The organism is Psychrobacter sp. 1U1, from assembly GCF_051847535.1.
Lineage (GTDB): Bacteria > Pseudomonadota > Gammaproteobacteria > Pseudomonadales > Moraxellaceae > Psychrobacter > Psychrobacter saeujeotis.
In genome coordinates, this window is record NZ_JBPYDD010000007.1 from 1 (window position 1) to 192257 (window position 192257).

Below are 192257 nucleotides of genomic sequence, written 5' to 3' on the forward strand. Positions count from 1 at the left end.
AGAAGTGAAACATCATCGCGCCAATGGTAGTGTGGCTCCGGCCATGTGAGAGTAGGTCATCGTCAGCTCTCTATTCCAAAAGCCCCCACAACAACGTTGTGGGGGCTTTTTCTTGTGCTAATAAATCGAATGTTAAAAATCTAATCTACCTATTGAAGTTTAATTGCTAAACTACTGGCTAAATGAATAAAGTAATAGAGAGTTTTAATCATGGTTCAGGTCGTTTTCGGTATTATCTTAGGTGTAATTGTTACTGTAGGCTACTTAGCTTTTAATTCTAAATTTCATTTCGACCATGAGCTTACTCTTAATATGGTTATCGCTACTGCAACGGTTGTAGCAACAGTGATTCATTTTGACAGTGTTCAGAAGCAAAAACGTGACCGAGTTTGGGAAATAAATAAAGGTAGCTTGCTTAATTTATCTCATGCCGTTGCTGATGCTATTGAAACTTCTTCTAAGTTAACAGACCAAGCATTTAATGAAATGCAGGGTATACCTGATGATACTTGTAATATTGATGCTACAAATACTGGTAATAAATTTCAAAAAACAATTTCAGAATCATTAAACGTCTATAAGCCATTACTTAATTCAAAGTTAATTGAAGCAATTGAAGACTATCAAGAAACTGAGCAAAAAATTATAGATAAATTTAATTATAATGCTATAAATATGTTCGAAGCTTATGAGCTTCAATGGTCAGCACAACAAGATCTACAGCATATCATTCATAAATTTATTAAAAAGATATCAGGCATTTAATTTTAGGTATAAAACCTTAAATTCAGATTAATTACTTGAAAGGATTAATGTGTGATAGAAGTTTATATAGAATCTTGAGGTGTCCCAATGTAAGAGAGAGCAGGCAACTAAAGCAAAACTTCCCCACAAAAAAGCCCATATTAGCGAACTAATACGGGCTTTAACATTCAATAGAGTATCTAACAAACTAGACTAACAACTAAGCACCTTCACCAAATTTACCACTTTGGAAGTCGTTGACCGCTTGCATGATCTCTTGCTGACTATTCATGACAAACGGACCGTATTGAACAATCGGTTCACGTAGTGGACGACCAGTGATCAAGATCACTTTGGTATCCTCACTACTATCGGCAGTAATAGTGACGCCATCAGTATTGTCATCATTTTTCAAGATAGCCATAGTCTTAGTCGGTACTGTTTCACCTTCAATATCTATCGTACCACGATACACAAAGGCAAACGCGTTGTGATCGGCGGGAATGGCTTGGCTAAAGCTCGTGCCTGCTGGTAGATGGATATCTAAATAAGTCGGCTCAGTGATGTCGCGTGTGACTGCGCCTTCTACGCCATGCGATGTACCTGCGATGACAGTAACATCAACGCCGTCATCAGTGGTATATTTAGGCAAATCCTCACTTTGGAAGTCTTTATACCAAGGGTCATTCATTTTATCTTTGGCAGGCAGATTAAGCCACAGCTGGAAGCCTTCCATCGCGCCGTCTTCTTGTTCCGGTAGCTCTGAATGAATGACACCGCTCGCTGCCGTCATCCACTGTACGCCACCGTTTTGTAATAGCCCTTCGTTACCCGCGCTGTCACGGTGACGCATACGACCTGTGATCATATAAGTAATAGTCTCAAAACCGCGATGCGGATGGTTCGGGAACCCAGCGACATAATCATCTGGATTGTCGCTTTTAAAGTTATCGAGCATTAAGTAAGGGTCGAGACGCTCTTGTAATTGCTGCGTAAGCACGCGAGTCAATTTAACGCCTGCACCATCTTGGGTATCGACCCCAGCAAAAAGCTGTTCAATTTGACGTGACTGGGTGACGGTATCTTTTACGCTATTTACTATAGTGTTATCCATTATTTTCTCCTGCTTTTTTAGTAACGGTTGATAAGCATTAAGTTTTATCAATCTTCACTTATGTATTTTGAGGTTAGCAGGACAAAATTCAATATTACTATGTAGAATTATTATATTGATAATATTTATTATTAAGATAATTTTAATAGTTATATTTTCTAATTAAAATAACTCACCCACCTCAATGACTTCTTCAAAATTAAAGCCCAATTGCTGACCTTTACGCTGCCGCATTTGTTCGATACGCTGACGACGTCCTACGATTAACCTTAATACTTCACGACGCTGTTCCGTGTTCATACTTAACCATAACTGGCGTTCAGGACGGCTACGCAGGCAGCCGAAGCAATAGCCTTTTTTGTTACTTGTGCAAACTCCAATACAAGGATTGTCAATATCAAACAGTTCAATCTGCTCACTCATGACGTCTCCTTGTCTCTTTTTTGATTTGAATAACCTATTTTAAGTCAGTATTCATGCTAATTTGATTTGACTATAGATTCGCGTTTTTAGCACTATTATCGCTATATAACTGGTGTTATGCTCACTATCTATCAATTTTTATAGTATAACCAATTACAAAGATGAGATTGCATATGAATATTGTGTACGTGCATGGCCTAGATAGCGATGCCAATTCTACTAAAGGGCTTTTATTAGAGCAATATTGTCAACAGCATTACCCTGATATCATAGTACATCGTCCTGATTTAAATCAGTCGCCAGAACAAGTGTTTAGTTACTTAACGGATTTAGTCAGTAAACTTAGCAAGGACGCCAAAACCGTCTTGGTAGGCAGCTCATTGGGCGGATATTTTTCAACGCTCGTCAGCAATCATACTGGCTGTCCTATTTTATTATTAAACCCTAGCACACAGCCGCATATTACTTTACAACGTTTTGAAGACAATAAAAGCGCTGATACTTTAAGAATGGATAACAATGAGGACGAGACGCTTTATACCACTCCTGGTGGCTGGGCGATGACGAAGGCAGACTTACAGTGGTTTGCTCATCATCAATTATTGTCGGTTGCCAATCCAAGTCAGGTCACTGTCATGCTCAAAAAAGACGATGAATTGCTGGATGCCAATTTATCAGCAGCGTTTTACCAGCAGCAAGGTGCGACTGTCACTATACAAGAAGGCGGCGATCATAGGTTTAGTGATTTTGCTAAGCATGTGCCCAAAGTCATTGAAATGGTACAACAGTTAGTCTGAGCCAAGTTAGCTTATAGAGACGACATTATCTGACGTAAGCTACTGACGATTGACGTAAAGAGCGCCATTTTTGGTTATAATGGTTAGATAGAAACAATGATATGTGAATAATAAAGGAAGGCATTTTGAGTCAATATAATGCGCAATCGTTAGAAGTATTAGAAGGTCTTGAGCCGGTACGTCGTCGTCCGGGTATGTATACCGACACCACACGTCCCAATCATCTGGCACAAGAAGTCATCGATAATTCCGTTGATGAAGCGTTGGCTGGTTATACTAAAATCATAAAGGTTCAATTGCATAATGATGGCTCGTTGTCCGTTGAAGATGATGGTCGCGGTATGCCAACTGATATTCATCCTGAGTTTGGACAATCAGGTATAGAGCTTATCTTGACGCGTCTGCATGCTGGCGGTAAATTTTCGACCTCTAATTATGAAGTATCAGGCGGTTTGCATGGCGTTGGCATCTCTGTCGTCAATGCGCTATCAACGCGAGTTGAGGTAACCGTATGGCGAGACAGTACCCAGTTTGATATGGCGTTTGAAAATGGTGCACCAGTAACAAAGCTTACTGAGTCTGTCAGTTCCAATAAACGCAAACGTGGTACTCGAGTGCGTTTTTGGGCAGATGGGAGTTTTTTTGATACGCCCAAATTCAATGTCAAACAGCTTAAGCACAATCTAAAAGCCAAAGCTGTGTTGGCCGCTGGTCTGACGATTGAATTCGTTGATGATATCAATAACGAAAAAGTCGTTTGGCAGTTTACCGATGGGGTGGTGGAGTACCTCAGTGAGCAGCTAGATGGACTGGAGACGTTACCACCCGCGCCATTTTATTATAATCACGAGGCAAAAGCAGGTGAACGCGCAGGCATTACCTTTGCGCTGTCTTGGTTGCCTGAAGGTGGGACGCCGATTCAAGAAAGTTACGTGAACTTGATTCCAACCGCGCAAGGCGGCACCCATGTTAACGGACTGCGTACTGGTATTTTGGAAGCCCTGCGCGAGTTTTGTGACATTCACAATTTACTACCACGCAGTATGAAACTTACGGCAGAAGACGTATGGGATGGGGTCAACTACATCCTATCACTCAAATTCTCAGAGCCGCAGTTCTCCGGGCAAACCAAAGAGCGACTCTCTAGCCGCGAAGCCGCTGGTGCGGTGCAGACGCTTGCAAAAGATGCTTTTAGTTTATGGCTCAATCAGCATGCTGATATGGGTACGCAAATTGCGGAATTAGCCATCAATAAAGCAGGTCGGCGCTTAAAGTCTGCTAAAAAAGTCGCTCGTAAAAAAATCACTCAAGGTCCAGCACTACCTGGCAAGTTAGCAGATTGTCGTGGAGATTTGCGTGATGGTGCTGAGCTATTCTTGGTAGAAGGGGATTCGGCTGGCGGCTCAGCTAAGCAAGCGCGCGATCGTCATTATCAAGCGATATTGCCGCTGCGAGGTAAGATTTTGAACACGTGGGAGGTGTCATCAGATACGGTACTCTCGAGTCAAGAGATTCATGATATCGCTATTGCTATCGGTGTCGATCCTGCCTCTGATGATCTCTCTGAGCTACGATATGACAAAATATGCATTTTAGCCGATGCAGACTCTGATGGCCTACATATTGCAACGTTGATTTGTGCTTTGTTTGTCAAACATTTCCCTGCGCTCGTTGATGCAGGACATTTATTTGTCGCGATGCCACCTTTATACCGAGTCGATGTGGGTAAAGAAGTCCATTATGCACTAGATGAACCTGAACTTGCTCATATCTTGGCCAATGTGCCTGGCAATAAAAAAGCGCAGATCACACGTTTTAAGGGGCTTGGTGAGATGAGTGCAGAGCAATTGCGTGAAACCACGATGAACCGTGATACTCGGCGTTTGGTTCAGTTGGATATGGATGACATCGTACTAACCAGTAGTATGATGGATATGCTACTCGCCAAAAAACGAGCGGCTGACCGTAAGTCATGGCTTGAGGACAAAGGTAACCTAGCTGATATTTCAGTATAGCGCCATAGAGAGAGTCACAGTCCTTGAGGAGAGGAGTCGTTTGGTTTGAATAGTATTTTATGGTTTTCTAATTTATAAAATGCTGAAATTTTGCAAAAGACGATTTAGTCGTATTTATTTAAGGCTAGTATTCGTTTTTACTTTATAGGCCTTAATACATTGTCAAAATTCCCTAAACTTAGTAAAAAACACTTAGGTCATCTGGTTCCAAGACGCGGTAATAAAGTTGCGCCAATCATCGCATCAGCGATGTTAAAAGCAGCTGGCTGGCGAACGGTCGGGGAGATTCCAAATATTCCACAGGCAGTAGTGTTGGCGCTTCCGCATACATCTAATATCGACGGTGTTTATGCAATACCCAGTTTATTTGCTCTAGATCTAAAAATTAGCATCATGGGCAAGCATACTTTGTTTAAGGTACCAGTCCTTGCTCAGCTGCTACGTTGGATGGGTATTATCCCTATTGATCGTGGTAATAAAGGGTCAGTATTGCAGGCAAGTATTGATAAGTTTAAAACTGGAGAACCCTTATTTTTGGGGTTATCTCCAGAGGGGACACGTCAATATACCAAAGAGTGGAAAACAGGGTTTTATTATTTGGCAGTAGGGGCCAATGTGCCAATCTTACCAGTAGCGCTGGATTATAAAACCAAAGAGATACGATTTATGTCTTTGGTTTATCCTACTGGAGATATTTCAGGGGATTTGCAAAAGATTTATAACCAATATCAAGGAGTGGTTCCAATGTATCCTGAGCGCTTGTCTCAACCACTACAAGACGTTAATAGCGCGGATGACTGACAGTTTTATTAAAGCAGGTCGTTGTTAAATATGGATATCCAAAAAGCCTCCGATATTTCAATATCGAAGGCTTTTTTATCTTGAACCGTAGTGATCTAAGCTTGTCGTTGAGGCTGACAATAATATGATCAATATTTAACGGAGATGAGGGTCCTGCTATTGATATTTAGAAGTTTGGTTGACCGTTAGAAGCATTCACACCGCCGTCAACAGGCAGATTGACACCAGTAATCATCGAGGCGTCATCACTTGCTAAAAAGGTGATCGCTGCTGCAATATCCTCAGGAGTGGCAAGACGTCCTAGTGGGCAACGGGCCAAAAATTTATCAGTTTTAGCCTTGTTGTTTTGAATAGCACTGGTCATATTGGTCTCCGTCACGCTGGGATTAACGGCATTGACACGTACCCCATCTGGACCGTGATCGAGAGCCAACGTACGAGTTAGATTGGTAATGCCAGCTTTAGCCGCATTGTAGGCCGCCATGTTCCAATCGCCTCCGATACCTGAAAGCGATGAGACATTGATGATATTGCCTTTCGTCTTGATCAGATATGGCATCGCAGCTTGACAGACATAAAACGTACCATTCAAGTTGACATCGATTGCAGATTTCCACTCTTCAGCTGACATCTCAGTGATTTTACCTTGTGTTGCTTTGCCAGCGTTATTCACCAATACATCAATCTTTTCAAACTTTTCTATGACTCTTTTCATCATTTCTTGTACTTGGTCTTGTACACTAATATCACAGGTAACTGTAAGATAATTGTCGCTATGAATCCATGTACGATCTAAGGGAAACTCTTTTGCGGTTTCTTCTAAAGTTTCAGCAGTACGACCTACTAAGACCACACTGGCACCTTCTTGAGCAAATCGAATAGCAGTTGCACGACCAATACCTGACCCTGCTCCTGTAACGATAACTGTCTTTTCTTTAAAACGTTTCATGGCCTTTAATCCTTGTTATTATAAGAGAGTGACTATATAAGCAAAACCGGCAAAGGGAGTTTCGATCAGTTTATCATCCATGAATCGACCCTCAAATGGTATTGCTTTATTATTATCATAACAAGTCACTGCTTTGAAAGCGACAACAAAGCGGGGATGTATAACAGTCTTCTTGTATAGGAGTGTTACGATGGTTAAGGTTTTTTATATGGGTATTTATCACGCTGTTATTTTTTACTTTACGTATTAGGTCACAGTTATACTTGTTCAAAAGAATGCTATTTTTCAACCATAAGAGTGATGCATTGTGCCAGACGCTATCAAACCTTTATCTGAACGTCTTCTTGCTCTAGAAGCGCTAAACTGTTATCTGCAGTTGTCACCTTCTACTATGAGCTTGTCTATACCACATACAGCAGATGTACAGTATTCTGCCTGTCAATATGTCTATAAGTTGCCAAAAGGAGCGCTACGTATACTAGAAGTGTCGTTGCCCCTACCTATCATTAGTAGTACGGCTGATATTGAAACGGCACGCCTCGCTATTGTCAAAGCTGCAATGATATGGCAAAAGCAAAGCTTGCAGCGTGATGAAGATAGTAATACTGTGACTCACAAGGTGTTAGTACTGGATGTTCAACTTGTAGATCATCAAATATTAGATAATGATGGCATTAAAGAAGACAAGAGATTATCGGTGACGACGTCTATCAATCATAGTTTTGGGGCACGTTACTTTATGGAGCATCTGATATCAGATGTTAGTAAAGACGAGCAATGGTTACAAGTATTTAGTCGTCAGGATTGGTATCTAGCTATCGAGAGAGTTATGACACCTTGTGATCTATGGCAATTTTTGGATTTTCACTTAACGCATCTTAATCAATCGCTCATAAGCGGGGTAGCGAGCTTTGAATCTGAGACAGCAATTATCACCCAATTTATGCAGAGTAATGCTTTGTTGGCGCAGGCTATAAGTGTAGACAATGTGCTTATTAAACAGGGCTTGCAGGACGAGCCAAACTCGGCTTTGGTTGCGATGAGTCTGGCACAAAAACAACAAGACGTGAGTTTACAGCAGGCCTATCAGCAGCACCGAAAACAGGCGTCTATATTATGGTCACAGCTTAGCAGTCAAATTATCAGCTTGGCTAGCGAGCCGTCTATTACAACTAATAAAAAGGTGGTAGACGCACAGACTATATGGAAACGACAGCTATTAGATGAGTCCTTGTTTTCACGTCATGAGCTTATACGTACCCTATATAAACATCCTGAGCGCGCACTTACTATGAGGGAGAATGGGTATGTTATTCATCAGCACTCTTATACAAGTTTGGGCCGTCATTATGTGATGATATTTTATGGAAAAGGCAAAGACACCGCGCAGAGCAGAGCGGCTATCCAACCAAGGCTACAAGCAATTGCACAAGATGTTGCACTGCGTTTACCACTTGTTGAGCTACACCATATTATTGTACTGGGCATCGAGTTTGTCTTAGAGAAAGACGACACTTATTTGGATATAGATGCATGGATTCAGCCAGTTGAGTCTATGACTCAAAGGGAGCGTCAATTAACCAAGCAGTTACAGCGCTTAAATCAGCAAAACAAAGCGCAAGTACAAAACAGTCAGTCAGTAGACAATGGTCCATCAACACGAATGCAGTTGAATTTAAATGTGCCTGCACGACCTATTAAGTTATAAACATAAAATCTGAGCCATAAAAAAAGACAGCCTAAGCTGTCTTTTTTATATTGGAACAATAGCTATCGTTAACCTTTATTTCAGATTATCGTTGTCATCGATATCAGTAAAGTCTGTACCTGAACCTAAGTTTGAACCTGTGTCTGTATCGCTATCACGTGTCTCTACATGAGTGATATCTACATGATCACTGCCAAGCTTAGTGGTGTCAACTACGTCTGTGTGCAAGTCGCTAGTCGATGGGCTAGTAGAAGCAGTAGGCGTATTATCACGAACTGAGTCAGCAACTTTTTCCTGAGTCGACGAGCTGGTATGAACAGTAGACTTCGCTTCTGCTTTGTCCTGTTCTTTATCCATTTTGTCTTGCATTTTACGTAGGAAACGAGCAGCGGCTTCTTGACCACCAAGACCAAACGATAGAGCGAAAGCAACGGCTACAGCACCTAATGTTAAGCCAAATGCCAAGTTCACAATAGAGTCAGCGATACCCATCGCTTTTAGGCCCATTGCTAACACTAAGCCCATGATCAATACGCGTACAATATTGGCTAAAAATTGTGAGCCTTTCTCAGAACGCTCAACGACACCAGCAATGATATTGGCAAGCCAAAAACCGATGAATAGAATGATCGCACCTAAGATGATGTTTGCACCGAAGGCGATAAACATCGTGATGATAGCTGAAATAGGTTCAAAACCAAGCAAATCAGCTGCCGCGATTGCAGCAAACAACATAGCAAAGAAGATAATGGCATAACCGACTAGATCAGAGATCTTTTTGTCGCCCATGGTTTCTTGCAGGCCAACTTTAGCAGGTAATTGGTTGACCTGAGTATTCTCGATTAAGCCTTTGATGATGTCTGCTACCATACGTATGACATAATAAGTCACAACAAGGATCGCTATAGCCATGAAAATGTTAGGCAATGCTTCCATAATCTTATTAAGCATATTAGTCGCTGGACGAGCGATCACTTCAATTTTTAGAGCATTTAATGCAGCGATTACAGTTGGGATGATAACAACCAAAAACGCTAAAGAACCAGCAATATTAGGTAAGCTGTTTTCTTCACTCAAACCTGCTTTTGTAGCCAATGCTTGTACATTAAAGGTAGATACAAGGTTGGTCACGATACCGCGTACGACTTTGGCGATGATATAACCCACCACAAAAACCACAATAGCGATAAGAATATTAGGAATAAAGCTAAAAATTTTGTCAACCATATTGGTCAATGGAGCAAACAAACCATCAAGCTCTAATTGGCCAAGTACCATTGTCAATACAACCAACAAAATAAACCAATAAACCATATCAGCAATAGTGCTGCTCATTGGTTTAACGCCAGCTTGAGCACTTAAACGCTCGTCCATAGTCGTCTTTGACAAAGCAGTGTTAAGCGCCGTACGCACAACAGTTGCAATAACCCAACCAATGATACCAACAGCAATAGCGCCAATAAGATTTGGAATAAAGGCGAGTACTTGATTAACCATATTTGCAAACGGTGCTGAAATTGAATTTAAGTTTAACTGAGTCAACGCGCCTGAAATAGCAATAACGAAGATAAACCAGAAAACGACTTTAGAGATAATACCTTCTAAATCGTAGGTTTTGCCTGTAGAAGAATTCATACGCTGATTTAAATTGACCTTAGCCAATACATTGCGTACCAAAGCTGCGATGCCAAGGGCAACGAGCCAACCGATCACGAAGATCAAAATAGCACCAATGATGGAGCCAATAGGTCCACCAAGATAACCATTAAAAGATGCAAACATTGGGTTCATCCTGTCCTCCTTTAATCACTATATAGTAAGTCATAAAACAATCATTGATTATATTATCGACGGATACACAGTAGTTTAAAAATAGTATTGTTGTATTTAACGTTGTTGACTAATTTAATGTTTTCTTATAAAAGTTTTGCCTAAACCATTACAAAGAAAAATAGTATTAAAAAATTACTTTAATTGACTTATCAATTTAGCTGATTAAGCTTAGCTGATATAATGATGCAGTTAAAGTTAGAATGCTTTACCTGACGCTATAATTGTGTGATAAGTTGTTATTTTTGGGGCAAAAATTAACAAAGACTGTACATTGTTATGTTAATTTTATCGGAAACATAGCTCATAAAACTAAGATTTGCTATGATAGCTGGCAAATAATATTTTAGTGTTCTTCCTAATTGATTTAACAAATTGAGAGTAATATATGAAAAAAATTACCACTTTAACTATCACTACGCTGGCCAGTGCGATGTTATTGGTTACAGGCTGTAGTACCAACAATGGCAACCAAGAAAGCGCTACTCCAAGTGTTTCTATTACTGAGCAAAGTACAGCGAAAGAAAAAGTAGGCTATAGCTTGGGCTTTATGATGGCAGAAGGTAATAAAGAAGCGGTACAAGATTTAGACCTTGATACTTTTGAGCAAGGCTTTCGTGATGGCTATGAAGGTGAAGAGTCTGCTCTGACCCAAGAGCAGATGGAAGAAGTACTAATGACGTACCAAAAAGAACAAGAAGAGAAGTTTGTTGCAGATATGCAGAACAAAGCAGAAGAGAATAAAACCAAAGGTGCTGCGTTCTTAGCAGAAAATGCTAAAAAAGAAGGCGTAAAAGAGACGGATTCTGGTCTGCAATATAAAGTACTAACAGCAGGTACGGGCAAATCACCAAAAGCGACTGACGTGGTTGAAGTAAACTACGAGGGCAAATTGATCGATGGTACTGTATTTGATAGCTCTTATGAGCGCGGCGAGCCGATCGAATTCCCATTGAACCAAGTCATCGCTGGCTGGACTGAAGGTTTACAGCTGATGAAAGAAGGCGGCAAATATGAGTTCTATATTCCATCAGATATCGCTTATGGCGAAGCTGGAAATTCAGGTATTGAACCTAATAGCACACTCATATTCACTGTTGAGCTATTAAAAGTAAAATAGCAGAAAAGTGAAATAATGCTGCGTTAAGCATATAATATTAGATAATTGAAAAAGCCCTCATATTGGATATGAGGGCTTTTTTAGTCACGGGATTTTTGTATTATAAAATAAAGTGCCGTATTTAAAGGGTCTTTTGAAATACTTTAGAGTTGCGACCGTTATGGTACTTTTCTTGGCGAGCTTCTGGTAATGCACTAGCATTGACTTCAGCGAAGCCTTGTTCTACAAACCAGTGCGCCGTACGTGTGGTTAATACAAACAACTTATGTAGGCCATGACTGCGCGCTTGCTGTTCTAAAAATGCCAGCAAGTCTGCACCGCGGCTACCATTGCGATATTCTGGGTGCACAGCCACACAAGCAACTTCTGCTGAATCATCATTAAGTGGATATAGGGCCGCACAGCCTAAAATCATACCATCGCGCTCAATCACACTATAGTTGTCGATCTCTTGTTCTAGGCGTTCGCGTGAGCGGCTGACCAAGATACCTTGCTCTTCTAATGGTGTTAGCAGCTCAATAAGACCGACCACATCATCTATATTGGCATGACGAATCTCTTCGTATGGGTCGTGACTAATTAGCGTACCGGAGCCATCACGTGTAAACAGCTCTTCAAGTAGCGCGCCATCTTTGGCATATGAGATGATATGTGTACGATGAACACCTTGGCGACAAGCCAAACTGGCACAATGCAAGAAGTAATTAATTTCATTGTTCAAATCACGTTCTCGCAAAAAACGATCCACTTCATTTGGAATCATTTCGTGCAATAAGCGGCCGTTATCATTGATGTCAGCCTCTTCACCTAAAAAGATAAGCTTGTCTGCGCTAAGCGCCACTGCCGCACTAAGCGCCACATCTTCACTCAACAAGTTGAAAACTTCACCAGTTGCTGAGTAGCCCATTGAGCCTAAAATTACAATATGATCGTGTAGTAGGTTGTTCTTAATCGCCTCAATATCGATGGAGCGTACTTCACCTGTCATCTGATGATCGACGCCATTTCGAATACCATAAGGACGCGCAGTCACAAAGTTACCAGAAACCGCATCAATACGTGAGCCGTACATGGGCGAGTTGGCAAGCCCCATTGATAATTGGGCTTCGATCTGTAGACGAATAGCACCGACCGCTTGTAAGATAGATGGCATGGCGTTACGTGGCGTAATGCGAACGTCGTGATGTAGGGGAGAGTTGATACCAGCTTCTTGTAGATTTTTTTCTATTTGCGGACGCGCACCATGTACCAATACTAGCTTAATTCCTAAGCTATGCAACAATGCAAAGTCATGAATAAGGGTGTTAAAATTGGGATGATTGACTGCCTCACCACCAAACATAATCACGAAAGTCTTGCCGCGATGCGTGTTGATATAAGGCGCAGAGTTACGGAACCAATGGACGTATTCAGGTTTAATCTGGGGCATGGCGCTAATAGTCATAGTAGGAGCAATAATAGTAGGTATGGTAAAAGATAAGAGACATTAAAGATTTTACGAATATCAAAGATTTACCATAGCAAAAAACGTCGGTATGAGCTATCTTTTTATTTTGACGATCGCTGTTTGAATTTGGTCAGTTGTCTATATACACAACCTAAACACGGGGTTAGTATACCTATAAAAGCTTTTTGCTATGCTAAGCCCTATCACATGATCGATGACGCGCATAAATTGTATTTTCAATGCATAATGTAGAGTACATAACCTGTGTTTGAAAAATATGTAGGAAGAAATACGAAAAAAATTACAGCTTTGTCTCACAAAGAAACCTTGAGTAGTACTGTTTTACCGATACATTAACTAGGAATAACGAATATCATGAAGAAAATAAACCATTTAGCCAGTCCTTTTACTGCTTGGAGCGGTCATCGCTTATTTCAAGTCGTCGCCGGTACCCTTATCGGTGCGATGGTAGTCACAACCCAAGCGTCAGCTATGCTGCCAACACCAGAGCCTGCACTTGATGGCTCTGCTGCTGTAAAGACAGTTGCAAATGCTAATGGTAGCAACTCAAACATGCAAGCCGTTGATACCAAGATTACAGCTTCTCTTATAAGCGTGGATGCGAATGGACAAGAGACATTGGTGCCTGTAGATGCCAATACGCGCTTGCAGCCAGGTAACGTTCTAGAGTATCAAGGGTATTTTACCAATACCAACCCAGATCGGGTGCGTAAGATGACGGTTACATTGACGATTCCTGAGCAAGTGGAGCTGTTACGCGCGGTGTCTCCTGATTTTCCATACGGTAGTGTCGATGGTGATACTTTTGCTCGGATGCCGTTACGTACGCGAGTGGATAACCAACTGCAAGAGGTTGATCTCAAACATTACAAAGCAGTACGCTGGGATATCGAAGGTGTCGGTCTCAACGATACTGTCATGGTTAAATATCGTGCAAAAGTAAAATAATAGCCACAGTCGATATACTTGGTAAAATAAAAAAGCACGGCAATTAATAATTGCGGTGCTTTTTTTTGGTGACATTAAAGCGTAGCGTACTTGCTACTAGATTTTTCTTTAATAAGTTGTTTAATGCCGTTGACCTGCGGGGTAGTGGCTTGCACGCCAGCCATGATAAGTGCGCTACGCTGATTGGTATCTAACGAGCTGATATGGCCGACATCAGGGGCAATCACAATATCAGCGCGCTCGTGCTCATTACTTACAAGTGAGCGGTGACTAGTGGTTGAATAGCGAGTATTAGAGGATAGATTGTTTCCAAGTAATCCCCAAAAGCTACTTAAAGAGGTGACAGCGGGTAGTAAATTACTAGTCATATTTTTTTTACTTGATGTGGGTACAGTCACATCGACAGCGATGATAATATCAGCGCCCAAATCTCGAGCACTATCGACAGGGACTAAGCTGATCACTCCGCCATCGATATATTTTTTGCCAGTTTTTTCGGGTATGCGCGGCGCAATAAAAATATTAGGCACGCTACAAGACGCTTGAACAGCAAGGCCTGCATCTCCTGTGGTAAAGACCGCCTTTTTTAGCGTATGCTTCTCAGCAGCGATTGCGGCAAAGCGGATCGGAAAGTCTTCTATTGCGCGACCACCAACTTTAGCATTGATAAAGTTTTTGAGCTTGATGCCTTCAATAAAGCCTTGATTGGATAACACAAAGTCTGTTAACTCGCTATCAGGTGTGTTCAATGCTAATTGTTCAAGCTGCTGCGGTGTGTAGCCACTGGCATATAGGCTCCCAACCAAGCTACCAACGCTGGTTCCTACCACGAGTGTCGGCGTGATACCGCTTTCTTCTAACGCCTTAATGACACCAACGTGGGCAAAACCTTTGGCTCCGCCGCCGCCTAACACTAAAGCGACGGTTGGTGCTTTTACGACTGGGTGAGATTGTGTGATCGAAGTGGATGGTCCAATGCTGTTACAAGCACTGACGACGACGCCTAGAGTCGTCAGTAGGCTTGTGCGTACGACTCTTTTATAGAAGGTTTGAGAATCTCGATTGTTGATAGGCTGAACGGACATAGAAAGGCCTTAAAAGCATTTTGAAAGCAAAAAGTATTGGTCAGATGAATGGTTGATTAAGGGTTGAGTCTATAGACGCACGATTACCAAATAGCTTAGTCTCATCAATAGTATTGTCAGCTATAATGATTAAAGTACACTTTATAGCGTATTGATTGTCGTCATAGTTAGGTATACTTTCATCATCAGTGTCATACAATAATCAAGTATAAAACATTTAAGTATGTAGAATTTAAAATAATATCTTTAAGGTTTTTGATGCCAATATCTAGCCATTCCATAGCCGACTTATCAAACAGTGTGTTGCCCAAACAGTCGGCTTCAGCATTAGATATGCCAGTGACGGCGCTGGCGGGTGTTGGACCAAAAGTCGCAGAGCAATTAACGCAACTGGGTATTACACGGATTTTTGATTTATTGCTCCATTTGCCGCGAGATTATGAAGACCGTAGCCGACTCGTATCTATCGCAGATGTAGGACATGGGCAAGCGGCATTAATCACGGGGCGGGTGGTACATGTCGAGACCAAACGCAGCGGTATGACGGTGATTGTAGATGATGATACTGGCACAATCTCTCTACGCTTCTTTAGAGTTTATCGTGGTCTTGCCCAGACCATGAGTGTGGGCACGCGACTACAGCTGTTTGGGGAAGTAAAAGTCAGCCGTTACGGCAAGCAGATGCATCATCCTGAATATCAGATTTTGACTGATAGTGTCGCCATCACCAACACGGGCCTACAGCCCATCTATCCGAGCGTCAAAGGCCTGCATCAAAATAAATTACGTACTTTGATTAAGCTGGCCCTACAAACCGTACGCGGCCAAGGTCTACCAATGACGCTATTTACGCCAGAGGATTTTGCTGTAGTAGCAGATTTGCCATTAGCGCCCTTTGAGCCGACTAAACTACTGGTTACAGAGACGGATTATTCAGAAGATATATTCTCAACCTTAGCGCGTAGTGTGCCAGACAACGCTGCTACTGACCACGTTAACAAAGCTGGTGTGACTACTTATGACGCAAGTAACAAAGGCAATTCGGTCGCCGTTAGTGGCGCTCATAACAATGCTCACAGCAATGTTTACAACTTAACAATATTTGAAGCGTTGGTGCTACTGCATACACCGCCTACTTATACCGACGCTGGGCAACAATATAAATTGCTAACCCAGCTAAGTGCCCGTACGCATGCGGCTTGTCAGCGCCTTATTATCGAAGAGCTAACCGCGCATCAACTCAGTCTGTTATATCGCCGTCAGCAGCTGCACCAGTATAAAGCGCCCAAATGCACCACTCAAAGCCCATTGGCTAATAAGTTATTTGCAGCATTACCCTTTGATCTAACCGGTGCGCAGCAGCGTGTGATGAAAGATATTACCACTGATATGGCGACTTCTATTCCAATGCTGCGATTGGTGCAGGGTGATGTAGGTGCAGGTAAAACTTTAGTCGCAGCAGGCGCAGCGGGCTACGCGCTTGATAGCGGCTGGCAGGTGGCGGTCATGGCACCGACTGAGATTTTAGCAGAACAGCACTTGTTAAACTTTAAACAGTGGTTTGAGCCGTTGGGTATCGAAGTCGGTTGGCTGGCTGGCAAACAAACCGCAAAGCAGCGCCGCGAAGCGTTAGAAGCCGTGAGCGAAAATACGGTGCAAGTGGTGGTCGGTACTCATGCCTTATTTCAAGAGCAGGTACAATTTGCCAAATTGGGCTTAGTCATTATTGATGAGCAGCATCGTTTTGGGGTTGAGCAGCGCATGGCCTTGACCAATAAAGGTGTGGCGAATAGTACGCCGCATCAGCTTATTATGACCGCAACGCCTATTCCGCGTACGCTCGCGATGAGTGTCTATGGCGACATGGACACCTCAATTATCGATGAGTTACCACCTGGACGTACGCCCATTACGACAGTGACCATTGATCGCAACCGCCGCGATGAAGTGATCGAACGCATCGCGATTAATTGTGAGGCAGGTAGGCAAGCGTACTGGGTGTGCTCCTTGGTAGAAGAGTCGAGCGTACTCGATGCGCAAGCCGCCGAGGCGACTTATGAGGACTTACATGAGCGTTTGGATATTCGTATTGGCCTTGTACATGGCAAGATGAAGTCCGCTGATAAACAAGCCATCATGCAAGAGTTTAAAGCGGGCAGCCTTGATTTGTTGATTGCTACAACGGTCATCGAAGTCGGCGTTGATGTACCGAACGCGTCGTTGATGGTCATCGAAAACGCCGAGCGTTTGGGTCTGTCGCAACTCCATCAATTGCGTGGTCGCGTTGGGCGTGGCTCGACCAAGAGTTTCTGCGTATTGCTATATCAGAAGCCTTTATCAGAGACAGGTACAGAACGTCTTAATGTATTACGCGATAGTACCGATGGTTTTGTGATTGCGCAAAAAGATCTTGAGCTACGCGGGCCGGGTGAGCTACTTGGCAAACGCCAAACGGGTAATGTAGGCTATTATCTGGCGGATTTGATTCGTGATGAAGAGCTATTTGCCATCGCTCAACGTTTGGCCAAGCATTTAATTGCAGACCCCACGCGTAAAGCTGATGTCAGCCAGCTGATACATCGCTGGATGCCTGAGGCCAGCCGCTATACTAATGCTTAAGAAGGCGTATAAGATAGTTTGGTAAGTAGGACTTTAACCATGTATAAACTATAGATGCAAAAACAATAGTCAGTGCTATCCTTTTCTATGTATCTGACCAATTTGTATATTTCAAAAGAAGTTTTATTTAGAGATTTCTTCACTCTTATATTTTCTTGTTCTTGTATTTTTTAGCCTTTTTTTATGAGTCATGAAAGGCTCTTTAGTTAATCATACAATTCCCCACTCATAGACTCCTACATCTATATTCTTATTACTGCACGTTTACTTCATATTCTAACGATAGTTCTTAGTGAGTTATTGATAAAAAAGGATAAACGACAGTTGACCTGTTAGTACGATAGACTACAATGCAAAAAGCGTTCAATAATATAAACTGTCTATACCACCCCGCTAAAAATTAACGTTTATCCTCTTTTTTACCAATGTGCTTATTTATAGAGACCAACTATGAGTGACCTTCAAGACCCTAATGATAAGCAAGTGTCTAATTCTACACCTGAGTCTGAGTTGCCGCCTTATCGCAACCCTGATACGGCAAAGCATAAACCCTCAAAAAAGCTTCCTGTGTGGCTATTGCCTGTGCTGGTAGCAGTGCTGGTCATTGGTGTGCTGTTAGGCAAATATTGGGGTGACAATGACTCGACTACGGATGAGTCGACCGTTGTCTCTGGGACACAAAATGATAAGGTGTCCATTGATACCGATAGCGATCAAGCCGTTTTAACGATCGAAACCGTACAGCCGAGTCAAGATAGTGTCGGCAACACGCTAACAGCTGACGGTACGATTAGTGCCAAGGATATTGCCAATGTCAGTGCCAAGGTCAATGGGGTGGCGATTGAGCGTGTATTGGTTGAAGAAGGTGCGCGCGTTAAAGCTGGTCAAGTTTTGGCAATATTCGATACCGACGCGATGGAGCAGCAGGTCTTGCAAGCAGAAGCAGACGTGGCCGAAGCCGAAGCCACGCTTGCCAATGCGAGTGCAGATGCGGCACGTGTGCTACCGCTACTTGATATCGATGCTATCAGTAAACAAGAGGCGGACCGTTACCGTACTTCTGAGATTCGTGCTAGAGCATCCTTGCAAGCCTCAAAAGCGCGCTTAAGCAATCAGCGCCTAAACCTTGAGAATGCCAACGTCGTCGCGCCCGTAAGTGGGGTAATCAGTGACAAGATGGCTGAGGTCGGCATGGTCGCAGGTGGTGAGCCGCTATTTACGATTATTAAAGGGGGTGTTTTAGAGTGGCGTGCTGATATCGATCCTAAGTTAATTGGTGATGTAAACGTGGGTACGCCCGTTAAAGTTAGCTTGCCAAGGGACCAGTCGGTGATGGGACAAGTCAGTCGTATCGCGCCGACAGCGGACAATAACCGTCAAATTACTATCTATGCAAGCTTAAATGACAACTCTGCAGCGCGTGCAGGTATGTACCAAACTGGTGAGTTTTTGCTCGGTAGCGAAAGCATGCAAACGGTGCCCAATAGCGCCATTGTCAGCAATGATGGCTATGATTATGTGATGCTAGTGACGGATATCAAAACCCAGAATGACAAAACGGTCGGACGTATTCAACAGCAGCGCGTGACCTTAGGAGATCGTATTGGCGACAGCGTCGTACTTGCAGAGCTTTTGCCGAGCGATACTAGAGTGGTCAAGCAAGGCGGTAGTTTTTTAAATGATGGTGACTTGGTATGGGTCGTGGAAAGTGAAGCTGTGCAGGCAACATCATGAATATGAATGTATCTACCTATTCTATCAAAAACCCGCTCGTTGCGATTTTATTATTTGTCTTGCTCACTTTCGGTGGTTTGTTTGGCTTTCAACAAATGAAAGTGCAGCAGTTCCCTGATATTGATCTACCAGCGGTCGTAGTCACGGTTACTTTGCCAGGAGCTGCCCCAGCCCAGCTTGAAAACGATGTGGCTAAAAAGATTGAAAACAGACTGACTAGCATTGAAGGTATTAAGCATATTCGTACTACCTTACAAACAGGCGCTGCGACTATCGCAACCGAGTTTGTGTTAGAAAAAGACATTCAAGAAGCCATGGATGATGTGCGTTCAGCTGTCGGTGAGGTACGTGGAGACTTACCCGCCGCCGCGAATGACCCTATTATTACCAAAGTCTCGACAGCAGGATTTCCAGTAGTCACGTATTCTGTGACTGGCAATAATATGAGTGTTGAGGACTTATCATGGTTCGTTGATGACACCATTACCAAGCGCTTATCTGATATTCAAGGGGTAAGCGCTATTAGTCGGATTGGTGGTCTTGAACGTGAGATTACCGTTGCCGCTGACCCTATCATGCTTAGTGGTTTGCAACTCTCCATCCCTCAATTGTCTCAGCAGATCGCTGGTATTCAGCAAGACAGCGCAGGCGGGGAAGCTGAAGTTGGTACTACGACTCAAACCATTCGGGTATTGGGGGCAGTAGAGCGTGCGCGTGAGCTTAACGAGTTACAGATTGCCGTCCCTACTGGAGGCACGCAAGCGTTAGGCCGTATGGCTGAAGTGATGGATGGCGCGGCTGATCCTAGCTCTGTTGCCAAATTAGATGGCGAAACCGTGGTTGCCTTTAACATCACTCGTTCACGCGGTGCCAGTGAAGTTGAAGTTACCAAAAGAGTGGATGCGGCACTGGCGCAGTTAAGTGCTGAGATGACTAATATCGAGGTCGAAAAAGTCTACGACCGTGCGACCCCAGTAGAAGAGGACTATAAGTCTTCATTACGTATGTTGATTGAAGGCGGTATTCTAGCAGTCGTCGTCGTGTTCTTATTTTTACGCAATATTCGTGCAACGATTGTCGCCGCTGTAGCCTTGCCATTGTCGGTCATTCCTACCTTTTTGGGTATGTATCTATTTGATTTTAGCCTTAATATTATCTCGTTATTGGCGTTATCACTTGTCATCGGTGTGTTGGTCGATGATGCTATCGTTGAGGTCGAAAACATTATCCGCCATTTACGGATGGGTAAAACGCCTTATGAAGCGGCAATGGAAGCCGCTGATGAAATTGGGCTTGCAGTCATTGCCACTACCTTTACCTTAATTGCGGTGTTTTTACCTACAGCCTTTATGGGCGGTGTGGTTGGGCAGTTCTTCCGCCAGTTTGGTTGGACAGCGGCGATGGCTATTTTTGCTTCGCTATTGGTCGCACGCTTGATTACCCCTATGATGGCAGCCTACATTTTGCGACCAGAAAAACACCGGGTCGAAAAACAAAGCGCCTTGATGACCTGGTATTTAAAGATAGTATCCTGGACACTTCATCATCGCTGGTTAACTATGGGGGCTACCTTATTATTATTTGTAGGGTCATTAGCCCTAGTGCAGCTACTACCGACTTCATTTATTCCTGATAATGACATTGATCAAACGCGAGTAGGGATTGAGCTGACGCCTGATGTTGAGCTTGAAGATACCGAGCAGGTGACCGCATTGGCACGTGAGCGTATTTTAGCATTGCCTGAAGTTGCCCATGTTTTTTCTTCAGTTGGACAAGCACAAGAGGCGATGGGGCCAAACAGCTCTAGTGGTAGTGGTGGCGCAAAAAACATCGCCAGTTTAGATATTGTTTTGACACCGCGTGCCAAGCGGATACCCAAAAAGGAGATTGAACAACATATTAGCGCCATATTAACAGAAGTGCCTAGTGCGCGTTTTACAGTAGGGTTATCAAGTGGCGGCGAGACAGGATATAGCTTTTCGTTGACCAGTACCAATCCGCAAGTGCTGGAGCAGACTGCACAGCAAATTATGACAGATATCCGCGCATTACCAATTGCAGGCGCGGTCACCAGTGATCGCAGCTTACCGCAACAAGAGCTGACTGTAACCCCTAATCGGCTAGCAATGGCAGATAAAGGCGTCACTACACAAGATATCGCAACCACCTTACGAATCGCGACAGTGGGTGATTATGAGCAGCGCCTATCCAAGCTGAATTTGGATACGCGGCAGATTCCTATTGTGGTGCGCTTGCCTGATGTAGCCAAACAAAACGTCAATCAGTTAGAAGGCTTGTATGTACCTAGTACAAACCCAACCGGACAAGGTGTGCGTGTCGGCGAAGTGGCTGACCTCAATTTTGGTACAGGGCCTGCAAAGATCAGCCGTCTTGACCGTGAACGTTCAATCACGATTACGGTGCAGCCTGGTACAGGTGAGCTTGGTGAATTGGTAGATGCAGTCAAAAACACCCCTACCATGCAGCAACTCCCAGCCTCTATTACGATGATTGCACAGGGCCAAGCGGAAAACATGGCTGAGCTATTTAGCGGTTTTGTCATTGCCATGTCGGTGGGTATTATTTGTATCTTAGGCGTCTTAATTCTACTTTTTGGGAAGCTTTTACAACCCTTTACTATCTTAATGGCGCTGCCGTTATCGATAGGCGGTGCATTCGTGGGTTTGGTCATTACAGGCAGTAGTCTATCGATGCCGTCGATGATCGGTTTTATTATGCTGATGGGTATCGCCACCAAAAATTCTATTTTATTAGTCGATTATGCCATTATTGCGCAAAACAGAGGCTTAACACGTTTTGAGGCTATCATCGATGCCTGTCGCAAGCGCGCCCGTCCTATCATTATGACCACTATTGCAATGGGTGCTGGCATGTTGCCGCTCGTGTTTGGCTGGGGTGATGCTGATCCTACCTTTAGGCGTCCGATGGCGGCTGCTGTGTTAGGCGGTCTAGTAACCTCAACGCTATTAAGTTTGGTCGTAATTCCAGTCGTATATACTTTGATGGATGACTTGTCAGGGTGGTTTGCTAAATGGTTGATCCCGCATGGTAAAGATAATAATCCGGTCGTTGAAAAATCATAGTATGAAAGCGTGTTATAAGTCATAAATGAGAGTAGGCTAGAAGCTAGGTAGTAAAACTAATCAGCTATTATCAATAAAGGACTATAGAGATGAGCCGATTTGCACTTTCTAAAATGAAATGTTCTAAAACGACATGCAGGTACGTCAAATTTTTAGGAGCGTTATCATTAATTATAGGTAGTATGACTGGTAGTCATGCTGCTAGCTATTTGCTAGAACCTGCAAATAGCAATGTACGCTTCGCTATCGATCATTTTAATACCTCAACTAATACGGGTGGCTTTTATAATCTGACCGGACAGCTAGAATACGACCAAAAGGCGTACACTGGCAATGTCTCTTTAGTCATTCCCATTAACACTTTAAATACAGGTAATAAAGCCTTTGATATCATCCTTAGAAGCGATGAATTTTTTGATATGAACAAGTATCCGCTAGCTTACTTTAAGTCTACTAAGTGGCATTTCGCTGATGACAATACGGGCGATGTGACCCGAGTCGATGGGGAGTTGACTATTCGCGATATTACTCATCCAGTAACGCTAACCGCTACTAAGTTCAATTGTTATTTTAGTTTTATAGCGAAAGGCTCAGTATGTGGTGGTGATTTTACGACAACCATTGACCGCAGAGAGTGGGATATCAGTAAGTATACGCGGCTAGGTATTACTGAACAGGTGGATTTAAATATTCAGATTGAGGCGGCTAAGCAGTAGTTTTTTGACTACCACTCTTTTAGTATAATAACTAATCGATAAAGGCCAAGACTTATTAGATAAGTTTTGGTTTTTTTTATGTCATTGAACCATCATTTGCCATACTATCGTTGCTCTCTTCTTTTATGTTCTAACCTTACTAAGATGAATAATATTCATCTTAAATTTAAATAGTATCGTTTTTATTCATGTCAGAGTTTGGGTATGATCTACCTCATACACAAATTTGGTTTTATCTTGAATAAAGGCAATCTATCATGAGTAAACAATTTACATATTCCATCTCGAGCATTCGTTTTGATGAAAACTATCAGCCTGCAGATAGCACACGTCTGACGACTAACTTTGCGAATTTGGCACGTGGCGAGAGTCGTCAAGAGAACTTACGCAAAACACTGACTATGATAAATAACCGTTTTAATGATCTCGCGCATTGGGATAACCCAACCGCCGACCGTTATTCTGTTGAAGTTGATATCATCTCTGCAGACTTAGATATCGAAGGCAATGGCCATACGTTCCCAGTCATTGAGACGCTGAAAACAACGATTATCGACCATAAAGAAAACAAGCGTATTGATGGCATGATTGGCAACAGCTTCTCATCTTACGTGCGTGATTATGACTTTAGCATCGTACTGCCAGCACATTTTGAGAAAAACCCAAAATCGCCACCAGCAGACGATTTTGGTGATTTGCACGGCAAACTGTTTCAACATTTATTGAACTCAGAAGCCTATCAAACCAACTTTAACAAACAACCTGTTATTTGCCTGAGTGTGTCAAGCAGTAAAGTCTATCAGCGTACAGGCAATCAGCATCCAGTATTAGGGGTAGAGTATAGACAAGATGAGTACTCTTTGACGGATGACTATTTTCATAAAATGGGCTTAACCGTGCGCTATTTTATGCCTGCCGGTAGTGTTGCGCCTCTAGCATTCTACTTTGCCGGTGACTTGCTCAGTGATTACACCGATTTGGAACTAATCAGCGCTATTGCGACGATGGAGACCTTCCAAAAGATTTACCGCCCTGAAATTTATAATGCCAACTCAACCGCGAGTCACGTATATCAGCCCAGTTTGAAGTACCAAGATTATTCGTTGACGCAAGTGGTCTATGACCGCGAAGAGCGTAGTCAGATGGCAGTAACGCAAGGCAAATTCGCCGAAGAGCAGTTTATTAAGCCGTATCGAAATATTTTAGAGGAGTGGGCGGCAGGCTTTGCGGTTAGCAGTTCGACGGCTAGAAAACGCGCAGCTTAATAGTATGCCATTCGCCAAGATATGAAACTAGTTCGATGTAGAGATTATTCAGTGAGACTGTTATACATTTTTCTTGCTTGCTGTGTCTACGCTGACAGAGGCTGCAAAAAATAGATAACAGTCTCTTCTCAAAAGACCATACATTTACTATAAAAACCAAAATATAAAAGACAAATCACTATGACAACATTATCATCAAAAGTACTATTGCCCACTTCAACCGCTGGCAGCTTACCCAAACCTTCTTGGTTGGCAGAACCTGAAAAAATTTGGTCGCCTTGGGCATTAGATGGCGAGCAGTTATTAGAAGCCAAACAAGACGCCTTGCGCGTGTCTTTGCAAGAGCAATTGCACGCAGGCATCGATATCGTCAGCGATGGCGAGCAGACGCGCCAGCATTTCGTGACGACCTTTATTGAGCATCTAGAAGGTGTCGATTTTGAAAACCGTGAAACGGTCAAAATACGTGATCGCTATGAGGCGAGCGTACCAACAGTGGTAGGCGCGGTCAGCCGTACTAAGCCCGTGTTTGTTGACGATGCTAAATTTCTACGTCAGCAAACCGATCAGCCGATCAAATGGGCGCTACCAGGCCCGATGACCATGATTGATACGCTATACGATGCGCATTATAAAAGCCGTGAAAAGCTAGCGTGGGAATTTGCTAAAATCCTTAACGAGGAAGCGCGCGAATTAGAAGCGGCTGGTGTCGATATTATTCAGTTCGATGAGCCTGCCTTTAACGTGTTCTTTGATGACGTTAATGACTGGGGCGTGGCTACGCTTGAGCGCGCTATCGAAGGGCTGAAGTGTGAAACGGCCGTGCATATCTGCTACGGCTATGGTATCGAAGCCAATAATAATTGGAAAAAAACACTGGGTTCCGAGTGGCGTCAATACGAGCAAGCGTTTCCTAAGTTGCAACAATCCAGCATCGATATTATCTCGCTTGAATGTCAAAACTCGCATGTGCCGATGGACTTGATAGAGCTGATTCGCGGTAAAAAAGTGATGATCGGTGCTATCGATGTCGCCACCAATACCATTGAAACGGCTGAGGAAGTGGCTGATACCTTACGCAAAGCCTTGCAGTTCGTCGATGCCGATAAGCTGTATCCATCGACCAACTGCGGCATGGCACCGCTCTCTCGTGAGGTTGCCCGCGGTAAGCTACAAGCATTAAGCGCTGGCGCTGCAATCGTGCGTCAAGAGCTGACGACTTAACCCCTTAGCTTGTTTATCCCCATGAGTGGCCTCAGTTACAAGCATACATATATTCGTGTAGGCTGGGCTTTTAGCCCAGCTTTTATATATTACAAAGTTATGATGCTGGGTTAAAAACCCAGCCTACAGCTAAGCGCATTTGAGAAACAAGCTGTGATAAATTTAGGATATTAGTTATGATTGAAGTCACTGATTTTAGAAATGCCATGTCGTTGCTCACGACAGCGGTGAATGTGATCACGACTAAAGGCGTGTCTGGCAGTCATGGTTTTACTGCATCCGCTGTTTGTAGTGTCAGCGATACGCCGCCAACTTTGCTGGTCTGTATGAATACGGCGGCACGCTCGCATGTGCATTTTGTAGAGAATAAAATCTTAACGGTTAATGTGCTAGGCGCGCAGCACGAACATTTATCCAATGCCTTTGCTTCCAGGTTAAGTGCAAAGGAGCGTTTTGCGCAGGGCGCTTGGACTGAGCTGGTCACTGGCGCGCCCGTACTACAAGATGCGTTGGTGAGCTTTGATTGCGTTATTGAGGATATTCAGCAAGTGGGCACTCATAGTGTGTTTATGTGCCGAGTAGTCGCTATCAGCCAATCTGAGCAAGATTCTGAGAGTGGCGAGAGTTTGGTCTATTTTAATCGCGCTTATCATCACGTTAGTCAAATACAAATGGCTTAAGTGATTCACCATTCAACTTCATTCAACTAAAAAGTACTCACCTGTGGAATTATTCATTTTTTTAATCATTGGCGCGCTAGCAGGGTTTGCAGCAGGGCTTTTTGGCGTAGGTGGCGGTACTATCATTGTACCGCTGCTATTTATTGTCTTTACCCAAATGGATTTCCCCGCTGATAACGTCATGCATCTGGCATTGGGTACCTCCCTTGCAACCATTATTATCACCTCTATCAGCTCGCTGATGGCGCACCATAAAAAAGGCGGCGTCATGTGGCCGGTCTTTAAAAACCTCGCCCCCGGTTTGGTGCTTGGTTGTTTTTTGGGCGCAGGAATTGCGGGACAGATATCTGGGTTATATCTTCAGCTTATCGTTGGCGTGTTTTTACTGTGGGTCGCCTATAAGATGTTTTTAGGTGGTAAAAAACAGGTCGCTAGTCATGCTAATGATGTCAGTAATACCAACCATAACAATATAGTACTACCCTCAAAACCTAAACAATTGGCGGCAGGTGGGGTAATTGGCATCGCTTCTGCTATCTTTGGTATTGGTGGCGGCAGCTTAACGGTGCCTTATCTCACCCGTTATAATGTGGTCATGCAAAAGGCGGTTGGCACCTCGGCGGCGTGTGGTCTACCTATTGCCATAGCAGGCGCGTTAGGGTTTATGTTTTTTGGTATGCAACAAGAAGTGAGTGTACCTAACACCATTGGTTTTGTGCATGTTTATGCCTTTTTGGGTGTCAGTATTATGAGCTTTTTTACGGCCAAAGTCGGCGCAAAAGTCGCTCATATGCTTTCACCGCAATTATTGAAAAAGTGTTTTTCAGTATTGTTATTCGTAGTTGGGCTTTATTTTCTTTATAAGGCGTTGGTTTGAGTATTTATATTGGTGTATTTAAAATTACGAATTTCTATTATGCGACTTAGTCTAATAAGAGTAGTTCTACTATAACAGTCTATTTTAAGTGGTCTGTTAATCGATTTTTGATGCCTTTTAGATGGTTCCTCTAGGGTACGCCTATAAAAGACTACAACCAGATTAAAACTACAAGAAATCTTGATCTGATCGAATGTAGTGAGACTTCATAGTAGGGTACTTAGAATTCGTTAACTACAAATTGACGAGAAGCTTCCCCATCTTTCATATCATACTAAATTTGGCGGATTTTACCTTTGGGGTTGGCATTAGTATCACCTTCTAAATATAGTGGGAACTGTCTAACCAATACATTCTCAACCAAGGCAAACTCATCATGTCCCATATAACCTTGTTTGAGTTTATCAGTCAGTTCTGGATGAGAGACTTCATTCCATGACATCCCTTCATTGTTCGAATAAGCAATGACATCACCATATGAGCCACTACCCACGCTTTGAGTAAAGACTAATATCTCATAGAACCCATCTTTATTAAGATCTCCTACCATGGCACTAACGACAGGATCATCAATGGATTTTTCAATCATATCTTCTCCCATTGTCTGAATTTTTAAGTTATAACCACCTTTAATATTAGGCGTACTCACTACACGCGCAGAAAAATCCGCATAGTGAAAGCTTTTATTATAGTTACCGCTTATGTTGGAAGTCGTATGATCCGCTTCAACGGTTATGGATGGTTTTGCGGGTGAGGTATCGTTCTTATCTAAGATATGTGTATTAGTATTCTGACATGCCGTTAAACTGAGTAACAGCGTGCTTAAAAGTAGTGCTTATTTCATACTAGCTTTGTTCCTTTAAGAAATTAGTATCGAAATTAATGACCGAAAAATTTCTGCTTAAGATACAACAGCAGATTGATCAAGCAATGTTGATACTTTAGAGAGCTTAATTTTCAGACTGTCTGCCGCACTAAGAATGACGTTGTCTAAACTGGTATAAACTATCGCAATATTTGCTCGTAATCTGAATTGTCCTGCAAAAAATACAATTATGAATAGTTTGTGAAAAGTACAAACTACCACTCTATTTATTTCCAACTCATATAAGATAGACCCAAATCAATATTGTTGTAGTTGCTTGTTTACTTAGGATCTCTATATGAATATTAAGATGATGATAATAATTGCTGTTACTGTCATTATTGCTTTCTGGCTAGGTATCAAAGCTCACGAATTTTATTATCATGATATTTGCTTGGATTTAGGCGGTGGTCAAAATCCAGGAAACTATCCTATTTGTGTCATTGAACGATAGCGATACTGCAATAATCTTTAAAGAAAGCATGCTTATAATTTTAGTTTATTGTCTAAAGGAGCTTTTATGAAATCTAAACTGTTTATCGGTGGCTCAATCCTGTTAGCGCTTGCTGCGTTTTTTGGACTGATGGAAACTATGTTTTATGGCGGCGTTAATTCTGAAGGTGTACTTCAAGAAAGTCTGTTTTTACCTCTAACTTTTATCTGCTTAGTCTTAGCAGTAATTTTATATGTCTCATTGCTGATCAAACAGGTAAAAACAAAACTAGCCCACAATCAAAGCCATTAACGCTTATTTTACGATAGCATCATTAACTAAGATTAACCCTTCATCTACATCAAGCGTTAGCTTATGAACACTTGAGTTGATTTTTTTATTTTGGTCAGTCTCTGTTTGATATTGACGTATAACGACATTGAACGTGTCTTGTCCATTATAATCTATCGTAGTCAGTGTACTGTACTCACCCAAAAGCTGTTGCCCATACTGGTTGATATTATTAGTACGGTAATCTAGCTCAAAAGCACCTAGATAGAGTGCGCTACTAGGTAGATCAGGGCTATCTAGACTGGATTTTTTATCCGAATCAGGATTGGTTAAAGTATAAGGCGCAACAAACTTAAAAATGTTTTTATCATTTGAAATACTCAACGCAGTGATATTAGTATAGTCTAGTGACGCTGAATAATTTTTACTATCTGCTAATACACCTCTCACATACGGTTTGCTATCTTGGCTGTCATTGGCACTGACAAACTCAGTTAACGCCACTTGATTCTTGTGGTCAGGAAAAGTGATATAAAACTGTCTATCAGTTTCGACATTAAACAGTTTCTGAATGACATTAGAAGACTTAGTTTCTAGTGTCTGCTCTAACGTTTTATCGATATGTTGACACCCAGTGAGCGTGGTTAATGTTACTAATGCAACGATTGAGCTGAGTTGTAAAATTTTCATGGCATCTTAAGTTTATTAATTATTTAAGTCATTTAAATGACTGTTTTTTTAATTGAGCATAGACCCTAATAGGCATTAAAAGATATCATGTAAAAATGGGCAACGTTGTTTTATTAACCACTTTTCTTACTGATAAGTGGGTATGTATGTCTTTAACGCTAGTCAGCTTATGCAACTTACGAGTAAACTCTTCATAACCATTGAGGTCTGCGCTGACTACTTCCAATAAGTAATCATAAGGGCCCGAGACAACATGGCCATTAATGACTTCGTCCATCTCAGATAACGCATTTTCAAAAGCGATAATTGACGCTTCTTGATGATTATTGAGACTGACTTCTACAAAAAAGCTCATCTTAATGCCAGTTTTCACTCTACTGACGTTTGCTTGGTAACCCTCTATATAGGATTCATCTTCTAAACGTTTCAGGCGCCTAGCACAAGGTGAGGGTGACAGACCAATGCGCTCGGCTAATTCAGCTGTCGATAAGCGTCCTTCTTTCTGAAGCACTTCCAAAATATGACGGTCGATTTTATCCATGTATTGCCTTTCTGGTGTTTTAAGCCAATAATTCTATATTAATTGGCATTATCCACTAAATAACTATAGATTTGCAATAAAAGAATAGAGATAAAAGCGCGATGTTTGATTGATAATTAGGCTTTGTATACAAGCTTAAGATATCGACATGAACACAATCTTTCAATCATCTCCGCGCAAAAACACCTTATTTGCAATGTCTCCGCTAGCGAAAGGCTATGTGGCTATGATTGCCGTGCTACTTATCTGGTCAGGCTTTGCATTGACTGTCCGAGCTATTGGTGGGTCATCGCTAAGTATTGCTGATGTCATGCTCATTCGATTTAGCGTGCCATTACTTTTATTGACGCCTTGGGCATACTCCAGTTTGAGGGAAATTAAAAGTATTAAATGGATTGATGTCTTATTTATATTATGTGGCGGCGTTCCCTTTCTGTTACTAGCTACCTTTGGCGCAAGAACTGCTCCTGCTGCTTACGTTGGTACTATTTTGACAGGGACGCCAGTATTCTTTGCCGCCCTCTTATCTTTTATTTTTTATCGTCAAAAGATATCGCTAAAAAAGTTTTTGGCATTCATTCTGATTCTGTTTGGTGTAACCGCTATGATTATAGGGAATGCAGGGTCTCCGCCTAAAAGCTTGCTACATGGCGTGGCCTTCTTATTGCTTGCAAGCTTGGTTTGGGCAGGTTATACCTTGGGTCTAAAAAATACGAAGTTGAGTCCGATAGCTGTGGCTATCGTACTTTCTTACACGTCATTTTTTATAGTATTAGTGATGGTTCTAGCTGGCATTTTAAAGACAAATTTAGGGGTCGTTTCTTTTGACGACGCCCTACCTTTTATTTTGGTACAAGGCGTTGGTGTTGGGGTGGTCTCAACCATTGGGTTTTCTTATGCGGTCAACAAACTGGGCTCCATTCGCACCTTGCTGCTTGGCTCTTTGTCTCCTGGACTGACCGCCTTACTCGCAGCATTGATACTTCATGAACCTTTAACAATGGTAGTGGTATTCGGCATAGTATTAAGCTCAATTGGCGTTATTGCATCTAATCGAGTGAAGTAAATGAAAACCAGTGAGCTATGCTAAAAAACCATAGAGCTAATTTTGATAAACGCACGTCTCGATAAACGCACAATTTTTGGTTTGATTATTATCGTTAAGCTATATAACTAAAATCTTCCCAGTTAATATCTATGAATTTGACAGCATAGGTCAGCTCGATGCCTATATAGCGTACCGATTACGAATAGTGTATGTATGATAGGTACACCATGAAGTACACTGCAACTATTTCAGTGAGTTAAAATATTGAGACTATTAGCCTGTAGCCTAAGATTCAAATCCTTATTAGAGAACTAAACCCTCAACACTCTCAACCCAATCAAACGCTTCTAAAATACGCATCCATTGATCGTCTAATCCTGCCGTTAGCGTTAAAGACTCACCAATGATTGGATGGCTAAACGCTAAACTTTGAGCATGTAGCAGCATGCGCGTGCAGTCATACTGACTACGGAAAAATCGATTATGCCGTCCATCGCCGTGGCTAGTATCACCCACTATAGGATGAAATAGATGTTTCATATGCCTGCGCAGCTGATGCTTGCGCCCTGTCTCAGGTATTAAGCGTATAAGACTATAGCGACTGGTGTCATGCTTTCTTGATACGGCAAAGGGCAATTCAATTTGCGCCAAGCTTTGCCAATGGGTTACCGCCTCTTGAGCTGGTTTGTCCAAGTTGGCAAATTTATCAGCGATGGCATCAGGCTTAAAACTGAGGGCATGGTCAATAGAGCCTTGCTCTGGCATGTAACCGCGTACTACCGCTAAATAGTGTTTGGTTACCTTGCGCTCAGTAAAAGCCTCAGTAAGGCTGCGCGCGACGCTTGAGCTTTTAGCAAATAGCAACACCCCTGATGTCGGTCTATCTAACCTATGTACTGGAAATACATGACACCCTACCGCATCGCGGGTGAGCTGCAGAGCAAAGCGCGTCTCGTCTTTGTCCAGCCAACTGCGATGGACGAGTAGTCCCGCCTCTTTATTAATGGCTACTAAAAACTCATCTTCATAAATGATTTCTATTTGGTCGGCGTGTTGGTCAGCGTTGCCGTTTTCGATATCCATGTTCATATTTTTGTCTTCAATGCTCATAATGTAGATGCCATCATTATATATTTACTGTCTCTTATACATATCTTTTTATCGCACCCATAATGGCATAATAAATTGGTACTGTATTTATACGCTGTACATAAAGGAACGATTATATTGAAGTATTCTGAAATTATTTATTCATAAATACATAAGCCCCCTTTGTCCTTATTGTAAATTATAAAAACCAATCTAGGCTGACGTCATTGTATTGTCATATCTGATAGATACACTGCAGACTTATGCAAGACAAGTACTTAAATTTTATAAGTGATTAGGTGAGTCGATATGTTAGAGCTTAGGCAGGTTACTAAGAAGTATGATGACAAAGTTATCTTTGAGGATATATCACTCAAAATAAATAGGGGCGAGATAGTTTCAATCTTAGGACCGTCCGGCTGCGGTAAGACTACTTTATTGCATATGATTCTAGGCTTAACCAATATTAGTGGTGGCCGAATTGCCTACAATGGTGAAGATATCACCCGAGTGCCGATGCAGGAGCGAGGATTTAATATTGTCTTTCAGGACTATGCGTTATTCCCTAACCTTAATGTCAAACAAAACATCGAATACGGTCTGCGTAACAATCCTAGTGTGAGTACACAACAAGAAGTCGATGAACTGATCGACTTACTCGATATTAAAGCGCATCTAAGTAAGCGTGTTCATCAGCTATCAGGCGGTCAAAAGCAGCGTGTCGCGCTGGCACGTACGTTAGTCATGAAGCCCAAGATACTACTATTAGATGAGCCTTTGTCGGCACTAGATGGGGTGATTAAAGAAACAGTCAAAGCGCGTATTCGTGAGATTGCAAAACGCTATCAGCTGACTACCTTGATCGTCACTCATGACCCAGAAGAAGCGATGACGTTATCAGATCGTATCTTACTGCTATCAGATGGCAAAGTCGCGCAATTCGCTCAGCCCGCTGAAATCATACACAACCCTGCCAATGATTTTGTCACCAACTTTATTCTCAATCAGCTCAATATCAAACGCCGCAATATCTTAAGCTTATTTGCCGACGGAATCTCTGAAGCCGACCCGCTAAGCAAATACACGCAAACCCAAAACTATGGACATCACGAGGCTGATATTAGCTGCCGTCTTACAGACTCTCATACCTTCACGGCTCATGATAAGCAACAGTCAAAAGACGCGGTAAAAGGCTGATTTTGTAGAAGTTTATAGTGGCTGAATCGGCAACTGAGATATTAACTATAGATGTCATTTAGTAAAAACCTGACTATTTGATTGTTTTGGACGTTTATGAAGCTGAGTAATCCACCCCAAGCAAAAGCCATTTGGCTGTTTGTGACGATTTTATTCATCGTTTTTTTATTTGTACCTTTAGGTAAGATGCTGGCGCTGTCACTAAATGTCGGCGATGGTATCGGCTTGGACAATTATACCGCCATCGCAAGTAGTGATGGCTTTCAGCAAGTGATGTTTAATAGTTTTTTTGTGGCGACGGTAAGTGCGCTGAGCGCCACCGTGCTTGCTTTTATTTTAGCTTATACCGTGCACTGGACTAATTTACCAAACGGCTTTAAAAAGGCCATCAAGGTTGCCGCCTTATTGCCCATGTTGTTGCCCACGGTGACTTATGGTTTTGCCATTATTTATACCTTTGGCAAGCAAGGATTATTGACTCAAATACTCGGCTTTCAGTTGTTTGAACATATATATGGCTTTCAAGGAATGTGGCTTGGCTATACCATTTATACCTTACCCATCGCCTTTTTATTACTCAATAATACCTTTCAGTATTTAGACAAAAAATTCGTTATCGTCTCAGAATTAATGGGCGATTCGTCTCTGCGCCAGTTTGACATGACGGTGATTCGCCCATTGATAGGCACCTTTGCCGCGGCCATGATTCAGTGTTTCTTTTTAGCCTTTACCGACTTTGGCATTCCGGCGTCCATTGGCGGGCAATATAAAGTCATCGCTATTGAACTTTATACACAAATATTAGGCGCCTCTCCTTCGTTTGAGAAAGGGGCGGTGGTCGCACTGTTCATGCTCATTCCATCGGTACTAAGCATTGCCATACTCTGGTATGTCGCGCGTTTTAATGTGCGTTACGACACGGTAGCAAATATCGACCTGCCTACTTCGAAAATCAAAGACCGAGCCTTAGCGCTATTATCGAGCGCTATCTTATTTTGCTTACTGATGGTCTTTGCGGTGATATTTATCATTCCGTGGATCAAGACGTGGCCTTATCAAATGCAGTTCAGCACAGAAACAGTCAGCAAGGTCTTAGAGTCCGCCAACCTAATGCGGGTCTATAGAAATTCACTGATCGTAGCAGTATTGACAGCTATCTTTGGTACCTTAATCACTTACTTTTCAGCATTGTTGTGCGAGCGCTCTGGTTTATTCAGAATCGGTAAATTCAGTATCCAGAGCTCAGCGTTGGTGACCAACACGGTACCAGGGATGGTCGTGGGTATTGCTTATCTGATGGTGTTTTCAGGCTCTGCTGTCGCCAATACTATTTTTATTATCGTGATAAGCAACATCATTCACTACTTTGCCACCCCTTATCTGATGAGTAAAAATGCACTGACTAAGATGAATCTAGGCTGGGAGACGACGGCGAGCTTACTGGGTGATTCATGGTTTGCGACGCTGCGGCGCGTGGTGATTCCCAATTCATTCTTTACCTTAATCGAGGTGGCGTCCTTCTACTTTATCAGCGCCATGGTGACGATTAGTGCGGTTATCTTTATCTCTGGTGCCAAAACCATGGTGCTTACCACTAAAATCGTAGAGTTACAGCATTTTGCGCGCTTTGATGAGATTTTTATCTTATCGCTGATGATATTGCTGACCAATATCTGCGCCTTGATCCTGTTTGCCAGCATTCGTCATCTATATAGCAGGCGACTCTACGGCACACCGAAAATAATCACCGAAAAAGCTGTTACCGCAAAGGCTGTTTAATCTATCGATAAGTTTTATGTAAGCCAATTTTAATAACTAATCTCTAATAATTAAACCTTCAATAAAATATATAGGATACATAATGTTTTCATTCAAAACGTTAATGGTGAGTCTTGCTTTCGGATTCACATTGGTAGGCTGTAGCTCAGCCGCTTCTAAGGACAATAGTATAGAGGAAGTCATCATCTATAGTAACGCCGACGAAGAAGCGGTAGAAGTCATCCAAGAAGTATTAGATCAAGCGGGCTATGAAGGTCAATATATCTTCCAATCCTTTGGCACCGGTGAGCTTGGCGGGCGTTTATTGGCGGAAGGTAAAAACACAGAGGCAGACTTGGTCACCATGAGCTCGTTTTATTTAGAGAGCGCGCAGGCAAAGCATTCGATGTTTAAAGAGCTAGCGTTTAAGGTCAATCCTCAAGTGACAGTACCTAATTACTATGCCCCCATTCTCAGTTTTACTGGGGCAATGATTTTAAATACGAAAGAGATGGCTGTACAAAATCTGCCTAGACCAACCAGTGCCAGAGATTTGGCAAATCCAGTCTACAAAAATAAAATTGCGATGGTTGATCCTAATGGCTCATCGACTGGTTGGTTATTTGTTCAAAACATCACATCTGCCTATGGCGAAAATGACGAAGGACAAAAAATCATGAACAGTATTCGTAAAAATGCTGGTCCCAATTTAGAGCTATCAGGATCAGGCCCATTGAAAAAAGTCATGGCAGGTGAAGTGCCTATTGGCTTTGGTATGCGTCATCAAGCTGTCGTGAATAAAGATGAAGGTCTGCCTATTGATTATATTGATCCTAGCGAAGGCAACTATACGCTGAGTGAATCAGTCGCTGTTATCGATAAAGGAAACAAAACCAATCAAAATGCAATGGAAATAGCCGAAATTATCACCAAAAATGCGCGACCACAACTATTAGAGATATATCCAAATGTCGTCTATGACGGTGAAACAGTGGCACCTGAGAACCAAGTCAAAAATGTAAAAACCTATGCTGAACCGCTGACCGCTGAGTTATTAGATAAGCATAGAGCTTTTTTTCACGGTCAAAAGATATAAGTTCTAATTTTTGAGGTTAAAACCAAGGAACATCGCTATGCAGTTATTAACCAAATTATCCCCAAAAAAATACGATGTGGTGATCGTCGGTGGTGGCATCGTCGGCCTTGCCAGTGCTTATGCTGCCGTCAAGAAGGGACTAAGTGTCGCATTGGTAGAGCGTGAGTCACAAAATAAAGATGCGTCAGTGCGTAATTTCGGTTTTGTTACCGTCAGTGGTCAGCAACGGGGCGAGCATTGGCAACGAGCCATGCATACGCGTGATGTCTGGGCAGATATTGCGCCAAAAGCAGGTATCGACGTCGAGCATAGTGGCTTACATATGCTCATGCAACGTCCAGAGGCGATGGAGGTCGCTGAAGCATTTTTACAAACAGAAATGGGGGAGTCTTGTCGCTTACTGACTCAATCTGAAATCGTAGAAAACGTACCTTATCTCAAAAAAGGTCTGGGTGTGTTGTATAGCCCTCATGAGCTCAGAGTTGAATCAAAAACTGCCATTGGCAAATTGGCAAATTGGCTCAATCAAGTGTACGGTGTGGACTTTTATAATAAAACGACCGTTCATTCGATTGAGCTGCCGATGGTTCATACCAGTCGCGGTACGCTACATGCAGAGCATTGTGTGGTCTGTCCTGGAACAGATTTACACAGCTTATATCCAGTGACTTTGGCGAAGGCTAAGGCCAAACTATGCACCCTGAATATGATGCGTGTGATGCCAAAAAAAGCGTTTAAGTTAAATGCTGCGGTGATGTCGGATCTCAGCTTTGCTCGTTATGATGGATTTGCCCAATTACCCGAAGCAAGAGGGCTAATCAATTTATTAGACGATATCCAGTCAGCCGAGCGCAAAGCAGGCGTACATCTGATCGTGGTGCAGTCTGCTGATGGCTCTCTTATCATCGGCGACAGTCATGACTATAGCGACAGAGAGCTGCCTTTTAGAGATGTGCGCATTGATGATTTGATTACAAATGAGTTTGATCAAATGATGAATATTGGTGAGAGTGACATTACTCAGCACTGGTTAGGTGTCTATCCCAGCGGTGATGATGTAGTGTTTAAAGCGTCTCCAGAAAAAGGTGTGGTTGTCGGCACTATTACAAGCGGCACTGGCGCGTCAACAGGCTTTGCATTTGGTGAAGAGTTAATTCATTTGGTATTGGAGTCAAAATAATGAAGGCAGATATTAATAGTATTAAAGATCCATTCGAGCAGATCAAGCTATGTGTGTTTGATATGGCAGGTACCACCGTAAATGAAGAAAATTTAGTCTACAAAACCGTACGCGATGCGATCAATCAAGCGCTTAGTTCTGACGATAAAAAGGTGGGTTTAGATCCTTGCTTAGCGTTTGGCGCTGGCAAGGAAAAACGCCAAGCGATCAACGACATACTAAATGAATTGAATATCACAGATGATGAGGTTGAATCACTTACCGATACCGCATTTACGATATTCAAAACCCGATTGACAAAGGCTTATACAGCAGAGACTTTGGCGCCCTTCGAGGGGATGCTGGAGCTGTTTGATCAGCTAAAAGCAACGGGTAGAAAGGTAGTCTTAAACACCGGCTACGATGCAACGACCGCCAATAACATATTGACTATCTTGGGTTGGTCGGTGGGCCGCGAGATTGATGCGCTGATTACAGCCGACGATGTCACTAATGGTCGTCCTGCACCAGATATGATTACGTTAGCGATGGACAAGTTTGGGGTAAAAGACTCAAAACACGTGTTAAAGGCAGGCGATAGTGGTATAGATATTGAAGAAGGCAAAAACGCCAATTGTGGTCTCTGTGTAGGCGTGCTAAGCGGCGCGCAAACCAAAGCACAGCTTGAGACGTATGCGCCAGATATCATACTAGAGACGTTGACTGATTTGGCTGAATTGATGTAGACGCTTAAGTGGTTATCAGCAGGTGTGATAAATGGTTGATAATATATCGACAGCTCCATTGCGATGGAGCTTGTTTTATTTTCATTATTCCAAAAAAACCTCCGCCATTTGTTTTGCATAAGATAGCGGAGGATTCGGTATGTTACTGTAGTATTTAAAATAAAACCTTATTTATTAATAAGTTTTAATTAAAAATCAATAACTTATACTATTCGACTGTGACACTCTTGGCCAAGTTACGTGGCTGATCGACGTCTGTACCGCGCATAACAGCGACATGGTACGACAACAGCTGCACAGGAACACTATAAACGATCGGTGCGAGTATCTCGCAGACATCAGGTACATAGACCACATGCAATCTATCTTCCGCTACCATTTGGCTAGCTTCACTGGCGAATACAAACAGCTCACCGTGGCGCGCATGTACCTCTTGCATGTTGGCTTTAAGCTTATCGAACATATTGTCTTTTGGTGCAAGTACCACAATTGGCATGTCTTTATCTACCAATGCCAACGGACCGTGTTTTAGCTCACCTGCCGCATAGCCTTCAGCGTGGATATAGGAGATTTCTTTCAGCTTAAGCGCGCCTTCTAAGGCAATTGGGAACTGCAAACCGCGACCTAAGAACAGGCAGCTCTTCTTCTCTTCAAAGCTTTCACTCATCGCTTTAATAGGAGTATCAAGCTTTAAGCTGGCATGAAGCTGACCCGGTAGCTTATGCAAGTTTTCTAGTAATGACGTCAAACGCTCATTATCGATACGCTCTTGTACGACTCCAATCTTTAACAATAATAGCACTAGCGCGACAAGCTGGGTGGTAAAGGCTTTGGTAGACGCGACACCAATTTCAGGCCCTGCAAGTGTTGGCAAGAAGATATCCGTCTCGCGTACTAATGATGACGTTGGTACGTTACACAGTGCCAAACTCACTAGACCTTCTGGTTTATGCTTTTGAATCTCACGTAGCGCCGATAAAGTATCAGCTGTTTCACCAGATTGTGAGATACAAACGACGAGCGAATTATCGACAACAACAGGATTACGATAGCGGAACTCGCTTGCGATTTCGACCGAGCAGGGCAGACGTGTTAAATTTTCAAACCAATACTTTGCGACCATACCCGCATGATAGCTGGTACCACAAGCGAGTACTTGAATGTGTTTAACACCAGCGAGCTTGGTTTCGTGACGGTCTAAAAAGTCATCGCGTAGTTTGGTCGTTTCACCATTATCTACTGCCATCTCAACCGTACGAGCGACCGCATCTGGCTGCTCATAGATTTCTTTGAGCATATAATGCTTAAACTCGCCCTTATCGGCATTATGCTGCTTGGCATCTATCTCATGTACTTTGCGACTGACTTCTACGCCGTCCGCATAAACACGAATATGTTCACGTGTAATATTAGCAATATCGCCTTCTTCTAGGTACATAAATCGGTTGGTAACTGGCAATAGCGCCAATTGATCTGACGCAATAAAGTTCTCACCGATACCCACACCGATGACCAAAGGTGAGCCCAAACGTACAGCAATGAGCTCTTCTGGACTGTCTACATGGACGATGCCAAGGGCAAATGCACCATGTAATAACGGCGTAACTGTGCGAACAGCTTCTAGTAGATCAGATGTTTTTTGATAAACATCATTGATCAGATGCGCGACTACTTCGGTATCTGTCTGTGATGTAAACTCATAACCTTTGGCCATCAAGTCTTCTTTTAGCTCAGCGTAGTTTTCAACGATACCGTTATGAACGACCGCGATTTTACCTGAGACGTGGGGATGCGCATTACGTTGTGCAGGCTCGCCATGAGTTGCCCAGCGTGTGTGCGCAATACCAATATGACCATCAAAATTGGCTGGATCATTCGCGACTGCATTAACCAATGCCAGTACTTTGCCTACTTGACGTTCACGATGTAATTCACCATTACGAATGACCGTCAAGCCCGCAGAATCATAGCCTCGATATTCCAAACGCTTTAGGCCTTCAAGTAAAATATTAGCGATATTACGCTCAGCAACTGCGCCTACAATTCCGCACATAGCTATTCCTTAAGTTAAATTTTTAATGATGTTAGACAAATAAAAGTGAATCAAAAACAATGTATACAAATCAGTAGTGAATAAATAAGCTGTAAGTATTCAAAAGTTATTTAATATATAAGTCATATTATTAAGCAGCACCGCAAAATTGCCGCGCTGCTCAAGTTGGTTATGATTTCGCTACTAAACGCTTAACTATAAACTTACTACTATCAGCTAACTATTTCGACTTTTTAGTTGGACGTTGAAAATCTGCTTTTTGTACCTGACGAGCGCGACCCAAAGCCAAGGCATTACTATCAACATCTTCTGTAATTACAGATCCTGCCGCAACTACCGCAGTATCGCCAACCGTTACTGGAGCAACCAGACTCACATTGGAGCCAACAAAAGCATTATTGTTAATAATAGTTTGCGACTTATTCACACCATCATAGTTACAGGTAATGACTCCAGCACCGATATTGACATCAGTACCTACGGTCGCATCGCCAACGTAACTGAGGTGATTGACTTTACTACCATGACCGATAGTCGACTTTTTAATCTCAACAAAGTTGCCAACTTTACTGTTGTCAGATAATACGGTTTCAGGGCGCAAGTTTGCAAAAGGACCAACATCAACACCAGCACCGACCTCAGCGCGATCAAGCACGCAGTACGGTTTGATATGACAAGCATTGCCAATCTGAGTGTTTTTGATAACACAACCAGCTTCGATATAAACATTGTCGCCTAAAGTACAGTCACCTTCAAAGACCACACCGACATCGACGAATACGTCTTGCCCCACGCTTAGCGTACCACGTATATCAACACGAGTCGGGTCAGCAAACTGTACACCAGCTTCTTGCAAGTCAGCGACTAGCTTATTTTGCCAAGTACGCTCCAAGCTGGCCAATTGTTGACGGTTGTTAACCCCTTCAATCTCAAACGTATGTTCAGGCTCGATCGCTGCAATCGTTACACCATCAGCAACCGCCATTTTTACGATATCGGTCAAATAATATTCTTGTTGCGCATTGTCATTTGATAATTCAGGCAAGTATTTATGAAGCAGAGCGTTATCAACGCAATAAATGCCACTGTTGATCTCTTTAATACGCTGTTCATCGGCGCTAGCGTCTTTTTGCTCAACGATGGCTTCAACATTTCCTGATGCATCACGCTTGATACGACCCAATCCAAATGGATTGTCCACTGTTAACGTCAGCATCGACATGCCATCAGTGTTGGCTGTTTGTAGTGTCGCTAAAGTCTGACAGCTTACTAAGGGTACATCACCATATAAAATAAGACTTTGGCCATCTTTTGGCAATTGCTCTAAGGCAACTTTAACGGCATGACCTGTACCCAACTGTTCAGTCTGCGCGACCCATGTAATTGGTAAATGCGCATATTGACTATCCATCGCTGTCTGTACTTGATCGCCGCCAAAACCATAAACCACAATAGTTTTAGTAACAGTCAACTCATCACAAGTGTCTAAGACGTGTCCTAATAGAGGTTTGCCTGCTAATGTCTGCAAAACTTTTGGCTTAGCAGACTGCATACGCGTGCCTTTTCCGGCAGCAAGGATAATTACAGAAAGGGAATTTGTCATAAGTACTCTATAATAGGTGTAACAGAATATGATAAGATTATAACGCAAATGTCGAGAAAAACATATTCATTTAAGTGAATATTATGATACTTTGTTATCGTTGGGTTTATAGTAATGAGGTAGTTTGTAACATAATTCGCTAAAATAGCAGTTATTTATACTAGCATGCCTATCATAACAACAATCCAAACAGCTGCGGCCATAATACCGGCAATAATGTCGTCGAGCATAATACCAAGACCGCCTGAGACTTTTTTATCTGCCCAACCAATGGGTGGTGGTTTAATGATATCAAAGAAGCGGAAAAGTACAAATGCGATTACAAGAGCAATAATAGACAAACTTTGTGAAATATCGTGCCAAAAATTCGTAACAGTAATACCCGTATAAGAAAACGGCAATAAAGTAATCCACATACCAGCCCACTCATCCCAAACGATATGCGGATCATCATGTCCTTGCATCAAATCAGAGGTACGACCGCATATCCAGATACCAATAATGCAAGATAGTATTGTGATAATCAGAAACGGTACAAAACCTAAGCTCATAAGCGGTATCGCAATGATCAAACCACCAACCGTTCCCCAAGTACCCGGAGCACGGCGAGGTAGACCGCTTCCTAAACCAATACCAAGCCAATAAACAATACGGTCAAGTAGGCTGGCATTAGCAGGTAGCGGTGGGCAATCGTTTGCTTTACGAATATCGGGCTTAGATAAGTCATGATCCGTCATGGATTAACCTGCAAAATGTTGGTAACCAGTAAGAGTAGGCCAAGTGGCAAAGGGGGTAGAGTTCGTAGGCGTTACTGGTTGGCCCTGATACAAAAGCTTTGGCCGTAAACTATCTGCAATATCTGCCTCGTTTACGGCTATCACTTCACCAATACAGGTGACTGGCGTGTTGCTGCTGTTAATAGTAGGCGGCTCAATATGAGCAGGTAAGGTAAACGCCAATTCATAATCATCGCCACCTGCCAGCTGACATAATAAGCGTTCAGATAAATCAACGCTTGCTAGGGGTTGGCTAGTCGGCAGCTGCTCCAAATCAATGCGCATACCAACAGCGCTCTGCTTGCAGATATGTCCAAGGTCTTGATATAGACCATCTGAGATATCTATCATCGCCGTTGCGCCAATCTGTGCCAACGCTGAACCTAAGGCAATACGCGGCGTAGGCGTATGCAAACGATGAGCCAGCTCTAAACCTTGGCGGCTGTTGGAGTGCTGTAAAGCGTAGGCGGCATCACCAAGGGTGCCTGAGACATAGACTTTGTCACCGACTTGGGCGCCCGAGCGGTAGACTGCTGGCGTGCTTGCGGCTAATAACCCTTGTGCGCTAACGCTGAGTACTAAGTTCTCACTGCGCGTGGTATCACCGCCAATAAGGGTCACGTCAAACAGTTGGCAGGCATGAAATAAGCCTTTAGCAAAGTTTATGAGCCAAGTCTCAGTTGCCAAACGCTCAGGCAGTGCTAGCGCCAGCAAAATACTATGCGGCGTTGCCCCCATAGCAGCGATATCTGAGACGTTAACGGCGACAGCCTTGTAACCGATGGCAAACGCCAACTCGTTAATTTTCTCCCAATCGGCACTAAAGTGTCGACCTTGAACCAAGGTGTCAATACAGCTAACCAAGCGCGCGCCTACAGGTAATGCCATCACCGACGCATCATCGCCGATGCCTTTTTCGACATCATCAGCTAAAGAATGTGCTGCTTGCATTTGTGTAAATATGCGCTCGATTAGCTCAAATTCATTCATGGTCAGTCTTGGCTTTTTTCATCAGAGGTAATATCATCTTTTTTGGCATTATCTTTTTTACTCGCCTTAAAGTCACTAATGTTTGCACTGGCTTTACTAGCGCTATTGCGTTTGACGTTGGTATTATTAGCACTGATACGTGGCTTATTTGAAGCAGTTGGTTTTTCTTCAATGCTACGTGTATCGGCAGTGTTATCTATATTCGCATCAGTTTTTACTACAGGTTTAGCAGCCGTTTTTTGTGAGGTGCGTAGATTGGCTTTGGTATCTGCTTGTACTTCCACTTCGCGTAGCTCAACTGCCATTTTATCAAGAACAGCGTTAATTAATTTATGGGCGTCAGTCGCACCAAAGTGATTATTGAGCTTCATGGCTTCATCGAGCACGACTTTATAAGGAATCTCTAAGCGGTTTTGTAGCTCGTAAGCTCCAATCAATAAAATAGCGTGCTCAACGGTGTCTAATTTGTTGATGTCACGATCAAGATGCTGACTGATAAGTACGTCCAATGCCTCGATTTGCTCTGGAATATCACGCATCATTTCATGATAGTAGCCAATATGGACGGTATGCATGGCATTAGTAGCGCGCGTACGGGCAGCGATATCGTGCGGCGCATTGTCCTTCCAGCCAAGCTTGCCATCTATATCGAAACGGCGGTCAGTCACCAGCCATTCGTACAGGCCTTGCATAGCAAAACGTCGTGCTTTACGGACAGCAGTATGACTGGTCTTATAAGAAGACTCACTCATATCAAAATTTTGATCACCCGCACTACTGCTCGCTATACCGGTTGCTTTAGCTTGTTCAGTATGGGATTGCTCGGTTTTTGCCGCATTAATAGCACGTTTGAGTTGGTCAGTCATAAGGGGTTTATACCTAGTTTTAAAATAGTAAGGGTAAAAATAAGATGTTAAATAGTGGTCGACAGGCAGATATCACCAGTCAGTTTTAAATGTTTACTACAGTTTTATCAGAGCCATAGTTATGACCATCGCTCCAATAAAAATAACCGAAAATCATATGTATAGGCTAATTGATACAATTAGCAATCAATCATTTTGAAAATGAATTAAGCGTCGTCGCTGTCGTCGTCGATATCTAGCTGTGATAATACCGCCAACATCTCAAGCACCACCATTGCTGCTTCAGAGCCTTTATTACCCGCTTTAGTGCCAGAGCGCTCAATCGCTTGCTCGATACTATCGGTTGTGATCACGCCATTGGCCACAGGGATATTATAATCAATCGCAACGCTGCTAAGACCTTTGGCTGATTCGCTAGCGACAAAGTCAAAATGCGGCGTGCTACCACGGATAATTGCGCCTAGCGCAACAATAGCATCAAAGCGATCAGACTCAGCAGCACGCTGGGCAACCAATGGCAACTCAAACGCGCCCGGCACACGAATGACAGTAATATTGCTACCTAATACACCATGACGTAGTAGGGCATCGATAGCACCATCGACTAATGACTCAACGACAAAACCGTTAAAACGACCGACAACGATACCGATACGGGCGTTTTCATTTTGGTGTAAGTTACCATCGATGTGGGTAACGTCATTGCGCTGCTGCTGTAAGTTTGACATAAAAAATCCTTCGCTGAATTGGTGGTAAATGAAAATATATGAATAATGAACGAAAATAAGTGGTTAGCGCTATGATAACATTTTTTACAGAGGCATTTGTATTTTACAAACGTATTATAGTCGCATCTGTATACCCTGTGCTGCCATATAGGCTTTGGCTTCTTGTACCGTGTACTCGCCAAAGTGAAAAATGCTGGCAGCCAGCACCGCATCGACGCCGCCTTGTAATACCCCTTCCGCTAAATGTTCTAAATTACCAACGCCGCCAGAGGCAATGACAGGCACATTAACGCGGCTGGTAATTTCACGCATCAGCGCCAAATCATAGCCTTTTTTGGTACCGTCACCGTCCATCGAGGTGACGAGTAATTCGCCTGCGCCAAGATCGGCCATTTTGCTCGCCCAAGCGACCGCATCAATACCCGTTGGCTTACGGCCGCCATGAGTAAAAATCTCCCAACGCGGTGTGATGATGCCATTCACTTCGATATCCGCGACGCGCTTGGCATCGATAGCGACGACGATACATTGGTTGCCAAATTTTTGCGCAGCTTCACCGACGAACTCCGGAGTAAATACGGCTGCTGAGTTAATGGCGACTTTATCCGCGCCCGCGTTGAGCAAATTACGAATATCGGCGATTTTGCGCACGCCACCGCCAACGGTTAAGGGCACAAACACCGTCTCAGCCATGCGCTCAACGGTATGATAGGTGGTATCGCGTTCATCACTGGTGGCAGTAATATCTAAAAAAGTAATCTCATCGGCACCTTGTTCATTGTAACGCTGCGCCACTTCGACAGGGTCACCTGCGTCTTTGATATCGACAAACTGTACGCCTTTGACCACGCGTCCATTGTCCACGTCCAAGCAAGGGATGATACGCTTTGCTAACATAGGGTCTTTCACCTTATAATCAATTCATTCTTTAAGCGCTAGTCTAGCAAAATCACCGCCATATCAGGCAGGTTTTCGCAAGATTATTACGCTTTTCATCATAGTTTTGTCATACGCGGTACAATTGCTGTCGTTAGCGTCTAAATTTACCTTATTTCTTTATTCTATTGCCAAAAGTGAGATGTCATGTCCGTCTATACCCAGTTAACCGATGATCAATTTGCCGCCTTTTGCTCAAGTTTTGGCGTGTCATTTAAACGCGCTATACCTATTACCCAAGGCATCAAAAACTCTAACTGGTTTATTCAGACCACTGATGACCACGACGGTCAGCACTCCTATGTTTTCACTTTATTTGAGGAGCGACCACCAGAAGATATCGAAAAAATGGCCGTTATTCTCAATCAGCTAACGGGCAAGTTACCGGTAGCCGCGCCACTAGCTTTGCTTGAAGGTCACGAAAAGCCTAGCGATAGTCAAGATGATAAACGCTATGTCATCCGCTATGAAGATAAAGCTATTACGATCGTACCATGCTTGGCAGGGGCGCACCCCAAGCAGACTACGCCGGCGATGTGTCACGAGATTGGTGCAGCGTTAGCGATGTTGCATGAGACCCTGCAAGCGCTACAGCCTGCGCAGGATTACGGCGTGCCACTTTATCCATGGGGAGAGGTACGCGACCGTGAGATGCAGTTTATGCCAGGTGATGAAGCCAAATTAATGCGCGATATTTGGCAGGCTTACTCGAACTTACCACTTACCAGCTTACCAAAAGGCTTGTGTCATCTCGATATGTTTGCGGATAATACTTTGTGGAATTTGCAAAAAGATAATGAGACATTAACGGGCTTACTTGATTTTACTGAGGTCAGCGTTGAGCATTATGTGATGGATATTGCTATTACCATTAATGATTTTTGTACCACGTGGGGTGACGCTGAGCAAAGCGAAACGGTCAATTTTGATCGTCAAAAAATGAACGCCTTTTTGCAAGGGTATGAGTCTAAACGTGCGCTTGGCGAAGATGAAAAACGTGCATTGCCAGTGATGCTTGCCAAAGCGGCCGTGATTTTTTGGCTACTGCGTCTCAACGTCATTTACTATAACCGCACTGAGGGACGGACTGGCGACAATATCATGGTCAAAAACCCTGATTTGATGAAGCGTCTGGCCGCTTATCACTGGTCGCATGTCGAAAAAGCACAAGAGACAGTATTTGTATTATTAAATGGTGAAAGCAATAATCACGTCGAGGGCATATTTAGTGATATTACCCAAGCTGAGCAAGCGTGTGCTACTTTAAACGATAATAGTAATGTTATCATCAAAGAGTATGCGCTCGATCAATTGGTATAGAGTGTTTTAACGATTTCTGTCTTAACCCCAAAGGTAACCCTATGACCGATCAAGTTGACAACTGGCACAAACTAGCACGCTATGACACCAACATCCAAGGTGAGCTGCATGCCAACCTGCTACGTAATAACGGTATTACTGTGTCTTTACAAGCCCTTAGCGCCATTCCGGGTATGAATTCTGGTATCGTGCTTTGGGTGCAAGATGAAGATTTGGCGCACGCACAGAGTATATTAGATAATATCGATAGCGAGACGGCAGGTGAAGTGCTACTGGATAATATGAGCGATGCAGAGCTTGGTATTACAACAGTGACACAGGACAATGTCATGCAAGAACACAAACACAGCTTAGACAATCAAAGTAACAAAGGCGGTAAATCATAAATGTGCCAACTCCTAGGAATGAACTGTAATACCCCAACCGATATCGGTTTTAGCTTTGCAGGGTTTCGTCGCCGCGGCGGTATGACCGATAGCCATGAAGATGGTTTTGGTATTGCTTTTTTTGAGCGTAGTGACTGCACCAATAATGGTGAGGGGGCAAATGACTCAACGGGACTACGCTTGTTTCATGACAATCGCCCAAGCCATCTGTCACCGGTGGCTGATTTGGTCAATAATTATCCGATTAAAGCCATGAACGTCATTGCTCATATTCGTAAAGCCACTCAAGGGCAGAATTGCTTAGCGAATACGCATCCATTCGTCCGTGAAGTCTGGGGTGAGCAGTGGGTATTTGCCCACAATGGACAGATGAATAGCGAATTTATCAAGCGCTGCCAGCGTCTGCAAGACAATGGTAACGCCACACACTGCCAGCCTGTTGGCTCAACGGACTCTGAAATGGCATTTTGCTATCTGGTCAATCGCTTAAAAAGCACTTTTAAGACCCGTCCTGACGACAAGACGCTGTTTAACTTTTTGACCACCCAATGCCGTTATTTATCCGCCAATGGTTTGTTTAATTGCCTAATATCCAACGGACGCTGGCAACTGGCTTATGCAGGTAGCTTGTTATTTTATTTGACCCGCCAAGCGCCATTTGGTGAAGCAAAATTGGCGGATGACGATTTGGCGATTAACTTTAGTGATGTGACTACAGATACGGATAAAGTAACGATACTAGTTACCGTACCACTCACTGAAAATGAAAAATGGCAACAATTGGCCGTCAACGAATGTCTGATATTTCAAGAGGGTGAAATTATTTATAAAGACAGCCCAAGTCAGCGTAAATTTTTGACCATTGACGAAGGCATTGCGGTGGCACGCGCGGTTGGGGCGAGTGTGTAAGGCAGTCAGTATTCGTTAAACATATAGTGCACAACAGCGTTTAAACTTCTCGCCTGAGCCGCAAATACACGGCTGCTTTTGCGTCACCGTCATGACAACCGTTGGATCTAAAAAATACCAACGTTCGTCTTTTTCTTTAGCAGTTTTATTTACTACCTTTACAAAAGCAGATAGCTCATGGTGTGCTGCTTGTTCTCCGTCTGGCTTAATATAAAATGCTTTAAACTCGACCTGCGCATGACGTTTGCCAAGCTTTGGCGTGTGTTCTACGATTTCTAGTCCTGCCCAATCGGTCTCGGTGGCCCATGTCTCAATCGCCTTGATATCAAGCAAGCTTTGCTGCGCGGGCAGGGTGGTTTTGGCAATATATTCTGGCTTGATGAGCACAAAAGCGCTATAACGCGTGCGCATCAGACGCTGCGCTGACTCCGCTCTTATACTATCTATTTTATCAACGTTGTCATTATAAAAAGCATCATGATAAGGCTGGCAGCAGTCTTGATAGGATAATAGAGCGTCTGTCGTCTCTGCTGTTGGATTGGTTTGGCAAGGGCAAGGATGTAGGGAGGTCTGCATGTTTTACTCTAATTTTCGTTTGGGCTTATTCGTTTAGGCTTAATGGTCTTATGATAACTTTATTGCAGCATACTTTTTACTAATTCTGGCAATATACCAACTCTTAGCTGTGCCCATGCTGATGGGTCACTTAACCGCGACCAAAAAATCTCAAAAGGCGGCGCTATATATATCAAGAGCAAAAGAATAGCGTACAGTAGCAGATACCACCATTTGTCTTTGTGTTGATAAAACTTCATGGCCGTGCCCGATGAGCGTTTCATTTTCATATTGGATAAATTGACGCTATACAGCTCATCCAGTGTCAAATGCACCATTGCACCGCCGAATAAAAACAGCCCATAAAACCAGCTGGCGGTCAGCGGCATCTGTAATCCATAATAGCTCAGACAAGTCATCCCAAGTCCCATTATCGCCATATAAGGGACAGAATGGATGACACCGCGGTGCACCGTCATATTGGTAAAAATATGAAATACCACATAACGCATAAAACCATAGCCTGCCAGCCATAACGCCATCAGGGCAAGTAAACTTAGCTCACTGCGCCAATGCATCACCAAACCAAAGGCAAAGACAAAAGAGATGATATTAAACCCAAGCTTGATCGGGGTTGAGTGATCAGAGTCCAAATCAGGCAATAGCCCGCCGATGGTGCCGAGCGCCACACACATCAAAAAACCTGAGTCGCCAACCAATCCAGCTTTATAGACTGCCAAACTCAGCGTGCCACTGACCATAAATGCAACATTTAAGTGGGTGTTAAAATTTGCCATAAAAACTCATTAATAAATAGCGCGCGAAAACATCGTTTCGAGCTGCTTGTCTAGCCGTAAAAAAGCGCACCATGATACCATAGAGCCGCCAGCCGCCTAATAGAGATCGTCAATATGACCGCTAGTAATTTGCCACATCTGCATCGTGCTGATGCTCTTTTTGACCAACCTTTGGTAAATGGTTCGTCTGCCCATGAGTCCGTTATATTTACCAGTAAGCTTGATGACAGCTTTGCTCAGATTGACTGGCAAGCCCCGTGGCTTAGTCATTTAAGTCAATTGAACGACATTAGTAAAAGTATAAATGAGCTAAGTCATTCACCTCAGCAGGCAGAGGTTTCGATAATCAATGACAAGTCTATAGATATTGTCGCAGGTATACTTAACACTGCCTCAAAGAAGCAAAGCGAAACTGCGCAAAGGCCATTACCGACCACTAAACCCATTAAAAATCAGCGAGCGCATACTTTGAGTTTTGTCTCACAGGATGCGCTACCAGAAGGCGAGGCTTACGAGAGTTTTATCGCCATGACTGGCAATATTCCGACGCGTGATAACTTACATGACTTATTTAACGGTAGTATTTGGCTGACCTTTCCCAAGACCAAAGCCCTGCTAAACCACTATCATATGCTTGAGATTGAGCAGCAAGGGGTCAGTGCCAGTCGAGGCCGCGTCCGCGATACCATCACTGTCTTTGATGAAAATGGTGCGGTGCTAGTCACAGCTGACCCTAGTATTGGCGAGGCATTGATTGACTTTGATTGGCAGGGCAGTTTGGTACAGCCGCGTAGGCAATGGGATGACCCTATAAGTCCTAGTCCAAAGGCGCAAGCGGCGGTTTATATCTTTGGTCATGCCCTGCTTGAGCAATTGATAGCACCGCGCAAGCCTTTATGCGCGCATAGTGTGGTTATCAACGTCAGCCAAGATTTCTTTGCCTTATCATTATCTGAGCGTCTGCAGTATTTAGATGATAGAGTCGCTGATTATATGAACGAGTTGCTATCATGCAATGAGGTCACACCGCGTCATTTATCGCCATTGCCTATTTTAGGCGTACCGCATTTTTGGGCGAAGAATGCAGATGCTGACTTTTATAAGGACGCTTATGTGTTTAGGAGCGGTCGCCGTAAACAGGGTAAAAGCTAAGATATATAAAGTTAATTACAATCATACTGTTAGAGCCTGGCGACGGTTACGATTGTGCCACGATTTGACTACGTCTAAGCGTTAACAAAGTCTTGAATATTTGTTATGGTAAAAACAGGTGAATATTAAATTCTAAATACGAAGTTATGTTTAGGTTTAATTGAAACTTACACCTAATTGTTTTATTACTTTACATTGCACTATTTTTCATCAAAACAATCAATAAGCTATTTAGCCACCAGTCACAAGCATAAGTTCATGATAATTTATGTTCAGGATTTATAACAACGATAAGGAAGCTACCATGAGCGATATCTTTAACGTAAAAGACACTATTTCAGTCGATGGCAAAGAGCATGCCTACTACAGCTTGCCCAAACTTGCTGAGACTTACGATAATATTAATACGCTACCATACTGTATGAAAGTAGTACTAGAGAACCTGCTGCGTAACGAAGATGGCGGCCAGTCTGTCGGTAAAAACCATATTGAGGCAGTCGCCAACTGGGATGCAGCAGCAGAGGCCTCAAAAGAGATCGCCTTTATGCCAGCACGTGTAGTACTGCAAGACTTCACCGGTGTACCATCGGTCGTCGATCTAGCAGCGATGCGTGATGCGGTAGTCGAGCTTGGCGGTAAAGCTGAGCAAATTAATCCATTTATTCCCAGTGAGCTCGTCGTTGACCACTCGGTGCAAGTCGATGTGTATGGCCGTGAAGACTCGCTTGATTTGAACGAAAAAATCGAATTTAAGCGCAATAATGAGCGTTATGAATTCTTGCATTGGGGTAAAAGTGCTTTTAAAAACTTTGTCGTCGTACCTCCAGCGACCGGTATCGTGCACCAAGTTAACTTAGAATATCTTGCGCGCGTCGTCATGGCAGCGGAAGTTGATGGTGAGTTGACTGCTTACCCTGATACCGTGTTTGGTACCGATAGTCATACCACAATGATTAATGGTATTGGTGTGCTTGGTTGGGGTGTCGGTGGTATTGAAGCGGAAGCGGCGATGCTAGGTCAGCCCTCTTCAATGCTGATTCCACAAGTCGTTGGGTTTGAGATGACAGGTGAGCTGTCTGAAGGCGTTACGGCAACTGACTTAGTATTACGTGTGGTTGAGATGTTGCGTAAGCATGGCGTAGTTGGTAAGTTCGTTGAGTTTTACGGTGAAGGCTTACATCAAATGCCTCTTGCTGATCGAGCAACGATTGCCAATATGTCGCCAGAATATGGCGCCACGTGCGGTATTTTCCCAGTTGACCAAATGGCGATTGATTATTTACGTCTATCAGGTCGTGACGAAGCACAAATTGAATTGGTTGAAAAGTACGCTAAAGCGCAAGGCATGTGGCATGATGCCGACACGAAAGCGGCAACCTATTCAAGCAATTTGTATCTAGATCTCAGTACTGTCCAACCAGCTCTTGCGGGTCCTAACCTACCGCAGCAGCGTATCAATCTATCTGATATGCACGAAAAGTTTGGCGAGACCTTATTAGAGATGACTAAAGGTCGTAAAGCTGAAGTCGATGCCAAGGTGCGTTTTGATGAAGAAGGCGGTAAGCAAGAGCAAGCTAAAAAGTTAGCAGCCAAACCTAAGCCTTTCTGCGCTGAAGGCAGTACCTCTTGTAAGATTACAATCGAAGACGAAGAATATAGACTGCGTGATGGTTCTGTCGTGATCGCGGCTATTACCTCTTGTACCAATACTTCAAACCCTGCCGTTATGATTGGTGCAGGCCTAGTTGCCAAAAAAGCAGCGGCTAGAGGGTTGACAGCTAAGCCATGGGTCAAAACCTCTCTTGCACCAGGCTCAAAAGTTGTGACTGATTATCTCGAAAAGTCTCAGCTAATGGATGAACTTGAAAAAGTAGGTTTCTATCTGGTCGGTTATGGTTGTACTACTTGTATCGGTAACTCAGGACCGCTGTTAGATGCGATTGAAGAGGCTATCGAAGAAAGTGATTTGGTTGCCGCAGCCGTCCTATCAGGTAACCGTAACTTTGAAGGTCGTATCCACTCACACGTAAAAGCCAGCTACTTGGCTTCACCGCCATTGGTTGTCGCTTATGCGCTAGCAGGTACGGTCGATATTGACTTGACGACTCATCCACTAGGCCAAGATTTAGAGGGTAATGATGTCTTCTTAAAAGATATCTGGCCGACCTCAGAAGAGATCAACGAGCTGATTGCCAATAACATCGATGCTGAGATGTTCCGCAAAAACTACGGCGAAGTATTTGACGGTAGTGCAGCATGGAACGCTATTAGCTCGGCGGATAGCCAGTTGTATCCATGGAGCGAAGAGTCTACTTACATCAAGAACCCACCGTTCTTTGATGGTATGACCATGGAGCCAGAGGGTATCCTAGATATCGAAGGCGCGCGTATTCTAGGTCTATTCGGTGATTCAATCACCACTGACCATATCTCACCGGCTGGTAACATCGATGCCGAATCGCCTGCTGGCAAGTACTTGCAAGAGCGTGGTGTCATGGAAGCTGACTTCAACAGCTATGGCTCACGCCGTGGTAACGACGCGGTCATGACTCGCGGTACATTCGCCAACATCCGTATCAAAAACAGCATGATGGATGGCAAAGAGGGTGGTTATACGTATTACTTTAAAGACGACAAAGCCACGCTACAAGACGGTCAAGAAATGGCCATCTATGACGCGGCAATGAAGTATAAAGAAGATAAGCGTCCGCTAGTTGTCCTTGGTGGTGCAGAGTATGGTTCTGGATCTAGCCGTGACTGGGCAGCGAAAGGTACGATTTTGCTTGGTGTAAAAGCAGTACTGACGACTTCGTTCGAGCGTATTCACCGTTCAAACTTAGTGGGCATGGGCGTGTTGCCATTGACCTTTAAAGATGGTGAGAATGCAAGCACTTATAACCTCGATGGTTCAGAAGTCATTAGTATCACAGGGCTTGACAATGGCGAGAGCAAAACTGCCAAAGTCACTGCTACTCGTGCCGATGGCTCAGAGGAAGTCTTTGAAGTTAACGTTGGTTTACAGACGCCAAAAGAGCGCGAATACGTGCGTCATGGCGGTGTATTGCACTATGTGCTACGTCAGCTCGCTACTGAGAGTAAAGAAGCTGCGTAGTGATTGATTAGAGTTAGAATAATATAAAGCCCAGTCTCCTTAATGTAGGGGACTGGGCTTTTTTTATGAGTAGGTAGATTTTATAAAAAGTAGCTTATTTGGACATTTATAGCAGTTTTCTCAACCCTTCTCAGTCAACAGCTTAATACCTAAGCCAATAAACACCACACCACTTATTTTATTCAAAATAGATTCAGTTGTTGGGTTTTCTCTCAGGCTTTTACTAAACTGTGACGCCAATAATGCCAAACACGTGCACCATATTAGGCCAGTTACGGCAAAAGTAAGCCCTAAAATTAAAAAGGACAACATGCCATGAGCGTAATTAGAATCGACAAACTGAGGAAAGAAAGCTAAAAAGAACAAAGCCACTTTAGGGTTAAAAGTATTGGTCAATACGCCTTGCTTATAGATTCGCCTATAATTCAAAGACTCAGCTTGTACAAGTTTTCCGTTATTGGGCAAACTGTCTGATAGGATAGATTTCGATTTACTGGTTAGCATTTTAAACCCTAAATAGCATAGGTAGCTGGCACCAATATATTTAACGATAGTAAATGCTAGTGGAGAGTTGGCTAAAATGATTGATAGTCCTAATGCCGCCAATACCGTGTGCACTAGTATTCCAGTGACAATGCCCAGTACAGAATAGAGACCGGCTTTGTTCCCTTGTGAGACACTACGCGTAATGATATACATGCTATCTGTGCCAGGTGTCAGGTTTAGTAAAATAGCTGCCAAGATAAAGCCCAGATAGTTTTCAATACCAAACATAGTCAACATACCTTTTAAACATCATAAAAAAGCGGGTATCAGAAGAACAAAAATGCTCTTCTGATATCCGCTTAATCAAAGCATTTTATCAATAGTCTTTATCAACAGAGTCAATTTTACTGTCTGACAGAGAATTTGCTTGCATCTCTTTGCGCTGTCTAGCATTTGGTCTTTCGATCAAGATATAGAGCACGATACCAATGGCAATAGCATAAACAGTTGACTGCGCCGCTGGCATGGCCAAAGTTACTGCTACAATACCAGCAACCCCGCGCTCAGCTGAGGTTTTTAGCTGCTCTATACCTACCATGATACAAATATAGGCAGTTAATAGTAGCGTTAGTGACAGCGCAATGGGGAGTACCGGTCTAAAGAGCGTGACCAGCGGTAATATAAATATAGCGGCAAGGCCCGTCCACCAAAAGGTGCCACCGCCGCTATAGATCGAGTCCATGGCTTTACGTCCAAGCGCATAACGCTCAGCAAGGGTAGCATGAGCTGCAGTCCAAATAGGTCCTGCTAGCCCCGGCCATGGGGCAAAAAAGGCCAGCACACCGTTACGAATACCCGTGACGATATGGATACGTGTGATATTGGTCTCAATTTTTTCATCAGGACGGATTTCATCGACACGCTCACTGAGCGCTTGACCGACCAAAATATCACCAAAAGCAATGACATAAGCGATCATCGCGGTCGGGAAGGCAAGTAAGAAAACACTGATATCAGGCAGGCCGACATTAAAAATCAGAAAGTCAGTCATCGCGCCAAAGTTAGGCTGAGTAATACCCCATTCAATATCAGGTAGCGGATACTCACCGATAACCCAGCCAATAATCATCGCCACGAACATACCTGAGATCATACCTAGGTTGGCAACCACTTTTGCGAAACGGCTGTATTGAACCATATATTTAAAAGAGACTGAGAATAGCACGTAACCGGAGATAATAGCGCCAATGATCAACGAGATCGGTGTGGCTTCTACGCGGCCACCTACTTGTATCTCTCCCATCAAGGCGGCGATACCCGCGCCAATAATGACCCCAGCTTTTAAGGAATTAGGGATAAAACCTACTATACGATTACTCAGTCCAGTGATACCAAAGAAGATAAATATCAAAAATACTTCTAATTGCAGCACAAACATTGCTTGTACCGCTTGCGGTCCTGGCTCAAAAGCTTGCAAATATAAAATGACAATGGGAATAGCTGGGGTAATCCAGCCGGGCACAAGCGGCACGCCAAGTAAGGAAGGCAGTAGATACATGAGGCCAGCAATCACACAAAATGCTAGTGCTGCATCGTACGGCATGCCTAGATACTGTTCCAGCAGTGGGATCATGGCAAGGCTAACCATAAACATGAATAATCCCTGAAGCATTTCAGGGATCTCCCAGCGGTAGTGTATAAAGGGCAGGCGTATTTTGAAGGGGCCAGCAGGCCAATAAGGCTGTTCTTCACCGTGCTTGCGAACGATAGCCATCGTCTTAAATCCTTTTAAGTGAGTTTTTTATGGAGCTAGCTTTAATTTAAATTGGTTAGAATTTTTTATTGAAATAAGGAAGAATCTCTTTGAAGAATATTGGCCAATTATAAGTACTGTTTGGCTAGACCTTTTAAAGATAAGAATTCTTATTCGAAGATTGATTATGGATTTATTAAAATTATTCAATAAAATCAATTGTTAAATGACTTTTGGGTATTTTTCGAAAAACATAATACGTGGTTGAAATAATTAAAGCAACGATGCTTGTAAGGAAAAAACCAGTGTAAATTGGATTAGTTAAAGTGTACCCCACTATCGTGACCAGTCAAAGGTTATATATTAAAGGATAAACTGGGAACAATTAAGCAGACAAAAAAAGCCCAGTTACAATATATTGTAACTGGGCTTTTTTCTATAACTAATAACTATTAATAAGCTCTATCAGAAATAAGTATTTTACAACTTCCTTATTCTTCCTAACAGCTTATCTAACATTGTCACCCCAAGTAACGATAGGCTTATCTAAACGATGCTTAGTAGCAGCGCTTTTGGCACCCATAGTAGCAGCGATGAAAGTTAAAATAGTGCTGATTAACCAAAATAGACCACTATACAAGGCAGCTTTACGAGCAACGTCTTCAGCTTGTTGTAAGTTTTGATCAACGGTTTGTTGGGCTTGCGCGATATATTGCTCAGTTTGTGTTTTATACTCATTAAATGACTGTACTACTTCTGAACGTACTTCAGTCGCTTGCGCTTCGCTCAATCCTTCTTGCTGTAAGCGGTTGATTAGCTCAGGACCTTTTAATGTCTGCTCAATAGACGCCATGCGTTGTTTTGCATACTCATCAATATTGCGCCATGTGTCGATACTGGTGAAGTCCATATCAGTAACGTCAGTTTTGGTTTCGTTAATCATCTCATCCAATACATTAGTCGTCGCTTGGATTTGTTGATCGTTTAAATCTTGAGTATTCTTGGCTACCATAGCGCTGATATCTGCTTTGCTGATGTTACCAGATACGGTTTGGTAAACTTCTTGCGCTTTTTGCTGAACCTGCGTAACAGTACTATCAGGTGCAGTGATGGCTGCTGTACTTGCCGCTGATGTACCAGCCGCTGCTACGCCACCTGCAGTTTTTGCTACTGTACTAACCGTACCACCAACAGCATTACCAGCCGTCGCTAGGATGCCAGTTGCACTACTAAAAGTGAAAAACGTGGTTACCAATACAATTAAAGCAGCAGTCAACATACCAGTCAACGTAGCGTCTTTTTGGTCGACATCTGTACCATCACCAAACAAGGCTTCGGGTGCAGAGTATTTGATAGCAAAATAGCCTGCAACATAAGCACTGACTAAGGCAGTAATAGCAGCATAGATACCAGCAGCAATACTAGTACCTTTTAAGTCAAACGGTATAAATGAGCTTAGGATTAAAGCGATGGCAATCATCGCCATGACTACGAGCAGTCCCATAATAAGACCTGCTAGCACGCCGCGCCATGAAGGGCGACGTTGAGGCGTATAGGTAGGTAACATAACAATTCCTTATCACATATTATTTAACGCTAATTTGCATATCATTATTGTTGATTTCTATAAAGAAGCTTATACAAGTCTTCACTAGGTACAAGGCAATCATAATTAATAGAGAAATATATTCATAATAGCGTTAAGTAGAGAAACACTGACTTTGTGTATAAGGGTGTTATTTTGTGTCACCAAATCCGCTAATTGTAAGCTTGTGTGGCTTTGTCGTTAAAATAGTTAAACTATTGATTGTAAAGTTAAAATTTATTACTTTTAGGTTTTTTCATATAAGAATTCGAAAATTATCAGATGTGATAGCAAGTTTGTGTCTCTATCGTACTTGTAGATAAACAGGTATAAAAAAGCCCATTCACAATGAATTGTGAATGGGCTTTTTAGTGGTGCGATTATTAGTCTAATCTAATACAAGTCTGTAAAAGTGCTAATAATTGACGCCGAATAGTGGCGTCCCCAGGGGGATTCGAACCCCCGTTACCGCCGTGAAAGGGCGGTGTCCTAGGCCTCTAGACGATGGGGACGCATAGAGTGTTATAACCTATGGTTACAACGGTACTTCACAATATCAGAGTGCTTATCTATTAATAATAGAGCAAGCCTTGCCTAGGTGCTGATATCGTCCTACTAGCGAGTATTTATGATTACGTTTCAGTCGTACTGAGCGTTGCTATAAATAGTATGGTGGAGCTAAACGGAGTCGAACCGTTGACCCCTTGCATGCCATGCAAGTGCTCTACCAACTGAGCTATAGCCCCTCGCTAAGAGTGTGCGTATTTTAGGTAAGAGCAGCTGTCTTGTCAACTGCTATTTTAAAAATATTTCGTAAATATATAAAAAAAAGTGTTTATAGCTATTTTTTCTACTAATTCAGACCAAAATAACGCAAACTTTGCTTAATAACATGCATTAAAATTCAGAACTTCCTCCTATGCACTACTAAAACGTCATAAGGGGTCAGCTCAATATGATCTGACCCCGGCTTTTATTCACTAGCTATGTCGTTACTCAGCAGGTTTGTTAAATGATAGTTAAAAACTACTCAGCAGCCAAAAAGCCAGGCAATTCTGCCGCTTGTTTTTCTAACTTTTTCAGCTTCTTTTTACCGAGGCCGCCCAGCACATCAACTGCATGACGCAAGCGTGTCAGGGTCATGTCAGCGCCGATAATCGCCATAGAGTTCATAACGGGCGTCGATGAGGTGCTACCCGCGATAGCGATAAAGAACGGCGCCATAAAGTCGCGCATCTTAATATCGAGATGAGCGGCGAGACCTTTTAGCGTGGCGTAGATGTTTTCTTCTGACCATGTTGGCAAGGTTTCTAACTGCCAAAGCGCGAGTTGTAGCATCTCGATGATTTGCTCAGGCGCAAGCGATCTATGCGTAAAGCTTTCCGCGTTGATATCAGGTAGGTTTTGAAAATAAAAGCCACCCCAGTTGACCGCATCAGACAATAGCTCAATGCGTGGCTGAATCGCCGCTGCGATAGCAGTCAGCTTGTCGCTGTCACTGGCCCAGTCAAGAATTTTATTTTTTAGCTCTTCAGGTGTGAGCGCGCGTAGCCATTCGCTATTTAACCAATTAAGCTTTTCGATATCGAAGATAGGCCCGCCAAGTGACACACGCTGGATATCAAAGCTGGCAATCATCTCATCTAAGGTGAATTTTTCAGCTTCGTCAGGCGTTGAGTAGCCCATACGGCCTAGATAGTTGAGCAGCGCTTCAGGTAGTACGCCAGCATCACGATAGTAGGTAATCGAGGTTGGGTTTTTACGTTTCGACAGTTTTGATTTGTCCGGGTTACGCAGTAATGGCATGTGGCAAAGGGTCGGCATCTCCCAGCCAAAATACTCATAAAGCAGCTGATGTTTGGGTGCTGAGTTTAGCCATTCTTCGCCGCGCATGACGTGACTGATGTCCATTAAGTGGTCATCAACGACGTTGGCAAGATGGTAAGTTGGCATGCCGTCGGTTTTTAGTAAGACCTGCATGTCTACTTGCTCCCAAGGAATCTCAACAGTACCGCGTAGCATATCCTCAACGCGGCAGACGCCTTCGGTTGGTACGCGCATACGAATCACATGTGGTTGATCTAATGCGACAAGCCCAGCAACTTTATCAGAAGGCAAATGAGCACAGCGACCGTCGTAACGCGGGGTCTCGCCATTGGCCATTTGTTGAGCACGCATCGCATCTAGCTCTTCGCTGGTACAAAAACAACGAAATGCATCGTCGCTATCTAATAGCTTGTTTGCATGTTCTTTATAAATGTCACTACGCTCGCTCTGACGATAAGGGGCATGCGGGCCACCGATGTCTGGACCCTCGCTCCAATCTAGACCGACCCAGCGTAGGGCGTCCAAAATCATCTGCTCAGATTGCTCCGTTGAGCGCGTTTGATCAGTGTCTTCGATACGTAAAATAAACTCGCCACCATGCGCTTTAGCAAAGGCTAGATTAAATAGTGCAATATAGGCGGTACCCACATGAGGAAAGCCAGTAGGAGAGGGCGCTATACGAGTGCGGACAGGACGCGTGCCGTTAACAGTGGTTTGGGTAGAGGTTTGCATGATAAAGTTCTCAAAAAGTTATTTATGATGAAAAGTGACAATCAAAAGTACGCGTGAGTAAGAAATACGAATGAATAGACGTTAAAGTAGAAAAATAGCGTAAAATATAGCGCTAGTATAACAGAGAGACATGATATTTTTAACGAAAAGGCCTTCTAGCGCTTGACTACAGATGTATCCTTGCGATAATAACGCTAGACAAGTCATAACTTGTTTATTTTTATCTAATTATTGGCCTTGTTGGTCGTCATCTATTGAGTTGTTTGTGTCTGTGCCAAAATATAAGCCAAAATCTAAATTAACATCGTCAGATACCAAAGCCAACCCTTCTTCTACTACCGGAACACCTGAATCAATGGTTAGCTCATCTTCTATAAAAAACGCCTCTACTAAAGCGCCCGCCCAGCAGCTTGATCAAACGACTCAAGCGTTTAGTCAAAGTGATACAGTGGTTGATGATTCAAGCTTTGTCCATGATGCGGTGCTGCTACAAGAGACCGTCGCTGCGGTGCTCGGCGTAAAATCACTGCCCAAACAGACAGACAACGATGACCAAAATAGCTTACAGTTAAGTGGTATTTACGTTGATGCGACTTTTGGACGTGGCGGTCATAGCAGGCTACTACTAAGCCAGCTTGCTGATGATGCGCAGTTGATTGTCTTTGACAAAGACCCGACCGCTATTAGCGTGGCTCGTAAGCTTGCAAGTGAAGATAGCCGCGTACATGTCATTCATGATAGCTTTGCTACGTTGACCGATAGTCTGGCAGCTATAGGCATCATGGAAGTTGATGGGCTAATGGCAGACTTGGGTATTTCATCACCGCAGATTGATGATGGTAGTCGCGGCTTTAGTTTTATGCGTGATGGCGCGGTCGATATGCGGATGGATACCAGTCGTGGCCAGTCGGTTGCCGAATGGCTCGAGCAAGTCGATGATGAGACTTTGGCTAACGTACTTTATGAGTTTGGCGAAGAGCGTCATAGTCGCCGTATTGCGCGCGCTATCAAACAGATGGATAGTTACAAGTCCACACTTGAGCTGGCAGAAGTGATTAAAGTTGCGCACCCTAATTGGCAACGCGGTAAGCATCCAGCGACGCAAAGCTTTCAAGCCATGCGCATTTTTATTAATAACGAGCTTGGCGATGTCGATGACTTTTTAGTACAAAGTATTCCGATTTTAAAAACGGGAGGGCAGCTGGCTGTGATCAGCTTTCACTCATTAGAAGATCGGCGTATCAAGCAGTTTTTGCAGCGTCATAGTAAAGGTCAGTATCCAGAGGATGAAAACTTGCCTATGCCGCCCAAACGCCCACGTTATTTTAGTAAGCCCAAACGTATCGGCCCAAGCAAAGCTGAGACGAGCCAGAATCCGCGTGCTCGTAGTGCATGGCTACGTATGGCAACGCGTACTGATACAGCTTATCAGCAGACAGATGCATCTTAAACCTTAGGTGAAATCATTGGACGAACCACGTATGGTTGCTAATGTTTATCTAAATGGTGCGCGAATGTGTTAATCGCTACGCCACTGTTAAAAAGCTGTAAATATTGTCTGCTAGGCTCAGCAGTTAACTTTTCGTTTGGTTGTTTTTTGGTCAGTTGGCTGAGATATTTGATTTTATGTTTTATTGATGGTGCTGATAAGTTATTTGTAAATCTAAAACAGTTAGCGCTTTTATACTTCAAGTCCACTTTTTGAGATCGTCATGGCAATATCTGACAAACCTGCAAACCACCACGCCGCTATGTCCAATACGACCGATGTTGGCGAACTATTCGCGCGTCGATTCAATGTCGTCAGTATCTATGTGGTTGTACTGTTGCTATTGGCAGGTGCAATCGTATGGAGCGGTATCAAAACGGCTGAAAATGTTCAGCAATATCATCAGGATTATAGAACCTTGCAAGACATGAAGAAACAAGAGCGTAAGCTACAAGTAGAACACCAGCGTTTGCTTATTGAGCAGCAAACCTTTAGTGCCACACCGCAGATTGCCAGTCGCGCTGTCGCCGAGTTAGGGATGTATTCACCAACGCTAAAGGACAAGCTGATTATTCAGCCAGGCGTCGCTACTGCGTTGGAACCAGTGGTAACTGACTCAGCTGAGAATGGTTCGTACGATATGGGACCACGAGCCACTACGGATTTATCTCCTGAAGTGCCGGCTGTGGAGGCAGAGTAATGAGTGATAAAAAACCAAAAAGCACGGGCAAGAGCACAACAAAAAATACCAACAAAAAAACAGCCAGTGGTAAAGTGATTAAGCCTCTACGCCGTACTAATACTGCCAAATCAGGCAGTAAGACTTCAAACACGACATCTTCCAAAACGGGAACGAATAATCGTGCTGGTAAGCTATTTGGACGCCTAAAGAACAACGACAATCAAGGCGCTTATACCAGTGTCAAAAACCGTAAAAAAGTCATTTTTAGCAAAGCCTCTGGCGCCTCCTCACGTGGCGGTTTTGAAAACGACAAAAACCGTTTTCGTACTATTTGGGCTATTGCCTTAGTCATATTGGGCTTGTTGATAGCACGCGCCTATTATCTGCAAGTAGCCAACGCACAGTTTTATCAAGATAAAGGTAATGAGCTCATCACGAGCGTACGCACACAAAAATCCTATCGCGGTATGATTACCGATCGCAACGATTTGCCTTTAGCCGTCAGCGCACCGCTTGCGACTGTGTCGTTTAGCCCGCATGATTATGCGCGCGAATACTATGAGCTCAATCGTGTCAAAATCGCCAATCCTGATAGTCCGCAGCTACAAGCGCGTATGCAAAAGCGCTTAGACAATATGGATCTAACCCGCTTAGCGGCTGCTGCCAATATTCCAGTCGCTGAGCTTGAAAAAGCGGCCGCCATTGATGAGAGTATTGACGTCACTGATGAAGAAGCGGTCAAAGCGGCACTGCCATCGGGCGCCGGCTCGCATTATTTGCCGTTGTTAAATAAGGTCACGCCTGAGATTGCTCAAAGTGTCAGCTCACTTGATTTCCCTGGTGTTTATGAAAAAAACTTTTTTCAGCGTTATTATCCTCAGCCGCAGCCCAATTCACAGCTGCTCGGGTTTATGGGGCAAAATGCCAGCGATTCTGAGGGAGGTTACGAGGGTCGTGCCGGTATTGAGCGTCAGTACGAAAAAACATTGGCAGGGGATGATGGCAAAGTTTTGGTGTTAAAAGATGCCAAACAAAACAGCCTAAGAGAAATCAAACAAGTCGAACCAGAAATCGCAGGACAGGACGTGGCGTTGACCATTGATTCGCGTTTGCAGTATTTGCTTTATAAAGAGTTAGAGAAAGCAGGACGCTTACAGCAAGCACGTTGGTCGACTGGTATGGTGGTCGATGTACAGACTGGTGAAGTGTTGGCGTTATCGACATGGCCATCATTTAACTCTAATAATCTCAATGAGATGACTGGTGAAAACCAACGTAATCGCGCGTTACTTGATGTTTTTGAGCCAGGTTCGGTGATGAAGCCGTTTACGGTCGCGGCTGCGTTAGACTCTGGTAAATATACGGCCAACTCTTTAATCGATACCAACCCAGGTTCTATCCGTGTCCGTGGTTACACGATTCGCGACCATAATAATCTAGGCAGGATTAATATGGCGACGCTACTACAGAAATCGAGTAACGTCGCCTCGACCAAGATTGCCTTATCTCTACCGCCTGATGCCATCACCAACATGCAAAAACAATTTGGCTTTGGGGCCAAAACCCCGCTTAAATTTCCAGGTGAGGGCGCAGGATTGGTGACTACACCAAAAGAAAAAGAAACGGCTCGCCGTGCGACGGTCAGCTATGGCTATGGTCTACAAGTGACGCTTGCTCAAGTAGCACAGGCTTATGCAGCATTGGCTTCTGGCGGTGTCATGCACCCGTTAACTTTGACTAAAACTGATAAGGCACTGCCCAGTAAGCGTATCATGGAGCATGAGCAAGCGATGTCGATTGTCAAAATGCTTGAGGCAGTAACAGAGCCAGGTGGTACCGCGAAGGCAGCTGCTATTGATGGTTACCGTGTCGCGGGCAAAACAGGGACATCGCGCCGGATTAACCCAGATGGTGGCTACTATACTGACCAATATCGCAACGTATTCGCTGGCATGGCTCCTGCATCAAATCCAAAGTTAGTCGGTGTCGTTTTGATCGAAGACCCTCGTAGTCAAATTTATGCAGGCCTGACTACAGCTCCAGTCTTTCACAATGTCATGAAAGAGGCTTTGCGCTTGTATAACGTGCCTTTAGATAAGCCATTAAAGACTGAGTAAGCCTAGCAAACAGGTGTCTTTTTGGTGATTTATAAAGGACACCTGTCACAAAGGTCACCTGCGGTTTTAACGCATGACTTATGTATGTTACGTCTTAATTTTTCATTTTCTCAATCGTTTAGGATTTGCCCATGACCCCATCAGCCCATAATGCTGTTATGTTGCAACAACTTATAGAGAGTAGTAGTGAGGCGTTGGGGCAGCAATTATCACAGATGGTGCACAGTGCTAAAAATCCAGAAGTTATAGCAAATACTGCTTTTAATAAATTACGTTTAGATAGCCGTCATGTTGCTGACAATGATGCGTTTATACTATTAAAGAGTCAGACGCAGCAAGGTCAAGACCCGCAAAAGATTCGTGATTATCTATCACAAGCTGGCAAACGGGCAGCTCTTATCTTTTCAGAGATCAATCCATCAGCACTGTTTGATAATACCGATATATTACCTTGCCCTATCTTGTACGTACCTAACATTCGCCATTTTTTAGGAAGCCTGATACAAGCACGTTTGCAATATCAGCAGCCAATCACATTGCCAACAGTCGTCGCGGTCACCGGTACCAATGGTAAAACCACGATCAGTCAACTTGTCGCACAATTGGCACAGCTGGCTGGTCACGATAGTGCGGTCATGGGCACAGCAGGTAATGGTAAGCTTGACGCATTGTTACAAGCGCGCCATACCACAGGTGATGCGTTAGCAGTGCAGCAGTTTTTGTATCATATGGGCGAGCAAAATGTTGACTTATTAGCACTTGAGGCCAGCTCGCATGGATTGGATCAACAGCGGTTACAAGGTGTACCCGTCAAAGTCGCTATTTATACCAATCTAAGCCGAGACCATCTAGATTATCACGCCGATATGGCAGAGTATGTCGCTGCAAAAGCCAAACTATTTGATAAAGCCCATTTTCCAACCTTGACGCACGCTATTATTAATATCGATGATGAGCATGCGAACGTAATGATTGATACGGCTAAAGCCAGTAATTTGATCGTATGGACATATAGTTTGCAGGCTGATAATACGTCAGAGGTTGCTACTTTTGTCGCTACTAAAATTGAGCCTAGTCTACAAGGGGTAAAAATTGCTTTACGAAGTGTACTAGATGCCAGTCAAGGTAACGATGTGAACAATGTCAATATTATCAGCCCTTTGTTAGGGCGTTTTAATGTGGCCAATCTGCTGGCGGCAATTGCAGCAGCGGTAGCGTTGGGCATCAGTCTTGAGCGCATTGCAAGCTTGGTACCACAGCTACAAGGTGCAGTTGGACGTATGCAGCGTGTGCCATCGACCGATGGATGCTTTATCGTGGATTACGCGCATACTCCTGATGCGTTGACACAAGTGCTAAATAGCTTAAGAACGCATTGCCAAGGTCAGCTATGGGCGGTGTTTGGTTGTGGCGGCGACCGCGATGCAGGTAAACGTCCATTAATGGCACAAGCGGGGTTGTCTGGTGCTGATCAAGTAATATTAACTGCCGACAATCCGCGCACTGAAGATCCCAATATGATTTTGCAAGATATGCAGGCTGGCATGAATGAAGAGCAGTATCAGCGTACGCATATTGAGCCTGCCCGCCAACGAGCGATTGAGTATGCAGTAAGTCACGCCAGCGCCAATGACATTGTGGTTATTGCGGGCAAAGGTCATGAGACTTACCAAGAGATCAACGGTGTCCGTCATGATTTTGATGACAGCGTTGTTTTGCAGCAGGCGCTACAACAAGCGGGACGCATATAAATATAGGGTTTTATGCATAACCAAATATAACCATCAAGCCAAGACAAACAAAAATAACGAAATACCGTAGTCACCATATAGGGCAATCATTATGACAGCTGGCAACAACAATACCATTCAGTCGCAAGGACTTTATGTCTGGCAAGCAGACAACTTGCTGGCGGCTACAGAGGCGCTTAGCAGTCACTGGCAACAAGACCAATCAGACACAGAGATTGGCGTTACAAGCAATCGTATCACAACCGACACGCGCACCATCAAGGCAGGTGATATATTTTTAGCACTCAGTGGCGATAATTTTGATGGACATGACTATATCAATGTCGCTGCTGCTCAAGGTGCGGTCGCAGCAATCGTATCACGTCCAATTTCTACAAGTATTCCACAGTTGGTGGTAAGCGATACCCGTTTGGCTTTGGGGCATCTGGCCGCTTATCGTCGTCAGCAGCATCAAAACTTGACGGTCATCGCCATTACGGGCTCTAGTGGTAAGACAACTTGTAAGGAGATGCTCGGTAGTATCTTTGGCCGCTTGGCACCGACGCTTATTACTCGCGGCAACCTTAATAACGATTTGGGGGTTCCGATGATGCTGCTTGAGCTGTCTGATCATCATCGTTATGCCATACTAGAGCTGGGCGCCAACCATATTGGCGAGATTGCTTATACGACTGAGATTGTCCGCCCTGATGTTGCCTGTATATTAAATATCGGTACAGCGCATTTAGGGGAATTTGGTAGTCGTGAAGGCATATGTCAGACTAAAGCTGAAATTTATCACACTTTAACGGACGCTCAATTTGCTATTGTTCCTGATAAAGATGATTTTACCAACCAACTGCGCCGCATCGCCGAAAAGCATACCTCACACGTGATTGGTTTTGGCAATACTGATGTCAGTGCCAGCCACTTAGACGTAGAGCCTGAGCGCAGTGAGTTTAAGCTACATGTGGGCGAGCAAGTCCATGATATCAATTTGCCTTTGGCAGGCGAGCATAATGTGAATAATGCTTTGGCTGCTGCTGCTTGTGCTCATGCGTTAAACATCAATGTCAGCGATATCGTCATCGGTCTAGAAAATGCCCGACCTGCTAAGGGGCGTTTAAACAGTCAGCTATTAGGTATGCATAGGCTCATCGACGATACTTATAACGCCAACCCACACTCAGTACGTGCTGCCGCTAAAGTATTGGCTGCACAAACAGGTACGCAAGTCATGGTATTGGGCGATATCGCAGAGCTAGGTGATGCTGCTGTCAGTGAACATCAAAGCCTTGGACGGACTATTGGTGCCACGGGTATCGATGTACTGCTCTGTGTAGGCGAATATGCAGCCTATAGTGTTGCAGGTGCAAAAGAGGTGAGTGCGATCAGTGCTCATGCCTTTGATGACAAAGAAAGTCTACTACAATACTTGCAGACGTTTTTGCAAGCGCAGCAAGCCAAGCCTTGTACTGTATTGTTCAAGGGTTCTCGTTCCATGCAAATGGAAACACTTATTGATGCGCTAGTTGAGGAGTAGACGGTGTTAGTTTGGTTGTTTGAATGGCTTGGTCAGTATTACACACCGTTTTTTGCGGTTTCTTCGTTGACACTACGGGCATTACTTGCGGTTATTACCGCGCTTAGTTTTAGTTTGTTTTTTGGCGGGCGGGTTATTCGTCATCTACGCTCACTTAAGTATGGTCAGGCGGTCCGTGATGACGGCCCTCAGTCGCATCTAATCAAGACCGGGACGCCCACCATGGGCGGCGTTTTGATTCTGACTTCCATTGGGGTAGCCACACTGCTATGGGCAAGGCTGGGCAATCCTTACATTTGGATTTTGCTGATTGTAATGATTATCTTTGGCGCTGTTGGCTGGGCAGATGATTGGCTCAAGATTAAATATAAAAATCCTCAAGGCCTGATTGCTCGCAAAAAGTATTTTTGGCTGTCTGTTGGTGCGTTATTTGTCGGGGCTTCCCTTTACTATATAGCTACGCTACAGCCTGATATGGCAACGACGCGTGAGATGCAGGATCTGCTGATTCCCATTTTCAAAAACTTAACGATTCCATTTTCGGCCGTGCCATTTGGTATCGGTTTTATTATTTTTACCTACTTTGTCATTAATGGTGCCTCTAACGCAGTCAATTTAACGGATGGCTTAGATGGCTTGGCTATTTTGCCCATAGTGCTCGTCGCAGCAGGTCTGGGTGCGATGGCATATGTATCAGGTGATGTTAGATTTTCTGAGTATTTGCATGTTCCCTATATAGCTTATAACTCTGAAGTTATTATCGTTTGCGGTGCAATGATTGGAGCCGGTCTTGGGTTTTTATGGTTTAATGCGCATCCAGCACAAGTCTTTATGGGTGATGTGGGCGCTCTAGCACTTGGTGCGATGCTAGGTACGATTGCAGTCATGACACGACAAGAGATTGCTTTTGCTATTATGGGCGGTCTGTTCGTCGCTGAAGCAATGTCAGTCATGATTCAGGTAGGCTCATATAAACTCCGTAAAAAGCGCGTCTTTCGTATGGCACCATTGCATCATCATTTTGAAGAGATCGGTTGGAAAGAAACCCAAGTGGTCGCCCGTTTTTGGATTATTGCTATTGTATTAGTGGTATTAGGTCTGATGACTCTCAAGCTACGCTAACCTAAATTCTTAATTTGTCCCATAAAAAGTCATCTTTGATCTGTCGAGATGGCTTTTTTATTATTTAATGAGGGTTAATATCATCCGTTACCCATAAATTTTGCTAATATGCTCATCAAATATGTCTGATCTTGAGTTGCCTGTGTCTTTATTTACTTGTCCTATTTGCCACTCACTTTTACAGCCTGCTAGAGATACATGGCGCTGTGATGGTAGCCTGCACCCTAAGCAAACCTCGCATCCATTTGACGTAGCACGGCAAGGCTATGTCAACCTATTGCCAGTCCAACAAAAAAAATCCAAAGCACCGGGTGACAGTCAGCAATCTATTGATGCTCGCAAGCGGTTTTTGGACGCAGGATACTATCAGCCTCTGCAAACACTAATCTGTCAGCAAATGACCCAGTTATTGGCAGAAAACAGAGCAGCAATTGAGGAGGATGCACAGCCTATACGCTGGCTAGATATTGGTTGCGGAGAAGGCTATTATACGCAAGCAATGGCGCAAACTGGACTGGATACTTTAATCGCTGCAGACATCAGTAAGCCTGCGCTTGCCAGCTTGGCCAAAGTCAGTAAAGCGGCAAACTACCTTTGGTATCAACAAAGCACTGACACTAAGCAGATTGATACTAAACAGATTGATACTAAGCAGACTGACACGAAGAAGGCAGCTATTTATCCAGTAGTGACCAGTGCCGCGCACCTACCTCTACGTCCTTATAGCATGACAGGTATTAGTAGTATATTTAGCCCGATTCTACCAGAAGCATTTGCAGCAGTGTTGCAAGATGAGGGGTATTTATTGATTGCCAAGCCAGATGCCGGGCACTTGGCGAGTATGCGTGAAGCCTTGTTTGATAGCGTACGTGAGCATGACTCCGATAAGTTTTTGCCGGCTTTGGCGCCTTATTTTGAGCTGATAGACACGCATAATATTAGCGTCTCATTAAGCTTACCAGTAGAGGCGCTAACCGATCTGCTAACCATGACACCTTATGCTTACCGTGCTCATACTGAGAGTCGTCGAATATTATTGGCCAGTGCTGAAACTAAACCTTTTATAACCGAAGCAAAATTTGTGGTGTATGCCTTAAAAAAACGCACAACTTTATCGTGAGACTGGTCGCTTTATAATATAGGTCCCATGGTGGCGACGATATTGTTCCAAATTCGATAAGGTAGTGGCCAGTCATTGACTTGTGCTAGCGTTACTTTATCCGAGTCAGCGATATACTGGTATTGACGCTCGATAATATCTGCAGTCAGCGCTTTATTACTAAATACAATGTTGTTTTCATAATTTAGATCAAAGCTACGCAAGTCTAAGTTGGTCGAACCAATTAAGCTGATTTCACCATCAACGGTCAATGTCTTAGCGTGGAGCAAACCTAGCTTATATTCATAAATTTTTACCCCTGCCTGTAGTAATTGCCAATAGTAACTGCGACTGGTCGCTGCTACTACCAATGAATCATTGTGTTTTGGGAAAATCATCGTGACGTCTACCCCGCGAGAGGCCGTCGCGCATAAGATACTGACCAGCGAATAATCGGGTACAAAATAAGGGGTTGAGATGATCAAGGTATGCTGAGCTTGGCTGATAAGAGCGCCCAAAAACTGCGGCGTTGAGCCATGACGCTGAGTGGGACCATCTGCAAAGACTTGGGCGGCAAAACCTTCTTGTTTTATATGGGCTTGAGCATCAGCAGCATGGTTGGTGTAATAAGGAAAGCTATCCAAAGGTGTCTCTGGATTTTCAATCAACCAGTCACTGGCGAAAAGCATTTGATTTTGTGCAACCACTGGCCCTTCAACCCGCAGCATAATATCCACCCACGGCGCAAATTTTGGCTTTACTCGAAACTCAGGATCTGCACAGTTGCGACTTCCTGAGTAGCCGATCTGACCATCGATGACGGTGATTTTGCGGTGATTGCGCAAATCAATACGGCTAAATAGTAGCACCTTTATTGGATTGCTAACCGGCAAAGCAACACTGACTTGTACGCCAGCGTCCTTCATTTCTTGCCATATTTTGGAGCCAACCATTTTGCGTGAACCCATTCCATCGACCATTGCACGGCAAGTAACCCCTCGTTTAGCAGCACGTATCAGTGCCTGAGCGGTATCAATTCCCATTCCGTCAATGAGCCAAATATAATACAGGACATGAATATGATCGGTTGCTGCATCAAAATCTGCAATCATACGCTGACGTGTATCGGCTGCATCTTTCATCAGCTTGGCACGATTGCCTAAGGTGGTATGAAAGCCAGTTATATTGGCTGAATAGGCAAAGGCAGCTCGGTACTCTGGTTTGACGCCATCTGTGAGCGCCGCCTCACTACCGAGTACTTCAGGATTGTTGTGATGTATTTCTTTGATGGTTTTCTCATAGCGCTGTGCAAAGCCCTTGCCTAAGTGAACCTCACCGAACATCCAGTAGACAGCTACCCCGATATAGGGCAGTACAAATAAGACAACCAACCAAGCCAGTCTGGCTGATGAGGTTAATTCGGGACGCGAAAGTACTCGTAAAGAGATGATTAGCAGTAGTATAAAATGAATAACGAGTAAGATATCCAATATCATAGGGCGATCCGTTGTTGTTTTTTTGAATGCGTTGTCGAGTTGAGTGAGGTGCTTAGTATAACTTACTCTAAACATTGGTGTGGTTAGCAAACGGTTAAGGCAGTAGGCTTGTTGTGTTAGGCAGTAGCGAATGGAGTATTTTAATGGTAAAGAATACTATCGTCATGCACATTTTTATGACATCACACTTAAATATATGCTAATCCAAACAAAACCGATGAAAAAACTGTCTAGTAATATTTTAAAAATTATGCCAAATTGCAGTGACTCAATTATACGCTGTTATTTTCATCTAAATACCAGCGGTATTTATAGCGCACTAAGTAGTTAAAACAATAATCATCGTTCATTTATAGTGATAAAGAGGCGATTAATCTTTATCTTGATAGCAATGTTAAAACCAACACTGTTAAGCAAAGCAGTATTAGGAACAGATACATGGAAGATTTCGTCAATACAATAAACGGCATCATTTGGAGCTCAGCGCTAATTTACTTGTGTTTAGGAGCTGGTCTATTCTTCTCAATAGTGACACGGTTTGCACAAGTACGTCTCTTTGGAGAAATGATACGTCTGATATTTAAAAGCAAAGCAAGTCGCAATGGTATCTCTTCCTTTCAGGCCTTGACCTTATCGTTAGCAGGACGTGTGGGAATGGGTAACATAGCAGGCGTGGCTGCAGCTATCGGCTTTGGTGGACCAGGCGCTGTATTTTGGATGTGGGTAGTTGGGTTTTTAGGGGCGACTACGGCTTATATCGAGGCGACACTAGCGCAGATATATAAAGAAAAAGATGCGACGACTGGAGAGTATCGCGGTGGTCCTGCTTATTATTTTGAAAAGGCGCTGGGACAACGCTGGTATGGTATCGCTTTTGCGATTGCTGCTATCACCGCTTTAAGTATATTTTTGCCTGGTATTCAAACGAATGGTGTGGTCAATGCGGTCACACAGGTGATGGGTGAGGGGGCTACGCTAAATATTTTAGGTACAGACGTCAGTAGTATGAGGCTTGGGGCTATAGCGCTTATTCTCATTGTTTTTGGGATTATCATCTTTGGTGGTATCAAGCGTATTGCAACGTTTACCGAGATTGTCGTACCGTTTATGGCAACCGGTTATATTGTCTTAGCTTTGATAATCATGCTTATCAATTTTGAGCTGATCCCGCAAGTATTTGGGCTTATCGTTAGTGACGCCTTTACTGCGCAGGCGGGGTTGGGCGCTGCCATCGGCTGGGGTGTCAAACGCGGCGTTTACTCGAGTGAAGCTGGGCAAGGTACGACCCCTCATGCTGCTGCTGCTGCTGAAGTCGATCATCCAGCGCAGCAAGGATTGGTACAGTCCTTTTCTGTCTATATCGATACCTTGTTGGTTTGCTCTGCAACTGCCTTTATGATTTTGACAATGGGGACGTATAATATTCAAGGAACGTTGCCTGAGGGCCAATACCTTGTACAAAACGTCATGGCGGGCACCGAAATCAACTCTCCTGCCTTTACGCAGCTGGCGATGGAGTCAGTTTATGGGGCATTTGGCAATACGTTTATTGCTGTCGCTGTGTTCTTTTTTGCCTTTACTACTATCCTAGCCAATTATTATATTGCTGAAGTGAATGTCGCCTACTTGACTCGCTCTATTAGTCCTAGGGTCAACAGAATGGCGTTGTTTTTGGTTAAAGTATTGACGATGTCGATGATTGCTTATGGTGGTCTTAATTCGGCCGGCTATATTTGGGCGGTTGGTGATATCGGTGTTGGTCTGATTGCATGGTTGAATATCGTTGGTATTTTATTGATCTTTTTTATGGCACGTCCTGCGTTTAAGGCGCTTAAAGACTATGAGACCCAGCGCAAAGCAGGGGTGACTCGCTATACATTTGATCCTAATAAGCTGGGTATCAAAAACGCTCTATATTGGGAAGAGCGTCACTCGAAGGAGCAGGTAGACGTCAAGAATGGGTTTATGCGTAAATAACATGCGCAGATAATATCAATGGATAAGGCAGATATAAGTTAAGTCCGCTATCGATAAGTCCTATTTATCTATTAGCGGTAACCTTTTTTACGTAGCTATTTTTACATGACCATATTTTTTAGTTATTTGCTTGCTTTTGTACAGATAGTATACAAATAGTTGAAAAATTAAAACATAAAAATGAACATTCTATAAACATAAATCGGCACTATAAAGCGTATGCTCAAAGGTAACGACGATTGTCCACCAACAAGGTTGTATATATGAACAATAATTTGATAGGTAGTGATTTGGCCCGTGCAATGTTGCGTCGCGGTGATAAGCAGATATGGTGTGCGGTCAGTAACGATAGTGATAAACAAGCTTTGACTGCTATTCATGAAGATGACTATAGCGGTATCTATCCTATCGTTACTTATAAAGACGATCGCTTTATTTGTAACAAAGGAGAATCATGGATGCATGCGGTGCCTGTTCGTAGAGTTGAGCTGAGTCAAAACGAAATAGGATTTTGAGGCATACTTCTTTAAGTTACTCAACTTCTTTAGCAAACAACCGTTCACACCATAGAAAAGACCTTTTATACAATTCTAAATAGATAAAAAAAACAATTACTTATAACATTCACCCTCCATACATCTATAACCTTGTTTTATCAAAAATCTCAGGATAAGGTGTTTTTAGATGTACTTAATTTTCCTTGTTTATCACAGTATTAAACTACAAGGTTTTTCAAGGTTTAATAATGAATTAATTTAGGAGGAGTTAGAATGTATCAAGAATTGATGGGTAGTGAACTTACACGGGCAATGTTGAGCCGTGGTGACACGCAGATATGGTGTGCAGTAAGTGATAACAGTGACGAAGAGGCCATGTCGGACCAAGTCGATAACGACTTTACTGCTCGCATTGTCTCTTTTGATGATAATGGTTTTTATTGTACAGCGGGTATGGCATGGTTATTTGCAGTACCTATTAAGATCAGTCCACTAACACAAGAAGAGGCAGGGTTTTAGGTCTCTTATATCTTTATTGACCGATCAAGGAGTGATGGTTGATAAGGTTTTTTTAAAGCAAGGCTACGGCGATATAATGTTATTTAAAGTTACTTTAAATCTCTGAGAGTTTTTTCTGTAACATATCGATGACATCTAGCTGCATTCTGTCATAATCACCAATCCAAACCTCTTCTCCGTCTTCTGTCACTTCTTTAAGAGACTTAAAACGGTTTATCAGATCTCGTTGAAGATTACTTAATGAAGTATGTATCAAAGATATTTCATGATCAGTAAGTGAGATGTCATGTACCTTTTTTTCCATTGCCATACATCCTTTTTTATCGTGTATATTCATAAAGACGAATATACACGATAATGTCAAAAATGCAAACTATAGTTTATTAATAATTAGGTTGTCAACAATATTTGTGACGATTATTCAAAGTAACGCAAGAGATAAACCACCTATTCTAAACCCCGGTATAAGCAGTAGTACCGCTTATATTGAAAAATTATTATAAAAACGTTTCAGTCATATAATTGGATAATAGTCAGGTCGTATGACCATGAGCTTTATCTGTTTGATTCATTCTTAAAGAAGGTAGAGCAGTTGGTATAGATAAGTAAGCGATTGATGATATTGGTTTTTACTTGGTCATGGTTCAGGTAAAGTTATAACGAACATTGATCAATCAATTATGTTTTAAGTAAGTAGGATAAGCGATGAATCAATTGAGCCGACCAAAAATATTGCACCATAGGCCTAACTGGTTTGTTCCTTTGATTTGCCTGTTGGCTGGCGGTGTATTAATTGGGGTGTCTACCAATTTAGCAAAATACGCGGGTGAGCTTAAGCTGGCGCCGTTGGCTTTTTTATTTTGGTCGATCACAGGGGCGGCAATTATTTTATTCATCATCGCCTTGGTAAGAGATGAGTTACCGCCTTTAAACAAACGCAGCTTTGAATATTATCTGGTGGCAGCGCTGGTGAGCGTTGCAGGTTCCAATCTCATATTTTTTTCAGCCGTGCCACAAGTTGGTGCAGGTTTTGTCGCCTTGATTATCGCTCTACCGCCGCTCCTTACTTATCTTGGTGCCATACTACTGCGAATAGAGCGCTTTAACGCGCTTCGTGCGGTTGGTGTCGTGGCAGCTCTTTTGGGTGTGGGCGTGTTGGCAGCACGCAAGTTCTCTACCCCAGATGCCAGTGTGTTTTGGATTTTATTGGCACTTTGTGGTCCTGTTTTGCTCGCTATTGGCAATCTATACCGTACTTTACGCTGGCCAAATAACGCCTCTCCTAGCTCGCTTGCCCCCGGCATGCTGATTGCCGCTGCAATACTGCTGGGTATCGTCAGTATGTTGCCTAGCTTTTCAATCGCGGTGCCGCTGACAGAGTCTAAGTCGCTTTGGTTAATCGCTATACAGGCATTAATTTTTGCTGGTCAATTTTTACTACTGTTTTTACTACAAAAAACAGGCGGACCCGTTTTATTGAGCTTGTTAGGCGCAGTAGGGGCGATCGTTGGTGTCCCTGTGGCTATCTTTTTACAAGGCGAAGCGCCGCCTGAAGGGTTGTTATTGGGCGCCTCTTTAATTGGTATTGGCGTCGCGCTTGTCACCTGGGGCGGCGTAAAAATAGCAAAGGTGTCGATAGAGGAGATTTAAAGGTGTGGATTTAAAAATTTGTTATGATGATTGAGAAAAAGACTGTTTAATAAAGAACAGACAGGGAAATAACAACCAAACTCAAGGAAGATATATGTCTGCAACCAAAGAAGAAATCGTCGCGTTTATAACATCGGAGTTTCCTCAGACCAAATGTATCATCGAAGCCGTAGATGATAGCGGTGCGACTTTAGCCCATGATATTGGCATAGACGAGCTGCGCCCAGGTGGTACGGTCTCTGGGCCAGTATTAATGAGTATCGCTGATGTCGCCATCTATGTGGCGATACTGGGTAAAATAGGCATCGTCCCGTTGACCGTGACGACGAGCCTTACCATCAACTTTTTGCGTAAACCCTCCGCCCAAGCACGTATCATTGCTAAGTGTACGCTGATAAAAGTAGGGCGCACGCTCATAGTGGGCGAGGTCGCTTTATATTCAGAAGGCTCAAGCGACATGGTGGCTCATGTCGTTGGCACATATTCTGTACCGCCGCAGCTCAACTAAATGACGAGTGTGAGCTGCGCGAGGTAACAGATAGGGCTCTACTGATCATGTATTTTTGGTTCGCTACATCACCTAGAGACAGGGTATCTTGTATCTTGTAGAGGTCAGCTCACTTTTCTCACTCACTTTTCTCATAAGTATTTAGCAATAAATATCTAGCAATAAGTATCTAATAAATAGTTCACAGTCAATCGTTTACCAGCAGCTTTCTATGAGCAATTGTCTATGGACTATTTTTATAGATAAACTACTGACTAACCAGTGTCACCGTCTTAGTCGCATTTGCAGACGGCTGATTTAGCACCACCTTGCTGGCTAAAATATCCCCTTGGGAGTTAATTTTATAACATTCTGCTGCTGCGTCTTCAGTGCTAGTAGTCAGCAATAGGTTTTCTGAAGTAGTGATACACAGCCATGCTGTATTGTTGGTCTCTTGCGTCAGTGACCAGTCTTGCTCATACTTACCTGTTTTTTTACGCATACTGCTGTCGGCATAGACGGTTTCAGTGATAAATTTGCTTGAGTCGCCGACTGTCACCATCTTTGGAATAGTGGTGGTCTGATTGGATAGGGAGTATTTGCCCGTACTATCTGTAAAGCCATGAAATACTAACGGGTTTAGGGTAAAGTAGTTGATGGCGACTGACTGAGCAGTAATCCGATCATTCACTTTATTGATCGTATTTATTTCGGCACCTTGCACCGCTTTATTATTGAATTGAACGCGGCCTTTAGGCGTGACTTCTATGTCCGCCGATACGCTTTGGTTGTCTACCATTCCAACCAATCTTGCACTACGTTGTTTGGTGTAGATATTGAGCATGGCCGTCTCAACGGGGTATTGAGTCACAATATTGTTTGGGTTGTCGCTTGGGTTGGTATTGGCTGTCGTCCCACCACTGATGCCACTAGCACAAGCGCTTAGTCCTAGCCCTGCGATCATATATAATCCTAGTGTTTTCATGGTTTCATCCCTTAGTATGTTTAAGCAAGTATTATCAATATTATCAACAGTTACTTTACTATAGTCCAATTTTGAGCCAATGACATCTGCCAGCCCTCTTAGACCCTGCTATCATTACATCACTATAACAACCAGCAATTTTCCAGCGCGTTAAGGAATCATAAATGCCCACCAGCACCTCCAATAATATTAGCCAAATCAATCAAGACGATATCAACAAAGCCGTCTGGAACGCCTGTGATACCTTTCGCGGGGTCATCAGCGCCGATACCTATAAAGACTTTATCTTAACCATGTTGTTCCTTAAGTACCTGTCTGATGTCTATAAAGATGAATACAACAAACTCGTTGAGCAATTCGGCGACAACCCTGAGCTGATCCACGCCATGATGGCCAAGCAGCGTTTTGTATTGCCAGTAGGTGCCAGCTTTTGGGACTTGTACGAGCAGCGTCATCAGCCGGGCAACGGTCAACGTATCGATGAGGCGCTACATGCCATTGAAGAAGCCAACGGTACTAAGCTCAAAAACGTCTTCCAAGATATTAGCTTTAACACCGATAAATTGGGTCAAGAAAAGCAAAAAAACGAGCTACTACGCCATTTGTTAGAAGACTTTGGCAAAGATATTCTGAACCTTTCCGCTGAGCGTGTCGGTAGCTTAGACGTGATCGGTAATGCTTACGAGTACCTCATCAAGCACTTCGCCGCCAGTAGTGGGGCGACGGCGGGCGAGTTCTATACGCCGCCTGAAGTATCAAGCCTGCTTGCGACGATATTAGAGCCAAGTGAGGGCGATGAGATATGTGATCCGGCCTGTGGTTCGGGGTCTCTACTCATCAAGTGCGGGGCGATGGTACGCAAAAACTCAAATTCCAAGAAGTATGCGCTATACGGTCAAGAAGCCATTGGCTCGACATGGGCACTGGCAAAGATGAATATGTTTTTGCATGGTGAGGACAACCACCGTATCGAGTGGGGCGATACCATCCGTAATCCGCTGTTATTGGATAGTGACGGTCAGTTATTACAGTTCGATGTGGTGACCGCCAACCCGCCGTTTTCACTGGATAAATGGGGCCATGGTGATGCCAGTAGCGATCCCTTTGGTCGCTTCCATCGCGGTGTACCGCCCAAGACTAAGGGCGACTATGCCTTTATCAGTCATATGATTGAAACCCTAAAACCAAGCACGGGTCGCATGGGCGTGGTCGTGCCACACGGCGTGCTGTTCCGTGCATCAAGTGAGGGTAAAATCCGTCAGCAACTCATCGAAGAAAACCTGCTCGATACGGTGATTGGCTTACCTGAAAAGCTGTTCTTTGGGACGGGGATTCCAGCCGCTATTCTTATCTTTAAAAAGAATAAAACTGATGACACGGTACTGTTTATCGATGCCAGCAATGAGTTTAAATCGGGTAAAAATCAAAACCAGCTCACCGATAGTAATATTGCTAAAGTCATTGAGACTTATAAGGCGCGTGAAAGCGTCGATAAATACGCCTACCTTGCGAGCTTTGATGAAATTAAAGATAACGACTTTAACCTAAATATTCCACGTTATGTCGATACCTTTGAGGAAGAGGCGGAGATTGATTTGGATGCGGTACGTGCTGAGCGTCTTGAGTTAAAAGCTGAATTGGAAAGTCTAGAGACTGAGATGGCAGGGTTTTTAAAGGAGTTGGGTTATGGTGCCTAAGGGATGGGCTTTGCTTACCGTTGGAGATATTTTTGATGTACAACTGGGTAAGATGCTTAACAAAGCAGCTAAAGAGAAGCAGCCTCAACTCCACTATTTAGGAAATTCAAATGTTAGATGGGGTGAGTTTGAATTATCTGAATTGAATTCAATGTATTTCAGCGAAAGAGAAATCAATAAATACAAACTAGAATTCAATGATATTTTAGTTTGTGAAGGCGGAGAAGTGGGAAGATGCGCTATTTGGGAACGACATAATTCGCAAATTCTTTATCAAAAAGCTCTTCATCGATTGAGAGTAAAAGGTGAGGTTGTACCGAGATATTTTCAGAACTATATGCAAAGTATTGCAGGTACTAAATTGCTAGAAGACTATACCTCGCGAACTAGTATCGCTCATTTGACCAGAGAAAAGTTACTATCACTTCCTATTAAATTACCACCTCTCCCCGAACAACAGAAAATTGCCAACATCCTATCGACTTGGGATAAAGCGATTAGCACGACTGAGCATTTGATTCACAATAGTACCCAGCAGAAAAAAGCGTTAATGCAGCAGTTGCTGACGGGTAAAAAGCGTTTGCTTGATGAGTCGGGTAAACAGTTTGAAGGCGAGTGGGAGGATAGCAAACTAGGAAGTTTATACTCTTTCAAACGTGGTAAAGGTATATCCAAAGGTCAACTGACAGAAAATGGTAATAAGTGTGTGCTGTATGGTGAGCTATATACGCATTACGGTGAAGTTATTCGCGAAGTCAAAAGTAGAACAACGGAAACAAACTCTGTTAAGTCTATAAAAGGTGATGTGTTGATACCAGCATCAACAACAACTACAGGAATTGATTTAGCGAATGCTACAGCAGTTCTTGAAGATGATATCTTGCTTGGTGGAGATATTAATATTCTTAGACCTAAAAAAGCAATTGATGCAATATTTATGGCTCATCTTCTTACTCATACTAAAAAGTTCGAAATTGCTCGAAAAGGTCAAGGCATTACGATTATTCATGTTTATGGAAAAGACTTAGCAAGTTTAGACGTTTTAGTTCCCACAAATTTAAAAGAACAACAAAAAATCGCCACCGTGTTAACCACTGCCGATAAAGAAATTGAGTTGCTTGAGCAGCAATTGGCGGATTTACAGCAAGAGAAAAAGGCGTTGATGCAGCAGCTTTTGACAGGTAAGAAGCGGGTGGTGGTTGATGGGTGATTGCCTGATGGAAGCTAAATTATGAGCTTAGACATAACAGAACTTTTGAACACCTTGTTAGGGCTAGGTAGCTTTGGTTTAATATTAGCTGCATTTTTAATTGTTCTTTTTAAAGTGAAAGATATTGCTAGTATTCATGATTATCTAACAAGCCGAAAAAATAAAGCGATAACAGAAGCAATAAATTCAGGTCTGATCACTGACAAAAGTGCTGATTATCTTAAAGAATCATTAGAGAACAATCTATATAAGAATTTTGAGGGCGTGAACTGGGATAAATCGTTTCGAGAAAAGCTACTTGACCTGAGGGAAAAGTCAAATGGTCAGCTTACGTTTAATAAGATAAAAAGAGCTGTAATATTTATCGAGTCTAAAAACGATTCGCTTGTAGTAAAAATAAATTGCTTAGAGAAAATTTTTCTTAGAGTTGGCCTGATAATGGGTATACTCATGTTGCTTATCGGAATAACTATACTTGTCTTATTTCTTTTAGGATTGGAATCTGAATTAGCTACTGCTACCTCAATAAGGCAGTTTATTGTGAAGCAGGCAGTCACTATTTCTTTAGCTTTCTTATTTATGTTTGCTTCAATATGGCTAATGAGAGAAGGGCAGTCATTGAAGTTCGCTTTAGAAATAGACCAGATTTTGTCTAAAGATGAACGCTATCAGAGTGAAGTTGGAAACTGTAATATTCGTTCTATAATGAGTAGCTTATGGCAAGCTATAAAATCTATTGGCAATAAAATCAAAAGCATTTACTAAGCTATTAACGCAAAATTGAAGTTGTTTAATAATCGTTTATTGTTGCAATAGTAGTAATTATGGATAATTTAGGGGTCGTTTTTTGAAAAAGATGCAAAAGTGGTATCTGAATACATGTATTGACAGTGGTGTCAATAAGTCATATAATGGACGCAACACAACCGCCACGCTTAGTGCCCTCAGGGTAACGCGCAACCATGGCGGTTTTTTAATATCTGAAAATCCTGAGATTTATTCCCATGGAGTGACTAAATGACCTTAGTTACCTACTCCAAACCACCTATAACCTTTGCACAGCAAATCATGAGCCTTGAACAAAAAGGTATGCTTTTTGAAGATAAGGGGGCTGCTGAAGCTAAGTTAGCTAGTATTAGCTATTATCGTTTAAGCGGTTATTGGTATCCTTTTCGAATTCGTAATAACCAAAATGTCGTTACTAGTCAATTTCGGGGCGGAACAAACTTCAATGAAGTTATTTCTTTGTATCAGTTTGATCGTAAGTTGCGTTCCTTAGTTTTTGATGCTATTGAATATTTTGAAGTAGCCGTTAGAACCCAATTTACTTACCAATTAGGTCATAGCTACGGTGCTTTTGCACATGTAAATAGGCAAAACTTTCATCCTAAGTTTAAGCACTATAAATGGGTCAAAAAGTTAAAGTCTGAAGTAAAGCGCTCGAAAGATGACTTTATAAGACATTACGAAAATAAATATAACGATTTCCCCATAGTACCTATTTGGATGCTCACAGAGGTTATGTCCTTGGGTTCACTATCGCATGGTTATGAGGGTCTAAAGAATAATAATCGAGAAAAAAAGCATATTGCTCGATATTTTAATCTACATTATAAAAAGCTAGAGAACTGGCTCCATGTGTTGACATACATAAGAAATACATGTGCTCATCATAGTCGATTATGGAATCGTGCATTAGCTATTAAACCTAGTACCGCAGGTGATGCTCGTTGGAGTAGTATCAATACACCAAGAAATGACAGGATATTTTATATACTGTTAATGCTAAATCATTTATTAAAGGCAACTAACAATGCAGACAATTGGTCATCAGGTATAATTCAGCTTCTAAGACCATTAGCAGACAAAGAAGAATGGCGTTTGGCTATGGGGATTCCTGAGAGCTGGGAGCAGTATTTTTTATGAAAAACGAACCCAGCATTAACTTCGCCGAAGAATTCAGCTCCAAAATTCCTGCCTTAACCTTGCTTAGCACGTTGGGCTATCGGTTTATTCCACCCAGCGAATGCAGTGCCATGCGCTCAAAAGTAGCGTCAAACAAAGCTACTAATCAAGTAGTGTTATTGCCTATCATGCGTGCGTTTTTAGCCAAGCAAACTTTTACGTTTGAAGGCACAGCGCATCATTTATCAGACAGCGCCATTGATAAAATCATGCACGAGCTAAACCCTGCGATGAACTTAGGCTTGCAGCTCGCCAATGAAAAGCTCTATAACGCTATGCTTTATGGCGTGACCGTGACCGAGTTTATCGACGGTAAAAAGACCTCGCAAACCATCGGCCTGATAGATTGGGATCATATCGACAATAACAGCTTTCACGTTACCGAAGAGTTTGTCGTACAAAATGCCGAGGGTACAGGCAACGTCATTCCTGATATCGTCTGCTTTGTGAATGGTCTACCGCTGGCAGTGATTGAAGCCAAACGCCCTGATTCTAGTAGAGAGTGGCAGTCAACCAACGCGCAAGCTGTCTCCCAGCACATCCGTAACCAAGGTCAAAAACAAATCCCACATCTATTTGCTTATAGCCAATTATTGCTAGCGGTCAATGGTCATGACGGTCTGTATGCCACCTGCGGTACGCCAGAGAAGTTCTGGGCAAAATGGGTCGAAGAAGAGATCTCTGAGCCTGAGTTCAACCGTCTAAAAAACCAAAAGCTTAATGATGAGCAGCTTAGTCGTCTATTTGATCATCATCCTGCCGCAGCTAAAAAAGAGTACCTGTCACTGATTGATTCTGGTGATCTAGTCGTTACTGATCAAGACCGCTTAATTGTCAGCTTATTACAGCCTGAGCGTTTGCTTGAGATGATGCGCCTGTTTACCTTGTTTGATAAAAAGGCAGGCAAGATCGTTGCCCGTTATCAGCAAGTCTTTGGTATCAAAGCTTTGATTGAACGTATCAGCACTTTTGACGGCTCTGATGGTAAGTTGGGGAGTCGGCAGGGCGGTGTCATTTGGCATACCACCGGCAGTGGTAAATCCTTTACCATGGTGTTTTTCTCCAAAGCGCTTATTTGGTTAGAGGAGCTCGCGAAGTGTCGAATTATTGTTGTCACGGATCGTGTCGATCTGGAAACCCAGCTAAGCAATACCTTTAAGTCTGGTGGTGTAATAACCAGTAAACGTGATAGTCGTGACGCCATGGCAACTTCTGGTCGCTGTCTCGCGCAGCAAATCGGTCACGGTAATGAGCGCGTTATTTTCTCCATTATTAATAAGTTTGGCTCAGCCGTTAAGTATGATGAGTGCTACAACGACAGCCCAAACATCATCGTTATGGTCGATGAAGGTCACCGTAGCCAAAACGGTGAGAACAATATCCTTATGGCGCAGGCGCTACCAAATGCCGCCTTTATTGCCTTTACAGGTACGCCATTGCTCAAGGATGATAAGACCGAAAGCAAATTCGGTACTATCATCCACTCTTACACCATGCAGCAAGCGGTCAAAGATAAAACCGTCACGCCACTATTATATGAAGAGCGCGTTCCTGAGCTCAATACCAATGACGCTGCTATCGATGCTTGGTTTGACCGTATCACCCAAAAGCTTAGCGAGGATCAAAAAACCGATCTCAAACGTAAGTTCTCCCAAAAAGGTCAAATTTACCAAACTGAGGGTCGTATTGAGCTTATCGCTCATGATATCTCTGACCACTTCCAAAACTTTAAACAGCAGCATCTAAAAGGCCAGTTGGCTTGTGATTCTAAAGCCTCAGCTATCCGTTATAAAATGGCGTTAGACAAGATTGGCAAAGTGACCTCAGTGGTTGCCATGTCACCACCTGATACCCGTGAAGGGCATGATACCGTCGATGGCGAATCAAAAGACATCGTTCAGAACTGGTGGCAAGCCAATGTCGCTAATGAGTATGGCGGTGATGAAAAAGCCTATACGAAAGCTATCATAGAAGCCTTTAGTCAAGATGATGGTCCTGACATTATGATTGTCGTTGATAAGCTATTAACGGGATTTGATGAGCCAAAAAACACCGTGCTGTATATTGATAAGCCCTTAAAGCAGCACAACCTCATTCAGGCGATTGCACGGGTAAACCGCTTGCATGAGAAGAAGCGTTTTGGTTATCTGATTGATTATCGCGGCATCTTAAAAGAGCTGGATATCACCATTGAGAAATACCAAGACTTAGCCGATCGTACGCAAGGTGGTTTTGATATCGAAGACCTTAAAGGTCTATATAACGCGATGGATACTGAGTACAAGCAGCTACCCAGACTACATAGCGAGCTATGGGCTATTTTCTCATCGGTAAAAAATAAACAAGACGGACAAGCGTTAAGGCAGGTGCTTGCACCAAAGATGCAGGAAATAGAGGGCAGAGTAGTCGATACTAAGCTCAAAGAACGTGACGACTTTTATGCAGCTTTGACCACATTTTCTAACGCCATGAAAATTGCGCTGCAATCAGCGTCTTTCTTTGAAGACAAATCATTCGATTGCAAGCGTGATCGCTACAAAGCCGATCTAAAAGCCTTTATCAATCTACGTAAGCAAGTGCGCGAAGACGCTGATGAAACCATCGACTATGATGAGTATGAAGCTGATATTCGCAACTTACTTGATAAGCATATCGCAGGGCTTGAAGTTCGTGAGGCAAAAGGTGCTTATTTGGTTGGCAACCTAGGTAAGGATGTTAAGCCTGAAGAATTAAGCGATGATGAAGCCCGCAACCAAACGGATAAAATCACTGGTCGGGTGACCAAGATGATTGAACAAGATTTGGCTGATGACCCTTATGCCCAAGAGTATTTTTCTAAATTGCTTAAGCAAGCGATTGCGGATGCCAAGGCAATGTTCGATGCGCCAGTGAAGCAGTACATGATGTTTGCTGACTTTGAGCAAGCTGTCAAAGACCGTGATGTCGCTGATGTGCCGAATGACTTTGTCGATGATAACGGTAAATTAAACAAACATGCACAGGCGTATTTTGGTTTGTTTAAGCACTTATTTGAGGCTGATTTCTTAGCGGATAAAGAGCTAGATAATGACAAGCTGGTCGCTTATGCCTTTGAGATTGATAAGATTGTTAAGACAGCCGTGGCTGAGTATTCTATTAATCCAGCAGAGATCGAAAATGCTATTAGTGTCAAATTGCTGCCAATGTTATTTATGGATTTGGGTATCGATAAAGCGCAACAGCTCATTGAGGAAGTGCTAAAGATTACCCGGCTTGGGCTATCGAGAGAAGCAAAAAGCACGAAAGAGACAAGTAGCCCACGAGCAGCAAGAGGGTAGTAAGCAATGACTGAGAATGGCGATTTTTATTATGGTGACAATAAAATCCATTATGAAGTAGTGCGTAAAGACGCAAAAAGTAAACCTCGTAAAGTTGTTATTAAAGTACATCCAGATTCGCGCGTGGTCGCCACAGCACCTAGCGATGCGTCAGATGAGAGGATACATGAAGCCATAATGAAGCGTGCGCGTTGGATATGGCAGAGCCTACAGGACTTTGCCAAGCAACAAGATCATGTGTTGCCCAAGCGTTATGTCAGCGGTGAGACTCAGTTTTATCTGGGTCGTCGTTATGTGTTAAAAGTGCTTAATAACGCTGAAAATGCCCCTAGTGTGAAGCTTAGTCGCGGTAAGCTCAATGTGATATTACGCCAAAGTGCTAATGAATTCGACGCGGATAAACGAGCGATTAAGGTAAAAAGGCTACTTGATCATTGGTATCAAGATAAAGCCAAACTTGTCTTTACAGAGCGCCTAGAGGCGGTGCTGCCTAAAGCCTCATGGGTCACAAGCATGCCATCATTTAGATTCATGACCATGAAAAAACAGTGGGGTAGTTGCTCTACTAAGGGCAACTTAATACTCAATCCGCATTTAGTAAAAGCGCCCAAAGAGTGCATTGATTATGTGATACTACATGAGCTGTGTCATATCAGCGAGCACAATCATAGCGAACGCTTTTGGCGACTACTCACGCAAATAATGCCAAACTGGAGGGAGGTAAAGGCTCGGCTTGATGGGATGGCGGAGTTGTATTTGAATGAGTGAACCTGCCAGCGATATACGCAAATCGACGCCTGTCTGTGCTGACTGCGTTACGCTTGTGCTACCGAATAGTTTCAAGTTTTATACTCGTTTGCTATAAAATGACGTCGCTACAGCTAAAATTACTTTTTTGCTAACCTAAAAACTATCGATCGACACGCCGCTGCCATAAATGTTATGGCGGCTGAGTGTTTTTATTTTTAAAAAACATAAGGACACACAGGTGCGCAAAGTATCTGTGTGTTTTTTAGCGTTAAAGGCACACTTGGAGCAGTTATGATTAGAGTTATACTCGCCATCCTGATTCTCATACTTGGGGTGGCACTTGCCATCGGCGGCATATGGCTGATTAGCCTTGGCGGCAGTTGGGGCTATGTGATTCTCTCCATTCCCATGATAATATCCGCGATTTTGTTATTGCGTCGGCAGCGTTCTGCTTTGGTCGCTTATGCCATTGTGATTATAATCAGCTTGATTTGGGCACTATGGGAAGTTGGGTTTGATTGGTGGGCGATGGCGCCGCGCGAGGGGCTGATTGTGCTGCTTGGCATCATTATGCTACTGCCGCCTGTGGTGCACAGCCTAGAGTCAAAGCGCGCCGGCCCCGGTCAGTACTCGATTGAAAGTAAGTCGCTCATGGGCGTGATGGTCGTTGGGGTGGTCATCGCGGTCATCTCTTTTGTCTCAAAACCGCACGAGATTGACGGCAATCTTGCCGCTGATCGTATGGCGTCAGGCCCTGCACCAGCAGATGATGTTGAGCCGGGTGAGTGGGCCGCTTATGGGCGCACGTCTGCCGGACAGCGCTACTCGCCGCTTGATCAGATCAATACGGACAATGTCGGTAAATTAGAGAAAGTGTGGGAATATCATGCTGGCGATGACATCCATCCGGACTTGCCGGGGAGCGCGCTTGAGTCTACGCCGCTGATCGTCAACGACACGATGTATGTGTGTACCCCAAAAAGTGAAGTCATCGCGCTTGATCCGGTCACAGGCGATGAGCGCTGGCGCTTTGATCCCAAACTATTAGACTTGCCCTCAGGGCTTGCGTCTTATACCACGTGCCGCGGTGTCAGTTATGATGATGGTAGCAATATATCCGTAAGTGCAGCGAGTGCGCCACTGGCAAGCGCTGATGAGGCGGATGCGCTGCTTGAGGCCAGCCGTGCGAGCGCCACGCAAAAAGCAGCAGGCGTGGCTCAAAACATTTTGGTCGATAGAGCCAAACCTAACGACCCCAATCCTCTGGTACCTGGTAATACGACGAGCGTTAACGCCTCTATTCGTCAAGATTGCCGTCAGCGCGTTTTTATCACCACACGTGACGCGCGCTTGATTGCATTAAGCGCTGAGACGGGCGTTATTTGCCCCGGGTTTGGCGGTGATGATGGTACGGTCAATCTGTGGCAAGGGATGCCTAATATCTCCCCTGGCGCTTATTATAGTACCTCGCCCGGCCTTATCGCCGATGATGTGATCGTCGTTGGCGGCGCTATCAATGACAACGTGTCTACCACCTTGCCATCAGGCGTGGTTCGCGCTTTTGATCTGGCGACAGGCGAGCTGGTGTGGAACTTTGATGCCGCAAACCCAACAGCGACCGCGCCCATTGCTGATGGCGAAACCTATACCGAAAACGCGCCGAACAGCTGGAGCGTGTCAAGCTATGATGCAGACCTGGGTCTGGTCTATGTGCCCTTTGGTGTCGGCTCGCCTGATCAATATGGCGTGGGCCGCTCAGAGGCTGAAGAGGAGTACTCAACCTCCATTACCGCGCTTGACGTCGCAACGGGTGAGCCGCGCTGGACCTTCCAAACGGTGCATCATGACTTATGGGATTACGATGTGCCGGCTCAGCCAAGCTTGATTGACTTGACCATTGAGGGCAAAAAAGTGCCCGCACTGGTGCAGCCCACCAAGCAAGGCGAAGTGTTTGTGCTTAACCGCGCCACAGGGGATCCTGTGCTGCCAGTCGAGGAGGTCGCGGTACCACAAAGCGGCGGTATCGAGGGCGAGCCGTTATCACCCACGCAGCCGGTCTCAAAAATCTCTTTTGCACCCAAAGAAGTCACCGGCGCGCAGATGTGGGGCATGACGCCAGTCGATCAGATGCTGTGCCGTATTGACCTGGCCAAATTGAACTACGAAGGCCGCTTCACCCCGCCAAGCGAGAATGGTACGCTCACGCATCCCGGCAGCTTTGGGGTCTTAAACTGGGGCGCGGTCGCCGTTGACCCTGCGCGCCAAATGCTGTTTTCCATGCCGGTGTATTTAGGATTTACCGCGCAATTGGTCGAGCGTCCTGATAGCCTAGAAAAAGTCGTCTCACGCCCAGGCGATGATGTGCCGATAGGCAATGAAAACTTCGGCGCACCGTATGGCTCCATCGTTAAGCCCTTTATGTCACGCGTTGGACTGCCATGCCAGCAGCCGCCTTGGGGCTACGTGCAGGGTGTTGACTTGACCAACGGCGAGACCGTCTACCGCCGTGTCAACGGCACCGTGCGCGACATGGCGCCTGTGCCGCTACCCTTTAAGACCGGCGTACCTGGTATTGGTGGCCCTATCGTCACCGCAGGCGGCGTTGCTTTCTTGTCCGGCACGGTTGATTATTATGTGCGCGGTTATGATTTGGCCAATGGCAATGAGATCTGGCGCGCGCGTCTGCCAGCGGGTGGTCAGTCCACACCAGCCACTTATCTAGGTCGTGATGGTCGTCAATACTTAGTCGTTGTGGCAGGTGGTCATCGCTATACCGGCACTAAAACTGGCGATTCGGTTATCGCTTATGCGCTACCTGAAGGCGCGACTGCTACCCAGTAGTCGTCGCTATTTGATAGCAGTTAGTACAAAAAAGCGGGCATCTACTGATGCCCGCTTTTTTATGCTATCAAATTAAATATAAAAGAATAAAGTAAGTTTGAAAATCAAAGACGCTTTACCCTCACTGCCAAATCTTATCCAACACCCGAAACCAATTTTTAGCCATGATTTTCTCAATAAGGGTATCTGAAAAATGACGCTGCTGCATTCGCTCAATGAGCTTGTCGATATCACTGACACCCGCTAGATCATCAGGCAATAGGCACCCATCAAAGTCCGAGCCAAACCCCACGTGATTGTCCCCCAAATGCTCAACCAAATAAGCAAGATGTTCGACGATCACATCAAGCGAGGTGTGCGTATCGCGCTTGCCATCGCTACGCAAAAACGCCACATCGAAATTGACCCCAACCATACCATTACTCTCTTTAATAGCGCGCAGTTGCTCATCGGTTAAGTTCCTTGCCTGCGCACACAACGCGTGGGCATTGGAATGGGTCGCGACTATAGGCTGATCAATAATCTTGGCAGTGTCCCAAAACGCGCGCTCATTCATGTGCGAGACATCGATGACCATCCGCTTTTTGGCACATTTTTCTATGAAGTCTTTACCGTCGTTGGTAAGTCCCGTACCCGTATCAGGAGAGTGCGGAAAAGGCACGTTTAAGCCATCGCCAAATTTGGTTTTTCGGTTCCAAAGCAGGCCAATACTTCTAAGCCCCGCCTCATAAAACTCGTCCAATAATTCAGGGTCAATAGCAAAAGCTTCTGCGCCCTCTAAATGCAGGACAATGGCGAATTGTTGGTTTTGGATACAGGTTTGAATTTGCGCAAGTGTGGTACAAATTTTGATTTGACCATTCGAGCGCTCTTGTAGCTGCTGGGCGAGCTGTAATTGCGCACGGCAAATATCAATGATTTGCTGCGGCGTAAAATCGGCGCCTGAATCTAAGCTTGAGGCGTTGGCTAACTTATCCGGATGGTTACTTTTCACATAATTAAACGGCGGCAAAAATATTGAGAACAATCCACCCATCCATTCTGCTTGACGGCAGCGCGGTAAATCCAAGTGCCCAGGGAGCGTGCCATAAATAAAATCATGAACGGGATCATCGGCATTGCTCAGCCATAGGCGGGTCAATAAATCGTTATGCCCATCAAAAATATGTCCATCAAAAATCATAGGTAAACCATTACTCAATTAGCGTGCGCGTGGGAATCAATTGCTTATCATTAGACGATTTTTCGTTTAGCAGCTTTTCGTTTGCCAGCTTAGAGTTCTTTGGATTTCTAAATAACAAATCGTCAAACGGAGTCGGTGCGTGACTGTTTGCGCGCGCTTCTTTAATCAGATGATGGTATGGCGATTTGCCACACACCGGATCGGCGTTGTTAGCATCACCTGTCAGCATAAAGGCTTGACAGCGACAGCCACCATAATCGCGCGCTTTGTCTTCGCAGTTCTGGCACATATCCGGCATCCAAGCGTCACCGCGAAACTCATTAAAGCTTGGCGAGTCATACCAAATATGGGACAGCTTAGTATCGCGCACGTTTGGAAACGTTAGCGGCAACTGGCGCGCAGCGTGGCAAGGCAGCGCGGTACCATCGGGGGCGACGGTCAAAAATATTTTGCCCCAACCATCCATACACGCCTTTGGGCGCTCTTCATAATAATCAGGAACCACAAAGATCAGTTTGCACTTAATGTTTTGCGCTTCGATTTTTTGCCGATACTCATTGGTGATGCGCTCAGCTCTCACTAACTGCGCTTGGGTAGGCAGTAACCCTTGCATGTTTTCAAACGCCCAACCATAAAACTGACAAATGGCAAGCTCGACCGTATCTGCGCCAAGCTCCAAACACAGCTCAATAATCTGATCAATCTGATCGATGTTTTGCCGGTGAATGACAAAGTTGAGCACCATCGGATAGTCGTACGCTTTGACCAGTTGCGCCATCTCATACTTTTGTGCAAACGCCTTTTTTGATCCTGCCAAGGCGTTATTGACCACAGGGTCGCTCGCTTGAAAGCTGATTTGAATATGATCTAGACCGGCTTGTTTTAAGTTTGCAATTCGCGATTCATTTAGCCCCATGCCAGAGGTGATAAGGTTAGTATAAAATCCCTTGTCATGCGCATAAGCGACCAGCTCTTCTAAATCCTTACGAACGAGCGGCTCACCGCCAGAAAACCCCAGCTGCACCGCGCCCATCTGCCGCGCTTGATCAAACACGTCATACCATTCATCCGTGGTCAGCTCCTCTTGATACTGCGCATAATCCAGCGGGTTGGAGCAATACGGACATTGCAAGGGGCAGCGGTAGGTCAGCTCAGCGAGCAGCCACAGCGGTAGCCCAACGTCATGGGTCATAATAAATCAATCCAATGTTCACGCTGCGCGACCAGCATGTATTCGACAATGTCTTGTTTGATTTCAGGCACATTGCCAAACATAGCGCTCACCTTTTCGATAATATCACTGACGGACGCCTGACCATCGATTTGTTGACCGATGATGCTCGCACTCTCATTGAGCTTAATCATACCCTCAGGGTAGAGCAGCACATAAGCGTCTTGTGCCGGTTCAAACTGCAAGCGGTAGCCATGACGCCATGTCGGCACAAGCGATAAATCAAGATCGGGCATTAAGTTAGAAGTACTCATTTAAACAATCCTCTATGCCATACCTTATCTGTAGTCACACTCTGATAAGGCGCTTGATCATGGACATACGCTAGGCTCAGCGCATCCAAAATTGACCATAAAATATCAAGCTTAAACTGTAAAATCTCCAGCATGCGTGTCTGCTCTTCGACCGTGGTAAACGAGTCTAAGGTAATGGTGAGACCATGCTCGACATCACGGCGCGCTTGACTCAGACGCGAGCGAAAATAGGTATAGCCTTGCTCTTTTATCCATGGATAATGCCTGGGCCAAGACTCAAGGCGCGACTGGTGAATCTGCGGGGCAAACAGCTCGGTCAATGAGCTACTGGCCGCCTCACGCCACGTTGCCCGCCGTGCAAAATTAACATAAGCGTCCACCGCAAAGCGCACGCCGGGTAGCACTAATTCTTCAGACAGGATTTGCTCGCGGGTCAGTCCTACCGCCTCACCAAGTCCCAACCACGCCTCGCGACCCCCGCCATCAGGATAGACACCATCTTGGTCAATCATGCGCTGAATCCACTCTTGACGCACACGGTGATCGGGGCAATTTGCCATGATCGCCGCGTCCTTTAAGGGAATATTGATCTGATAATAAAAGCGATTGGCCACCCACGCTTGGATCTGCTGCTGGGTTGCGCGCCCTTCATGCATCATGATATGAAAGGGGTGGTAGATATGATAATACTGACCTTTAGCCAAGATCGCTTGCTCAAATTCTTTGGCGCTTAGGGCTGTTTTTTCTGGCATTGTTTTCACCTTATGATTGTTTTTAGTTTGGACTTGATTACAATTCAAGTTCCATACCATCAAATGCCACCTCAACCCCGTGCTGCTTTAGGATAGCCGCTTGCTCGGAGTCGTCATCTAAGATGGGATTGGTGTTATTAATGTGGATCAATACCTTGCGGATGCCTGTGAGCTGGTCTAAATAATGTAGTGAGCCGTCCTCTCCGCTAATGTGCAAATGACCCATGTCTTGACCGGTCTTAGTGCCAACGCCGCAAGTTTGCATCTCATCATCAGTCCATAACGTGCCATCAATCATCACGCAATCAGACGCTTGCATAATCTGCATGATGCGCTCATCAATTTTGGCCAGTCCTGGCGCATAAAACAGCTGCTTTTGCGTACTTAAGTCTTTTACAATAAGGGCGATATTATCACCATCATGTGGATCGTTGCGGTGCGGAGAGTAGGGCGGCGCAGAACTTTTTATAATTAAAGGCGTCAATTCTAGATTATCAAAGCCTTTGATATGAAATCTCTGATTGGGGTCAATTTGATGGTGTTGTAGCCCGCCATTCCAGTGCGCTAGCACATTAAAAATAGGAAATCCGGTGGTGAGATCTTGATGCACCATATCGGTACACCACACATCAATCGGGCACCCTTCGCGCAGGGTTAACAGCCCCGTGGTGTGATCGAGCTGGCTGTCCATCAGCACCACCGCATTAATCCCCGTGTCTCTGAGACCGCGCGCGGGGTGCGCCGCCTTAAAGTCAAACAACTGCTGACGAATATCAGGGGAGGCATTAAACAAAATCCAATCTGTACCATTTTCAGATATGGCAATCGAGGATTGAGTGCGCGTCTTAGCATTAATCGTACCTTGACGCACACCCTGGCAATTATGGCAATTACAATTCCACTGCGGAAATCCGCCACCTGCCGCTGAGCCCAAAACATGAATATACATAAGTTAATATTTCCAAAAAAACAAAAGCCCTAGTCATCTAGGGCTTTTAACAAATCGAGGTTTGACAAATTTTAACGCGCTTTAAAATACCTAGCGTGCTTCGAAATACATAGTAACTTCAAAACCAATGCGAATGTCTTGAAAAGCAGGTTTGGTCCATTTCATAACGGTACTCCGAGAGTGTTTTATTGGTTAATAGACAAAATTATTAATAGTAATTTTCAATGGTAGTATAATCTGACACTTGATGTCAAATCAGTAGAAACGCTTTCGAAAGATACAGTTACATAACCCGATGATTGCTACAATGAATAACAATTAAGCAATCAGTTTTAGCAATCAACAGACCAGCACAAGCCATGGGATAGATGGGTCATGTTCGGATGGATTAGGAAAACGTTGGGCATAAAAAAAACGCTAGAAGCGTTATATATGAAGGTTTGTAAGGGTATTTAGGAGAGAGTGGGACAACGTAGGAAAACTAGAATTAAATAAGATTGGCGGTGAAGGAGGGATTCGAACCCTCGATACGCTATGAACGTATACACACTTTCCAGGCGTGCGGTTTCAGCCACTCACCCACTTCACCGTTTTTAGACGGCTTAGTATAGCGGATAACATTTAAAATGTCACCACTTACGCCTTATCTTTCTTTATTGCTACACCCCTGCTAGGATAGCGTATACGTAATAGCGAGCATAGACGGTTGAAAGCTGCATGATAAGTTTTGGCAAATATAAAGACATTTTAAAAGACAGCACAATGATGGCGATATTTGTCATTGTAGTAGGATTATCATCGGCGCAAGCAGCTGAATTCACTCAATGTAACCAGTCTTTTTATGGCGGTATCTACCCTGAGTTTACTAATGATAAGCTTAGCGCCAAGACTCAGCCACTTTGTATGGACGGTTTTGCCGTCATGTATTCAGAGGTGTCACGTACACCACTTTGGTCAGCAGAACATTTGACTCGAAAGCGCTTGCAGCAAGCCAAAGACATCGACCGCGAAGACAGCTTTCATGAAGAAAGCCGAGTGCCGAAGTCAGCGCGTGCTTCACTGTCAGATTATTCAGGTTCTGGTTACGATCGCGGCCATCTGGCACCCAATGCCGATATGGCCACACGCAGCCAGCAATACGACAGCTTTAGTTTGGCCAACATCGCCCCGCAGTCACCACGCAATAACCGCTATATTTGGCGCAATATTGAATCTGCTACGCGTTACTTAACGCAGCAATATGGTGAAGTTTATACGGTCACAGGAGTTGCATTTACCAATAAAAAAACTAAACAGCTCGCTGGACGAGTATTGGTACCCAGTCATTTTTTTAAGGCGGTTTATATTCCAGCAACCAATCAGGCAGGTGTATATTATGCTCCCAACGATGAATCCGAGCGTATAGAAATCATCAGCGTTGATGAGTTAACAGCCAAGACAGGCATTGATGTTTTACCAGCGCTTGATATTCAAACCAAAACGCAAGCTTTAGAGTTGCCACTAAAGGCTGGCGAAAGTACAGATACACCGAGCGACGCATCAAATGACGAGCCTACTTGGCTGCTGTTTGTATGGGCAATTCTTGAATGGTTGGTCGCACAGCTGCAAGCATAAATCAAAGTCAGCTTAAATAATGTCCATTATTTATCTATAGGTAATGTCCAATGTTACCCAACCATGGAGAGTAAAATGATTGATCCATTCGCAAACAATCATCAAAGTATGCAAATTGGTGAGCTGATCGTAGAAAACCAAAAAGATAAAGTTATCATTTATGGAGATCTTGATTTATTGTTTGATGAGACAGGCTATGAGCAAGCGAAACAGTTGCACGAGTTGACGACTAAAGTATTGCAAGCTTTCGAAAATTCTGATCAAAACAATAAAAAAACGCTTTCGTCAAAACAAGAAAATGACCAGCCAGACAATGATATAGACAATCCTTTCATGTAACTATTTGATATAGTTTTGATTTTATAGAAACAATTATCTATAAAAAACTACTAGGCAAAGTTCGGATTTTGTCTATAATGAGTGCAGAAGGGGTTATTGGAGTTGATTGTGTTGTCTGATGGACTAATAAAGCGCAACAAACAACCAATGACCTAGGATAAGCACAAAAAACGTTGTTTTTGAATCATCATACGAATGGAGTCGATCTATGAAACTATTTACAAAATCTGTGTTAGCAGTTGCTGGTATTAGCATGGCCACCATGGCAATGGCGGCCGATCCACTGGCCAATACTACTTGGCAGACTTTTGACGATGGCAAACCGAAAGGTGTGGTCAAAATCACTGAGTCAAACGGTGTTTTAACAGGTAAGCTTATTAGTACCGTATCAGAAAAAGGCAAAAAGCACGTCGGTATGACTATTATCTCCGACTTAAAAGCGGATGGCGGCGGTAAGTATAGTGGTGGTACTATCACTGATCCTGCGAAAAACAAGACCTACCGTATGACTGCCAGTTTGGAAGGTAACACGCTTAATTTAAAAGGCTACCTAGGACCATTTTCACGTAGTCAAACTTGGAAAAAGAAATAAGTAATATCTGTATCTATACAACTGTTTAATATCTACTATATGATTGTATGGCACAAAAAATAATACAACCCGCATCGCCAATAGGCCATGCGGGTCTATTTTTAGTAAATTTTTATATTACTCAAACAAGCTTGCTGTTGAGTACCATTAGTTAGTAAATTCAGGGTAAGCTTCCATACCACATTCTGCGATATCAGCGCCTTCGTACTCATCTTCTTCAGAGATACGCAGACCGATAGTGGCTCTAATAACTGCCCATACAATGGAGCTGGCAACGAACACCCAGATAAAGATAGTTGCGGCGCCCGCTATCTGCCCCAGCAAGCTAGCAGCAGGATTGGTAATAGGGACGATTAGTAGACCGAACAGACCAACAACACCATGGACAGAGATAGCACCGACAGGATCATCGATTTTTATTTTATCTAAAGCGAGAATAGATAATACAACAATTACACCTGCAATAAGACCAAAGAGCGTCGCTTGCAATGCAGATGGGGTAGAGGGTTCTGCAGTAATGGCTACTAGACCTGCCAATGCACCATTTAAGAGCATGGTCAGATCTGCTTTACCAAAGATGAGACGTGCCAGTAATAAAGCGCCAATTGCGCCACCTGCTGCCGCTGCATTGGTATTCAAAAACACCATGGCGACTGAGTTAGCACTAGCGATATCGCCCAGTTTCAATACTGAACCACCGTTAAAGCCAAACCAGCCCATCCATAGTATCAATGTACCCAGTGCTGCTAATGGCAGATTGGCACCAGGAATCGCTCGTATCTCACCATTGGGTCCATATTTGCCTTTACGTGCGCCCAAAAACAATACACCGGATAATGCCGCTGCAGCCCCTGCCATATGAACGATACCAGAGCCTGCAAAGTCAGAAAAACCCATAGCAGTTAAGCTAAATAGTCCAAAGACATCGTTGCCACCCCATGTCCAGCTACCTTCTAGTGGGTAGATAAAACCTGTCATTACTACTGCAAACATTAAAAAAGCCCAAAGCTTCATGCGCTCAGCGACAGCGCCTGAGACAATCGACATACAAGTGGCCACAAAGACAACTTGGAAGAAAAAGTCAGATGCTGCAGAATAGACAGAATCACCTTCAAAGCCATTTTCGGCTGAGGTTGTTAAAGCGTCTTTTACTAAAGTCTCACCACCTGCAATACCACTTAAAAACCAGTCGCCACCATACATAATGGCATAGCCACATATCATGTACATAGTGCAAGCGGTTGCAAAAAGAGTAATATTCTTGGTTAAAATTTCGACAGTATTTTTTGATCGAACCAGTCCAGCTTCCAACATAGTAAAGCCTGCGGCCATCCACATGACCAGTGCGCCACATACCAAAAAATAAAACGTGTCGAGTGCGTATTGCAGCTCAAAAATCTGACTTTGCATCTTAATTCCCCCTTGAATTGACAATGCGGTAGATTGGTTTGCTTTTAGACGTACATTACAAAGTAGCTGTCCTTATGACATGATGTTTGTTAAAACGATACTTGCACCAATCGTGTGCAAAACTGCTTATTTATGGTTTAACTATAAAAGTTAAATCGCATCTGGCCCGGTTTCGCTGGTACGAATTCGGATAACCTGTTCGAGTGCTGTCACAAATATCTTGCCATCACCGATTTTGCCAGTGCTGGCGATACGTGTGATAGCCTCAATAGCTGGCTCAACCATCTCATCGATAACCGCGACCTCGACTTTTACTTTCGGTAAAAAGTCCACTACGTACTCTGCACCGCGATACAGTTCAGTATGTCCTTTTTGACGACCAAACCCTTTAACTTCGGTGACAGTGACGCCTTTGACGCCAATATCAGACAGTGCTTCACGCACATCATCAAGCTTAAATGGTTTTAAAATCGCAGTGATTAACTTCATAAAAAATTTCCTTATATGAATGATGTCGCAGGCCGTTGCATACCTCTAATGCATCATAGCTTTGCCATGCTTGTGATAAGTCATTCAAAAAATGTGCCAGACGTACTCAAGGGGGAGGAACGTTTGGACTTACTTATCTTAAAAATGACCGCCACTATAACGGAAAAAAGCTTTAAATTCTCATCGTATATGATGCAATAAAAACGAGATAGTCCTGATAATTACTTAGTAATTTTAGGATAAATACAGCGGAGTTACCTGTGACGTTAGGTGCAACAAGAACTTTATTATAACCAACTTTCATACCCTACGGGGAGGGTATCCTGTGATGATTTGCGAAAATCTTACAAAGAGTGGAGTCTAGATGTCAAAACAGAATTAAGATAAAGACAGCTAACTCAACAATGGAGATAATGAGAGGCTGTAGAAGTCAGTAGATAATAGTGTATAGAAATAAAACCAGGGCGGGATTTGTGGTCTAATTGTCCGATAGCCAGACAGTAGATTGGCTTGTCAGTAAGATGCCGCCTACGTTAAGCGCTACGCAACTAGCATCTATACTAATGATAAACTATGTGTGGTAATAGCAGATATAAAGAAGCTTAAGCTTTAGGAAAAAGTAAATAAGGCGTTTTAGTAGTGCCCAATAACTTCTCAGTTTCGCTCCCTTTGAGTAGCTCACGTAGCCGCGATTGTCCAAAAGCACCAGTCATCAGCAGGCCAATATTATGCTCGCTTTGATAATAGTTCAAAGCAGCACAAACATCACGGCAGTTCAATAAAGTTTTTTTACAATTGATACCGGCTTGCTTGAGACGAGCATAAGCCTCACGCAGTGCATCGCAGTTTTCGGAGGTGTCTTTACCAACCATCACAATATGAATGGTTAATGCTCGAACCAGCGGTGTTTTACATAGCCAATTAAGCATTTTATGAGAAGTGGCGCGATTATCAAACGCAAATAAAGCGGTAGTAGGGGGCGAAAATGGTGCATGAGTCACCAAAGTGGGGCAGTGGCTTAAACGTATCAACTGACTCAAGGTAGATTTACAGGTAACATGATGGCCGATAACTATCAATTGTGATTTTTCATCAACGTAATCGATACTATTGCCTAGGGTCTCATGACGATGCAGCGTATAGACCTTATGTTTATGCAAATTTTGCTCACAATAAGCCGCTGCTTGATGTAGCAAAAGCTTGCCTTGAGCTTTAAGCTCTGAGTTGCTCAGATGCTCATGGCTTGTAAATTGATCAAGTAAAAGATTTTCATCGTCGATATTTAAGCAGCCTGAATAATTGATAGCCGCCTTTTGCTGTACGCTTGGGACTGCATGTAGTAGACCGACGGGCGTTTGCATACGTTTTGATGCCCACATACTAGCATCCAACACGGCTTGTACATGGTCAGGACAATCTAGACAAGCAATAACACTATCTGGTTTTAAGTTACTCATAAGGGCAACCACATCATCTCAAAGAAAAGTACAGTTAAGCCAAACAGAGGGAGTACAGCAGCTATGATTGATAGCCACTGTCAAGCAAAACCTGAGGGCAAAACTAAACGTTTGAGCCTATTTGCTAATCCAATAGGCCGATATCGCGGCGATCATGAATAGAGAAACGATCGATCAACGTGCGACTGGCGTTATTTAAACCAACTACTTTGACATCAATACCCTCGCGTTGCAAGCGCATGACCAACTTATCTAAAGTATCGACCGCACTGATATCCCAAAAATGCGCGTGACTGACATCGATCTCAATATTATCTACAGCTTCTTTAGTGTCGAAGCTTTGCAAAAATTGCGTTGTCGAGGCAAAGAAAACCTGTCCTTGGACATAATAATAACGGGTATTGCTACTGTCGTCATAATCACTAAATATGGTTAAGAACTGACCAATTTTGTTAGCAAAAGCTAAGGCTGATAGTAGGACGCCAACCCCAACCCCGTACGCTAAGTTGTGAGTAAAGACAGTGGTCAAGACGGTTGCTAGCATGACAATGTTAAACGACATAGGATGGGTTTTAAATTCTCGAATAGACTGCCAGTTAAATGTACCGATGGATACCATAATCATAACAGCAACGAGAGCCGCCATTGGAATTTGACTGACCCAATCGCTTAAAAAGACCACCATAATCAATAAGACTACACCCGCCATCAACGTTGATAAACGCGTACGTCCCCCAGATTTTACATTAATCATGGATTGGCCAATCATCGCACATCCTGCCATACCACCAAAAAAACCTGAAACGACGTTGGCAATACCCTGACCACGGCATTCACGGTTTTTATTACTTGGCGTATCAGTCAGCTCATCTACAATCGTAGCGGTCATCATCGATTCAAGCAAACCAACAATGGCTAACGCAATAGAGTAAGGAGCAATAATCAGTAACGTATTTAGATTAAGTGGAATATCGGGCAGCAAAAACACTGGTAGCGAATCGGGTAGGTCGCCCATACTACCCACATTACGAATGTCTAAATTCATATACAATGCGACAGCTGTCAGGCCAACGATACACACAAGCGGCGATGGTACAATACGGCCGATCTTGGGAATAAGCGGAAACAGATAGATAATGGCTAGGCCGGCTGCTGTCATCATATAGACAGTCAATCCAACGCGTTCAGTCGCAGGATTGAGCTCTGGTAGCTGAGCGGCAAATATCAAAATCGCCAGCGCATTGACAAAGCCAATCACCACTGAGCGAGAGACAAAGCGCATCAGATTACCAAGCTTTAAGATACCCATGATAATTTGGATACCACCGCACAGCAGTGTTGCGGCAAGCAAGTACTGTAATCCATGCTCAGCGACTAGGTCGACCATAACGAGTGCCATCGCACCTGTGGCAGCTGAGATCATGCCTGGGCGACCACCGACAAAGCTGATGACCACTGCAATACAAAATGAGGCGTACAAACCAACCTTTGGATCGACGCCTGCGATAATAGAAAAAGCAATGGCTTCAGGAATCAGAGCCAATGCAACGACGATACCTGACAGCACATCGCCGCGCACATTAGAAAACCACTCATCACGTAAGCTATCAAAAAAAGATGTCATAAGTAAACTGCATAGATTTGGAGGCAAAAAAAGTAATCATTCGCTAGTAGCCATATTATCTGTCAATAACAACTGTCTACGGATAATGTCGGCTGCTAAGAAAGCTACCGCGTCGCTCAACAGACTAAAACTGTCAAACGGTCTTGCACTTTCGCTATCTCAAAGATTATAAATATCCTACAACATCTGGCTACTGAGTTATTTGCAGTATTGCCAATAGCAAAATAAGATAAAAACCTAAGATAGTACACAAATGGCTATGATGATGTATCACAGCAGATAGATTGTCAGGTAAGATAGACAGAGTAGCTATGAACAAATAAATAGCTATAAACAAGCATCTGCCGTAACCTAATGACAGTATGATTCGCTACTAAGGGTTAATAACCATGTGATAAATACCGTAATATAGGTCATCACACGCTCAATCAGCGTACAAAACTAAATTATCAGTTAAGACCCTAGTAACTTAATATAAAAACATGCGCATAATAGCACAAAGTGATGAAAAAGCAGTACCGAAACATGCACGATACCGTTATCATGCTTACCATTATTATGATTAAAAAATATCATATCGCCTATCTAACCAATATAGTATCGTCAACACCCACATTTGATAGCCAAACCCTAGCCTCAAAAAAGGAAGATATATGATGCCCCTTGCTGCAACAGAAACGTTAATCCATAAAGGTAGTGGCCTACAAGTGGTGGTCGGGTTGGGTCAATCAGGGCTATCGGCAGCACGTTATTTGACTGAACAAGGCTATCAAGTAGCAATCACAGATGGCCAATCAGCACCCGCATTAGCAGAAAAGCTTCCCGCTGCAATCGAAATTCGCCAGTTTGGCGCTATTGATGCAGAGCTATTGCAACAAGCCGCACGTATTATTATTAGTCCTGGTATATCACTTGAAACTCAAGCAGTGGCAGCGGTGCGGCAAGCCAATATTCCGGTAGTAAGCGATATTCAGTTGTTTTGTGAGGCTTGTGATGTTCCTATCATTGCGATTACTGGTTCTAATGCCAAAAGCACCGTGACGACACTGGTTGGAGAGATGGCTGCAGATGCTGGTATCAATGTTGGCGTGGGGGGGAATATTGGTGTGCCAGCGTTAGACCTTTTAGCCAATAATGACATGGCTTTAGCTGTCCTTGAATTGTCTAGCTTTCAATTAGAAACAGTAACCAATCTGGGTGCTCAAGTAGCCACAGTGCTCAATATGTCTCCTGATCATTTAGATCGTCATGGTGACATGCTGGGTTATCATCAGGCCAAGCACCGTATTTTTCAAGGTGCCAAGTCGGTAGTAATCAACCGTGAAGATGCGCTTACTCGGCCACTGGTTGCTGATGATTTGCCACGTTTAAGCATTGGTATTCATGCGCCAGATAGAGATCAGTATGGTTTGATAACTGACGTTAATGGACAGATTTATCTGGCTCGTGGTACAGAGCGGTTGTTATCAGCAGACAAGCTGATTATTAAAGGTCGCCACAATTTACTCAATGCTCAAGCAGCTCTCGCACTAGGCGAGCTTGCCGGTCTGCCTATCGATAGTATGCTTACTACCCTACAACGCTTTGCAGGGCTTGATCATCGTTGTCAGTATATCGAAACGGTTAGAGGGATTGATTACTTTAACGACTCTAAGGGTACCAATATTGGCTCGACCATCGCTGCTATCAAAGGTTTGGGTGCAGTGTATGCGGCCAAAGATGGTAAGCTACTTTTGATCTTAGGAGGTCAAGGCAAAGGTCAACAGTTTGGTGAATTGGCACCCTTTATTAATCAATATGTCAGTCAGGTTTTATTGATTGGGGAAGATAGCCAGCAAATTGAGCAGCATTTACGTGTAGCCAAGCTAAGTAGTGATGTGCTACTTAAGCAATGTCAGACACTAAAAAATGCTTTTACTGCTATTCAGCACGTGACTAGTAGCAGTTTGTCGCAAGTACAAGCAGTGTTATTATCACCTGCATGTGCAAGCTTTGATCAGTTTAGTGGTTACGCCGCTCGTGGCGATTACTTTAGTGAGTTAGTAACGCAATTGGTTACGGACACTAAAGCTGATAATACGCTTGGTTAATTCGCCTATTAAGACGATAAATGATTGTTTTGCTTATAAATTACTGCTACTGTCAAGCACAGTTAGCCAGCCCTAGTTTACTGAGAACTTTCTTTTAGTGGTCGCCAGTTAACGTCTACTAAAAGTAATGGTGCGTTTACTGGTTGTGATGGCTATTGAGCCTGTTTTTTATTTGGTTTGGTTTAAACGGTGGCGTCGGATAGATGTCGTGTTTTTTTGTTTATTAATATACTTGAATATTATGGCCCTCTCTTTTTTTTCTCGTTCTTCTCAAAAATCTCAGCCAGCTTCTGGCGCAGATGGTGTTCTCTCTTTACCTTCAGCACGCGCGATCTTGTTATCCAGCGTTGGTTGTATGATGGTACTTAGTTTACTGATGGTGGCTTCAGCCTCTATTCCTTTCGCATTAAGTCGCGGCATGAGTGAGCTGTATTTTTTTGAACATCAGCTGTTATACATGGGCATCGGGCTAATCGCTGCAGCGATACCATACTACTTTGTACCACTAAAAACGCTCTACCAGACTGAGACACAGTTTATATTGCTGGGTGTGACTGGTGTGCTCTTGATAGCGACACTATTTGGTACGCCCATTAATGGTTCAAAACGCTGGCTAAACTTGGGTGTGATTAACTTTCAGGTCGCAGAGTTAGCGAAACTTGTGGTCATCGTCTTCGTTGCGGACTTTGTAGTGCGACGCTCGTTTGAAGTCCGTAATGGTTGGGATGGGTTTTTACGCATCTCTTTAGTGATCGGCCTGCTGACTTTTTTACTGTTATTGCAGCCTGATTTTGGCTCATTGGTGGTCATTGTCGGTACAGTATTTGCCATATTTTATATAGCTGGGGCTCCCTACAAGCAGTTTGTCGCGCTAGGGGCTGTCGTAGGTGTACTTGGCGTACTGGCAGTCACTATGGTTCAGTATCGCCTGACAAGGGTGTTGTCGTTTTTAGATCCCTTTGATGATATTCAAGATACAGACTATCAATTGGCACGCAGCTTAATCGCCTTTGGTCGAGGACAGTTTACCGGTGTGGGTTATGGTGAAAGCGTCCAAAAACTATCACATTTACCTGAGGCACATACAGATTTTTTGTTGGCCATCACTGGTGAAGAGCTTGGCTTTGTTGGCGTGACTATGATCCTGATATTAGAAGCACTTATCATCGGTAGTGCGATGCGTATCAGCTACAATGCCCTAAAACGTCGGCAAATGCGTATGAGCTATACCGCTTTTGGTATTGGCATTATTTTTATTGCACAAACGATTATTAATGCTGCTATGAATATGGGAGCGATGCCGACCAAAGGGTTGACGATGCCGTTCTTTAGTTATGGTGGGTCATCGATGTTGATTAGTTTGGTGATGGTTGCGTTGCTCCTCAAGATCTACAAAGAGAGTCCCGAGATAGAAAAAAGCCAATGTCGTTATTTTTAAGAAGAGCATCAATATAGCAAAATAGAATAGTAGGTATTACCGAATAACCGTCAACAATCTATAGTAATTATTGACATAAAGATAATAAAAGCGTCGCCGTTGGGTGGCGCTTTTTATTTTTAAGCGACTGGTTAATGAGTGGGGGTATTTAGCGTATCTTTACCTTGTAAGGGCGTATTATCCCATTGAGCAATAGCTTGCTTAAGCATGCGTGCTGGAGTATCTATGTCGACAGCAGGCTGCTGTAAGAGCTGCAAAGCCATCGCAATCAGTTGACTGGGCTTGCGAGTATCTATAGGTTGGGCAAGGTTTTGTTTGGAGAGCTTTTGTCCATCAGGGTTGCATATTAGTGGCAAATGATACCACTGATCTATAGCTGGTAAGCGTGCAGCTCGCATGATGCTGATTTGTGCAGTCGTCATAGGTAAGATATCTAAACCGCGCATGATATGAGTGACTCCTTGTAGCCCATCATCAAGGCTTGCTGCCAAAATATAATTGATCATGCCATCTTGACGACGAACGACCATATCGCCCAAGGTTTGCTGCGGATTATCCCATTGTAACCCTTGAATACCATCTTGAAAACCTATGAGATAATCTGGTAGCTGCAGGCGTAGTTTATATTGGTCTTTAGCAAGACTTGCCTCTATACAGCAGCGTGGGTAGCGCTGTCTATTAAGAAGTTTTTGAGTGGCGTTTTGCAGGTTGGCGCTTTCTATTATAGCTTTTCGCTCCCAATAACGCTCAAGGCTTTTGCGTGAGCATAGGCAACCATAAGTTAGCGGGACCAGTATGGAAGATAGATATTCATCATAAATATCAATGCGCTCAGACTGATAAACGACATCCCCATCCCAATGCAAATTTAACGTCTCTAAATCTATTAATATTTGCTCACTAAATTGCCGATCACAGCGCTCAGTATCAGTATCTTCAATACGTAGGAGCCAGTCGCCACCCAGCGATTTGATATGACAGTAACTTGCCAGCGCGGTAGTCAAGGAACCAAGATGCAGCTCGCCGGTAGGTGAGGGGGCAAAACGCCCGATAGGATACGTTGACAGCGACGTCGGTTTAGACGTTGGTTTAAATAGTGTCATTGCATGGGTATTAGTAGTATGAATGGGTGTCAAAATAAGCCGCTATAATAATAAAAGAATAAGAATAGCGTAAAAGAAATACAGGGGAAAAGATATTTATTAAGTTAAGAGGTTTTGTTACTTAATTTTGAGCTTTAAGATGGGGTACAAAATACAATAAGCGACCAACTGTGTGGTCGCTTATTACATCAAATACTATTAGGTCGACCGATTTTAGATTAATTAAGTAAGTAAACTAATCAATGATATCAGTCTTACAAAGTAAGAACAGCGTATTAAGTATGGCCTTGGTTTTGACGCTCTTTCATCTCAGACAACGTTTTGCAGTCAATACATTGCGTTGCTGTTGGTCGAGCTTCTAAACGACGCAGACCAATCTCTACTCCGCAAGTTTCACAAAACCCATAGTCTTCGTTTTCGATCTCTGACATAGATTTGTCAATTTTGCGAATCAATTTGCGTTCACGATCACGCGTGCGTAATGCTAGTGCAAACTCTTCTTCTTGAGTAGCCCGATCATTGATATCTGGCATGGCACTAGACTCATCTTGAATATAGGTCTTTGTACGGTCAGCTTCGCCAATCAGTTGATTTTTCCAGTCCAATAAAATAGCTTTAAAATGCTCTAACTGCGCATCAGACATATACTCTTCGTCTTTGGCAGGCTCGTAAGGGGTGAATTTGACATCACTCGGATTATTAGTCAGGGTGCTCATATGGGTATCCTACTTTTTCAAATTAATTCAATGAAACGACGCTTTAAGGGATAAAACTTGGATAAGTGTCAATAAAGATTATTACTTATCTTTTATAGAACGTTTTATCACAGGGTAACGCAAGTAACACAGCTGCTCTAAAGGTACGCTCATATCGATATAACAATAATAATGAACATTATCATCTAGGTATAAATAATACTGTTCATGAGTACATAGCAGGTTGCGGCTACTTGGCTAATCGTCGTCTCAGCTATCCTAGCCATTATCATTTGCCTAACACTTAACGCTAGGCGCTCCTATTCCATCTTATTTTAATATTCGTCTAATCAAAGTCTATGTAGCTTATATCAATATTTGCAGTATCGTCTATTCTATGACTATTGCCTAGTACTATTTAATAAAATGTCTCACACACTATACTAAAAGCCTAAGCGCTACAAATAACAACAATCGGTAGATGACAAAGTTTTATAAACAACGATACGCACTGAACGGTTAAAACTGGCCGCTAAGTATCCAATCTTTTGACCCAGCTTGCAACCTGCCCAGTGTTGGCTAATTGCAACCAACGGTAACCAGGTAATGCACTTGTATCATAAGCGAAGTCATCTTCGTAAGGCTTAAACTGATAGCAGGTTGATGGAGTGGTATACACGGTCACCCCATTTTGATAGCGAACTTGTTCCTGATGCGTATGACCACTAATAATCACGCGTAAATGTGGAAATGCTGCCATACGTTGCCAACAAGTAGATACATTGTCTGCAATGTGAGCATCTATCCATTCTGAGTGCATAAGCATCACATGATGATGCAATGCGATAAGGGCAGGTTTATCACAAGCACTCAATTGCGCGCATAACCAGTCAATATCTGTATCGGTCACCTCACCTGCAACCTTGCCAGGAATGGCAGAATTTAGTAGCAAAAGTTGCCAGTAGTCTGTATGAATCACATGGCGACTGAGTAGACGCTCGTCTGCAGGCTGAGGGATAAGTTGGCGCTGAGAGTAGGGCTGTTTGCCATCGAGCTCATCTGTTACATCATGATTGCCAGCGATACAAGCAAAAGGAATACCAGTATCGTGTAATAACCTAAAAATATAATCGTAAATAGCAGGCTTGACCACATTAACCAAATCACCTGTGACTAAAATCAAATCACAGCGAATATCTTCGCTCAACGCTTGTGCTAATACTGCTTCAAAACTATAGGTACAGCAGCATTCAGAAGTTGGATGTTGGTCAGTTGTTTCTTGTACTGCTTGTACAGTAGATAAATGCATATCCGTAATCTGTAGTACATTTACCTGACCATCTGGGCTGCTGATTTCACGAGCAGGATAACTTGGCATAAGGTCGATCCCTTTACGTCAAGACAATTAAAGCCTAAGAAAACCACTATAAAGAATAATAATGCAAACTTATAGCACAAAAGTTATGTAATCTCTAGCTTTAAATGCCAGACAAGGTTCATAAGTTATTAACGAATAATGTCAAAAAATTCCGTTGCTTAAAACCACTTTTTAAATTAATACCATTTAGTGAAACTAAGTACGTATTTTGGTCGCTATCTTGGTGGTTAATAGAGCCATAAAAAACAAGACCGCCAATACTAAAACTATAGCAAGCCCCGTCTGTATATCAAGCCAAATACTGCTCCAAACACCTAGCGTCACGCCGACTTGCGCTATGATGAGTGCAAAAATGACCATCTGTTTGGGAGCTGTTGACCATAAACGTGCCGTTAAAGCGGGCAGCACTAGCAGGCCACTGATCAATAAACTGCCTACTGCTTGTAATGCAATGGCACAAAAACCCGCCAATACACCCATAAAGAACAGGCGCTGTTTTGTCGGATCAACCCCTTGAATGCGGGCAAGAGCTTCATGAGTGGCAAGTTTTATTTGAGCAGGCCATATATAGGCCAAAAATACCAATCCTACTAACACACTACCAGCAATTAATGGCAAATCAGCCCAATCAAGTTCAAGTAAATTGCCAAACAAAAATCCTAAGACATTTGCTTGCTGATCAGTAAGCTGAGTTAAGGTTAATAGCCCTAAACACAATAAAGACACTGCTACTACTGCCAGCACCGCATCCGTCGGCAAGCGTTCATCTTCCATTAATATCAGACCTAACACTACTAGCACGCTGACTATCGCAATACCGATACCCGTTGGCAATTGCCACCAAACTGCAATCGCGACCCCTAATAGTGTTCCATGAGCCAAAGCATCAGCGAAAAAAGCCATTCGTCGCCACAATACCAAACAGCCAAGTGGGGCTGATAATAGGCCTAAAATACTGCCGGCAATCCAAGCAGGGGCAATGATAGCTAACCAAGCAGTCATAAAAGATATATCCGTTTAGATGTTAATAGGGTTTTTAGTAGTTTGTTAGGGGCTATTAATCGATATAGAGTATGTTCTGATTTTGGTTATTAAAGCTCGCTGGGCGCATGATGCTCGCAAGCGTGCGGCTGATGTACATAAGGCTGCTCATAATGATGACCAAATAATTTTTGAAATTCAGCAGTAATGGCAAGCTCACTGGGTTGACCTTCGCAGCAAATATGCTTATTTAAGCAAATAACGCGTCGGCTGCCTTTCATAACCCAGTGCAAGTCATGTGACACCACTAGCATGGCACAACGCAAAAAATCTGGCAGCTCATCGATAAACTGGTAAAGCCAAACCTCAGTATCGGGATCTAACCCTTGCATTGGCTCATCTAAAATGAGTAGATTCGGCTTATCTAGTAAGGCTCGTGCCAGTAGTACGCGCTGAGTTTCACCGCCAGAAAGATGCAGCATCTGCCGCGATAACAGATGATTCAAAGATAAGTTATCAAAAATAAACTGACGTTGTTCTGATGTTAAACGACGTTTATCTGCCTGCGCCAATAGGTCTTTTACACGTAACGGCAAAATAGGTGGCACTGTAAAACGCTGCGGCACATAACCAAGTTGTAGTGGTTGATGAGTGACAATCTTACCCGCTGTAGGTGTGATGAGACCTAAGATAAGTTTGACCAAGGTCGACTTACCAGCACCGTTTGGACCGATTAGACTGACAGTTTCATTAATAGCAATATCGATATTGATGTTCTTAACCAAGCACTGTGGACCAATATGGTAATTAATACCATTTAGGCTCAGTAAAGGTAACCCATCAGAGGTGAGTTGCTTATTGGACGATTGCGCTAAAAGGCTCATAGAATAACAGCCGAAAATTAAATAAAAGTAGACAGAAGGTCTATACAGAACAGAGATATTTTATTGGCAACTTTGACAGCGACCGCTAATCTCAATGACACTACGAGAAACCATAAAACCAGCATCTTGCTCTGCAAAGCTCATCATCTCTTGTACTGGCAGGCTACTACACTCTTGTACTCGCTGGCACGCTTCACAGATTAAAAACGCAGCAGTATGCTCGTCACGTGGATGGCAACAAGGGACGTAAGCATTGATCGAAGTCAATTGATGAATCAATCCCTCACCCAACAAAAACTCTAAGCTACGATAAACAGTTGGCGGTGCTACATTTTTTCGGACCTGTTCTTTTTCATTATTAGCACTCGCCGTCGTACGCATTTGTTGTAGCTCTGTGATTAAGTCGTATGCACCTATTGGCTTGTTGGCTTGTAATATCAAAGCATATATCTGCTGACGCAGCGGAGTAAAGCGTACACCGCGCAATCGGCATTGAGCTTTAGCAGTCTCTAAACGTTCAGTCACATCACGTGACGAAAAGTGCTGAACATCATGCAAGTGTTCGCAAACAGATGAAGTGGAAGACATTGTGTAGACTCCAAAAAGTATAGACTCCAAAAAACGATACTACAGCTAAAACGGTCAAAACTAATAACAATAAATTATGTTAGCCATTTTTATTGTTATAGTATAACATAATAAAAATTAAAAAATCAGTATTGCTGATGATTGAATTGTTTTTTCAGACCCAAACTTTTTTAGACCATACTTATAGGGCAGTTATCCGATGAATGCTAATCCCCAAAACCTTAGAGAACCAGATAATGAAAGTCAGTACTTTCAAGGTAGAGTGCGTCCTTTCTTTTTTTATAGGTTAGGACAGTTTTTGTGTCAACCCAAATACATATTGACAGTCGTATTGATGCTTTTAAGCTCGTTCATAATGACTGTGCAAGCAGCGACCGTCAGCGTCAGTAACTACCCTTTATTTTTATTAAGTGAAGCGGTCACTGAGGGAGCACCGTCAGCCAATCGATTATTGCAAGCAGGGGAGGTCGGCCACCATGGCAGTATTAGCCCTAGTGATATCAAAGCAATTCAAGAGAGTAAGTTTGTTGTATGGTTTGGTGAGCCGTTGGAGAACAACCTTGCATCAAGCTTAAACACCGCACCGAATGCCATTTCCTTATTTAGTTTTGATGCCTTTAACCGTCATCCATTACGTGATGTTAAAGGCCAACTTATCGCAAACACTTTAGACCCGCACATTTGGCTCGACCCTGAAAACGCCAAAGCCATTACTCGAGCACTGGCAGTGATTCACAGTCATGCAAACCCTCAGCACAAGAATTTGTATCAAGCCAATGCAAAGAAGTTTGCCCAGCGACTGGATAGAGCTGTAGCATCAGCACAGTTGAATGACCAAAAAGCCTCTCCTTATTGGGCTTATCATGATGCTTACCAATATATCGAAAAAGCGTTGCAATTACAGCTTGCTGGTAGTTTAAGCATGGATCATCATTTGGCACCTAAAGCCAGTCAGATACGTTGGCTTAACGAGCAGCGTCCAGTCAAGCAAATGTGTTTGGTGAGTCCTAGCGTTCCGGCTAAAGGCTTGCTTGCTAAGCTTCAGCCAGTAAATACGACTGTGCAGCCTGAAGATATGAGTGGTAGTAAAGACTTTGTGAGTGGCTGGAGTAATATGGCACAAGAAATACGTAACTGTATGTCTTAGTATCCAAAAAACGTTACAATATCTAAAGTGATAAGTGGGCCAAGTTGGCATTTAAGGATTGTTTAATATGTCTATAACCTATTAATTAACAATAACAAATTAAAGGTTTGATATTTGCCATATATTACTTGCTAATTATCTGGTTGCTCCTTATAATAAGTGGCGTTTTATTTTGGTTAAAAGGTTATATCTATATAGTGAACCGTTCATAGAGAAGTATGCCATTTACACGCTACTATCATCTAAATGCTACGGTTATTATTCTAATACTATAGGTAAGCTAATGACCAAACCTGCCAAACGTACGCAAAGAGATCAAATCGGCGTCTATATTAAACGCCAAGCGTGGATACTATTTATCCTTATTATCATCGCTTGGATTGTAGATGCCAGTTGGCTGAGCAGTGATCTTGTCGTAGCAAAAAGCGCTGCCATTGGTGCGCTATTAAGTTTTGTTACTCAAGCTGTATTTGCTGGATTTATCTTTTGGTACACAGGATATCGCGCGCGCGGGCACATTGTCAGCCAGCTATATCGAGGTCAAATGGCCAAATGGTTATTGACTGTGTTTGGTTTCGCACTAATTTTTATTACCATACGACCCCTGTCAGCGCCTGCGCTCTTCATCGGTTTTATGGTAATGCAGATTAGTCACAGTTGGATGTTGTGGCATATACGTTAATGATAAATGACAGTCGCTTATGATAATTTTCTAAGCTTTTGTATTTATCCAATATAACGTCATATTTATTCTATAAATATAATGCTGTTCATAGCATAAAAATGTCATCCTGCCGTCCAACTTCTCTACGACTAAGTCGAAAATTAATAAATGATGTGTTTTGGAATTTTGCAAAAAATACTAACTACTATAAATATGATTGCTTAATAATAATGTTTTACAATTTAATTAAGGGCGCAAGACCATATTGTTAAACGTTACAAGCTAGTATAATGATTACATAGCAGATAAAAAACACATAATTGCCTTTACACGAATACTACGCTGCATTAAGATAGGCAGCTAATTATTTTGCTTAAACGTGCTGTATTAAGCACATATCTTGCAAATCAAGGTATCGGCAAACACTAATATGATAACTTTAAGTACGTTTATGTGCAGATGCTAAGGGCTAGTAATGAATACTCATAAGCCCTTTTTTGATAACTAAATTTTATTGAAGTCTGTCAAAAACCAGTAACTGCACCAGAAGTATGGGTTGGATGTTGTTGATTACATGAGAGTGCGAACACGATTAATTTGTAAATAATATGAACGGATAAGATGTTATTAATCTTCTTAAAAGTTCAGTTAGGTTTATGCAAACATTGTTGTTAGTATGCTTATCAGATGACAACCGTATTCTTTGGTAGTTGATTCAATCGTTGATTAATAAGAAGCTTATATTATGGCAGCCGAGCAACAAACATCATCAGAATATATCTCTCACCACTTAACGAACTGGACGTATGGCTATTTGCCAGGCGAAGGTTGGAAAGTTGCCTATACTGCTGAAGAAGCGGGACAAATGGGCTTTAATGCTATCCACCTTGATTCTATGCTATGGTCAATTGGTCTGGGTATTTTATTTTGTGCCATCTTTTGGATGGTTGCCAAAAAAGTAACTTCAGGCGTGCCAAGCAAAACTCAAGCGGCAGTTGAACTAATCGTTGAGTTTGTTGATAATAACGTTCGCGATTCTTATAGTGGTACCTCAAAGTTGATTGCACCTTTGGCATTGACCATTTTTGTATGGATCTTCTTGATGAACCTAATGGATTTATTGCCTATCGACTTTATCCCAAGTCTAGCAGGCCAAATTGGTGCCGCGATGGGCCATGATCCACACCATGTGTTCTTTAAGATTGTGCCAACAACTGATCCCAACATCACGCTTGGCATGTCATTCTCTGTCTTTTTGTTAATTCTTTTTTATAGCATCAAAGAAAAAGGCGTGGGCGGTTTCGTTGGTGAGTTAACACTACATCCGTTTAGTGCCAAGAATCCTATCTTACAAATTATTTTAATCCCCATCAACTTCATCTTAGAAGCAGTTACCTTAATTGCAAAGCCTGTCTCATTAGGTTTGCGTTTATTCGGTAACATGTATGCTGGGGAATTGATTTTCATACTGATTGCTCTAATGCCGTTTTGGATTCAATGGGCGTTATCGGTACCGTGGGCTATCTTCCACATTTTGATTATTACACTTCAAGCGTTCGTATTTATGATGTTGACGATAGTTTACTTATCGCTTGCATCATCAACTGAACATTAATTAGACATTCAATAGGTAAATGAGGATACATCAATGGATCCAGTATTAGGTGGTTACACAGTTATCGCAGTAGCGTTACTTATCGGTCTTGGTGCACTTGGCACAGGTATTGGTTTTGCTATTCTAGGTGGTAAGTTCTTAGAAGGGGTTGCACGTCAACCAGAGCTTGGCTCACAATTGCAAACTCGTATGTTCATCGTAGCAGGTCTTTTGGATGCTATTCCGATGATCGGTGTTGGTATTGCTATGCTATTGTTGTTCGCTAACCCTCTAGCAGGTTAATCCGAAAGCTCAGTTGTAAATGTTTGGTACTTAGAGATTTTCTATCAAATATAGTCAAGATCTGACTGCCAAACATGATCAATGAAACTGATTTTTCATTAACAAAGAGGTGATCACGTGAATATCAATTTTACCCTCGTCGGTCAAGCCATTGCTTTTGCAATATTTGTGATTTTTTGCATGAAATTCGTGTGGCCACCACTTATTGGGGCCATTAACGAGCGTCAGCGTAAAATCTCTGAAGGCCTAAACGCCGCAGAAAAAGCAAAAGCAGATTTGGCAACCGCGGAGCAAGATGTCCAGCAGGAACTTGATCTTGCAAAGAATAAAGCTGCTGCTTTAATCGAGCAAGCTAATAAAAGTGCCAACCAGCTTGTCGAAGATGCAAAAACGCAAGCGCAAGCAGAAGGCGAGCGTATTCGTCAACAAGCGCAAGCGTCTATCGAGCAAGAAATTAACCAAGCGCGTGAATCATTACGTGCTCAAGTAGCTGAACTGGCTGTACTTGGTGCAGAAAAGATTTTGCAAGACAAAGTCGATGAGCAAAAACATGCCAGTATGTTAGATCAACTGGCGGCGAAGCTGTAATTGTGAGGATATCATGGCTGACTTATCAACCTTAGCACGACCGTACGCTAAAGCCGCGTTTGACTATGCCAACGAAAATGGGGTAGTAAATGAGTGGGAAAACTTCTTGTTTATTGCCAGTCACGTTGTCAATGACAAGTCGTTCAGTACTTGGCTGGAAAATCCAGCTGTTTCTGCTGAGCATAAGTCAGCTGCGCTGACTGATCTTTATGACTCACAAGTAGCTGGTGATAGCGACTCTGCTTTTAAACAGCTACTAGGCGAGAGTAAAGGCTCTCACTCTGGTAATAGTATTAGCTATTCTAAAGTGTCACCAGCCCTTGATAATTTTATTAAGCAGTTGGCACAACAAGAACGTCTGGCACTGCTTCCTGAAGTTTATGAGCATTATCGCCGTCATAAGGCCATAAGCTTAAAACAGCTGGACGCATATGTGACTTCTGCCTATCCATTGACTGATGCTCAGCGTGACATGATTCAGACGCGTCTTGCTGCATCGCTAAATGCTAGCGTAGTAATTCACGAGTCAGTTGATCCAAGTTTATTGGCAGGTGCTACGATCAAAGTCGGTGACAAAATTATCGATGATTCAATGCGCGGCAAGTTACAACAGTTAAAAACACAGCTAACTGCCTAATGCCATTCAGTGGCGCGATCTTATAAGATCTGCGTGAACATAAGAGCATTTAAGTCAGTGGGCGGGTTATCATAAATTAAAGGAAACAAGGCAATGCAACAATTGAATCCAGCGGAAATCAGTAACCTGATTAAGCAGCGTATTCAAGACCTTGATGCGGGTGCGACTGCAAAGAATGAAGGCACGATTGTCAAAGTATCTGACGGTATCGTGCAGATTCATGGTCTTGAAGATGCCATGTACGGCGAAATGATTGAGTTTGAAGGCGAAATCTATGGAATGGCGCTTAACTTAGAGCGTGATTCTGTCGGCGCGGTAGTACTTGGTGATTACCTACAGCTGCAAGAAGGTCAAAAAGCCTATTGTACTGGTCGTATTCTTGAAGTACCAGTAGGTCCTGAGCTGCTAGGCCGTGTTGTTGACGCCTTGGGTAATCCTATTGATGGCAAAGGTCCTATCAATGCTAAAATGACTGATAAAGTCGAGAAAATCGCCCCAGGCGTTATTGATCGTCAATCAGTCGACCAGCCAGTAATGACCGGCTATAAAGCTGTTGATACCATGATTCCAATTGGTCGTGGTCAGCGTGAGCTTATCATTGGTGACCGTCAGACGGGTAAAACCGCGATGGCTATCGATGCGATCATTGCACAGAAATCATCTGGTATTAAGTGTGTATACGTGGCCATCGGCCAAAAACGTTCTACGATTGCTAACGTTGTACGTAAGCTTGAGCAGACTGGTGCCTTAGAATACACGACAGTTGTCGTCGCTTCAGCGTCAGAGCCAGCAGCACTTCAGTATATCGCACCGTACTCAGGTTGTACGATGGGCGAATATTTCCGTGACCGCGGTGAAGATGCATTGATTGTATTTGACGATTTATCAAAGCAAGCAGTCGCTTATCGTCAGATTTCACTATTGTTACGTCGTCCGCCAGGTCGTGAAGCGTATCCTGGTGACGTATTCTATTTACATTCACGTTTACTTGAGCGTGCCTCACGCGTAAACGCGGACTATGTAGAAAACTTTACCAATGGTGAAGTAAAAGGTAAAACGGGTTCTTTAACTGCACTACCTATTATCGAAACCCAAGCAGGTGACGTATCAGCATTCGTACCGACTAACGTGATCTCGATCACTGACGGTCAGATATTCTTAGAGTCAAGCCTATTTAACTCAGGTATTCGTCCTGCTGTTAACGCTGGTATCTCAGTTTCTCGTGTTGGTGGTGCGGCTCAGACAAAAATCATCAAAAAGCTCTCTGGTGGTATTCGTACCGCGCTAGCACAGTATCGTGAATTGGCTGCGTTTGCTCAGTTCGCCTCTGACCTTGATGATGCCACTCGTGAACAGCTTGATCATGGTGAGCGTGTCACTGAACTTATGAAGCAAAAACAGTATCAGCCAATGTCTGTTTCTGAGCAAGCAGCGGTTATCTATGCTTCAAACGAAGGGTTCTTAGCTGATGTGCCAGTAGAAAAGATTGGTGCTTTCGAAGAAGCTTACTTACGCTACATGCATGATGAGCAAAGTGAATTGATGCGCGAGATTGATGATACTGCGAATTACAACGATGATATCGCAGGTCGTTTAAAGTCAGCAGTACAGACTTTTAAACAAAATCACAGTTATTAATTTAATGGGTTAGGCCGGATTGGTTATAATTTAGTCGTTAAAAGTGGCGCGTTGTTTAAACAGATACTTGCGCCACTATTCTAACCATTAACGGTATTAGTCGCGTTATGCAAAACAGATAATGATTATTCTGATAGAGTGATACTATATCTTGATCATATGTTGCATGCGCAAATGCTTTTTAACCCTCTTATATTGGAATCATTATGGCAAGCTTAAAAGAGATACGTGCCAAAGTCACCAGTATTAAAAGCACCCAAAAAATTACTCGCGCTATGCAAATGGTAGCGGCAAGTAAGATGCGCCGTGCTCAAGAGCGCATGGAAGTGGGTCGCCCGTATGCTGATAGTATGCGCCGGGTTATTTCACATTTGGTGCATGCTTCATCAGACTACAAACATCCATATATGGTAACGCGTCCGGTCAACAAGGTTGGCTATATCGTCATTACCTCTGATCGTGGTTTGGCGGGAGGTTTGAATATTAACCTATTCAAAGCTTTATCCAAAAGTATCCAAGATTATCAAGACCAGTCTGTGCAAACTGAGTTTGCAGTTATTGGCGCTAAGGGTGTGAGTTTTTTCAAAAACTTTGGTGGTAAAGTGACGTCAGCGGTGACTGACTATGGCGATAAACCAACGTTTGAGCAAATAAACGCACCCGTTCAAGCCATGCTTGAAGATTATAGTAACGGCAATATTGACCGTATTTACGTGGTATATAACCAGTTCGTTAATGCCATGACTCAAAAGCCAACCGTTAATCAATTGGTTCCTCTGCCAGAGCACTCGTTTGATGATGAAGAAAGTGGCATACAGACAGAGCTTAGCTGGGACTATATCTACGAGCCTGATATCAAGACATTGATTGATGAATTGCTTGGTCGCTATATTGAGTCGATTGTTTATCAAGCGGTAATGGAAAATATTGCTTCTGAGCAGTCTTCACGTATGGTTGCGATGAAAGCGGCAACAGATAATGCTGGTGACCTTATTAATGATTTACAGTTGGTTTATAACAAGCTGCGTCAAGCGGCGATTACCCGAGAAATCTCGGAGATCGTCGGCGGTGCTGCTGCTGTTTCATAATTGAAACCCTTTATAAAACCTACTATATACAGAAGTTCAAGGAGAACGCAATGAGTAGCGGTCGTATTGTACAGATTATTGGCGCGGTTCTTGACGTTGAGTTTGACCGTAACGAAGTTCCTCAAATTTTTGATGCCTTGCAAGTAGACGGTACCGAAACCACCCTAGAAGTACAGCAACAGCTAGGTGATGGTATCGTACGTACTATTGCAATGGGTTCAACTGAAGGCCTAAAGCGTAACCTACCGGTGACCAATACTGGCGCGGCTATTTCTGTGCCAGTTGGTACAGGTACGCTCGGTCGTATTATGGATGTCCTTGGTCGTCCTATTGATGAAGAAGGTCCAGTTGTCGCTGACGAAAAATGGTCGATCCACCGTGATGCACCAAGCTATGCGGATCAGTCAAACAGCACTGAGCTGCTAGAGACTGGTATCAAGGTCATCGATTTGCTTTGCCCGTTTGCTAAAGGTGGTAAAGTTGGTCTATTTGGTGGTGCTGGGGTTGGTAAAACCGTCAACATGATGGAGCTGATCAATAACATCGCCCTTAAGCATGAAGGCCTATCAGTATTTGCTGGTGTTGGTGAGCGTACGCGTGAAGGTAATGATTTCTATCACGAAATGCAAGAAGCGGGCGTTGTAAATACTGAAGACTTTAGTAAATCTAAAGTTGCGATGGTATATGGTCAGATGAATGAGCCACCAGGTAACCGTCTACGTGTTGCATTGTCTGGTTTGACTATGGCTGAGTACTTCCGTGATACCAAAGATCCTGCCACTGGTAAAGGTCGTGACGTATTGCTATTTGTTGATAACATCTACCGCTATACACTAGCCGGTACTGAAGTATCAGCACTACTAGGTCGTATGCCATCAGCGGTTGGTTATCAACCAACACTTGCTGAAGAGATGGGTATGCTGCAAGAGCGTATTACCTCAACTCAGTCAGGCTCTATTACTTCAGTTCAAGCCGTCTATGTACCTGCGGATGACTTGACGGATCCATCACCAGCAACAACGTTTGCTCACTTGGATGCGACTGTTGTACTAAGCCGTGATATCGCGTCACAAGGTATCTATCCTGCGGTTGATCCACTAGATTCAACGTCACGTCAGCTAGATCCACAAGTAATCGGCGAAGAGCATTACAATGTTGCTCGCGGTGTTCAGGAAGTTCTACAGCGCTATAAAGAGCTAAAAGACATCATCGCTATTCTAGGTATGGATGAGCTGTCAGAAGAAGATAAATTGGTTGTTTATCGCGCTCGTAAGATACAGCGTTTCTTATCACAGCCATTCCACGTAGCAGAAGTATTCACTGGTGCACCTGGTAAATATGTACCACTGCGCGATACTATTGCTAGCTTTAAAGCAATTATCGCTGGCGAATACGATGATTTACCAGAGCAAGCGTTTTACATGGCTGGCGGTATTGATGAAGTAGTCGCCAAAGCGGAAAAAATGAAATCTACTGCAGCGTAAGTTGTATTAGCATTTGCTAAACTGCGAGTAGGCTGACGCCAGTCTACTCGCAAGTAGATAACGCATCGCAGTTTTGATCGTAAGGAGTTAAATATGGCAACGTTACAATGTCGCGTCGTAAGTGCTCGTGAAGAGTTGTATTCGGGCGAAATCAGCATGTTAATAGCTACGGGTACCGAAGGCGAGATTGGTGTATTGCCAGGTCACACACCGCTTATTACTTTGCTAAAACCAGGTGCGATGCGAGTGCAAACACCAAATGGTGAAGAAGAAGTGATTTACGTATCAGGCGGCGTGTTAGAAGTACAGCCAAAGATGGTCACTGTATTAGCAGATACTGCCATGCGTGCACATAACCTTGACGAAAGTAAAATCGTTGAAGCACGTAAAAAAGCGGAACAAATGCTGGTCAACCAATCTGATACCGTACAAACTAATGCGGCCTTGGCTTCATTAGCAGAATCAGTAGCCCAGCTGCAAACGATTCGTAAATACAAAAACCGCGCTTAATTTGTTGTCTACAGTATTGAATGGTAGTTTTTATTCAGTATTTGACAATAAAATAGTAAAAAAACAGTCCATAATGGGCTGTTTTTTTTTATGGTGTGCAGAGTGTTGGTAAATATAATTAAGGATTTAATAAAATATTTCTACCCAATCAGTATATTTGGTTGGCATAAGTAGGTATTTCATATTCTCTGTTAGGTTAATAATAGCGGTATCGACGATAAAAATAAGCTCTTTTGGTGATATTGTAAAGAATGGTGTTAGCCTACAATGAAAACGCTTTTTTTATCATGTTTCACTGCTAGTCGATTAATGCTACTCTTCATTGAGAAAATAACTAAATAGTTAAAAGTACTGGACGTTAACTAAACTTATAGGATATGTTCTTTATAGGTTTTGTTAACGACAATAAGCTATAGTATAGGAAGCTGACTATTTGATAGTATACTGTGTTACCACAATTGCATCATTCATAAGAACATCAATTGTTCCATTTTATTGTGCTACTAATTACCTGCTATTAATTTTTATACATTATAGGACACACCAATGACAACGACTGAAGAAGACAACACACTCCGAATTTTGATTGTTGAAGATGATGAACGTTTAGCTATGTTAACTCAAGATTATCTGGTTAAGAATGGCTTAGAAGTAGCGATCGAGACTGATGGCAATCGCGCCATTCGCCGCATCGTTAATGAACAACCAGATTTAGTAGTACTTGATGTTATGCTTCCTGGTAGTGATGGTTTGACTGTTTGTCGTGAAGTGCGTCCCCATTATCAAAATCCAATTTTGATGCTGACGGCGCGTACAGAAGATATGGATCAAGTATTGGGTCTTGAGATGGGCGCTGACGATTATGTCGCCAAGCCTGCTCAACCACGTGTATTGTTGGCACGTATTCGTGCGTTACTACGTCGTTCTGAAAATGCGCCATCAGAAGATGTGCCACAACGCCTAGAATTTGGTGAGCTGGTCATCGACAATGGCGGTCGATCTGTGACATTGAGCGACGAGTTAGTCGACTTTACCAGCGCTGAATATGACCTACTATGGCTACTTGCTTCTAATGCTGGTCGTATCTTATCGCGCGAAGACATTTTTGAGCGCCTACGCGGCATTGAATATGATGGTCAAGATCGTTCTATTGATGTGCGTATCTCACGTATTCGTCCTAAGATTGGTGATGATCCAGAAAACCCTAAACGTATTAAAACAGTACGTAGTAAAGGTTATTTATTCGTTAAAGAGGGCAATTGATCTTGTCTTAATGACAGTCATAGTCAGTAATTATCATTTTCTTCACAAGAAACCAGCTCCTTGCTGGTTTTTTTGTGGCTAAAGTTTAAGTTTTTGAACTTAAGACAGGTGTTATGTGGTTTAATTGAGCGGTAATTATTGAGCAGTAATTATGGACGCCAGCTCAATACACATTATATAGATATGGTTTTAAGTCGGTCATTGTATTATGGTTAGGTTGTTTATATATAATGATAAAATACGGTCTTCAATCTTTCATCTTTATCTAACAGTGCTTGATATCGTTTGCGATGGAGAGGTTTTGGTCAAAGCGATACTAGCGATTATTACTCAACAGTTTGGTCACGGCACGTATGTCATTAGTTTCTTCTTTAAAACACAGTATTTTTGTTCGAATTTATGCCGGTCTATTAATAGTCTGTCTATGCGTGGCCTTATTTGCCCAATTATTAATGGATACTATTAATAAGGAACGTGTACAAACCTATCGTGAAGATATGGCTACAGGAGCCTTTTATTTAGTTAGTGAAGGTGTGGGCCGGCAGATAAGTGACACCCAGCGCGACTATTGGTTATCAGATGCCAGTAGTTTGTTTGGTTCAACCTTTCGTATTGTACCTGTTACCGACATCGACTTTAGCTCAAGTGAGCTGCGTCGTTTTGATAATGGGAATACTGTCGTGCGCTATAACAGTCAGCCTACTTATGCTGATGTGTATCATCGTCTGTCAGATGCCAAAAGCGTATTAACTGTTAGAATATCACAAGTCACAGAGCAACAAGTACGAGCAATGGCCGTATTTTTGTTAGATGATTTGTCTTACTATACGACGTTGTCTGCTAAGCGTACGCGTCTACAAGAGTTAGAAGAGAAATTCTCTTTTCCGCTAGAGCTTAAGGGCGTAAATGCTTTAGGCTTAGACACTGACCAGATGGCGCGCCTACGTCGCGATGAAGTCGTTATATTGTTTCAAGATAGTAGCACCAGCCGCGGCAACTCTGCCATCAGAATAATTGTGCCTTCTGAAATCAATGATATGGCTGTTGTAATGGGTCCTGTTTCCTTATTTAACTGGTTTCCATTAAATTTAATTATCAGTATGGTACTGATAAGTATGTTCTTAATTAGCTTAGGTGTTTACGCGCTAATTTTTCCACTTGAGCGTAAATTACAGCTGATTCAAGTAGGGGTTAACGAAGTTAGTCAAGGCAATTTGGATATTCAAGTACAAGTCATTGGACAAGATGAGATCGCGCGTTTATCTGCCACATTTAATGCAATGACAGAGCATATTAAACGTCTGATTGAATCACAGCGCGAGCTGACGCGCGCGGTCTCGCATGAGCTGCGTACGCCTGTTGCGCGTATTCGCTTTGCGGTCGATATGCTGGCCGATACCGATGACGAGGACTCGCGCTTTATGCAGCGTGATTATATCGACGAAGATATCGAAGCACTAAATGGATTAATTGATGAGATTTTGACCTATGCAAAGCTTGAGGAAGGCTCTCCTAAGCTAGACTTAGAGCCAGTAAACCTTCGAGAGCTGGTTGAGCAGGTGGTACGCGAGACCAATGCATTAGGAAAATCTATCAAGGTCGTTGGACAACTTCCAAATGCAAAAGTCACTGCAATAGCAGATCGTCGCTATCTTCACCGCGTTATTCAAAACCTTGCTGGTAATGCACTGCGCTATGCAGAAACAACCATAGTTATCAGTGCTGGTGTCAAAAAAGGTAATGCTTTTGTGAGTGTTGAAGATGATGGACACGGTATACCGGAGGAAGATCGTGAAAAGGTGTTTATTCCATTTTCTCGTTTAGATGATAGTCGTACCAGAGCTTCAGGAGGGTATGGGCTTGGGCTATCTATTGTCTCGCGTATCGCGTTTTGGTTTAATGGCAGTATGAAGGTAGATGAAAGTAACAGTCTTGGCGGGGCCAGATTTGTCATGACTTGGCCCATTAAACCGTTAACACAAGTGCTTGCTGCTGACGAGTTGACCCAAGAAAAAAGTGATCGTGACATTAGTGGGGAGTAAACCAAAGATATAATTAACCACTAATTGATTCGTATGATAAGACTTTATCAACTAGAATTATTTAGAATTGTTGATAGAATCGACTATGTGACCTACTATAAGAGTAGTAGGTCACATTTTGATGAATTATAGTTTTATCCACGGTAATATTAGGTTTACCGTTCTTTTGAGTTTGAGGCTGTATAGGAGAGATAAGATGCCTTATTTATTTGGCGGTTTAGTATTACTAAATGCTTTAATGCTTGGCTACTACTTGTTTATACAGCAACCTACTCCGACTGCAAGTTTACAGGTTGCACAAGCGGAGCTTACGCAGCCAATAACGTTTACGAATAGTGCCAAACATGTACCACCGTTGATTGGGACTAAAGAATAGCCCGCCTTTCAAACCATCTCTTTATGATGGTTTTTCGATGAATTGTCTCATATTTGTTCTTTTTTTAGCCCCCGCCATCGATTGCATTATCTGGTGTAGTCAAGTTGTCCTCAATGACCGTTTCATCGGTAACCTTAGATATCAGAGGTAGGCGTACACAAACCTGTAGTCCGCCCTCAGGATGATTGATAGCTTCTACAGTACCATGATGCAGACCTGCGATACGATTGACGATAGCCAAGCCAAGTCCACTTCCTTGCGTGGTACGTGCTGTCTCGCCACGCTCAAATGGTTGCATGATTCGCTCTAACTGATCCTCTGCGACTCCTTCACCGCAGTCACGTACACATATCATCAATTGCTCTTGAGCTTCTTGATTTACCTCGCTTTCGGTCACAATATCAGTATCTTCTGTAACAACCGTTTCAATAAAGGTCGGTACGATACTGGCAGACAAATAAATCGGCGGCTTACCGTAACGATTTGCATTGTTCACAAGGTTTATAACTAAGCGCTTTATGGACAAGGGACGTATTGGTACAGCTTTTTGAAGCTCTGATTGGTAAATAAACGGCATAGGCGCAAACTGTACAATAATCTCATTAAATATCGTGTCTAAATTGGTAAGGCGTACAGGCTCATCAGATCCATCTTTCATAAAAGAGATAAACTGCTCTAAAATTGCATCCATGTCTTCAATATCATAAATCAATCCCTCACGGAAAAAGTCATCAGGCAACATCTCAGCGGTTAAACGCATGCGTGTTAGCGGTGTGCGTAGATCATGTGAGATACCAGCCAGCATGATCGTGCGTTCTTTTTGCGCTTGACTAAGCGTTGTAAATAGACGATTGAACGCCGTATTGACCTGGCGTATCTCAGTAGGTCCTGTACGCGTTGGCAAAGTAGTCGCATGACCGAGACGAATGTAATTGGTTGCAGCACGTTGTAAGTAACGAAGCGGGCGGTTTAGCTGACGTGCTAGTAAGATGATCGTTAACAAAGTCAAAATTGGCAAACCTAACAAGAATAACGCCAATAATGTTGGGCTATATTGTGAATAATAGACAACGGGCTCACGAATCCAAAAGCTTTGGTCGCGGCTGTCTTGTACCCATAGCTGAGGTGTGGGCTTAAATTTAAAATATACTTCAACTGGTCGTCCTAATTGTGCTCCAATTTCACGTTGTAAAACGTCAGTGAATACTCCTACAAAAACTTTGTTTTCAACTTGTGGAAAGTCACTAGGATTATCAACGACTACCACGTGTGAGTTGCGATACAGCCATTGTTGCATCTTTGGATTGTCCTGCCAGTCTATTCTCGCACTATTCATCAAACGCAGCTCGCTGGTTAAATAACGCGCATGGTTTTTAAGCTCTGGCAAATACAAACTGCGCCAAAAAAACCAAATAGACAAACCGACGCTGATTATAACAATAAAGGCTACCATTAAGGTTGTAAGCCAAGTACTAGAGTACGAACGTGGCAGCCAAGCAGTGCGACGAGGAGTTGGAATAAACATAGGGATCTAACGCTCTTACAGTATTGCAATAAAGTATAGTGCAATACTGCAGTAGGCGCTATGAGCTGGCTAAAAGTTATCGTTGAATATTAGACTTTGATCAGTAAATAGGTTGCGATATTTGTGGCCCTTGATTGCTTTTAAACCATTGTTATAATAGTCATTAAATAAACACAGTTTATGTTTTCAACAAATCAAGACTGTGATATAATTATGCCCTTTTGGTATACCTGCGAAAGAGAGAATTCACATGGTTGTTATTCGTTTAGCACGGGGCGGTGCCAAGAAACGCCCATTTTATCAAGTAGTTGTTGCTGATCAACGCCGCGCGCGTGACGGTCGCTACATTGAAAACATTGGCTTTTTTAACCCACTTGCCAAAGATTCTGAAGAAGCAGTACGCTTAAACATGGAAGCGTATAATGCGTGGATCGCAAAAGGTGCACAGCCTTCAGATCGCGTTGCTTCATTAGCAAAAGCTTACAACAAATCAGCGACAACAAGCACTGAAGCAACTGCTTAAATGCTTAGCGTTAAGTACTTATAGTCAGTTTTTAGACTATTTAGTATGTTTAAAATAGATAGCGTAGCTGATTTGATCAGTATACGCGGTTAATTGTTTTTATTATTTAATTGCTTTTTTATTAGCAATCTCTGTTTTATTTATTGTTAGGTTAGACGTTATGTCATCTGTACCAGACGCTAGTACACTTATGAAAATTGGTCAGCTTAAGAAACCTTATGGTATCAAAGGCTGGTTATGGGTGTTTAGCGATACAGATGATCGTTCGGATATCTTTGGTATGCAGCCGTGGTGGATAAAAACTGCCACTGGTGTTAAACCATTGACAGTAAGTAAGTGGCGTCAGCAGGGTACAGGGCTTGTGGCTCAATTTGAGCAAGTTCCTGATCGTAATATTGCTGAAACTATGAATGGTGTTGCTATCTGGGTTGCAAAAGACTCATTGCCTGAACCTGAAGAGGACGAGTTTTACTGGTCTGAACTGGTTGGACTTAGAGTTTTGAATGAGCAGGATGAGTATCTTGGTGATATTACTGAGATGTTTGAAACTGGCGCGCATGACATTATGCGGGTAGCAGCACATTCAGACAGTCTAGATAACGAAGAGCGCTTGATACCGTGGCATGCTCAAACTGTAATTGAAGTCGATATGGCCAATAAAGCAGTTCATGTGGCGTGGCCGAGCGATTATTGATTCGATCTTTACGATTGAAGCAATGATATGTTCATGCAGGTGTCATTTAGCGAGCATTACTTAAACAGAGGTCTGATGTATTTTGCTGTGATTAGTATTTTTCCTGAGATGTTTGCCACGATTCGTGAGTTTGGTATCACGGGACGAGCAGTGACTCAGGAGCAAGTCACAATTGAGTGCATCAATCCACGCGACTATACTACGGATAATTATCGCCGTATTGATGAACGTCCCTACGGTGGGGGTCCTGGTATGGTGATGATGGCTGAGCCATTATCAAAAGCAATTGAAGATGCGCGCCTGCGTGCCAGCCAGTATGGTTGCCGTATTGACAAAGCACATTGTCCAGTGATTTACATGTCACCGCAAGGACAAGTGCTAAGTGAGAACAACGTGGTCAGCATGACTGATTATGATGGCATGATTCTATTATGCGGTCGTTATGAAGGGATTGATGAGCGTTTATTATCACAGTATGTTGATATGGAAGTGTCACTTGGTGATTATGTACTGACTGGCGGCGAGCTACCAGCAATGGTACTCATGGATAGTGTGATACGTCGTCTACCCAATATAATGGGTGATGACAAGTCAGCTGAGCAAGATTCGTTCGTCGATGGTTTGCTTGATTGTCCACATTATACTAAACCGCATGTGTTTGCTGGTATGGAAGTGCCTAAAGTATTGCTCTCTGGACATCACGCCAATATTGCTAAATGGCGTTTTAGTCAACAGGTCGAGCGTACCAAAGTACGACGTCCAGATTTGTGGCAAGCATTTACCCCAAATACGCAGCAAGTTGCTTGGCTAAAAGCATTGGCAAAACAAAATAGTTTAAACACAGTTAACAACGAAGATTTTGATCAATAATGAAACAGGTCATACGACAATGGCCGTTTGTTAGACCCCATTTATGTTGTATCTCGTAAATGCGTGATACGATTAATTATTACAAACAGGTGATATGCGTAAAGCCTCTATTATCTAATGTGAGGAGATAACTCTCATGAGCAACAAGCATCCATTGGTTCAGGTCATCGAAAACGAACAACTACTTGAACGCCCAAATTTTGCACCAGGTGATACTATCGTGGTTCAAGTAAAAGTACGTGAAGGTGAGCGTGAGCGTTTACAGGCCTTTGAAGGTGTGGTTATCGCTAAGCGTAACCGCGGTCTGAACTCAGCGTTTACTGTCCGTAAAATGTCAAGTGGCGTTGGTGTTGAGCGTGCATTTCAATTGCATTCACCAATCATTGATAGCATTGAAGTGAAACGTCGCGGTGCTGTTCGCCGTGCGAAACTGTACTACTTACGTGAGCGTTCTGGTAAATCAGCTCGTATTCGCGAAAAGCTTGGTGGTCGTCCAGCTGCTCAGAAAAAGACTGATGCTGGTGTACCTGATGCAGTTGAAACTGCACCTGGTATCTAAGTTTAAGCATTACGTTTAAGCTTGCCAAAGCGCCTTAGCTGTTAATATGCCGCTTAGGAGTAAAGCAACAGTAGATACAAGCCCTTATTCATAGGTTTATTTATAAATAAGCGGGCCATACCAAAAAGACAAAACCCCAATCTGAGCACACGCCAGATTGGGGTTTTTGTATGTATGGCCTTAAATTCAAACCTAGGAGTCAACATTATCTATACGATTGCTTTGTTCCTTGGACTTGCTGTACTTACGCAAACGGATATAAATGGTCTTAGTGACCGTAGCGATAACTTTTTGCTGACTATCCACGATATCTGTTTGATATTCACGAAATACAGGTTCGCCGTCTTTTGCCAGCTCCTGAATAGTGGCAATTTCTGTACTAGGAATTTTCATGCGCGTTGTCACTTTGCTATTACCAGGGGCAACGAACTCAATATGCGAGCTTTTATCCCATACTACATAGGTACTGCCAAGTTGATGCATGAGCATAAGCATATAAAAAGGATCAACCATCGAGTATAAGCTACCACCAAATTGTGTGCCGACGATATTTTTATTCAGACTATTAAGACCCATACTGACCACACACAAGCCTTGATCTAAATCAACATGCTCGACCTTGATACCAGCGCCGACATAAGGAGCGTAGGTATTAATACGCAATTTAAGTAAGTGTGGCGTTAAAAGAGGCATGACGTTTTTTTTAGTTTTACGTTTTAAATTTTCTAGATTCTTGGGTAGGAAGCTCATATTATTATTCCTTTATATTTCTCTATCTTTTACGGTACGTAAAGATGCTCGTATATTGATAACCATCATTTTTATTAATGATGGCCTGAGCTAATTATAAACTGAACAAAAAACACCTATCATAGTCAAAAATAAAAACTGCTACCAGTTTTAAAGCGTAACGAATATTAATTATTCAACAATATCAATACTATAATAAACGTTTACCCTGTTATCAATGTAGAAGATGTCTGTTTATTAGGACTAAATGGTCTTTAAGAGCGGTGCTAGTCATACATCAAAATGCGAAGAAAAGGTCAAGAGTTGTGACGGCAAAACTCGCAATCCTAGTCTTGATAGCATACAATGGCTGCCAATTTGTGTTGAGCAGCTTATTTTTTGTACAATTTTGGGCAAAAAGTCGTTATAGATAAAAAACGAATCCTCAGTTGGCATAAGGAGATGTGATGAGTAGTAACGAGACCCCCGTTTCAAGCACCAATCCGCAGCAGTCAAATTCAGCTCACTACGATGATGAATTGCAAGGTAGCTATACTGATTTGCATCAGCCAAGCTCAAGCTTTGACAGTCGTGACGCCTATTTAAATCATGAACTACAGATTATGCAGCCCAAGCGCTGGCGCATGAATTTGCCATTTCGTGATTATCGTTTTGAATATGAAGATACCATTCCAGCAATGGCCGCGACAATCGGTAAAGTAGTAATGGTGGGCGCTATTGCCGCTACGTTTGCAGGGCCGCTTGGTCTCAGTGATGCCTTTGTGTTAGAAAACGTCCGTTATGAGCTATTAATCGTCGCGTTCTTTGTGATCTTATTCTCAGGCTTTTTGCTACCGACTGCCAACCTTGCGGGTACGCATGGCCCGCTTATTCCTCTTATTCCTATTGTAGTGGCAGCTGGTGGTCACCCGATGGCCTTTGGTCTGCTAATCGGTGCCTTTGGTCTACTATTGGCTATTAGTAAGGGTGGTAGTCTGCTGGCGAACCTGACCAGTAAAGGCGTGTGCGGTGGTTTGCTGCTGTATTTAGGCTTTATTGGTACCATCTCACAAGTCAAAAATCTGTTTGCTTGGGCAGAAGGGATTGGCATGGCACATATTGCCTTTGTGGTGATTTTGCTAACGATCATACTGTATGCCGTATTAGAAAATTTCCAAAAGCGTTGGCTCGCTGTGCCGCTTAGCTGCTTGTTAGGTGGTGGCGTAGCTTTTGCGATGGGTGCGCCCTTTGCTTTTGAAACTGCACCTGGCTTGCCAAATATGAATCCAATGTATTGGTGGGGTGAAAACACTGGTTGGATGCTAGGCTTACCAACGGTTGAAAGCTTTGTTGTAGTGCTACCATTTGCGGTGTTGGCAGTAGCCATGTGGTCGCCCGACTTTTTGGGTCATCAAGTCTTTCAAAAAATCAGCTATCCAAAGCGTACTGAGCGTGTCTTGATGGATATCGATGATACGATGACCAGCGCTTCTATTCGTCAGGTGGCAGGCTCTGTATTGGGCGGCGCAAACTTTGCTTCATCATGGGGTACCTATATCGTGCCAGCAGCGATCGCTAAGCGTCCGATTCCAGCGGGTGCGGTACTAACTGGACTGTTTTGTCTGATCGCTGGTATCTGGGGCTACCCAATGGATCTGGCTATTTGGGAGCCGGTGATGTGTGTGGCGCTGATCGTCGGTGTCTTTATCCCACTGCTTGAGGCTGGCATGGAGATGACGCGCGAAGGTAAAACCACGCAGTCAGCTGCCATTGTGGTATTTGCATCAGCACTGGTAAACCCAGCCTTTGGTTGGTCGATAACCTTAGTACTTGATAACCTTGGACTAATAGGCTCTAAAGAGCGAAGTGCGAGTTTATCAAAAATGAGTCGCTGGATTATACCTGTGATTACCTTTGTGATATTAACAGGTGTTATGGCGGTCGTTGGTATGTTGCCAGGTATTCCAGCACTATTACCGAACTTCCGTCATTAGAAATTTTGCCTACCCCAAAAAAATAAAAGCCAGCTTCATGCTGGTTTTTTTGTGCATAAACCTATAGTAAGCGATAGCTTGTAAAACTCAGGCTATCGCCCCATAATTAGCTGTATATCAGTATCTTAAGAGCAGCAAATTTATGGTTAACGTCTCAGAAACAAGTCCCGCAGATGATAAAAAAGCCCGTCTTAAGCATCTTATCAAACGCCTGCCAAATCTGCCAGGAGTCTATAAAATGCTGGGAAAAAACGGCGATATTTTATATGTGGGTAAAGCGAAGTCGCTAAAAAGTCGCGTCAATAGCTACTTCGCTAAGACCATTGACCATCCAAAGACGCGAGCATTGGTGGCACGGATTCACGATATCGAGACCATCATTACCCGTAGTGAAACCGAGGCACTGCTGCTTGAGCAAAACCTGATTAAAGAATATCGTCCCCCCTATAACGTATTATTGCGTGATGATAAGTCTTATCTATATGTGTTTATTTCAGCTGATAAACCTTATCCGAGATTGGCTTATGGACGCGGCAAAGGCAATCATCAAAAGGGGCGCTTCTTTGGTCCTTTTCCATCTGCTCACGCGGCAAAAGAGACATTGGTTTTGATGCAAAAAATGTTTCAGATGCGACAATGTACCAATACCTTTTTTAAGCAGCGTAAGCGTCCATGCCTTGAGTATCAGATTAAGCGTTGCCGTGCGCCCTGTGTCGGTTTGGTATCGCCAGAAGAATATGCAGAGGATGTGAATAACACCATTCGGTTCCTAAAGGGTGACTCAAGCGACATTCATAGTGCGTTAATTGAAAAAATGGAAGGTGCGGCTGAAGAATTAGACTTTGAAAAGGCGGTTTTTTATCGTGACCAGCTGTCTATGCTACGCGAAGTGCAAGCGCGGCAAGCAGTATATACCGTGCAGGGTGAGGCTGATGTGATTGCGATTGCCAGTCAGGCAGGCATGACTTGTGTTAACGTGTTGACGGTACGCGGCGGGCGCGTACTTGGTGGTAAAAACTACTTCCCTGATGTCGATAGCAGTGAGTCGCTCGCTGATAATTTATCCGCCTTCATTACCTCATTTTATTTTCAGGTGACCGATGACTTGCCGAGCGAGATTATATTAAGTCATAAACTGCCTGATCAGACAGCAATCAGCGAAGCACTAGCAACGCATTTTGATAGCAAAGTCGTTATCAAAACCAACGTACGTGAACATCGCTCAGAGTGGCTGGACTTAGCCAAACTGAATACCAACAATGCGCTTAAAACTAAGCTGGGTGATTATCTAGAGCTGCATTCGCGCTTTGGCGCTCTCAAAGACGTATTGTCTGATGTCACCGATCGAACGATTGATCGAATCGAATGCTTTGATATTTCCCATACCATGGGTGAGGCGACCATCGGCAGCTGCGTGGTCTTTGATCAAGGAGGCTCACGCCGCCGTGATTACCGTCAATATGCCATCCATGATATTCAAGGCGGTGATGACTATGCTGCAATGAAGCAAGTGTTGACACGGCGCTATAAAAAGCAGCCATTACCTGACTTATTGCTTATTGATGGCGGTAAAGGACAGCTGGGCATCGCTAAAGAAGTATTAACAGAGCTGGGTATTCTTAATGATACATTGCTCATCAGTGTGGCAAAAGGTGAGGGGCGCAAGGCCGGACTTGAAGTATTGCACTTTATCGATCATGAGCCGCTTGATTTGCCGATGGATAGCAAGGCGCTACATTTATTGATGCACATTCGTGATGAGGCGCACCGTTTTGCCATCACAGCGCACCGTAAGAAGCGTGATAAGCGCCGTTCATCGTCAGTACTAGAGGTTATACCAGGGCTGGGGGAGAAGCGCCGTCGTGACTTGCTGAATCATTTTGGCGGACTGCAGCAGTTGCTAGGTGCTTCCCAACAAGAGCTGGCAGGCGTGCAAGGAATTGGTCCGGTATTAGCAAAAACTGTTTATAAAGTGCTGCATGAGTAAGTTGATTAATTATGAAAAGGCGGTCTTAGACATTTCTAAGACCGCCTTTTTATAATTTTTTTGAGGAGAAGAGTAATATTATTTAGCTTCTTTTTTTAAATAAGTCGCAAATCTAAAATCTAACCCACTTTTTTCATCATGCTCTTGAGCAGATTCTGCAGATATTTCAAAATCGCTTGGCAGCTTAGGATAGAAGGCGTCACAGTCGGCAATTTCGATATCGACATAAGTCAGCTCAATACGATCGGTATACATGAATGCATCACTAAACACGCGCTCGCCGCCTATTACCCAAATTGTGTCAAGATGGGCACCATGTGCAAGGCTCGCCGCTTGCGTTAGAGCATCATCTAAATTATGCACGACGTAAACATTATCTTTACCCACCAGCCCTTTTTTCTCAGCGTAATCTAGTTGCGTCGTAATGATAAAGCTGACACGCTTCGGCAATGGTTTGCTATTCATCGACTCAAAAGTCTTACGACCCATGATGACGATACCTTGAACAGCACCATCATTTGCTTTGGTCGTCATCTTCTTAAAATGCTGCAAATCTGCTGAGATATGCCACGGCAGCTCATTATCTTTGCCGATACAGCGATTGCTACCGATAGCGACGATTTGGGCAACTTCAGTATGGGCATAACTCATAACGTGTCCTTATTGTTTTCATCAAAATAAAGTAAAACCAGTTTTAGTATGGATAAACTATACCGCAACTTTTGCTTTGATAGTAGGATGGGATTCATAGCCATTGACAGTAATATCTTCGTATTTAAATGCGAAAATATCATCGACATCAGGGTTAAGCGTTAATGTCGGTAGTGCATAACACTCGCGTGTCAGTTGCAGCTCGACTTGCTCACGGTGATTTTGGTAAATATGACAATCGCCACCTGTCCAGATAAACTCACCAACATCCAACCCACAAACTTGTGCGACCATATGGGTCAACAATGCATAGCTGGCGATATTAAAAGGTACACCTAAAAACAAATCTGCTGAGCGCTGGTAGAGCTGGCATGACAGCTTATTATCGGCGACAAAGAACTGAAACAGCGTGTGACAAGGCGGCAGGGCTACTTGCTCCGCTTCACCTGGGTTCCAACCAGAGACGATTAGGCGTCGCGAATTGGGATTGGTCTTTATTTGCTCTATGACTTGGGTAATTTGATCAACGCCATCTTTATTGTAGCCGCCTTCTTCGTTCTTTGTCGCGCTATAATTGCGCCATTGATGACCATAAACTGGCCCTAAATCGCCAGCAGAACGATTAAAGCGCGCTGTTTGTTCGCTCGTTGCCCATTCATTCCAAATACGTACGCCATTCTCTTGCAAGTAATCAACGTGGGTACTACCGCTTAAAAACCATAATAGCTCATAAACGATCGATTTAAAGTGAACTTTTTTAGTGGTTAACAACGGAAATCCTGACGCCAAATCAAAACGCAGCTGCGCACCAAAATGACTTAACGTACCAGTACCAGTACGATCACCTTTTTCAGTACCATCAGCCAATACTAGTTTTAATAAATCAAGATAAGCCGCTTCGTTCTTAGTAGTAATCATGACTTTTTAGATTCCATAGTCTTTGGTTTTAATGTATATCAATTTTAATGTCTCTCAACTTTCATACGTCTTAATAAGCAGATTGACGACCCCAATCATAAATATCGCGCTTGTAAGCATAAATGATTAAGAAAATACCGATAAGAATCATTGGTGCGCTTAGTATCTGCCCTTTAGTGACCCAGCCCAATAATATAAAGCCTTGATCGGCATCTGGCTGACGGAAGAACTCGACGATGAAGCGGCTAAACCCATAACCCAGCATGAAGACGCCAGTGACTGCCATACGTGGACGCGGCTTGGACGAATACCACCACAATAACAAAAATAATAGCAGACCTTCAGTAAGCGCTTGATAAAGCTGTGAAGGGTGACGGGGCAGTAAGTACTGTCCATTTATTTCCATCATCAACTCTTGCAACTGAGGGTTGGCTTGCAATTGCTGCATATCAAAGGCGGCGGCTTGTGGAAAGTAAGTCAGCCAATTATAGCCGCCATCAGATACGCGTCCCCATAGCTCGCCATTAATGTAGTTGCCGATACGTCCAAATAACAGCCCTGTTGGCACACAAGGCACAATGAAGTCGAGCACTTGAAAAGGCGTCTTTTTATATTTACGGGCAAAATACAGCATACCAAGCCCAACACCGATCAGGCCGCCATGAAACGACATTCCGCCTTCCCAGACTTTAAAGAGATAGGCTGGGTTTTGTAGTAATTCACCGAACTGATAGAACAAGACGTAGCCGATACGGCCACCTAAAATAACCCCGAGCGCACCGAAAAACACTAAGTCTGAGACCATGTCACTTGACCAGCTATCACGCTTAGTACTGCGATACCAAGCCAAACCATAAGCGGCGGCAAAGGCCAATAAATACATTAGACCATACCAATGCACTTCTACTGGACCCAAGGACAGTGCCACGGGATCATACTGAGGATGAATCATCATAAGGGTGTCATAATTATTGATAATAGAATGCTGGTCATAATAGCAAAAATAGCTACTTAGGCATACCAAATTACTGTCAGGTTAGGTTCATCGTAACAACTTATCTGCCGCTGGCAACATCTAGAAAGAAAGACAGAAAACCGCTAAGATATAAAGCTGGGTTTAGAATAAGTACCATAAAGAATACCGGATAAAAATACTGTACAACAACAATAAGCAGATCAATAAGTCATTTTATATAGCGTCAGATCACGTAAGCTTGCGCTAACCAGCGATATTAACGGATTAATATTATTTTTGAGGATTATTATGCGCGCTTACTTTTTAATAGCATCAGTTTTTACTGATCACAATGATTCAAAGAAACCGAGCAGGTTGGTATTAAAACGGTTCATGATACCGCTAAGTCTAGTTAGCCTAGCAGCTTTAAGTGTGTCTTCTGTCCAAGCTGCCATGAGTAGCGTTGAACAAGTGACCATTTATCAAGGCTTAGCAAGTGTGACCCGTGCATTACCAATAAATGGTACCGGCGAGCAGACGCTGATATTTTCATGTTTATCGCCGTCTATTGATCAAGATAGTGTCAGCGTGCAGGCACTTGGCACTGTAAATGTCGGCGAAGTCAGTATTGAAACCTTGAGCGGTGAGCAAGCCGCGCAATGTCAGTACCAAGGTGATGCAAAAGTACAAACGCAGCAGAATAATTTGGCTGATATTACTGCAGAGTTAGAAGCGGCACGCTTAGCCAAAGCATACTTGCAAAATTTGACCAAAGTCACGCAAATAAGTACGGATGGTACATTGGCGAACAATGCGCGTGATTTAGAAACGCAAGCGGCAAGCATTAATAAAAGAATCCTGGATATTCGGCAGCGCCAAGCTCGCGCGCAAGATGCCCTTAATCAGATGATGGTAGGTAGTGCGACCTCAACACGTAATAGCGTGACGCAAGTGAGTGTGCGTACGGCTAGCCGTTCCCCAAGCTCAGTGAAACTGCATTATCAAGTACGCGGCGCAGGTTGGGAGCCAACCTATCAAGCACGCCTGAATACTGAGAGTAAAGAGCTTAGCATCACAGCTTCTGCCGTCATCGCCCAACAAACGGGAGAGAACTGGTCAAATATACCCGTTACTTTGAGCACTGTTAATCCCAATCAAAATACTACTAGTCAGCTGCCAAAAGTACAGCGTTTATCTTTATATGAAGCGCTGCAAGCTAAACGCGCTAGGTATGCGCCAGTTGCTATGGAAGCTGTCCCTGTGGTTGTTTCTGCAAGCGATAACTATGGCGGCGCCGAGTCTGCTGCGAACATGGCACCGCTGCCAAGTTTTACTGTTAGTAGCCAAAACAAAAATGGTATTACTGAGTATCGTTTGCCGCAGCGCGTCAGCATCCCAAGTGATGGTAGACGGGTACGGACGGTCATTGATGAGCAATCTGGTAACAGTAAGCTGTGGCTACGCAGTACACCAAGTGTCGAGCAAGCCGCCTATTGGTACGCATCAGCGCCTTTTTTGACCCCAGCTTGGATCGATGGCTCATTACAGTTATATCGCGATGATAACTATGTCGGACAGTCGCGCTATAGCTATCAATCGCTAAAAGAGCAGGGCATTGGTTTTGGGATTGATCCTAACGTGTTAGTAAAGCAGCTGACCGATGAAGACAAACAAGGCGATAAAGGGGTGTTCAATCGTTTGCAAACCTTGACGACCAAACAGGCCTATCAATTTACCAATCAGCACAATCGCAGCGTGCATTTGCAAGTTTTAAGCGCTGAGCCTATCAGCCGCGATGAGGATATCAACGTTACAGCGACCCATACACCAGCAGTTACTGAGCAGGATTGGAATGACAATAAGGGCATGGTCGCTTGGGAGTTTGATTTGCCAAGTAGGCAATCGCGAGTGGTACAGTCTACTTATCAAATTAGCTACCCTGCCGATAAGAAGCTAAACACTAATTAATTATTAAAAATATAAAATAACAGTCGCGCTAAATGACAGGCTCTTAACAACTATAATTTTTAAAATATAAAGGAACTTTATGTGCATCGTGGCCATCACTTGGCAACTATTTGATGAGTTGCCATTAGTACTACTGTCTAATCGCGATGAGTTTTTGCAGCGTCCAACTGAGCCGCTGCATCAGTGGTCTGATAAACCTATCTATGCTGGACGGGATAGCCAAAGTGGTGGTACTTGGCTGGGTATTCATCAAGAGCAGCATACCGGTTTTTATGAGCAAAACGGACGCTGGGCCGCCGTACTGAATTTTCGCGATGGTGTGCAGGGAAGCTTGGATGAACGCTCACGTGGTGCACTCGTCACAGATTTTTTGACCAGCAATATAAGTCCAATGGATTTTGCACGGCAAATCAGCTTGCAAGACTACGCGGGTTTTAACCTCATTATTGGTGATGCAGCGCAGGCCGTCATTGTTAATAATCGCGGCCATGCACCAACACCCTTGTATGCAGGCTTGCATGTTCTTTCTAATGGTCAGCCAGAAGATAGCTGGTTTAAGACTGAGCGCTTGCGTGGTCGGCTACGTCAAGAAGTACTGCCGCTAATTGCAGAAGATAACTCGTTTGAGTACTGGCGAGATGCTGCTCTCAGTGTGTTGTCAGACAATACTCCAGCGCCAGCAGATAAGCTACCAAATACTGGTATGGCTGCAGAGATTGAGCAGATGCTGTCTTCTGTTTATATCAAGCCTGTTGCTTTTGATGATACAGAAAAAAATGTACCAACTTATGGGACTCGCACGCAAAGTATTTTGACGCTACGTAATGATGCCAAGAATACAAAAGTTACTGCGAATATTATTAGTCGCGAATTTGATTATCATTCAAATCTGCAATAAAAAATGCTCACATGAATATCTAAATGTTCTAGATATTCATGTGAGCATCTGTAATGCGTTTTGGATTAAATGGTCCAATTATTCCATCAGTAAATGATTATTTTGCTCAGGAATAATTAGCTCTTGTCTAAGGGGTAATTCGCGTGCCAGCTCTTGCAAAGCACGGCGGTATACCCCGCGTTTAAAATGAATCACTTGTCCTAGTGGATACCAGTAACTGACCCACTGCCAGTGATCAAATTCAGGTTTACCCGCATCAAAGCGGATGTGTTGCGCGTTCGGCTCATCTAAGCGCAGCAAAAACCATTTTTGTTTTTGCCCAATACACAGTGGATATTGCCCATGACGCACGTAGCGCTTTGGCAAACGGTAACGCAACCAATCTTGCGTTACTGCCAATAAATCTACGTGACGAGGATATAGTCCGACCTCTTCCCAGAGCTCCCGATACATTGCATCCATCGGCGTCTCCCCGCGGTCGATACCGCCTTGCGGGAACTGCCAAGCGTTGTGACCAATACGTTTCGCCCACAGTACTTGCCCCTGTGTATTTGCCAAGATGATGCCGACATTGGCGCGAAAGCCGTCTGCATCTATCATGAACAAACCCTTAAAGTTGTTTAAAATAGCTTATCTCAATAGCATAAAAATATAGCAATCATAATTATTGTTAGGTGAACGGTATACTCATACTAGTAAAACAAGCTTTATTACCATCATTAAACCAAGAAATAGACCAAATGTGTAACAGTATTTTGCTATAAAATGTTTCGTGAATTTAAACGTTAAAAATCAGTCACTTAAGCAAAGGGTTTTATAGGGTTTATAAAACCCTCACTTTCATGAGCTAAGAGGAAAAGTACAGTAAGATTTAGTGATATCGTTAAAGTAATAAAATGACTTAAGTTGTATGACAGATCGTCTATAAAACCTTGTTTTATCCTATGCTAAACTAACCTTGTACTGTTAGTATTCTCAAATATAAAAATATCTAAGCGTTTTAACCAAAGTTTATGAAAGGATAGCAAACAATGGCAGAGTCAAAAGCGAGCGTTACCTGGCAAGAAAACAAAGCATTTATGGGTGTGTCGCCATCGGGGCATAACGTCCAAATTGATGCCGATAAAGAAAAAGGTGCCAGCCCAATGGAGTTGATACTATTGGGGCTAGGAGGTTGCGCCAGTTATGACGTTGTTGCAATTCTGCAAAAGTCTCGCCAAGATGTGACGGACGTGCGCTGTGAATTGACGGCACAACGCGCTGAGACCGTACCAGCGGTATATACTGATATTCATATGCACTTTGTGGTCACTGGTCAAGATATCAAAGATAAACAAGTTGAAAAGGCCATTCACTTGTCAGCAGAAAAATACTGCTCAGCCAGTCGGATGTTGGTACAAGGCGGGGTAAATGTTACTCATGACTTTGAAGTTATTGCAGGGTAAGGGTAGAGATAACTATGAGTGCATTATTTGGGTTAATCCCTGACACCGCTGCCGCCGCAATTTGGGCGATGGTGGTTGCAAGTCTGCTACCATTAGCCATGGCAATGACAGCAAAAGCCATTGTTGGCTTTAGATTGGCTGACAATGCGCATCCTCGTGATTTCTTACAACGTACGACAGGAGCAGCAGCACGTGCTAATGCAGCACAACAGAATAGCTATGAGACCTTGCCAGTATTTTTGGCAGCGGTATTAGTTGCGATGTTGTTCTTTGTTCCGCAATCGATTATAAATACATTGGCATGGCTATATGTGCTGATTCGTATTGGTTATGGAGTGGCCTATGTTGCCAACTTATCGATGTTTCGTTCAGTACTTTGGGTATTGTCAATCGTATGCTGTTTGATGCTGTTTTATTTAGCGATTCGGATTAGCACTTAGTTTCGTAGCAATTTAAGCAGCTTCAAGAAGCTTTATAATTATTAAAAGTAAAGGCGACTATTATGACTGTGCACTTACCTGTAGTGCATTAATAATAGTCGCTTTGTTTTTTTCTCGTTTGATACTTTCCCATAGTATTTGCGCTTCGCTGTAGCCTTTAGTAAGCATGCCAAGCCACTGTTTATAACGACCAACTAATACGATGTCATTTTTGGCCTGCCCTTCTAAAAACTTAATTTGATGCGGTATTAGTGCTTGCCAAGTCAATGCCTTAGAATCTGTCATAGAACCTTCTGCCCAGCCATTATTGCTATTAGCGCTGTCTACACGTGCAATCAAATCTGGACGAGTCACTGCGCCGCGTCCTAACATGAGATGTGAGGTGCCGGCTTGCTGCATACAAGACTGCGCTTGCTCAGCAGTCCATATTTCACCATTAGCAATGACTGGAATTTTAAGCTTATTAAATGCTTCTATCTTTTCCCAATAAGCAGGCGGCTTATAACCTTGAGTTTTGGTACGAGCATGAATAGTCAACCAATCTGCACCACTGTCAGCGATAGCACCACGAATATCATCCATTCTACTGGTATCGGTATAGCCCAAACGAATCTTGGCAGATACTGGAATATGAGCAGGTACGGCTTTGCGCACGGCGCTGATGATCTCGTACATGACTTCTGGTTCATCCAACAGCACAGAGCCGCCCCGATGATTATTAACCGTCTTGGCAGGACAACCAAAGTTGATATCTATAGCAGGTGCACCAAGCTCACAACCCAAGGCAGCGCACTCAGCCATCAATTGCGCTTCACTGCCTAGAAGTTGTACATGAATAGGGGTGCCAGATTCGGTCTTGGCATCGTTATGGAGCTCGGGTACATATTTATAAAACACATGGGCTGGCAAAAGGTGCTGGGTAACTCGAATAAACTCACTGACTGACCAATCATAAGGACGACCTAAATCTGACGCAATTTGAGTCAAAATTTGGCGCATTAATGGATCACTCAAGCCTTCCATGGGAGCAAGGAGACGGACGGGATGTTCAAATAGTTGCTGCATATGATTGTGTTGATCTAACAAATTAGTTTTCTGATTGTCATTATTCATGGGTAATTAGTCATCATTAAGAGTGAGCCGATCAAAAACATTAACATTTAATAAGTCCAATTAAGTCCCATAAATCACTTTTTTGCCGGTCTGCAATCCTGATATTAAGTCTTGAATATTATGAATATCTAAATTTGCTTGAGCACGAGTACAAGCAACATAAAGTAAGCGCAATTCTTCAGGATTAATTTTCACGCCATTGGTTGTGACATCATAATAAAAGTCATCATCGAGCTGGACGCGCGACCATTCAAGTCCCTTTGCTTTGTGAGCCGTTGAGATGACATAGTCAGCGTTTTCGATACTTGTCAGGCTATTCACCGCTTGGCTGAGTACGCTGGTACCATGATCATCGACCAGTTTGACTAGCGTTTTAAGATCGCTACCTTCGTTGGTTTCAGAGTACTCTTGCACATCACTCCAATTATAAAAATAAGCCAACTCAGGTACACCGTAAGCTGATTTACCGTTTTTTAAGTTTTCTGCAGCTTGGCAGAACTTGAGCATGCGGTCAGTATCAGCTTGTAGCGCCACGCGATGACCAAGCTTAAGGCCAGTTAACAGTTGCGCCATGGCAGCAGCATTGGTACGGCAAAGAATGGCATCTTTTTTACTGTGCACCATACCTTTATCTGTTGATGAGCGCTTATCTGGATTACCTTTAAGTGGTACGTCTTCTTGCAATGCCTTTAATAAGGTATTAGCAACTTCTGCAATCGGCTCACCAAAGCGAAAGGATTGGGTCAATAACGTTTGCGGCAACGGTAGCTTTTTCATCGCATTGACTGCACCGCGCCACTCATAAATCTGCTGATGGGCGTCACCAACATAAATGACTTGCTTTGATTGCTGAGTCAAAATGCCCATCATCAATGGGTCGGCATCTTGCGCTTCATCGAATAAAATGAAGTCAGCAGGTATGCTTGGCTTAGACAACGCCCATAATTTTAGATAGATATCATGACCGATACCGGCAGGATGGCGCGCATCGATAGACTGTAACCAGCGTTGTTCGACAGCAGGGTAGAGCATCTCACGCAGCTGTTCGGCGTCAGACTCATCGAGCCAGCTTGGAAATAAAATATGTCTTGGCGCCGGGTAGCTTGCATGAGTACTACAAAAATTGCTGATCGCGTCACTCACGAAACGCGCTAATCTGGCGGGCGTTAGTGTAATATATTTATTAATCCCATCCATTTGGCGCCGTACCTGTACTGGCTGCAAACCCAAATCGTCACCGAGGCGTTTGGGTGAAAAGCGCGGTAAAGATAGCTTGGCTGTTATATCACGAGCAACATGCCGATAAGCAAGCGAATGAAAGGTGCGGCAGTCCACATGACCTGGGAATTTTTGCCGTGCATCATTGGCAATGGCTTTATTGAATGCTAGGTATAAGCCGCGTCCCCGCAGGCGCTCACCGATAAGCTTTAACGTGGTGGTTTTACCAGCACCTGCATAGGCGACTACTTTAAATGACTTGTGATCCATCGCCATATTAAGCGCGCTGAGCTGCTCATCAGTGGGATCGCTCATATAAGCTGGCATAGATGCGGACATAAAAAGGCTACCTAAAATGCAAAAAATGATTAAGAACAACTGGGGTAAAAAAAACCACTGGATATTACCAATGGCTGGCTGGCAATTTAGTGATCATAACAAATGAAAAGAGCTACGTATGAAGGGAAAATGGATAACTGAGGTAGTGTCGGTTTAATTTAAGTCAGACACGCTGCCAGATTTACTCAGTTTGCTAACTGTCGTGTTTAAAGACGTATATTATCGAATCTAAAGACATATGTTTTAAACGGTACGCCTTTAAAAATAAGACTGCCAAGCTAGTCATTATCAGATGTTAGGGCCGCGTTTTTGTCTTCTTTAATCAATACTTTGGCCAACAATAAACCAAGCTCAAACAGCAACCACATGGGGATTGCTAACATCAGCATAGACACCCCATCCGGCGGTGTTACCACTGCTGCAATGGCAAAGCAACCAACGATGATATAGCGGCGCTTATCTTCTAAACCCTGAATGGAGACAATGCCAACCAATATCAATAGCAAGGTGACTACAGGAATCTCAAACGTTAAGCCAAATACCATGAATAGTTTGAGCGCAAAACTCAAATAACTGTCGATATCAGTCATCGGTAATACGTTTTGCGGCGCAAACACGATAAAGAACTTTAAAACACCTTTAAGCACAATGAAGTAAGAGAAGGCGACACCAGCATAAAATAAAAAGATAGACGATGTCAGCACTGGTATAGCGATTCTTTTCTCTTTTTTATACAAACCTGGAGCGACAAACGACCAAATTTGATAAAGAATATAAGGCATCGCTACGAAGGCGGCAACGAACACAGTTAGGCGTATCGGCGCCATAAAGTTGGAAGTGATATCTGTCGCAATCATGGTCGAATTAACTGGTAGCTGCGCGACCAATGGATCTGATAGAAAGTTATATAGCTCGCGTGAAAACCCAACCAATGCCAAAAATATAACTAATATCGCCACGCAGATTTTGATTAAATGGCGACGCAGCTCTATCAAATGCTCTGTGATGGGCATATCGACAAGCTTGCTCACTATATCATCAGGATTGTCATCGAGCGATTCATTTGGCTGATCTAATGAGCTGTCTTCAATTGCCGCTATTTTCTCTTTGCGACTCTTTTGTCGTTTAAACAAACTCATTTAGGTGCCTCGCGTTTTGATAACGAGAGGGGAGTAGTTGAACCGTCTTGATCTGTATTATGGGCAGAAGAGTTTTGTAACGAATACTTTTCTGATTGCTCAAATTCATCCTCATCAAATTCAGACTCCCAATACTCATCAATAGGTGGCATTTTTTCATCTAAATCATGATGTGAAAAACTTGAATGCGAAAAGTCGTCATGTAATAGGTTATCTGCTTTATAGTTCGGTAGATAGGGCGGTGCAGGTAAGCGACGTGACTGATCATAATCACTAAGACGAAACCACATTTTTTCCCATGGTTTGGTAATGAAGCGCGGGGGTATATTGCTAGAAGCGCCTAAGAAGTCTTTAGTGTTGTTAGCAGTCTGATCAAAGCTTCCATCAACCGACTCTGTATCTTTGTATGGATCAGATGAATAGTTTGACAGTCGATCTTGCTCATAGTCATAAGCAAATTCAGCTGGCATGTCCGAGTCTGAGAACAAGCTAGCTGCTTCTTCCTCCGACATATGCATCATATGTTCATCATAGTCGTCTTCGAAGGACTCATCATTTGAGTTGTAGCTATTTGGATTATTTATAGCATCCATGCTTTGGTGCTGCGAATATTCAAAATCTTGCATACTACCACGCAATTCTGCCATTTCGCGCTTCATGTCCGCTTCAGTTTGACGGATTTTAGCAAGTTCATCCTGCATTTGTTTGCGTGTCTCAGCCAAGTCAAGCTCGGCTTCAATTTCAGACTGCAGGGTTGAGACTGTACGGCGCAGCTTAGCGTACCATTGTCCAGCAGTACGTGCAGCCTGAGGTAACTTTTCAGGGCCAAGCACGATTAAGGCAATGACACCAAACAAGAGTAGTTCAGAAAATCCAATATCAAACATAGTTGTCAAATATAGTCATAAATATACTATTCAATGACGTTATTTATAAATAACATCTCTTATACTTTATGTTCATCATTAGAGGTGGTAGGGCTGATTTCTACATCATCAACCTTAGTACCAGTCTGTGAATTTGCTGAAGTAGTCGACTGAGTATTTGAGCTGGCATCATGGTCGAGTACACGGCGTTTACGCGCATGTTCTGTCTCTTCGTCCTTGACAGCTTCTTTAAAGCCCTTTACTGCGCCGCCCAGATCTTTACCAGCGTTTCTAAGCTTAGAGGTGCCAAAAACGACAACCACTACAACCAATAAAATTAGCCAATGGGTGATGGAAAAACTGCCCATAACGGTATCCTTATGTCTTAATGAGACCAATATGTCTCGTATTGTCTTACATTTATTACTTGCACAATAAACTGTTATTGCCAAATAAGAAGCAAGTTATTAAAGATACATTATAACGCGCACTGACAATAAAAAGTTGAAAACAACAATAATTACACAAGCTTATTTCAATTAAAGCTATCTTGCTGCTTTCTCATCAATACCCGAAAGTCCAAAACGTCGTCCCAGCTCGTTCAATACAGCATCAGATTCGATATCGAACCATGCCAATCCTACTAATGTATGAAACCACACATCAGCCACTTCATAAATGAGCTCATGTCGCGCAGCGTTGTACTGAGTCTCATCTGTAAGCTGATTACAATTAGCGAAGTCCTTGGCAGCAATGATACTCTCAGTCGTCTCTTCACCCATTTTTTCTAGTATCTTGTTAAGTCCGCGAGCATATAAACTTGCTACATAAGAGCTGTCTGCAGATGCTTGTTTACGTTCAGCCAACACACTATCAAGCTGGCGCAATATTGCAGTCTGAGTCTCTTGGCTTGATAAACTATTAATATTAGAAACAGTATTTTTATGAGCAGTGCTTTTTACATTACTATTAGTATTGTTATTTGACTGGTAAATATCAGCAGGATCCTTTAATACAGCATCGACTGCTTGCCAGACGGGCTCTGCACCTGTCATGTCTAAACGCTGATAAAAACAAGACTCACGTCCAGTATGACAAGCGATACCACCGACTTGAGTAACACTTAGCACGATGACATCGGCATCACAGTCCAAGCGAATATCGTGTACCTGCTGAGTGTGCCCTGACGTTTCACCTTTGTGCCACAGCTGATTACGCGAGCGCGAAAAATAGACTGCAGTTTGCGTTTTTGCCGTCAGCTGTAAGGACTCAGTGTTCATCCACGCCATCATTAGGATGCGTCCTGTCTCGTAATCTTGAGCGATTGCAGGAATCAGACCATCAGTATTGAATTTTATAGAGGTTAGCCAATTAGGTGTGGTCATAATCTATCTTCTTATAGTTATAGACGTTTAGGTTGATAGAGAAATGGCAAGCATAAGGGTTATAAGGCTCACGTAATCGACGCCATTATAGCTCAAATGCTTGTTGGTTTAGTGCCTCTTTAATATCATTATTAAAAACTATACTTCTATTGGAGCGATAATCATATTGAACAAAAGATTTGCGGGCTTTTGCTACTAGTGAACCATCATACATACGTGTCACCTTGATAGCCATCTCGCCATCTTTATCAGATATGTGCTCTATACCGACTTCAAATAGTAGCTCTTCACGAGCGCGTACACGACTAATAACGTTCAGCTGTAAATTGCTAACAATCAAACCTTGGCATTCTGCATTAATCTCTTTGATACCTTTAGAGTACAAAAACCTCGCCCTTGCCTCGGCCAATAATGCAATGAGTGATTCTAACGTTAGATGCTGCCCAACATCAATCTCTGTGTTACGGACACGCATAACTGTCTCAAAGACGAATACTCTATCATCAAACTCTAACTCACGGTCTATCAACGTTATCTCCTACATAAGTTTTCATAACGTCTGAGACGCCATTGTCATCAATAAAACATAGCTTAAGCAGACATTCAATCAATTTAGGAATAAGCGGTAGTATTATTTTACTAACTGCTTTAATTATGAGCAAGATTGAACATTTAAAGGCTTTTTCACTAAAGCGATGCTTGACATCTTATGCTGGTTTTATAACGTTACTCATTGTTTCAAGGCTGGTGGACCTATAAAGAGGTAACCTTCGCAAACGATAGGTTGAATCATGATGTTAAAACTTTATTTGGCAAAATCGTGACACTTCTGCTAAAATAGCGCCTCCCACCTCGAGGCAAATAAAGGTTTAGTGGTTGTTTTTGAAACCACTATATATAACCGACTATTTGACGACCAGGTTCTATTAAAGACAAAGAGGCAACTCATCATGAAAGTTAAGATGAAAACCAGAAGCGGTGCCGCTAAACGCTTCAAAAGAACAGCGAACGGCTTTAAGCGTAAGCAAGCCTTCAAAAGCCATATCTTGACCAAGAAATCAGCTAAGCGTATTCGCCAACTGCGTGGTCTAAAGATGGTGGACAAGTCTGACGAAGCAGCAGTTCGTCGTATGTGCCCATACATCTAATAGCCTATTGTCATCTGTTTTATTAAATATTTGACTTTGCAATTTGACAGCGATGTCTATCATTTATAGACATCGTGATTCGTTTAATAATGATTAAAATCTTGGAGTAATTTATGGCCCGTGTAAAACGTGGTGTACAGGCAAATCGCCGTCACAAAAAAATCTTAAAGCGTGCTAAAGGCTACTACGGTGCCCGTTCACGTGTTTATCGCGTAGCGGTACAAGCAGTGACCAAAGCTGGACAATACGCTTATCGTGACCGTCGCAACAAAAAACGTACTTTCCGTCGTCTTTGGATTGCACGTATCAATGCTGGTGCACGCTTAAACGGTTTGAGCTATAGCCGTCTTATCAATGGCTTGAAAAAAGCAAACATCGCAATCGATCGTCGCGTACTTGCTGACATCGCTATGCATGATGCAGTCGCTTTCACAGCCTTGGTTGAAAAAGCAAAAGCGGAATTGGCCTAAGTATTAGTCATCCTTTAGGTTTGACGCTTTTTTAAGCAAATATCTATATGGATAGGACTAATATCAATTAATAGTACGATATTAATAAAAGCTACCGCTGGTCGGTGGCTTTTTTTATATTAACTATTTTAACTGTCTACATATTCAAGCCATTTATATAACGAGCCTTGGTATTGAAAATACTAGGTAAATGATTTGCAATATTTGGTCAAACCCCTACAATTACATACCATCAATAATCCGTTTAAATCAGGAATAATACGTCTTATGACTACCCCTGCTGCCACCAACGATTTGTCGGCGCTACCGACCTTGTCCTCAGAGCTTAGCGAGCTAAATGAGACTCAGCTACATGAGTTTACCAGTGCTGCTGAAGCCTTAATTCTACAAGTAACCGATGCGCGTACCTTACAAGACTTACGTGTTCAGCTAACGGGCAAAAAAAGCGCGCTGACAGGTTGGTCAAAGCAGATGGGTAAGCTTGGCCCCGATGACAAAAAAACCTATGGCGCCTGGTTACACAGCGTGCGTAGCCGTATCGGGCAAGCATTGACGGATCAGCAGCAGCAGTTAGAGGTGGCGGCGCTTAACGCTAAACTTGCAAGTGAAAGTATCGATATTACCTTGCCAGCACGTGGTGGTCAAAAAGGCCATCTACATCCAGTGACGATGATTACTCAGCGCATGCAACAGTATTTTGTGCAAGCAGGTTTTAACGTGGCGACCGGACCTGAAGTTGAGAGCGACTACTATAATTTTGAAGCGCTCAATATTCCATCACATCACCCTGCACGTGCGATGCATGATACGTTCTACTTTGATGCGCACTATCTATTACGTACACATACCAGTCCCGTGCAAATTCGTACCATGGAAAAAAGTGCGCCACCGATTCGTATCATTTGTCCAGGTCGCGTGTATCGTAATGACTCGGACCAAACCCACTCACCGATGTTTCATCAGTTAGAAGGGCTTATGGTTACCGAGTCAAGCACCTTCGCTGAGCTAAAAGGCTTGATTAGTGAGTTCTTAGAAGCGTTCTTTGCCAAAGAGTTGACCGTTCGTTTTCGTCCGTCATTCTTCCCATTTACTGAGCCTTCTGCTGAAGTAGATATCCTTGATGATAATGGCAAATGGCTTGAGGTCATGGGCTGCGGCATGGTGCATCCACAAGTGCTGACCAACTGCGGTATTGATAGCGATAAATACACGGGCTTTGCTTTTGGCATGGGTATTGAGCGCTTTGCGATGTTGTATTACGGTATCGATGATTTGCGCCTGTTTTTCCAAAACGACGTACGCTTCTTAAAACAGTTTGGCTAGATTTGGATTGTAATAAAAATACGCCTACCTTTATTCTAAAATCTTTACTATGAAATTTTGATCCGAGATATTTATGAAAATTAGCGAACAGTGGCTACGTCAATGGGTGAACCCCAACAATACCAGTGAGCAATTGGCTGAACAGTTGACCATGGCAGGGCTTGAGATTGATGATCGTTTTGCAGTTGCGCGCGCCTTTAGTGGTGTGGTGGTTGGTGAAGTCATCAGTGTCGAGCAACATCCTGATGCCGACAAACTACGCGTCACACAGGTCAATATCGGTGAAGCTGAACCGTTACAAATCGTCTGCGGTGCGCCCAATGTCACAGTCGGTATGAAAGCGCCCGTGGCAACCGTTGGTGCTGTGTTACCTAGTGATGACTCAAAAGGCTTTAAAATTAAAAACGGCAACCTTCGCGGTGTTGCCTCAAACGGCATGCTTTGCGGTGCCTCCGAGATTGATTTGACTGATAGCATCGATGGTTTGCTTGAACTGCCAGCTGATGCACCAATCGGCACTGATATCCGCGACTATCTAGGTTTAGACAATCAAATACTAGATATCTCTATCACGCCAAACCGTGGCGATTGCTTTAGCGTACGCGGCATTGCTCGTGAGATATCAGTCATCAACGACTTGCCGATGCAGCAGCCAGAGATTGCGACCAACGCTGTAACTGATGATGGCGCAAACGTTGCGGCAAGTGTAGAAGCAGTAGAGGCTTGCCCGCGTTATTTATTGCAGGCGATTAGCAATATCGATCGCAGTATCGATACGCCAAAGTGGATGCAGGATGCCTTGATTCAGTCAGGCTTACGTTCGCATAACTTTTTGGTGGACGTCACCAACTATGTGTTGATGGAGCTTGGCCAGCCGTTACATGCATTTGATGCCGATACCATCAAAGGTGATATTGTAGTGCGTTTGGCACAGCCTAAAGAAACGCTGATATTGCTTAACGAGCAAACCATTACCTTAACGGGCGATGAGTTAGTCATTGCTGATAATGAAGGCGTGCTGGCTCTTGCTGGGATTATGGGCGGTAAGCGTAGTAGTGTGACCGACAGCACAACCAATATCGTATTAGAGAGTGCGTTTTTTAATCCACTCGCCATCGCTGCTCGTGCGCGCCGTTTTGGCTTACATACCGATGCCTCACAGCGTTTTGAGCGCGGTGTAGACTTTGCGCTGCCAGAGTTGGCATTGGCCCGTGCTTGTGACTTGCTTACCAGTGTCACAGGCTCGCAGGCCGGTCAAGTTATAAAAACAGAAAGTAGCGAGCACTTGCCAGCCCGTGCACCTATTACGCTACCGCTGACAAAGGTTTTTGATGTCATCGGTATCGACATTGAACCTGCGGTAATGGTACGTATCTTAACTCAGTTAGGGTTTTGGGTAGAGCAGCAAGCAGACGCACTTGTTTGTACGCCGCCATCGTATCGCTTCGATATGAGCATTAAAGAGGACCTCATCGAAGAGATCGCGCGTATCTATGGCTATGATAATATTCCAAGTGTCCTACCTCATTTGCAAGTCAGTATGGATTATGATGATACTGCCGATTTGACGCATGAGATGAAGCTAGCATTAGTCGATAATGGCTATATGGAAGCAATTAGCTTTAGCTTTAGCGATGCTAAGCTTGAGACGCTACTTGATGATGAGGCGTTAGGGGAGGTATTAGCACTGGCCAATCCCATCTCTAGTGATTTGGCAGTGATGCGCCGTACGTTGCTCTCAAGCTTGTTGCCTTGTGTACAATATAACCTAAACCGTCAGCAGCCGCGTGTACGTTTTTTTGAGACAGGTCTTAGCTTTGTTGGGCAAAGCATCAATGACTTGGTGCAGACGCCAAGTATCGCTTTGGTAGCAGTCGGTGATATCTGGGATGAACAAGCCTACCAAAACCGCGCCTTAGACTTTTATGATCTCAAGCATGATATCGAACAGCTGTTACCAGCTCAGATTGATCCTGCGCGTGTTCGCTATGAGCGTAGCGCGCTGGCCTTTTTGCACCCAGGTCAAAGCGCCAAACTCTATATCGACGATATTTATATCGGCTGGTTGGGTCAGCTGCATCCTAGCACTGCTAAACAGTTAGACATGCCTATGACTTGGGTTGCACAATTATCGCTTGCACCATTGTTAGACTTGGCTCGTGAGCAGCAAGTTATCGCTACCCCAAGTAAATTTCCACAAGTGCGCCGTGATATTGCTATTTTGGTAGATAGTGACATCAGCTTGCAAACGCTAGAGTCGACAATACGTAAAGCTGCAGGTACGTTACTGACTAATCTATGGTTGTTTGATGTTTATCAAGGGGACAAAGTGCCGATGGGACAACGCTCATTGGCATTTGCACTGGTATGGCAAGATAATACTCAAACTTTATCTGACGAAGTAGTAAAAGCAGTCACAGATAAAGTGATCGAGTCATTAGTTCAACAGCATAATGCTCAATTACGCGATAGTTAACTATATTTAGCTAAGTGACTATTAATAAAGAGATTTATTTCGAGATTTGTTAAAAATAGAGTAAAAATACTTTATAATACCTACACTTGAATTAAAGACTCGGTGATTTAATGATTGTAATCAGTGAGTCATTTATCTTTATATAGTAGTCATACCGCTAAACCATGATACCCGATATCTCGACATAGCATAGGAGTCGTACTTGTGAGTACCTTAACCAAATCTGACATGATCGAGCATTTGATGAATCATCTTAACTTGACAAGACAAGAAGGACGCTGTCTGGTTGAGAACTTTTTTGATGAGTTGTCAGATAGTTTGATTGAAGGCAAAGAAGTCAAGCTTTCAGGCTTTGGCAATTTTGAGCTTAAAGATAAAAACAGCCGTCCAGGTCGCAACCCTAAAACTGGAGAGCCTGTTGCAGTATCTGCGCGCCGTGTAGTGACGTTTAAAACTGGGCAAAAATTCCGTCAACAAGTTGATCAGCATCTATTTGATCAATAATATTAAGTTTAATGACTGAGTTTGAGGATGATGAGTGAAAGAGTGGATAGTCACTCTTATGTGGTCATACTGAAGGTTAAATATTTATAATTTTAATTAATTTATTATTGAAAAGTATAAATATCATGCATAAAAAAAGAGAGCATCGGCTCTCTTTTTTTATTAGTATATTCTATTATATGAGTAGCAAAAATTACTGAGCTGGCTCTTCAACAACTACAACTTCGTCAGCAGCATCAACAGCAGCAGTATCAGTTTCGCTAGCTACGTCCATGCTAGTAGTATCGCCGTCTACAGGAACTTCAGCGTCCATTTCGTCAGTAGCAGTTGCAGCTTGTGCTTCAGCAATGTCAGCTTCGGCATCGGCAGCAGCAGCTTCGGCATCAGCAGGAACAGCTTCGCCTTCAGCATCAGCTTCGTTAAGCTCTTCTTGTGCGTCTTGCACTTCTTCTTGTGCATCAGATAAGTCTTCAGCAGCGTTTTCTGTGCTGCTGTCGCAAGCAGTTAAGCCCATAGAAGCAGTCATGATACCAGCAAGAGCAAGTAATTTAAGTTTCATAAGATAATCTCCGTAAAATAAAATGAGCAGTAGCCACAACAAAAGGTTGAACGTTCGAATTATTTCGAAAGTCAACTAATACTAAGTGCAGCTACTCAGCTTTCACGCATTCTATATGTTTTCTTTTCAAATGAGAAGAGAATGTACAATTAAGTAACAATAAAATAGTGAAGAAACTTGGGCAATGTCACTTTGATATAATTTTTAATACAACTTACAAAAGTGTTTTCCGTATAATTAATTGGAACATAGAATAATAAACAACTAATAGATAAATTTTGTAACTAAGGTTAAGGAGTCGTAAAATTCTTTGTTAGCGATAAAAGAATGTAACAGACTGGTTTTACATATATTATTCGTTGTTCGATTATTCAAGAGATGGGCAGACAAACAGTGAAAAAATCATATCAAGAAAGAATATTTTTAATAAAATCTATATTAATAATTAGGTAATAATATTAATTATCTAAAAGATAGGTTCTGAAAGAAGTATAATTTTTGACTTATCAATAGTGATAGTTGTAATCATAACAATATTTATCATAAATTTAGGGGATGTATTATGAAATGGCGAGGCAGACGAGGGAGCTCTAACGTTCGTACCAGTAGTGGCGGTGGAAAAATGATCGGTGGCGGTATTGGCGGCATCATTATAGCTGGTATCTTGTGGTTAGTTTTTGGCGTAAATCCAATGACTGCTCTACAGACTGGTCAAGTGATAACAGGTGGTGGTACCAGTACCTCAACTGAACCAGCCACAAGTGACGATCGTGATACACAGTTTGTTAAGGTAGTACTGGCTGACACAGAAGAGGTTTGGCATCAAGTATTTAATGAAGGTGGTCAAACTTACCAAGAGCCTTCACTTATCCTCTTTAATGGTCAAGTAAGCTCAGCTTGTGGTAGTGCTACTGCTGCTACAGGTCCTTTCTACTGCCCAAGCGACCAGACTGTCTATTTAGATACATCATTTTTTGCAGAAATGCGCCAAAATCTTGGCATCTCTGGAGATCAGCAAGGCTCAGGTGATGATGAAAACCAAGGTAGAGCTGGCGATTTTGCACAGGCTTATGTCATATCGCATGAAGTAGGTCATCACGTACAGACATTGCTTGGTATCACTCAGCAAGTCAATGAAGCAAGTCGTCAGGTGACTCGCACGCAGGCTAACAAGCTTTCTGTATTACAAGAATTGCAGGCCGATTGCTTTGCAGGGGTTTGGGCGCAGCGCAACCAACAGCGTGTACAATTTTTGGAGTCAGGTGATATTGATGAAGCAATCAACGCTGCAAGTCAAATCGGTGATGATCGTCTTGCGCGTGCAAGCGGTCGTGCAGTGACACCAGACAGCTTTACTCATGGCACCAGTCAACAACGTGTGCAATGGTTCACGCGCGGTTTGGAGAGTGGTAATGTACAATCATGTGATACCTTTAGTGGTGCTTTATAATTAATGACAATGTAAAAGCTTATTTATAATAGACAACAAACAATAAAAGGCCTGCAATATCAACTGCAGGCCTTTTATAAAATTAACTCATATCTTATAAATTAAATACATTTTAAATAAAAAATATTCAAAATATAGAATAGAGAAAATAACAACTTATTTATTATCTGCTGTTTTCAAGGATATACGCACCAGCACCACCAACAGCTGCACCACCAAGTGCACCACGAGCGATATCTTTACTATCACCACCACTTCTAATAAGTGCACCAGCCGCAGCGCCTGCAGCTGCACCTTTAGCGGTATTACTGACACCGCTATTATATCCACCATATCCACCAGTTGAGTTGCAACCAGTCATGATCAAAGCTGAACTTGCAATAGCAGTCATCGCGATAGATTTAGCAAATTTCATATTATCACCTATTAAATAATCAAAATTAAAAAGTATATTATATAAAGCTTATTTATACTGTAGTTAATACTATACTCATAATATTTATATAGTCGTAGTAGATTGGCTAAGCTTTGCAAACACTTTGTAATTTATGTTGCCTCACTGTGTCATTGGTAGTGCTTTTACTTATAATTCTTGTATTTATTAAACTATTAAGCTAACACTTTTGGACTTTTTTATCAGGTTAAAGATAATAGAACTCATTAAACTTTAACTATTAATATCTGATAGAACTATCTTGTATAAAATAAATGAAATAATAGAAGTCAAATTGATAAATAATAATTGCTTAGTTTTGAGATTTACGTTTCATTTGTTCAAAAAACTCATCGTTCGTCTTAGCTTCTTTTAAACGATCTAATAAAAACTCAGTTGCTTGAACACCATCCATTGGTTGTAATAACTTACGTAATATCCAAACTTTACGTAGCTTATCTTCATCAAGAATACGCTCTTCACGACGAGTGCCTGACTTTTTGATATTGATGGCTGGAAAGACGCGTTTTTCGGCCAAATCACGTTCAAGAGTGATTTCTTGGTTACCAGTACCTTTAAACTCTTCAAAAATGACGCTATCCATCTTGCTACCAGTATCGATAAGGGCACTAGCAATAATCGTCAAGCTCCCTCCTTCTTCAACGTTACGTGCTGCACCAAAAAAACGTTTTGGGCGCTCAAGAGCAGTAGCATCAAGACCGCCAGTCAATACTTTACCGGATGAAGGGATAACTGTGTTGTAAGCACGAGCAAGGCGCGTGATAGAGTCCAGCAGAACGACAACATCTTGTTTGTGTTCAACCAAACGCTTGGCTTTTTCGATGACCATCTCAGCGACTTGTACATGGCGCTGCGGCGGCTCATCAAACGTTGAGGCAACCACTTCACCGCGCACTGTGCGTACCATCTCTGTCACTTCTTCTGGACGCTCATCAATCAGTAAAACAATCAGATAACATTCAGGGTTGTTACGCGTAATGGACTGTGCAATCGTCTGTAACAGTACGGTTTTACCTGCTTTTGGTGGAGCGACAATAATAGAGCGTTGACCCTTACCAATCGGCGCAATCAGATCAATGATACGTCCAGTTAAGTCTTCTGTTGTACCGTTGCCAAGCTCAAGCTTAAGATGCTCGGTAGGAAATAGCGGGGTTAGATTTTCAAAAATGAGCTTATGGCGCGAACGATCTGGCGTATCGAAGTTGACTTCACCTACTTTTAGTAAAGCAAAATAACGTTCAGAGTCTTTTGGTGGGCGAATGGTACCAGCGATACTATCGCCTGTTTTTAGGCTAAAGCGTCTGATTTGACTTGGGCTGACATAAATATCGTCAGGGCCAGCCAAATAAGAGCCTTCTGATGAGCGTAAAAAGCCAAAACCATCTGGTAGGACTTCTAGTACGCCATCACCATAGATAGCTTCGCCGTTACGAGCATGCGTTTTTAATATGGCAAAGATTATGTCTTGTTTACGGCTACGTGCCATATTATCAAGACCCATTTCTTTAGCAATAGCCAATAGCTCAGTGATTGATTTTTTCTTTAATTCAGTTAAATTCATAGGTAGGTCATTAACGATTTATCGGGTGAGAACTGCCATTAGCAGCACAACCCACGACATTGATTAAAACAACGATAGTGTAGCGATAGGATGTGTGCACAGAGTTAAGATTTATATAGCATTGATTTTTATGTATCAGATTATCATCAGCTGCGCAAAACTGTGTCAGGATGACAAATGTGAATATAAAGAGGACTATATAAGAGTTTGGGATATAAAAGCTTGCAATGAAAGCTCTATATCAATAGTTATAGTTAGTAGTTTCGTTCAGTATACAATTGTGTTTTGTGTTGATAAACACGAGGAGAATAGCGTTAAGACGCATCAGGAAATTTTATGTTTCTCTTGACAGCAGACTATACGGTTTTAAAGTCAGGCTTGTCAATTATTTTTGTTAAAAAATTTGCATAATTTGCTCTTTGACCAATAAAAATGCAAAAAAGCCATCATCTTGTACAGATAATGGCCAATTTTGATCATTTATTCAAACAATCGAGGGTATTGATATATAATTTATAAATGCTTATCAAGTACTTTAGCAAGTTCAGATTTTGGCTGTAAACCCATTACTGAGTCTACTTTTTCGCCGTCTTTAAAGACGAATAAAGTTGGTATGTTACGAATACCAAAGCGGCTTGCTGCCTGTGGATTGTTGTCTACATCGACTTTGACGATTTTTACTTTGCCTTGATAGTCGTTGGCCAAATCTTCTAAGATAGGCGCTATCGACTTACAAGGACCACACCAAGTCGCCCAAAAGTCTACTAGGACTGGGACATCAGATTGTAGTACGTCTTGGTCAAAGTCTGCATCGGTGGTATTAACAATAAGGTCTGACATAATTATTCTCTCTTGTTGTATCATCTTTTGGCTAGTAATAGATGAAAATAGTTTGATAAATTGGGTGGAAACATATATCTGCTATATGAGCCAGTCCTATTTATCTGTCTAACAAATTACCCAGTTACAGCCTAAGAAGTATGGAATGAAAGTGAAAATGTGCCATTATATTAGCATGTTTGCCACGTCTTGACAGACAAAGGGTGGTTAAAATGCTTAACAACTAGTATTAGTACAATAAATCGAAACACAAATTAACACAGGCTACATCTTGGTAGTAGATTGTCCTTATAATTCGCCTGGTAAAAACGTATACATAACCTACTATGCTTTTTTGCCGTATTTAAACTCATTTACAGAAGTAGCTATTTTTTATGCCTTTTACCGATGAAGACATCGCTGCCATGAATTTACAAGAAACTCAGTATCCAGTAGAGTTTTTTCAAAAATTTGCGCGCGAGATTACCGTTTATGAAGATGACGATATTTGGGTAGTAGACAAACCTGCAGGGTTATTAAGTGTCGATGGTAAGACTTTAAAGGTCAGTCTATTGGCACGACTTGAACGCGCAAATCCTGACGTAAAACTCATTCATCGGTTGGATATGGATACCTCAGGCCTGCTTATCTTTGCAAAAAATGCGGCCGCTCAGACCAATATTAGTAAACAATTCATTGACAGATTGCCGCAAAAGACTTATCAAGCACGGGTTTTTGGTACTTGGGAGACAATAGGAGCTACGGGGAAAATATCTGTGCCCGTAAGATATGAGCCGACAACCAAGCCGCGGCATATCGTTGACCATGATTGGAGTAAGAACGCCTTGACCTTGTATGAGGTACTCGCTTATGAACAATGTAACGGTCAAGCAGCCACTCGTGTTGCGCTAAAGCCAGTGACAGGACGTAGCCATCAGTTGCGCGTGCATATGGTACATGCAGGGCACGTCATTATCGGTGATCCTATTTATGCAGAAGGACTGGCATTGCAGATGGCACCGCGTCTAAATTTGCATGCCCAGCAGCTGCGTCTAAAGCATCCTGTACTTGGCGCTTGGATGGACTGGGAAAGCGCGGTACCGTTTTAGACGTGGCACATTTTAAAAATAACAAACCAAGCTTAATGCCTAAATTAGTCGTGTAGAGAGTAGCAGCTATACAAACGAAGTATAAATCGACGGTAATCAGTTACTAACATAGGATGAGATGATGATCGGTGTTGATTCTATAAAAAATATGACCAAAGCTCGCCTGACGCACTCCCTGATGCGCTCAAAATCTCAACCGAACGTGACGGCGGATTATGAGGTCTTAATCATTGGCGCTGGTATCTCTGGAATTGGTATGGCATGTCGCTTGCAGCAAAACTATCAAAAGCTGTTCAATCATTCTTTGAAGGCAAAGAAGCGCAATAAAGATAAAGCTACCAAGCCATTTATTATATTAGAGAAGCGTGCAGACTTGGGCGGTACATGGGATTTGTTTACTTACCCTGGTATTCGTTCGGACTCTGATGCTTTGACTTTTGGTTATAGTTTTCGTCCATGGTTAGATCATAAGATGTTAGCCAAAGGTGATGACATCAAAAGCTACATAGCAGAGACTGCGCGCGAGTTTGAGGTTGAAAAACATATACGCTATCAACATGACGTGCAGCAACTATCTTGGTCAAGTATTGCTAAACAGTGGACTGTCGTGGTCAAAAACCATGCTAGCGGTGAAGTATATACGATGACAGCGAAATTTATCGTTGGTGCAACTGGTTATTATGACTATGATGCAGGATATCGACCACATTTTGAAAGTGAAGAGCAATTCCAAGGTGATATCGTGCATCCACAGTATTGGCAAGATGTGGATTATAACGATAAAAATATCGTAGTGATTGGTAGTGGTGCGACTGCGATGACCTTAGTACCAGCGCTAGTCGATGAAAATGGTGAGCAATGTGCGCGTCATGTAACCATGCTACAGCGCTCACCGACTTATGTAGCCAGTGTGCCGGGCGATGATTATGCACTTGACTGGCTAGCGGGTAAGTTTTCACCTTTATCAAAGCATCAGGCATATACCTTACTACGTACACGCAATGTTCTGATGCAACAAGGTCTGTATCAATTTGCCACCCATGCGCCCAATGTCCTAAAAGCAGCATTAAAGCATGGCGTCAAAAAAGAGTTAAAAGGCAGCGGTGTCGATGTTGCTCATTTTATGCCTACTTATAATCCATGGGATGAGCGTCTATGTGCGGTACCTGATAGCGACTTATTTACTGCATTGCATGGCAAAAGAGCAGAGGTTGTGACCGATCAAATCAGTCATTTTACCAAGACTGGTATCGCCTTAACATCTGGCAAGCATATAGAAGCAGATATTATTGTGACTGCAACAGGGCTTAAGCTCCAGATACTAGGCGGAGCTGCGCTATATGTCGATGGTGAGCTTATCGATGTCGGTGCGCGCATGACTTATAAAGCTGTGATGCTTGAGGGCGTACCCAATATTGCCATGATGTTTGGCTACACCAATGCTTCATGGACGCTAAAAATAGATCTAGCGTGTCAATATGTAGTCAGAATGCTTAACTATATGAAAAAGCACCGTTATAGTGTAGTTTTTCCGCAGGCTACAACGGAGCAAGAGCAGGTGCAAATGCAGCCAGATACGGTACTTGGTGCGCTATCAGCAGGCTATGTACGCCGTGCAAAAGATAAGCTACCCAAGCAGGGCGATCGCTATCCATGGCGTGTGACGAACAATTACCTAAGTGACCGTATTATGCTCAAATACCGTAAAATAGAAGACAACTGGCTACATTTTACTCGCTAGATATTTATTGAGAATCGTTGACGAAATCTGCCACTTGTTTACTCAACATTTGCCATAAAGTCTCTTGCGCACTTTTGCTACCCCAAGCATTATGCGGGCTAAATATTACGCGTGGATGATCGCTCAAGCTCAATAGGGGGTCATCTGCTGTAATAGGTTCTTGTTCAAAGACATCCGTGGCATAACCAAGGATTTGTTGATTATGGATAGCATCTGCCAGGGCCTGGCTATCGACAATACCGCCGCGAGCGACATTCACCAGTAAAGGTTGTTTGCTCATTTTGGCTAAGGTGTTTCGATTGATAAGGTGTTTAGTCTGCTCATTTAATGGACAGTGCAAGCTTATGACATCAGATCGATCAAGTACCTCATCAAAAGCCGTATAGTCATCGTTACGCGGTGTATGACCTTGGTGATCCGCCCACAATACCGTCATACCGAACGCACGGGCTATCTCGGTCACACGCTTACCGATAGTACCGACACCAATGATACCTAGGGTCTTATCTTCTAAATCTACAAGAGACGTATCAAGCAGACAAAAGTTACCGTTGTCTCGCCACGTACCATCCGCTACTTTTTGATGATAATAAATGCCAGCACGCATTGCATTGAGCATTAGCATAAAGGTATGTTCAGGCACGCTTTTGACCGCGTAACCTGCCACGTTATATAAAGCAACATTGTGCGTCTTGCAAGCTTCTTGATCAACGTTGTTCATACCAGTGGCGGTCAGTTGAATAAGTTTGAGCTTAGGGAGCTTAGCAATCACCTCTGCGTTAATCTGAACTTTATTGGTAAATATAATGTCAGCTTCTTGGCAGCGCTCAATAATAAGGTCGGAATCTGCAGGTGTATCATCGTAAGTGATATAGTCAGTCACGCCTGCAGGTACTGACAAATCTACGCCATCAGAAAATGTTCCTTTATCTAAAAAAACCGCTTGCATAATTAATCCTTATTTATAAAAATTTTGATTTAGAAAGTTTTTATCTTGTTTTTATTAAGGTAAGTAGAATAGATGCTTGGACGTTTTTTCATAAAACGAAGCATACTACTTCGGGCGTCAAGTTTGGGTATCAAGCCAGCTGTTTGCTGTTCTTGCTAGTATCGACTCAATGTAGCATGCTTTGAGCAAAAATTGAAAAATACGTCAGTAAGCGTAAAGATATTAGTTGCTCTAATAGTTACAGATACTACCAACTATTGGCAACTTATTACTTTAGGTATGGTCTTCACTATAAGTTTCATAAAACGCCGCTCATTTTATTATCTGTATTCCTCATCGATCTGCTCTTGAAAAACCAACTTATTGCACGCATTTAGCCGGTAACGTTATATAATAGTGCACTTGACTGGTTTTGCTAAAAAGTCGCTTAACTAAGTTAATATATGCATCTTTAAACGATAGTGCTGACTATCGTAACAACTTCATTGTGCTTTACTTAAGAGTAGTACGATGTTGTTGTCGCCCATTTTCTTATCATCTGAGTACAAAAGACATCGCCTTATGACTATCTCCATCGCCTCATTGCATAGTACCGAATTCGCCGTTGGTCAACGCCATTTATCTGACACCGAGTCCGAGCTTGGCTTGGGTGTGGTTATCGATGTCGACGACCGCTGTGTACATATTTTATTCCCGCAAAGCGAGGAGACGCGCGTGTATGCAAAAAACTCTGCACCGTTGTCACGTGTCGTGTTTAAGGTTGGTGATAGTATCAGTGACCAACAAGGAAATAGCTATACGGTCACTGCGGTTGATGAGGTGATGGGCGTGCTCAAGTATAGTGTCGATGAGCACGAAAAAGGCATAATGGAAACGCGTCTTGCAGCAAATATTACCTTGGCAAAGCCGCTTGAAAGACTGTTGGCGGGTCGTATTGAACGCGGAGACTGGTACGAGCTGCGTCAAGATATATTGCGTATGCAATCAGCGCTGGCAGGACATCCACTGAAGGGTCTCATGGGAGCGCGTGTCGATATCATCGAGCATCAGCTGTATATTGCCCACGAAGTTGGCAAACGTATTGCGCCGCGTGTACTGCTTGCTGATGAAGTCGGTCTGGGTAAAACCATCGAGGCAGGTCTTATTATTCATCAGCAGCTCTTAACCGGTAAAGCTGAGCGCGTCTTAGTATTGGTGCCTGATAGTTTGCAATACCAATGGATGGTTGAGTTACGCCGTCGCTTTAACCTAAACTTTGCTTTGTTTGATCTGGTCCGTACTGCGGCGATTAAAGAGCATGATCCTGAGCAAAATGTGTTTGCCACTGAGCAATGTATTATCGCTGGTATGGATCTGCTACTTGACCATCCTGACTTATATGATCAAGCGATAGAAGCAGGTTTTGATTTGTTAGTCGTCGATGAAGCGCATCATTTGCATTGGGATGAAGCAGCGGGCGGCAACGAAAAATATGACTTAGTGGCTGACTTCGCTGAAGAGACGCCTGGGGTGATGTTACTAACGGCTACGCCTGAACAGCTGGGTGTTCAAAGCCATTTTGCGCGCTTGCGTTTGCTCGACTCTGATCGCTTTGATGATTTGGATGAGTTTATTGCCGGTCAAGAAGCCTTTGCGGAAACTGCGGCCGTGGCTGGTGTATTGATAGAAGATAAGTCGTTAAATGACGGACAAATCGCTGCACTAACTGCCCTGTTGAATCTAAATGACGATGAGCTGGCAACGATTAATGAAGATGACAAACTACGTACGTATGCCCTTAATGAGCTATTGGATCGTCATGGCACAGGGCGGGTGTTATTCCGTAATACTCGTGAAAGTGTTCAGGGGTTCTATGGACGTAGCAGTCAGGCGTATCCATTGCCATTACCTGAAGCGTGGCAGGACAGCTATCAAACCAAGGGCAAGCTTCGCGAACAGCTGTGGGGCGAGGAAAATCAGCCAGATGGCGGCTGGTTAGAAGATGATCCACGTGTGCCATGGTTGATTGATATCTTAAAAAGTGAGCTCAAACAAGAAAAAGTCTTACTGATCGCTCGTAGTGGGGCAACCGTAGAGAGTTTAGAGGCGGTATTACGCTTACATGCTGGTATTAAGACTGCCATCTTTACCGAGCAGATGACGTTGCTTGAACGTGACCAAGCAGCCGCATTCTTCGCCGATAGTGAAGGCGCGCAGATATTGCTATGTTCAGAAATTGGCTCTGAGGGTCGTAATTTTCAGTTTGCAAGTCAGCTGATACTGTGGGATCTGCCGGCCAATCCAGATACGCTAGAGCAGCGTATCGGTCGTCTAGATCGTATTGGGCAGACGCAGCAAATCACACTGCATGTCCCTTATGTACAAAAGACCGCGCAAGAACGCCTATATCACTGGTATAACAGCGCCCTAAACATGTTCAATCAGATATCTCCCACGGCCCAAAGTGTGCAAGAACAGTATATTCAAACGCTCAAACCGCTACTTGAAGGTGCCGATACTGCAGAGAATCGCGATGAATTAAAAGCTCTTATCGCTGAGGCGTTACAAATGCGCTTGGCGCTAGAAGCACAGCTGCAAGAAGGACGTGATCGTCTACTTGAATATAACTCATGCCGTCCACGCGTCGCTGGGCGTATTGCAGATGCGATGCGTGATTTTGATGATAATAATGTGCTACCGCCCTTTATTGAGCGCTTTTTGGCATCAGCAAATGTCGATTATAGTATTCAGCGTGATGGTTCTTGGGTGCTTGCGCCACTCGATAGCACTGAAGTTAGTGAGTATATTGAGGGGCTGCCACTTAGCGATGAAGAAGGTATGACGTTGACCTTTGATCGCGAGCTTGCACTGCAGCGTGAGGACATCGATTTTGTCACCCATGAACATCCATTGATGCGATCGATCTACGAGCTTGCGAGCACGAGTACCTTTGGTAATACGACGGTGGCAATGCTCAAGAGCAATGCCATTCCTCAAGGTATGATTATGCTTGAGGTTCATTTTAGGGTCGAAGCGATCGCGCCAAAGCTACTTAACCTGCCAGCGACTCTACCGACTCAAAACATTCGTGTCTTTATCAGTGAGCAAGGAAGTGATTTATCCGCACGTATCAGTAGCGAGATGATTATGCCGCATATTGATCGTTTGGACAAAACCCGCGCGCGTCAGGTGGTTAAAGTGCGTAGTGATGTGATTGAGAGTCGTTATTACGAGGCCGAGGAGATTGCACGAGCACAGCTGGCTGACATTGGTGAGCAAGCAAGGGCCCGCTTTAATCAGCAATGGTCACGTGAGATTAAACGCCTCAAGCATTTGCAAACCATTAATCCAAATGTGCGCCCAGAAGAAGTTGAGCGCCTAGAGCAATTGCAAGCGCAAGGTGAGCAAGCATTAGCGAACTTATCATTGGTACCGGATTCTATCCGTGTGCTCGTCACGGTAAAGCCGTAGCTGTCACCAGTATTGCTAAAAGAGGTGTTATATAACGCCTCTTTTTTACACAATTAATCATTTGGTCGTTTAAGTTTAAAACAACATTTGGTTATTCCTATATTCGTATAAATAAAATCTAACCTAAGTAGTCAAGTTAATGCGGGCAAGTAAGTCTGTAGCAACTGGTCAAAGCTTACAATATTGGTTAAGATGTTTTCTATTTTAAAGATCTAGTATCATTTTTAGGTGCCAAACAAGCGGTTTTAAGCGTTATCGCATTAGTACGGCTTTTCAGTAATAGTCGCTCAAAAATAAGGAAAATTACTGCCATGTCTGATTATCCACAACTGATTGATGAGCTGCTCGCTACGGTGGCACTTATTGAAGTCAGTCCTGATGTATTTGAAGGCAAAAGCCATGACTACGTTGGTAAGCGTATATTTGGCGGGCAAGTACTAGCTCAAGCTATGATGGCTGCAGCTCATACACTGGATACAGATAAGCCTTGTCACTCGCTACATGGTTATTTTTTGCGCGGTGGCGATATCAATCAACCGGTGATTTATCAAGTAAGGCGCTTACGGGACGGTCGTAGTTTGTCAGCACGCGAAGTGACGGCGATTCAGTATAAACAAGTCCGTGGTAAGCCGCCTGTTGAACAAGTGATATTTTCGATGATTGCTTCATTTGCACCGATGGAAGAGGGTTTAGAATATCAAGAAAATATGCCTGTTTATCCACCACCTGAAGATTTACAGACTGAGCAAGACCTAAAAGAGAGCTACGTGGGTAAAGTACCAGATGCGCTTAAGGGTCGTTTTATGCGTCGTCGTCATGTGGAGATTAAGCCTGTCAAGCCGCGCGATCCTATACATCCAGAGCCAACGAAACCGAAGCAAGCCAATTGGTTACGCATCCGTGAACTGGGCTCGCAGCCAGTTGCGATTCAGCAAGCACTCTTGGCGTTTTCTTCTGATTTTTATTTAGTAGGAACGGGGCTTATGTCTCATGGCATCAGCTTTATGACCAGTGGACTACAAGCGGCTAGCATTGATCATTCAATGCATTTTCATCGCAGTTTTGATATAAATGATTGGCTGTTATATGACATGTGGAGTGATACGACGTCTAATGCGATGGGGCTAAACCATGGACAGTTCTGGCAAGATGGCAAGCTGGTTGCCACCGTGCAGCAAGAGGGCTTGATGCGTCTGCGGGTGCCGAAGTCTTAGGTTACTCTTCAAAACTTTACTTTAGGATATAGAGCCTTCGACAATTTTTTAGTACGTTCTAGAACGTCATTTTCATCCCAAACAGTGTTGTCTAAGAAGAACTTAGATAATGGGTAGCCTGCTTGTCTCAATATATCTATTTTTTCAGCTGGCTCTTTATCTTTTAGTCTATGACCATTAGTATTAGAATCTGTTAAAATCAGATTTCCAATACTACCTATTATATCCGAATCCATTCCAGTTTTTATTTTAGCTTCAGGTATTAAATGTTCTATTGTTAAGTTGTCATGATCTATATCTAAACCATTAGTATTATTCCCAACTAATCTTCTCAAGGCATATTTAATAATAGATTTGCTTTTAGTTCTATTAGATAAATAAATCAGCTCTAAAAATTTGACTTCAAACTCTTCGTATGAAGGTAGCTTGTCCTCTAGTTTTCGACTCAAGCTTGTTAAAATTTTCTGAATTTCATTTTCATCATTAGTAGTAGACAAATTAATTGCATGTTGTGAATACATTGACGCAATACTTCCTGATGAACGCTGTTGTGTTATTGCATTAAATACGAAATGAAAGTGCTCGATTTTATTGAGCATAGTTTTTAATTGTTTTAAAGTGATATTTCTTTGTGTATATGCCGAAAGTAAAGAAAGTACGAATGAATACTGCTGTTTAACTTTGAAACTATTTAAGGATTCTAATGAAAGTTTTATTTCAAACTGCTCCTTAGTCCATAACATGTTTTCAGGACTAAGCATTTTGCAATAATCTATAGCAGATTGACTTAAACTCTCTAGTAGCTCTTTCGCATTTTCAGGTGATTTCAACACATAATCTTTGACATATGCAAACAATTTTTTTTCAGTAGTGTACTCTTGCTTTGAAATCCAGTAATGCAAAAGAAAAGTATCTATAGCATTATTCTCAGATATATCATCAAATCCTTTTATAAGTATGTTCCAAGCTTGTTTTGGACTATCATAAGTATTATTCGAAGATTTTATAGTTTTTAAAAGTAAGTTTTTGACAAGATCTGAAGTCTTTAAATCTCGTCCTCTTGCGTTCAGTGTTTCAAAAATTAGATATGCATCATCCTCATTATCTAGTTGTATAAATACAAGTTTCAGCGAAAGAAACTTATCTCTCAACTTCTTCAATTTCTTTATAGCTGATTCAGGTGTGAATATATCTAGTTGAGTAGCAGTTTCAGAGATTTTAGGAATATAACTTTCTAAGCTCTCTGATAAAATATCGTAAGCAAGTTTGAGGTTTGTTTCTTCTGCGCCAACATCGCAGTCAAAGTTTATATTAGTTGGACAGTCTTTAAATGATTGGATATGTTTTTGTAGGTACGGAAAAGAAGTTTCTGTATCTAATACAAATTCATTCACGTAATCATTATTAGGTTTTTCTATATACTTATGAACACCTTTTGCTAAATTAGGTTCATTCAATTTAATAAAAGCATCTCTAATGACAGAAAGTACAATTGTAATGGTTGTCAATCTTTGTTGTCCGTCTACTATTCCGAACTGTGGTTTTTTAGTTTGATATACAACCATAGAGCCAATAAAATAGCTATCAGTTACATCATTAATAATATCGTTCCAAAAGTTTTCAACTTCAGTCCTACCCCATGAATAAGGTCGTTGAAACCTAGGAATTTTAAATATTCCTAAAGAGAAAATATCTTGAACTTCCTTATCATCTGCCTCAATTTTCATTATTCACATACTCCACTATTCTCAACATAATTCAGTATATTATAGTATTAAACGACCTATACTATAATATATTCATAGCTTAAATCTCTATAATCTTTATCATAGCGCGCGGTAGTCCGAGACTATCGCGCGCTTTTTGTTTATCCAGCCATTTACATTCTATATCCGCAGTATCTAGCTTATTTTTTAAGTCTGCCATTTGCTTAGTATCAATAACCAAGCTTTGCGGCTGCAAATACCAATGAAAATGTGTCAGTGAGTGTTTAATCGGTGCGTCATTCAGTAAAGAATTACTGACTGATTCTGTTACCAAGTCGTTTTCTGCTAACCATTCATTAATAATCTGCTCAGCAGTGGTAAATTCTGCCTCGTATATTTTTTCTTTACTACGACTGTCACTTGACACATTTGATTGCTTAGCATCGTTCGCAACTTGTTTTTTACCAGTCGTCTTAACACTGGCTTTGCCTTCAATTTTTTCTACAAACTGCAAAGGCAAACTCCATAATCCGCCCCAAATACCGTTATCAGGGCGCTGTAGCCACAAGATGTTGCCACCTGCATCTTTAATTAATAGAGCATTACTAAACTTACTTGGTTTGGGCTGCTTTTTTGCTTTGACCGGATAATCCGTTTCGCGACCTTGTGCATGTGCCAAGCAATCATCTTGTAGTGGACACAATAAGCAAGCAGGCTTGCTACGCGTACATAAGGTTGCGCCCATATCCATCATAGCTTGTGCAAACAGTCCTGAACTCTCTCTAGGGGTCAAACGTTCAGCCAATGCCCATAGCTCTTTAGTCGTCGCAGATTTGGTAATATCACCATCAATCGCTGCCCAGCGTGTCAGCACCCGTTTGACGTTACCATCACAGATGACGCCATATCGATGCAGCCCCATTGCCATAATCGCCCCAGCGGTAGAAGGGCCAACGCCAGATATAGCCTCCCAACCTGCTAAGGTCTGCGGAAACTCGCCCGTCTCATTAATGATATCGACCAACTGCTTTGCACCTTTATGCAAATTACGCGCGCGTGCATAGTAGCCTAGTCCTGCCCAATGTTCGGCGATGGTATCCCAGTCTGCTGCGGCTAAATCTTGCACCGTCGGAAACGACTTCATAAAACGCGCAAAGTAGGGCAGTACAGTGGTCACTTGCGTTTGCTGGAGCATGACTTCCGATAACCAAACGACATAAGGATTGGGCGTATCGGTCTGATGTTGTTGCCAAGGTAAATCGTGGCGACCGTTAATTTCGAACCAGTCGAGTAGGTGTGGGGCGAAGGAGTCTAGAGATTTGGATGCATGGTTGAAATCGGATTCTGAGTTAGCGATTGGTTGGGTCATAGAGATATCATATTAGTGGAAATAATGATTGATATGGGGATTCTATATTAGCTTTTCTATTTCCTAGAACAGAGTATTTACCTAGTTTTAAATTAGTGTTCTAATTACTACGTGATTTAATATGAATAAGCTATGATTGAGTTTATTGGGAATAAGAGGAGTAATAATGGATATAGCGTTAGTTCTACAGCTACTTATCCTAGCAGCTATAGGTTGCTTGTTTATTTTTCAAAAATACCTATTCTCTTACTCTTCGGAAAAGGGTAAAAATTTGGCTACCAAAGAAGACATTGAGGGAATTACAAGAAAAGTAGAAGGTACAAAGAACGAATATGTGGCGGAGATCGAAAGACTTAAGGTTGAACTAGCATTATTTTCTCGAAAGAATAATATTCTTTTTGATGAGAAAGTTAGGGTATTTAGAAAGATTCAAAAAACTCTAGTGAATTTTAAAAGATATTGTGAAGCAGCTCTTGGAACTTATGATGATAGAGGAGAGTTTCATCCTACTTTAGAAACGTTAGATAGTAGTAACGCAGGGTCCGCATTAATGCATATCCATGCTTTACATGAAATTCAGTTAGAAGACTTTATCTTCCTTTCTAAAAATTCAAACTTAGTTCTTAATAAGTTGTATCAGGAGTGTGAGATCATGCCTAGTATGGAGTTACATGTTAAAGGTAATCAGAACGATATAGACTTAGCAAGAAGTACAATTTCTGTTTATGAAAAAGCAATGTCTAATATCGATGAGTGTTTACAAAGTTTATATGATGAACTTGAGTTTCCTTCTAAATGAAGCTAGTGTTTTCAAAGTTTGCAAGCGAATAGTTGATCTCCTAACTCTTCCTTTAAAAAGAAAAGGAATGAACTTGTAAAATAGGTAATCTGAGTCACGATAGATAGTGGGAAGAATGCAATCTAACCGCTAGCCCCGATTAGAGCGGATATACTGACGGTTTGGGTGAGTTACAATAGCTAGGTTTTGAGGTGGCTACGCGGAGTAAGAGACACATCAAACCTGAGCTAGTGCCTCACACAGATTGGCAGGTAGTAGCGAAAAGCGGGAATGGCTACTTTGTTAAAGTTATCCTTTAACCTTACTTCCGATTCTTCCGCGCACGCTTTTTACGCAAACGCTTTTCCTCTAACTTAGCCTCTTTTTTCGCTTCCGCTTGTGCGCGTATCTCTTCTACTAATAATAGCTCCACTTCACGCATTTTTGGTGTCTCTAACGTAATGCGCCCTAGGATGCCACTGCGCAGCTCATTAACTAAAATCTCAGACATACGGTAAGTATCAACGATGCCGCCTCTTTTTAGCAGGCCTCGGTTACGGCCAGCAACTTCGAAAAGTTCCCAATCAGTTTGGGGCAAATCTTCGATTTTATAGCGTTCTTTAAGCAGCTCAGGATAAGTTTCAATTAAATATTCAGCGGTGTAACCAGCCACATCAGCGAAATCAAACGCGGTATCTTTGATACCACCTGTAGCCGCCAAGCGATAGCCTGAATTTGGGTTTTCAATCTTTGGCCAAAGCATACCAGGGGTATCATAAAGCATGATGTCGTTATCGATTTTGATCAGCTGCTGAGATTTAGTCACGGCAGGTTCGTCGCCTGTTTTAGCGATGCTACGTCCAGCCAAGCTGTTAATCAAAGTCGATTTGCCAACGTTTGGTATGCCCATGATAAGCACCTTGATTTGCCTACCAGTGCCGACTTTATTGGGGATTAGCCGCTTACACAGCTCGACAATTTTATGTACGTCGTTGGTTTTGTTATCATCAAAAGCGATGGCTTTTACTTGATCCTGACTTTCTAAATACTCAATCCACGCTTGCGTTTGATCAGGGTCGGCGAGGTCTGCTTTATTGAGTATTTTGATGACGGGTTTTTGTCCACGTAGCGCTGCGACCATAGGGTTTTCGCTACTGTATGGAATGCGTGCATCGATGACCTCGATGACGACATCCATCTCTGGCATAATTTCTTTGATCTCGTTACGGGCTTTGTTCATATGTCCAGGGAACCACTGGATACTAGCGTTACTCATTGATATAACAACCTTCTTTAAATGGAGTGCCAAAAGTAGAACAATAAATTTTTACTTTTGTGATGAGGTCAAGTTTACTACACAATGAGGGGTTGAATGCGCCTAAAGTAGATTGCTCGCTTTATTTTAATTTGCCTAAACGTATTATTGCAAAAGTGCGTCTTAAAAAAAGCTTTGATCAGGTAGAAATTTACACGCTTAGTAAAGGGTTTTTTATACAAAAAAAGCAGAGCATGACACGCATACTCTGCTTTAGACTTATTCTAAATATCTTTAAAAGCTAAAATTAACCCAAACTAGCCTAAATTTGCTTTCATAAACTCAAGCATATTTTCCCAGCTTTGTTTAGCTGCGCTTTCGTTGTAGCCTAAATCGATATCATTTTTAGCGGCACGCTCATCTGCATTTGGATTGGTAAAGCCATGTTTGGCATTATCATAGACATCAACCGTATAGTCTACGTCAGCTACGTCCAATTCAGATTTTAGATCTTCTATTGCATCCATTGATACCATAGAGTCATCACGACCATGGGCAACCAGTACTTTGGCTTTAAAGTTACTGTCTGCAGGTTGTTTCGCTGCTGGGTTACCGTGGAAAGTAGCGACTGCTTTTAATGGCATGCCCTCGCGTGCCATATCAAGAACGACTTTACCACCGAAGCAATAACCAATCGCGCCTAGGTTATCGCCATTGACTGCCAGTTGGCTACTAAAGTCATTGAGGATTAAGCGGCAGCGTGCCATTAGCATATTTTGGTCTGCAAGTACTTGTTCCATCCACATATTGGCCATAGCAGCATCTGCAGTCAGTTTGCCTTCACCGTAGACATCCATTGCCACCGCTGCATAACCAGCCTTAGCCAAATTTTCGGTGATGGTCTTAGGATGGTCAACCACACCCCACCACTCTGGTGCGACCATAATACCAGGCGCTGGATTGGTATCAGAAGCATCTTCTGGCAGTGCAATATAGCTAATAAGCTCAACGCCATTGTCTGTCGTGCTGACTAATTCATAAGTTTGAATAGGCATATTATTATCCTTTTTTATATTGTGAGTTTTATTTAGGGGGTTTGTACATGTTCAATTGTTTGACTCGTCCTACCTTAACGCCCACGACCAACAAAAACAGCTATAATACTGTAACGCTCTTTATCAAAATGATACTGTGACTTTATAAAACCCTACTATGACTCCATGAGGCCAAACTTGTTAGATCCATCACGTTCATTTTCAAAAAAAGTATCTGATAAAACATCCAATACAAAGCCCGACGAGGCCGATAGTGCAACGCTACGTCCACAGTTTTGGACCCGATTTAATCTAGATGAATTAAATCATAGTGAATGGGAAGCATTGTGTGATGGTTGTGGCAGTTGTTGTTTGATTAAATATATGGACGACGATGATGAGGAAGAACTGGTCGAATATACGGATGTGACCTGTCAGCTCATGGACTGTGCGACAGGCTATTGTAGACATTATGATACGCGCCAAGAGTACGTACCTGATTGTATTCAACTGACGATTGAGAATTTGCCCAATATGATGTGGTTGCCAGCGCACTGCGCGTACAAACGTTTGTATAAAGGTCAAACGCTACCAGACTGGCATCTACTATTAACTCAAGATGCCGTCATAACGCAGCAGCAAATGCGCGCGGTCAATGTCGGGGTAGCAGGGCGCTGCATCTCTGAGATTGGTATCTCTGATGAGGAGATGGAGACGCGAGTGGTTAACTGGGTTACGCCTTAGTTGTCTTGACGCCTTGTTTGTCAAAATCTTTAGCTATCAAAAACATTAATCATTAGAAGCCTTGGCAGCAGACTTGGCTTCTGCGTCGGCTTTGGCTTGCGAGTCTGCCAGCGGCGGTATGGGAATACCTTGGCGAATCTGAGCTGAAAACTCATTACTATTGACCTGAGTGTCTAGATCGGCCTGATTGTCAAAACCTCTAACCTTTGGGTTAATATGGGCATGCTCATACCAGGTATCCATCGACCAAGGCTGGCCACTGTTGTTGGGATTGGCATCTAGCATACCGACATCATATAGATAGTTTGGTAACCAGCCAGATACCCAAATTCGATAATCCCATGGCAGACGTTCGCCGCTAACGATGCGCGCCATATAAAAAATAATATTGGTACAATTACTGGTTAAGGTATTATACCAAGCAGGCTTGGCATTGAGCTCATCGGCTGCAATCAAGTACGACTCAAACAATGATCTGACTTCCGACTGCTGCAAATGGCTAACAGGCAACAAATACACTTGCTCACCGCGCGCATTGCTACGAGTATAAATAATATCGCGCTCTTCAGAGGCAATGAGGCTAAGCTCGTAACGTCTAAAAAAGCCCGCTAGTGCCGAAAACGATTCACCATCTTCTTTACGAATCTCAAAAGAAAAGGCAAGCGGGCGATCATCTTCAAAACGAAAACTGACTAAGGTATGAGCAATGAGAGGTCCCATCCAATAAGAGTTAATGACATCGACTCCGGACAATTTAGACATATCGACTGTACGCGTCTCCCAGTGCGCAGTCGCGTCCTCGTCAGTATGCCAATCAAAATTACGCACATTGGTAAAGGTAATCAAATTAGGATTGGCCGCATCGCGCTTATAGGCGACCCTTTGGCTAACCTCAGGCATCCAGTCGCGGTTTTGTTTGGCTTCAATAGAAAAAAACCACCCAAGACCCAGCAGCCAGACAGCCGCATACAGTCCACCTAGCCAAGTAACGATGGTTCTTTGTTTAAAGGACTGATTAAACGTGTTGTTAATAACTTTACTTGGAAGCCTTGGTTTGGTCTTTACAAGCAGTAGCGATGTAAGCAAACCGATAACTAACGCATACGCCACCCAAGTTATAGGATTATATGCGCCAAGCTGATACCAGATTAACATCAGCAACCATAATGCTGATAACAACAGACCAAGAATGACCAAAAAAGAAACAAGATAGTATCGCCAGTCGTTTGTCTGACGTGCAAGGTTGTGCTTGTCTTTAAAAGCGTCAAGAGGGGTTTTTCGTGATGATCGAAGCCGAGAAAAAAGAGAGCGAAGCGACATAAGTGTGGGCTAGGTAAGTAAAGTCGTTGACGATAGCAAAGTTTATAACACACTGACAATACAATTTGGATAAATTTGTCGTTGAATGTCTGATTGGCTTGCGATAAAGTGAAGCTAATTTAGACTGGTCTATTTATCCTTAATGATCAATGTTACCTATTATTAGTGATATTTGTGACTAACGATACTTGTAATTAATGATACCTAGGCTTGTTTATTTTACTCTTCACGACGCAATCTATTAATATATTAATTATACTAAACTAAAGAGGTTAACTCATATCGCCATGTCTGACGACGCTCCAAGCCCGAGTAGTTGGTCGATGCGCGGCTTAAAACGCTGGCTATCGACCGCCCCTGAAACCCGTGATGAATTGATTCGTTTGGTACAAGACTCCCGTCAGTTCTTAGAGCCAGACACAGTTGATATGCTCGAAGGTGTACTGGACTTGCCAGCCACACAAGTACGTGAAATTATGACACCGCGTCCGCAAGTGATTGGCTTGCACGAAAGCAACAACCTTGCTGATGTGATGGACATTATCCTTGATACCACGCATTCACGCTATCCTGTTTTTGACAGTCAAGACGATGATGCCGTTATTGGTATTTTACTTGCCAAAGATTTGATTCCTATTCTTGTTCATATGGTGCGCGATCAAGAAGATAAAATCGACAGCAAACGTCTAAAAGACTTGGTACGTCAACCTCTCTATATTAGTGAAACTGCGCGCTCTGATACGTTACTGCGCTCATTACAGCGCACTCAAGTACACATGGCGATTGTGGTCGATGAGTTTGGAAATTTTGCAGGCGTAGTCACGATGGAGGACTTGTTAGAAGAAATCGTCGGTGACATCGTCGATGAGCACGATGACTTTGATGAAGACAGTGATATTAATAATATTATCGCCGATCCTGAAAAGCCTAACACTTGGCGAGTACAAGCGTCTACGGTGATTGAAGACTGTAACGATGAGCTGGGCAGCCATTTTGATGATACCGATGTCGATACGATGGGCGGTCTTGTCATGCAAACACTTGGCTATGTGGGTGATCTAGAAGGTGAGAGCGTACAAATAGATGATTGGGAAATCAAAGTAATCGATGCAGAAGGACGCTTTATTCAAAATCTAGAGCTGACCAAGACCACCGACACTCAGCGCCTGTTAATAGGTAGCCATTAGTGTATCGATGATAGTATGATGATGAGATAGACGTTTATTAAGGTAGACGACTATTAGATAGTCAATATAATATCTGATATCTGATAAACGCCATGAGCATTTATATTGAGCTTATATGACAACAGCACGACTTCGGTCGTGTTTTTTGCTTTTTAGCCTATGCTTTTTTTGCTACGCAAATTTACCCATTAATGAATACAGACTGGTATCATGGGCGCATTTAATTTTAAGCATTCTTAATTTTGAGAATTGACAGCCAACCACTGTCAAAAACAGCCGTTGTCGGACAAATAATCTCAGATTTAACGTTTTGAATAATAAGGTTTCGGATAATAGCTATGCGCCTGTCTACTGTTGATTTACAAAAGCGTTTGAACCCCACTAAGCCCAAGCAACTATCGCTTGGGTTGTCTATTTTGATAGCTTGGCTCGCAGGTGCGATATTTATATTTGCACTTGCACCTTATGATATTTGGCCACTAGCGCTAGTGTCACCTGCTATCTTATATGGTCTATTGTTACCAGCGATGACTGGCAAACGTGCGTTTATTATCGGACAAGCATACGGTACGGGGCTTTGGTGCGTCGGCGCATTTTGGCTGTATACCTCCATTCACGTTTATGGAGCGACGCCTGCATGGCTTGCACTCATTATGATTGCGCTTATGGGCCTAGGCATGGGGTTGTTCCATGGCTTTTTAGCGTTGTTGTTTAATCGTGTAGTCGGTAAGCAGCCTTTATCGTTTGCCGCGCTTTGGGTACTACAAGAATGGACGAAAACATGGCTATTTACAGGGTTTCCGTGGTTGTTCGTCGGCTATGCCTTTACTGAACAGTATTGGTTGTCATCACTTGCACCCATCGCTGGGGTATTTGCCATCTCCTTTGTCGCCATCCTATTGGCAGCAAGTATCGTTGAGCTGCTGCGCCGTCGCGGCGGTTATATGGTGGTTGCCATCGCCTTGTTAATCATCAGTACGTCATTGTGGCTGATTAACCCGCAGTGGACAAAGCCTAAAGGCACGCCTGATTTGTCCGTATCATTAATTCAAGGCAATATTCCGCAAGATCTCAAATGGTTGACCGAATATCAAGTAGAAACGCTCAATATTTATGCCAAATTAACCAGCACGGAATGGGGACGCGATCTTATCCTTTGGCCTGAATCATCGATTCCAATGTTTCAGACAGAGGCCGTTGGTTTTATCAGCGAGATGGTAAAGATGGCCAAAGCCACTGATACTACATGGGTGACAGGAATTCCTTATAAGGATGAGGCGGCGTTTGATGCAACTCAAGATAAGTACCCACCATTTTATAATAGTGTCGTTGCGTTAGGTGCGGATGCAGAAGGCTTGTATAAAAAACAGCGTTTAGTGCCGTTTGGTGAGTATATTCCATTTGAGGGGTTATTAGATATACTACCCAATTTGGCAGGTAGCCAAGACATCATGAGCTATAGTCGCGGTAGTGATGAGCAATTACCGTTACAGGTACGCGGACACAATCTAGGCGCGGCGGTTTGTTACGAGGTTGCTTACCCTGATACCACTCGTAAAAACGCCATCAGTACCGACTTTTTATTGACCATCTCAAACGATGCTTGGTTTGGTACGTCGGCAGGTCCATTGCAGCATCTACAAATGGTACAAATGCGGGCGTTAGAAAATGGCCGCTGGTTTATGCGAGCCACCAACACAGGTGTGACTGCTATCATCGATCATAAAGGCCGTATCGTTGAGCGCGCACCGCAGTTTGAGCGCACCGTATTACGAGGTGATGTGCAAGCGCGGGTTGGCAATACACCATTTATGCGTTTTGGTAATTATCCAATTTTATTCATCATTGCGCTATTATTACTGCTGAGCTACCTTGGCAAACGCGCCGCCGCTCGTGCTCGTCTTGGTAAATAAAAAGGACATCGTCAATGGCTTATAAGCAGGTACTAAATAATAATTCCTTCAAATAGTTAAGGGTTTTAACACATTGGTACAAATTGCGATATAATAGGCTAAAATTTCAAATATTTTGCGCAAGGTGGATAAGGTATGTCAGAAGATATCGTCAACAACAATCCAAAAAAAGAGTTTATATATGCTTTGGGCGGCATTGCCTTGTTCTTGGGTATTGTCTTACTTATTGGTGTCTCAGCATTCTTGCGTCCAGCAGGTGAGCACATCACAGCTGAAACGACTGAAGCCTCGGCAGCGGCTGATGAAGCAGAAGCGATCGCTGTTGAAGAGCCAGTAGTGACTGATACTGCTGTTGCTACTGCAGAAGCCGCGTCAGCAGACACTGATACCGATGCAGCAGTAGGTGCTGGCGAGAGTGCGACTGAAGCTGCCGCTGATGCTACGGTTACGCCTGCTGAAGACACAAGCGGTGCAGTGGTTAGCGCTGAAGCTGGTACAGCCACTGCTTCTGGCACAGTGAGCCAAGCTGCGGTTGAAGATACCGAACTCACCGCAGAACAAGCTGACGGTGATCTGGAGGCTGGTACAACTGAAGATACGACTACTGCTCAATAAACTAATGAGACTGTTTGATAAAATGGTTAAATACTATCGTTAGTATTTCATGATAGATAGTTAAGTAGTAGCGTTTTTAAAAAGCACCGAGCTATTATTTTTAATAGCTCGGTGCTTTTTTGTCTCATGTTTTCGTAAGTGACTGTTCAATTAATGAACATTCTTTTCCTTTACATATTTGTAATCTGATGAAACAATAACGCGCATTTATGACTGTCTGTCTTACTAGCGATGGACTTGGTCATCTCTATCGTAGTATCGCAAAGGAATAAACTTATGAGCACGGAAGTAAAATCAGAGGTTAGTGCTACTGAGCTAGAAGCACTAGATAATGGGTTTATGGGCCATCCCAAACCGCTGCGCCCTTTATTCTTTACTGAGATGTGGGAGCGGTTCTCTTACTATAGTATCCGTCCGCTGTTGGTATTATTTATGGTGGCGACGGTGGGAAGCGGTGGCTTTGGTTTCGATGAAGTTACCGCTTCTGCTATCTATGGTATTTTTGCAGGCTCTTTGTACTTGGCAGCGGTACCAGGTGGCTGGCTTGCTGATAACTGGCTTGGTCAAGAGCGTGCATTATGGTGGGGCAGTATTATTATCGCGCTTGGCCATTTATGTATCGCGCTCTCCGCAATGTTCGGTATGACATTATTCTTCGTTGGTCTCATCTGTATCGTGTTGGGGTCGGGGTTATTTAAAACCTGTATTTCGGTGATGGTTGGGGCGTTATACTCTAAGGGTGATGTGCGCCGTGACAGTGGCTTTACTCTATTTTATATGGGTATCAATATCGGCGCTTTATTAGCTGCCCTTATCGTTGGGGTATTTAAAGAGCAAGGCATGTGGCATGTCGGCTTTGGGGTTGGTGGACTGGGTATGTTGGTCTCGCTACTCATCTATCGTTTTTCTGCTCAAAAGACATTGACACGCTATGCACAAGCAAAAGGCATCGCTGCTGAGTGGGAGCGCTCAAATGACCGTTTTAACAACATCGGTCGCTGGGTCATAGGATTTGTGGCTTTACTGGTCGCAGTCGTTGTGCTGGTCGCGTCTGGTATAATGCCGTTTGAGCCGCAAATGGTGGCAGAGTATATGACCTATATCATCGCAAGTGTGGTGATACTGTATTTTGCGATTATGTTTATTTCACCAAGGCTGGATAAAACCGATAAGCTGCGTTTGCTGATTTGCTTCATTTTGATTATCGGCTCAACGCTGTTTTGGTCAAGTTTTGAGCAGCAGCCAACATCATTTAATCTATTTGCTGATCGCTATACTGATCTAAACGTTTTGGGTTTTGAGATACCAAGCATTTGGTTCCAGTCACTTAACCCTTTATTTATTCTTCTTTTAGCACCCATCATTAGTATTGTTTGGGTCAAGCTTGGTAACCGAGGTCTTGAGCCAAGTAGTATGGTGAAGTTTGCCCTTGGGATGTTACTCGCTGCGGCAGGCTTTGGTCTGATGATTATCGCCTCAAAAAGTATTTTGACCAATGATACGGGCCTAGCATCGCCTTTATGGCTAGTTGGTAGCTTGCTGCTCTTGACACTTGGCGAGTTGGCACTTAGTCCTGTAGGTCTGTCGTCAATGACGAAACTTGCACCAAAGGGCATGCAAGGACAGATGATGGGGCTTTTCTTTGCATCTTTAGCGATGGGTAATTTGGTTGCGGCATTCTTCGGTGGCAATGTGTCAGCTGATAAAATTGAAGGTCTACCAACATTATTTACCACAATGACCGTCTTTTTGGTGGTGACGGCTGCCATCTTGTTAATATTAGCAAAGCCTATCAATAATATGCTCAAAAAGAGCGAGCATGCTGATAAGGCTGTCCAATAAATAGCGCTTTAACGTTACTTTTGTACAGGCTATACGCTCAATAAAAGACAAATTTAAGACGTGTTACCAGTTGTGGGAACGCGTCTTATTGGTTTACTTGTTAAGATATTTGTCTAAGCTATTGAAAGCCTGCGCTGTGCCCAAACATCTAATGATGTTCTACTAAAATACTATACTACTCTTTGTAGCAGTTAGCCTCGTTTATTTGAATTTTTATGAAAACTTAGTGCTAGATATAAATGATCTAAATACTGATCGTTTACTTAATGCTCAAGATTTACCCGCTCGAATAAGACGACTAACCATAGTCGCCTCACGATAAAACCTCTCTAAAATCAATAAGGAAACATTCGATGAATAAACAAGCCATACATGATCGTATCGATAGCTTACGTAAAACTTTAGTCGCACAAGACCTTACCGCCATTATTGTACCGTCAGCCGATCCGCATTTATCTGAGTATTTACCGGAATATTGGCAAGCGCGGTTATGGTTGTCAGGGTTTACAGGCTCAGTTGGTACACTCGTTGTCACGGCCGATTTTGCAGGTCTATGGACTGATAGTCGCTATTGGGTACACGCCGCTGACCAGCTAGAAGGTACTGGTATTAGCTTAGAAAAGCTTGCTCCTGGTCAGCCAAACCATATCGACTGGTTAGCTACGCATTTGGCAGAGGGTGATAGCGTGGCCGTGGATGGCAATGTGCTGTCTATCGCTGAGCAAGATAAGCTATTAAATGCATTCGATGCTAACGACATTACCTTAATCACCGAGCGTGATGTGTTGACAGAGATATGGACAGATCGTCCAGCGCTACCATCAGCAGATTTATATCAGCATAATGCGCAGTTCGTTGCACAGTCCGCTAGCTCAAAACTTGCTGCAGTGCGTGAAGGTATGGCTGAGGCAGGCGCGACGCATCATTTGCTATCAAGCCTAGATGATATAGCTTGGCTCACCAATTTGCGCGGCGCTGACGTCGATTATAACCCCGTATTTTTATCACATATGCTCATCAGTGACGATAAGGCGACGCTATTCGTTGATAATAACAAAGTCAGCAGCGATATTGAAAAATCCCTAAAAGATAGTGGTATCATGTTAGCTGATTATGATGCCGTACAAGGCGCATTGAGCGAGATGACACCAGAAGACCTACTGTTATTAGATCCAAGCAAAGTTGCTGTGGGTACGCTATCAAAAATGGCGGATGATGTGGGCTTTATCGAGCAAATGGCACCAAGTACATTACTCAAATCTGTTAAGTCTGATGCTGATATTGAGCATGTACGTGAGGCAATGCGTCAAGATGGCGCAGCATTGAGTGAGTTTTTTGCTGCTTTTGAGCAGCGTCTAGCAGACGGTGAACGTTTAAGTGAGCTGGACGTGGATAGCATGCTGATTGAGGTACGTAGTCAGCAGCCGCATTATGTCTCGCCAAGCTTTCCAACGATTGCAGGCTTCAATGAAAATGGTGCATTGCCGCATTACCGTGCGACGCCAGAGAAGTTTAGCTACCTTGATGTAAGTGAGGGCGAGGGCGGCTTACTACTGATTGATTCGGGCGCTCAGTACCAAAACGGCACTACTGATATCACTCGTGTGGTCGGCATTGGTACAGTCATCAATGAGCACAAACGCGACTTTACTACGGTGCTCAAAGCCCATATTGCTTTGGCGCGTGCAAGCTTCCCTGATGGTATTGCCTCGCCACTCATTGATGCAATCTGCCGTGCACCATTATGGCAGGCACAAATGGACTACGGTCATGGTACCGGTCACGGCGTTGGTTACTTCTTAAACGTTCACGAAGGCCCGCAAGTCATCGCTTATAGTGCCAGTACGCCAAAAGAGCGTGCGATGAAAGAGGGGATGATTTCTAGTAATGAGCCAGGATTATACCGTGAAGGTAAGTGGGGCATTCGTATTGAAAACTTAGTAGTCAATATGCCGGTGGCAAATGCTACTGAGACTGAGTTTGGTGAATTTTTAAACTTTGAAACCATTACCTATTGCCCGATTGATACCCGTTTGCTCGATACAACTTTGCTCAACCAAGTAGAGGTCGATTGGCTCAATGATTATCACAGCCAAGTCTATGCTGAGCTAAAGGATCGTGTTGAAGGTGCAGCACTTGAATGGCTGACCGAACGTACACAAGCTATTTAAAATAAAGACTGGTTAATGCTTGATTGAAATACAAAAAGCCCCGTAAAAATATTTACGGGGCTTTTTTAATGGAGCTCTTTAACGGATATCTAAAAGCTGTCGATAAATCAGTTAATAGACTAGTGTTTTTTAGCCATATTTTCTTGAACAATATCTTCAACCGCTTGGTTTTTTTCTGTGATTCCGGCAAGCTGCTGACCCACTTCCGCTCGTAACCATGATTTTAAGTCCTCAGATATTTGCATCATTTGCTCACTCAGATAGTCATCTACATGCATCTCTAGCTCTTGAATTAAGCTCTCGTGGGCAGCAGTCAGTTCTGGGTTTTTAAAAGACAAATCAATTGCTGCGCCTTTTTGAGGTTTTACGATAGTGTTTTCAGTCTGACTGACCGTATAAGAGTGATCATTGACACCGTTTTTTTCGTTGTTGGTAGGACTGTGTGCATCGCTCGTAGTTTGCTTGTCGTTCGTAGCGGCTTCGGTATCGCTCTTCTCTTGCTCAGCACCGCTTTGTTCATCCGCTTCTTTCTGAGCTTGTTCTGCTTGTTGTTTTTCTTTTTTAGCTTCTTCTTGTTCAATTTTTGCAACATCACGTGCTTTTTCTTCTTCAAGCTTTTTTTCTTCAGCTAAGCGTTGTTGTTCCGCAGCGGCACGTTGTTCTGCTTGCTTATCAGCAAGCGCTTTTGCAGCCGCTTGCTCAGCTTTATGCGCACTATATAGCTCATCAAGGTGTGCATCTAAGTCTGGCAAACTAAAGGTAAAGCTTTCGTAGGGGGTGTCTGTTTGCAGCAGAGTCGTGATATCCGTTAACTCTTGGACGATGGCGGCCCGTATCTGCTCTGGCGCGCGCGTCCAACGCTGATAGAATTGATGCGAAAACGAATAGCTTGACATAGACTCTTCCATAAATTTTCTAAAAATTACCCCTTATCATACGCAACTATGATAAGGGGTTGCAAGCGGACAAACGTAGCAAAACTGCTACCGACGTTACATCAATGGCCCTATTCGCTTTTATGGATATTATAGGATGCATCTAAGACCCAATAACTGTAACAACTACGTTAATTATGACCAACGTGCAAAAATCACTGAGCCATTGGTACCGCCAAAGCCAAAGCTATTGGATACTGCATAATTGAGATTATCAACCTTACGTGATTGATTGGCCACGTAGTCTAGATTACAGTTATCCTCGACATTATCTAAATTAATCGTTGGCGGTACGTGCTGATTTTGCAAAGCCAATATCGTAAAGATAGCTTCAACACCACCAGCTGCGCCCAGTAAGTGTCCAGTCATAGATTTGGTGGAGCTAACCAAGATGCTGTCTTTAACGGATGCAAAAACAGTTTCAATAGCGATCGATTCAGCGACGTCACCAGCAGGGGTACTAGTACCATGAGCATTGACATAACCGACGCTTGACGGTTCGATACCAGCATCATCAAGGGCACTTTGCATGGCGCGAGCAGCACCATTACCATCTTCAGGAGGTGCCGTAATGTGGCTGGCATCGTCACTCATACCGAAGCCGACGACTTCAGCAAGGATAGTTGCACCGCGTTCTTTAGCATGGGCAAGGCTTTCAAGTACCAATACGCCTGCGCCATCACCCATCACAAAACCATCACGATCTTTATCGAATGGGCGTGATGCTTTGGTAGGCTCATCATTACGGGTAGAGAGCGCATGCATCGCCGCAAAACCTGCCATACCTAATGGGCTTGAACCCCTTTCGCTACCGCCAGCAATCATGACATCAGCATCGCCGTAAGCGATTAGACGTGCAGCCAAACCGATAGCGTGCGTCCCTGTCGTACACGCAGTTGCAGTAGCAAGATTGGGGCCTTTAAGTTTGTGTTTGATAGCTACCAGTCCAGCTGCCATATTGGCAATAGAACCCGGTACGATAAATGGTGATACTTTTTTAGCGCCTTTTTCAGTTAGCATAGCGCAGCTGTCTTCAATAGTCTGAATACCACCGATACCAGAGCCTAATATGACACCGAAACGCTCCTGATCGACATTTTGTACTGGCGTATCATTAGCGCTAACTTCTTCAATAAAGCCAGCCTCTTTTAATGCCATTGCAGTAGCCGCGACACCATAGTGCATGAATGCATCATAACGGCGTGCATCTTTAGGGCTCATATATGGCGTAGTATCAAAGTCTTTGATCACACCTGCGATTTGGGCACGGTAATCAGTCGCATCAAAGTGTGAAATGGTTGAAATACCACTTTCGCCATTGAGCAACCGTGTCCATGTGCTCTCAACATCCACACCTAGCGGGGTAACAGCCCCCATACCAGTAACGACGACACGCATCTCATCAGGACGTTCATGATGAGGAGGCTTACGACGCCGTTTTGATTCAGCGTTGGTATGTTGCGGTATCGGTGAACTGCTGTTTTGGCTCATGTGATATATCCTGTACTTGCGATCCTAAAAGGGTGAGACTACTTGTTTTATTGTAAATATTCTAAAATTACGCAATATTATTTATAGCGTTATCCCGCTACTTTAGCAACTATTATAAAGCACATAAGTGCACGTCTGTAAACTTAATAATTCATAGAATGATGACGCAAGAGTAAGATAAAACAAAAAGTTAGCACAATATTGTTGAATTACTAGTCATTGCGCGTTTAAATCTTCTTTAAATCTAACAACTTATTTACTTATTAGGCAAAACATACTTGCCCTAATACCACGCTTTTACTTGCGCCTGTTACTGCTGGCAAGTTACCTGTTTCACCCATCAAAGTTTGGCGTGCCAGCCAAGCGAAGGCCACAGACTCTACCCAAGTTGGCTCAAGTCCTAGACTTGCCGTAGTCTCTACTGTGCAATGGGGCAGATGCGCTTGCAAGCGGGTCATTAAGTAATTATTCAATGCACCGCCCCCGCAGACATATACCGAACCATCTACATGTGCATTAATAAACATGTTAATTTGCATGCTAGCACTGATAGCCGTAAGCTCCGTCAAGGTCGCTTGTACATCTGCTGATGAGTAGCGAGTAGAGGCAGAAATCTGATCAAAGTGTTGTAGCTCGCTTTGTAGCCACGCTAGGTTAAAGTCCTCACGCCCTGTACTTTTGGGATAAGGTTTCGCAAAAAACGGGTACTCTAATAATTGATTGAGTAGCGGTTCAATGACCTGTCCAGACTGCGCCCATGCGCCGCCCGCGTCATAGCTGTGATCGGTATGTAGCGCGGTCCACGCATCAAGTAATAAATTGGCAGGGCCAGTATCATAACCAACAACAGGGCTATCATTGGCTGGCAAGACGGTTATATTGGCAATACCGCCCAAATTTAATAACACGCGTGTGCTATCAGGTGCGGCAAACAATGCTTGATGAAAAGCAGGAACCAAAGGCGCGCCTTGTCCACCGACTGCCATATCACGGCGACGAAAGTCGCTGACCACGCTAATGCCAGTGCGCTCAGCGATGACATTGGCATCGAGTAGTTGTAAGCTAAAGCCCAATTGCGGACGATGACGTACCGTCTGCCCATGACAACCAATTGCCAGCACCGACTCACCATCAGTATTTGACTGCTTCAATAATGTATTAACCACGTCGCTTGCAAATTCAGCATATTCTTTACTTACCCAGCCAAACCAGTCCAATTCGCTGTTTGGTTCATCAGCGGTTGACGTTAACTCTTGGATACCATTAGGTTGGCACAACGCTAAGAGCACCTCACGCAGTCGCGGCGGAAAATCTTGATTATAAGTTGCCAACAGTTGCATCGGTGGTTGAGTATTGCCTGCATTATTAAACTGACAAAGCACTGCATCCATACCGTCCAAGCTAGTGCCTGACATCATACCGATATATAGACCGTCGTCAAAGCTTTCAAACACTGTTTGCTCCAGCGCCTCAGTCAGTGCAGCGTAGTTTGTATCGTCGTCACTACCTACTGAATCAGATGAGTCAGCTAAAAATTCGGTGTTTTCAGGGTCATTCGTGGTCTGAGTAGGGTTGGTCATGGCAATTTACCTTAAAAAACGCTAGTATATCCCTCAAATTCTAACATCTTTTACAGGCTACGAAGTCCTAAATAGCCCAAACGCGTTACCCTTTTAATAAAGACAATAAAGAGAGCATCATGACAGACCATTCATACACCCTAGAAGAACAAATTGCCCTTGTGCAACGCGGTACGCAAGAAATTTTATCAGAAGAGGATTTGGTTGCAAAACTCAAATTAGGCCGTCCGCTACGCATCAAAGCAGGCTTTGATCCTACCGCACCTGACTTGCATTTGGGTCATACGGTATTGATTAATAAGCTTAAGCATTTTCAAGATTTGGGTCATGAGATTTACTTTTTGATCGGTGATTATACGGCCAAAATTGGCGATCCTTCTGGTAAGAACAGCACGCGCCCGCCATTGACTGACGAGCAAATCAAAGCCAATGCTCAGACCTATGCCGAGCAAGTCTTTAAAATCTTGGATAAAGAAAAAACCAAGATTGTTTTTAACTCTGAATGGTTTAATGATATGTCAGCAGGAGATATGATTCAGCTGTCAAGCCAGCTTACCGTCTCGCGTATGCTTGAGCGTGATGATTTCTCTAAACGCTATGCCGCCCAAACGCCAATTGCTATTCATGAGTTTTTATACCCATTGGTACAAGGCTATGATTCTATCGCGCTTAAGGCTGACATTGAGCTTGGCGGTACTGATCAGACCTTTAATATCCTCATGGGGCGTACTTTGCAAGGTCGTTATGGACAAGAGCCTCAAGTTTGTATCACCGTGCCAATCTTAGAAGGGTTAGACGGCGTTAATAAAATGTCTAAATCCTTGAACAATTACGTCGGTATTTATGATGCACCGGGCACCATGTACCAAAAACTGCTATCTATGCCAGACACTTTAATTCGTCGCTACTTTGAGTTTTTAAGCTTTAAGCCGATGGAAGAAGTCGAAGCATTGATGGCAGAGATGGAAAACGGTCGCAATCCACAAGAAATCAAACGTATCCTCGCCGAAGAGTTGATTGAACGTTTTCATGATGCTGATGCGGCGGCTAATGCACACAAATCTGCAGGCAACGTTTTAGCTGATGGCGAATTACCAGTCGACCTGCCAGAAATTATGCTAGATCTAGAAGGGCAAGATGCGCTATTTATCACCCAAGTCTTAAACCAAGCAGCACTTGCCAAAAACAATTCTGCAGCTAAAGATATGGTAAAACGTGGCGCGGTAAAAGTAGATGGTGACGTAGTCGATGCTAGCTTTAGCTTAACATCAGGTCAGACGGCTGTTATTCAAGCAGGCAAAAAGGCCTATGCAAAAGTAACGGTAGAATAATAGGGCTTTTAATATCAAGAGCATAAATAAGGTCGACATTGATTGTCGGCCTTATCTATTTCTATTATTTGAACATAACGAGACAGTATTTAGCTCATACATTTATAGGGAAGGCTAGGAGTTACTTATGAACCAATCTATTCCACAAGGCATCTACCGCCATTATAAAGGCAGTCTTTACCAAGTGTTGCATACCGCGCAGCATTCCGAAACGGAAGAAAGGCTAGTGGTTTATCGCTGTCTATATGGTGAGTATGGCGTATGGGTACGACCACTTTCGATGTTTAGCGAGACAGTCACACGTGATGGTAAAGAAGTGCCTAGATTTGAATTGATTAAAGCGCTCACTGATTAGTTTGAAGCTGATTAGTTGGAAATGCAAAGCCCGACTAGAAACTTAAGGTACGCTGTCGTAGGCTGGGTTTTTAACCCAGCTTTTTACCATATCACCTAGCGCTCATTTCCCACAAACTCTTTTAGCACTTTATAAAAGGCAATCGGCTCATCCATCGGCACCGCATGACCAGAGCGCGGCAAAACAATCTCAGTTGCATTAGGGAGCATACGGGTCACTTCTTGCTGCCACTTAGGATCATAGAGCGTTGAGCGATCTCCAACTAAGTTTACCACTGGAATGGTGATTTTTTCTATGACGGCTCGAAAATCGTACTCTAACTTTAAATACGCTTGTAAGCAGCGCATTTTATGTTGCCAGGTATTATGATTATAAAACACCAGCTTATGATCATTTTGATGCGTTAAAAGCTGGACGAGGGCTTTTGAGCGTGAACGATTTACTGATAGTAAAGAAAATAGCCGCTCAATATCTGTGACCTGGCGTTTAATCGTAAATGGTAGGTGCGTAAAACTGTCAACATTAGCATAAGGCAGTGTCATATCTACCACTTCATGAAATATATCAAACACTTCCTGCTGCCGCTCACTAAATAAGCCGCCTTGCCAATCAGCCTGATTATGAATCGCAGGACTTTGGTCGATGTTCATATAACGGCTGACCCGTGACATACCAAAACGCTCAAAATACCCCCACATTACTTGCGCACCCATAGAGATAGCAGCAACTGGTAAAGATTCTATTTTAAGGTCGTGACAAATTTGCTCAATCACGGTGTTGATATCGTCAGCATACTGGCGTACAAAATCAAATTGCGTCAAATGAATAGACTTCGCTTCTCCAAAGCCTCTAAAATGCGGAAGATAAAACCTGTATTTGTCAGTAAGCGGCAATATAAAAGGTAAAAACTCGCGCGCATCCATGCCATACGCATGGAGCAAAATGACAGGTCTGCCTTTGCCAATCACAGAGACAGGAATGATTGTATCGTCAGTCTTGATGATGCTCAAAGTCTGTAATTGGTATTGTGACGGTATTTTTAGCCAGTCTTTTATCATGGGCGGCAGCTTCTTGTTTTCATTTCATTTATGGAGGTTCATTTTATAATTTTAATATTAAAATGCTCAGCACAAAACATTTTTATATTAGTAAGGCGTGTTATAGTAAAAAAAGCATATTTAACAATAATATAAGTATAAAAATATCTATCAGAGCCATGTCGTCAAAATAATAATTCAATGTAAGAAGGAAATAAAAATTTATGAGTAGAGCGACATTATCCAGTCTTGATAGTAGCCTTTATCCTCAGGTCTGGAGCCAGCTGACTTTTACGGATCCACATGGTTTATTAATGGCGCTTTTGACGGGTGATCTGGCGTTAGAACCCAACGACTTTACCAAACGATTACTGGCAAATGATACGTATCAAGATTGGATTAATGCTACCGTATTTGGGCGCTATATTCAGCGTAGTTTTGAAGCATTTTATCGTCAAACTGAAGACAGCTTTAATATGGATATGCCAGCGCTGTTTCGCGCTGAGCTGTTACGTCATGCGCAGTATCTACCGTTAGAACAAGTATTATTTATCGCAGGTACTATGCCAAAAAGCGCACGACTCGATAAGTTATTTACCACCACTGTTAATCCTGCTACCGCCGTCTTGGGTGCTCAAAAAGCCAAGCAGAATGCGCTAAAATTAGGACAACAAGACAGTCAAACCTTGATCATAAATCAGATAAAGGTCATTGGTAAGCAAGTGGTCGGGTTTCCAATACGTCATAATAAGCGTACCAGTGAGCGCACCCGCAATGAAGTACTTATCCTGGATTTTAATGATTTGCGTTTGGTTGATGAGCAAGTTTTAGATAATGAGACGCCAACTACTACGGCGATGCTAAATGACACCGCCGTAGTACTGCGTTATTATGAATTGCGTTGATGGTTTATATATAAAACTTTATAGACTAAGAGTTTTGCTTAGCTATCGTTAAACCATTAAAAGTTTGCGCGACTGGCATGACTTCTAAACGGTTGATATTAATGTGCGCAGGCGACTCAATCAGCCATAGTAAAATATCGCCAATATCTTCACCCGTCATGGTTGTAAAGCCGTCATAGACCTTGGCCGCTTTATCGTCATCGCCATGATAGCGGACGTTTGAAAACTCCGTACCTGCTACATTGCCTGGTTCAAGATTGGTTACGCGTACTTGGGTGCCAATCAGATCCGCGCGTAAGTTTAAGCTGAACTGTTTTACAAATGCTTTGGTCGCGCCGTAGACGTTCCCACCAAGGTAAGGCCAGCTACCAGCGATAGAGCCGACGTTGATAATATAGCCACTATCGCGTGCGACCATCGCTGGCAACACCGCATGGGTCAGAGCTATTAATCCTTTAACATTGGTATCGACCATTCTCATCCAATCATCAAGATTGGCACTTTGGGCAGGCTCTGTACCAAGTGCTAGACCTGCATTATTGACCAAGACATCTAGCTGATTAAAGCCATCGGGCAAATCCGCAATAATTTTTGGAATAGAGGCCGTATCATCGACATCCATGACGACCGGTAAAAATAAATCGCCTAACGTTTCAGCCATTGCAGTGAGTTTATCAAGTCGTCTGGCACAGCCAATTACGTGATGACCTTCGGCAACCAAACGCTCAGCCAGCGCTTTACCAAAACCAGCACTTGCGCCTGTAATCAATACGTTCATTTTATATCCTTATCATTGCTGTCGTAAGCTGTAGTCACGATTCTTATAACGACTACTTTTTGGATTATTTGTTAAATAACTGCTTACCAAAGATTTTATCGCCTGCATCACCAAGACCCGGGATGATATAACCGTGTTCATCCAAATGACTATCCAATGCAGCCGTATAGATAGTCACGTCAGGATGAGCTTCATTCACCAAACGTACGCCTTCAGGTGCCGCAACCAACACCAGAGCCTTGATACTCTTACAGCCATTTCTTTTTAACATATCAATAGTAGCAACCATCGAACCGCCAGTGGCAAGCATGGGATCAACGATAAGCGCTGGGCGTTTGTCCATATGGCTGACGAACTTTTCAAAAAATGGCACTGGTTGTAAGGTCTCTTCATCGCGCTGTAAACCTACGACAGAGATTTTTGCAGTAGGGATTAAGTCAAGTACGCCATCAAGCATGCCAATACCAGCACGTAATATAGGAACGATGGTTGCCGTTTTGCCGATGATTTGCTCACCCTCTATCTCACCGCACCAACCCTGCATAGGAAAAGTTTCAATTTCAAAATCGCGACTTGCCTCATAAGCCATTAAACGAGCAAGCTCTTTGGTCAATGTACGAAATTTATAAGTACTACAGTCTTTTTCACGCATTAGGCTGAGTTTATGACGGACTAACGGATGATCAATTACAGTAATTTTTAAGTCACTCATAAATACTCTCTTGGTTGTAGGCTGATGCACACGCAGTTACTGCGATTGCTATTAGTATAAAAGATACAAACACTTACCGCACTTAACGCTATACCAAGCGTAGAAATAGTAAGATTGAGGCTTAAATAACCAGTTTTAAGCCAAACCTATTCGGCTATATAGCGCTATGACAAGTGAAGTCGTGTTTAGGCCTGTTATGATAGCAAAAAAACCACTTTTCCGATGAAGAATCTTATGACCAAACAACCATCTGGTATCCAAAACCAGTCAAATCCTAGCCCAATATCGACAAAATCAATAGCAACACCGATAGAAACCCACCCTTTCGAGCCTGTCTTGCCACCCAATGCTACGGTCATGATGATGGGGACATTTCCGCCTACCGCTGACAAATGGGCTATGCGCTTTCATTATCCTAACTTCTATAATGATATGTGGCGCATTTATGGTGGCGTATTTTTTGACGATGTAAACTATTTTAGAGTAGGGGATGAAAAGCGTTTTGATCCTGAGCGTATTCGCAACTTTTTGTTTGAACGTGGCATTGCTTCGTGCCCAACGGTCAAGCAAGCGATTCGAGAAACGGGTAATGCTTCTGACAAAAATTTAACCGTCGTCACTCCCGTTAATTTAGATGACATTTTGCCAAGAGTTCCCAAAGTGCAGGCGCTGTTTACAACAGGCGGCAAAGCCACAGAAGTTTTAATTGATTTACTGGATAGCTCATTACCAAAGTCGAAACATCCAAAGACCAATCAAAGTATGGCTTACCCTTATAAGGGGCAAAGCGAAAATTCTGATCTAACAGCGACTACAGTGGATGACTTAACCTTATATCGACTACCTTCTACTTCACGCGCTTATCCATTAGCATTAGATAAAAAAATTGCTGCCTATAAAGCGTTTTTTGAAAAGGTAGGTAAAGTATAAAGTGCTCTATTACGAAGGTTGTAAGAAGAATATCCTTTGATAAAATCGTATATAAAGTAGAATAAAAATATTTTTATTGCTAACTTATTGATAAGAATAAGATATTGGTTGTATTATCGAATAATAATAAAAACAATATATAATCTTCTTGACCCCCTATCAAAAGCGCGTATAATGCCACCCAGTCGAAAGGGAAGGATGATTGGAGAGTGGTTTACCACTGAACACATCAATCCTTAGTTTGGAGTATTTATTTAGCTAAATAAAGTCTTTCAAACTAAATAAAATAAACCCTTGACACTGACAAAAAAGGGTCTATAATACGCCCCTCATTAGCACAAACTGGCCGTAACGGATAGAATATTTACCCATTACCAACCCAGCTAACTAATTGAAACAAAACGAAATAAAAGCTTGACAAACATAATTAACATGATATGATAGTCAGCTCGCTAATAACGATAAGCACATTGCTTGGTTATTAGTAGAACAACGCTTCAACTGGACGACAGTGAAGGGACATTATTTAAAAGCAAAACTAAAGAACAACTTGTGTGGATTTTTGCTG

The 192257-nt window shown here is 43.0% G+C and carries 167 protein-coding genes and 3 tRNA genes; 96 read left to right on the forward strand and 74 right to left on the reverse strand.

What is annotated here, in order from left to right:
* Nucleotides 1–210: 210 nt before the first annotated feature.
* Nucleotides 211–765, forward strand: a complete 555-nt coding sequence (locus ACS8FB_RS10975; protein WP_439262924.1) for a hypothetical protein — start codon at nucleotides 211–213, stop codon at nucleotides 763–765.
* A 199-nt stretch (nucleotides 766–964) separates the two neighbouring features.
* Here ACS8FB_RS10975 and ACS8FB_RS10980 read toward each other — a convergent pair whose 3' ends face one another.
* Together ACS8FB_RS10980 and ACS8FB_RS10985 are read right to left on the reverse strand one after the other, a co-directional pair.
* On the reverse strand, nucleotides 965–1858 hold the full coding sequence (locus tag ACS8FB_RS10980) for a pirin family protein (RefSeq protein WP_439262926.1): 894 nt from the start codon (nucleotides 1856–1858) through the stop codon (nucleotides 965–967).
* A 162-nt stretch (nucleotides 1859–2020) separates the two neighbouring features.
* Nucleotides 2021–2281, reverse strand: a complete 261-nt coding sequence (locus ACS8FB_RS10985; protein ID WP_439262928.1) for a DUF1289 domain-containing protein — start codon at nucleotides 2279–2281, stop codon at nucleotides 2021–2023.
* 173 nt (nucleotides 2282–2454) lie between these two features.
* On the opposite strand from ACS8FB_RS10985, the gene ACS8FB_RS10990 reads away from it, so the two are divergent.
* The 3 genes from ACS8FB_RS10990 to ACS8FB_RS11000 all read left to right on the forward strand — a co-directional run bounded on the left by ACS8FB_RS10990 (nucleotide 2455) and on the right by ACS8FB_RS11000 (nucleotide 5894).
* Nucleotides 2455–3078: a YqiA/YcfP family alpha/beta fold hydrolase gene (locus tag ACS8FB_RS10990; protein ID WP_439262930.1), complete on the forward strand. Its 624-nt coding sequence runs from the start codon at nucleotides 2455–2457 to the stop codon at nucleotides 3076–3078.
* A 125-nt stretch (nucleotides 3079–3203) separates the two neighbouring features.
* Nucleotides 3204–5093, forward strand: coding sequence for a DNA topoisomerase IV subunit B (gene parE, locus ACS8FB_RS10995; protein WP_439262932.1), 1890 nt, complete (start codon nucleotides 3204–3206; stop codon nucleotides 5091–5093).
* Between the two features lie 159 nt (nucleotides 5094–5252).
* Nucleotides 5253–5894 carry a lysophospholipid acyltransferase family protein gene (locus ACS8FB_RS11000; protein WP_439262934.1) on the forward strand — a complete coding sequence of 214 codons (642 nt, stop codon included), beginning with the start codon at nucleotides 5253–5255 and terminating at the stop codon, nucleotides 5892–5894.
* Between the two features lie 166 nt (nucleotides 5895–6060).
* Here ACS8FB_RS11000 and budC read toward each other — a convergent pair whose 3' ends face one another.
* Complete coding sequence (gene budC / locus ACS8FB_RS11005) at nucleotides 6061–6843, reverse strand: meso-2,3-butanediol dehydrogenase (protein WP_299221291.1); 783 nt, start codon at nucleotides 6841–6843, stop codon at nucleotides 6061–6063.
* Nucleotides 6844–7150: 307 nt separating this feature from the next.
* Here budC and ACS8FB_RS11010 point away from each other — a divergent pair, with 307 nt between their 5' ends.
* Nucleotides 7151–8551, forward strand: a complete 1401-nt coding sequence (locus tag ACS8FB_RS11010; RefSeq protein ID WP_439262936.1) for a hypothetical protein — start codon at nucleotides 7151–7153, stop codon at nucleotides 8549–8551.
* A 75-nt stretch (nucleotides 8552–8626) separates the two neighbouring features.
* On the opposite strand, the gene ACS8FB_RS11015 is transcribed toward ACS8FB_RS11010, so the two are convergent.
* Nucleotides 8627–10342 (reverse strand): mechanosensitive ion channel, encoded by a 1716-nt coding sequence (locus ACS8FB_RS11015; RefSeq protein ID WP_439262938.1) that lies wholly within the window; start codon nucleotides 10340–10342, stop codon nucleotides 8627–8629.
* Nucleotides 10343–10769: 427 nt separating this feature from the next.
* On the opposite strand from ACS8FB_RS11015, the gene ACS8FB_RS11020 reads away from it, so the two are divergent.
* Entirely contained in the window at nucleotides 10770–11501 is a 732-nt protein-coding gene (locus ACS8FB_RS11020) for an FKBP-type peptidyl-prolyl cis-trans isomerase (RefSeq protein ID WP_439262940.1), read from the forward strand.
* A gap of 121 nt (nucleotides 11502–11622) precedes the next feature.
* Here ACS8FB_RS11020 and argA read toward each other — a convergent pair whose 3' ends face one another.
* On the reverse strand, nucleotides 11623–12945 hold the full coding sequence (gene argA / locus ACS8FB_RS11025; RefSeq protein ID WP_439262942.1) for an amino-acid N-acetyltransferase: 1323 nt from the start codon (nucleotides 12943–12945) through the stop codon (nucleotides 11623–11625).
* A gap of 378 nt (nucleotides 12946–13323) precedes the next feature.
* On the opposite strand from argA, the gene ACS8FB_RS11030 reads away from it, so the two are divergent.
* On the forward strand, nucleotides 13324–13917 hold the full coding sequence (locus ACS8FB_RS11030) for a hypothetical protein (RefSeq protein WP_439262944.1): 594 nt from the start codon (nucleotides 13324–13326) through the stop codon (nucleotides 13915–13917).
* A gap of 74 nt (nucleotides 13918–13991) precedes the next feature.
* Here the strand turns inward: ACS8FB_RS11030 and ACS8FB_RS11035 are convergent, their stop codons facing one another.
* The gene (locus ACS8FB_RS11035; protein ID WP_439262946.1) at nucleotides 13992–15002 is read right to left on the reverse strand and encodes a patatin-like phospholipase family protein; all 1011 of its coding nucleotides are present in this window, start codon (nucleotides 15000–15002) and stop codon (nucleotides 13992–13994) included.
* Nucleotides 15003–15260: 258 nt separating this feature from the next.
* Between ACS8FB_RS11035 and recG the strand changes: the two genes are divergently transcribed.
* The 8 genes from recG (at nucleotide 15261) to ACS8FB_RS11075 (ending at nucleotide 27221) form a co-directional block, all read left to right on the forward strand.
* Nucleotides 15261–17621 (forward strand): ATP-dependent DNA helicase RecG, encoded by a 2361-nt coding sequence (recG, locus tag ACS8FB_RS11040; RefSeq protein ID WP_439262947.1) that lies wholly within the window; start codon nucleotides 15261–15263, stop codon nucleotides 17619–17621.
* Between the two features lie 450 nt (nucleotides 17622–18071).
* A complete protein-coding gene (locus ACS8FB_RS11045) occupies nucleotides 18072–19355 on the forward strand; it encodes an efflux RND transporter periplasmic adaptor subunit (RefSeq protein WP_439262949.1) in 1284 nt (427 codons plus the stop codon).
* Nucleotides 19352–22459, forward strand: a complete 3108-nt coding sequence (locus ACS8FB_RS11050; protein WP_439262951.1) for an efflux RND transporter permease subunit — start codon at nucleotides 19352–19354, stop codon at nucleotides 22457–22459. Before ACS8FB_RS11045 ends, ACS8FB_RS11050 begins: the two co-directional genes overlap by 4 nt.
* A 182-nt stretch (nucleotides 22460–22641) precedes the next feature.
* On the forward strand, nucleotides 22642–23175 hold the full coding sequence (locus tag ACS8FB_RS11055; protein ID WP_439262953.1) for a YceI family protein: 534 nt from the start codon (nucleotides 22642–22644) through the stop codon (nucleotides 23173–23175).
* Between the two features lie 257 nt (nucleotides 23176–23432).
* Nucleotides 23433–24440 (forward strand): DUF1852 domain-containing protein, encoded by a 1008-nt coding sequence (locus ACS8FB_RS11060; protein WP_439262954.1) that lies wholly within the window; start codon nucleotides 23433–23435, stop codon nucleotides 24438–24440.
* Nucleotides 24441–24620: 180 nt separating this feature from the next.
* Nucleotides 24621–25664 (forward strand): methionine synthase, encoded by a 1044-nt coding sequence (locus ACS8FB_RS11065; protein WP_439262956.1) that lies wholly within the window; start codon nucleotides 24621–24623, stop codon nucleotides 25662–25664.
* 176 nt (nucleotides 25665–25840) lie between these two features.
* A complete protein-coding gene (locus tag ACS8FB_RS11070; RefSeq protein WP_439262958.1) occupies nucleotides 25841–26344 on the forward strand; it encodes a flavin reductase in 504 nt (167 codons plus the stop codon).
* A 43-nt stretch (nucleotides 26345–26387) separates the two neighbouring features.
* Complete coding sequence (locus ACS8FB_RS11075; RefSeq protein ID WP_439262960.1) at nucleotides 26388–27221, forward strand: sulfite exporter TauE/SafE family protein; 834 nt, start codon at nucleotides 26388–26390, stop codon at nucleotides 27219–27221.
* A 274-nt stretch (nucleotides 27222–27495) separates the two neighbouring features.
* On the opposite strand, the gene ACS8FB_RS11080 is transcribed toward ACS8FB_RS11075, so the two are convergent.
* Entirely contained in the window at nucleotides 27496–27810 is a 315-nt protein-coding gene (locus tag ACS8FB_RS11080) for a hypothetical protein (RefSeq protein ID WP_439262962.1), read from the reverse strand.
* Between the two features lie 574 nt (nucleotides 27811–28384).
* Between ACS8FB_RS11080 and ACS8FB_RS11085 the strand changes: the two genes are divergently transcribed.
* Nucleotides 28385–28540 carry a hypothetical protein gene (locus tag ACS8FB_RS11085; RefSeq protein ID WP_439262964.1) on the forward strand — a complete coding sequence of 52 codons (156 nt, stop codon included), beginning with the start codon at nucleotides 28385–28387 and terminating at the stop codon, nucleotides 28538–28540.
* 66 nt (nucleotides 28541–28606) lie between these two features.
* Complete coding sequence (locus tag ACS8FB_RS11090) at nucleotides 28607–28831, forward strand: hypothetical protein (RefSeq protein ID WP_439262966.1); 225 nt, start codon at nucleotides 28607–28609, stop codon at nucleotides 28829–28831.
* Nucleotides 28832–28834: 3 nt separating this feature from the next.
* Here the strand turns inward: ACS8FB_RS11090 and ACS8FB_RS11095 are convergent, their stop codons facing one another.
* Nucleotides 28835–29500 (reverse strand): hypothetical protein, encoded by a 666-nt coding sequence (locus ACS8FB_RS11095; protein ID WP_439262968.1) that lies wholly within the window; start codon nucleotides 29498–29500, stop codon nucleotides 28835–28837.
* A gap of 85 nt (nucleotides 29501–29585) precedes the next feature.
* Complete coding sequence (locus ACS8FB_RS11100) at nucleotides 29586–30041, reverse strand: Lrp/AsnC family transcriptional regulator (protein WP_439262970.1); 456 nt, start codon at nucleotides 30039–30041, stop codon at nucleotides 29586–29588.
* 148 nt (nucleotides 30042–30189) lie between these two features.
* Between ACS8FB_RS11100 and ACS8FB_RS11105 the strand changes: the two genes are divergently transcribed.
* Entirely contained in the window at nucleotides 30190–31107 is a 918-nt protein-coding gene (locus ACS8FB_RS11105; protein ID WP_439262972.1) for a DMT family transporter, read from the forward strand.
* 285 nt (nucleotides 31108–31392) lie between these two features.
* On the opposite strand, the gene truC is transcribed toward ACS8FB_RS11105, so the two are convergent.
* On the reverse strand, nucleotides 31393–32172 hold the full coding sequence (gene truC, locus ACS8FB_RS11110) for a tRNA pseudouridine(65) synthase TruC (protein ID WP_439263172.1): 780 nt from the start codon (nucleotides 32170–32172) through the stop codon (nucleotides 31393–31395).
* A gap of 315 nt (nucleotides 32173–32487) precedes the next feature.
* On the opposite strand from truC, the gene ACS8FB_RS11115 reads away from it, so the two are divergent.
* The 5 genes from ACS8FB_RS11115 (at nucleotide 32488) to ACS8FB_RS11135 (ending at nucleotide 38134) form a co-directional block, all read left to right on the forward strand.
* Nucleotides 32488–33375, forward strand: coding sequence for an ABC transporter ATP-binding protein (locus ACS8FB_RS11115; protein WP_439262973.1), 888 nt, complete (start codon nucleotides 32488–32490; stop codon nucleotides 33373–33375).
* 96 nt (nucleotides 33376–33471) lie between these two features.
* On the forward strand, nucleotides 33472–35154 hold the full coding sequence (locus ACS8FB_RS11120; RefSeq protein ID WP_439262974.1) for an ABC transporter permease subunit: 1683 nt from the start codon (nucleotides 33472–33474) through the stop codon (nucleotides 35152–35154).
* Nucleotides 35155–35236: 82 nt separating this feature from the next.
* Nucleotides 35237–36229 carry an ABC transporter substrate-binding protein gene (locus ACS8FB_RS11125; protein ID WP_439262975.1) on the forward strand — a complete coding sequence of 331 codons (993 nt, stop codon included), beginning with the start codon at nucleotides 35237–35239 and terminating at the stop codon, nucleotides 36227–36229.
* Nucleotides 36230–36266: 37 nt separating this feature from the next.
* On the forward strand, nucleotides 36267–37409 hold the full coding sequence (locus tag ACS8FB_RS11130; protein WP_439262977.1) for a TIGR03364 family FAD-dependent oxidoreductase: 1143 nt from the start codon (nucleotides 36267–36269) through the stop codon (nucleotides 37407–37409).
* Nucleotides 37409–38134, forward strand: coding sequence for an HAD family hydrolase (locus ACS8FB_RS11135; protein WP_439262978.1), 726 nt, complete (start codon nucleotides 37409–37411; stop codon nucleotides 38132–38134). Before ACS8FB_RS11130 ends, ACS8FB_RS11135 begins: the two co-directional genes overlap by 1 nt.
* Nucleotides 38135–38342: 208 nt before the next feature.
* Here ACS8FB_RS11135 and glmS read toward each other — a convergent pair whose 3' ends face one another.
* The 7 genes from glmS to hisF all read right to left on the reverse strand — a co-directional run bounded on the left by glmS (nucleotide 38343) and on the right by hisF (nucleotide 46047).
* A complete protein-coding gene (glmS, locus tag ACS8FB_RS11140; protein WP_439262980.1) occupies nucleotides 38343–40187 on the reverse strand; it encodes a glutamine--fructose-6-phosphate transaminase (isomerizing) in 1845 nt (614 codons plus the stop codon).
* A 220-nt stretch (nucleotides 40188–40407) separates the two neighbouring features.
* Nucleotides 40408–41790 (reverse strand): bifunctional UDP-N-acetylglucosamine diphosphorylase/glucosamine-1-phosphate N-acetyltransferase GlmU, encoded by a 1383-nt coding sequence (gene glmU / locus ACS8FB_RS11145; protein WP_439262982.1) that lies wholly within the window; start codon nucleotides 41788–41790, stop codon nucleotides 40408–40410.
* 155 nt (nucleotides 41791–41945) lie between these two features.
* Nucleotides 41946–42527 carry a phosphatidylglycerophosphatase A family protein gene (locus ACS8FB_RS11150; protein ID WP_439262984.1) on the reverse strand — a complete coding sequence of 194 codons (582 nt, stop codon included), beginning with the start codon at nucleotides 42525–42527 and terminating at the stop codon, nucleotides 41946–41948.
* Nucleotides 42528–42530: 3 nt separating this feature from the next.
* Entirely contained in the window at nucleotides 42531–43556 is a 1026-nt protein-coding gene (gene thiL, locus ACS8FB_RS11155; protein ID WP_439262986.1) for a thiamine-phosphate kinase, read from the reverse strand.
* Nucleotides 43557–43558: 2 nt separating this feature from the next.
* Nucleotides 43559–44422, reverse strand: a complete 864-nt coding sequence (gene nusB, locus ACS8FB_RS11160; protein ID WP_439262988.1) for a transcription antitermination factor NusB — start codon at nucleotides 44420–44422, stop codon at nucleotides 43559–43561.
* Between the two features lie 206 nt (nucleotides 44423–44628).
* Nucleotides 44629–45150, reverse strand: coding sequence for a 6,7-dimethyl-8-ribityllumazine synthase (gene ribH, locus ACS8FB_RS11165; RefSeq protein WP_299221247.1), 522 nt, complete (start codon nucleotides 45148–45150; stop codon nucleotides 44629–44631).
* A 114-nt stretch (nucleotides 45151–45264) separates the two neighbouring features.
* Nucleotides 45265–46047, reverse strand: coding sequence for an imidazole glycerol phosphate synthase subunit HisF (gene hisF, locus ACS8FB_RS11170; protein WP_439262990.1), 783 nt, complete (start codon nucleotides 46045–46047; stop codon nucleotides 45265–45267).
* Nucleotides 46048–46233: 186 nt separating this feature from the next.
* On the opposite strand from hisF, the gene ACS8FB_RS11175 reads away from it, so the two are divergent.
* Genes ACS8FB_RS11175 through ACS8FB_RS11185 form a run of 3 tightly spaced genes read left to right on the forward strand, consistent with a single transcriptional unit; the run spans nucleotide 46234 to nucleotide 48701 of the window.
* Nucleotides 46234–47406, forward strand: coding sequence for a homoserine kinase (locus tag ACS8FB_RS11175; RefSeq protein ID WP_439262992.1), 1173 nt, complete (start codon nucleotides 46234–46236; stop codon nucleotides 47404–47406).
* Between the two features lie 41 nt (nucleotides 47407–47447).
* Nucleotides 47448–47792 carry a putative signal transducing protein gene (locus ACS8FB_RS11180; RefSeq protein WP_439262994.1) on the forward strand — a complete coding sequence of 115 codons (345 nt, stop codon included), beginning with the start codon at nucleotides 47448–47450 and terminating at the stop codon, nucleotides 47790–47792.
* Complete coding sequence (locus tag ACS8FB_RS11185) at nucleotides 47793–48701, forward strand: class II glutamine amidotransferase (protein WP_439262996.1); 909 nt, start codon at nucleotides 47793–47795, stop codon at nucleotides 48699–48701.
* Nucleotides 48702–48716: 15 nt separating this feature from the next.
* Here ACS8FB_RS11185 and ACS8FB_RS11190 read toward each other — a convergent pair whose 3' ends face one another.
* Both ACS8FB_RS11190 and ACS8FB_RS11195 read right to left on the reverse strand, forming a co-directional pair.
* Nucleotides 48717–49277, reverse strand: a complete 561-nt coding sequence (locus tag ACS8FB_RS11190; RefSeq protein WP_439262998.1) for a YchJ family protein — start codon at nucleotides 49275–49277, stop codon at nucleotides 48717–48719.
* Between the two features lie 59 nt (nucleotides 49278–49336).
* Nucleotides 49337–50053 (reverse strand): metal-dependent hydrolase, encoded by a 717-nt coding sequence (locus ACS8FB_RS11195; RefSeq protein ID WP_439263000.1) that lies wholly within the window; start codon nucleotides 50051–50053, stop codon nucleotides 49337–49339.
* A gap of 114 nt (nucleotides 50054–50167) precedes the next feature.
* On the opposite strand from ACS8FB_RS11195, the gene ACS8FB_RS11200 reads away from it, so the two are divergent.
* The gene (locus ACS8FB_RS11200) at nucleotides 50168–51205 is read left to right on the forward strand and encodes a DUF3025 domain-containing protein (protein ID WP_439263002.1); all 1038 of its coding nucleotides are present in this window, start codon (nucleotides 50168–50170) and stop codon (nucleotides 51203–51205) included.
* Nucleotides 51206–51509: 304 nt separating this feature from the next.
* Nucleotides 51510–54317: an aconitate hydratase AcnA gene (acnA, locus tag ACS8FB_RS11205; protein WP_439263004.1), complete on the forward strand. Its 2808-nt coding sequence runs from the start codon at nucleotides 51510–51512 to the stop codon at nucleotides 54315–54317.
* A 120-nt stretch (nucleotides 54318–54437) separates the two neighbouring features.
* On the opposite strand, the gene ACS8FB_RS11210 is transcribed toward acnA, so the two are convergent.
* The 6 genes from ACS8FB_RS11210 to gltX form a co-directional block, all read right to left on the reverse strand.
* Complete coding sequence (locus tag ACS8FB_RS11210) at nucleotides 54438–55091, reverse strand: LysE family translocator (protein ID WP_439263006.1); 654 nt, start codon at nucleotides 55089–55091, stop codon at nucleotides 54438–54440.
* An 88-nt stretch (nucleotides 55092–55179) separates the two neighbouring features.
* On the reverse strand, nucleotides 55180–56577 hold the full coding sequence (locus ACS8FB_RS11215) for a permease family protein (protein ID WP_439263008.1): 1398 nt from the start codon (nucleotides 56575–56577) through the stop codon (nucleotides 55180–55182).
* Nucleotides 56578–57064: 487 nt separating this feature from the next.
* Nucleotides 57065–58123 (reverse strand): hypothetical protein, encoded by a 1059-nt coding sequence (locus ACS8FB_RS11220; RefSeq protein ID WP_439263010.1) that lies wholly within the window; start codon nucleotides 58121–58123, stop codon nucleotides 57065–57067.
* A 454-nt stretch (nucleotides 58124–58577) separates the two neighbouring features.
* Nucleotides 58578–58653, reverse strand: a tRNA-Glu gene (locus ACS8FB_RS11225).
* Nucleotides 58654–58811: 158 nt separating this feature from the next.
* Nucleotides 58812–58887: transfer RNA gene (locus ACS8FB_RS11230), tRNA-Ala, on the reverse strand.
* A 280-nt stretch (nucleotides 58888–59167) separates the two neighbouring features.
* The gene (gene gltX, locus ACS8FB_RS11235) at nucleotides 59168–60703 is read right to left on the reverse strand and encodes a glutamate--tRNA ligase (protein ID WP_439263174.1); all 1536 of its coding nucleotides are present in this window, start codon (nucleotides 60701–60703) and stop codon (nucleotides 59168–59170) included.
* Between the two features lie 262 nt (nucleotides 60704–60965).
* Between gltX and rsmH the strand changes: the two genes are divergently transcribed.
* The 7 genes from rsmH to ACS8FB_RS11270 all read left to right on the forward strand — a co-directional run bounded on the left by rsmH (nucleotide 60966) and on the right by ACS8FB_RS11270 (nucleotide 70503).
* The gene (gene rsmH / locus ACS8FB_RS11240; protein WP_439263012.1) at nucleotides 60966–62150 is read left to right on the forward strand and encodes a 16S rRNA (cytosine(1402)-N(4))-methyltransferase RsmH; all 1185 of its coding nucleotides are present in this window, start codon (nucleotides 60966–60968) and stop codon (nucleotides 62148–62150) included.
* Nucleotides 62151–62412: 262 nt separating this feature from the next.
* The gene (gene ftsL, locus ACS8FB_RS11245) at nucleotides 62413–62889 is read left to right on the forward strand and encodes a cell division protein FtsL (protein ID WP_299221218.1); all 477 of its coding nucleotides are present in this window, start codon (nucleotides 62413–62415) and stop codon (nucleotides 62887–62889) included.
* Nucleotides 62889–64988: a peptidoglycan D,D-transpeptidase FtsI family protein gene (locus ACS8FB_RS11250; protein ID WP_439263015.1), complete on the forward strand. Its 2100-nt coding sequence runs from the start codon at nucleotides 62889–62891 to the stop codon at nucleotides 64986–64988. The genes ftsL and ACS8FB_RS11250 overlap by 1 nt, the downstream gene beginning before the upstream one ends.
* 131 nt (nucleotides 64989–65119) lie before the next feature.
* Complete coding sequence (locus tag ACS8FB_RS11255; RefSeq protein WP_439263017.1) at nucleotides 65120–66739, forward strand: UDP-N-acetylmuramoyl-L-alanyl-D-glutamate--2,6-diaminopimelate ligase; 1620 nt, start codon at nucleotides 65120–65122, stop codon at nucleotides 66737–66739.
* Between the two features lie 91 nt (nucleotides 66740–66830).
* Nucleotides 66831–68261: a UDP-N-acetylmuramoyl-tripeptide--D-alanyl-D-alanine ligase gene (locus tag ACS8FB_RS11260; protein ID WP_439263019.1), complete on the forward strand. Its 1431-nt coding sequence runs from the start codon at nucleotides 66831–66833 to the stop codon at nucleotides 68259–68261.
* A gap of 3 nt (nucleotides 68262–68264) precedes the next feature.
* A complete protein-coding gene (gene mraY / locus ACS8FB_RS11265) occupies nucleotides 68265–69383 on the forward strand; it encodes a phospho-N-acetylmuramoyl-pentapeptide-transferase (RefSeq protein ID WP_439263021.1) in 1119 nt (372 codons plus the stop codon).
* Nucleotides 69384–69504: 121 nt separating this feature from the next.
* Nucleotides 69505–70503: a putative RNA methyltransferase gene (locus ACS8FB_RS11270; RefSeq protein ID WP_439263023.1), complete on the forward strand. Its 999-nt coding sequence runs from the start codon at nucleotides 69505–69507 to the stop codon at nucleotides 70501–70503.
* A gap of 11 nt (nucleotides 70504–70514) precedes the next feature.
* Here the strand turns inward: ACS8FB_RS11270 and cls are convergent, their stop codons facing one another.
* A complete protein-coding gene (gene cls, locus ACS8FB_RS11275) occupies nucleotides 70515–71978 on the reverse strand; it encodes a cardiolipin synthase (protein ID WP_439263025.1) in 1464 nt (487 codons plus the stop codon).
* A 438-nt stretch (nucleotides 71979–72416) separates the two neighbouring features.
* Here cls and ACS8FB_RS11280 point away from each other — a divergent pair, with 438 nt between their 5' ends.
* The 3 genes from ACS8FB_RS11280 to ACS8FB_RS11290 all read left to right on the forward strand — a co-directional run bounded on the left by ACS8FB_RS11280 (nucleotide 72417) and on the right by ACS8FB_RS11290 (nucleotide 74971).
* Nucleotides 72417–73955 carry an alanine/glycine:cation symporter family protein gene (locus ACS8FB_RS11280; protein WP_439263026.1) on the forward strand — a complete coding sequence of 513 codons (1539 nt, stop codon included), beginning with the start codon at nucleotides 72417–72419 and terminating at the stop codon, nucleotides 73953–73955.
* Nucleotides 73956–74218: 263 nt separating this feature from the next.
* The gene (locus ACS8FB_RS11285; RefSeq protein WP_439263028.1) at nucleotides 74219–74470 is read left to right on the forward strand and encodes a hypothetical protein; all 252 of its coding nucleotides are present in this window, start codon (nucleotides 74219–74221) and stop codon (nucleotides 74468–74470) included.
* A gap of 255 nt (nucleotides 74471–74725) precedes the next feature.
* Nucleotides 74726–74971 carry a hypothetical protein gene (locus ACS8FB_RS11290; protein ID WP_299221196.1) on the forward strand — a complete coding sequence of 82 codons (246 nt, stop codon included), beginning with the start codon at nucleotides 74726–74728 and terminating at the stop codon, nucleotides 74969–74971.
* 94 nt (nucleotides 74972–75065) lie between these two features.
* Here the strand turns inward: ACS8FB_RS11290 and ACS8FB_RS11295 are convergent, their stop codons facing one another.
* Nucleotides 75066–75281, reverse strand: coding sequence for a hypothetical protein (locus tag ACS8FB_RS11295; protein WP_299221194.1), 216 nt, complete (start codon nucleotides 75279–75281; stop codon nucleotides 75066–75068).
* A gap of 395 nt (nucleotides 75282–75676) precedes the next feature.
* Between ACS8FB_RS11295 and ACS8FB_RS11300 the strand changes: the two genes are divergently transcribed.
* Together ACS8FB_RS11300 and ACS8FB_RS11305 are read left to right on the forward strand one after the other, a co-directional pair.
* Complete coding sequence (locus ACS8FB_RS11300; protein ID WP_439263030.1) at nucleotides 75677–76621, forward strand: DMT family transporter; 945 nt, start codon at nucleotides 75677–75679, stop codon at nucleotides 76619–76621.
* A gap of 94 nt (nucleotides 76622–76715) precedes the next feature.
* Nucleotides 76716–77129: a PaaI family thioesterase gene (locus tag ACS8FB_RS11305; RefSeq protein WP_299221188.1), complete on the forward strand. Its 414-nt coding sequence runs from the start codon at nucleotides 76716–76718 to the stop codon at nucleotides 77127–77129.
* Nucleotides 77130–77376: 247 nt separating this feature from the next.
* Here ACS8FB_RS11305 and ACS8FB_RS11310 read toward each other — a convergent pair whose 3' ends face one another.
* Nucleotides 77377–78093: a hypothetical protein gene (locus tag ACS8FB_RS11310; RefSeq protein ID WP_439263033.1), complete on the reverse strand. Its 717-nt coding sequence runs from the start codon at nucleotides 78091–78093 to the stop codon at nucleotides 77377–77379.
* A 164-nt stretch (nucleotides 78094–78257) separates the two neighbouring features.
* Between ACS8FB_RS11310 and ACS8FB_RS11315 the strand changes: the two genes are divergently transcribed.
* The 7 genes from ACS8FB_RS11315 to ACS8FB_RS11345 all read left to right on the forward strand — a co-directional run bounded on the left by ACS8FB_RS11315 (nucleotide 78258) and on the right by ACS8FB_RS11345 (nucleotide 89873).
* The gene (locus ACS8FB_RS11315) at nucleotides 78258–79790 is read left to right on the forward strand and encodes a type I restriction-modification system subunit M (protein ID WP_439263035.1); all 1533 of its coding nucleotides are present in this window, start codon (nucleotides 78258–78260) and stop codon (nucleotides 79788–79790) included.
* Entirely contained in the window at nucleotides 79780–81000 is a 1221-nt protein-coding gene (locus tag ACS8FB_RS11320) for a restriction endonuclease subunit S (RefSeq protein ID WP_439263037.1), read from the forward strand. The genes ACS8FB_RS11315 and ACS8FB_RS11320 overlap by 11 nt, the downstream gene beginning before the upstream one ends.
* A gap of 21 nt (nucleotides 81001–81021) precedes the next feature.
* Nucleotides 81022–81765: a hypothetical protein gene (locus ACS8FB_RS11325; protein ID WP_439263039.1), complete on the forward strand. Its 744-nt coding sequence runs from the start codon at nucleotides 81022–81024 to the stop codon at nucleotides 81763–81765.
* Between the two features lie 252 nt (nucleotides 81766–82017).
* Nucleotides 82018–82926: an Abi family protein gene (locus ACS8FB_RS11330; RefSeq protein ID WP_439263041.1), complete on the forward strand. Its 909-nt coding sequence runs from the start codon at nucleotides 82018–82020 to the stop codon at nucleotides 82924–82926.
* Nucleotides 82923–86282: a type I restriction endonuclease subunit R gene (locus ACS8FB_RS11335; RefSeq protein ID WP_439263043.1), complete on the forward strand. Its 3360-nt coding sequence runs from the start codon at nucleotides 82923–82925 to the stop codon at nucleotides 86280–86282. Before ACS8FB_RS11330 ends, ACS8FB_RS11335 begins: the two co-directional genes overlap by 4 nt.
* 6 nt (nucleotides 86283–86288) lie before the next feature.
* Complete coding sequence (locus ACS8FB_RS11340) at nucleotides 86289–87050, forward strand: M48 family metallopeptidase (RefSeq protein ID WP_439263045.1); 762 nt, start codon at nucleotides 86289–86291, stop codon at nucleotides 87048–87050.
* 273 nt (nucleotides 87051–87323) lie between these two features.
* Nucleotides 87324–89873, forward strand: coding sequence for a membrane-bound PQQ-dependent dehydrogenase, glucose/quinate/shikimate family (locus ACS8FB_RS11345; protein ID WP_439263047.1), 2550 nt, complete (start codon nucleotides 87324–87326; stop codon nucleotides 89871–89873).
* 121 nt (nucleotides 89874–89994) lie between these two features.
* Here the strand turns inward: ACS8FB_RS11345 and ACS8FB_RS11350 are convergent, their stop codons facing one another.
* From ACS8FB_RS11350 to ACS8FB_RS11380, 7 genes are all read right to left on the reverse strand, one after another.
* Complete coding sequence (locus ACS8FB_RS11350; protein ID WP_439263049.1) at nucleotides 89995–91056, reverse strand: dipeptidase; 1062 nt, start codon at nucleotides 91054–91056, stop codon at nucleotides 89995–89997.
* A 10-nt stretch (nucleotides 91057–91066) separates the two neighbouring features.
* The gene (pqqE, locus tag ACS8FB_RS11355) at nucleotides 91067–92248 is read right to left on the reverse strand and encodes a pyrroloquinoline quinone biosynthesis protein PqqE (protein WP_439263051.1); all 1182 of its coding nucleotides are present in this window, start codon (nucleotides 92246–92248) and stop codon (nucleotides 91067–91069) included.
* Complete coding sequence (pqqD, locus tag ACS8FB_RS11360; protein WP_439263176.1) at nucleotides 92245–92523, reverse strand: pyrroloquinoline quinone biosynthesis peptide chaperone PqqD; 279 nt, start codon at nucleotides 92521–92523, stop codon at nucleotides 92245–92247. The genes pqqE and pqqD overlap by 4 nt, the downstream gene beginning before the upstream one ends.
* Nucleotides 92524–92537: 14 nt before the next feature.
* Nucleotides 92538–93293, reverse strand: coding sequence for a pyrroloquinoline-quinone synthase PqqC (gene pqqC, locus ACS8FB_RS11365; protein WP_439263053.1), 756 nt, complete (start codon nucleotides 93291–93293; stop codon nucleotides 92538–92540).
* A 37-nt stretch (nucleotides 93294–93330) separates the two neighbouring features.
* Nucleotides 93331–94242, reverse strand: a complete 912-nt coding sequence (gene pqqB / locus ACS8FB_RS11370; RefSeq protein WP_439263055.1) for a pyrroloquinoline quinone biosynthesis protein PqqB — start codon at nucleotides 94240–94242, stop codon at nucleotides 93331–93333.
* Between the two features lie 90 nt (nucleotides 94243–94332).
* Nucleotides 94333–94407 (reverse strand): pyrroloquinoline quinone precursor peptide PqqA, encoded by a 75-nt coding sequence (gene pqqA / locus ACS8FB_RS11375; protein ID WP_201500340.1) that lies wholly within the window; start codon nucleotides 94405–94407, stop codon nucleotides 94333–94335.
* A gap of 333 nt (nucleotides 94408–94740) precedes the next feature.
* Nucleotides 94741–94831, reverse strand: a tRNA-Ser gene (locus ACS8FB_RS11380).
* Between the two features lie 128 nt (nucleotides 94832–94959).
* Here ACS8FB_RS11380 and ACS8FB_RS11385 point away from each other — a divergent pair.
* From ACS8FB_RS11385 to ACS8FB_RS11395, 3 genes are all read left to right on the forward strand, one after another.
* Complete coding sequence (locus ACS8FB_RS11385) at nucleotides 94960–95856, forward strand: DNA/RNA non-specific endonuclease (RefSeq protein WP_439263057.1); 897 nt, start codon at nucleotides 94960–94962, stop codon at nucleotides 95854–95856.
* 75 nt (nucleotides 95857–95931) lie between these two features.
* The gene (locus tag ACS8FB_RS11390) at nucleotides 95932–96195 is read left to right on the forward strand and encodes a hypothetical protein (protein WP_439263059.1); all 264 of its coding nucleotides are present in this window, start codon (nucleotides 95932–95934) and stop codon (nucleotides 96193–96195) included.
* Between the two features lie 208 nt (nucleotides 96196–96403).
* Nucleotides 96404–96787, forward strand: coding sequence for a DUF2147 domain-containing protein (locus ACS8FB_RS11395; RefSeq protein WP_439263061.1), 384 nt, complete (start codon nucleotides 96404–96406; stop codon nucleotides 96785–96787).
* Nucleotides 96788–96934: 147 nt separating this feature from the next.
* Here the strand turns inward: ACS8FB_RS11395 and ACS8FB_RS11400 are convergent, their stop codons facing one another.
* The 4 genes from ACS8FB_RS11400 to ACS8FB_RS11415 all read right to left on the reverse strand — a co-directional run bounded on the left by ACS8FB_RS11400 (nucleotide 96935) and on the right by ACS8FB_RS11415 (nucleotide 101767).
* The gene (locus tag ACS8FB_RS11400) at nucleotides 96935–98197 is read right to left on the reverse strand and encodes an ammonium transporter (RefSeq protein WP_439263063.1); all 1263 of its coding nucleotides are present in this window, start codon (nucleotides 98195–98197) and stop codon (nucleotides 96935–96937) included.
* A gap of 150 nt (nucleotides 98198–98347) precedes the next feature.
* Nucleotides 98348–98686: a P-II family nitrogen regulator gene (locus tag ACS8FB_RS11405; RefSeq protein WP_058369633.1), complete on the reverse strand. Its 339-nt coding sequence runs from the start codon at nucleotides 98684–98686 to the stop codon at nucleotides 98348–98350.
* A gap of 602 nt (nucleotides 98687–99288) precedes the next feature.
* Nucleotides 99289–100143: a universal stress protein gene (locus tag ACS8FB_RS11410; protein ID WP_439263065.1), complete on the reverse strand. Its 855-nt coding sequence runs from the start codon at nucleotides 100141–100143 to the stop codon at nucleotides 99289–99291.
* A gap of 124 nt (nucleotides 100144–100267) precedes the next feature.
* A complete protein-coding gene (locus ACS8FB_RS11415; RefSeq protein WP_439263067.1) occupies nucleotides 100268–101767 on the reverse strand; it encodes a SulP family inorganic anion transporter in 1500 nt (499 codons plus the stop codon).
* A 653-nt stretch (nucleotides 101768–102420) separates the two neighbouring features.
* Between ACS8FB_RS11415 and murD the strand changes: the two genes are divergently transcribed.
* Together murD and ftsW are read left to right on the forward strand one after the other, a co-directional pair.
* The gene (gene murD, locus ACS8FB_RS11420; protein ID WP_439263069.1) at nucleotides 102421–103857 is read left to right on the forward strand and encodes a UDP-N-acetylmuramoyl-L-alanine--D-glutamate ligase; all 1437 of its coding nucleotides are present in this window, start codon (nucleotides 102421–102423) and stop codon (nucleotides 103855–103857) included.
* Between the two features lie 241 nt (nucleotides 103858–104098).
* Nucleotides 104099–105295: a putative lipid II flippase FtsW gene (gene ftsW / locus ACS8FB_RS11425; RefSeq protein ID WP_439263071.1), complete on the forward strand. Its 1197-nt coding sequence runs from the start codon at nucleotides 104099–104101 to the stop codon at nucleotides 105293–105295.
* 131 nt (nucleotides 105296–105426) lie between these two features.
* Here the strand turns inward: ftsW and gluQRS are convergent, their stop codons facing one another.
* The 6 genes from gluQRS to ACS8FB_RS11455 form a co-directional block, all read right to left on the reverse strand.
* Nucleotides 105427–106398, reverse strand: coding sequence for a tRNA glutamyl-Q(34) synthetase GluQRS (gene gluQRS, locus ACS8FB_RS11430; RefSeq protein ID WP_439263178.1), 972 nt, complete (start codon nucleotides 106396–106398; stop codon nucleotides 105427–105429).
* A 275-nt stretch (nucleotides 106399–106673) separates the two neighbouring features.
* Entirely contained in the window at nucleotides 106674–107114 is a 441-nt protein-coding gene (dksA, locus tag ACS8FB_RS11435) for an RNA polymerase-binding protein DksA (RefSeq protein WP_439263072.1), read from the reverse strand.
* A gap of 511 nt (nucleotides 107115–107625) precedes the next feature.
* Entirely contained in the window at nucleotides 107626–108471 is an 846-nt protein-coding gene (locus ACS8FB_RS11440) for a metallophosphoesterase (RefSeq protein ID WP_439263074.1), read from the reverse strand.
* 195 nt (nucleotides 108472–108666) lie between these two features.
* The gene (locus ACS8FB_RS11445) at nucleotides 108667–109473 is read right to left on the reverse strand and encodes a metal ABC transporter permease (protein WP_439263076.1); all 807 of its coding nucleotides are present in this window, start codon (nucleotides 109471–109473) and stop codon (nucleotides 108667–108669) included.
* A gap of 89 nt (nucleotides 109474–109562) precedes the next feature.
* The gene (locus ACS8FB_RS11450) at nucleotides 109563–110336 is read right to left on the reverse strand and encodes a metal ABC transporter ATP-binding protein (protein ID WP_439263078.1); all 774 of its coding nucleotides are present in this window, start codon (nucleotides 110334–110336) and stop codon (nucleotides 109563–109565) included.
* A gap of 60 nt (nucleotides 110337–110396) precedes the next feature.
* Nucleotides 110397–110924, reverse strand: a complete 528-nt coding sequence (locus ACS8FB_RS11455; protein ID WP_439263079.1) for a transcriptional repressor — start codon at nucleotides 110922–110924, stop codon at nucleotides 110397–110399.
* A 355-nt stretch (nucleotides 110925–111279) separates the two neighbouring features.
* Here ACS8FB_RS11455 and ACS8FB_RS11460 point away from each other — a divergent pair, with 355 nt between their 5' ends.
* From ACS8FB_RS11460 to ACS8FB_RS11520, 13 genes are all read left to right on the forward strand, one after another.
* The gene (locus tag ACS8FB_RS11460) at nucleotides 111280–112071 is read left to right on the forward strand and encodes a metal ABC transporter solute-binding protein, Zn/Mn family (RefSeq protein WP_439263080.1); all 792 of its coding nucleotides are present in this window, start codon (nucleotides 111280–111282) and stop codon (nucleotides 112069–112071) included.
* Between the two features lie 283 nt (nucleotides 112072–112354).
* A complete protein-coding gene (locus ACS8FB_RS11465) occupies nucleotides 112355–112753 on the forward strand; it encodes an ATP synthase subunit I (protein WP_299221064.1) in 399 nt (132 codons plus the stop codon).
* 727 nt (nucleotides 112754–113480) lie between these two features.
* Nucleotides 113481–114350: a F0F1 ATP synthase subunit A gene (gene atpB, locus ACS8FB_RS11470; protein ID WP_058369621.1), complete on the forward strand. Its 870-nt coding sequence runs from the start codon at nucleotides 113481–113483 to the stop codon at nucleotides 114348–114350.
* A gap of 33 nt (nucleotides 114351–114383) precedes the next feature.
* Complete coding sequence (atpE, locus tag ACS8FB_RS11475; RefSeq protein ID WP_010197960.1) at nucleotides 114384–114632, forward strand: F0F1 ATP synthase subunit C; 249 nt, start codon at nucleotides 114384–114386, stop codon at nucleotides 114630–114632.
* A gap of 117 nt (nucleotides 114633–114749) precedes the next feature.
* On the forward strand, nucleotides 114750–115220 hold the full coding sequence (locus tag ACS8FB_RS11480) for a F0F1 ATP synthase subunit B (RefSeq protein ID WP_439263083.1): 471 nt from the start codon (nucleotides 114750–114752) through the stop codon (nucleotides 115218–115220).
* A gap of 13 nt (nucleotides 115221–115233) precedes the next feature.
* Nucleotides 115234–115857, forward strand: a complete 624-nt coding sequence (locus ACS8FB_RS11485) for a F0F1 ATP synthase subunit delta (protein WP_299221060.1) — start codon at nucleotides 115234–115236, stop codon at nucleotides 115855–115857.
* A 93-nt stretch (nucleotides 115858–115950) separates the two neighbouring features.
* Complete coding sequence (gene atpA, locus ACS8FB_RS11490) at nucleotides 115951–117495, forward strand: F0F1 ATP synthase subunit alpha (RefSeq protein WP_439263084.1); 1545 nt, start codon at nucleotides 115951–115953, stop codon at nucleotides 117493–117495.
* A gap of 206 nt (nucleotides 117496–117701) precedes the next feature.
* Nucleotides 117702–118583, forward strand: coding sequence for a F0F1 ATP synthase subunit gamma (gene atpG / locus ACS8FB_RS11495; protein WP_439263086.1), 882 nt, complete (start codon nucleotides 117702–117704; stop codon nucleotides 118581–118583).
* A gap of 50 nt (nucleotides 118584–118633) precedes the next feature.
* Complete coding sequence (gene atpD / locus ACS8FB_RS11500) at nucleotides 118634–120067, forward strand: F0F1 ATP synthase subunit beta (protein WP_299221054.1); 1434 nt, start codon at nucleotides 118634–118636, stop codon at nucleotides 120065–120067.
* 93 nt (nucleotides 120068–120160) lie between these two features.
* The gene (locus tag ACS8FB_RS11505; RefSeq protein WP_021812807.1) at nucleotides 120161–120577 is read left to right on the forward strand and encodes a F0F1 ATP synthase subunit epsilon; all 417 of its coding nucleotides are present in this window, start codon (nucleotides 120161–120163) and stop codon (nucleotides 120575–120577) included.
* Between the two features lie 546 nt (nucleotides 120578–121123).
* The gene (locus tag ACS8FB_RS11510) at nucleotides 121124–121840 is read left to right on the forward strand and encodes a response regulator (RefSeq protein WP_075103509.1); all 717 of its coding nucleotides are present in this window, start codon (nucleotides 121124–121126) and stop codon (nucleotides 121838–121840) included.
* 353 nt (nucleotides 121841–122193) lie between these two features.
* Nucleotides 122194–123882, forward strand: coding sequence for an ATP-binding protein (locus ACS8FB_RS11515; protein ID WP_345832516.1), 1689 nt, complete (start codon nucleotides 122194–122196; stop codon nucleotides 123880–123882).
* Between the two features lie 196 nt (nucleotides 123883–124078).
* A complete protein-coding gene (locus ACS8FB_RS11520) occupies nucleotides 124079–124258 on the forward strand; it encodes a hypothetical protein (protein ID WP_299221050.1) in 180 nt (59 codons plus the stop codon).
* Nucleotides 124259–124322: 64 nt separating this feature from the next.
* Here the strand turns inward: ACS8FB_RS11520 and ACS8FB_RS11525 are convergent, their stop codons facing one another.
* A complete protein-coding gene (locus ACS8FB_RS11525; protein ID WP_439263089.1) occupies nucleotides 124323–125783 on the reverse strand; it encodes an ATP-binding protein in 1461 nt (486 codons plus the stop codon).
* Between the two features lie 250 nt (nucleotides 125784–126033).
* Between ACS8FB_RS11525 and rpsP the strand changes: the two genes are divergently transcribed.
* The 4 genes from rpsP (at nucleotide 126034) to rplS (ending at nucleotide 128429) form a co-directional block, all read left to right on the forward strand.
* Nucleotides 126034–126306: a 30S ribosomal protein S16 gene (gene rpsP / locus ACS8FB_RS11530; RefSeq protein ID WP_439263091.1), complete on the forward strand. Its 273-nt coding sequence runs from the start codon at nucleotides 126034–126036 to the stop codon at nucleotides 126304–126306.
* 160 nt (nucleotides 126307–126466) lie between these two features.
* On the forward strand, nucleotides 126467–127000 hold the full coding sequence (gene rimM, locus ACS8FB_RS11535) for a ribosome maturation factor RimM (RefSeq protein WP_299221046.1): 534 nt from the start codon (nucleotides 126467–126469) through the stop codon (nucleotides 126998–127000).
* A gap of 75 nt (nucleotides 127001–127075) precedes the next feature.
* On the forward strand, nucleotides 127076–127870 hold the full coding sequence (gene trmD, locus ACS8FB_RS11540; RefSeq protein WP_439263180.1) for a tRNA (guanosine(37)-N1)-methyltransferase TrmD: 795 nt from the start codon (nucleotides 127076–127078) through the stop codon (nucleotides 127868–127870).
* Nucleotides 127871–128006: 136 nt separating this feature from the next.
* Nucleotides 128007–128429 carry a 50S ribosomal protein L19 gene (gene rplS, locus ACS8FB_RS11545; RefSeq protein WP_299221044.1) on the forward strand — a complete coding sequence of 141 codons (423 nt, stop codon included), beginning with the start codon at nucleotides 128007–128009 and terminating at the stop codon, nucleotides 128427–128429.
* A 192-nt stretch (nucleotides 128430–128621) separates the two neighbouring features.
* Here rplS and ACS8FB_RS11550 read toward each other — a convergent pair whose 3' ends face one another.
* Nucleotides 128622–129179: a DUF4442 domain-containing protein gene (locus ACS8FB_RS11550; protein ID WP_439263093.1), complete on the reverse strand. Its 558-nt coding sequence runs from the start codon at nucleotides 129177–129179 to the stop codon at nucleotides 128622–128624.
* Nucleotides 129180–129625: 446 nt separating this feature from the next.
* On the opposite strand from ACS8FB_RS11550, the gene ACS8FB_RS11555 reads away from it, so the two are divergent.
* A complete protein-coding gene (locus ACS8FB_RS11555) occupies nucleotides 129626–131152 on the forward strand; it encodes a DUF3360 family protein (RefSeq protein ID WP_439263095.1) in 1527 nt (508 codons plus the stop codon).
* A gap of 142 nt (nucleotides 131153–131294) precedes the next feature.
* Nucleotides 131295–133139 carry an excinuclease ABC subunit UvrC gene (gene uvrC, locus ACS8FB_RS11560; protein WP_439263097.1) on the forward strand — a complete coding sequence of 615 codons (1845 nt, stop codon included), beginning with the start codon at nucleotides 131295–131297 and terminating at the stop codon, nucleotides 133137–133139.
* Between the two features lie 78 nt (nucleotides 133140–133217).
* On the opposite strand, the gene ACS8FB_RS11565 is transcribed toward uvrC, so the two are convergent.
* The 3 genes from ACS8FB_RS11565 to lgt form a co-directional block, all read right to left on the reverse strand.
* On the reverse strand, nucleotides 133218–133790 hold the full coding sequence (locus ACS8FB_RS11565; RefSeq protein ID WP_439263099.1) for a dihydrofolate reductase: 573 nt from the start codon (nucleotides 133788–133790) through the stop codon (nucleotides 133218–133220).
* 57 nt (nucleotides 133791–133847) lie between these two features.
* On the reverse strand, nucleotides 133848–134708 hold the full coding sequence (locus ACS8FB_RS11570) for a thymidylate synthase (RefSeq protein WP_439263100.1): 861 nt from the start codon (nucleotides 134706–134708) through the stop codon (nucleotides 133848–133850).
* 70 nt (nucleotides 134709–134778) lie between these two features.
* Nucleotides 134779–135663, reverse strand: coding sequence for a prolipoprotein diacylglyceryl transferase (lgt, locus tag ACS8FB_RS11575; RefSeq protein WP_439263102.1), 885 nt, complete (start codon nucleotides 135661–135663; stop codon nucleotides 134779–134781).
* A 432-nt stretch (nucleotides 135664–136095) separates the two neighbouring features.
* Here lgt and ACS8FB_RS11580 point away from each other — a divergent pair, with 432 nt between their 5' ends.
* A complete protein-coding gene (locus tag ACS8FB_RS11580; RefSeq protein ID WP_439263104.1) occupies nucleotides 136096–137631 on the forward strand; it encodes a DUF4139 domain-containing protein in 1536 nt (511 codons plus the stop codon).
* A gap of 79 nt (nucleotides 137632–137710) precedes the next feature.
* The gene (locus tag ACS8FB_RS11585; RefSeq protein WP_439263106.1) at nucleotides 137711–138529 is read left to right on the forward strand and encodes an NRDE family protein; all 819 of its coding nucleotides are present in this window, start codon (nucleotides 137711–137713) and stop codon (nucleotides 138527–138529) included.
* 78 nt (nucleotides 138530–138607) lie between these two features.
* On the opposite strand, the gene ACS8FB_RS11590 is transcribed toward ACS8FB_RS11585, so the two are convergent.
* Entirely contained in the window at nucleotides 138608–139129 is a 522-nt protein-coding gene (locus ACS8FB_RS11590) for an RNA pyrophosphohydrolase (protein ID WP_299221022.1), read from the reverse strand.
* 431 nt (nucleotides 139130–139560) lie between these two features.
* On the opposite strand from ACS8FB_RS11590, the gene ACS8FB_RS11595 reads away from it, so the two are divergent.
* Nucleotides 139561–139974, forward strand: coding sequence for an OsmC family protein (locus tag ACS8FB_RS11595; RefSeq protein ID WP_439263108.1), 414 nt, complete (start codon nucleotides 139561–139563; stop codon nucleotides 139972–139974).
* Between the two features lie 14 nt (nucleotides 139975–139988).
* Nucleotides 139989–140414, forward strand: a complete 426-nt coding sequence (locus tag ACS8FB_RS11600; RefSeq protein WP_439263110.1) for an MAPEG family protein — start codon at nucleotides 139989–139991, stop codon at nucleotides 140412–140414.
* A gap of 60 nt (nucleotides 140415–140474) precedes the next feature.
* On the opposite strand, the gene ACS8FB_RS11605 is transcribed toward ACS8FB_RS11600, so the two are convergent.
* The 7 genes from ACS8FB_RS11605 to ACS8FB_RS11635 all read right to left on the reverse strand — a co-directional run bounded on the left by ACS8FB_RS11605 (nucleotide 140475) and on the right by ACS8FB_RS11635 (nucleotide 147003).
* A complete protein-coding gene (locus ACS8FB_RS11605) occupies nucleotides 140475–141527 on the reverse strand; it encodes a tRNA dihydrouridine synthase (RefSeq protein WP_439263111.1) in 1053 nt (350 codons plus the stop codon).
* A gap of 60 nt (nucleotides 141528–141587) precedes the next feature.
* Complete coding sequence (locus tag ACS8FB_RS11610; protein ID WP_439263113.1) at nucleotides 141588–143084, reverse strand: UvrD-helicase domain-containing protein; 1497 nt, start codon at nucleotides 143082–143084, stop codon at nucleotides 141588–141590.
* 278 nt (nucleotides 143085–143362) lie between these two features.
* On the reverse strand, nucleotides 143363–144223 hold the full coding sequence (tatC, locus tag ACS8FB_RS11615; protein ID WP_439263115.1) for a twin-arginine translocase subunit TatC: 861 nt from the start codon (nucleotides 144221–144223) through the stop codon (nucleotides 143363–143365).
* On the reverse strand, nucleotides 144220–145110 hold the full coding sequence (gene tatB, locus ACS8FB_RS11620; RefSeq protein WP_439263182.1) for a Sec-independent protein translocase protein TatB: 891 nt from the start codon (nucleotides 145108–145110) through the stop codon (nucleotides 144220–144222). The genes tatC and tatB overlap by 4 nt, the downstream gene beginning before the upstream one ends.
* Before the next feature lie 59 nt (nucleotides 145111–145169).
* Nucleotides 145170–145457 carry a Sec-independent protein translocase subunit TatA gene (gene tatA, locus ACS8FB_RS11625; protein WP_299221004.1) on the reverse strand — a complete coding sequence of 96 codons (288 nt, stop codon included), beginning with the start codon at nucleotides 145455–145457 and terminating at the stop codon, nucleotides 145170–145172.
* A 177-nt stretch (nucleotides 145458–145634) separates the two neighbouring features.
* The gene (gene hisI, locus ACS8FB_RS11630) at nucleotides 145635–146474 is read right to left on the reverse strand and encodes a phosphoribosyl-AMP cyclohydrolase (RefSeq protein ID WP_439263117.1); all 840 of its coding nucleotides are present in this window, start codon (nucleotides 146472–146474) and stop codon (nucleotides 145635–145637) included.
* Between the two features lie 85 nt (nucleotides 146475–146559).
* The gene (locus ACS8FB_RS11635; protein ID WP_439263119.1) at nucleotides 146560–147003 is read right to left on the reverse strand and encodes an acyl-CoA thioesterase; all 444 of its coding nucleotides are present in this window, start codon (nucleotides 147001–147003) and stop codon (nucleotides 146560–146562) included.
* Nucleotides 147004–147424: 421 nt separating this feature from the next.
* Here ACS8FB_RS11635 and rpmI point away from each other — a divergent pair, with 421 nt between their 5' ends.
* The 5 genes from rpmI to ACS8FB_RS11660 all read left to right on the forward strand — a co-directional run bounded on the left by rpmI (nucleotide 147425) and on the right by ACS8FB_RS11660 (nucleotide 152395).
* Entirely contained in the window at nucleotides 147425–147622 is a 198-nt protein-coding gene (rpmI, locus tag ACS8FB_RS11640) for a 50S ribosomal protein L35 (RefSeq protein ID WP_058369592.1), read from the forward strand.
* A 113-nt stretch (nucleotides 147623–147735) separates the two neighbouring features.
* Nucleotides 147736–148092: a 50S ribosomal protein L20 gene (gene rplT, locus ACS8FB_RS11645; RefSeq protein ID WP_299220996.1), complete on the forward strand. Its 357-nt coding sequence runs from the start codon at nucleotides 147736–147738 to the stop codon at nucleotides 148090–148092.
* A 267-nt stretch (nucleotides 148093–148359) separates the two neighbouring features.
* Nucleotides 148360–149415: a phenylalanine--tRNA ligase subunit alpha gene (gene pheS / locus ACS8FB_RS11650; protein WP_439263122.1), complete on the forward strand. Its 1056-nt coding sequence runs from the start codon at nucleotides 148360–148362 to the stop codon at nucleotides 149413–149415.
* Between the two features lie 73 nt (nucleotides 149416–149488).
* A complete protein-coding gene (gene pheT / locus ACS8FB_RS11655; protein ID WP_439263124.1) occupies nucleotides 149489–151891 on the forward strand; it encodes a phenylalanine--tRNA ligase subunit beta in 2403 nt (800 codons plus the stop codon).
* 204 nt (nucleotides 151892–152095) lie between these two features.
* The gene (locus tag ACS8FB_RS11660; RefSeq protein ID WP_299220987.1) at nucleotides 152096–152395 is read left to right on the forward strand and encodes an integration host factor subunit alpha; all 300 of its coding nucleotides are present in this window, start codon (nucleotides 152096–152098) and stop codon (nucleotides 152393–152395) included.
* 193 nt (nucleotides 152396–152588) lie between these two features.
* Here the strand turns inward: ACS8FB_RS11660 and ACS8FB_RS11665 are convergent, their stop codons facing one another.
* Nucleotides 152589–152954 carry a hypothetical protein gene (locus ACS8FB_RS11665; protein WP_439263125.1) on the reverse strand — a complete coding sequence of 122 codons (366 nt, stop codon included), beginning with the start codon at nucleotides 152952–152954 and terminating at the stop codon, nucleotides 152589–152591.
* Between the two features lie 562 nt (nucleotides 152955–153516).
* Here ACS8FB_RS11665 and ypfJ point away from each other — a divergent pair.
* The gene (gene ypfJ, locus ACS8FB_RS11670) at nucleotides 153517–154404 is read left to right on the forward strand and encodes a KPN_02809 family neutral zinc metallopeptidase (protein ID WP_439263126.1); all 888 of its coding nucleotides are present in this window, start codon (nucleotides 153517–153519) and stop codon (nucleotides 154402–154404) included.
* Between the two features lie 163 nt (nucleotides 154405–154567).
* On the opposite strand, the gene ACS8FB_RS11675 is transcribed toward ypfJ, so the two are convergent.
* The 3 genes from ACS8FB_RS11675 to trxA all read right to left on the reverse strand — a co-directional run bounded on the left by ACS8FB_RS11675 (nucleotide 154568) and on the right by trxA (nucleotide 157259).
* Nucleotides 154568–154819, reverse strand: a complete 252-nt coding sequence (locus tag ACS8FB_RS11675) for a hypothetical protein (RefSeq protein ID WP_299220979.1) — start codon at nucleotides 154817–154819, stop codon at nucleotides 154568–154570.
* Nucleotides 154820–155150: 331 nt separating this feature from the next.
* Complete coding sequence (rho, locus tag ACS8FB_RS11680; RefSeq protein WP_075103494.1) at nucleotides 155151–156419, reverse strand: transcription termination factor Rho; 1269 nt, start codon at nucleotides 156417–156419, stop codon at nucleotides 155151–155153.
* Nucleotides 156420–156932: 513 nt separating this feature from the next.
* Nucleotides 156933–157259 carry a thioredoxin gene (trxA, locus tag ACS8FB_RS11685; protein WP_439263128.1) on the reverse strand — a complete coding sequence of 109 codons (327 nt, stop codon included), beginning with the start codon at nucleotides 157257–157259 and terminating at the stop codon, nucleotides 156933–156935.
* Nucleotides 157260–157633: 374 nt separating this feature from the next.
* Between trxA and ACS8FB_RS11690 the strand changes: the two genes are divergently transcribed.
* Nucleotides 157634–158347, forward strand: a complete 714-nt coding sequence (locus ACS8FB_RS11690) for an RluA family pseudouridine synthase (RefSeq protein ID WP_439263130.1) — start codon at nucleotides 157634–157636, stop codon at nucleotides 158345–158347.
* Nucleotides 158348–158549: 202 nt separating this feature from the next.
* On the forward strand, nucleotides 158550–160088 hold the full coding sequence (locus tag ACS8FB_RS11695; protein WP_439263184.1) for a flavin-containing monooxygenase: 1539 nt from the start codon (nucleotides 158550–158552) through the stop codon (nucleotides 160086–160088).
* Between the two features lie 4 nt (nucleotides 160089–160092).
* On the opposite strand, the gene ACS8FB_RS11700 is transcribed toward ACS8FB_RS11695, so the two are convergent.
* On the reverse strand, nucleotides 160093–161037 hold the full coding sequence (locus ACS8FB_RS11700) for a D-2-hydroxyacid dehydrogenase (protein WP_439263132.1): 945 nt from the start codon (nucleotides 161035–161037) through the stop codon (nucleotides 160093–160095).
* A 561-nt stretch (nucleotides 161038–161598) separates the two neighbouring features.
* Between ACS8FB_RS11700 and rapA the strand changes: the two genes are divergently transcribed.
* Together rapA and ACS8FB_RS11710 are read left to right on the forward strand one after the other, a co-directional pair.
* Complete coding sequence (rapA, locus tag ACS8FB_RS11705) at nucleotides 161599–164487, forward strand: RNA polymerase-associated protein RapA (RefSeq protein WP_439263134.1); 2889 nt, start codon at nucleotides 161599–161601, stop codon at nucleotides 164485–164487.
* 311 nt (nucleotides 164488–164798) lie between these two features.
* A complete protein-coding gene (locus tag ACS8FB_RS11710; protein WP_299220966.1) occupies nucleotides 164799–165701 on the forward strand; it encodes an acyl-CoA thioesterase in 903 nt (300 codons plus the stop codon).
* An 8-nt stretch (nucleotides 165702–165709) separates the two neighbouring features.
* Here the strand turns inward: ACS8FB_RS11710 and ACS8FB_RS11715 are convergent, their stop codons facing one another.
* Both ACS8FB_RS11715 and mutY read right to left on the reverse strand, forming a co-directional pair.
* Nucleotides 165710–167428 carry a DUF262 domain-containing protein gene (locus ACS8FB_RS11715; RefSeq protein WP_439263136.1) on the reverse strand — a complete coding sequence of 573 codons (1719 nt, stop codon included), beginning with the start codon at nucleotides 167426–167428 and terminating at the stop codon, nucleotides 165710–165712.
* 79 nt (nucleotides 167429–167507) lie between these two features.
* Nucleotides 167508–168776, reverse strand: coding sequence for an A/G-specific adenine glycosylase (gene mutY / locus ACS8FB_RS11720; protein ID WP_439263138.1), 1269 nt, complete (start codon nucleotides 168774–168776; stop codon nucleotides 167508–167510).
* A 166-nt stretch (nucleotides 168777–168942) separates the two neighbouring features.
* Here mutY and ACS8FB_RS11725 point away from each other — a divergent pair, with 166 nt between their 5' ends.
* Complete coding sequence (locus ACS8FB_RS11725; RefSeq protein WP_439263140.1) at nucleotides 168943–169575, forward strand: hypothetical protein; 633 nt, start codon at nucleotides 168943–168945, stop codon at nucleotides 169573–169575.
* 301 nt (nucleotides 169576–169876) lie between these two features.
* Here ACS8FB_RS11725 and ylqF read toward each other — a convergent pair whose 3' ends face one another.
* Both ylqF and ACS8FB_RS11735 read right to left on the reverse strand, forming a co-directional pair.
* Entirely contained in the window at nucleotides 169877–170830 is a 954-nt protein-coding gene (ylqF, locus tag ACS8FB_RS11730) for a ribosome biogenesis GTPase YlqF (protein ID WP_439263142.1), read from the reverse strand.
* A gap of 296 nt (nucleotides 170831–171126) precedes the next feature.
* Nucleotides 171127–171864 (reverse strand): dienelactone hydrolase family protein, encoded by a 738-nt coding sequence (locus ACS8FB_RS11735; RefSeq protein ID WP_439263144.1) that lies wholly within the window; start codon nucleotides 171862–171864, stop codon nucleotides 171127–171129.
* 165 nt (nucleotides 171865–172029) lie between these two features.
* On the opposite strand from ACS8FB_RS11735, the gene ACS8FB_RS11740 reads away from it, so the two are divergent.
* Nucleotides 172030–172587, forward strand: coding sequence for a YcgN family cysteine cluster protein (locus tag ACS8FB_RS11740; RefSeq protein ID WP_439263146.1), 558 nt, complete (start codon nucleotides 172030–172032; stop codon nucleotides 172585–172587).
* Between the two features lie 45 nt (nucleotides 172588–172632).
* Here ACS8FB_RS11740 and ACS8FB_RS11745 read toward each other — a convergent pair whose 3' ends face one another.
* A complete protein-coding gene (locus ACS8FB_RS11745; protein WP_439263148.1) occupies nucleotides 172633–173907 on the reverse strand; it encodes an Lnb N-terminal periplasmic domain-containing protein in 1275 nt (424 codons plus the stop codon).
* Nucleotides 173908–174194: 287 nt separating this feature from the next.
* On the opposite strand from ACS8FB_RS11745, the gene ACS8FB_RS11750 reads away from it, so the two are divergent.
* From ACS8FB_RS11750 to ACS8FB_RS11770, 5 genes are all read left to right on the forward strand, one after another.
* On the forward strand, nucleotides 174195–175094 hold the full coding sequence (locus ACS8FB_RS11750) for a CBS domain-containing protein (protein ID WP_439263149.1): 900 nt from the start codon (nucleotides 174195–174197) through the stop codon (nucleotides 175092–175094).
* Nucleotides 175095–175432: 338 nt separating this feature from the next.
* Nucleotides 175433–177007, forward strand: coding sequence for an apolipoprotein N-acyltransferase (lnt, locus tag ACS8FB_RS11755; protein WP_439263151.1), 1575 nt, complete (start codon nucleotides 175433–175435; stop codon nucleotides 177005–177007).
* 135 nt (nucleotides 177008–177142) lie between these two features.
* The gene (locus ACS8FB_RS11760; protein WP_439263153.1) at nucleotides 177143–177622 is read left to right on the forward strand and encodes a hypothetical protein; all 480 of its coding nucleotides are present in this window, start codon (nucleotides 177143–177145) and stop codon (nucleotides 177620–177622) included.
* 276 nt (nucleotides 177623–177898) lie between these two features.
* The gene (locus tag ACS8FB_RS11765; RefSeq protein WP_439263155.1) at nucleotides 177899–179464 is read left to right on the forward strand and encodes a peptide MFS transporter; all 1566 of its coding nucleotides are present in this window, start codon (nucleotides 177899–177901) and stop codon (nucleotides 179462–179464) included.
* Nucleotides 179465–179817: 353 nt separating this feature from the next.
* The gene (locus ACS8FB_RS11770; protein ID WP_439263156.1) at nucleotides 179818–181635 is read left to right on the forward strand and encodes an aminopeptidase P family protein; all 1818 of its coding nucleotides are present in this window, start codon (nucleotides 179818–179820) and stop codon (nucleotides 181633–181635) included.
* A 119-nt stretch (nucleotides 181636–181754) separates the two neighbouring features.
* Here the strand turns inward: ACS8FB_RS11770 and ACS8FB_RS11775 are convergent, their stop codons facing one another.
* The 3 genes from ACS8FB_RS11775 to ACS8FB_RS11785 form a co-directional block, all read right to left on the reverse strand.
* Nucleotides 181755–182531, reverse strand: a complete 777-nt coding sequence (locus ACS8FB_RS11775) for a hypothetical protein (RefSeq protein WP_439263157.1) — start codon at nucleotides 182529–182531, stop codon at nucleotides 181755–181757.
* Between the two features lie 174 nt (nucleotides 182532–182705).
* Entirely contained in the window at nucleotides 182706–184061 is a 1356-nt protein-coding gene (gene fabF, locus ACS8FB_RS11780; RefSeq protein WP_439263159.1) for a beta-ketoacyl-ACP synthase II, read from the reverse strand.
* A gap of 263 nt (nucleotides 184062–184324) precedes the next feature.
* Nucleotides 184325–185641: an anhydro-N-acetylmuramic acid kinase gene (locus tag ACS8FB_RS11785; protein ID WP_439263161.1), complete on the reverse strand. Its 1317-nt coding sequence runs from the start codon at nucleotides 185639–185641 to the stop codon at nucleotides 184325–184327.
* A 119-nt stretch (nucleotides 185642–185760) separates the two neighbouring features.
* Here ACS8FB_RS11785 and tyrS point away from each other — a divergent pair, with 119 nt between their 5' ends.
* Both tyrS and ACS8FB_RS11795 read left to right on the forward strand, forming a co-directional pair.
* On the forward strand, nucleotides 185761–186972 hold the full coding sequence (gene tyrS, locus ACS8FB_RS11790; protein ID WP_439263162.1) for a tyrosine--tRNA ligase: 1212 nt from the start codon (nucleotides 185761–185763) through the stop codon (nucleotides 186970–186972).
* A gap of 127 nt (nucleotides 186973–187099) precedes the next feature.
* Nucleotides 187100–187327, forward strand: a complete 228-nt coding sequence (locus ACS8FB_RS11795; RefSeq protein WP_439263164.1) for a DUF1653 domain-containing protein — start codon at nucleotides 187100–187102, stop codon at nucleotides 187325–187327.
* Nucleotides 187328–187422: 95 nt separating this feature from the next.
* Here ACS8FB_RS11795 and ACS8FB_RS11800 read toward each other — a convergent pair whose 3' ends face one another.
* Nucleotides 187423–188385 (reverse strand): alpha/beta fold hydrolase, encoded by a 963-nt coding sequence (locus tag ACS8FB_RS11800; RefSeq protein WP_439263166.1) that lies wholly within the window; start codon nucleotides 188383–188385, stop codon nucleotides 187423–187425.
* Between the two features lie 203 nt (nucleotides 188386–188588).
* Between ACS8FB_RS11800 and ACS8FB_RS11805 the strand changes: the two genes are divergently transcribed.
* Complete coding sequence (locus tag ACS8FB_RS11805) at nucleotides 188589–189269, forward strand: hypothetical protein (protein ID WP_439263168.1); 681 nt, start codon at nucleotides 188589–188591, stop codon at nucleotides 189267–189269.
* A 25-nt stretch (nucleotides 189270–189294) separates the two neighbouring features.
* Here the strand turns inward: ACS8FB_RS11805 and ACS8FB_RS11810 are convergent, their stop codons facing one another.
* Both ACS8FB_RS11810 and upp read right to left on the reverse strand, forming a co-directional pair.
* Nucleotides 189295–190047: an SDR family NAD(P)-dependent oxidoreductase gene (locus ACS8FB_RS11810; protein WP_439263170.1), complete on the reverse strand. Its 753-nt coding sequence runs from the start codon at nucleotides 190045–190047 to the stop codon at nucleotides 189295–189297.
* A 64-nt stretch (nucleotides 190048–190111) separates the two neighbouring features.
* Complete coding sequence (upp, locus tag ACS8FB_RS11815) at nucleotides 190112–190759, reverse strand: uracil phosphoribosyltransferase (protein WP_299220918.1); 648 nt, start codon at nucleotides 190757–190759, stop codon at nucleotides 190112–190114.
* 357 nt (nucleotides 190760–191116) lie between these two features.
* On the opposite strand from upp, the gene ACS8FB_RS11820 reads away from it, so the two are divergent.
* The gene (locus ACS8FB_RS11820; RefSeq protein ID WP_439263186.1) at nucleotides 191117–191689 is read left to right on the forward strand and encodes a DNA glycosylase; all 573 of its coding nucleotides are present in this window, start codon (nucleotides 191117–191119) and stop codon (nucleotides 191687–191689) included.
* Nucleotides 191690–192257: the final 568 nt, after the last annotated feature.

Bases quoted from the DNA above. Each gene is read 5' to 3' on its own strand.
- ACS8FB_RS11585 (WP_439263106.1), top strand. From the start codon at position 137,711: ATGTGCATCGTGGCCATCACTTGGCAACTATTTGATGAGTTGCCATTA.
- ACS8FB_RS11820 (WP_439263186.1), top strand. From the start codon at position 191,117: ATGATGATGGGGACATTTCCGCCTACCGCTGACAAATGGGCTATGCGC.
- ACS8FB_RS11095 (WP_439262968.1), bottom strand. From the start codon at position 29,500: ATGAAAATTTTACAACTCAGCTCAATCGTTGCATTAGTAACATTAACC.
- uvrC (WP_439263097.1), top strand. From the start codon at position 131,295: ATGGTTAACGTCTCAGAAACAAGTCCCGCAGATGATAAAAAAGCCCGT.
- ACS8FB_RS11220 (WP_439263010.1), bottom strand. From the start codon at position 58,123: ATGTTACCTACCTATACGCCTCAACGTCGCCCTTCATGGCGCGGCGTG.
- ACS8FB_RS11590 (WP_299221022.1), bottom strand. From the start codon at position 139,129: ATGATAGATGCAGACGGCTTTCGCGCCAATGTCGGCATCATCTTGGCA.
- ACS8FB_RS11520 (WP_299221050.1), top strand. From the start codon at position 124,079: ATGCCTTATTTATTTGGCGGTTTAGTATTACTAAATGCTTTAATGCTT.
- ACS8FB_RS11600 (WP_439263110.1), top strand. From the start codon at position 139,989: ATGAGTGCATTATTTGGGTTAATCCCTGACACCGCTGCCGCCGCAATT.
- ACS8FB_RS11070 (WP_439262958.1), top strand. From the start codon at position 25,841: ATGATTGAAGTCACTGATTTTAGAAATGCCATGTCGTTGCTCACGACA.
- ACS8FB_RS11485 (WP_299221060.1), top strand. From the start codon at position 115,234: ATGGCTGACTTATCAACCTTAGCACGACCGTACGCTAAAGCCGCGTTT.
- ACS8FB_RS11595 (WP_439263108.1), top strand. From the start codon at position 139,561: ATGGCAGAGTCAAAAGCGAGCGTTACCTGGCAAGAAAACAAAGCATTT.
- tatB (WP_439263182.1), bottom strand. From the start codon at position 145,110: ATGTTTGATATTGGATTTTCTGAACTACTCTTGTTTGGTGTCATTGCC.
- ACS8FB_RS11310 (WP_439263033.1), bottom strand. From the start codon at position 78,093: ATGAAAACACTAGGATTATATATGATCGCAGGGCTAGGACTAAGCGCT.
- ACS8FB_RS11330 (WP_439263041.1), top strand. From the start codon at position 82,018: ATGACCTTAGTTACCTACTCCAAACCACCTATAACCTTTGCACAGCAA.
- ACS8FB_RS11210 (WP_439263006.1), bottom strand. From the start codon at position 55,091: ATGTTTGGTATTGAAAACTATCTGGGCTTTATCTTGGCAGCTATTTTA.
- ACS8FB_RS11035 (WP_439262946.1), bottom strand. From the start codon at position 15,002: ATGTCCGTTCAGCCTATCAACAATCGAGATTCTCAAACCTTCTATAAA.
- ACS8FB_RS11675 (WP_299220979.1), bottom strand. From the start codon at position 154,819: ATGAAATTTGCTAAATCTATCGCGATGACTGCTATTGCAAGTTCAGCT.
- ACS8FB_RS11735 (WP_439263144.1), bottom strand. From the start codon at position 171,864: ATGCCTATTCAAACTTATGAATTAGTCAGCACGACAGACAATGGCGTT.
- ACS8FB_RS11740 (WP_439263146.1), top strand. From the start codon at position 172,030: ATGAGGCCAAACTTGTTAGATCCATCACGTTCATTTTCAAAAAAAGTA.
- ACS8FB_RS11295 (WP_299221194.1), bottom strand. From the start codon at position 75,281: ATGGCAATGGAAAAAAAGGTACATGACATCTCACTTACTGATCATGAA.
- lnt (WP_439263151.1), top strand. From the start codon at position 175,433: ATGCGCCTGTCTACTGTTGATTTACAAAAGCGTTTGAACCCCACTAAG.
- ACS8FB_RS11060 (WP_439262954.1), top strand. From the start codon at position 23,433: ATGAGTAAACAATTTACATATTCCATCTCGAGCATTCGTTTTGATGAA.
- ACS8FB_RS11440 (WP_439263074.1), bottom strand. From the start codon at position 108,471: ATGCCAAGTTATCCTGCTCGTGAAATCAGCAGCCCAGATGGTCAGGTA.
- rho (WP_075103494.1), bottom strand. From the start codon at position 156,419: ATGAATTTAACTGAATTAAAGAAAAAATCAATCACTGAGCTATTGGCT.
- upp (WP_299220918.1), bottom strand. From the start codon at position 190,759: ATGAGTGACTTAAAAATTACTGTAATTGATCATCCGTTAGTCCGTCAT.
- ACS8FB_RS11765 (WP_439263155.1), top strand. From the start codon at position 177,899: ATGAGCACGGAAGTAAAATCAGAGGTTAGTGCTACTGAGCTAGAAGCA.
- ACS8FB_RS11055 (WP_439262953.1), top strand. From the start codon at position 22,642: ATGACTGGTAGTCATGCTGCTAGCTATTTGCTAGAACCTGCAAATAGC.
- ACS8FB_RS11690 (WP_439263130.1), top strand. From the start codon at position 157,634: ATGCCTTTTACCGATGAAGACATCGCTGCCATGAATTTACAAGAAACT.
- ACS8FB_RS11015 (WP_439262938.1), bottom strand. From the start codon at position 10,342: ATGAACCCAATGTTTGCATCTTTTAATGGTTATCTTGGTGGACCTATT.
- ACS8FB_RS11515 (WP_345832516.1), top strand. From the start codon at position 122,194: ATGTCATTAGTTTCTTCTTTAAAACACAGTATTTTTGTTCGAATTTAT.
- dksA (WP_439263072.1), bottom strand. From the start codon at position 107,114: ATGAGCACCCTGACTAATAATCCGAGTGATGTCAAATTCACCCCTTAC.
- ACS8FB_RS11300 (WP_439263030.1), top strand. From the start codon at position 75,677: ATGAATCAATTGAGCCGACCAAAAATATTGCACCATAGGCCTAACTGG.
- ftsW (WP_439263071.1), top strand. From the start codon at position 104,099: ATGGCCCTCTCTTTTTTTTCTCGTTCTTCTCAAAAATCTCAGCCAGCT.
- ACS8FB_RS11120 (WP_439262974.1), top strand. From the start codon at position 33,472: ATGAAGCTGAGTAATCCACCCCAAGCAAAAGCCATTTGGCTGTTTGTG.
- ACS8FB_RS11550 (WP_439263093.1), bottom strand. From the start codon at position 129,179: ATGAGCTTCCTACCCAAGAATCTAGAAAATTTAAAACGTAAAACTAAA.
- ACS8FB_RS11065 (WP_439262956.1), top strand. From the start codon at position 24,621: ATGACAACATTATCATCAAAAGTACTATTGCCCACTTCAACCGCTGGC.
- ACS8FB_RS11725 (WP_439263140.1), top strand. From the start codon at position 168,943: ATGGATATAGCGTTAGTTCTACAGCTACTTATCCTAGCAGCTATAGGT.
- hisF (WP_439262990.1), bottom strand. From the start codon at position 46,047: ATGTTAGCAAAGCGTATCATCCCTTGCTTGGACGTGGACAATGGACGC.
- tatC (WP_439263115.1), bottom strand. From the start codon at position 144,223: ATGAGTTTGTTTAAACGACAAAAGAGTCGCAAAGAGAAAATAGCGGCA.
- rplS (WP_299221044.1), top strand. From the start codon at position 128,007: ATGAGCAACAAGCATCCATTGGTTCAGGTCATCGAAAACGAACAACTA.
- lgt (WP_439263102.1), bottom strand. From the start codon at position 135,663: ATGATGATTCATCCTCAGTATGATCCCGTGGCACTGTCCTTGGGTCCA.
- gluQRS (WP_439263178.1), bottom strand. From the start codon at position 106,398: ATGACACTATTTAAACCAACGTCTAAACCGACGTCGCTGTCAACGTAT.
- pqqD (WP_439263176.1), bottom strand. From the start codon at position 92,523: ATGCCCGATCTTGATTTATCGCTTGTGCCGACATGGCGTCATGGCTAC.
- ACS8FB_RS11465 (WP_299221064.1), top strand. From the start codon at position 112,355: ATGACCAAACCTGCCAAACGTACGCAAAGAGATCAAATCGGCGTCTAT.
- ACS8FB_RS11750 (WP_439263149.1), top strand. From the start codon at position 174,195: ATGTCTGACGACGCTCCAAGCCCGAGTAGTTGGTCGATGCGCGGCTTA.
- ACS8FB_RS11050 (WP_439262951.1), top strand. From the start codon at position 19,352: ATGAATATGAATGTATCTACCTATTCTATCAAAAACCCGCTCGTTGCG.
- ACS8FB_RS11260 (WP_439263019.1), top strand. From the start codon at position 66,831: ATGACAGCTGGCAACAACAATACCATTCAGTCGCAAGGACTTTATGTC.
- ACS8FB_RS11810 (WP_439263170.1), bottom strand. From the start codon at position 190,047: ATGAACGTATTGATTACAGGCGCAAGTGCTGGTTTTGGTAAAGCGCTG.
- ftsL (WP_299221218.1), top strand. From the start codon at position 62,413: ATGGCAATATCTGACAAACCTGCAAACCACCACGCCGCTATGTCCAAT.
- rpsP (WP_439263091.1), top strand. From the start codon at position 126,034: ATGGTTGTTATTCGTTTAGCACGGGGCGGTGCCAAGAAACGCCCATTT.
- ACS8FB_RS11100 (WP_439262970.1), bottom strand. From the start codon at position 30,041: ATGGATAAAATCGACCGTCATATTTTGGAAGTGCTTCAGAAAGAAGGA.
- ACS8FB_RS11195 (WP_439263000.1), bottom strand. From the start codon at position 50,053: ATGGCAAATTTTAACACCCACTTAAATGTTGCATTTATGGTCAGTGGC.
- ACS8FB_RS11745 (WP_439263148.1), bottom strand. From the start codon at position 173,907: ATGTCGCTTCGCTCTCTTTTTTCTCGGCTTCGATCATCACGAAAAACC.
- pheS (WP_439263122.1), top strand. From the start codon at position 148,360: ATGACTACCCCTGCTGCCACCAACGATTTGTCGGCGCTACCGACCTTG.
- ACS8FB_RS11115 (WP_439262973.1), top strand. From the start codon at position 32,488: ATGTTAGAGCTTAGGCAGGTTACTAAGAAGTATGATGACAAAGTTATC.
- ACS8FB_RS11020 (WP_439262940.1), top strand. From the start codon at position 10,770: ATGAAAAAAATTACCACTTTAACTATCACTACGCTGGCCAGTGCGATG.
- ACS8FB_RS11510 (WP_075103509.1), top strand. From the start codon at position 121,124: ATGACAACGACTGAAGAAGACAACACACTCCGAATTTTGATTGTTGAA.
- ACS8FB_RS11290 (WP_299221196.1), top strand. From the start codon at position 74,726: ATGTATCAAGAATTGATGGGTAGTGAACTTACACGGGCAATGTTGAGC.
- ACS8FB_RS11445 (WP_439263076.1), bottom strand. From the start codon at position 109,473: ATGACTGCTTGGTTAGCTATCATTGCCCCTGCTTGGATTGCCGGCAGT.
- ACS8FB_RS11130 (WP_439262977.1), top strand. From the start codon at position 36,267: ATGCAGTTATTAACCAAATTATCCCCAAAAAAATACGATGTGGTGATC.
- ACS8FB_RS11105 (WP_439262972.1), top strand. From the start codon at position 30,190: ATGAACACAATCTTTCAATCATCTCCGCGCAAAAACACCTTATTTGCA.
- ACS8FB_RS11125 (WP_439262975.1), top strand. From the start codon at position 35,237: ATGTTTTCATTCAAAACGTTAATGGTGAGTCTTGCTTTCGGATTCACA.
- ACS8FB_RS11340 (WP_439263045.1), top strand. From the start codon at position 86,289: ATGACTGAGAATGGCGATTTTTATTATGGTGACAATAAAATCCATTAT.
- ACS8FB_RS11710 (WP_299220966.1), top strand. From the start codon at position 164,799: ATGTCTGATTATCCACAACTGATTGATGAGCTGCTCGCTACGGTGGCA.
- ACS8FB_RS11080 (WP_439262962.1), bottom strand. From the start codon at position 27,810: ATGATTGAAAAATCCATTGATGATCCTGTCGTTAGTGCCATGGTAGGA.
- rpmI (WP_058369592.1), top strand. From the start codon at position 147,425: ATGAAAGTTAAGATGAAAACCAGAAGCGGTGCCGCTAAACGCTTCAAA.
- budC (WP_299221291.1), bottom strand. From the start codon at position 6,843: ATGAAACGTTTTAAAGAAAAGACAGTTATCGTTACAGGAGCAGGGTCA.
- ACS8FB_RS10975 (WP_439262924.1), top strand. From the start codon at position 211: ATGGTTCAGGTCGTTTTCGGTATTATCTTAGGTGTAATTGTTACTGTA.
- ACS8FB_RS11610 (WP_439263113.1), bottom strand. From the start codon at position 143,084: ATGTCCGCATCTATGCCAGCTTATATGAGCGATCCCACTGATGAGCAG.
- nusB (WP_439262988.1), bottom strand. From the start codon at position 44,422: ATGACTGACCAACTCAAACGTGCTATTAATGCGGCAAAAACCGAGCAA.
- ACS8FB_RS11135 (WP_439262978.1), top strand. From the start codon at position 37,409: ATGAAGGCAGATATTAATAGTATTAAAGATCCATTCGAGCAGATCAAG.
- ACS8FB_RS11770 (WP_439263156.1), top strand. From the start codon at position 179,818: ATGAATAAACAAGCCATACATGATCGTATCGATAGCTTACGTAAAACT.
- ACS8FB_RS11280 (WP_439263026.1), top strand. From the start codon at position 72,417: ATGGAAGATTTCGTCAATACAATAAACGGCATCATTTGGAGCTCAGCG.
- atpE (WP_010197960.1), top strand. From the start codon at position 114,384: ATGGATCCAGTATTAGGTGGTTACACAGTTATCGCAGTAGCGTTACTT.
- pqqB (WP_439263055.1), bottom strand. From the start codon at position 94,242: ATGTATATTCATGTTTTGGGCTCAGCGGCAGGTGGCGGATTTCCGCAG.
- ACS8FB_RS11175 (WP_439262992.1), top strand. From the start codon at position 46,234: ATGTCCGTCTATACCCAGTTAACCGATGATCAATTTGCCGCCTTTTGC.
- hisI (WP_439263117.1), bottom strand. From the start codon at position 146,474: ATGACCACACCTAATTGGCTAACCTCTATAAAATTCAATACTGATGGT.
- ACS8FB_RS11410 (WP_439263065.1), bottom strand. From the start codon at position 100,143: ATGAGTAACTTAAAACCAGATAGTGTTATTGCTTGTCTAGATTGTCCT.
- trmD (WP_439263180.1), top strand. From the start codon at position 127,076: ATGTATTTTGCTGTGATTAGTATTTTTCCTGAGATGTTTGCCACGATT.
- trxA (WP_439263128.1), bottom strand. From the start codon at position 157,259: ATGTCAGACCTTATTGTTAATACCACCGATGCAGACTTTGACCAAGAC.
- ACS8FB_RS11715 (WP_439263136.1), bottom strand. From the start codon at position 167,428: ATGAAAATTGAGGCAGATGATAAGGAAGTTCAAGATATTTTCTCTTTA.
- recG (WP_439262947.1), top strand. From the start codon at position 15,261: ATGCCAATATCTAGCCATTCCATAGCCGACTTATCAAACAGTGTGTTG.
- ACS8FB_RS11315 (WP_439263035.1), top strand. From the start codon at position 78,258: ATGCCCACCAGCACCTCCAATAATATTAGCCAAATCAATCAAGACGAT.
- ACS8FB_RS11455 (WP_439263079.1), bottom strand. From the start codon at position 110,924: ATGTCTTCCACTTCATCTGTTTGCGAACACTTGCATGATGTTCAGCAC.
- ACS8FB_RS10985 (WP_439262928.1), bottom strand. From the start codon at position 2,281: ATGAGTGAGCAGATTGAACTGTTTGATATTGACAATCCTTGTATTGGA.
- ACS8FB_RS11505 (WP_021812807.1), top strand. From the start codon at position 120,161: ATGGCAACGTTACAATGTCGCGTCGTAAGTGCTCGTGAAGAGTTGTAT.
- ACS8FB_RS11390 (WP_439263059.1), top strand. From the start codon at position 95,932: ATGATTGATCCATTCGCAAACAATCATCAAAGTATGCAAATTGGTGAG.
- ACS8FB_RS11775 (WP_439263157.1), bottom strand. From the start codon at position 182,531: ATGTCAAGCTATTCGTTTTCGCATCAATTCTATCAGCGTTGGACGCGC.
- ACS8FB_RS11085 (WP_439262964.1), top strand. From the start codon at position 28,385: ATGAATATTAAGATGATGATAATAATTGCTGTTACTGTCATTATTGCT.
- ACS8FB_RS11565 (WP_439263099.1), bottom strand. From the start codon at position 133,790: ATGAGTTATGCCCATACTGAAGTTGCCCAAATCGTCGCTATCGGTAGC.
- ACS8FB_RS11180 (WP_439262994.1), top strand. From the start codon at position 47,448: ATGACCGATCAAGTTGACAACTGGCACAAACTAGCACGCTATGACACC.
- ACS8FB_RS11305 (WP_299221188.1), top strand. From the start codon at position 76,716: ATGTCTGCAACCAAAGAAGAAATCGTCGCGTTTATAACATCGGAGTTT.
- atpG (WP_439263086.1), top strand. From the start codon at position 117,702: ATGGCAAGCTTAAAAGAGATACGTGCCAAAGTCACCAGTATTAAAAGC.
- ypfJ (WP_439263126.1), top strand. From the start codon at position 153,517: ATGAAATGGCGAGGCAGACGAGGGAGCTCTAACGTTCGTACCAGTAGT.
- rplT (WP_299220996.1), top strand. From the start codon at position 147,736: ATGGCCCGTGTAAAACGTGGTGTACAGGCAAATCGCCGTCACAAAAAA.
- ACS8FB_RS11605 (WP_439263111.1), bottom strand. From the start codon at position 141,527: ATGAATAATGACAATCAGAAAACTAATTTGTTAGATCAACACAATCAT.
- acnA (WP_439263004.1), top strand. From the start codon at position 51,510: ATGAGCGATATCTTTAACGTAAAAGACACTATTTCAGTCGATGGCAAA.
- ACS8FB_RS11395 (WP_439263061.1), top strand. From the start codon at position 96,404: ATGAAACTATTTACAAAATCTGTGTTAGCAGTTGCTGGTATTAGCATG.
- ACS8FB_RS11320 (WP_439263037.1), top strand. From the start codon at position 79,780: ATGGTGCCTAAGGGATGGGCTTTGCTTACCGTTGGAGATATTTTTGAT.
- ACS8FB_RS11200 (WP_439263002.1), top strand. From the start codon at position 50,168: ATGACCGCTAGTAATTTGCCACATCTGCATCGTGCTGATGCTCTTTTT.
- cls (WP_439263025.1), bottom strand. From the start codon at position 71,978: ATGATATTGGATATCTTACTCGTTATTCATTTTATACTACTGCTAATC.
- ACS8FB_RS11385 (WP_439263057.1), top strand. From the start codon at position 94,960: ATGATAAGTTTTGGCAAATATAAAGACATTTTAAAAGACAGCACAATG.
- atpA (WP_439263084.1), top strand. From the start codon at position 115,951: ATGCAACAATTGAATCCAGCGGAAATCAGTAACCTGATTAAGCAGCGT.
- glmS (WP_439262980.1), bottom strand. From the start codon at position 40,187: ATGTGCGGAATTGTAGGCGCAGTTGCTGAGCGTAATATCGCTAATATT.
- pqqC (WP_439263053.1), bottom strand. From the start codon at position 93,293: ATGCCAGAAAAAACAGCCCTAAGCGCCAAAGAATTTGAGCAAGCGATC.
- ACS8FB_RS11405 (WP_058369633.1), bottom strand. From the start codon at position 98,686: ATGAAGTTAATCACTGCGATTTTAAAACCATTTAAGCTTGATGATGTG.
- ACS8FB_RS11665 (WP_439263125.1), bottom strand. From the start codon at position 152,954: ATGAAACTTAAATTACTTGCTCTTGCTGGTATCATGACTGCTTCTATG.
- ACS8FB_RS11785 (WP_439263161.1), bottom strand. From the start codon at position 185,641: ATGACCAACCCTACTCAGACCACGAATGACCCTGAAAACACCGAATTT.
- ACS8FB_RS10980 (WP_439262926.1), bottom strand. From the start codon at position 1,858: ATGGATAACACTATAGTAAATAGCGTAAAAGATACCGTCACCCAGTCA.
- pqqE (WP_439263051.1), bottom strand. From the start codon at position 92,248: ATGACCCATGACGTTGGGCTACCGCTGTGGCTGCTCGCTGAGCTGACC.
- ACS8FB_RS11255 (WP_439263017.1), top strand. From the start codon at position 65,120: ATGACCCCATCAGCCCATAATGCTGTTATGTTGCAACAACTTATAGAG.
- ACS8FB_RS11525 (WP_439263089.1), bottom strand. From the start codon at position 125,783: ATGTTTATTCCAACTCCTCGTCGCACTGCTTGGCTGCCACGTTCGTAC.
- ACS8FB_RS11415 (WP_439263067.1), bottom strand. From the start codon at position 101,767: ATGACATCTTTTTTTGATAGCTTACGTGATGAGTGGTTTTCTAATGTG.
- ACS8FB_RS11460 (WP_439263080.1), top strand. From the start codon at position 111,280: ATGACTGTGCAAGCAGCGACCGTCAGCGTCAGTAACTACCCTTTATTT.
- ACS8FB_RS11350 (WP_439263049.1), bottom strand. From the start codon at position 91,056: ATGATTTTTGATGGACATATTTTTGATGGGCATAACGATTTATTGACC.
- pheT (WP_439263124.1), top strand. From the start codon at position 149,489: ATGAAAATTAGCGAACAGTGGCTACGTCAATGGGTGAACCCCAACAAT.
- rimM (WP_299221046.1), top strand. From the start codon at position 126,467: ATGTCATCTGTACCAGACGCTAGTACACTTATGAAAATTGGTCAGCTT.
- ACS8FB_RS11030 (WP_439262944.1), top strand. From the start codon at position 13,324: ATGAAGAAAATAAACCATTTAGCCAGTCCTTTTACTGCTTGGAGCGGT.
- ACS8FB_RS11185 (WP_439262996.1), top strand. From the start codon at position 47,793: ATGTGCCAACTCCTAGGAATGAACTGTAATACCCCAACCGATATCGGT.
- ylqF (WP_439263142.1), bottom strand. From the start codon at position 170,830: ATGAGTAACGCTAGTATCCAGTGGTTCCCTGGACATATGAACAAAGCC.
- atpD (WP_299221054.1), top strand. From the start codon at position 118,634: ATGAGTAGCGGTCGTATTGTACAGATTATTGGCGCGGTTCTTGACGTT.
- mutY (WP_439263138.1), bottom strand. From the start codon at position 168,776: ATGACCCAACCAATCGCTAACTCAGAATCCGATTTCAACCATGCATCC.
- ACS8FB_RS11555 (WP_439263095.1), top strand. From the start codon at position 129,626: ATGAGTAGTAACGAGACCCCCGTTTCAAGCACCAATCCGCAGCAGTCA.
- ACS8FB_RS11450 (WP_439263078.1), bottom strand. From the start codon at position 110,336: ATGAGCCTTTTAGCGCAATCGTCCAATAAGCAACTCACCTCTGATGGG.
- argA (WP_439262942.1), bottom strand. From the start codon at position 12,945: ATGACTATTAGCGCCATGCCCCAGATTAAACCTGAATACGTCCATTGG.
- ACS8FB_RS11700 (WP_439263132.1), bottom strand. From the start codon at position 161,037: ATGCAAGCGGTTTTTTTAGATAAAGGAACATTTTCTGATGGCGTAGAT.
- ACS8FB_RS11090 (WP_439262966.1), top strand. From the start codon at position 28,607: ATGAAATCTAAACTGTTTATCGGTGGCTCAATCCTGTTAGCGCTTGCT.
- ACS8FB_RS11335 (WP_439263043.1), top strand. From the start codon at position 82,923: ATGAAAAACGAACCCAGCATTAACTTCGCCGAAGAATTCAGCTCCAAA.
- thiL (WP_439262986.1), bottom strand. From the start codon at position 43,556: ATGAATGAATTTGAGCTAATCGAGCGCATATTTACACAAATGCAAGCA.
- ACS8FB_RS11045 (WP_439262949.1), top strand. From the start codon at position 18,072: ATGAGTGACCTTCAAGACCCTAATGATAAGCAAGTGTCTAATTCTACA.
- ACS8FB_RS11805 (WP_439263168.1), top strand. From the start codon at position 188,589: ATGAGTAGAGCGACATTATCCAGTCTTGATAGTAGCCTTTATCCTCAG.
- ACS8FB_RS11285 (WP_439263028.1), top strand. From the start codon at position 74,219: ATGAACAATAATTTGATAGGTAGTGATTTGGCCCGTGCAATGTTGCGT.
- ACS8FB_RS11570 (WP_439263100.1), bottom strand. From the start codon at position 134,708: ATGATTACTACTAAGAACGAAGCGGCTTATCTTGATTTATTAAAACTA.
- fabF (WP_439263159.1), bottom strand. From the start codon at position 184,061: ATGAGCCAAAACAGCAGTTCACCGATACCGCAACATACCAACGCTGAA.
- ACS8FB_RS11270 (WP_439263023.1), top strand. From the start codon at position 69,505: ATGTCTGATCTTGAGTTGCCTGTGTCTTTATTTACTTGTCCTATTTGC.
- glmU (WP_439262982.1), bottom strand. From the start codon at position 41,790: ATGACAAATTCCCTTTCTGTAATTATCCTTGCTGCCGGAAAAGGCACG.
- ACS8FB_RS11150 (WP_439262984.1), bottom strand. From the start codon at position 42,527: ATGACGGATCATGACTTATCTAAGCCCGATATTCGTAAAGCAAACGAT.
- ribH (WP_299221247.1), bottom strand. From the start codon at position 45,150: ATGTCAAACTTACAGCAGCAGCGCAATGACGTTACCCACATCGATGGT.
- ACS8FB_RS11325 (WP_439263039.1), top strand. From the start codon at position 81,022: ATGAGCTTAGACATAACAGAACTTTTGAACACCTTGTTAGGGCTAGGT.
- ACS8FB_RS11760 (WP_439263153.1), top strand. From the start codon at position 177,143: ATGTCAGAAGATATCGTCAACAACAATCCAAAAAAAGAGTTTATATAT.
- ACS8FB_RS11800 (WP_439263166.1), bottom strand. From the start codon at position 188,385: ATGATAAAAGACTGGCTAAAAATACCGTCACAATACCAATTACAGACT.
- ACS8FB_RS11215 (WP_439263008.1), bottom strand. From the start codon at position 56,577: ATGGCTATCGTTCGCAAGCACGGTGAAGAACAGCCTTATTGGCCTGCT.
- atpB (WP_058369621.1), top strand. From the start codon at position 113,481: ATGGCAGCCGAGCAACAAACATCATCAGAATATATCTCTCACCACTTA.
- ACS8FB_RS11345 (WP_439263047.1), top strand. From the start codon at position 87,324: ATGATTAGAGTTATACTCGCCATCCTGATTCTCATACTTGGGGTGGCA.
- murD (WP_439263069.1), top strand. From the start codon at position 102,421: ATGATGCCCCTTGCTGCAACAGAAACGTTAATCCATAAAGGTAGTGGC.
- ACS8FB_RS11190 (WP_439262998.1), bottom strand. From the start codon at position 49,277: ATGCAGACCTCCCTACATCCTTGCCCTTGCCAAACCAATCCAACAGCA.
- ACS8FB_RS11795 (WP_439263164.1), top strand. From the start codon at position 187,100: ATGAACCAATCTATTCCACAAGGCATCTACCGCCATTATAAAGGCAGT.
- ACS8FB_RS11400 (WP_439263063.1), bottom strand. From the start codon at position 98,197: ATGCAAAGTCAGATTTTTGAGCTGCAATACGCACTCGACACGTTTTAT.
- tatA (WP_299221004.1), bottom strand. From the start codon at position 145,457: ATGGGCAGTTTTTCCATCACCCATTGGCTAATTTTATTGGTTGTAGTG.
- truC (WP_439263172.1), bottom strand. From the start codon at position 32,172: ATGGATATCGAAAACGGCAACGCTGACCAACACGCCGACCAAATAGAA.
- ACS8FB_RS10990 (WP_439262930.1), top strand. From the start codon at position 2,455: ATGAATATTGTGTACGTGCATGGCCTAGATAGCGATGCCAATTCTACT.
- rapA (WP_439263134.1), top strand. From the start codon at position 161,599: ATGACTATCTCCATCGCCTCATTGCATAGTACCGAATTCGCCGTTGGT.
- ACS8FB_RS11250 (WP_439263015.1), top strand. From the start codon at position 62,889: ATGAGTGATAAAAAACCAAAAAGCACGGGCAAGAGCACAACAAAAAAT.
- tyrS (WP_439263162.1), top strand. From the start codon at position 185,761: ATGACAGACCATTCATACACCCTAGAAGAACAAATTGCCCTTGTGCAA.